This window comes from Mucilaginibacter sp. PPCGB 2223, from assembly GCF_001705515.1.
GTDB lineage: Bacteria > Bacteroidota > Bacteroidia > Sphingobacteriales > Sphingobacteriaceae > Mucilaginibacter.
The window spans coordinates 1,960,832-2,191,517 of the sequence record NZ_MDJS01000001.1 but is presented as its reverse complement, the minus strand read 5'-3'; the positions used below and the strand labels follow the sequence as shown (position 1 = coordinate 2,191,517).

At 46.6% G+C, this 230,686-nt stretch carries 192 protein-coding genes, 4 tRNA genes and 1 pseudogene (2 of these 197 cut by a window edge); 73 read left to right on the top strand and 124 right to left on the bottom strand.

Annotation, left to right across the window (positions count from 1 at the left end; genetic code table 11):
- Positions 1–2,135 carry the 5' portion of a DNA ligase D gene (gene ligD / locus BEL04_RS09460; RefSeq protein ID WP_066002680.1) on the bottom strand. The gene continues 553 nt to the left of window position 1, outside the view, so the window shows 2,135 of its 2,688 coding nt (coding positions 1–2,135); its start codon is at positions 2,133–2,135; the stop codon falls past the left edge of the window.
- A 329-nt stretch (positions 2,136–2,464) separates the two neighbouring features.
- Here ligD and BEL04_RS09455 point away from each other — a divergent pair, with 329 nt between their 5' ends.
- From BEL04_RS09455 to BEL04_RS09445, 3 genes are read left to right on the top strand one after another with little or no spacing between them, the layout of a single operon-like run.
- Positions 2,465–2,773, top strand: coding sequence for a hypothetical protein (locus BEL04_RS09455; protein WP_175404038.1), 309 nt, complete (start codon positions 2,465–2,467; stop codon positions 2,771–2,773).
- A gap of 29 nt (positions 2,774–2,802) precedes the next feature.
- Positions 2,803–3,507: a TIGR00730 family Rossman fold protein gene (locus BEL04_RS09450; RefSeq protein WP_066002676.1), complete on the top strand. Its 705-nt coding sequence runs from the start codon at positions 2,803–2,805 to the stop codon at positions 3,505–3,507.
- Between the two features lie 19 nt (positions 3,508–3,526).
- Positions 3,527–4,360 (top strand): AMP nucleosidase, encoded by an 834-nt coding sequence (locus BEL04_RS09445; protein WP_066002675.1) that lies wholly within the window; start codon positions 3,527–3,529, stop codon positions 4,358–4,360.
- On the opposite strand, the gene ade is transcribed toward BEL04_RS09445, so the two are convergent.
- The 7 genes from ade to allB form a co-directional block, all read right to left on the bottom strand.
- Positions 4,357–6,012 carry an adenine deaminase gene (ade, locus tag BEL04_RS09440; RefSeq protein WP_066002674.1) on the bottom strand — a complete coding sequence of 552 codons (1,656 nt, stop codon included), beginning with the start codon at positions 6,010–6,012 and terminating at the stop codon, positions 4,357–4,359. The two genes, BEL04_RS09445 and ade, sit on opposite strands and share 4 nt — an antisense overlap.
- A gap of 163 nt (positions 6,013–6,175) precedes the next feature.
- Positions 6,176–7,609 (bottom strand): phosphoenolpyruvate kinase, encoded by a 1,434-nt coding sequence (locus BEL04_RS09435; RefSeq protein WP_066003609.1) that lies wholly within the window; start codon positions 7,607–7,609, stop codon positions 6,176–6,178.
- Between the two features lie 22 nt (positions 7,610–7,631).
- The gene (gene uraH, locus BEL04_RS09430) at positions 7,632–7,973 is read right to left on the bottom strand and encodes a hydroxyisourate hydrolase (RefSeq protein WP_066002672.1); all 342 of its coding nucleotides are present in this window, start codon (positions 7,971–7,973) and stop codon (positions 7,632–7,634) included.
- Positions 7,970–8,473, bottom strand: coding sequence for a 2-oxo-4-hydroxy-4-carboxy-5-ureidoimidazoline decarboxylase (gene uraD / locus BEL04_RS09425; RefSeq protein WP_066002670.1), 504 nt, complete (start codon positions 8,471–8,473; stop codon positions 7,970–7,972). Before uraD ends, uraH begins: the two co-directional genes overlap by 4 nt.
- Positions 8,470–9,216 carry a (S)-ureidoglycine aminohydrolase gene (gene allE, locus BEL04_RS09420; RefSeq protein WP_066002667.1) on the bottom strand — a complete coding sequence of 249 codons (747 nt, stop codon included), beginning with the start codon at positions 9,214–9,216 and terminating at the stop codon, positions 8,470–8,472. The genes uraD and allE overlap by 4 nt, the downstream gene beginning before the upstream one ends.
- Before the next feature lie 11 nt (positions 9,217–9,227).
- Positions 9,228–10,472, bottom strand: coding sequence for an allantoate amidohydrolase (locus BEL04_RS09415; protein WP_066002665.1), 1,245 nt, complete (start codon positions 10,470–10,472; stop codon positions 9,228–9,230).
- Entirely contained in the window at positions 10,465–11,802 is a 1,338-nt protein-coding gene (gene allB / locus BEL04_RS09410) for an allantoinase AllB (RefSeq protein WP_066002664.1), read from the bottom strand. Before allB ends, BEL04_RS09415 begins: the two co-directional genes overlap by 8 nt.
- Positions 11,803–11,898: 96 nt before the next feature.
- Between allB and pucL the strand changes: the two genes are divergently transcribed.
- Positions 11,899–12,744: a factor-independent urate hydroxylase gene (gene pucL, locus BEL04_RS09405; protein ID WP_066002663.1), complete on the top strand. Its 846-nt coding sequence runs from the start codon at positions 11,899–11,901 to the stop codon at positions 12,742–12,744.
- A gap of 155 nt (positions 12,745–12,899) precedes the next feature.
- Here pucL and BEL04_RS09400 read toward each other — a convergent pair whose 3' ends face one another.
- The 17 genes and pseudogenes from BEL04_RS09400 to BEL04_RS09320 all read right to left on the bottom strand — a co-directional run bounded on the left by BEL04_RS09400 (position 12,900) and on the right by BEL04_RS09320 (position 26,928).
- A complete protein-coding gene (locus BEL04_RS09400; RefSeq protein ID WP_066002662.1) occupies positions 12,900–13,100 on the bottom strand; it encodes a hypothetical protein in 201 nt (66 codons plus the stop codon).
- Between the two features lies 1 nt (position 13,101).
- Complete coding sequence (locus BEL04_RS09395; RefSeq protein ID WP_066002660.1) at positions 13,102–13,683, bottom strand: hypothetical protein; 582 nt, start codon at positions 13,681–13,683, stop codon at positions 13,102–13,104.
- Positions 13,667–14,146: an RNA polymerase sigma factor gene (locus tag BEL04_RS09390; protein ID WP_066002658.1), complete on the bottom strand. Its 480-nt coding sequence runs from the start codon at positions 14,144–14,146 to the stop codon at positions 13,667–13,669. Before BEL04_RS09390 ends, BEL04_RS09395 begins: the two co-directional genes overlap by 17 nt.
- An 82-nt stretch (positions 14,147–14,228) precedes the next feature.
- Complete coding sequence (locus tag BEL04_RS09385; RefSeq protein WP_066002656.1) at positions 14,229–14,930, bottom strand: hypothetical protein; 702 nt, start codon at positions 14,928–14,930, stop codon at positions 14,229–14,231.
- Positions 14,923–15,714: an urease accessory protein UreD gene (locus tag BEL04_RS09380; protein WP_066002654.1), complete on the bottom strand. Its 792-nt coding sequence runs from the start codon at positions 15,712–15,714 to the stop codon at positions 14,923–14,925. The genes BEL04_RS09385 and BEL04_RS09380 overlap by 8 nt, the downstream gene beginning before the upstream one ends.
- A complete protein-coding gene (ureG, locus tag BEL04_RS09375; RefSeq protein WP_066002653.1) occupies positions 15,711–16,349 on the bottom strand; it encodes an urease accessory protein UreG in 639 nt (212 codons plus the stop codon). Before ureG ends, BEL04_RS09380 begins: the two co-directional genes overlap by 4 nt.
- Positions 16,350–16,412: 63 nt before the next feature.
- Complete coding sequence (locus BEL04_RS09370) at positions 16,413–17,099, bottom strand: urease accessory protein UreF (RefSeq protein ID WP_066002650.1); 687 nt, start codon at positions 17,097–17,099, stop codon at positions 16,413–16,415.
- Positions 17,096–17,605: an urease accessory protein UreE gene (ureE, locus tag BEL04_RS09365; RefSeq protein WP_066003607.1), complete on the bottom strand. Its 510-nt coding sequence runs from the start codon at positions 17,603–17,605 to the stop codon at positions 17,096–17,098. Before ureE ends, BEL04_RS09370 begins: the two co-directional genes overlap by 4 nt.
- A gap of 39 nt (positions 17,606–17,644) precedes the next feature.
- A complete protein-coding gene (ureC, locus tag BEL04_RS09360) occupies positions 17,645–19,360 on the bottom strand; it encodes an urease subunit alpha (protein ID WP_066002648.1) in 1,716 nt (571 codons plus the stop codon).
- A gap of 71 nt (positions 19,361–19,431) precedes the next feature.
- Positions 19,432–19,731: pseudogene (locus tag BEL04_RS09355) on the bottom strand (urease subunit beta); the annotation flags it as partial.
- An 11-nt stretch (positions 19,732–19,742) separates the two neighbouring features.
- Positions 19,743–20,204 carry an IS200/IS605 family transposase gene (gene tnpA, locus BEL04_RS09350; RefSeq protein WP_066002645.1) on the bottom strand — a complete coding sequence of 154 codons (462 nt, stop codon included), beginning with the start codon at positions 20,202–20,204 and terminating at the stop codon, positions 19,743–19,745.
- A 213-nt stretch (positions 20,205–20,417) separates the two neighbouring features.
- On the bottom strand, positions 20,418–20,720 hold the full coding sequence (gene ureA, locus BEL04_RS09345; protein WP_066002643.1) for an urease subunit gamma: 303 nt from the start codon (positions 20,718–20,720) through the stop codon (positions 20,418–20,420).
- Positions 20,721–20,763: 43 nt separating this feature from the next.
- Positions 20,764–21,729: an XdhC family protein gene (locus BEL04_RS09340; protein ID WP_066002641.1), complete on the bottom strand. Its 966-nt coding sequence runs from the start codon at positions 21,727–21,729 to the stop codon at positions 20,764–20,766.
- Positions 21,692–24,004, bottom strand: coding sequence for a xanthine dehydrogenase molybdopterin binding subunit (locus tag BEL04_RS09335; protein WP_066002639.1), 2,313 nt, complete (start codon positions 24,002–24,004; stop codon positions 21,692–21,694). The genes BEL04_RS09340 and BEL04_RS09335 overlap by 38 nt, the downstream gene beginning before the upstream one ends.
- Positions 24,001–25,413 (bottom strand): FAD binding domain-containing protein, encoded by a 1,413-nt coding sequence (locus BEL04_RS09330; protein WP_083227837.1) that lies wholly within the window; start codon positions 25,411–25,413, stop codon positions 24,001–24,003. The genes BEL04_RS09335 and BEL04_RS09330 overlap by 4 nt, the downstream gene beginning before the upstream one ends.
- Positions 25,414–25,632: 219 nt before the next feature.
- Entirely contained in the window at positions 25,633–26,367 is a 735-nt protein-coding gene (locus BEL04_RS09325) for a hypothetical protein (RefSeq protein ID WP_066002635.1), read from the bottom strand.
- 243 nt (positions 26,368–26,610) lie between these two features.
- Positions 26,611–26,928, bottom strand: a complete 318-nt coding sequence (locus tag BEL04_RS09320) for a hypothetical protein (protein WP_066002633.1) — start codon at positions 26,926–26,928, stop codon at positions 26,611–26,613.
- A gap of 154 nt (positions 26,929–27,082) precedes the next feature.
- On the opposite strand from BEL04_RS09320, the gene BEL04_RS09315 reads away from it, so the two are divergent.
- Both BEL04_RS09315 and BEL04_RS09310 read left to right on the top strand, forming a co-directional pair.
- Complete coding sequence (locus tag BEL04_RS09315; RefSeq protein WP_066002631.1) at positions 27,083–28,507, top strand: glycoside hydrolase family 125 protein; 1,425 nt, start codon at positions 27,083–27,085, stop codon at positions 28,505–28,507.
- Positions 28,508–28,510: 3 nt separating this feature from the next.
- The gene (locus BEL04_RS09310) at positions 28,511–29,992 is read left to right on the top strand and encodes an alpha-L-fucosidase (RefSeq protein ID WP_066002629.1); all 1,482 of its coding nucleotides are present in this window, start codon (positions 28,511–28,513) and stop codon (positions 29,990–29,992) included.
- Positions 29,993–30,047: 55 nt separating this feature from the next.
- On the opposite strand, the gene BEL04_RS09305 is transcribed toward BEL04_RS09310, so the two are convergent.
- From BEL04_RS09305 to BEL04_RS09295, 3 genes are all read right to left on the bottom strand, one after another.
- Positions 30,048–31,283 carry a M20 family metallo-hydrolase gene (locus tag BEL04_RS09305; RefSeq protein ID WP_066002627.1) on the bottom strand — a complete coding sequence of 412 codons (1,236 nt, stop codon included), beginning with the start codon at positions 31,281–31,283 and terminating at the stop codon, positions 30,048–30,050.
- A gap of 128 nt (positions 31,284–31,411) precedes the next feature.
- On the bottom strand, positions 31,412–31,720 hold the full coding sequence (locus BEL04_RS09300; protein ID WP_066002625.1) for a hypothetical protein: 309 nt from the start codon (positions 31,718–31,720) through the stop codon (positions 31,412–31,414).
- A gap of 332 nt (positions 31,721–32,052) precedes the next feature.
- Complete coding sequence (locus BEL04_RS09295) at positions 32,053–32,481, bottom strand: VOC family protein (protein WP_066002623.1); 429 nt, start codon at positions 32,479–32,481, stop codon at positions 32,053–32,055.
- Positions 32,482–32,522: 41 nt separating this feature from the next.
- On the opposite strand from BEL04_RS09295, the gene BEL04_RS09290 reads away from it, so the two are divergent.
- Positions 32,523–33,134 (top strand): class I SAM-dependent methyltransferase, encoded by a 612-nt coding sequence (locus BEL04_RS09290; protein WP_066002621.1) that lies wholly within the window; start codon positions 32,523–32,525, stop codon positions 33,132–33,134.
- Positions 33,135–33,252: 118 nt separating this feature from the next.
- Here the strand turns inward: BEL04_RS09290 and BEL04_RS09285 are convergent, their stop codons facing one another.
- A complete protein-coding gene (locus tag BEL04_RS09285) occupies positions 33,253–35,421 on the bottom strand; it encodes a S46 family peptidase (RefSeq protein ID WP_066002620.1) in 2,169 nt (722 codons plus the stop codon).
- Between the two features lie 375 nt (positions 35,422–35,796).
- Here BEL04_RS09285 and BEL04_RS09280 point away from each other — a divergent pair.
- The 4 genes from BEL04_RS09280 to BEL04_RS09270 all read left to right on the top strand — a co-directional run bounded on the left by BEL04_RS09280 (position 35,797) and on the right by BEL04_RS09270 (position 36,117).
- Positions 35,797–35,871, top strand: a tRNA-Pro gene (locus tag BEL04_RS09280).
- A gap of 14 nt (positions 35,872–35,885) precedes the next feature.
- Positions 35,886–35,958: transfer RNA gene (locus BEL04_RS09275), tRNA-Ile, on the top strand.
- Between the two features lie 7 nt (positions 35,959–35,965).
- Positions 35,966–36,038: transfer RNA gene (locus BEL04_RS24250), tRNA-Phe, on the top strand.
- Positions 36,039–36,046: 8 nt separating this feature from the next.
- Positions 36,047–36,117: transfer RNA gene (locus BEL04_RS09270), tRNA-Gln, on the top strand.
- Positions 36,118–36,171: 54 nt separating this feature from the next.
- Here the strand turns inward: BEL04_RS09270 and BEL04_RS09265 are convergent.
- From BEL04_RS09265 to BEL04_RS09220, 10 genes are all read right to left on the bottom strand, one after another.
- A complete protein-coding gene (locus tag BEL04_RS09265; protein WP_083227836.1) occupies positions 36,172–37,077 on the bottom strand; it encodes a type IX secretion system membrane protein PorP/SprF in 906 nt (301 codons plus the stop codon).
- Between the two features lie 21 nt (positions 37,078–37,098).
- Positions 37,099–40,896 (bottom strand): MBG domain-containing protein, encoded by a 3,798-nt coding sequence (locus tag BEL04_RS09260; protein ID WP_066002619.1) that lies wholly within the window; start codon positions 40,894–40,896, stop codon positions 37,099–37,101.
- Between the two features lie 364 nt (positions 40,897–41,260).
- The gene (locus tag BEL04_RS09255; protein WP_066002618.1) at positions 41,261–42,013 is read right to left on the bottom strand and encodes an SDR family NAD(P)-dependent oxidoreductase; all 753 of its coding nucleotides are present in this window, start codon (positions 42,011–42,013) and stop codon (positions 41,261–41,263) included.
- Between the two features lie 6 nt (positions 42,014–42,019).
- Entirely contained in the window at positions 42,020–43,300 is a 1,281-nt protein-coding gene (locus BEL04_RS09250; protein ID WP_066002617.1) for an MFS transporter, read from the bottom strand.
- Positions 43,297–44,178 carry an alpha/beta hydrolase gene (locus BEL04_RS09245; RefSeq protein ID WP_066002616.1) on the bottom strand — a complete coding sequence of 294 codons (882 nt, stop codon included), beginning with the start codon at positions 44,176–44,178 and terminating at the stop codon, positions 43,297–43,299. The genes BEL04_RS09250 and BEL04_RS09245 overlap by 4 nt, the downstream gene beginning before the upstream one ends.
- 9 nt (positions 44,179–44,187) lie before the next feature.
- The gene (locus tag BEL04_RS09240) at positions 44,188–44,529 is read right to left on the bottom strand and encodes a cupin domain-containing protein (protein ID WP_371327581.1); all 342 of its coding nucleotides are present in this window, start codon (positions 44,527–44,529) and stop codon (positions 44,188–44,190) included.
- Positions 44,526–46,667, bottom strand: coding sequence for an alginate lyase family protein (locus BEL04_RS09235; protein ID WP_066002611.1), 2,142 nt, complete (start codon positions 46,665–46,667; stop codon positions 44,526–44,528). The genes BEL04_RS09240 and BEL04_RS09235 overlap by 4 nt, the downstream gene beginning before the upstream one ends.
- 18 nt (positions 46,668–46,685) lie before the next feature.
- A complete protein-coding gene (locus BEL04_RS09230) occupies positions 46,686–47,420 on the bottom strand; it encodes a FadR/GntR family transcriptional regulator (RefSeq protein ID WP_066002609.1) in 735 nt (244 codons plus the stop codon).
- Between the two features lie 115 nt (positions 47,421–47,535).
- The gene (locus BEL04_RS09225; protein ID WP_066002606.1) at positions 47,536–49,395 is read right to left on the bottom strand and encodes a RagB/SusD family nutrient uptake outer membrane protein; all 1,860 of its coding nucleotides are present in this window, start codon (positions 49,393–49,395) and stop codon (positions 47,536–47,538) included.
- 30 nt (positions 49,396–49,425) lie between these two features.
- Entirely contained in the window at positions 49,426–52,680 is a 3,255-nt protein-coding gene (locus BEL04_RS09220) for a TonB-dependent receptor (protein ID WP_254659548.1), read from the bottom strand.
- Between the two features lie 192 nt (positions 52,681–52,872).
- Between BEL04_RS09220 and BEL04_RS09215 the strand changes: the two genes are divergently transcribed.
- From BEL04_RS09215 to BEL04_RS09160, 12 genes are all read left to right on the top strand, one after another.
- Positions 52,873–53,775: an alpha/beta hydrolase gene (locus tag BEL04_RS09215; protein WP_066002599.1), complete on the top strand. Its 903-nt coding sequence runs from the start codon at positions 52,873–52,875 to the stop codon at positions 53,773–53,775.
- A gap of 33 nt (positions 53,776–53,808) precedes the next feature.
- Complete coding sequence (locus BEL04_RS09210) at positions 53,809–54,567, top strand: polysaccharide lyase family 7 protein (RefSeq protein ID WP_083227835.1); 759 nt, start codon at positions 53,809–53,811, stop codon at positions 54,565–54,567.
- A 205-nt stretch (positions 54,568–54,772) separates the two neighbouring features.
- Positions 54,773–56,938 (top strand): glycoside hydrolase family 3 C-terminal domain-containing protein, encoded by a 2,166-nt coding sequence (locus tag BEL04_RS09205; RefSeq protein WP_083227870.1) that lies wholly within the window; start codon positions 54,773–54,775, stop codon positions 56,936–56,938.
- 69 nt (positions 56,939–57,007) lie between these two features.
- Positions 57,008–61,117, top strand: coding sequence for a hybrid sensor histidine kinase/response regulator transcription factor (locus tag BEL04_RS09200; RefSeq protein ID WP_066002598.1), 4,110 nt, complete (start codon positions 57,008–57,010; stop codon positions 61,115–61,117).
- Between the two features lie 499 nt (positions 61,118–61,616).
- On the top strand, positions 61,617–64,826 hold the full coding sequence (locus BEL04_RS09195) for a TonB-dependent receptor (RefSeq protein WP_066002595.1): 3,210 nt from the start codon (positions 61,617–61,619) through the stop codon (positions 64,824–64,826).
- A 17-nt stretch (positions 64,827–64,843) separates the two neighbouring features.
- Complete coding sequence (locus BEL04_RS09190; RefSeq protein WP_066002591.1) at positions 64,844–66,481, top strand: RagB/SusD family nutrient uptake outer membrane protein; 1,638 nt, start codon at positions 64,844–64,846, stop codon at positions 66,479–66,481.
- 8 nt (positions 66,482–66,489) lie between these two features.
- Positions 66,490–67,677 carry a hypothetical protein gene (locus tag BEL04_RS09185; protein ID WP_066002589.1) on the top strand — a complete coding sequence of 396 codons (1,188 nt, stop codon included), beginning with the start codon at positions 66,490–66,492 and terminating at the stop codon, positions 67,675–67,677.
- Between the two features lie 122 nt (positions 67,678–67,799).
- Positions 67,800–69,527, top strand: a complete 1,728-nt coding sequence (locus BEL04_RS09180) for an alpha-L-arabinofuranosidase (protein ID WP_066002588.1) — start codon at positions 67,800–67,802, stop codon at positions 69,525–69,527.
- A gap of 26 nt (positions 69,528–69,553) precedes the next feature.
- Complete coding sequence (locus tag BEL04_RS09175) at positions 69,554–71,512, top strand: sialate O-acetylesterase (protein WP_066002585.1); 1,959 nt, start codon at positions 69,554–69,556, stop codon at positions 71,510–71,512.
- A gap of 53 nt (positions 71,513–71,565) precedes the next feature.
- A complete protein-coding gene (locus BEL04_RS09170) occupies positions 71,566–72,627 on the top strand; it encodes a glycoside hydrolase family 26 protein (RefSeq protein ID WP_175404037.1) in 1,062 nt (353 codons plus the stop codon).
- Between the two features lie 19 nt (positions 72,628–72,646).
- A complete protein-coding gene (locus tag BEL04_RS09165; protein WP_066002580.1) occupies positions 72,647–75,427 on the top strand; it encodes a glycoside hydrolase family 2 in 2,781 nt (926 codons plus the stop codon).
- A gap of 244 nt (positions 75,428–75,671) precedes the next feature.
- Positions 75,672–76,862 (top strand): DUF2264 domain-containing protein, encoded by a 1,191-nt coding sequence (locus BEL04_RS09160; RefSeq protein ID WP_254659547.1) that lies wholly within the window; start codon positions 75,672–75,674, stop codon positions 76,860–76,862.
- A 35-nt stretch (positions 76,863–76,897) separates the two neighbouring features.
- Here the strand turns inward: BEL04_RS09160 and BEL04_RS09155 are convergent, their stop codons facing one another.
- From BEL04_RS09155 to BEL04_RS09130, 6 genes are all read right to left on the bottom strand, one after another.
- Positions 76,898–79,453 (bottom strand): hypothetical protein, encoded by a 2,556-nt coding sequence (locus BEL04_RS09155; protein WP_066002578.1) that lies wholly within the window; start codon positions 79,451–79,453, stop codon positions 76,898–76,900.
- A gap of 75 nt (positions 79,454–79,528) precedes the next feature.
- Entirely contained in the window at positions 79,529–81,880 is a 2,352-nt protein-coding gene (locus tag BEL04_RS09150; protein WP_066002575.1) for a hypothetical protein, read from the bottom strand.
- Between the two features lie 29 nt (positions 81,881–81,909).
- Positions 81,910–85,515 (bottom strand): BamA/TamA family outer membrane protein, encoded by a 3,606-nt coding sequence (locus BEL04_RS09145; protein ID WP_066002573.1) that lies wholly within the window; start codon positions 85,513–85,515, stop codon positions 81,910–81,912.
- Positions 85,515–86,384, bottom strand: a complete 870-nt coding sequence (locus BEL04_RS09140) for an SdiA-regulated domain-containing protein (protein ID WP_083227832.1) — start codon at positions 86,382–86,384, stop codon at positions 85,515–85,517. The genes BEL04_RS09145 and BEL04_RS09140 overlap by 1 nt, the downstream gene beginning before the upstream one ends.
- A gap of 1 nt (position 86,385) precedes the next feature.
- Positions 86,386–88,437: a polyphosphate kinase 1 gene (gene ppk1, locus BEL04_RS09135; RefSeq protein WP_254659546.1), complete on the bottom strand. Its 2,052-nt coding sequence runs from the start codon at positions 88,435–88,437 to the stop codon at positions 86,386–86,388.
- Complete coding sequence (locus BEL04_RS09130; protein ID WP_066002568.1) at positions 88,437–89,681, bottom strand: Pycsar system effector family protein; 1,245 nt, start codon at positions 89,679–89,681, stop codon at positions 88,437–88,439. Before BEL04_RS09130 ends, ppk1 begins: the two co-directional genes overlap by 1 nt.
- A 124-nt stretch (positions 89,682–89,805) precedes the next feature.
- Between BEL04_RS09130 and BEL04_RS09125 the strand changes: the two genes are divergently transcribed.
- The 9 genes from BEL04_RS09125 (at position 89,806) to BEL04_RS09085 (ending at position 99,298) form a co-directional block, all read left to right on the top strand.
- Positions 89,806–90,102, top strand: coding sequence for a hypothetical protein (locus BEL04_RS09125; protein WP_066002567.1), 297 nt, complete (start codon positions 89,806–89,808; stop codon positions 90,100–90,102).
- Positions 90,103–90,345: 243 nt separating this feature from the next.
- On the top strand, positions 90,346–91,752 hold the full coding sequence (locus tag BEL04_RS09120) for an L-fucose/L-arabinose isomerase family protein (protein ID WP_066002565.1): 1,407 nt from the start codon (positions 90,346–90,348) through the stop codon (positions 91,750–91,752).
- 93 nt (positions 91,753–91,845) lie between these two features.
- Complete coding sequence (locus BEL04_RS09115) at positions 91,846–92,670, top strand: transketolase (RefSeq protein WP_066002564.1); 825 nt, start codon at positions 91,846–91,848, stop codon at positions 92,668–92,670.
- Between the two features lie 5 nt (positions 92,671–92,675).
- On the top strand, positions 92,676–93,641 hold the full coding sequence (locus tag BEL04_RS09110; protein ID WP_066002561.1) for a transketolase family protein: 966 nt from the start codon (positions 92,676–92,678) through the stop codon (positions 93,639–93,641).
- Positions 93,642–93,767: 126 nt separating this feature from the next.
- On the top strand, positions 93,768–94,703 hold the full coding sequence (locus BEL04_RS09105; protein WP_066002559.1) for a D-ribose ABC transporter substrate-binding protein: 936 nt from the start codon (positions 93,768–93,770) through the stop codon (positions 94,701–94,703).
- Positions 94,704–94,709: 6 nt separating this feature from the next.
- Positions 94,710–95,327: a DUF2291 domain-containing protein gene (locus tag BEL04_RS09100; RefSeq protein WP_066002557.1), complete on the top strand. Its 618-nt coding sequence runs from the start codon at positions 94,710–94,712 to the stop codon at positions 95,325–95,327.
- 1 nt (position 95,328) lies between these two features.
- Positions 95,329–96,834, top strand: coding sequence for a sugar ABC transporter ATP-binding protein (locus BEL04_RS09095; protein ID WP_066002554.1), 1,506 nt, complete (start codon positions 95,329–95,331; stop codon positions 96,832–96,834).
- Between the two features lie 8 nt (positions 96,835–96,842).
- The gene (locus BEL04_RS09090) at positions 96,843–97,811 is read left to right on the top strand and encodes an ABC transporter permease (protein WP_066002551.1); all 969 of its coding nucleotides are present in this window, start codon (positions 96,843–96,845) and stop codon (positions 97,809–97,811) included.
- Positions 97,808–99,298, top strand: a complete 1,491-nt coding sequence (locus BEL04_RS09085) for a glycerol kinase GlpK (protein ID WP_066002549.1) — start codon at positions 97,808–97,810, stop codon at positions 99,296–99,298. Before BEL04_RS09090 ends, BEL04_RS09085 begins: the two co-directional genes overlap by 4 nt.
- A gap of 27 nt (positions 99,299–99,325) precedes the next feature.
- On the opposite strand, the gene BEL04_RS09080 is transcribed toward BEL04_RS09085, so the two are convergent.
- Positions 99,326–99,730, bottom strand: a complete 405-nt coding sequence (locus BEL04_RS09080; RefSeq protein ID WP_066002546.1) for a response regulator — start codon at positions 99,728–99,730, stop codon at positions 99,326–99,328.
- 335 nt (positions 99,731–100,065) lie between these two features.
- On the opposite strand from BEL04_RS09080, the gene BEL04_RS09075 reads away from it, so the two are divergent.
- Positions 100,066–100,404: a VOC family protein gene (locus tag BEL04_RS09075; RefSeq protein ID WP_066002542.1), complete on the top strand. Its 339-nt coding sequence runs from the start codon at positions 100,066–100,068 to the stop codon at positions 100,402–100,404.
- Positions 100,405–100,507: 103 nt separating this feature from the next.
- Here the strand turns inward: BEL04_RS09075 and BEL04_RS09070 are convergent, their stop codons facing one another.
- From BEL04_RS09070 to BEL04_RS09055, 4 genes are all read right to left on the bottom strand, one after another.
- The gene (locus BEL04_RS09070; protein ID WP_066002541.1) at positions 100,508–101,926 is read right to left on the bottom strand and encodes an efflux transporter outer membrane subunit; all 1,419 of its coding nucleotides are present in this window, start codon (positions 101,924–101,926) and stop codon (positions 100,508–100,510) included.
- A gap of 16 nt (positions 101,927–101,942) precedes the next feature.
- On the bottom strand, positions 101,943–105,149 hold the full coding sequence (locus tag BEL04_RS09065) for an efflux RND transporter permease subunit (protein WP_066002540.1): 3,207 nt from the start codon (positions 105,147–105,149) through the stop codon (positions 101,943–101,945).
- Between the two features lie 95 nt (positions 105,150–105,244).
- Entirely contained in the window at positions 105,245–106,525 is a 1,281-nt protein-coding gene (locus BEL04_RS09060; RefSeq protein WP_254659545.1) for an efflux RND transporter periplasmic adaptor subunit, read from the bottom strand.
- Positions 106,526–106,680: 155 nt separating this feature from the next.
- A complete protein-coding gene (locus tag BEL04_RS09055; RefSeq protein WP_066003593.1) occupies positions 106,681–107,298 on the bottom strand; it encodes a TetR/AcrR family transcriptional regulator in 618 nt (205 codons plus the stop codon).
- 159 nt (positions 107,299–107,457) lie between these two features.
- On the opposite strand from BEL04_RS09055, the gene BEL04_RS09050 reads away from it, so the two are divergent.
- On the top strand, positions 107,458–107,907 hold the full coding sequence (locus tag BEL04_RS09050) for a VOC family protein (protein ID WP_066002537.1): 450 nt from the start codon (positions 107,458–107,460) through the stop codon (positions 107,905–107,907).
- Positions 107,908–108,001: 94 nt separating this feature from the next.
- On the top strand, positions 108,002–108,340 hold the full coding sequence (locus BEL04_RS09045; RefSeq protein WP_066002535.1) for a zinc ribbon domain-containing protein YjdM: 339 nt from the start codon (positions 108,002–108,004) through the stop codon (positions 108,338–108,340).
- 10 nt (positions 108,341–108,350) lie between these two features.
- Here BEL04_RS09045 and BEL04_RS09040 read toward each other — a convergent pair whose 3' ends face one another.
- From BEL04_RS09040 to BEL04_RS09025, 4 genes are all read right to left on the bottom strand, one after another.
- Positions 108,351–108,764, bottom strand: a complete 414-nt coding sequence (locus BEL04_RS09040; protein ID WP_083227830.1) for a nuclear transport factor 2 family protein — start codon at positions 108,762–108,764, stop codon at positions 108,351–108,353.
- A gap of 249 nt (positions 108,765–109,013) precedes the next feature.
- Entirely contained in the window at positions 109,014–110,633 is a 1,620-nt protein-coding gene (locus BEL04_RS09035; protein WP_066002532.1) for a SulP family inorganic anion transporter, read from the bottom strand.
- A 3-nt stretch (positions 110,634–110,636) separates the two neighbouring features.
- Positions 110,637–111,287 carry a hypothetical protein gene (locus BEL04_RS09030; RefSeq protein WP_083227829.1) on the bottom strand — a complete coding sequence of 217 codons (651 nt, stop codon included), beginning with the start codon at positions 111,285–111,287 and terminating at the stop codon, positions 110,637–110,639.
- A 4-nt stretch (positions 111,288–111,291) separates the two neighbouring features.
- Entirely contained in the window at positions 111,292–111,939 is a 648-nt protein-coding gene (locus BEL04_RS09025; protein ID WP_083227828.1) for a trans-aconitate 2-methyltransferase, read from the bottom strand.
- Between the two features lie 159 nt (positions 111,940–112,098).
- On the opposite strand from BEL04_RS09025, the gene BEL04_RS09020 reads away from it, so the two are divergent.
- Positions 112,099–112,740 (top strand): Crp/Fnr family transcriptional regulator, encoded by a 642-nt coding sequence (locus tag BEL04_RS09020; protein WP_254659558.1) that lies wholly within the window; start codon positions 112,099–112,101, stop codon positions 112,738–112,740.
- Between the two features lie 753 nt (positions 112,741–113,493).
- Here BEL04_RS09020 and BEL04_RS09015 read toward each other — a convergent pair.
- From BEL04_RS09015 to BEL04_RS08980, 8 genes are all read right to left on the bottom strand, one after another.
- Complete coding sequence (locus BEL04_RS09015) at positions 113,494–113,772, bottom strand: hypothetical protein (protein WP_139112967.1); 279 nt, start codon at positions 113,770–113,772, stop codon at positions 113,494–113,496.
- 215 nt (positions 113,773–113,987) lie between these two features.
- The gene (locus BEL04_RS09010; RefSeq protein WP_066002525.1) at positions 113,988–114,830 is read right to left on the bottom strand and encodes an RNA polymerase sigma factor RpoD/SigA; all 843 of its coding nucleotides are present in this window, start codon (positions 114,828–114,830) and stop codon (positions 113,988–113,990) included.
- 49 nt (positions 114,831–114,879) lie between these two features.
- Positions 114,880–116,403 (bottom strand): glycoside hydrolase family 32 protein, encoded by a 1,524-nt coding sequence (locus BEL04_RS09005; RefSeq protein ID WP_066002518.1) that lies wholly within the window; start codon positions 116,401–116,403, stop codon positions 114,880–114,882.
- Positions 116,404–116,429: 26 nt separating this feature from the next.
- Positions 116,430–116,906: a redoxin domain-containing protein gene (locus BEL04_RS09000; protein ID WP_083227827.1), complete on the bottom strand. Its 477-nt coding sequence runs from the start codon at positions 116,904–116,906 to the stop codon at positions 116,430–116,432.
- 63 nt (positions 116,907–116,969) lie between these two features.
- Complete coding sequence (locus BEL04_RS08995) at positions 116,970–118,724, bottom strand: RagB/SusD family nutrient uptake outer membrane protein (RefSeq protein WP_066002514.1); 1,755 nt, start codon at positions 118,722–118,724, stop codon at positions 116,970–116,972.
- 10 nt (positions 118,725–118,734) lie between these two features.
- Complete coding sequence (locus BEL04_RS08990; RefSeq protein ID WP_217493608.1) at positions 118,735–121,851, bottom strand: SusC/RagA family TonB-linked outer membrane protein; 3,117 nt, start codon at positions 121,849–121,851, stop codon at positions 118,735–118,737.
- A gap of 55 nt (positions 121,852–121,906) precedes the next feature.
- Positions 121,907–122,815 carry a carbohydrate kinase gene (locus BEL04_RS08985; RefSeq protein WP_066003583.1) on the bottom strand — a complete coding sequence of 303 codons (909 nt, stop codon included), beginning with the start codon at positions 122,813–122,815 and terminating at the stop codon, positions 121,907–121,909.
- Positions 122,816–122,826: 11 nt separating this feature from the next.
- Positions 122,827–124,155 (bottom strand): sugar porter family MFS transporter, encoded by a 1,329-nt coding sequence (locus tag BEL04_RS08980; protein WP_066002510.1) that lies wholly within the window; start codon positions 124,153–124,155, stop codon positions 122,827–122,829.
- Positions 124,156–124,491: 336 nt separating this feature from the next.
- Here BEL04_RS08980 and BEL04_RS08975 point away from each other — a divergent pair, with 336 nt between their 5' ends.
- The 6 genes from BEL04_RS08975 to BEL04_RS08950 all read left to right on the top strand — a co-directional run bounded on the left by BEL04_RS08975 (position 124,492) and on the right by BEL04_RS08950 (position 135,828).
- The gene (locus BEL04_RS08975; RefSeq protein WP_254659544.1) at positions 124,492–127,278 is read left to right on the top strand and encodes a substrate-binding domain-containing protein; all 2,787 of its coding nucleotides are present in this window, start codon (positions 124,492–124,494) and stop codon (positions 127,276–127,278) included.
- A gap of 301 nt (positions 127,279–127,579) precedes the next feature.
- On the top strand, positions 127,580–128,203 hold the full coding sequence (locus BEL04_RS08970) for an RNA polymerase sigma factor (RefSeq protein WP_066002508.1): 624 nt from the start codon (positions 127,580–127,582) through the stop codon (positions 128,201–128,203).
- Between the two features lie 101 nt (positions 128,204–128,304).
- Positions 128,305–129,399 (top strand): FecR family protein, encoded by a 1,095-nt coding sequence (locus BEL04_RS08965; protein WP_066002506.1) that lies wholly within the window; start codon positions 128,305–128,307, stop codon positions 129,397–129,399.
- 194 nt (positions 129,400–129,593) lie between these two features.
- On the top strand, positions 129,594–132,869 hold the full coding sequence (locus BEL04_RS08960) for a SusC/RagA family TonB-linked outer membrane protein (RefSeq protein ID WP_175404036.1): 3,276 nt from the start codon (positions 129,594–129,596) through the stop codon (positions 132,867–132,869).
- A gap of 14 nt (positions 132,870–132,883) precedes the next feature.
- Positions 132,884–134,281, top strand: coding sequence for a RagB/SusD family nutrient uptake outer membrane protein (locus BEL04_RS08955; RefSeq protein ID WP_066002503.1), 1,398 nt, complete (start codon positions 132,884–132,886; stop codon positions 134,279–134,281).
- A 44-nt stretch (positions 134,282–134,325) separates the two neighbouring features.
- The gene (locus BEL04_RS08950) at positions 134,326–135,828 is read left to right on the top strand and encodes a TlpA disulfide reductase family protein (protein WP_066002502.1); all 1,503 of its coding nucleotides are present in this window, start codon (positions 134,326–134,328) and stop codon (positions 135,826–135,828) included.
- An 83-nt stretch (positions 135,829–135,911) separates the two neighbouring features.
- On the opposite strand, the gene BEL04_RS08945 is transcribed toward BEL04_RS08950, so the two are convergent.
- Positions 135,912–136,373, bottom strand: coding sequence for an Lrp/AsnC family transcriptional regulator (locus BEL04_RS08945; protein WP_066003579.1), 462 nt, complete (start codon positions 136,371–136,373; stop codon positions 135,912–135,914).
- Positions 136,374–136,549: 176 nt separating this feature from the next.
- Between BEL04_RS08945 and BEL04_RS08940 the strand changes: the two genes are divergently transcribed.
- The 4 genes from BEL04_RS08940 (at position 136,550) to BEL04_RS24245 (ending at position 140,516) form a co-directional block, all read left to right on the top strand.
- Positions 136,550–137,605, top strand: a complete 1,056-nt coding sequence (locus BEL04_RS08940) for a PLP-dependent cysteine synthase family protein (RefSeq protein WP_066002500.1) — start codon at positions 136,550–136,552, stop codon at positions 137,603–137,605.
- A 15-nt stretch (positions 137,606–137,620) separates the two neighbouring features.
- Positions 137,621–138,067: a protein-disulfide reductase DsbD domain-containing protein gene (locus BEL04_RS08935; RefSeq protein ID WP_066002496.1), complete on the top strand. Its 447-nt coding sequence runs from the start codon at positions 137,621–137,623 to the stop codon at positions 138,065–138,067.
- 1 nt (position 138,068) lies between these two features.
- Positions 138,069–139,697 (top strand): protein-disulfide reductase DsbD, encoded by a 1,629-nt coding sequence (locus BEL04_RS08930; RefSeq protein ID WP_066002493.1) that lies wholly within the window; start codon positions 138,069–138,071, stop codon positions 139,695–139,697.
- A gap of 663 nt (positions 139,698–140,360) precedes the next feature.
- Positions 140,361–140,516 (top strand): hypothetical protein, encoded by a 156-nt coding sequence (locus tag BEL04_RS24245; protein WP_175404035.1) that lies wholly within the window; start codon positions 140,361–140,363, stop codon positions 140,514–140,516.
- Positions 140,517–140,720: 204 nt separating this feature from the next.
- Here BEL04_RS24245 and BEL04_RS24600 read toward each other — a convergent pair whose 3' ends face one another.
- The 4 genes from BEL04_RS24600 to BEL04_RS08920 form a co-directional block, all read right to left on the bottom strand.
- Positions 140,721–140,813: a DUF4287 domain-containing protein gene (locus BEL04_RS24600; protein ID WP_254659557.1), complete on the bottom strand. Its 93-nt coding sequence runs from the start codon at positions 140,811–140,813 to the stop codon at positions 140,721–140,723.
- Positions 140,792–140,947 carry a hypothetical protein gene (locus BEL04_RS24595; protein WP_254659559.1) on the bottom strand — a complete coding sequence of 52 codons (156 nt, stop codon included), beginning with the start codon at positions 140,945–140,947 and terminating at the stop codon, positions 140,792–140,794. Before BEL04_RS24595 ends, BEL04_RS24600 begins: the two co-directional genes overlap by 22 nt.
- Positions 140,948–141,313: 366 nt before the next feature.
- A complete protein-coding gene (locus tag BEL04_RS08925) occupies positions 141,314–142,006 on the bottom strand; it encodes a LytTR family DNA-binding domain-containing protein (protein WP_066002491.1) in 693 nt (230 codons plus the stop codon).
- Entirely contained in the window at positions 142,003–143,265 is a 1,263-nt protein-coding gene (locus tag BEL04_RS08920) for a sensor histidine kinase (RefSeq protein WP_066002489.1), read from the bottom strand. Before BEL04_RS08920 ends, BEL04_RS08925 begins: the two co-directional genes overlap by 4 nt.
- A gap of 193 nt (positions 143,266–143,458) precedes the next feature.
- Here BEL04_RS08920 and BEL04_RS08915 point away from each other — a divergent pair, with 193 nt between their 5' ends.
- Together BEL04_RS08915 and BEL04_RS08910 are read left to right on the top strand one after the other, a co-directional pair.
- Complete coding sequence (locus BEL04_RS08915) at positions 143,459–144,358, top strand: GLPGLI family protein (RefSeq protein WP_066002487.1); 900 nt, start codon at positions 143,459–143,461, stop codon at positions 144,356–144,358.
- A gap of 2 nt (positions 144,359–144,360) precedes the next feature.
- Positions 144,361–147,033 (top strand): carboxypeptidase-like regulatory domain-containing protein, encoded by a 2,673-nt coding sequence (locus BEL04_RS08910; protein WP_083227823.1) that lies wholly within the window; start codon positions 144,361–144,363, stop codon positions 147,031–147,033.
- A gap of 302 nt (positions 147,034–147,335) precedes the next feature.
- On the opposite strand, the gene BEL04_RS08905 is transcribed toward BEL04_RS08910, so the two are convergent.
- Positions 147,336–147,554, bottom strand: a complete 219-nt coding sequence (locus tag BEL04_RS08905; RefSeq protein ID WP_139112966.1) for a hypothetical protein — start codon at positions 147,552–147,554, stop codon at positions 147,336–147,338.
- A 116-nt stretch (positions 147,555–147,670) separates the two neighbouring features.
- On the opposite strand from BEL04_RS08905, the gene BEL04_RS08900 reads away from it, so the two are divergent.
- The 8 genes from BEL04_RS08900 to topB all read left to right on the top strand — a co-directional run bounded on the left by BEL04_RS08900 (position 147,671) and on the right by topB (position 154,738).
- Entirely contained in the window at positions 147,671–147,955 is a 285-nt protein-coding gene (locus BEL04_RS08900) for a helix-turn-helix domain-containing protein (protein WP_066002481.1), read from the top strand.
- Positions 147,952–148,260 (top strand): hypothetical protein, encoded by a 309-nt coding sequence (locus tag BEL04_RS08895; protein WP_066002480.1) that lies wholly within the window; start codon positions 147,952–147,954, stop codon positions 148,258–148,260. The genes BEL04_RS08900 and BEL04_RS08895 overlap by 4 nt, the downstream gene beginning before the upstream one ends.
- 83 nt (positions 148,261–148,343) lie before the next feature.
- Positions 148,344–148,952 carry a ParA family protein gene (locus tag BEL04_RS08890; protein ID WP_066002477.1) on the top strand — a complete coding sequence of 203 codons (609 nt, stop codon included), beginning with the start codon at positions 148,344–148,346 and terminating at the stop codon, positions 148,950–148,952.
- Positions 148,953–149,016: 64 nt separating this feature from the next.
- The gene (locus BEL04_RS08885; RefSeq protein ID WP_066002475.1) at positions 149,017–149,271 is read left to right on the top strand and encodes a hypothetical protein; all 255 of its coding nucleotides are present in this window, start codon (positions 149,017–149,019) and stop codon (positions 149,269–149,271) included.
- Positions 149,272–149,406: 135 nt separating this feature from the next.
- Positions 149,407–149,817, top strand: a complete 411-nt coding sequence (locus BEL04_RS08880; RefSeq protein WP_066002472.1) for a plasmid mobilization relaxosome protein MobC — start codon at positions 149,407–149,409, stop codon at positions 149,815–149,817.
- Positions 149,784–150,989 (top strand): relaxase/mobilization nuclease domain-containing protein, encoded by a 1,206-nt coding sequence (locus BEL04_RS08875; protein WP_066002468.1) that lies wholly within the window; start codon positions 149,784–149,786, stop codon positions 150,987–150,989. Before BEL04_RS08880 ends, BEL04_RS08875 begins: the two co-directional genes overlap by 34 nt.
- A gap of 2 nt (positions 150,990–150,991) precedes the next feature.
- Entirely contained in the window at positions 150,992–152,887 is a 1,896-nt protein-coding gene (mobC, locus tag BEL04_RS08870; RefSeq protein ID WP_066002465.1) for a conjugal transfer protein MobC, read from the top strand.
- A 57-nt stretch (positions 152,888–152,944) separates the two neighbouring features.
- Positions 152,945–154,738 (top strand): DNA topoisomerase III, encoded by a 1,794-nt coding sequence (gene topB, locus BEL04_RS08865; protein WP_066002462.1) that lies wholly within the window; start codon positions 152,945–152,947, stop codon positions 154,736–154,738.
- Here the strand turns inward: topB and BEL04_RS08860 are convergent, their stop codons facing one another.
- From BEL04_RS08860 to BEL04_RS08815, 10 genes are all read right to left on the bottom strand, one after another.
- Positions 154,739–155,017 carry a hypothetical protein gene (locus tag BEL04_RS08860; protein WP_066002460.1) on the bottom strand — a complete coding sequence of 93 codons (279 nt, stop codon included), beginning with the start codon at positions 155,015–155,017 and terminating at the stop codon, positions 154,739–154,741.
- A 77-nt stretch (positions 155,018–155,094) separates the two neighbouring features.
- On the bottom strand, positions 155,095–158,271 hold the full coding sequence (locus BEL04_RS08855; protein ID WP_066002457.1) for an error-prone DNA polymerase: 3,177 nt from the start codon (positions 158,269–158,271) through the stop codon (positions 155,095–155,097).
- Positions 158,271–159,764, bottom strand: a complete 1,494-nt coding sequence (locus BEL04_RS08850; protein WP_066002455.1) for a DNA polymerase Y family protein — start codon at positions 159,762–159,764, stop codon at positions 158,271–158,273. Before BEL04_RS08850 ends, BEL04_RS08855 begins: the two co-directional genes overlap by 1 nt.
- A 3-nt stretch (positions 159,765–159,767) precedes the next feature.
- Positions 159,768–160,481, bottom strand: coding sequence for an ImuA family protein (locus tag BEL04_RS08845; protein WP_066002451.1), 714 nt, complete (start codon positions 160,479–160,481; stop codon positions 159,768–159,770).
- Positions 160,482–160,547: 66 nt separating this feature from the next.
- The gene (locus tag BEL04_RS08840; protein WP_066002448.1) at positions 160,548–160,784 is read right to left on the bottom strand and encodes a hypothetical protein; all 237 of its coding nucleotides are present in this window, start codon (positions 160,782–160,784) and stop codon (positions 160,548–160,550) included.
- A gap of 48 nt (positions 160,785–160,832) precedes the next feature.
- Positions 160,833–161,975 (bottom strand): VWA domain-containing protein, encoded by a 1,143-nt coding sequence (locus BEL04_RS08835; RefSeq protein WP_066002447.1) that lies wholly within the window; start codon positions 161,973–161,975, stop codon positions 160,833–160,835.
- A complete protein-coding gene (locus BEL04_RS08830; RefSeq protein ID WP_066002446.1) occupies positions 161,965–164,202 on the bottom strand; it encodes a DUF5682 family protein in 2,238 nt (745 codons plus the stop codon). The genes BEL04_RS08835 and BEL04_RS08830 overlap by 11 nt, the downstream gene beginning before the upstream one ends.
- Before the next feature lie 18 nt (positions 164,203–164,220).
- Positions 164,221–165,297, bottom strand: coding sequence for an AAA family ATPase (locus tag BEL04_RS08825; RefSeq protein ID WP_066002444.1), 1,077 nt, complete (start codon positions 165,295–165,297; stop codon positions 164,221–164,223).
- Positions 165,298–165,308: 11 nt separating this feature from the next.
- Complete coding sequence (locus tag BEL04_RS08820; RefSeq protein ID WP_066002441.1) at positions 165,309–166,790, bottom strand: DUF5691 domain-containing protein; 1,482 nt, start codon at positions 166,788–166,790, stop codon at positions 165,309–165,311.
- Positions 166,790–168,097 carry an SWIM zinc finger domain-containing protein gene (locus BEL04_RS08815; protein ID WP_066002439.1) on the bottom strand — a complete coding sequence of 436 codons (1,308 nt, stop codon included), beginning with the start codon at positions 168,095–168,097 and terminating at the stop codon, positions 166,790–166,792. The genes BEL04_RS08820 and BEL04_RS08815 overlap by 1 nt, the downstream gene beginning before the upstream one ends.
- Before the next feature lie 92 nt (positions 168,098–168,189).
- On the opposite strand from BEL04_RS08815, the gene BEL04_RS08810 reads away from it, so the two are divergent.
- Positions 168,190–168,900, top strand: a complete 711-nt coding sequence (locus BEL04_RS08810; RefSeq protein WP_066003577.1) for an SDR family NAD(P)-dependent oxidoreductase — start codon at positions 168,190–168,192, stop codon at positions 168,898–168,900.
- A gap of 7 nt (positions 168,901–168,907) precedes the next feature.
- Here BEL04_RS08810 and BEL04_RS08805 read toward each other — a convergent pair whose 3' ends face one another.
- Both BEL04_RS08805 and BEL04_RS08800 read right to left on the bottom strand, forming a co-directional pair.
- Positions 168,908–169,711, bottom strand: coding sequence for an AraC family transcriptional regulator (locus tag BEL04_RS08805; RefSeq protein ID WP_066002435.1), 804 nt, complete (start codon positions 169,709–169,711; stop codon positions 168,908–168,910).
- Positions 169,708–170,682, bottom strand: coding sequence for an aldo/keto reductase (locus BEL04_RS08800; RefSeq protein WP_066002433.1), 975 nt, complete (start codon positions 170,680–170,682; stop codon positions 169,708–169,710). The genes BEL04_RS08805 and BEL04_RS08800 overlap by 4 nt, the downstream gene beginning before the upstream one ends.
- Positions 170,683–170,778: 96 nt before the next feature.
- Between BEL04_RS08800 and BEL04_RS08795 the strand changes: the two genes are divergently transcribed.
- Positions 170,779–171,003, top strand: coding sequence for a hypothetical protein (locus tag BEL04_RS08795; RefSeq protein WP_066002430.1), 225 nt, complete (start codon positions 170,779–170,781; stop codon positions 171,001–171,003).
- A 1-nt stretch (position 171,004) separates the two neighbouring features.
- The gene (gene pepE, locus BEL04_RS08790; protein ID WP_066002427.1) at positions 171,005–171,709 is read left to right on the top strand and encodes a dipeptidase PepE; all 705 of its coding nucleotides are present in this window, start codon (positions 171,005–171,007) and stop codon (positions 171,707–171,709) included.
- On the opposite strand, the gene BEL04_RS08785 is transcribed toward pepE, so the two are convergent.
- The 12 genes from BEL04_RS08785 to BEL04_RS08730 all read right to left on the bottom strand — a co-directional run bounded on the left by BEL04_RS08785 (position 171,696) and on the right by BEL04_RS08730 (position 180,144).
- Positions 171,696–172,796, bottom strand: coding sequence for a S1/P1 nuclease (locus tag BEL04_RS08785; protein WP_066002426.1), 1,101 nt, complete (start codon positions 172,794–172,796; stop codon positions 171,696–171,698). The two genes, pepE and BEL04_RS08785, sit on opposite strands and share 14 nt — an antisense overlap.
- Before the next feature lie 17 nt (positions 172,797–172,813).
- Positions 172,814–173,080, bottom strand: a complete 267-nt coding sequence (locus BEL04_RS08780) for a helix-turn-helix domain-containing protein (RefSeq protein ID WP_066002424.1) — start codon at positions 173,078–173,080, stop codon at positions 172,814–172,816.
- A 40-nt stretch (positions 173,081–173,120) separates the two neighbouring features.
- Positions 173,121–174,251, bottom strand: coding sequence for a hypothetical protein (locus BEL04_RS08775; RefSeq protein WP_066002422.1), 1,131 nt, complete (start codon positions 174,249–174,251; stop codon positions 173,121–173,123).
- Entirely contained in the window at positions 174,251–175,228 is a 978-nt protein-coding gene (traM, locus tag BEL04_RS08770) for a conjugative transposon protein TraM (RefSeq protein WP_066002419.1), read from the bottom strand. The genes BEL04_RS08775 and traM overlap by 1 nt, the downstream gene beginning before the upstream one ends.
- A 123-nt stretch (positions 175,229–175,351) precedes the next feature.
- Positions 175,352–175,966: a conjugative transposon protein TraK gene (gene traK / locus BEL04_RS08765; protein ID WP_066002417.1), complete on the bottom strand. Its 615-nt coding sequence runs from the start codon at positions 175,964–175,966 to the stop codon at positions 175,352–175,354.
- A 4-nt stretch (positions 175,967–175,970) separates the two neighbouring features.
- The gene (gene traJ / locus BEL04_RS08760; protein WP_083227822.1) at positions 175,971–177,023 is read right to left on the bottom strand and encodes a conjugative transposon protein TraJ; all 1,053 of its coding nucleotides are present in this window, start codon (positions 177,021–177,023) and stop codon (positions 175,971–175,973) included.
- Entirely contained in the window at positions 177,020–177,640 is a 621-nt protein-coding gene (locus BEL04_RS08755; protein WP_066002416.1) for a hypothetical protein, read from the bottom strand. Before BEL04_RS08755 ends, traJ begins: the two co-directional genes overlap by 4 nt.
- Positions 177,627–178,214 carry a hypothetical protein gene (locus tag BEL04_RS08750; RefSeq protein ID WP_139112965.1) on the bottom strand — a complete coding sequence of 196 codons (588 nt, stop codon included), beginning with the start codon at positions 178,212–178,214 and terminating at the stop codon, positions 177,627–177,629. Before BEL04_RS08750 ends, BEL04_RS08755 begins: the two co-directional genes overlap by 14 nt.
- Positions 178,201–178,863: a TerB family tellurite resistance protein gene (locus BEL04_RS08745; RefSeq protein WP_066002405.1), complete on the bottom strand. Its 663-nt coding sequence runs from the start codon at positions 178,861–178,863 to the stop codon at positions 178,201–178,203. The genes BEL04_RS08750 and BEL04_RS08745 overlap by 14 nt, the downstream gene beginning before the upstream one ends.
- Positions 178,850–179,122, bottom strand: a complete 273-nt coding sequence (locus BEL04_RS08740) for a hypothetical protein (protein ID WP_066002403.1) — start codon at positions 179,120–179,122, stop codon at positions 178,850–178,852. Before BEL04_RS08740 ends, BEL04_RS08745 begins: the two co-directional genes overlap by 14 nt.
- A gap of 97 nt (positions 179,123–179,219) precedes the next feature.
- Entirely contained in the window at positions 179,220–179,885 is a 666-nt protein-coding gene (locus BEL04_RS08735; protein ID WP_066002402.1) for a hypothetical protein, read from the bottom strand.
- Positions 179,869–180,144, bottom strand: coding sequence for a hypothetical protein (locus tag BEL04_RS08730; protein WP_066002401.1), 276 nt, complete (start codon positions 180,142–180,144; stop codon positions 179,869–179,871). Before BEL04_RS08730 ends, BEL04_RS08735 begins: the two co-directional genes overlap by 17 nt.
- Before the next feature lie 234 nt (positions 180,145–180,378).
- Between BEL04_RS08730 and BEL04_RS08725 the strand changes: the two genes are divergently transcribed.
- Genes BEL04_RS08725 through BEL04_RS08715 form a run of 3 tightly spaced genes read left to right on the top strand, consistent with a single transcriptional unit; the run spans position 180,379 to position 182,057 of the window.
- On the top strand, positions 180,379–180,702 hold the full coding sequence (locus BEL04_RS08725) for a helix-turn-helix transcriptional regulator (RefSeq protein WP_066003574.1): 324 nt from the start codon (positions 180,379–180,381) through the stop codon (positions 180,700–180,702).
- 10 nt (positions 180,703–180,712) lie between these two features.
- Positions 180,713–181,675 carry an SRPBCC domain-containing protein gene (locus BEL04_RS24590; protein WP_066002400.1) on the top strand — a complete coding sequence of 321 codons (963 nt, stop codon included), beginning with the start codon at positions 180,713–180,715 and terminating at the stop codon, positions 181,673–181,675.
- A gap of 4 nt (positions 181,676–181,679) precedes the next feature.
- Positions 181,680–182,057, top strand: coding sequence for a DoxX family membrane protein (locus tag BEL04_RS08715; RefSeq protein ID WP_066002397.1), 378 nt, complete (start codon positions 181,680–181,682; stop codon positions 182,055–182,057).
- Here BEL04_RS08715 and BEL04_RS08710 read toward each other — a convergent pair.
- Both BEL04_RS08710 and BEL04_RS08705 read right to left on the bottom strand, forming a co-directional pair.
- A complete protein-coding gene (locus BEL04_RS08710) occupies positions 182,054–184,477 on the bottom strand; it encodes a TraG family conjugative transposon ATPase (protein ID WP_066002395.1) in 2,424 nt (807 codons plus the stop codon). The two genes, BEL04_RS08715 and BEL04_RS08710, sit on opposite strands and share 4 nt — an antisense overlap.
- Positions 184,464–184,772: a DUF4133 domain-containing protein gene (locus BEL04_RS08705; protein ID WP_066002393.1), complete on the bottom strand. Its 309-nt coding sequence runs from the start codon at positions 184,770–184,772 to the stop codon at positions 184,464–184,466. Before BEL04_RS08705 ends, BEL04_RS08710 begins: the two co-directional genes overlap by 14 nt.
- A gap of 135 nt (positions 184,773–184,907) precedes the next feature.
- Here BEL04_RS08705 and BEL04_RS08700 point away from each other — a divergent pair, with 135 nt between their 5' ends.
- Together BEL04_RS08700 and BEL04_RS08695 are read left to right on the top strand one after the other, a co-directional pair.
- Entirely contained in the window at positions 184,908–185,273 is a 366-nt protein-coding gene (locus BEL04_RS08700; RefSeq protein ID WP_066002391.1) for a hypothetical protein, read from the top strand.
- Positions 185,274–185,280: 7 nt separating this feature from the next.
- The gene (locus tag BEL04_RS08695) at positions 185,281–186,900 is read left to right on the top strand and encodes a hypothetical protein (protein ID WP_066002388.1); all 1,620 of its coding nucleotides are present in this window, start codon (positions 185,281–185,283) and stop codon (positions 186,898–186,900) included.
- Positions 186,901–186,978: 78 nt separating this feature from the next.
- Here BEL04_RS08695 and BEL04_RS08690 read toward each other — a convergent pair whose 3' ends face one another.
- The 13 genes from BEL04_RS08690 to BEL04_RS08630 form a co-directional block, all read right to left on the bottom strand.
- Positions 186,979–187,272 (bottom strand): DUF4134 domain-containing protein, encoded by a 294-nt coding sequence (locus tag BEL04_RS08690; RefSeq protein WP_066002386.1) that lies wholly within the window; start codon positions 187,270–187,272, stop codon positions 186,979–186,981.
- Positions 187,269–187,772: a hypothetical protein gene (locus BEL04_RS08685; RefSeq protein WP_066002385.1), complete on the bottom strand. Its 504-nt coding sequence runs from the start codon at positions 187,770–187,772 to the stop codon at positions 187,269–187,271. The genes BEL04_RS08690 and BEL04_RS08685 overlap by 4 nt, the downstream gene beginning before the upstream one ends.
- A 146-nt stretch (positions 187,773–187,918) precedes the next feature.
- Positions 187,919–188,725, bottom strand: coding sequence for an ABC transporter permease (locus tag BEL04_RS08680; protein ID WP_066002384.1), 807 nt, complete (start codon positions 188,723–188,725; stop codon positions 187,919–187,921).
- Positions 188,691–189,965, bottom strand: coding sequence for an ABC transporter substrate-binding protein (locus BEL04_RS08675; RefSeq protein ID WP_066002383.1), 1,275 nt, complete (start codon positions 189,963–189,965; stop codon positions 188,691–188,693). Before BEL04_RS08675 ends, BEL04_RS08680 begins: the two co-directional genes overlap by 35 nt.
- A gap of 3 nt (positions 189,966–189,968) precedes the next feature.
- Positions 189,969–190,754 carry an ABC transporter permease gene (locus tag BEL04_RS08670; protein WP_066002380.1) on the bottom strand — a complete coding sequence of 262 codons (786 nt, stop codon included), beginning with the start codon at positions 190,752–190,754 and terminating at the stop codon, positions 189,969–189,971.
- On the bottom strand, positions 190,748–191,488 hold the full coding sequence (locus BEL04_RS08665) for an ABC transporter ATP-binding protein (RefSeq protein ID WP_139112964.1): 741 nt from the start codon (positions 191,486–191,488) through the stop codon (positions 190,748–190,750). Before BEL04_RS08665 ends, BEL04_RS08670 begins: the two co-directional genes overlap by 7 nt.
- On the bottom strand, positions 191,481–193,664 hold the full coding sequence (locus BEL04_RS08660; RefSeq protein ID WP_066002376.1) for a hypothetical protein: 2,184 nt from the start codon (positions 193,662–193,664) through the stop codon (positions 191,481–191,483). Before BEL04_RS08660 ends, BEL04_RS08665 begins: the two co-directional genes overlap by 8 nt.
- A gap of 1 nt (position 193,665) precedes the next feature.
- Complete coding sequence (locus tag BEL04_RS08655) at positions 193,666–194,700, bottom strand: hypothetical protein (protein ID WP_066002374.1); 1,035 nt, start codon at positions 194,698–194,700, stop codon at positions 193,666–193,668.
- 9 nt (positions 194,701–194,709) lie between these two features.
- Positions 194,710–195,345, bottom strand: coding sequence for a TylF/MycF/NovP-related O-methyltransferase (locus tag BEL04_RS08650; RefSeq protein WP_066002372.1), 636 nt, complete (start codon positions 195,343–195,345; stop codon positions 194,710–194,712).
- Positions 195,346–195,795: 450 nt separating this feature from the next.
- A complete protein-coding gene (locus BEL04_RS08645) occupies positions 195,796–196,362 on the bottom strand; it encodes a hypothetical protein (RefSeq protein WP_066002369.1) in 567 nt (188 codons plus the stop codon).
- 5 nt (positions 196,363–196,367) lie between these two features.
- The gene (locus BEL04_RS08640; protein WP_066002367.1) at positions 196,368–196,925 is read right to left on the bottom strand and encodes a hypothetical protein; all 558 of its coding nucleotides are present in this window, start codon (positions 196,923–196,925) and stop codon (positions 196,368–196,370) included.
- Positions 196,918–201,054: a hypothetical protein gene (locus tag BEL04_RS08635; RefSeq protein WP_066002365.1), complete on the bottom strand. Its 4,137-nt coding sequence runs from the start codon at positions 201,052–201,054 to the stop codon at positions 196,918–196,920. Before BEL04_RS08635 ends, BEL04_RS08640 begins: the two co-directional genes overlap by 8 nt.
- 3 nt (positions 201,055–201,057) lie before the next feature.
- A complete protein-coding gene (locus BEL04_RS08630; protein ID WP_066002364.1) occupies positions 201,058–203,430 on the bottom strand; it encodes a hypothetical protein in 2,373 nt (790 codons plus the stop codon).
- A gap of 193 nt (positions 203,431–203,623) precedes the next feature.
- On the opposite strand from BEL04_RS08630, the gene BEL04_RS08625 reads away from it, so the two are divergent.
- Complete coding sequence (locus tag BEL04_RS08625) at positions 203,624–203,854, top strand: hypothetical protein (protein ID WP_066002363.1); 231 nt, start codon at positions 203,624–203,626, stop codon at positions 203,852–203,854.
- 20 nt (positions 203,855–203,874) lie between these two features.
- Here BEL04_RS08625 and BEL04_RS08620 read toward each other — a convergent pair whose 3' ends face one another.
- A complete protein-coding gene (locus BEL04_RS08620) occupies positions 203,875–204,090 on the bottom strand; it encodes a hypothetical protein (protein WP_066002361.1) in 216 nt (71 codons plus the stop codon).
- Between BEL04_RS08620 and BEL04_RS08615 the strand changes: the two genes are divergently transcribed.
- Complete coding sequence (locus tag BEL04_RS08615; protein ID WP_066002359.1) at positions 204,073–204,315, top strand: hypothetical protein; 243 nt, start codon at positions 204,073–204,075, stop codon at positions 204,313–204,315. The genes BEL04_RS08620 and BEL04_RS08615 overlap by 18 nt on opposite strands.
- A gap of 376 nt (positions 204,316–204,691) precedes the next feature.
- Here BEL04_RS08615 and BEL04_RS08610 read toward each other — a convergent pair whose 3' ends face one another.
- A complete protein-coding gene (locus tag BEL04_RS08610) occupies positions 204,692–204,946 on the bottom strand; it encodes a helix-turn-helix domain-containing protein (RefSeq protein ID WP_066002356.1) in 255 nt (84 codons plus the stop codon).
- Between the two features lie 301 nt (positions 204,947–205,247).
- Positions 205,248–206,327 (bottom strand): hypothetical protein, encoded by a 1,080-nt coding sequence (locus tag BEL04_RS08605; RefSeq protein ID WP_066002353.1) that lies wholly within the window; start codon positions 206,325–206,327, stop codon positions 205,248–205,250.
- A 254-nt stretch (positions 206,328–206,581) separates the two neighbouring features.
- On the opposite strand from BEL04_RS08605, the gene BEL04_RS08600 reads away from it, so the two are divergent.
- Both BEL04_RS08600 and BEL04_RS08595 read left to right on the top strand, forming a co-directional pair.
- Positions 206,582–207,592 (top strand): sensor histidine kinase, encoded by a 1,011-nt coding sequence (locus BEL04_RS08600; protein WP_066002351.1) that lies wholly within the window; start codon positions 206,582–206,584, stop codon positions 207,590–207,592.
- A complete protein-coding gene (locus tag BEL04_RS08595) occupies positions 207,589–208,293 on the top strand; it encodes a LytTR family DNA-binding domain-containing protein (protein ID WP_066002345.1) in 705 nt (234 codons plus the stop codon). The genes BEL04_RS08600 and BEL04_RS08595 overlap by 4 nt, the downstream gene beginning before the upstream one ends.
- On the opposite strand, the gene BEL04_RS08590 is transcribed toward BEL04_RS08595, so the two are convergent.
- The gene (locus tag BEL04_RS08590) at positions 208,285–211,257 is read right to left on the bottom strand and encodes a lantibiotic dehydratase (RefSeq protein ID WP_066002343.1); all 2,973 of its coding nucleotides are present in this window, start codon (positions 211,255–211,257) and stop codon (positions 208,285–208,287) included. The genes BEL04_RS08595 and BEL04_RS08590 overlap by 9 nt on opposite strands.
- A gap of 71 nt (positions 211,258–211,328) precedes the next feature.
- Here BEL04_RS08590 and BEL04_RS08585 point away from each other — a divergent pair, with 71 nt between their 5' ends.
- Positions 211,329–211,727 (top strand): MauE/DoxX family redox-associated membrane protein, encoded by a 399-nt coding sequence (locus tag BEL04_RS08585; RefSeq protein ID WP_066002341.1) that lies wholly within the window; start codon positions 211,329–211,331, stop codon positions 211,725–211,727.
- Positions 211,728–211,824: 97 nt separating this feature from the next.
- Positions 211,825–212,097, top strand: coding sequence for a DUF6520 family protein (locus BEL04_RS08580; protein ID WP_066002339.1), 273 nt, complete (start codon positions 211,825–211,827; stop codon positions 212,095–212,097).
- 52 nt (positions 212,098–212,149) lie between these two features.
- Here the strand turns inward: BEL04_RS08580 and BEL04_RS08575 are convergent, their stop codons facing one another.
- The 4 genes from BEL04_RS08575 to BEL04_RS24240 all read right to left on the bottom strand — a co-directional run bounded on the left by BEL04_RS08575 (position 212,150) and on the right by BEL04_RS24240 (position 218,430).
- Positions 212,150–213,502: a RagB/SusD family nutrient uptake outer membrane protein gene (locus tag BEL04_RS08575; protein WP_256389363.1), complete on the bottom strand. Its 1,353-nt coding sequence runs from the start codon at positions 213,500–213,502 to the stop codon at positions 212,150–212,152.
- Positions 213,503–213,518: 16 nt separating this feature from the next.
- Positions 213,519–216,680 (bottom strand): SusC/RagA family TonB-linked outer membrane protein, encoded by a 3,162-nt coding sequence (locus BEL04_RS08570; protein WP_066002335.1) that lies wholly within the window; start codon positions 216,678–216,680, stop codon positions 213,519–213,521.
- A gap of 12 nt (positions 216,681–216,692) precedes the next feature.
- On the bottom strand, positions 216,693–218,057 hold the full coding sequence (locus tag BEL04_RS08565; RefSeq protein ID WP_066002333.1) for a TlpA disulfide reductase family protein: 1,365 nt from the start codon (positions 218,055–218,057) through the stop codon (positions 216,693–216,695).
- A gap of 109 nt (positions 218,058–218,166) precedes the next feature.
- Positions 218,167–218,430 (bottom strand): hypothetical protein, encoded by a 264-nt coding sequence (locus BEL04_RS24240; protein WP_175404033.1) that lies wholly within the window; start codon positions 218,428–218,430, stop codon positions 218,167–218,169.
- Between the two features lie 400 nt (positions 218,431–218,830).
- Here BEL04_RS24240 and BEL04_RS08560 point away from each other — a divergent pair, with 400 nt between their 5' ends.
- A complete protein-coding gene (locus BEL04_RS08560) occupies positions 218,831–219,067 on the top strand; it encodes a helix-turn-helix domain-containing protein (protein WP_066002328.1) in 237 nt (78 codons plus the stop codon).
- 411 nt (positions 219,068–219,478) lie between these two features.
- On the opposite strand, the gene BEL04_RS08550 is transcribed toward BEL04_RS08560, so the two are convergent.
- Genes BEL04_RS08550 through BEL04_RS08540 form a run of 3 tightly spaced genes read right to left on the bottom strand, consistent with a single transcriptional unit; the run spans position 219,479 to position 221,802 of the window.
- The gene (locus BEL04_RS08550; protein ID WP_066002323.1) at positions 219,479–219,793 is read right to left on the bottom strand and encodes a hypothetical protein; all 315 of its coding nucleotides are present in this window, start codon (positions 219,791–219,793) and stop codon (positions 219,479–219,481) included.
- An 8-nt stretch (positions 219,794–219,801) separates the two neighbouring features.
- Complete coding sequence (locus BEL04_RS08545) at positions 219,802–221,145, bottom strand: hypothetical protein (protein ID WP_066002316.1); 1,344 nt, start codon at positions 221,143–221,145, stop codon at positions 219,802–219,804.
- 57 nt (positions 221,146–221,202) lie between these two features.
- Complete coding sequence (locus BEL04_RS08540; protein ID WP_066002315.1) at positions 221,203–221,802, bottom strand: Crp/Fnr family transcriptional regulator; 600 nt, start codon at positions 221,800–221,802, stop codon at positions 221,203–221,205.
- A 123-nt stretch (positions 221,803–221,925) separates the two neighbouring features.
- Here BEL04_RS08540 and BEL04_RS08535 point away from each other — a divergent pair, with 123 nt between their 5' ends.
- Both BEL04_RS08535 and BEL04_RS24235 read left to right on the top strand, forming a co-directional pair.
- The gene (locus tag BEL04_RS08535) at positions 221,926–222,864 is read left to right on the top strand and encodes an RteC domain-containing protein (RefSeq protein WP_066002314.1); all 939 of its coding nucleotides are present in this window, start codon (positions 221,926–221,928) and stop codon (positions 222,862–222,864) included.
- A gap of 313 nt (positions 222,865–223,177) precedes the next feature.
- Positions 223,178–223,315 (top strand): hypothetical protein, encoded by a 138-nt coding sequence (locus BEL04_RS24235; RefSeq protein ID WP_175404032.1) that lies wholly within the window; start codon positions 223,178–223,180, stop codon positions 223,313–223,315.
- A gap of 6 nt (positions 223,316–223,321) precedes the next feature.
- Here the strand turns inward: BEL04_RS24235 and BEL04_RS08530 are convergent, their stop codons facing one another.
- The 6 genes from BEL04_RS08530 to BEL04_RS08500 form a co-directional block, all read right to left on the bottom strand.
- Complete coding sequence (locus tag BEL04_RS08530; protein WP_066002313.1) at positions 223,322–223,954, bottom strand: DNA/RNA non-specific endonuclease; 633 nt, start codon at positions 223,952–223,954, stop codon at positions 223,322–223,324.
- Complete coding sequence (locus BEL04_RS08525) at positions 223,951–224,991, bottom strand: hypothetical protein (protein ID WP_066002311.1); 1,041 nt, start codon at positions 224,989–224,991, stop codon at positions 223,951–223,953. Before BEL04_RS08525 ends, BEL04_RS08530 begins: the two co-directional genes overlap by 4 nt.
- A 1-nt stretch (position 224,992) precedes the next feature.
- Positions 224,993–227,359 carry a hypothetical protein gene (locus BEL04_RS08520; RefSeq protein ID WP_139112963.1) on the bottom strand — a complete coding sequence of 789 codons (2,367 nt, stop codon included), beginning with the start codon at positions 227,357–227,359 and terminating at the stop codon, positions 224,993–224,995.
- Between the two features lie 18 nt (positions 227,360–227,377).
- On the bottom strand, positions 227,378–229,078 hold the full coding sequence (locus tag BEL04_RS24715) for a S8 family serine peptidase (protein WP_066002303.1): 1,701 nt from the start codon (positions 229,076–229,078) through the stop codon (positions 227,378–227,380).
- 464 nt (positions 229,079–229,542) lie between these two features.
- Positions 229,543–229,839: a hypothetical protein gene (locus BEL04_RS23990; protein WP_139112962.1), complete on the bottom strand. Its 297-nt coding sequence runs from the start codon at positions 229,837–229,839 to the stop codon at positions 229,543–229,545.
- 642 nt (positions 229,840–230,481) lie between these two features.
- Positions 230,482–230,686, bottom strand: partial view of a S41 family peptidase gene (locus BEL04_RS08500; protein ID WP_066002296.1) — the final stretch only. 1,472 nt of this gene lie beyond the right edge of the window; only the last 205 of its 1,677 coding nucleotides appear in the window; the start codon falls outside the window, past its right edge — the gene reads right to left on this strand; the stop codon is at positions 230,482–230,484.

Genomic DNA, 230,686 nt, shown 5'->3' with positions numbered 1-230,686 from the left:
CTAAACCAGGGGTTCATCTCGATACAGCCTAATGATGCCATCCACAGCAAAGTAGCTTCATCATTACCGACCAGGTACTCTTTATGCTCGCCTTCGCTGGTGGTGTACGGAAAAGTCTTTACCCAGTCGGGCGATTTACCTTTTACATCCTTTTGGTAAAAGCTTGGCCCGTGTATGCCATTCGGGAAACGGTTGAGCGATTGCGGCCTGTCCTTCAAATATGGTAAAATATATTCGGCAACCTGGTAATAGTAATTAAACATATCGCGCTTGGTCACCTTATCTTCGGGCCAGTAAACCTTACTCAGATGTGTGAATCTTAAATCATGACCGCATATTTTTTTAACCTGTGTTTCTTCGGCAGGGTTGAGCAAGGTTTTTTTGCCGGTGCTTTTAGGCGCCGATATCAGCTGCTGTTTTTCTTCCTTTTCCACTTCTTTAACAATTTCGTTTGTACTCGCCTCGCTTTCTCGGATAACATCCTTCGCCTTTTTATCATCGCGCATCCCCTGAAAAGATGGATGGCGGAATACGCCGTCGGTGGTGACTTCGGCGTAGGTTATTTCGCCCACCAGTTGCGGTTTTAGCCAGGTAGCTTTCGCCTTTGGCGGGTTAGGGCGAAAGCGCGATGGCTTGTTGACATCGACGGCTCCTTCAAACGGGCTCTTATCCGTGATCAACGGTTTAAACTGCGCCATCATTTCTTGTTGCATCTTGTCGTTAAAGCCCGTACCTACCTTGCCGGCATATTGCAGCACTCCATCCTGGTAAACACCTAATAATAACGAACTAAATTGTTTAGTTGTACCTTCGTTTTTGGTAAAACCACCAATCACCACTTCCTGCCGTTTATGTGCTTTGATCTTGAGCCACTCTTTCGACCGCAGATCGGGCGAGTAGGTGCTATCCGCCTTTTTGGCGATGATCCCTTCCAGCCCGATACGCTCGGCAGCTTTAAAGAATTCTGTCCCGCTGGCATTAAATATCCGGCTCAGACGTATCATGTCGTCGTCGGTAGGCAAAACCTCTTTTAAAACCGAACGGCGCTCTCTAAACGACAGGTTCATCAGGTTTTTCCCATCGTACCAAAGTATATCGAACACGTAATAAACCAGTTCGCCGTCGGCTTCGCTGCGCCAGTTTTGCAGGCTACCAAAGTTGGATTGCCCTTTGTTATTTAAAACCACGATCTCACCATCCAACACAGCATTGATTTTCCATTTTTTGAGGATATTATAAAGCGGATAATACTTATCGTTAAAGGGCTTGTTATTGCGCGACTGCAGTTCCACTTCACCTTTATTGATGTAGGCTATGGAGCGGTAGCCATCCCATTTTACCTCGTACAACCAGCCGGGGCCGTCAAAAGGTTCATCAACCAATGTTGCCAGCATCGGTTTAATGTTTTTTGGCATTGCCGATTTGTGTGCTTTTTTTAAAGCATCGACCGAACCTTTATCAGCTGTAGCTTCAACCCTTTCGGCTATCTGGTCTTCAACCGGTGGTTCATGCTTTTTTTTTTCGCCCGGGCGTTTAGTTTTCCCGTAGATGTTATCGCTTGTTTTTTCAACCTGGGTGATGGTTTTTCCGGATTGTACCGATTTGTCTTTTTTAGTGATATCAGCGGTTGAGGCAAACTCGTCGTTATGTTTAATCAGTAACCAGCCATTTTCGCCCATACCGTGGGTTTTTACCAAAGCATATTCGCCATGCAGCTTTTTTCCATGCAATACAATTTTTAGCGATCCGGCTTCCAACTGCTTCAACAGTTGTTTTTCCTGCGCTTTCTTGCCTTCGATATGCTCAATGGGCTCGTAGGTGCCTTCGTCCCATACGATAACGGTGCCGCCGCCATACTGCCCCTGCGGGATAATGCCTTCAAAATCGCGGTAACTGTACGGGTGATCCTCCACCATCATGGCCAGGCGTTTGGTTTTAGGATCGGTTGACGGGCCTTTAGGTACGGCCCAGCTTTTTAGTACTCCATCCATCTCCAGTCTGAAATCGTAATGCAGGTGCGACGCATCATGTTTTTGGATCACGAAATGCAAAGCATCCGTATCTGCACTTTTCCCGGATTTTGGCTCAGACGTTTTGGTAAAATCACGCTTTTGAACATATTTCTCAAGACTCATAGCATAGCTTATCTAACGTACGGGGCAACCGCACTTAACTACAACAGCTGTTAATAATGATTGTTTAAGCCAATTTTGAATGAGATTTTGGCTGGAATAAGAGTAACATGTAAGATTTTACACTCACTTTTTGTATTTTAAGAAGGAAAATCTACAAAAAATGCAAAAAAATTATCAAATAATTGCATTTTATGTTTTAAGTTATTAAATTTAGAATTGGTTAATTACTAAAATTTGTGCAGGCGGTGTGTGAGACGGGACGAAAATAACTCAAAATGATTTTCAAACTAAACTGATACTGCCATATGCACCCCGAGATAGAAACAGCTATGAAACATGCATTTGAAGGTTACCTGGAGCCTAACGACCTGGCAAAGATTAACGCCGAGAAACTGGTAAATCATTTAAGTAATAAAGGGCTATATCAACCTCGCATGCTAAATACCACCTGGACAGGTGGCTTCAGCATTTTTTTGACGCAGAACGATTGGCAGTTCCACATGCAGGCTAACAATGAAGGCCGTATTGTGTACATCATATTTAAAGGCTCCGAGCAGATGGATTGCGGTAGCCTGAGCTACGACGAATATATGCCGATACTGGTTTATTACCTTAACACCATTAAGATGGCAGCCTAAGCTATCGTCTGAGGTCACCTGGCATAACAATGGATAAAGATTATAAAATACGGCGCGCTTTTGAGAATAAAAGTTGGCAAGAGATCAAGGTTAACGACTCGTGGCATATTTTTAAGATCATGGCCGAGTTTGTCGACGGGTTTGAAAAGCTCGCCAAAATAGGGCCATGCGTATCTATTTTCGGTTCGGCGCGTACCAAACAGGATCATAAATATTATCTCTTATCTCAAAAAATAGCAGGCCTGCTTTCCGAAAACGGATACGGTGTAATTTCTGGCGGAGGCCCGGGAATTATGGAAGCCGCCAACAAAGGCGCCTTTGAGGCTGGTGGTAAATCTGTAGGCCTGAACATTGAACTGCCGTTTGAGCTTTTCGAAAACAAATACATCGATCGCGACAAGCTATTGGAGTTTAAATACTTTTTTGTGCGTAAAGTGATGTTTATGAAGTACGCGCAGGGGTTCATCATCCTGCCGGGTGGATTTGGCACCCTCGATGAGCTTTTTGAGGCGATCACCCTGATCCAGACCGGAAAAATAGCCCGTTTCCCCATTGTGCTGGTAGGTACGGAATATTGGAGCGGCTTGTTCGACTGGGTGCGGGCGAGCATGCTGACGGCGGCTAATATCAAGGAGGAAGATCTCGACCTTTTTGTGATGGTGGATACCGCCGAAGACGCTGCAGACCACATCTTTAAATTTTACGAAAAATACGTGATCAAGCCTAATTTTTAAGCTGACCGCGACGACTGCTATGAACGAAGAAAAAGACAGTGCCAAACTTAACGAGGTAAAAGGCCCGATAAAACCCGGCTTAAAAACCAAGGAAGCTATTGTAGATAACTGGCTGCCACGTTATACCGGCCGGCCGCTGGCCGATTTTACCGGGTATATTATTCTTACCAATTTTTCGAAATACCTGCAGATGTTTTCGGAGTGGCATGATAACGCACCGATTATTGGCCTGGATAAACCTATGCAAAGCGTTACTGCCAACGGAATTACGATCATCAATTTTGGTATGGGCAGCGCGCTTGCGGCTACCATGATGGACCTGCTGACTGCCATTCATCCGAAAGCCGTAATATTTTTGGGAAAGTGCGGCGGCTTAAAAAAGAAGAATAACGTAGGCGATTTGATATTACCTATTGCGGCTATTCGCGGTGAGGGCGCCTCTAATGATTATATGCCCGCCGAAGTACCTGCCCTCCCGGCATTTGCGCTGCAAAAAGCTATCTCGACAACGATCCGAGAACATAACCGCGACTACTGGACGGGCACCTGCTATACTACCAACCGCCGTGTTTGGGAACATGATAAGGTGTTTAAAAAATACCTCAAAACCTTGCGGGCCATGGCTATTGATATGGAAACAGCAACAATATTTACGACGGGCTTTGCTAATAAAATCCCGACAGGAGCTTTGCTTTTGGTGTCTGATCAACCCATGATACCCGAGGGCGTGAAGACCGCCGAAAGCGACTCTGCTGTTACCGAGAAATATGTAGAAACACATTTACGCGTAGGTATCGACTCGTTAAAGCAACTGATCAACAACGGGTTAACGGTTAAACATTTGAAGTTTTAACCGATTATCCTAAACTCATCCCCATCAAACAATCCCAGGTCACTCAATTTGAGGTGCGGGATAACCAGCAGGGCCATGAATGATAAAGTCATGAAAGGAGCGGAGAGCTTTGAGCCCAGGCTTTTGGCCATCGCATCGATAGCGGTATAAGCTTCGGCAACTTTGTACCCATCCTGATCGCTCATTAAACCTGCTACAGGTAAGCCAAGCACCATCTCGTTGCCGCTGTTGGTGTTGTCACCAACAACTCGTGGCTGTACACAGCTTACTCCACCTTGTTCTGCAATAACCAAATTAACTGCCCGGCAAATACTTTCGTCATCAACCCCAACCACCACAATATTATGGCTGTCATGCGCAACGGATGAAGCGATAGCGCCCTCGGTAAAGCCGAAATTCTTAATAAACCCTTTCGCTACAGGCGCATCCCGGTAACGGTTAACGACGGCTATTTTCAGGATATCGTTTTCGAGATCGCTTTTAATCTCACCATCTTGAGGCAGCATTTTCACCGTCAGTTTATTGGTGATCAATTGTCCGTCGATAGCTTCCATCACCGGCATCGATCCGTTAAAATCAGAAGCAACTTTAAATGCAAAATCGAGAGGTTTTTTTTCGGTGCAGGTAAAATTATTGATAATCTTCGATGGCATGGTTTTGACCTTCGATACGCCATTCTCGGCAACCAGTTCGCCATCGATATAGGTTTGCGCTACTTCGAATTTTTTAAGGTCGCTAACTAAAATAAAATCGGCACAGTCGCCAACCTGTAACAAGCCAATATCTAATTTATAATGCTCAACCGGGTTTATACAAGCGGCCTGTAATACTTTAAAAACGTCGATACCATAATTTACAGCACGGGCGCAAAGCTCATTGATATGCCCGGCAGCTAAGCTATCAGGGTGTTTATCATCACTGCAAAACATCATGTTATCTGAATGTTCGTGAAGCAAACCCACCAGAGCGTCAAAATTTTTAGCGGCGCTGCCTTCGCGGATCAGTATCTTCATGCCATAGCCCAGTTTATCCAAAGCTTCTTCGGCGGTAAAACATTCATGATCAGTGCTGATGCCAGCGGCAATATATATTCCGGCCGCTTCGCCGCGCAGGCCGGGAGCATGACCATCAATAGGTTTGCTTACTTTTTTTGCCGATGCGATCTTAGCCAAAACTTCCGGATCGTTATTTAATACTCCGGGGAAGTTCATCATCTCTGTAAGGTATTTGACCTCGTCGCGCTGCAAAAGCTTATCTACATCATCGGCGTTAAGCGTAGCGCCTGCAGTTTCAAAAACGGTAGCCGGCACACAACTCGGCGCACCAAAGTTAAATTTGAACGGAACGGTTTTGCCATTCTCTATCATAAACTCAACACCGGCCATACCGCAAACGTTGGCAATTTCATGAGGGTCGTTTACCGTGCCCACGGTGCCGTGCACAACCGCCAGCCGGGCAAATTCTGCCGGTACAAGCATCGAGCTCTCTACGTGTACGTGCGCGTCGATAAAACCGGGAAGGATGTATGGAAGCGACGAGTCGTCAATATCAACCTTATCGATGTCTGTTATTTTACCGTTGGCAAAGCTTACCCTTGCCGGATAAACGCTTTTGTTTTTGATATCGACGAGTCGGGCTGTTATTTGTTGCATGTTTTTAACAAAAAAAATGTCATTTCGAGAGAGCGCAGCGACGAGAAATCTTCTGCGACATGTGTGTGAATTTTGCAGGTAGCCGAGTGGCATGAAGCAGAAGATTTCTCCTCACGTCGATGTCCAAGTCCGTCACCTTGTTCGTCGAAATGACAAGTGGGGATTAGTTTTTCTTCCTCCTACCTTCCAAAATCCTGTAAAACGACCGGCTTCTTATTTCATCCAAAGTTAAACCTGTCGCCAAAGCTTCTTCTTCGGTAATGGCGCCGCAGTTCATCGCTTTTAAAAAGAAGTTCAATAAACCCTGACCGGTTGCCGCATCGTCAAAAATATCGCCGGTAAGGGTTGATATGGCTGCGCGCTCAACAAAAGTTTTTAACCGGAAAACGGCATCGCTGTAACTGCTTAAAAAGAAGTTGTATGTGGCCGCATACCGCATCGGCAGGTGCGCAGGGTTTAAATCCCAGCCCTGGTACATGCCGTTGATGAGCGAGTGCATGGTATGTCCGTAACCAACCTGCCAGGCATGGTGTACCGACTCGCGGTTCTCTTTCAACTGGTCGTACGTTAGATTATCGCCGCGGTGAGGGCCGATCGGGATCACATTAGTAGCACCGTCCGAAAGGAAGATGCCTGTCCCGCCAAGGGCAACCTTGGTCATGTGGTGGGCGAAATCGCAAACAGGATGTGCCATAGTTTGGTATTTGGCGGTGATGCCGGCAGAAGCAGTGTAATCATACGTGCCGAAGTGGGCAGCAATGCAACGGCCCTCACTGGCTTTAATAATGCGGAATAACGGGTTGCGGCCTTCATCGTCCATCACGATCTGTGTAGCCTCAACCATGGTTTCCATTTTCAAATAACCAGGCGCTAAATTATGTTTCTTTTCGATGATCTCGAACAAACGTACCATCGTTACTACCTGCTCGGGAATGGTTACTTTAGGCAGCATCACCACAAAGTTATCGGGTAGTTTACCGCCGGTTTCTTCAAATAAAGTTGTCAAAAATATGTCCAGGGTGCGCACGCCACGGGTTTTCAGGTCTTCAGTAAAAGGCTTGATGCGGATACCGATGAAAGGGGAGATGGTTTTGTTTTTCATTCCCAGGGCCAACTCTTTGGCGGCATTCACAGCGGTGGCATCTTCCTCGTCGTTAGGGCGGTTGCCAAAGCCATCTTCAAAATCTATCCGGAAATCCTCAACAGCCTCGGTCTGTAGTTTCTTAACGATCTTGTTGTAAACCGAGTAAGCCAGCCATGCGCTTTCTTCTTTGCGCTTGGCTTCGGTCATCGCATCTAATTTTTTGGTCAGCTTTTCAATGTCTTTTTCCAGATGAGGTAAATGCTCATAGCCATCCAGTTTTAAAACTTTGGCCAGGGTAACAAAATCGGGCGCGTAGGTTTGCAGGTTACGCAGGGCAACTTCGCCCATACGTACGGTGGTGTCGCTCTTAAATAAATTGGCGCCGCCGTATACCGTGTGTACGGGCTGGCGGTCGGGCTTATCGCCCGGGTATTTTTTCTGGAATTCGATGTTGGCTGTTTTCAGCGTATCGAGTAACTGGTTTTTATCGGTGTCTGAGATACTAAATTTCATATTGTTATGGTTGGTTGGCCCGTCACGAGCCACGGTATGTCGAATACCCAAAAGGGTTTAATAATAAAGGTACGTGGTAATGTTGCCCGTCGCCGGCAATGTTAAATACGATTTCCACAAAAGGATAAAATGCTGCCACACCAAGTGTGGTAAAGTATGCTCCGGTATCAAAATACATTTTGTAATTGCCGGCCGGTAATACATCTTCTTTGTGGAGCAAGTCAGCTATGCGGCCATCGGCATTGGTTTGGTTCGAGGCTAATTTTTGCCAGTCTTCGCCATCTTGTTTAAACAAGGTAATGGTAACGCCTTGCGCAGGTTTGCCCAGCGTAGTATCTAAAATATGTGTGGTGATCTGGCTCATGCGAATAATTTATTTAAGCGGATGGCGGTTATTTTGGCCTGCTCCTCAGCGGCTATGCGTATTTCCTTTTCGGGATCGTTCGGCAGGCGCGCGTTGAGCAACGCCAGCATTTCCTGGGCCGATTTACCCGTAGCGCAGACAATAAATATAAACCCGAACTTGTTAAAATAGTCGTCGTTACCTTTAGCTAAGGCGTCGATCACCTCGTCGCTGGCCTGGTTCACACCCGATTGCTCGCCCGATGCCCACGCCGCTGTCGACGCGAATTTTTCCTTTAGTGAGCCTTTATCACCAATTTTCGGATGGTGCGTAAATGCTTCCAGCCAATCGGGCTCGGCGCATTGCAGCCATTGCTCGTCGGCATCCTGCAGCAGATCGACCAGGTCTTCGGCGGGCAGAACTGCCAACATTTTGTTCACCCAGGTGGTCGACCCGCAGCACCTGAACAAGGCATCGCGCTTTTCGGCTTCGCTTAAATGGTCAAATTCGGCAATGGTCATATCGTGGTCGGGAAACGGTTTACGTTCTTATAATAAATATACACGGCAGGCTCTTTACCCATAGCGGTAAACCATTGCTGGCAATACGGCGCCATCCAAATGGAATCGCCCTTTTTTATCGGGTACCATTCATGGTCGAGCATGTAAATGCCCTGGCCCTGCAGGTACAACAGGCCGTGCTCCATAATATGTGTCTCCACCATCGGCAGGTTACCGCCGGTTTGGTAAGTGAAAATGTTTACAGCCATGTCGAAATTCAGATCGGCAGGTAGCAACACCTGTATACGCAAAGCCTCGTCGTCCATATAGATCGGACCTTCGTGATTGGCCTGGTCATCAAATATTACACCCGGAACATCATAACCTTCCAGGTGCTCATATACCTTATGGAAGGTGAGTATCTGTGTGCCCTGGGCAACATTGGTAAAATGGTAATCAGTTTCGACAGGCACATATACAAACTGGCCTTTGGTTAGCTTTTGGGTTTTACCGCCAGCTGTTGCCGTAGCGCTGCCCTCAACCACATAAAAAAATATTTGTGATGCCTTGGTTGCACCTTTTAACTCGCAGCCGTTTTGCGCGGTGACGAGCGTTTGGCAAAGGTTTGCACCCATTTGCTCGTTAATGATCACGTTTACGATGCAGTTCGTCCAACCCGGCACATTGCTGTTGATGTAACCATCGGGTGCTATTACCGCGTGGTTACGTTTCACTACACTCCGTGTTAATGCTGATATTTCCATTATATCTTATGTTATTCGTATTTCTTAATTAATTCTTTTATAAATTCTTCCGATACCTGTATAGCAGCCGCCACATCTGCAAGTTCGGCATTTTCGAGCGGGTTATGGCTGATGCCTTTAAAACAACGCACAAAAAGCATTGTAGCTGGTGCAACCTGCGATATAGGCACGGCATCGTGCCCGGCGCCGCTTACCAGTTCAACCAGATCGATATTCGAGTTGCTGATCGCTTGTTTCAGCAGAGCGTTCAAATCAGCATCACAGGTCGCCGGCTTGGTTTCCTGTATTAAATTCCAGTTCAATTCTATTTTTCGTTTGCCGGATATTTTGGTACAGATATCTTTGATCTGTTGGTAAGCCAAAGCCAGGTAACGCTCGTCCGGGCTGCGCATATCCAAACTGCAAACCACCTTGCCGGGGATGACATTGCTTGCCGGATCGGTCAAATCAAGTTTACCCACAGTAGCGACCAGCCTATCTTTATTTTCGATGCCAAAACTTTCAACAGCCAGCACAAATTCAGCGGCGCAAGCCAGGGCATCGTTGCGCATGTCCATCGGCACTGTCCCGGCGTGGCCGGCAACTCCGGTAAAAGTTATCTCTACTCGCTTTTGTCCCGCAATAGCGGTAACCACGGCAACCGGTATCTTGTTTTCGTATAGCACCGGGCCCTGCTCAATGTGCACCTCAAAGTACCCAAGCCATTCATCGGCCGGGATATCATCCGCGGCAAGCGCATTAACATCGCCACCAAAACTCTGAACAACTTGTTTTAAGGTATGGCCTGCTTTATCCGTGCGATCAAAAAAGCTCTTATCAAATGAGCCCGCCACAACTTTACTACCTAAATAGGTGGTATGGAAACGTACGCCTTCCTCATCGCTAAAAGCAATTAATTCGATGTGGAAAGGCAGTTCGGTTTTATCGGCAATAAGCTGCTCTAACAAATCCAATCCTAAAATAACACCAAGCGGACCATCAAATCGTCCGGCATTCACAACGGTGTCTATATGTGATGCAATAACGAAGGTTTTAGCACCGGGCTTTTTACTGAATAGCTTGCCACGCACATTGCCGATGTTATCGGTATATACCTGTAAGCCTGCATCCTTCATCCAACCGGCTACCAAAGCACTGCCCCGTAAAAATTCGGGTGTACCGAAAGTACGGGTAATACCCGTTTCGTGCTCGCTGATGGCAGCCAGCTCGTTTATCCTCGCGAATACTTTTTCGGCGCGTTGCAGGTAGTTACTCATGGTTTAATATCGGTTGGCCGAGGTTCAGTTGTGTAAATATACCATTATCAAAAACTTTAGTGCCGCCCAGCCAGGTTTGTTTTACTACGCCGTATAATTCGCGGCCCAGGTAAGGCGTAATCTTATGTTTATGCTGTATCTGATCTTCTGTTAAAGTGAAACTTTGCTCCGGGTTCCATATCACCAGGTCGGCATCATAGCCAACAGCAATTTTGCCTTTGCTTTTTTGTTTGCCGATGAGCTTCGCCGGATTTTCTGAAAGCCATTTGGCTATATCGTTTGCGATACAGCCACGTTGTTTTGCAGCCGTCCATAACACAGGTAGTGCAAATTGCAGCGAAGCGATGCCACCCCAGGCTTTTTTAAAATCGCCGGTGCCGATCTGTTTCAGATCGGGTGGAGCAGGCGAGTGGTCGGTCGCCACAAAATCGATGATGCCATCTTTTAAAGCCTGCCAAAGCTGGTCGTTATTTTGCTTTTCGCGGACAGGCGGTGCGCATTTAAACTGCGTTTGCCCGTCGGCTATATCTTCGGCATTAAAAAACAGGTAATGCTGCCCGGTTTCTACAGTAAGCGGCAAGCCTTTCTGTTTTGCTTTCGCGATGGCCGCGATGCTGTTTGCTGATGACAGGTGGACGATGTGCACCCGGCAACGATATTCTTCGCAAAGAGCGATCATCAGGTTAATGGCATCATCTTCCCAGTATTTTGGGCGCGATGACAAATAATCTTGATAGGATTGCGCATCCCATTGCTCCGGTTTAAAATCGTCCGTCAGCTCGCAATGCACCAGCAAAGGCAGGTTGTGTTTGGCTATAATGGGCATTCCTTTGCGCAGATCAGCCTCTGTCGCATTCGGGAAATCATCAATCCCCGAATGGGTTAAAAAAGCTTTAAAGCCCAACACGCCTTTTTTAATCAACGGCTCTATTTCATCGGTATTACCGGGGATTATACCACCCCAAAAACCGACATTAGTATGCAGCTGATTTTTTGCTGCTGCCAGCTTTTCTTCAAAAGCGGCAACGCTGGTGGTAACCGGGGCCGAGTTTAAAGGCATATCCACCAAAGTGGTTAAGCCCCCGGCAATAGCGGCGCGGGTAGCTGTGTTAAAGCCTTCCCAATCGGTACGACCGGGCTCGTTAATGTGCACGTGCGGGTCTATCACACCCGCCATCACTACGCTATCACCAACATCGGTAATTACTGTATCCACCATCGCATCGTAAGGTAAGATGCTTTTGATCAAACCATTTTCAATTAAAATGATGCCTTTCATTATACCTTCCGGAGTAATGATATCTGTAGATTTTATAGCTATTTGGCTCATTTTTGAAAATTCTGTTAAATTTAGTATCTTTAAATGCAAAAATGGTTGAATTTTTCTAATTTGGTAAATCTTTACGCATAATCAAAACAAAAAATAATGAATATCAGACTTGGCAAAAATGCTTACGGTAAAAACGCGGTCAACCTGTCAAAGATCATCCGTCATCAGGACTATCACGAATTCAGGCAAATATCTGTAAATGTATCGCTTCAGGGCGATTTTGAAACCGCGCATACCCTTGGCGATAACTCGAAGATACTGGCTACCGACACGCAAAAAAATACCGTATATATTTTAGCTAAAGAACATTTTACCGGCAGCATTGAAGAGTTTGCCATTTACCTGGCCAACTTTTTCATTGCCCATAACCCGCAGGTATCTGTAGCTACAGTCGATATTGAAGAGCATTTATACACGCAAATGCAATTTGGTGGCAAGGTACATCCGCACGCTTACATCAGCAGCGGTAACGAGAAACATACAACCACAGTGGTGAAAAATATTAACGGCACCAAAGTAAAATCAGGTATTAAAGATTTACTGATCCTAAAGACTACCGATTCGGGCTTTGTGGGTTACATCAAGGAGCCTTATACCTCCCTCAAAGAAACCACCGACCGGATACTGGCTACACAATGCGAAACTGAGTGGGAATACAACGATGCGAATATTGATTATACCGACAGTTTTAAAGACATCCGCGAAACCTTATTAAAAACCTTCGCTTTCCACAAAAGCCTGTCGGTACAACAAACCTTGTACGCTATGGGCGAGGCTGTGCTAAAAGCGTATGACAAGGTAAAAGAGATCAGCCTCATCATGCCGAATAAACATCATATTCCGTTCAACCTGGAGCCGTTTGGTATGGAAAATAAGAATGAGATATTTGTGGCTACCGATGAGCCTTACGGTTATATTACCGGTACGGTGGTGAGGGGGTAATTAACGTTTTTTTCGCGTTGTCATCTCGAACGATAGTGAGAGGTCTTCTGCTTTATGCTCGTATACTTCGTAAGTAGCAGAAGATTTCTCTTTCGCTCTGTTGCACATTCCCACCCATGCTCTTTCGAAATGACAAAAAGATTAAAAAGTTGAGATTAACATTTCGCCTGCGCAGACTTAATTCGCTTTAACCGGATAAAAGCCGTGATCTCTAAAGCCAGCCCTATGCCCACTATAAAACCGAGAACGAAATCGGGCAGGTGCAGATAATGTTTCAGCAATTGCGGGGTGGTGGCCATCAGTAAACCTATAGCAATCAGCAGCCTTTCGGGCATCGGGAATTTCCTGTTATTCATGTTAAAACTGTTTTGATATTTTTTCCAGCCGCTCGAGCATTTCGTTCAGCTTACGGGCGTTCTTTTTAAATACACGCGGGCGAACTACGAACCACATCACTGCAAGGTACACAACAGTAGCGCTGTAAATAATGATGGTAAGTGTGGCGTTGTGATGCACAAATTCGTACCAATATAGCATCAGCCCCACCGAAGAGACCGACATAGCTATTACTTGTGTTTTTTTGTAGAAATAGATCTGATTTTGGCGTGTACGCTCTATGAATTGAACAAATTCGCTATTGGTACAATCTTTCAACTCATAAAATCTTTTTACCGATCGTATATTAGTTACGGCAAGGATAACGCATGAGATGATCAGCAGTACATCGCCGATGTACGTAGTTACCATAGTGGCATGATCAAAAAATATGCCCCAGAGCATGATACATGAGCATGCCAGCGCTATCACGATGATGATGACCTTTCGGCGTATCTTTTGGTTACGGAATTTTTTAACCATGCGCAGCATCTCTGCCGGCTGTGGCAGCGGATCGGTATTGGCCGATAACCACAAGGCTTTTAAATCATCTAAATTGTCCATTCGTTTTAAATTTAATAGCCAATTTTTCTTTTATCCGGTGTATTTTAACCCGGGTATTGCCAGGGGTAAGGCCTACGATCTCGGCGATCTCAGCCTGTGGCAGATCCTCAAGCACCAGCGAAATAATGATCCGCTCGGTTTCCTCCAGTTCGTTTATACATTGGTATAAAAATGCCAGCTTCTCTTCCTGTGTTTCTTCATGCACTGCGGGCAGGTTAAGCGGTAGCTCAGTGGTGACTACCCGTTTTGATTTTTCGAGAGCGCGCAGGCAATTGTTAGTTGCTATGCGGAAGATCCAGGTGCTGATGTGCGACTGGTTACGAAACGTATCCAGGTTTTTCCATACCGAGATAAAGGTTTCCTGGGTAATGTCCTTCGCCTGATCGGCATCATTAAAATAACCCATACACACCCGGTATATCTGGGGCGAATGCTTTGAATATATTTCTTCAAAGTCCGTCATCTTAAAAAAAGTTCCTGATATTGCTCATTGGGTGAATTTGCGGATTTAGATACGGAGGGGTAGTAAATGTTACAAGGATATTTTACCATCCTAAAAACACCATGCCGCAGCCACAGATCAGTATAACTGCGCCGCCGATAGCATGTACATAACGCTCTATCTTGCTTGTTCTAAAAAAAGCAATGCCATATAAGCCCAAGATCACCATCAGCACCATGGTAGCAACTGTAGCGATGATATAAACGGTGATCATTGCAGTAATGCCTATCCACGAGTGCTGCGCTGCAGGGTACGAAAGCAGCGGTATCATCGGCTCGCTCGGCCCCATCGCGAAGATGAAGAACATCACCCAGGGCGTTACCGGGTACCGGTCTTTAGGTGCCACGGCCTCGCCATGCTGATGCTCGTAAACATACATCGAGCCATCGTCGTAAATATCAAAATGCTTGTGCGCCTTGTTTTGTTTAGCCTGGTACAATCCCCAAACGGTGTAACCCAAGCCAAAAAGCAACAGTGCCCAGGCCGCAAAACCGCCGCGTATGCCCTCGAACCAACTTAGTTTAGATAAGGAGAAACCCACCGCTATGCCGATCAATCCCAGCAAAACCGAACTGCCCACGTGGCCGATGCCGCAAAGCATCGTCCACATGATGGTACGTGGCCTCGACCAACCCTTCGACCGTGACAAAGCCACAAAAGGCAAATAATGGTCGGGCCCGCTAAAGGTATGCACACAACTGATGGTAACTGCGGTAAAAAGCAGGAGCAATAACTCATTACGCATAGGCCATGTTTTTGGTGTTGATAAGGCCTGCTATGGCTTTTAAGCAGCTGTGCAGTTGCTCGCCTTTTTGCCCAAGGATACGTATAATGATGCCGTTTTTAGGTGCTTCGGTAAAGCCATATTGGATGTTGGTTTGATCAGCTAAGAAACTGTTGATGTTTTCTTTAAGTTGCCTATTACCCGCTTTCTCATCCAGGTAAATTAAACTGGCCTGGTGAGTATAGCCCTCTAACTGCCCAATGGAGCTTACATCAATCTGTTTAGGCTGCATCAGCAGGTTTTCTTTAATGATGAGTTTGCCGTTCAAAAATATCTCCGTTAGGTTATGGTACTTGGTAAATAAAAAAACCTCGCCGTTAAGCTTACGGCCGCAGGTTAAAACCTCGCCCCAAATGAGACGGCAGTTATTGGCGAGGTATATCTTGTTTTTCGCAGTAAAATCCGATTTTTCATGCGGGGCGGACGGGTGTGGCAAATATTGAAACGATACGCCTTTTGACGTATGCACTTCTACCTGCTGTAAAGCACAGCCCTGCATATTAAAAATTCGCTGGTACGATTGCGTTTGCAGATCCAAAGCACAGCCTTCTTCCAGATCAATTTTGATGCGGTACTCATCACCATCCAATATTCCCGGCGATGAACTCATCATCATCAGTTGCAAAGTTTTATCGCGCTTATCCTCCCGTACATCGGCAATTTTAAATGGCGGCGTTGCGTACACTTTTTTAAGGTGCGTGCAGCCGTCGCGTAGTTTAGTTTCAATGTGCAGGTCGGCAATCATCGTATCAGTTCGGGTTCGGTACCAGTGTTCATCAAACCATATTTTTCTATCCAGCCGATAACGGTATCCAGCCCCTGTAAACTCATCAGGTTGGTAAAAACAAACGGCGCACCTTTCCGCATCAGTTTGGCATCGCGTTCCATTACAGCCAGATCGGCATTTACGTAAGGGGCCAGGTCGATCTTGTTGATCACCAGCAGATCGCTGCGGGTAATGCCGGGGCCGCCTTTGCGCGGTATTTTATCACCCTCGGCAACGTCGATCACAAAAACGGTGAGGTCGGCCAGGTCCGGGCTAAAAGTTGCCGATAAATTATCACCTCCGCTTTCGATAAAGACGATTTGTACATCGGGAAAACGTGCTGCCATTTCATCAACAGCTTCCAAATTCATGCTGGCATCCTCGCGGATGGCGGTATGCGGGCAGCCACCTGTTTCCACGCCGATGATGCGCTCAGGCGGAAGCAGGCTGTTTTTGGTCAAAAAGTCGGCATCCTCTTTAGTATAAATATCATTGGTGATCACCCCGATGCTGTATTTACCTGCCATATTTCGCGACAAGCGCTCAATTAACGCCGTTTTACCCGAGCCTACCGGCCCCGCTATGCCTATTTTGATGTATGTTCTTTCTGTCATTGTCTTTATTTATAACATTAGGTTGATAGCTTTGTGCTTTCGCCTTTTAGCTTTCACCTCTGTTTACGACATATACAACCTCGAATATAAATCTTCATGCTGCATGCAACGTATGTCAAAACCTGTGCAGCACAGTCCAATCAAATCCTTTTCGGGATACATTGACTTTCCTGCAAGCTCATTGATCAATGGCTTTATAGCGAAAAGTATCTTCTGCCCGTCCTGTTGCCCTAAGGGTATCAGTTTTACACTATTCGTGATCATACCCATAGCAGCGTTATAGTAAAAGCCGGTCAATGCTTCCTGTTTTTCAATATTTTGGATGGCCGCGATCATACCGAACGTGACGCAATAATGCCCTTCGGCCGTTTTGTTGTCGATTGCTTTCTTATACCTGTTCAGTAAATCATCATCGCAGTATTCCTGAAATATTTTAAGCAACCGTGTGCCTAATTTCTGGCTGGCCTGTCTCATTTCGCGCGGTAGTTTAACGGCATTGCATTCGGCATCTAAAGTCAATAGTTCATCAATATTTCGGTCAATGGTTGCATCATAAGCCAGCGACATCAGCGCCGCATCGGTATAATGCAGGTTCTGGGCCAGCATTTCACTAACAAAAGCTTCAGCCGATACCGCATCTTTAACTATGCCTAACTGCACATAAGTTTCCAAGCCGGCCGAATGTGAAAAGCCGCCGATAGGCAAGGTAGGGTCGGCCAGTTGTAGCAGGTTTAACAGTGCAGTGCTCATTGCGGGTTAGTTAACTTCATGATCTTTGAGAAAAGGCTCTCACCCGGGCCACCGTTATGCCCGTGCGCGGCAACGCTGGTTTTTAACGGGTTGAGCAATTTACGGTTATCCTGACTAACATCGTATCCCGAAGCACTCAAAAGCCTGAACAGCGGCGCATCAAATACTACCAGCACATCCTCATTATCGTAAAACAATGGCAGGTGCTTGTTACCGATCTCGTAACAAACCGAAGCCATCTCGAACATATTTTTCGGGCGGATAACGATCACCTCGCAAGGCAAAATATCTACAGCGATAACGGTTTTATCGTCCATAAACAAAATATCGCCCTGGGTTAAATTTTGCCCGCCGCCTAAAAACTTAATGGCAACCTCAATACCCGCCTGGCTATGCTTGTGCATAATGCGTTTTTGGGTTTCGAACCATTCCAAAGCAAGATAGTCGATGGTGCGATTGCCGATATCTGTCGATTCTATATTCCCCTTTTTTTCTTGTACAAGCATATTCGTGTGATTTATCACCCCTTTAGGGGGTTAGGGGGCTTAAAATAAAAAATACCTCTGCGCCAACGGCACTACCGAAACCGGTTCGCAGGTAATATGCACGCCATCAACCTTTACCTCGTAATTCTCGGGGTTAACGTCAATCTGCGGCGTTGCATCGTTATGGATCAGATCCTTTTTGCCAATGTTGCGGCAGTTTTTCACCGGTAATGTCATCTTCTCCAAACCATATTGCTGCACCACATTTTTATCCAGCGAAAGCTGCGAAACAAAAGTAGCGCAGGTTTTGTAAAGCGCTTTGCCATGCGCACCGAACATGTGGCGATAAATTACCGGTTGCGGCGTAGGGATGGACGCGTTCGGGTCGCCCATGCGTGCGGCGATGATCATGCCGCCTTTGATGATCATTTCGGGCTTGGCGCCGAACATTGCCGGTTTCCATAATACCAGATCGGCCAGTTTACCGCTTTCCAACGAGCCTACATATTCAGAAATGCCGTGACTAATAGCCGGGTTGATGGTATATTTAGCCATATACCGCTTTACGCGATAGTTATCGTTCTCCTTGTCTTCGGGTAAAAAGCCGCGCTGCTTTTTCATTTTATCAGCCGTTTGCCAGGTACGGGTAATTACTTCGGCAACGCGGCCCATGGCTTGCGAGTCGGAACTCATCATGCTGAAAACACCCATATCGTGCAGAATATCCTCTGCCGCGATGGTTTCGGGCCTGATGCGCGAATCGGCAAAGGCCACGTCCTCGGGCACCGATTTATCCAGGTGATGGCAAACCATCAGCATATCCAGATGCTCGTCGATTGTGTTTTTGGTGTACGGACGGGTAGGATTGGTTGATGACGGCAATACGTTCGGGTACATCGATGCCTTAATGATATCCGGCGCGTGCCCGCCGCCTGCGCCTTCGGTATGGAAGGTATGGATCACCCGCCCATCGATGGCTTTGATGGTATCTTCCAAAAAGCCCGCCTCGTTCAAAGTATCGGTATGGATGGCTACCTGCACATCATATTTATCGGCAATTTTTAGTGATGCATCAATAACGGCAGGGGTAGAGCCCCAGTCCTCGTGGATCTTTAAGCCCAAAGCCCCGGCTTCTATTTGTTCTTCCAAAGGCGCTTCTTCGGCGCAATTGCCTTTGCCAAAAAAACCCAGGTTCATGGGGAAAGCATCTGCTGATTGCAGCATTTTTTCGATGTTCCAGGCTCCGGGTGTAACCGTAGTGGCATTAGTACCATCTGCCGGGCCGGTACCGCCGCCTATCATGGTGGTAATGCCGCTGAAAAGCGCATGGTCTATTTGTTGTGGGCAAATAAAGTGAATGTGCGTATCGATGCCCCCAGCGGTAGCTATCAAGCCTGCACCGCCATGCACCTCTGTCGATGCGCCGATAACCATATTGGGCGTTACACCATCCATAGTATCCGGGTTACCCGCTTTGCCAATACCGACTATCTTACCATCCTTAATACCGATATCACCTTTAACAATCCCCCAATGATCGATGATCATCACGCTGGTGATCACAAAATCGAGCACATTATCGGCGCGTATTTTGGTTGCCGATTGCGCCATGCCATCGCGGATGGTTTTGCCGCCACCAAATTTGCCTTCGTCGCCATAAACGGTAAAGTCTTTTTCAATTTCGATGATCAAATCGGTATCGCCCAGCCGAACTTTATCGCCGGTGGTAGGGCCAAACATATTGGCGTATTTGATGCGATTGATGTTTAAGCTCATGCCTTCTTGTTTTTAAATCCCTGTGCCGATAATTTTTCCATTGCTGCAGATTTAACTTCAGCCGATGTGGTATCACCATTTACCAGGTTATTAAAGCCATAAATTTTGCGATGACCGCCGAAGGTGGTGAGCGTAACGTCTTTCTCCTCGCCTGGCTCGAAACGTACGGCTGTTCCTGCCGCAATATTAAGGCGCATACCGAAAGCTTGCTCACGGTCAAACTCCAATTGTTTGTTCACCTCGAAAAAGTGATAATGCGAGCCCACCTGCACTGGCCTGTCGCCGGTGTTGACCACAGTTAGGTTTACGGTCGGCCGCCCCACGTTGCATTCAATGGGTTCGGTTTTGAGGATGTATTCGCCTGGTATCATGATGGTTATATTTATTCAATAAATTCAAACAAGTATTCGTTTTGATATGCTATTTCAAACTTTTGCAATAATTGTAGATATTCCTCTCTAAATGTTTTCTTTTTATGATGCTCTTCTTGATTCAATATGTATTTAACTACATTATCGATATGTGAATGAGAGTAGGAAAATACACCATAGCCTTCTTGCCAACTGAATTTACCTTTAATCCAATTTTGATTATTGATAAATTCATTGGTTTCAACTTTTATCTCTTTGACAAAATCGGATATTAATATTGTTGGTTTAAAGCCAACGAACAAGTGTAAATGGTCAGGCATGCAATTTATTGCAAGCATTTTTGCTTTTCTGTTTGTGACCAATCCGGTAATGTATTTATGCAATTCCTCTTTATTCTCTTTAGCGATCAGATTTTGTCTGTGTTTAACAGCAAAAACAAATTGCAGGTATATTTGAGAATAAGTGTTAGGCATAGTTCGTTATTTTAGGAGGCACCTACGGAGCCTTTATTTTGTTGTCAATTTCTATAAACAGGCTACTCCTACGGAGTTACTTGTCTGATTATTTTTTGTCTTATTGCTCCATAGGAGCATCCTGTTTATAGCAGTTTAATCAAGTTTTGTTTGGCTCCAGCGGAGCCTCCTGCTATACCATTTGCACTGTAACGTATAGAAAATTCACTCTTCTCACCTTATCGGATCATGCACCGTAACCAGCTTCGTCCCGTCCGGAAACGTAGCTTCGATCTGTATCTCGTGTATCATTTCGGGTATCCCTTCCATTACATCGTCGCGGGTTAAAATAGTGGCGCCGTATTGCATCAGCTCAGCTACCGATTTGCCATCGCGTGCCGCCTCCTGCAGATGACTGCTGATCAAAGCTATCGCTTCGGGGTAGTTCAGTTTCAGCCCCCGTGCGCGGCGCTTTTCGGCCAGTTCGCCAGCCAAAAACAACAATAACTTTTCCGATTCTCTTGGTGTTAAGTGCATCGTATCAAATAAAGTCTTAATATAATAAAAACAATGCTAAAAGCTACAGACCGGCGTTTTTTACCTTGATGATCTGTGCCGCTATGCTTACCGCGATCTCTTCGGGCGTCTGGCTTTTGATTTGGATGCCGATAGGGGAAAAGATCTTTTTTAAACGTTGTTCGTCCATGCCTTCGGCGGCGTAATCGGTAAACATTTTCTTGATTTTTTTTTTGCTGCCCAATACGCCCAGGTATTTAAAATCCTTGTTCATCAAACTTCGTAGGGCAATATCGTCGGTACGATAACCCCAGGTCATTAAAACTACGTAGTTGTGTTCTCCTGATTCGATCAGTTCAGCCAGTTCATTATAATCGGCAACCAAAGTTTTTTCGTTGGCTGCATCGTTTTGCTGAAGCGTATTTAACTCAGGGCGGTTCTCGTAAATGTGCACGTAAAACCCGAGCGTGCTCATCATCCGCGAAAGCGCCAAAGCGCAATGCCCGCCACCAATAATAAACAGGTGGTTAATGTACCCGGTAACTTCCTGATACAGCCATTCGGTTTCGTCGGCCATGTTGAATAGGTCTTGTCTGCCGTTAACCTCGCTATCAAAATGTAGCCCTTTCGGCGATAGCGTGAGCAGGCCGTTTTGGTTATGTTCCAAACTGTCAATCAGCCGGTCGATGTCCAAAGCATCTTCGGGATTAACCTGGTACAGTAAAATGGTTTGTTCGCCCGAGCAGATCATCCCGCTCTGGTTTTTGGCTGCCGCTTTATCATGCACCTGTTGTTTTACAGCCAGCACATGCTCATTGTGCAGGAGCTTTTCTTTAACCATTTCTACAAACTTATGCTCCATGATACCGCCGCCTATGGAGCCTACCATTTGCCCATCGCGGTCAACAGCCATCATAAAGCCCCGGCGCCCGGGGCTGCTGCCCTTGCTTTCCAATACGTACAGCAACATCACGGGGATGTTGTGCTGCAGGCTATCGGCTATTAACTTCCAGGCTGCTTGTTGTTTCATCGTTTTTTTCCTGTCCGGCGGGTAATGGATTGCTGTAAAGTGCCATTAGTGTTTTTTCGGGCGTCATGGGCGCATCAAATGGCATATGCGCCCATGGGTTGAACGCCTTGATCGCATCGCGTAAAGCAAAATAGGTGCCTATACCATACATCAGCGGAGGCTCGCCCACGGCTTTTGAGCGGAAGATAGCCAGGTTATCCTTATCTGTATCCAAAAAGTCAATATCCAAAACCTTGGGTACCGAATAAATATCAGGTACTTTATAGGTTGATAATGCGTTCGAGCGCAGGCGGCCTTCCTTATCGTAAATCACTTCTTCCATCGTCATCCAGCCGATGCCCTGTACAATACCGCCTTCAATCTGCCCGCGGTCTATCAGCGGGTTCATACTGTGGCCAAAATCGTGCACCACTTTTACGGCGTCTATCTCGTAGGTTCCACGCAGGCAATCCACTGTTACCTGTGTGATGGCCGTGCCGTAAACGTGATAGGCAAACGGGTGCCCTTTTTCTTTTAGTTTATCGTAGTGAATTTCGGGTGTGGCATAATGCGCATGTTCCGATAAACTTACCCGCTTTAGAAAAGCCGACATCACCAGCTTTTTCCAATCCATACCGCTTGGCTCGCCGTTCACTAAAACCTGCTCGTCTTTCAAGCTGATGGCAGCCTCGTCAACATGCATTTCCTCGGCTGCGTTTTTGATCATCCTTTCGGCGATGGCTTTGCAGGCCATATAAGTAGCTTTACCGTTCAAATCGGCAGTAGCGCTTGCCGCAGATGGCGACGAGTTGGCTATGCGGCTGGTACTGGTGCTTTGCAGCTTCACCAACTCCGGCCTGATGCCGAACACATACGATGCCACCTGCAGCATTTTGGTATTTACACCCTGCCCCATTTCGATAGCGCCGGTACTCACACTTACGCTGCCATCGGTGTATACATGCACCAAAGCACGGCCCTGGTTCATCATGGTATTGGTGAATGATATACCAAAGCATATCGGCATAAAGGCGATACCTTTTTTGTATAACTTATTGGTTTTGTTGAACCAATTGGTCTCCTTGATAACGCTTTCGATGTTGTAGATATCCATCGCCTTATCCCAGCAGGTATCGGCCTCGCTTACGGCCAACTGCCCGTAGGGGAATTCGTCGCCGGTTTTATTGAGATTTACTTTTTGGATGACCGATGGCTGTACACCCAGCTCCTGCGCGGCTTTGGCTATTGCCGATTCGATAACGAACATACCCTGCGGGCCACCAAATCCCCGAAAAGCTGTATTAGGCGGTAAATGCGTGCGGCAACTGTACGCTACGGCTTTCACATTCGGTATAAAATAGCTATTGGTGCAATGGAATAAAGTACGTTCCAAAACAGCCGGCGAAAGATCAGCCGCGGCGCCTGCGTTCTGATAAAAGTCCACCTCGTAAGCCAGTATTTTATAATTTTTATTGAGGCCAATTTTGAAATCCGACGAGTAGGGGTGACGCTTACCGGTCATTCGCATATCCTCCATCCGGTCGAGCGAGTATTTTACAGGTTTTTTCAGGATGTGAGCGGCCAAAGCACATAAAGCCGCCCAGGCATTGGCCTGATCTTCTTTACCGCCAAAACCGCCGCCCAGGCGGATCACATCAACCTCCAACTGGTGCATCTGCACGCCAATTACTTTACAGGATGCCTGCTGCGTAGCGCGCGGACTTTGAGTCGACGAATATACCTTTAACGCGCCGTTCTCCTGCGGGATGGCGTAAGCGCCCTGTGTTTCAATATATAAATGTTCCTGACCGTTACTGTCGGCCTGGCCTTCAAAAATATATTCGCATTGCTGCCAGGCAGATTGGGCATCGCCTAAAACGTGCGTACGCGGTGGTACAATGAGTTGCCCCAGCTTATGCGCTTCCCGCGGATCAGTGATTACCGGAAGCGGGTCTATCTCAACTTTTATTTTCTTAACGGCATGGCGGGCTGCTTCATCAGTTTCGGCCACAACAAAAGCTACCGGCATGCCGCAAAAATCAACATGGTGCTCGGCCAGCAAAGGCTCATCAGGTACGATGCCGCCTATCTGGTTCTCGCCGGTAACATCGTGATAGGTAAGTATCCTTACCAGACCTTCCACCTTTTCTGCTTCGCTCAGGTCGAGGTTTTTGATGATACCATGCGCCACAGGCGAGCCAAAGGCGCAGCCAAACAAGGTGCCTTGTATCAGCGGGATATCATCCAGGTAAATAGATTCGCCGCGCGTATGGGTTTTTGCATCTATATTCTTCATACCACGGATATTAATTGTTTAACTTCCAGATCGGGGAAGAGTTTGATAAAATGCCCCTTGATCAATTGCGATAACAACAGGCGTTTATATTGTCCTGTACCCCGGGCATCGCTGATAGGCGATACTTCGGTTTGGGCTATTTGCGTAGCCTTAATAATAAGCTTTTCGCTGATGACCCGCCCCTTTAAAAATTCCGAGGCCATGCTCAGGTAAGCCGGAGTCGGCCCTACACCACCGGCAGATACCGAAGCATCGGTAATTATACTCCCGGCCATAACCAAACTGATGGCTGTATTTACACTCGCAATATCCAGGTGCGTACGCTTGCTTACCTTTTCAAAATTGAACAGTGTTTTTTCATCCGGTAAGGTGAACCAGAATTTGCTGATATATTCTTCGGGTTTTTTGTCCAACTGTTTATATCCTTTATAAAATTGCCTTAGCGGGATGTTGCGTTTTGTAATACCATCGGTTAGCTCCAATATTGCATTAAGCGCCAAAAAGAAGATCGAGAAATCGCCGATGGGTGAGGCGTTTACAAAATTCCCTGCAAAGGTGGCAATGTTGCGTATCGGGGTCGACGATACCAACTTGGTAAATTGGTCGATGTTGCTGAAATACTTTCTGATGATCGGCGAAGCCGCAAACTCGCTAACGGTTGTCGCGCCGCCGATCGTACAGATATCGCCTTGCTGCGTAATGCCTTTAAGCTCGGGTTTTGCACCCACAAAATCAATATCGGCATACACCATGGCTTCGTGCTGCTGCACATACAGGTCGGTACCGCCGCCAATAAAGAGTTTGTTTGGTTTGGCTAAGTCTGCACCATTTGGTTGTTCGGATAAGAGTTTAAGCTTTTCGGGGATATCGGTAAAGTAAGCAGGTAGTATTCCCTTTTCGGTAACGAACGCTGCTGCATCAGATGGTTTGTCCTCAAGTAAAGCGGTTATCTTCTCAAGCGCCCGCTCGATGGATTTATACCCGGTACAACGGCAAATGTTACCATCAACCGATGCTATGGCGTTTTTATAAGTAGGTTCTTTATCGCTTAAGCAAAACCCAGCCATACTTACAATGAAACCCGGTGTACAAAAGCCGCACTGGGTTCCGTTAGTTTCGCACATGGCCTGTTGTATCGGGTTCAGGTCATCCATGTTAACGCCTTCTACTGTTACAATGTGCTTATTGTTAACGTTGCCCAAAGGTGTAAGGCACGAAGTTGCCGAGCGATATTTAACCTGCCCGTTATCCAACTCGCCGATAAGTACTGTGCAGGCGCCGCAATCACCCTCGCGGCAGCCGATTTTAGTGCCCTTCAGATTTTGCTGATAGCGCACAAAATCGAGCAGCAGCATACCTGCCGGCAGGCTGGTATTAACGGCTTTGTTATTTAAAATAAAACTTGTCAATGTGTAAACTATGTATTGCTAATTTAACGATAAAAAATCGCGCCACAGCCAAATTTAACAAAAATGATCATGATAGCTACAGATTTTGCAGTTTTTATAGATAAATACTGTATTTTTTATTTGCTATTGTTGATTGGATAGCCAATTGCATTTGCACAGGTAAGTATTGTAAAATAAAAAAGCCCTTTCGGGCTTTCTTTATTTTTTTAAATGTGAAGATTATTTATCATGCTTTTCGAAGGGCTTCGAATCGCTGCACGATGTTAATGCTGCTATTATTTTATTATAAACATTGGTATTGATCGAACTGGTGATTAATATAGTGTTGTTGGTGCGTGTGGTGGCGTCTATTTCGGCGGCGGTAATTGTGGCTAACAGTTTAGCCAGATGCACAGTTAAGCTGGCTCCCAGATTCTTTGTGCCGTCTACAACAAGATTCTCAGCGCTTGCTTTGATAAGCAGATTATCATTAAAGTCAAACTCGACGGGAATGTTAGTACCTGCCTTGGTGGTATATGTTCCTTTTAAAACCAAAGGCAGATCGCCGGCTGCTACCTTTTCAAAAACAACTCTAAGCTCGATCTCCGTATAGGTACCTGCATCTATCCGGACGTTGGCAAGCGCCGAATTGAGTGCAAACAAATCCACATGGGTTACGCCCGCGGTACTGATCTCTGTTGATTTACCATCTTTTTTAGCTTCCAGTTGAAACCGGGCGATATTTGCAATTCCGGATGTCCAGGTAATCCCGGCTGTACCCAAAGGTGGCCCCATAGTCACTAACGAATTGACGGCAATTGAACCGGGAACAGAGAATGTTGCCAGGGGGCTGTCGGATGTCAGGCCGAAAGAAATTTGCGATGAAGCGTTCGTATCGTCAGTTTTTTTACACGAACTGAATGCTGCGGTTATTAATAATAAGCAGCCAAATAGCTTTAAACTAATAGTTTTCATTAGTCGGGTAATTAAGTTAATAAATTGGTTTTTGAAGTGTAATACGAATGTTACAATTCAATGGTTGCCCGAAGTTAATGAATAAAAACTAAAATGGATACACAAATATTTTGTTATACGTTATAGGTCAGTTTTTTGTGGAAGATTTAATTGAGATAAGACACACAATACTAATCCGCGGCTGGTATGCAGGAATCCCCATACAACTAACAAAAAAAGCCGCTTGCAAAGCGGCCATGTATTTTAAGATGCTTTCGCCAGCGGACCGGCAAAGCCGGATTCGGGTTTTAGTTTACGGCGAACCGTAAGTTTATCCTGAACCAGGAATTTCTCTTTCAGTTTTTTAAATATCTCAAAACTAAAAGAATCACGCATGGGCATGTGATGACCTTTGATAGTTAATGGATGTAACTGCAGCATACTTTCCGGAACTTTCAGGTTCATGTGGTTGATATGGGTCAGCCCGCTGTCCGGGTCGGTGTCATAGATCACAAAAGTATCTATCATCTGGCCCTTTTCGTTGGTGTAAACCACAGTATCGTGTTCATTAAATCGTTTCATAGTTTGTGAGGTATTTTGTAATTGAGGAACACCGGATCACAATTAAATGTTTTTGTGTGACGAAAATTTATTTCGCGATAAGTTTGTCACTTGCCAAATCAAAATAAAACTGTTGGCATTAAGTGCCGAAGTATGTACCTTGGTTTAAACTGACATGAAAAGAAGCCAATTTTTACAGCATACCAGTTTGCTCGCAACCGGGTTATTTTTAAGCAATAATGTTTTTGCCATTAACGACGGTGAATACCCCGGCAACAGGCCGCTTTTAAGTAAGCGTAATTTCAGGAGCGCCATTATTGAAGATGCCATCGTAAAATTTAAAGCCGGAGTAAAAAATAAAGAACTTGGCTGGCTGTTCGAAAACTGTTTCCCTAATACCCTGGATACTACAGTATTTTTTGAGATGGCAGATGGCAAACCCGATACTTATGTCATCACCGGCGATATCGACGCTATGTGGCTCCGCGACAGCAGTGCCCAGGTTTGGCCCTATCTGCCTTTTACCAAAACCGACGATAAACTCAAAAAGTTGATAGCCGGTGTCATCAACCGGCAAACCCGTTGTATTTTAAAGGACCCCTATGCTAATGCTTTTTACAAGGATGATACCAAAATAAGCGAGTGGAAAAGCGATCATACCGAAATGAAGCCGGGCGTGCACGAGCGCAAATACGAAATCGATTCGCTCTGTTACCCCATCAGGCTGGCATACCATTACTGGAAAACTACCGGCGATACCCAGCCTTTCGACGAGCAATGGAAACATGCTATCCATAATATTTTACAAGTATTCATCGATCAGCAGCGGAAGACAGGCCACGGCCCGTATCATTTTCAGCGCAGCACCAGTGCCGCTACCGATACCCTGCCCATGGGTGGCTACGGTTTTCCTGTAAAACCGGTTGGGCTGATCTGCTCCATGTTCCGACCCAGCGATGATGCAACCATCTACCCTTTCCTCGTCCCTTCAAACTTTTTTGCGGTGGTGAGCCTGCGGCAGGCGGCCGAGATGGTAAGTACTTTACAACACGACACCTCCCTGGCTACCCAACTGCAGGCGCTTGCTATAGAAGTTGAGGTCGCACTCCGGAAATACGCGATCGTCAGCCATCCCGTGTACGGTCAGATTTACGCGTACGAAGTCGACGGCTTCGGTAACCATAATTTGATGGACGATGCCAATATCCCCGGCCTGCTGGCCTTACCGTACCTGGGCGCGGTCAACATAAACGACCCGGTCTATCAGAATACCCGGCGCTATGTGCTCTCGGATAGTAACCCGTACTTCAGCAAAGGCAAATTTGCCGAAGGCATCAGCGGACCACATGTAGGCATGCCTGATATGGCCTGGCCGTTGAGTATTATCAGTCGTGGCCTGACCAGTACAAGCGACGACGAGATCAAATATTGCATCGATATGCTCAGGAAAACCCACGCTGGTACAGGCTTTATGCACGAGGCCTTTAACGTGAACGATCCAACCAGGTACACCCGAAAATGGTTTGCCTGGGCCAATACCATCTTCGGCGAATTTTTATGGAACACCTACCAGGAGAAACCTCATTTATTGATTGATTAGTATATGAAAAAAAGCCTAATAGTTAGTTTACTAACACTAATATTTTTATCCGGTTACAGCCAAAACACGTCGCCAAAACCCTACGGTGCTATCCCGAGTGCCGCACAACTCAACTGGCACCAGATGGAAATGTACTGCATCATCCATTTTGGTGTGGATACCTATACAGATAAGGAGTGGGGCTATGGCGATGAAGATGAGCAAATATTTAATCCCACGCAGTTTAACGCTATGCTGATCGTCGGTGCGGCTAAAGCCGGTGGTTTTAAAGGCGTCGTGATCGTGGCCAAGCACCACGACGGCTTTTGCCTGTGGCCCACGCAAACTACCGGGCATAACATTACTAAAAGCCCGTACAAAAATGGTGCGGGCGATATTGTGCGCGAATACCGCGAAGCCTGTAATAAACTGGGCATGCAAATGGGCATCTACTGCTCACCCTGGGACAGGAACAACCCCGCCTACGGCACACCGGCTTATGTGCAAACCTATCGCAATCAGATCAAAGAACTTTACAGCACTTACGGCCCGCTGTTCATTTCCTGGCACGATGGCGCCAACGGCGGCGATGGCTATTACGGTGGCAAACGCGAGGTACGTAAGATCGATCGAACCACCTATTACGGTTGGGATACCACCTGGGCCATCGTACGCAAGCTACAGCCCAATGCCTGCATCTTCGGCGATGTGGGTCCTGATGTGCGCTGGGTAGGCAACGAGAATGGCGAAGCGGGCCAAACCTGCTGGGCAACCTATCTGCCTAAAGCCCCGGATGAAGGTAAAGGCCCTGCCAATGGTTATGTGCTGGATAAACTGGGTATTGAGGGTACACACGGCGCACCGAACTGGATGCCTGCCGAGTGCGATGTGCCGCTGCGCCCCGGATGGTTTTACCATGCCAGCCAGGATGAAAAAGTAAAAACACCGCAGCAATTGCTGGATATCTACTACAAAAGCGTAGGCCGGGGCGCCGATCTCGACCTTGGCCTCGCGCCCGACCGCCGTGGGCTGATCAACGAGCGCGATGTAGCTTCGCTCAAAGCATTCGGTGATATCCTGCGTAAAACTTTTGCGGTAAACCTGGCCAGGGGCGCTAAGGTTTCGGCAAGCAATATCCGCGGTAATAACACAGCTAAGTACGGGCCGGCGCGTTTGCTGGATGATGACCGGTACAGCTACTGGGCTACCGATGATAAGGTAACCACTGCCGACCTGACGCTTGCTCTAACCAAACCGCAAACTTTCAATATCATCCGTCTGCGCGAAAATATTAAACTGGGTCAGCGTATCAGTGCTTTTGCTGTGGATGCATTCGCGGATGGGAAATGGACGGAAATTGCCTCCGCTACAACTATCGGCGCCAACAGGCTGATCCGGCTTCCGCAGGATATTACCGCGACTAAGGTAAGGCTGCGTATTACCGCATCCGACGCTTGTATTGTGCTAAGCGATTTTGGCTTATTTAAAGAATCAGCTGACCGGTAGATGGTATTGGCATTAATCCCGATGCCATCTTGCATCGGTTACTTATTCATTAAAATTACTTCTGCAATACCTTCAAAATTGTTCCATATAGAATTTCTGTACCGAGTGCCAGGTCCTCATCACTCGAATACTCGAGAGGGTTATGACTTATGCCGTCCTTACAACGGATAAAGATCATACCGTAATCGCAGGCGTAGGATAAAGCCAGGGCATCATGGAAAGGTCCGCTCATCAGTTCGGGAGCATCCAGGCCTAAAGTTTTACATTCTTCACCGATGATATCTTTGATCCAGCCGGCGCAATAACGCGGTTCGCTGTTGGTATCCACCGAAACCTTATAAGTGAGTTGATGTGCTTTGGCGGATGCATCAATCAGTTCGCGTACCTGCTGCTCGTAACGGTTGCGGCGGTCGAGGTCGATATCGCGCAGATCGAGTGTAAACACTACTTCTTCGGCAATGATATTACGCGATGCCGGGAATACATCTATGGTAGCTACAGTACCTACGGTTGGTGCACCGGGAACCTGAGTTACAATTTTGTTGAGGCCAACGATCACCTCGGCAGCTCCCAAAAGTGCATCCTGCCGCATGTGCATAGGTACCGAGCCGGTATGGCCGGCCATGCCTTTCATCTTAACCGTCAGCCATAGCGGGCCCGAAATGCCGCTTACAATACCGATCGGTTTATTGGCCCTGTCGAGGATGGGCCCTTGTTCGATGTGCAACTCCAGGAAAGCAAAAATGCTTCCTGCTTTGTATTCCGACTCTTTAAATTTGCCGATATCGCAGCCAAAATTGATCAAAGCTTTTTCGCGTGTGATGCCATTAGCATCGGTGCGCTGCAGTTCGCCTTCTTCAAGCTTGCCTAAAATACCCCGTGAGCCGAACAGTCCTTTTTTAAAGCGCCAACCTTCCTCGTCGGCAAAGCTGATGATTTCGATGGTGCGTTTGGGTTTGATGCCGTTTTCGGTTAATGTGGTGATGGCTTCTATCGCGCAAAGTACACCGGCTACGCCGTCGAACCGGCCGCCATAGGGCTGCGAGTCGAGGTGCGAACCCATCATGAGTACGGGCAATTCGGGTTTACTGCCTTTGAGCGTGCCGATGAGGTTACCAAAATTATCTATGCGGGTTTGCATGCCTGCAGCGTGCATCCAGCTTGATGCCAGTTCAAAAGCCTGTTTTTCGTCGGGGCTGTGGGCGGGGCGGCAGGTACCGGTTTCTCCTATTTTGCCAATCTGGCTCATTTCTGCAAAATGCAGAGCCAGTCGTTTAGCGTTAATCTTCATCGTATTTTTAAAAAATTAAAAGCACAATATAAGAGTTTTGAAAATTATGCAAATCCGGGAGCAATAAAAGTTTGGTCGCTGTGGGCGGCACGGGCTGTAGGTTCGTGCCGCACCATTTATCCAGGTAGCTACTCCTTATGCTTACCCTGAAAGCGAATGCTCAGGAATACGCTTATCACCACCGCTCCGGCAAAAAGGATGATCATTTCCAGGGGCTTATCGTGGTGAAATTTGCTTATCCTGAACAACGAGCAGGCGACGATAATATTGAGCAATGCCCACAAAACGTTGGTAGTTGATGTTGACAGCCCCTTGCCGGGGGGCTTTGCAAAGGGCGTTGGAAATTTGTTACCCGAGATGCCGTGTACAAAATGAGGTACGGCGTTAGCGAAAAATGTACCGGCAAGAAAGCCGGCCACATATTGATACCATTCCATAATTAATCAGGTTAATAATCGGTCAGTGTGTTAATAATTGGTTAAATCAAATATACAATATCAAATTTCAATTTTACACTATCTTAATTCCTGATCATCTGGGCGGATAACTTTTTTTGAATAGTATTGCGGTGATGTTTTTCCATAACTATGACGGAATATAACAACTTTGCACCTTTGTCTGTACCAGCCGACTGATTCCGAAACGAAGGCCGTTTTCAAATATTACCTGCGTTGCCGCACTGCGCATCTGCTAATTGTACAAACAAGATCGGTTTTATCTTATCTGACATAAACGACATTTAATTAGCAAACGCCCCACTAAATTTACATCATACGGCAAACAACTGCCCGATATCCTTAAATGCTTTAAACTCGAGGGCGTTGCCCGAGGGGTCTAAAAAGAACATGGTGGCCTGCTCGCCGGGCAAGCCCTTAAAGCGGATATACGGCTCGATGATAAATTTGATGTTCATACTTTGCAGCCTGTCGCGCAGCTTTTCCCAATCTTCCCATGGTAATACTACGCCGTAGTGCGGTACGGGTACGTCGTGTCCGTCGACAGGGTTGTGATGGGTTTGTTCAACCGAAATCGGGCGGGGTTTTAAATGGATAACGAACTGGTGGCCATACAGGTTAAAATCAGTCCAGCGCGTATTGCTCCGGCCTTCGCCGCAGCCCAGCACCTCGCGATAAAACCTGCGGGCTTCTTCCAGATCGTAAACAGGTACTGCAATGTGAAAAGGAGTAACGGGGCTCATATTTATCTTGATGAATTGCTAAATTTACAGAAATATACCTGATGACAAACAACCTGCAGCAGCTTTACGGAAGTATCGATATCTACCTTTTTGATCAGTTACTGAAAGGCACTTATAACAATTGCCACAAAATATTAGACGCCGGCTGTGGTGGCGGGCGCAACATTGTTTACTTTTTACAGAACGGGTTTGAAGTGCACGGCATCGACCCAAGCCCGAACGCTGTTGCCAATGTACAGCAATTGGCACAAAAGCTCGCACCACATATCCCGCAAGGTAATTTTACAATAGCTTCTGCCGAGGCTCTGCCTTTCGGCGACGCGGAGTTCGACCTGGTGATCAGCAGCGCCGTGTTGCATTTCGCACAAGGCAAAACACACTTTGAGGCCATGCTGCACGAAATGTGGCGTGTATTGAAACCGGGAGGCTATCTCTTTGCCAGGTTGGCGTCGGACATTGGTATTGAAACCCTGGTAAAACCATTGGGCAACGGGAGGTATTTACTGCCTGATGGTTCGGAGCGTTTTTTAGTGAACCAGGAAATGCTGCTGCAATACACTGCCGAACTGAACGCTTATCTGCACGAGCCTATTAAAACCACCAACGTACAAAACCTGCGCTGTATGACGACCTGGTGTTTGCAAAAACAATAGTTATCAGCTTATGGGCGCTTCACCAAAAGCAAGGTTTAGTTTTCGCGAGGCATAGATTTAAAAACAAAAGGGCCGAAATATCTCTATTCAGCCCTTTTGTTTTATCGCCTGGTTTATCCTAATTCTTATGGATATCCAGTTCGCTGATCAGGTTGTTACCATGGCCAAGCACATCGATGCACCATAGCACATAACGCACATCCACGCAAATGGTACGTTTGTATTTTTTGTCGAATGCGATATCTCCGCTCATCGCTTCCCAGTTACCGTCAAAAGCCAGGCCGATCAGCTCACCGTTAGCGTTAATTACCGGCGAACCCGAGTTGCCACCCGTAATATCATTATTGGTGATAAAGCAAACGGGCACTGTCCCGTTCTCGCCATACTGGCCAAAAGTCTTGGCCTTGTAAGCATCCAGCAGCGATTGCGGCAGGTCGAATTCGTCATCTTTTGGTTTATATTTCTTCACTACTTCGTTCAGGTTGGTGGTGATAGGCGCTTTTTTACCGTCTTTAATGTAATCCTGTACGTTGCCGTAGCTGATACGCATGGTCGAGTTGGCATCAGGGTACATTAACTTATCGGCGTTCTTCTCTAATAAAGCCTTTTGATACAGATGATCAAGGCGAGCTTTCTCGGCTTCGAAATCTGTTATTTTAGTGCCGAAAACCTTGCGCGAATATGCTTGCGGGTTAACATTCTGCGCGTACACAAAAGCCGGGTCGTTAGCTATAGCGTCTATAGATGGGTTGTCCATCAGGACTTTAATATCAGCCGGTCTGATGGTCTTGCTGCTGGCCCATAAATAGTCGGCATATTTTGTGAACGATTCCAACGGCGTTGAACCTTTATAATTAGTCACGATATCGGTAATGAACTGCGGGTGCTGTGCAGCGGGCACATCGGCATAATACGAGGCCATGATCTGCGCGAATATTTTTTTATCGGCCGTTTCATTGTAATTGCCCGCATAATCATCGATGATTTTACCTAACTGGCTTTTAATGCTGGCTACCGCATCGGCATTGTCTTTCATTTGCTGTAAAGCACGAATGCCGCCGTTGAGGTTAAGGTTCATAATCACAAAGCCGGGGGCCAGCAAGCCTTCGTTAATATAGGTGCGATGAATGGCATAAGGCTCATAATCTGCATAGGCTTTTTTGTACGCATCCATTAAACCGGTATACTCGGGTTTGCCAGCGGCCCATTTGGTAAAATCGGCTTCTTCACCTTGTTTTTGTTCGTAGATTTTAAGGTGTTTCAACTGGTCGGTTTGGCCGATGTAGTACTTCCAGTAGTTGGCGATCTCGGCATATTTCGATGAAAGTTTCAGGCGGGTTTCGGTGCTTTTGTTCATCTCTTCTTTCCAGGCCCTCAGGCGGATGTCGCGCAGCTTTACGATGATCGGGTTGGTTTCTTCGGTAGCTAAGTGTACACCATTCGAGGTCAGGAAGCGATCGGTACGGCCCGGGTAACCATAAACCATAGCAAAATCACCATTTTTAACTCCTTTTATGGAGATGGGTAAAAATTTCTTTGGTGTAAGCGGCACATTATCTGCCGAATATTCGGCCGGCTGTCCGTCTTTACCTGAGTATATCCGGAAGATCGAAAAGTCGCCGGTATGGCGCGGCCATTCCCAGTTGTCGGTATCGCCGCCGAATTTGCCTATCGATTGTGGCGGGGCACCCACCAAACGTACGTCCGAATACTTTTCGTACACATACAAAAAGTACTGGTTACCTTTAAAAAAGCTGCTGATGGCGGCGTGGTAATGGGTATCTTTAACACTGTTGTCAACCAGTTGCTTACTTATCTGCGCCAGTTTGGTGCCACGCTCGGCATCACTGGCGCCGGCCAGGGCAGCGGTTACCTGCGGGGTAACATCTTCTATCCGAACCAAAAAATCCACGAACAGGCCGGGTATAGGCTTCTCTTCGGCATAACTCTTGGCATAAAAACCATTATCTAAAATATCATTCTGCGGAGTCGAGTTCGCAGCTATCGACTCGTAACCGCAGTGGTGGTTGGTAAACAGCAAGCCATGGCTTGATACCACCTCGGCAGTACAGAAACCGCCGCCCATCGATACGATGGCATCTTTAATGCTGGCTTTGTTAATGTTGTACAGATCTTCGGCAGTAAGCTTAAAGCCCTGTTTTTTCATTTGATCATAGTTTTTACCGATCAGCATCGGTATCCACATCCCTTCGTCGGCTTTAACCAGGTTGCCGGTTAAAAGCAAGGTAAGGGTCATGGCAAAAATTAAGCGGATACGCTTTTCCATATTCTGTTAATTAAAAGTTTATTTTAAAACTAAAGTAATGGTATTTTCTAATTTAAATTGCAGCAAAAGTTTATTTTGCCATATAATGTTTCGAAGTAGGTTGATATTGGTGACGTTTGACAGAGTAAAGGACCCGGAAAAATGGTTTAATAGAATGCTGATAATAAAGTCGGTCGATCACTAATTGGGGTAATTAGAAAAAGAATATTTTTAATTTTATGATATTAAATAAAATTTGTATTATTGCGGCATGAAAACAATATCGATACAAAGCCAATTTTCGCAACTGATTTATCAGAGGTGAGTAGCTATGTATTGAAAAAATATAACAAACGCTTTGAAGCCTCTTAGATCACTAAGGGGCTTTTTTGTTTTAGGGCAATATATCAATTGGTTCAGATTACCACATTTGGGATGTGGAGGTTCCCGGTTCGAGTCCGGGTTGCCTTACTTTGTTTTTCTTTGGAAATATAGCTCAATGGTTAGAGCAGCACCCTTATACGGTGTCGGTTAAAGGTTCAAGTCCTTTTGTTTCCACTTTGTTGGAGAATTAGCAAACATGGTGTATGCGGCGGATTGAAAATCCGAAGATCCGGGATCGTTACCTGGATTCTCCACTGTAAATTTTCCTGTGGTGCAATGGTAGCACGTCTGATTTTGGTTCAGAAAATCGTGGTTCGAATCCATGCAGGAAAACTATTGCCTAAGTATTAAATAATATCAATAAAATATACTAACAGTAATTGTAGATTATTTAGCCTTATTGAATAGTTTAATCTTCAAACCAAACTCAAAAGCTCCCGAACTGTAAGTACTCACCGGGCCGGTTTCGAGGTTGTAATTAAAGCTTAAACCAAAAGCATGCTCTTCCCAGGCAAATCCCATACCTACATTCTGGTTGCTGTGGTAAATGCCCTGCAAACTTAAGCCGGTGCTGGTCATACTAAAATTAACCCCTGCGTCAAGGATATTGTCAAAACCTTTTACGCCCCGAAACATTACTTTTGGCTCAACCGCAAGCGCATTGCCCGGCAATTGTATCTTATAGCTGGCTGCTGTCATAAAGGTCGTCCGGTCAACATCTATCCGGTCGTCCTCGTTTTTAAAAATGTTGGCTTTCAGGTTAGGTATCGCAGCTTCAACAGTCAGGTGGTTGCTGGTGTACGAGATACCGAAATCGCCATCCACATAAGGTTTCAATGAGTTGTAATCGGCAATCTGCACATCGCTCTGGTCGCCGTTAACGCTGCCGGTGCTGATGAATGGATCGTTAACACCTAAGGATAAACCAAAGTTTAAATGCTGATCATTACCGCTTAAAGGCAAGTGGTAAGCATAGGTTGCCATAATGCGGGTCTGTTGTATCAACCCTGCTTTATCGTTACTGATGTTCAAACCTAAACCAACTTTATCGGTAGCCTGGTAATCGGCAGTTAAAGTTTGGGTTTTAGGTGTACCGGGGAACGAGCTCCATTGCTGGCGGTAACCGGCGTTGATGTTCAACCCCGGGTTGATACCGGCCATCGACGGGTCGGCCAGGTATTTGTTGAGATAATAACCCTGTTGGAATGGGTTCAACTGGGCCCTGCCCTGTTGTACCGACAAAGCCATCGCCGCAAAGGTAAATAACCCGGTAAAAGTATTTTTGATGTTCATTTTATGGTCGTTATGGGGGAATTATCTGTTTCTCAAAATCGTGATATAACCTTTAATAACCGGCGCCGAGGTACCCAGGTCTACAGTGTAGTAATACGTGCCCTCGGTTAGCGGGGCACCGTTCAGGTTCGCGTTCCAGTCGTTGGCGTATCCATGCTTGCTGTAAACCACGCGTCCGCCACGGTCGTACACGTTCACAAAATTGTTCGGGAACAGCTGGATGTCCTTGATTACCCAGGTATCATTCTTGCCGTCACCGTTCGGTGTCAGGATGTTACCTGCGGTTATAGCCGATGAAGGCGCTGCCTTATAAACCGTTACCATGTAGGTTTTCTGTGTTACACCATCCTGCGCGGTTACTACAATGGTAATAGCGTTATTACCTGTATTTACCGGCATGGTAGCCGAGGCTTTCCCACTGTTCACGGTTGTTCCGTTTACGGTCAGGGTCGCATTATTATCGCTGGTAGTGGCGGTGATGTTGATATAATATATCCCGTTGTCTACCGAATCGATATAGCTGGTAATTGCCGATGAAAATTTAGGCGAAATGCTGCCTGCGTTCAGTTTAATGTTTGATAAAGTAGCATCACTCGATGGGATAATAGTCAGCGAGCCGTTCACATAAGTGATATTGTAATTGCCCGATGCTGCCCCGCTTACGCTGATAGGATAATTGCCCGGCGCCGACGATTGTGTAGCCGTAGTGCTTAATACGGGCGCAGTTGTCAGGCTGGCGGCGTTATCCGTGCCCGCAAAGCCTGAGTAGCTGGCAGTAAGCGCCGGCACCGTACCGCTATAAGGCATACTCTTGTTATCGGCAGTTATGGTTAACGGGGCTTTGTTCACCGTTAAAGTACCGGCCACGTATGCAAACGTATAATTCGGCGATGAGCCGCCGCTTGCCGTAACCGGGTAAGTACCCACCGCTGATGTGACGATAGCCGTGGTGGTTACCGTTGGTTGTGTAGTCAAACTCGCAGCATTATCGCTTCCCACAAAGCCCGAGTAGCTTACCGATAAAGCCGGGTTAGCCATACCGTATGTTTTGCTCGGGCTGTTTGCCGTAACGGTCAAAGTTGCCTGGGTTACGGTCAATGTTCCGGCCACGTAGGTAAAGGTATAGTTTGTCGATGCACCGCCGCTTACGGTAGTTGGGTACGGCCCGATAGTCGATGTTGCCGTTGCAGTAGTACTTACTGTAGGTTGTGTGGTTAAGCTGGCGGCATTGTCCGTGCCGACAAAACCGCTGTAAGCCGGTGTTAATGTGGGTAATGCTGCGCCGTAAGCCTTGGTGGTAGTGCTTGCAGTCACTGTTAATGTGGCCTTGGTTACAGTTAAAGTACCGGCTACGTAGCTGAATGTATAATTATCGGCAACGCCGCCCGCCGGTGTAATGACATAAGTATTTACCGGCGATGTTGCCGTGGCGGTTGTGCTGCCCGTTGGTTTTACGGTTAAGCTGTTTACGTCATCTGCACCCACAAAACCGCTGTAATTCATGGTGAATGTCGGGTTAGCCGTTCCGTAAACTTTGGTAGCATTGGCCGCTGTAACGGTTAACGTTTTTTGGTTCACGGTGCTTACCGCGATGGCCACGCTGGCATTATTGGCGCCGGGGCTGCTCAAAGTTACGTTGCCCGAATAATTGTTGGCGCCATCTGTAGCCGCCAGCCTGATGTAAACAGGTGTCGAAGCGATGGTACCTGCCGCACCGATTGTTACCGAAGCACCAAACCCGCTGCCTGCACTTGCGCTCACCTCAAAACCCGCAGGCGCTGTTACCAGTATCCCGGCCGTCATGTTAGTGCCCGAGACATTAAATGTGCCGGTTGTCGAAGCCGTGCCGTAAGTTGTGCTTAACGCGGATACTGTTCCGGTAGTGTTGATAGTTGGGATAGGTACTGCCGATACAGTGATATCGCCAGCTACATAAGTAATGCTATAGTTTGATGCCGTAAAAGTTCCGCCCGTTGCCGCCGAAGCTACTACCGAGCCGGTATATGTTCCGGCTGTTGCCGATGCCGCTGCGCCTGCGCCATAGGTAATGGTTACACTGCCGATGCTCTCACTGTTTTGTAGAGCTGTAGATGTAAATGCGCCCGAACCTGCGCCACCGGTTAAGGTAGAACCGAACGATTTGGTCACGCTATTGGCTGTGATGGTCAAAGCGGCCGGGTTAATGGTGAGCGTTTGCTGCTTGGCCGTGGCAGCATTGTATAAAGCGCTGCCCGCCTGGTTTGCAGTAATGGTTACGATTCCGGCTTTTACAATACTTACTTTGTTGGCCACTATTGTTGCGATAGCTGGGTCGCTGCTGCTGTAGGTTATCCCGATGGTATTGTTATCGCTCGTAGCACCCGGATTAAAATCAACACCGCCATAAGTTGCCGAACCGGTTGATGCGAAGGTAATCGTCTGCGTAAGCTTTAGTGTAGTGGCATTCAGCGTAGTAAATGATGTTTGTAAGTTTGGCGTTCCTGCTGCATCCTGCGATACCACGTAAATATTATAAGTTGTTGCCGGCGATAGGCCCGAAATAGTTTTGGTCGCATCGGTATTGGCCGCAGTTACCGCAAATGAGCCCGAGGTTACAATCGCGTTATTGTTGCCGTCTTTACCCGCCACAATTTGTGCTACTGTTGTCGGAGCAGCACCTGTTGCAGGTATCAATACGTAGTAAGTCGTCCCGGTTTCGTTCAGGTTGCTTATCACGTCTACCGATGTAGTGGTAATATTATTCGTTTTTGGATAGTTTGTTGCATTTACCGGCGGTGTTACATCGGCTGCAGCACTACCCGTGCCCGTTAAGTTAACCGTTTGTGTAGTGGCGTTTGTTGAAGTAATGCTTACACTACCCGGACTGGCCGTCGTCGTAGTCGGCGAAAAATTTACATACACCAGCGGACCCGGAGTAGCTTTGATCTCGGCCGGCGTAAAACTGATCGAGGTGCTGAAGTTAGTGCCATCTTTCGATACCGCGTATGGCGCCGAAGTGCTTACCGTAGCATTAGCGCTCAATATCCCCGTTAACGAAAAACTCTGTGCTGTTGATGTGGTACTAACAGTTTGGCTGGTGCCGAAATCCAGCGAAGTAACCGATGGAGTCACAAATACCCCGGCTATTGGCGACGAGGTATTATGAGGGTTGATGTTGGCGATCAGCAAGAAGTCGTTCGCGTTATCGTCGCTGTCGTAACCGTTCCCGGCCAGGTAATCGGTTCCGGTTGATATCATGGTCGCAGCTGTCGAACTGGCATTAGCCTTTCTCTCAAAGCATTTTGTACCCGAAGTACCTGTGCCTGCTCCGGCAGCTCCGGTACCTTCCCAAACCAAATCGACACCAGTTCCGAAACCCAGAAAATCAACCACGTTTGGATAAGTATCCGGGTTGTTTGCCGGCGGAGCAGGTATGCTGATGGCGGTAGTGCTGGCTACCAACGCAATCTTACCCGAACTGGCCACCTGTGTTGCACCGACAGCATCGGGCGTAGGGAGCGGATTTGAAGAGACAGGTGTTGACGAACTGCCTAACGAAATAAGGAAATAACCGTGCGCCCTGATGATGGAATTAGCCGGGAACGCCATCACGTTCATCGTCCCGGCGCTGGTAGCGCTTTTGTATTGAACAGACCAGCCCGTCATGTTAACGTCGGATGTGGTAGGATTATAAAGTTCCACAAAGTTGGAGTTGTACGGCGCGCCGCTACTGCCAACACTGCCCCAATACTGGCTGATAACCACGTGTTGCGCCAGCAATGGTGCCGAGGCAATTAGAAACAAGATCAGGCTGAAAAAATAACGTATAAGTTTTTTCATATATCGGGATAGGGGGTAAGAAAGGTTAACAACTGGTTATGATGTTTAATAATTTGGTTTAATATCAATCAAATGCTACCCCGGCAATGAACAATGGTGATTGAAAAGGTATTATTTGGTTTTTTTCAGGTTAACCGGATATGAAGAAATGATCTTGATATTTTGGTCAACCAGATAATTGGTTAACCAAATATGCGAGCTTTATTTTTGATTTCCAAATATTTGCCGAAAATATTTTTAACCGCTGTTTAAATGTGCCGGGGTCGGCACTCCGGGTTCGCAGTGGTGAAAACCAGTTGCTGTAGAGAGGAATAAAAACGGACATAAACATATCGTCATGCCCGTTTTTAAGATGTTTTTATAATTACGAAAAAGCCAGGCCGCCGTTAATATCTACGTTAGTACCGGTAATAAAGCTTGCCTCGTCACTTACTAAATAAGCAACCAGATCGGCAACCTCTTTAGCCTGGCCTTCGCGGCGCAGCGGGGTAGAGTTGGCCACGTTCGCGCGCACTTCGGGTTTCGAAAAAGTATCGTGGAATGTTGTAGCTATCATTCCCGGTGCTACGGCATTAACGCGGATTCCTCGTGGCCCTTGCTCTTTGGCCAATGCACGGGTATAGGTCATCAAAGCACCTTTGGCTGCAGCATAAGCCGATGCGCCAGGCCCGCCGCCATCACGGCCAGCCAGTGATGAAAAATTGATGATCGAAGCGCCCTCTTTCATAAATGGCAATGCCGCTTTCGATGCCATAAATACCGATTTTACATTCAGCTCAAATATCTTGTCCCAAAATTCAGGCTCTATCTCGACGGTAGGTTTGCGTGCTACCAGTCCACCGGCTACGTTGATCAGCATGTGTATCTCCTCACCAAAAGCTTCGCGGCTTTTCACGATCAAGTTGTCAACATCTGCCGGCTTGGTCATATCGCCATACACGGCTACCGCTTTACCGCCGTTGGCCGTAATTTGCGCTATGGTCTCTTGGGCATCTTCTTCTTTCTGAAAGTAGTTAACCACTACACTTGCGCCTTCGCAGGCTAATTTGATCGATACAGCTCTGCCGATATCGCGGGCACCGCCGGTTACAATGGCTACTTTGTTTTTTAAACGCATATTTAATTAACTTTTAAGGTTTTTTGATTTAATAAGTAAAACTGATAACCAGGCCAGTGGCACCAAAACCGCACCCAGTATAAAAAACGAATGATACCCGGTTTGGGTAATGAAAGGCACGGCCCATGTGGTGCACAAGGTACCAACTACGGCAGCAGTACCGCCCATTCCGGCTACCGTACCCACGTTCTTCCCGTTAAAATAATCGGCAGGCAGGGTTTGCAGGTTATTGATCAGGAACTGGAAGCCGAACAGCGTAATACTGATGAGCAGCATAGCCAAACCCGGGTTAGCTTTTAATTGCGATAAACAGGCAACCAAACCAATTAGTGCAATCAGCATCAGCGTACAGCCAATAGTAATGGCGTTTTTACGCGATTGGGCAGCATCCTTACCGCGCTTTATATATACCGACGAGTAATACCCGCCCAGCAAGCTCCCGCAGGCTGCGATGAGATACGGCACCCAGGTAAACCCGCCGATCTGTTTAATATCGAACATAAACTGTTCTTTTAAAAAGGTAGGCAGCCAGGTTACAAACAGCCACCACACCGGGTCGATAAAAAACCTGCCTAAAATAATGCCCCAGGTATTGTTGAATTGCAGCAGCTCTTTCCAGGTATATACCTTTTCGGGAACAGCGCTATTGGTGTTTTTTACCGATGACAGGGTGTAGTCCTGTTCTTCCTTAGTTATCCATGGATGTTTATCGGGTGTGTTTTTATTGATGATGAGCCAGGGCAGTAGCCATATCAACCCCAGTACAGCTACGCAAACAAATGTGAGCTTCCACCCAAAGGCTACAAATAAAATCGCAATGATCGGTGCGGCAATTACCGAACCCAGTGAAGCGCCTGCCCCGAATATGCCTTGTGCTATGGCGCGCTCTTTAGCCGGGAACCACTCCGCGTTACTTTTGGTAGCGCCAGGCCAGTTACCTGCCTCGCCAAAGCCCAGCATAAACCTGAAGATATTAAACGAAGCCAACCCGCGTGCCAGCGAATGCAGTGCGATCGAAATGCTCCACAACGCGATAGAAAAAGCCATCCCCAAACGGGTACCGATGCTGTCCATCAGCTTGCCGGTAAGGGTTTGCCCCAAGGCATAGGCTATCATAAAAAAGGTAGTGATCAGTGCCAGTGCATTTTTACTGTCCACATCACTGATACCAAACTCTTTGTAGATGTACGGCCACATGATATTGATCGCGCTCCGGTCGATATAGTTGATGATCGTCGCTATCCCGATGAGGGTGATGATGTACCAGCGCAGGCCTTTGATCTTCATATCCCAACTTCCTTTAAAAACTTCATAATGCCTTTGTTCACTTCGTCGTTCTGCTCTTTGGTCCATTTGCCGTGGCCGCCGCCATCAACGGTCATAAACTCGGTCTTCACCCCGACTTCCAGAAATTTTTTGTGCAGGTCGACCGATTGCTGGTAAGGTACTATGGTATCTGCATTGCCATGCGCTATAAAAGTTGGCGGACTGTCTTTCGTTACATAAAATATAGGCGATACCGATTTAGCAAAATCAGCATTGTTATTACTGCCCAACCAGTTAGCGACAGATTTACTTTTGATTACCCCATTACCCCAATCCCACACATCGGCAATGCCATATTTATCAATGATGGCAGCCACTTTAATATTATCCACGCCGGGGCAATTGGTGTCAAACCGGTGATCATTGGCCAGCAAACCGCCCATCAAAGCCAGGTGCGCTCCCGCCGAGCCGCCCGATATCACGATCTTGTTAATATCGATGTTCAGCGCTTTGGCGTTTTTGATCAGATAGATCAGCATACAGCGGGTATCCTCAACACAACCCGGTGCTTTAGCAACCTGCATCAGCCGGTACTCCATATTGGCAACTGCCCAGCCCTGTTTAAAAAAGATATTAAATCCGCCCTGGTCATCCTTCGAACCATGGTTCCAGCCACCGCCGTGGATATTGATGATCACCGGCGTAGGTTTACCGGTATTTGGCGGAAGGTACAGGTCGGCCTTACCGTCCCAGCCGTTTACGCTGGTATAGGTAACATTTAACTGTTTAGTGAAACCCGCAGGTATGGCAACTTCCTTTTTAACTTTTGCCGTATCTGCATCCTGCGAATAGGCGGCAAAAGCCAATAATATTAAAACGAAAAAAAAAATATTTTTCATAGGATAGGATTAAATAAAATCTTCCCGAAGCGGGCTAAATACATCGATCAATAAGCCATCTTCCAAACAAACACAGCCGTGCCACACTTCAGGTGGTACATAATACCCGTCGCCTTTTTTAATGATGCGGGTTTCGTCGCCTATCTTCATCTCAAAAACCCCACTCTCCACATAGGTAACCTGCGAGTGCGGATGTTTATGAATGGTGCCTACGCCGCCTTTCTGAAATTTGGCTTTCACGAGCATGATCTTGTCGTCATACCCATAGATCTGTCTTCGTATCTTCTCGTCCGGTTGCTCCCAGGTTATCTCGCTCTCTATCTGGAATAATTCGCTTTGTGTCGTCATCATTTGCTTTTGCTGATCTGTATAAAATTGTTTTTGCTGTTGTAATCGAGCTTGGCGGTATAGCTTACACCCTTAACCGTAAAGCTGAATGTCGCGCCGTTAACATCGTTGCTCATCACTTTGATATCGCCGATATTGCTCTGCGCTCCCGAAGTTGTTTCGGATGTTGGATCTGTTTTACCATGCGTTTCGGTAATGCTGATGAATGCCTGACAGCCGTTTTTATGCTGCTCCAAAATAAAGCCGCGTTCGTTTCGCAGGTTCATATTCGGGTCGCCTGCGCCCAGGGTAACCAGTTTTACCTGCAGCGGCGATGTAGCAGCGAAGTGCGTGGTGTAAAAAATGTTATTATTAAGCATGGTTATAAAACCCGAAGGCTCAGCCAGATCATTATTGCTGTTTAGCCAGATGTGCTGGAAACCGTTATCCTTACCCATCGCTTTCAGACCGTCGGTAACGGCGCTGAATTTGAACGAAGCATCAGTAATCACTCCCTGGTACCAAAATGGCAAACTGTATTGATGATCGGCCTCCGAGTTCACCTCAAAAACATCGATCAATAAAGCTTTTTTCAGTTCTTCAGGCTTAAACAAAATGCTGCTGCGTAACAAGCCAACACCGGGGTAAGCGCCGTCTTCCCGACCGCTCACAACCTGTATATTGCTTTTATCTTCAAAATGCACCAGCGAAGCATGTGCCGCTTCCGATTTTTCGAGATTGGCTTTATATTGCGATGTCTGGTCGACCGTTACCGTATTGTGTGCGATGGTTTGCTTGGCCCAGGTTTTATTTTCGGGCAGGTAATCACCGCCAAATTTCGATTCGATATTGATAAAACGTGCCGAACCGTAATCCGAAAATACCTCGGTGTTGTTATCGTAATACAACAAATTCAACCTATCGAAATGCCCGTGCCCCATGCCTTGTGCAGCGGCTTTTAACAACACGCATTGCTGCGATGCATTGCTGCCGTAACGTAAAATTCCCAAACCACCTTCATCGCCTCTTGGCCCGTCGCTTAAAAACATACTCTTATAACCGAAAGGTTTGCTGAGGCCCTTGTCAATTGCTTTAGATACTTTCAACCCTGCATCCGATACCACCACATGGCCTTGTCTTTTAGCAATATCCAGCAGGTCAGCCTCGGGTTGTATATCAGCGTAAGCCACATCAATACCATAAACGATCTCTTCGGATGAAAAATCCTTATCCTTCATCGCGTCGTTCACCGGGAAAAAATTGCCGGTTGTATAAGTAGTTTGCAAAGCCGCATGTATGGCTTTAGCTAAGATGTTATTGCGATACTGAAAAATGTGGAGCTGCGGTTGGTTTTGTTGTATGGCTTTCGCGAAAGCAATAAAAGGCATAATGGCGTAACGCTGATAGTACGGGCCCTCAGTATAATAGCCATCGGGCGAAAACAACTCATCCAATTGTTTTAAAAATCCGGTCTTGCCGTCTTTTGCCGAACCTTTCAGCGCCATCTCCACATACTCCGGGTTGTGTATCACATAGCCCGTCATACCCACAGCGGCTAAACACCAGGTACCGTGATTGTGGATCAGATCGAAAGTTTCTTTACACTCGGTAGTAAAGTATTTTACGATGGGGATGAACAAATGCTGTTCAATAGTAACGCGGTCTTTCGCAGGGATGGCATTATAGACCATATCATAGCCCTGTATTACTGTCACCTGCCACACAAAATCGTTCAAACATTGCCAGAACATTTTGCCCGGTATCTGGTTGCTCTTCCTTTTTGGATGTTGAGGCCACTGCTCGTATTGTGCGGCGTATTGCAGCAGCATGGTTTTGATGTAAGCCGCGTATTTAGGGTCGCCACTAATTTGGTAAGCAATACCGCAAGCCAGTATATTTTGCGAATTGTTTTTGTGTTGTTCGTGCGTATAGCCTCCTGCGCCGTCTTTTGGTGTAGGCACATCCATCTTTTCGGCCAGCGCCTTATCGGCTTTGGCTTTTATTTCCAGGTACGATTTCTTGAGCAGCGGACTGTTCGCACAGCCGCTTCGTACAGCCGCGATATTGCCTGCCGTCAGCATCAGGTTAGGATGAGTTTGGGCAAAGCTATAACAGGGTATCGCCAAAAGGCATACCGATATTAACCGATAAAATAGTTTCATGATCTTAAAATACGGCCATTATTTATTTACTATCTGGTTGGCGGCAAACGCGGTACGTGCTACCTGTAAAACCTCGTCTAAATGCGCGGCCATTGCATTTTCGGCGGCATCAATATCATTTTCTTCAATCGCTTTTAATATAGCACGATGCTCGGTTATTGCCATTTTGCTGCGGTCCTTACCACAAATATTGTTCTCGATGATGTTCTTGATCAGGTCAGGTATCAGTATCGCCATCATCGATTCGATCACCGAGTTTTTGGTAGCCTGCGCTATTTTGATGTGGAAGAGCATGTCCTCTTCAACAGCGTTCAGGTTCTGCTCTATCTTTAGCTCATAATCCTCCAAAGCGGCCCGTAGCTCAATCACGTCCTGCTTGGTACGGCGTTCTGCAGCCAGGCGTACGGCATCCAGCTCAACATAATAGCGGGCCTCGATCAACGCGCTGAAATCATCCTTATTAAATTTAATGATATCGCTGATCAGGTTATCCAACACCTTAATGCTCAAACCCGAAACATAAGTGCCGCTTTGCGGCGATGTCCTCAGTAAACCATAAAACTCCAGTTTTAAAATTGCCTCCCGCACATAGCTCCGGCCCACGCCTAACTTTTCAGCCAGTTGCCTCTCAGCCGGCAGACGGTCGCCCGGTTTTAACTGGCCGGATGTAATAAGCTGTTTTAACTGAAGAATAATTTTGTCGACAGACGATTCAACCTGTATTGCCTGTATATTTCTGATGATGTTCTGCATATTGTAATTTGGTTGACCAATTTGGTTTACCAAAATTATAATTAATTTTTAATAAACAACTACTCTTTTTAATTTAATTATTATGCGATAATGGCCTAAAAATCAGCGTAAATAACTACCACCCCGGGTTTTGCGCGCTGAATGGTATCCCCGGATTCAACGTTAACTCCGATATCGGTATCGGGAATAAAGTATCCCTTGCCGATACATTTTTGTATGGTGTTGTGGCGCTTGTGCGGCCGGTATAACCATAGGTCGACGATGACGAGGCGCTTGGTGCTTGTACCGGGATAATCGTTACCAAATTAGCAACAGTGCTTAAAAATGTTCCCCAACGGAAAAGGTCAAGCTTGCGATGGCCTTCGCCGCCCAGTTCACGTGAGCGTTCGTCCATTATCGTTTGGCGGAATACTGCTTTACTTGAATACTGCGAAGCCACCAGATCGGCATCGCTTAAATTACTAATAGTAGCCGTTGCCGTGCCGCCTGTACCACCACCGCCGTTGATGGTAACCGTAGGGACCGAGGTATAAAATGCACCACCATCGGTAATAGTAATCGCGGTTATTTTTCCGCTTGCCACAGTTGCTGTTGCAGTAGCGTTGCGTGTAGCGCCGCCACCGCTTATGGTAATAGTTGGAGCCGTAGTATACCCCGTACCGGCTGTTGTAATGGCGATGTTGTTAACTACACGTCCATTTAAAACGTTGCCGTAAGCGCGTTCACGTATCAGATTAACATAACCTTCATTGGTAGCAGTCGGCCCATTGATCTCGTTATCGGCTTCGGCCAGCATCAGCAAAACATCTGCGTAGCGTAACAAAGGCCAGTTAGTCGGGCCGAAATTCTTAACGCCTATTACATCCGGTTTTTGATATTCGCGGCGCCATTTGGCCAAGGGTCTACCCCAGGTTGCTGTGGTAGGGGTAGTGATCTTGCCAAGCGAAGCATCGTTACCCGAATAATAAAACGGTGCCATGGTCCAGTCGCGGCGCAGATCGCCTTTGCCGAACAGGTTGTAATAAGTGCCCAGCATGATGTACTGACCCTGCATAAAACCGTAATCGGTATTGGTATTGTTGATACCGATGGTCGAACCAAAGCGCTCATAATTATGATATATGCCTGCATCATCGCGATAAAACTCGATCTCCCAGATACATTCTTTCAAATCTTCCACGTCCTGGCTCTCGTTAATAAATATTTGCTTGTAATCCGGGTTCAAACTATGCAGGCCACTGTTCACTACCTTCAGCGCCCAGTTTTCGGCTTGTTGATAATAGGTTGCGTCGCCTAAACGACCGGCAGCGTGCAAACAAACTCTTGCCAATATGCCTTCAACGCCTGTTTTCGATATCCGGCCATTATTGTTCCAAACCGTAGCGGTATTCACCAGGCCCTCGGCGGTGGTCATGTCCTGTATAATTTGCGCATAAACCTGCTTTTTAGGGATACGCGGGTAATTAATATCGGTAACGCTGGTCGTCGAATGCAGTTTCAACGGCACATCGCCCCAATAGCTCACCAGTACAAAATAGTAATACGCACGTAAAAACAGGGTTTCGCCCATAATTTCATCCCGGGTGGCTTTTGGCGCCGATGACGCAGGCAGATGCTCTAACAACAGGTTTGCCCTTTCAATGCCCTGGTACAAGTCGTTCCAGCAGGTGATAAAGTTTGCGTAGGATGCACTGGCATTGTAAACCGAAGCAGCTATGGCACTGGAACTGCGCAGGTAATATTCATCATTAGAACCATTGGCCTCGAGCGACAAAAAGCGCGAGTAGGTGGCCTCATCAGTATTGCCCAACTCGGCATAGACTGCCGCAAGTGCCGAGTTCAATTGATCGGATGTATTGTAAAAAGTTTCGGGTGCGACAGAATCCTGCGGCAACTGCGTCAGGAATTTTTTGCACGAGGTCATCCCGCTCAGCACGATGATCATCATGGTTATGATACCTATCTTATTTTTCATTTCAATATTTTGTGTCGGTCGACAGTTTCTTTAAAAATTTACATCTAAACCTAAGGTGATCACCCTTGCACGCGGATAAGCAGAATAATCCAGGCCTGGCGTCAATGCCGATGGGAACGAATCTACTTCAGGATCTAAACCGGTATATTTAGTCCAGGTATACAGGTTTTGCGCTGAGGCATAGATCCTCAGGCCTTTAATACCGGCTTTTTGGATCAGTTCAGGCTTAAAACGATAGCCCAGGTTTACCGTTTTTAAACGCAGGTATGAGCCATCTTCAATAATTCTCGAAGGGTAATAACTTGGCGCACTTGGCCCGGCATTAGCCCTTGCAAGCGTATTGCTTGGGTTGCTTAGCGTCCATCTGTCGGCATAACTGGCAAATTGGTTCATCCCAACTGGGTTTGATACACCGCCACCACCTTCCATCGCGATCCTGTTGAGGTTAGCAACCTGGTTGCCATAGCTAAACTGGAAAAATATGCTTAGGTCGATGCCCTTATAGCTGAAGTTATTTGAAAAGCCACCGATGAACTTCGGATTAGGGTTGCCAATTACTGTCAGGTCGTTCACATCCACTACACCGTCGCCATTAATATCCTTAAATTTCCAGGCCCCGGGTGTTTTCAGGCCCGTTGTTGTATTGTAGGTTGGCAAGCCGGGGTTAAGCACATATACGCCCGGAGAAGTTTGGGTATAATCGCTGTTTTGATAAACTCCGTCGGATACCAAACCATAGAACATAGCCACCGGCTGCCCCACCTGGGCTATAAAGCCGGGACTTTGTGCAATGGCATTGTTGCCCCACTTTTGAATAGTGAGCAAATAAGGTTGGCCCGATGTTAACGATAATACCTTGGTGCGATTAAAGGAAATATTAAAGTTGCTGGTATAATTAAAATCCTTAGTGGCAATGTTGGTCGTGGTCAGCGTGATCTCCAGACCACGGTTCTGTGTCGCACCAATATTTTCATACGCAGTGGTATATCCGGTTACACCGGGTAATGAAGCATTGAGCAACAGATTAGTTGTTTTTTTGTTATACACATCGGCACTTAAAACAATGCGGTTGTTAAAAAATGCCATGTCTAAACCGATATCGGTTTCGGCAGTGCTTTCCCATTTTAAATTAGGATTGGCCAGGTTTAACGGGTACGCGCCACTGATGTAGGTATTGCCGGGAGTATACGCGCCACCTGCGCCGCCTTGCCCAAGCAGGGCGTAGGGGGCGGTATCGCTCACCCGGTTATTACCCGTGATGCCATAGCTGGTACGTATTTTAGCGTCGGATATGATCTTGTTATTCTTCAGGAAATTCTCCTCGCTCAGGTGCCATGCCAGCGACCCTGAAGGGAAATACCCCCATACGTTATCATCTAAAAACTTCGACGAACCATCGGCCCTTAAGCTTACCGTAGCCAGGTATTTTGAGTTGTAGCTGTAATTGATACGACCCAGTACCGAAGCCAGTGTGTTTACCGATTTTGAGCTGGTGATAGAGTAGGGCGTGCCCTGGTCCAAACCGTTTACACCCAAACTTTCGTTTGGTACCAATATCGCGCCACCGCCGCTGGTCGATTGGGTGTTTTTCCCTACCGTAAAGCCCGCCAGGATGTTTACCGCATGTTTATTGGCAAATACTTTGTTAAAGGTCAGTGTGTTTTCGTTCACCAGGTTTGCTTTGTTGGTATACGTTACCGAACCATTCGGCCCGCCTTGTCCCAGCGGACTGGCCGGGCTACCCAGGCGCGAATTAGAAGTATTAAACTGATCGTACTCCACACTGCTGGTGTTAATGCCGCCGGTGATCCTCAGTTTTAAGCTTGGCGTAAAGTTGTATTCGGCAAAAGCATTGGCGGTAAGCAGGTTGGAGTAGCGTACGCGTATCTCGTTCTGTAAGGTTAAAACGGGGTTCCACTGGTAATTGGTTGATGATACCACGTCCTGATCCTGTGCGTTCATTAGCAACGCGTTCAAATCTTCACCCGGACTTGCCAGTGGCCTGTACCTCCAGGTGTTGATCAGCAAAGGGTCTGAGGTAGAATATTCGCCGCCGATTTGTTTACCATTGGTAATAAGGTAGCTGTAGTTTGTGTTTACACCAACTTTTAATTTCGTGTTTAATTGCTGATCTAAAGTAATACGCCCCTGGTACCTTTTAAAACCCGACCGGATGATGGTACCATCCTGGTCGAAGTATTGCCCGCTGATGGTGTACTTGGTATCCTTATTACCACCCCGTATGGCCAGCGAATGGTTTTGCATGCCCGCTTTACGGAAGATCTGTTTCTGCCAGTCTATCGACGGTACTTCGCGATAGCTTTCTAAGCTATGTGTACCGGTTGGGTTGGTTATCGGGTTGAAAATATCGTACAACTGATCATTGGTGAGGGAGTCAACTTCCACCTGGTATTTTACATAATTGTAAGGATCCATCACCTTTTGGGTTTTGATGTTGGTTTGTATGCCATAGTAAGCATTGTAGGTAATTTGCTGCGGTCCGGATTTGCCTTTTTTGGTGGTGACGATAATAACGCCGTTTGCACCGCGGGCGCCATATATGGCTGTCGAGGATGCATCTTTCAATACCTCTATCGATTCGATATCTGCTGGGTTGATGGCATTATTGTTGTAGTTTTCTATCGGGAAACCGTCGATCACATACAAAGGTGAGTTATCCTGGGTTACGGAGTTGCCGCCGCGGATAACGATAGCAGGGGCTGCACCGGGCTGCCCGTCGGGCGAGGTAACCTGTACACCCGCCACACGGCCTGCCAGTGCATCGTCGAACGATTTTACCGGCGCTTTATTCATATCGTCGATATCCACTGTACCTACCGATCCGGTCAGATCGCGGCGGCGTACCTGTCCATAGCCTAAAATCACCACTTCGTTCAGGTTCTTGGGTTCTTCGAGCAGGGTGATGTTAATGCTGGTTCGCCCGTTCACCACTTCTTCAATCGGCGTATAGCCGATATAGCTAAAAATAAGGGTAGCCTGTTTATCTTTAACTATGATACTGTATTTACCGTCGACGTTGGTTGCCGTACCCGCCCCGGCACCTTTAACGCGCACGCTTACGCCGATGAGTGTCTCGCCTTTCGCATCTTTCACTGCGCCGGTAACAGTAGTGTTTTGTGCAAGTGCCGTTACCGAAAACAGGAAGATAAGCAGCACACTCATCGCTCCCGCAAACATTCGCGGCAGACTATCAGCCGAAAACCACTGGGCTTTTTGGGGTAAAAAAAAGGAAATACTTAGTTTAAGTAAAGGTTCTTTCTTCATAAAAGGTGAATTGGCATTTGGTTTACCAATAATTGGTTGACCAAAATTACCAATTAAAATTTCATTTCCAAATTTCCCCGAAAAATTAATCTCAAATTAATTTTTTGCATTTGTGGAATAAAGTATTCATATTTGGTCAACCAATCTGGTTAACCAATTAATAAAAATTTAAACTTGACGAACACGCCGACTATGAAAAAACTCTTTTGTATGCTTTCGCTTGTGCTGACTGTATTTTACGTCTGTGCGCAGGATACCGAAAGTGATTCCACCAAAACACCTGCCAAAGTAAAAGTGCCGGCAACGTACACAGCACAAATTGACGTTGTTTACAGCAAAGTAAATGGCTGGGACGGCCGAATGGATCTATACCTGCCTTCAAAAGATAAAGGCCTGTCGCCGATTGTGATCAACATCCACGGCGGTGGTTGGAATAAAGGCCGTAAGGAAGATCAATCGGGCTTCAGTGCTTTTTTTAAGAAAGGTTATGCTGTGGCGAATGTAGAATACCGCCTGGTGCAAACCGCTCCGGCGCCTGCTGCCGTGCAGGATATTCGCTGTGCGTTGATCTATATCATCGATCATGCTGCCGAATTGAATATCGATCCTAACAAAATCGTGATCATGGGTAGTTCGGCCGGTGCACATCTTGCATTGATGGGTGGATTATTAGCCAACGATCATCGCTTTGATACCAATTGCCCGACGAATAAGATAGTTAAAGTCGCTGCAATCATCAGCCAATCGGGCATTACTGATGTTTGGGATTGGGCGCACGGGCCGCACCGCACCAGCAAATCGGCCACCATGTGGCTGGATAAACGTGCCGACGATCAGCCTTTCGCACAATCCGTATCTCCGCTGACCTATGTTAAAAAAGATAGCCCGCCAACCTTCGTAGTACATGGTGATGCCGATCCTATAGTACCTTATGAACAAGGCGTTGAGTTGTATCAAAAACTACAGCAAATGGGCGTAAAAAGCCAGTTCATTACTGTGCCCGGCGGCGGTCACGGCAAATTCACGAACGAAAAAAAGACCGAGATCGTTACTGCTTATATGGCTTTCTTAAAAGATCTGGGTGTACATCAGTAAACCAAAACTCATTATCTATATCAAACAAGTTATATGAAATATCTCTTCCTGCCGCTCAGCCTGCTGTTCTTTTTTTGCACAAGTCGCGTCCCGAATCATGCCAAGGTGGCCGACCCGGCATTGCCATCCAAAGTATTGGATCTTACCAACTGGAAGATCACCCTACCCATCAGCACTCGCCCCGATGGCGTTGCCGATGATATCAAACAGCCGCAATTAAATACTTACACTAATCCCGAATATTTTTTCACCAATAAAAAGGGCGATGGCGTTTGCTTTAAAGCGCATGTAGATGGAGCTACTACAAAGGGTTCCAACTTTCCGCGGTCAGAGCTGCGTGAGATGATCGATAACGGTAAAGATAATGCCGATTGGTCCTCGTCCTCGGGCACGCATACGCTATTCATCGACCAGGCAGTTACTCATTTGCCTGATGTGCGCGACCAGATCGTGATCGGCCAGATACACAATGCCGATGAGTATATTATCTTTTTCAGGTTAGAGCATAAACGCCTGCTGGTATCAGTAAACCACGGCGGAACGTTTACCCTGGATGATAATTATCATTTGGGTACCCGTTTCAATGTCAAATTCGTGGTGAACAATAACGAAACCCAATGCTATTATAACGGCGACCTGAAATATACCTACAAAGGCAGTTACAGCGGCGCTTATTTTAAAGCCGGTGCCTACGTACAATCATCCTGCAAAGGCAAAAAAACTACGCCTGGCGAATTATGCACGGCCTATGGCGAAGTAGAGATCTACAACGTTTGGGTTAAGCACGAGTAATTTTAACTGACCTTATTTGAGGCCCCTGTAAATTGCAGGGGCTTTTTTGTATTTGTACCGTATTGTTTTATCAGAAAGGCAACAAATGTGCGGGTTGACATTTACGCCCCTATAAATGCACAATAACTTAATTTGGAGCAATTACATTTACAACATGAAGCTGCGCCTTGTGCCGGCTCAACCAATTAACCGATATTTACAATTTATGAGATGTATCCATACCTATATTAAAAGGGCTTTGGCCCCCTGCATAGTTTTTATAAGTCTTCAGTCTGCTTATGCGCAAACCGCGCTCGATAAAAAGATCGATGGCATTATCAAAAAAATGACGCTGAAAGAGAAGATCGCCATGCTGCATGGCAATTCTCTCTTTTCATCTGAAGGCGTAAAGAGGTTGGGTATCCCGGAACTTACTTACGATGATGGCCCGTTAGGCGTGCGCGAAGATGTAGGCCGTTTTACCTGGGGGCCGCTGAGATTAAAAACCGACTCGGCGACTTTCTTCCCGAATGGTTCGGCAGTAGCCGCAACCTGGAACCCTGTAATGGCTTATCGTTTCGGTGTAGCCATGGGGCAGGAAGCTTTGGCCCGAAAAAAGAACATTATGCTGGCACCTGCTTTCAATATTTGCCGTACCCCGCTTTGCGGACGTACATATGAATATTACTCCGAAGACCCTTTCCTGAACGCGCAACTGGCCATATCATCGGTAAAAGGTATCCAAAGCCAAAATGTAGCTGCTTGCGTTAAACACTTCGCGGTGAATAACCAGGAAACCTGGCGCGATAGCATCAACGCCGTAGTAAGTGAGCGTGCTTTACGCGAAATTTACCTGCCTGCTTTTAAAGCATCGATAGAGCAAGGTCACGCTTATACCATTATGTCGGCTTATAACCTCATTAATGGTGCGCACTGCTCGGAAAATGAGTTTCTGTTAAACAAGATCCTAAAAGGCGAATGGGGTTTTAAAGGCCTGGTGATGTCCGACTGGGGCGGAACACACAGCACAGTTGCCGCTGCCCAAAACGGCCTCGACCTGGAAATGGGATCAAGTGGCCCCTTCGAAAAATGGTACTTTGCCGATCCCTTGTACGATGCCGTAAAAGCCGGCAAGGTGAGCGAAAAGCTGATCGATGAGAAAGTGCATCGTATCCTCTGGGTGATTTACCATACCTCGCTAGTGGCACATAGGCTACCAGGCAGCATCAACACCCCGGCGCACAGCAAAGCAGTTTACGATATCGCTTCCGAATCCATCGTGCTGCTTAAAAATCAGAAACACTTGCTGCCATTAAACACATCTACGGTAAAAAGCATTGCGGTTATCGGCGATAACGCCATTCATACCTTTGCTACGGGCGGCTTTGGTGCAGGTGTAAAAGCAAAATACGAGGTTACGGCATTGCAAGGGTTAAAGAACCGCTTAGGTAAAAACATCGATATCCGTTTTGCGCAAGGCTATAAGGCTGATTATAAATTCAACTATAGCGCGGCACGCAAGCAGGAAGCCAATAAACCTAATCCGGAACTGATTGCACCGGCCGCCGAATTGGCTAAAACGAGCGATGCTGCCATCCTAATTATCGGTTCAAACCGCGAATACGAAAGTGAGGCGCACGACCGCGCGGATTTAAGTTTACCTTTCGGCGAACAGGAATTGGTGAACGCAGTTACTGCTGCCAATCCGAATACGATTATCGTTGTGATAGCCGGCGCACCTTACGATCTGAATGAGATCAAAAAAAATAACCATACCATCATCTGGTCGTGGTTTAACGGCAGCGAGGGTGGTAATGCTTTGGCGGATGTCATCACCGGTAAGGTAAACCCTTCGGGTAAACTGCCGTTCACTTTCCCGGCCAAGCTGGATGATTCGCCTGCACATGCCCTCAATACTTTCCCCGGCAAAAACCTCACTGCCGATTACAAAGAAGGCATATTGGTAGGTTACCGCTGGTTCGATACCAAAAAGATCGAGCCGCTGTATTGCTTCGGTTATGGTTTATCTTACACTAGCTTTAAATACTCGGCAATCAAAACAGACAAAAAGAGCTATAAGAACAACGAGAACATCACAACCTCACTTAGAGTAAGCAATAACGGCAAATATTCAGGTAAGGAAACCGTGCAGTTATATGTGAGCAAACTAAACCCGAAAGCCGAGAAAGCCGAAAAAGAACTGAAAGCATTTAAAAAAGTAGCTGTTAACAGAGGTAGCTCGGCGCAGGTTGCCTTAAATTTCAAAGCAGCCGACCTGGCTTATTTTGATGAAAGTGTAAAGAAATGGGTAGTAGAGCCGGGCCAATATAAAATTTCGGTGGGAGCGTCATCGCGCGATATCCGGGCCTCGGCAATTATTACCGTTGATTAATTAAACCGTCTGCAGCCTAATTGTATATTTGTTAAGCTCACCCCGTATAAACACAGCACAACCAATTATATGCGGTATAAATTACTTATCGCCCTTTCGTTAATCAGCATTGCCCTGAAAGCGCAGCAGGGGCAGTTCCAGTTTTCGCGGCTCGATGTGAACAACGGCCTGTCGCATAACTGGGTAACCTGTATTACCAAGGATAGCAAAGGCTTTATGTGGTTCGGTACCCTTTCTGGGTTGAATAAATACGATGGGTATAAGTTTAAAGTATTTAAACATTCGGTTAGCGACACCACCAGCCTGAACGACGATTTCATCGTCAGCGTATCCGAAGGCCCCGACAATAAAATGTGGGTAAAAACCCCCGAAGGATTTAATATTTACGATCCGGTAAAAGAGATTTTTATCCGCAAAACGGCCAGTTATTTAAGATCGATCAATATTCCGGATGCCAATATCACAACGGTAAAAAAAGATGGAAACGGAAATTTCTGGTTTATTCACGCTGTATATGGAGTTTACAAGTACGATAGTAAAACTAAAACTACAACACATATTGCACATATACAGGGTAACCCTAACAGTATTTGCTCCAACGCAGTGTGCGATGTATCCCTGGATGGCAAAGGCAATATATGGCTTATTTATTTTAAGGGGGAGCTCGAGTGTTTAAATCCCGAAACTAATGCGGTAATTTATCATTCGGACGTTATCAGCAATAACTATACATTTTCCAATTTACCATTCAAGCTATTTATCGATAGCAAAGATAATTTTTGGGCTTATGTGCCTACTTACTCTTCGGGGGTGTTTTACCTGAGCGCAGATAAAAAGGTATTCAAGCACATCGGTAAAGGTGAAGGACCTGATAAGTTGCGCGCCAACATTATTTCGGGTATTATACAAGATGACAAGGGCCGTATCTGGATAGCTACAGATCATGGCGGCATCAGTATTTTAGATAAAAATAGCTTTCGGTTCAACGTTTTGATGAACAAAGAAGATGATAATAAAAGCCTGAGTCAAAATAGCATTATATCTCTGTATAAGGATAATACCGGCATCGTCTGGATAGGCACCTACAAAAAAGGCATTAGTTATTACCACGAAAATATCATCAAGTTCCCGCTTTATACCCATTACCTGTCCGACCCCCAAAGCTTGCCTTTTAACGATATCAATAAATTTATCGAAGACAAATACGGTAACCTCTGGTTAGGTACCAACGGCGGCGGATTGATATATTTTGACCGAAAAACAGGAGCTTTTAAAAGTTACCTGCACGATAAAAATAATCCTAATAGCTTATCTAACAACGTGATCATAACGATGTGCCTCGATCATGATCAAAAATTATGGATAGGCACCTATTTTGGCGGGTTGGATTGTTTCGACGGTAAAACATTTATCCATTATAAGCATGATGATGCCCTGCCGGGCAGCATATCCGAAGATAGGGTATGGTCCATACTCGAAGACTCATCTCATAATTTGTGGGTAGGTACATTAGCTGGCGGGTTAAACAAATTTAATCCGCAAACGCAAACATTTATCCATTACAAAAATGACCAGCCTAACTCAATTCATTCAAATTATATCTCCGGCCTTTGCGAAGACAGGCAGAAGAACCTGTGGGTTGTTACCTATTACGGCATTGATGTATTGCTAAAAAAAACCAACACCTTTATTAATTACGTTCATAGCGATAGCAACCCTAATACGCTGATCAATAACAACAGCAACAGTGTTTTTCAAGACAGCCGCGGCCTGATGTGGATAAGTACACGCGCAGGCATAAGCATATTCAACCCGGTAACACAAAAATTTACAAACATTATTAAAGAAGATGGTTTGCCTGATAATACCCTGTTAGACTTCCAGGAGGACGATGCGCACAATATGTGGGTCAGTACGCTCAACGGTTTATCCAATATTATCGTTTCGGGGCCCACCGACGCGTTGAAATTCAGGTTTGTAAATTATAACGAAACAGATGGCTTGCAGGGCCGCGAGTTTACCATCAATGCATCATGCAAAACCAGGGCCGGCGAGTTGGTATTTGGCGGGGGTAACGGCTTTAATATTTTTAAACCGTCAGATATTCATATCAGTACCGCCCCTCCCGATCTCGTATTTACCGATTTTCAGGTTTTTAATAAAAGCCTCAAAGTTGGTGATAAAGTAAACGGGGATGTAATTTTAACCCAATCTATTACTTCATCAAAAGAGGTCACTTTAAAATACGATGAAAATGTTTTCAGCATTGAATTTGCTTCGTTAAACTATTTCAATCCCGATAAGGTAAAGCTTCAGTATAAAATGGAGGGCTTTAATAACAGATGGATAGAAGCAGATAAAACGGTTCAAAGCGCCACTTACACTAACCTTGATGCCGGGGATTATTATTTTAAAGTGCGTGCTGTTGGCGATAATGCGCCTGCACACGAACTTACCCTAACGGTACACATATTGCCGCCGTTTTGGAAAACGCCGTTTGCTTATGTGCTTTATGCCATGGCCGTTATCGGAGTTTTATTGCTGATCAGGAAACGGGGTATCCAAAAAATACGGACGCAGTTTGAATTGGAAAAAGAGCGTGAAGAAGCCAAGCGGATGCATGAGCTCGACCTGATGAAGATCAAATTCTTCACTAATGTAAGCCACGAGTTCCGTACGCCGCTGTCGCTCATTATGGCGCCGATAGATAAGGTGCTGAAGCAGATCAAAGAGACCGAGGTAAAAACCCAGCTTGAATTTGCCAATCGCAACGCCCGGCGTTTGCTTAACCTGGTTAATCAACTGCTCGATTTCCGTAAGATGGAAGTGCAGGAACTGAAGCTGCATACCGAACCGGGAGAGGTGATCGCATTTATTAAAGATATCGCCGACTCTTTCATCGATATTGCCGAGAAGAAAAACATCAGCTTTGTGTTTGATGCCGCGATAGACGAGCTAAGCTGCGAGTTCGACCGTGACAAGATCGAGCGCATTCTGTTCAACCTGCTGTCCAATGCGTTTAAGTTTACACCTGCCGGCGGGCACGTGAGTTTGCTTGTCGATACCTTAAGCAGCGACAGTCCGCTCGAATGTAACCTGCAGATCAAAGTGATCGATACCGGTATCGGTGTACCGGCAGATAAAAAGGATAAGATATTCGAAGCCTTTTTCCAAAATAATATTCCCGGTTCGATGGTCAACCAGGGTAGCGGCATAGGTTTATCGATCACCAAAGAATTTGTGCGCTTGTATAATGGTACCATTACCGTAGATAGTGAACTTAACGAAGGCAGTTGCTTTACAGTAACTCTGCCGTTGAAAACCGCAGCAGTTAAAAAGGCAGGCAAGAAACCGTCTCTACAGCAGCCGGAAATAGAGCATAAACCCACTGATGATCATCATATTGGCAAAAAACCAACAATATTGATCGTTGAAGACAATTATGATTTCAGGTTCTATATCAAGGATAATTTAAAACACGTCTTCACGATAGTTGAAGCTGCCGATGGGCGCGAGGGTTGGCAAAAAACCCTGGCGCTGCACCCTAACTTGGTAGTAAGCGATATCAGCATGCCCGAGATGGATGGCATAGAACTATGTACCAAGATCAAAAACGACCCGCGCACTACGCATATCCCGGTTATTTTATTAACTGCGTTGATAGGTGAGGACCAGCAGCTCAAAGGCCTCGAAATGGGCGCTACCGATTATCTTACCAAACCATTCAACTTCGAGATACTGTTATCCAAGATCAAAAACATCCTGGCGCAACAGGAAAACATGCGTAAAACCTACCAAAAACAGGTAGAGGTTAAACCGACCGAAGAGCTTATCGAATCGCCCGAAGAAGCTTTCCTGCAAAAGCTATTGAGGCTGATCGAGGAAAACATCAACAACCCTAACTTCTCGGTTGAGGAGTTGAGTGGCGAAATGTTTGTAAGCAGGTACACGCTCTACAAAAAAATACTGGCCTTAACGGGCAAAACCCCGAACGAGTTTATACGTCATATCCGCCTTAAGCGCGCCGCCCAGTTGCTGGAGAACGGCTACCTTACTATATCGCAGATATGCTACAAGGTTGGTTTCAAAAGTCAGAAGTATTTTGTGAAAGCATTTAAGGCCGAGTACGGCGTATCGCCCTCAAACTACATGGAAGCCAAAACCCAGGCTGAGGCTTAGTTATCTGTCTTACCCAACTGTATTCCGGTTATTATTTGCGATATTATTATGGAACCTGATGTGCGGATTTTGTTTAATAATTGCACATTTGTGCCTGCTCTTATTGTATTAAATTATTGAAAATCAAATGTTTAATCAATGTTGACATTTGTGTCCCTATTAATCCACATTTGAATACAACCCCTATAGTACTTTTATTTCGGTAAAACAATATCGCCCTGATAACAGTAAAAGCTGTGGGCCTATTATGCCAATAACCAATTATGTTGATTAAGTAACATTAATCAAAAAACGAGCCGTAAAGAATTTGATATGCGATGATCCGGGGTTTCTCTGATCGCTGTAATTGCATACTATGCCGTCTTAAGTTTTGATCGATTTAGGACATAGCCGAGGCTGAATACTGTTTATGCAACCGATTGTAAAAGCAAATAACCTATGAATAACCTGAAATAAACACGATCTACTTATTAATCCAATTACAAATCAACCAATCATTATGAGGAAAAATCTACAAAAAGCACTACTGGTGGCATTGCTGATGATCAGTTACTGCGCCGTATATGCACAGGGCGGCCCGGTAACTGTGAAAGGTACAGCGACCGATGAAAAAGGTGTGACACTGCCTGGGGTAACTGTGATGGTTAAAGATACCAAAGTGGTTACCAGTACAGATGTTAACGGCGCCTATACCATTAATGTACCGGCAGGTGGTAAGGTACTGCATTTCAGTTTTATTGGTATGACGCCCGTTGAAGTGGTAATAGGCAACAAAACCACAATTAACGTAACCTTAAAGTTAACCAGTACCACATTGAGCAATGTTGAAGTGGTGGGCATTGGTTACGGTACCCAAAAAAGGGGCGATGTGAACGGAGCCATCTCTTCGGTTACTTCCAGGGATATCCAGAATATCCCGCAGCCGAGTGTGGACCAGTTACTGCAAGGTAAAGCAGCCGGGGTAACCGTTACCGAAAACTCCGGCCAACCCGGCAGTGCTACATCCGTCCACATACGCGGGATCAGCAACTTCGGGCAGAGTGAGCCTCTGTACGTTATCGATGGTGTGGAAATAACCGGCAACGCAGCAAACGGCTACAGTGGTGGTGCACAGTTAAACAGCCCGGGTTCATCCAATATGGAAACTTCGGTGAGCCCGCTGGGGATGCTTAATCCGAACGATATCGAATCGATAGATATCTTAAAAGATGCTTCGGCAAGTGCCATCTACGGTAGCCGCGGCGCAAATGGTGTGGTGATTGTTACCACCAAACGCGGTAAAAGCGGCAGTGCCAAAATAACCTATGATGGTTTTGTAGGCTTACAGCAGCAAGGTAAATTTTTGGAAGTAGATAACCTGCAGCAATATGCCGCTTTGCAAAACCGGCTCGCAACCGCTTTTGGTATCCAGCCCCGGGGCGAATTTGCCAACCCAAGTATTTTAGGCCCGGGCACTAACTGGCAGAAAGCGATCTTCCGCACTGCTGCCGAGCAAAGCCATAACGTAGCAGTATCCGGCGGTACTGATAAGTCGGATTACTACCTGTCGACAGGTTATTTCAGGCAGGACGGTACTGTTTTAGGCTTTAACTTCGATCGTTATACCATACGCGCCGCGCTCAACTCGCAGGCAAAAGGCTGGCTCAAAATAGGCTCGACTATCGGCGCCATGCGGAGTGATCAGCAAGTTGGCCTCGGCAGTAATACAGGTATTATTTACAACGCCCTGTTAGCCGCGCCCGATGCACCGGTTTATAACGCTGATGGTACATTTGCCGGACCTGCAGTGGTTAACGGTACTATCCTCGGAGGGCCTAACCCTGTTCAGCAAGCCTTAAATATCGCTAATAATTTAACCAGGAGCGAGGTAAACGGCAACGTTTATGCCGATATAACGCTTTACAAAGGTTTGTCGCTCCACTCTGAACTTAGCGGCGATTTCAACTGGGCAAACGGCCAGACGTTTAACCCAACCTATTCTTACGGGGCAACAGGCAGTGCTCCTGCTTTCGGAAACAATACGGCCACATTAAACCGTGCCATTACCAACAGCGTTTACTGGAGTTGGAAAGAATATTTCAATTATTCGCACAGCTGGGGTAAGCACAATATATCGGCCCTGGCGGGCCGCGAAGTTTGGCAATCAAATTATGATTATATCCCGCTGTCGGGCGTTGGTTTTTCGGCCGGTAATAATGTGCAAAGCATAGCGGTTGCCAATGCGGTAGGTGCTTCTGTGAACGAAGGCAAAGGTGCCTCGGTAATGCAATCGTACCTGGGCAGGTTAATTTATACTTTTAATAACCGGTACAGCATCACAGCCAATATCCGTAGCGATCAAAGCTCAAATTTTGCCTCGGGCCACCAGATCGGGTACTTTCCCGGTGCAGCCGTTGCCTGGCGCTTATCCGAAGAACCGTTTATGGCTCCTTTAAAAGCCGTGATCGATAATATCAAGATCAGGGCCAGCTATGGTACAACCGGTAACTCAGGTGTTCCGCAATATGTGTATGGCGCGTCGCTTAAACCGGTAGCTACGGCATTTGGCACAGGCTTCATCATCAACAACGTTGCCAACCCTAACCTTACCTGGGCCACAGCCATCCAAAAAGATGCAGGTATTGATTTTAGTTTGTTTAACGGCCGCATCGATGCCGTTGCCGATTACTATATCAAATCATCAAAAAACTTCCTGTTCCAGCAACCTTTGCCTTATTTCCTCTTGGGCGGGCCCAACGAGTACGGCGACAATCCGGCCGGTATCGCACCGCCTTATATCAACGCAGGTAATATCGAGAATAAAGGTTTCGAGTTTACTATCAACACCCATAATATAGTCACAAACGATTTTAAATGGAACAGCACAATCACGTTTTCGCATTATGTGAATACGGTAACCTCGTTAAACGGTGCACCGGCTATCAACGAAACCGTAGGTACAGCCTATGTTAGCTTACCAGTTACCCGGACGGTTGTAGGCCAGCCTGTTGGAGAATTTTACGGATATAAAGTGCAGGGCGTGGTAAAAACACAGGCGCAACTGGCTTACCTGGCTACCCATCCTCAAAATGTTACCGGCACCTCGCCGCAGATAGTGAGCAACACACTGGGTAATACCATCTGGCTGGGCGATTTGCAATATGTTGATACCAATAACGATGGTCAGGTCGACTCGAAGGACCAGGTTCCGCTCGGCAATCCTAACCCTACATTCACTTATGGCTTTACCAATAATTTCACCTATAAAGACTTCGACCTGTCGATATTTATTTATGGTTCCTATGGTGGTAAGATACTGGATGTACTGGAATACCAGACAGCCGGGTTATCAGGATTGTACCAGAACCAGTTAGCATCTACAGCCAACTTCTGGACACCCTCTAACCCCGATTCAAATGTACCGGCCCCGCGCGGCGGTTTGGGTAACCCAAACCTGGTCATGTCTGACAGGTTTTTAGAAAGCGCTTCTTTCGTGCGCTTACAAAATGTCCGCCTGGGATACAATATGCCTGCCCGATGGGCAAAATATGTTGCCATGACGAATTTGAAGGTATATGTAAGCGGTCAGAATTTACTGGTAATTACCAAATATCCCGGCCTCGACCCCGAAATCGGATCGTTCAACCAAAACCCGCTGTTAATGAACCTGGATATGGGCAGGTACCCATCGCCGCGCATTTTTACGGTAGGCCTTAATGCACAGTTTTAACTTTTAAAGAGATTGACATGAAAAGACATATAAAAAATATAACAGCAGGTATAGCAACTATAGCAACTATCGTTATCAGTGGCTGTTCGAAAGACTTTTTTAACCGCCCGCCCGAAGCCGGTATCACTGTCGGTAATTATTATCAAACCGTATCGCAGGTTCAGGCCAGTACCAACGGCTTATATGGGTCGCCGTGGTTTGGCTGGAACAATAAGGTTGGATGGGCAATTACCGAACTGGCGGGGGGGAACGCTTTTACTTACTCGTCTGACGTTAGCGCTTTCAACGACTGGTCGGCGCCAAACGGTAACCCCGAAATACTGGCCGCATGGGATTCGCCATTCACCGTTATAGCGCAATGTAACGGATTGATCAATAATATGGCCTCAAGTATACCCGGTGTGCCACAGGCTACCGTTAATAATGCTTTGGGCGAAGCGCACTTGATGCGGGCCGTGGCTTACTTTTACCTGGTACGTGTTTTTGGTAACGTGCCGATAGTTGAAAACCCGCTGGATGACATCGCCAATTTTCAACATGTGCCAACCAACTACATCTCAGATGTATATACCTTCATGATCAAGGACCTGCAATTTGCCGAGGCTAACTGCTCGGCAGGTACGGCAGGTACCGGTCATGGCGACAGCGGTTCGGCATCGGCAATGCTGGCCAAAGTGTACTTGTACATGCAGGATTACGTGAACGCCCAGAAAGAAGCCGAAAAGGTGATTAACAGCGGTGAGTTTTCATTGTTGCCGGTTTACGAAAACCTGTTCCAGACAGCTTTCAATAACAATAAGGAGAGCATATTGGCCATGCAATGGATATATAACGGCGGGTACGATTATGGAAACTCTATTCAGGCATCATGGGCCTATAACAGCACCATTACCGGTACAGGCGATGGTTATGCCGAGATCGGCCCGACAATCGACCTGCAAAATGCTTTCAAAACCGAGGGCGGCGATACTATCCGCAGGCATGCTACCATTATGCTCCCGGGTAGTAAATATCCCGATCTTTTGGCAGCATCCGGCGGTTATACTTTCCCTGCAAACGGAAGTGCACAGAATGAGAATGCCGCTGCAAAAAAATATGTAATAGGCACACCGGCCGACAATGGCGGTAAAAGCGCTGCACAAGCCGGCGGTAACAATACCTACATTATGCGCTATTCGGATGTGTTGCTGATTGAAGCCGAGGCGATATTAGGCCAGGCAGCGCACGTAACACCCGGTACCGGTATACCGTTAACAGCATCGACATCAGATCCGAAAGCTCTGACCTATTTTAATATGGTCAGGACCCGGGTTGGCGTACCTGCAGTTACATCGTTTACCTACCAGCAGTTGCTGCTCGAAAGGCGCCTTGAGTTTGCCCTCGAACAGGATTTTTGGTTTGACCTGTGCCGCCTGGATGGCTTTCAACCTTCGGGGTCGGCAACTTTCCCTACCCATCACCCTGTAGGCATTTCGGTTATCAGTCAACAGGAGAGAGGTACTTACAGCGCCGCAGCTAACGCAAACCCCGCACCAGTTATTTATTCGAGAAAGCTGACGCCCATTGACGCGAACTTCTTCTTCCCGGTACCGGTTTCAGAATCAACTACCGACCCGAACCTGGTAGCGGCACCTGTTCATTACGTATTCAAATAAAAACACATATGAAAAAGATATATAAATTCAATGCTTATCTTTTGCTGGCGATCATGCTGGTGACAGGTTTATTCTCGTGCTCAAAAAAGAACGATTACCTGGGTTTTACGCCAGGCACCGGTACGCCAACCATTACCGGAGTGCATACTATATATAAAAGTGTTGTCGATTCAACGGCAACTACCTCCTCGACTACTTATAATTCGAGCGGTGTGCCTGTCACCACTGTAACTCATAACTACAACCCGCAATTGGTGCCGTTCGATTCGTTGGTAGTTTCGGGCAAGGGCGGCAGCCAGTTCCGTATCGCGGGTACCAACCTGGGCAGCACTATCGGCGTAACTTTTAATGGTGTTGCAGCCTATTTTAACCCGGCTTTATTATCGGATAACAGCATCATCGTTACCCTGCCGACAACGGCACCATTTGGCCCAGCCCAGGCAGCAAAACTTACCGTGACAACTTTGTATGGCAGTGTCGACTACAAATTCACAGTAGTGCAGCCTCCGCCAAGTATAACATCGTTTACACCGGTAGCCGCTTCGCCTGGCGATACTATCTACATCAGCGGTACTGTTTTCGACAACGCCACATCAGTTAAATTCGGTACCGTATCTGCACAGATTGTAGGTAACACCAGCACCTTGCTCAAAGTGCTTTTACCAACAGGTGTAGTACAAGCTTTTATTACGATTACCACCGCGGGCGGCACAACCACATCGGCCAACTCATTCGGGTATAAATATCTCGTTTTTGATGATGCATTGACCACGGGCTGGGGCGGTAACGGCGGAGGGTACAGCGGCTATACCAGTACCATCAATTTTGCCAATACATCACCTACCGAGCGCGGATCCAAATCCATCGCGGTAACCTTCCAGGGCTCATATGGCGCCTTGCAGATTGGCTACGGCGGATCTGCTGCGCCGAATGTCACTACCCTGGGCTTAAAGTCAATCAAGTTTTTTGTATACGGCGGCAGCGGCATAAAAACAGGAGACAAATTGCAGGTGGTAATTAACGGCAATTACAACGGTACTACTGTAGCGATGACGGCCGGAGCATGGGTAAGTTGTACTGTTCCGTTAAGCTCATTGATGACCAACGTATCAGGTACCATAACCGAGGTAGTATTACAATCGCAGGGCAGCGCGGTGCCGAGCACCATTTATGTCGACGATCTTGGGTTTATTTAGTGTTAATTTATAGTTGGTTTGAGGTGCCATATCGGTGCTGGCTTTTGGGCCGCATGATATGGCACTCTTTTTAACAACGTAGTCCACCGGGAAATTTAAATTCCCGTCGGCAAATAAAACCTATGAACAAAATAGCAATGGGACTCATGTTTGCGATAAGCTTTGTAGCGATACAAGCCTGTAAAAAAAATGGCAGTTCATCGATGCCGACAGATACAGTTACCAACCGCAACCCGGTTATCACGGCTCCAAATATCCCGGTAACGGCTAAAACCCAGGGCTTCTTTTTAGATGACTGGCAGCCTAAAACATTTACCGTTCCGGCAAGTACAACTATTCCGTCGGCACCATCTGCAGCAGCAGGGGTTATAGTTACGGTCGATGTGAGCCAGGTTTTAACCAAAGTGAGCAAATACCTGTTCGGTAACAATACCAATCCGTACATGGGCCAATATGTTACCGAACCCGTTTTGATGGATTATCTCACCAAACTATCGCCCAATATTTTGCGCTTCCCCGGCGGAAGTTTATCTGATGTATACTTCTGGAACTCGGCCACGCAAAAACCTGCAGATGTGCCCGATTCGCTGTTCGACAGTAACGGAAAGCTCTCAAAAAATCAATACTGGTTCGGACAGGATAACTCGTCGTGGACGTTTTCGCTCGATAATTATTACAAGGTTTTGCAACAAACCAACAGCACTGGCAGTATATGTGTAAATTATGGATACGCCCGATATGGCACCGGCGCCCATCCCGACCAGATAGCGGCGCACCTTGCCGCCGACTGGGTACGGTACGATAAAGGGCGCACAAAGTTTTGGGAAATAGGCAACGAAAATTACGGCAACTGGGAGGCTGGCTACAAGATAGATACTAAAAAGAATAAAGACGGGCAACCGCAGATCATGACAGGTGATTTGTGTGGCAGGCATTTTAAAGTATTTGCCGATTCGATGCGTAAGGCCGCAGCCGAAGTAGGCGCGACGATCAAAATCGGCGGTACGCTGTATGAAGCTGCTACATCATATGATGCTACACAAAGCGCCTGGGATGCCGGTTTTTTGGCACAGGCCGGCAGCACGGCCGATTATTTTATTGTGCACAACTATTATACCCCGTACCAGGATAATTCGTCTGTTGATGTGATATTGAACACAGCCATTACCAACACCCGATCGGTAATGGATTATATGAATACGCTGGCCCAGACTCCGGGTGTGGGTAGTAAACCTATCGCTCTTACCGAATGGAACATCAACGCCGAGGGTTCGATGCAAAAGGTATCGAACATTGCGGGCATTCATGCGGTTATGGTACTGGGCGAATTATTAAAAAACAAATATGGCATGGCCAGTCGCTGGGATTTGGCTAATGGTTGGAGCAATGGCAACGACCACGGTCTGTTCAATATCGGCGACGAACCCGGCGCATCCAAATGGAACGCCCGGCCCGCATTTTACTATATGTATTACTTCCAAAAGTTTTTTGGCGACCAGATGGTTAGCTCATCGGTGCAAGGCAGCAGCGATGTGTTAAGCTATGCTTCATCCTTTTCATCGGGCCAGGCCGGGGTTGTACTGGTAAACAAAAGCAGCACCGATCATATCGTGAGTGTTAATATAAAAAATTACGCGGCGGGCAGCAATTTTTATTATTACACTTTAACGGGCGGGAGCGATGGCACCTTTTCGCGCAAGGTATTGGTTAACGGCAGCGGGCCGTCCGGTGTATCCGGCGGGCCTGCCAATTACGATACTCTGCCTGTCAATATGGGTTCGGTACAGAGCGGTATTGTAGTAGATGTACCGCCGCGCGGCGTAGTTTTTTTAGTTGCCGATAGAAGATAAGCTTTTACTTACTATCTTGATTAAACATGAATAAGTATATTGTTTTAATGATCGTCATCTGCAGCGCTTTAATAAGCCAGGCAGCCATCAGGTTACCCGCCCTGGTTGGTGATCATATGGTTCTGCAGCGCGATAAGCTCATTAACGTTTGGGGCTATGCCAAACCCGGAGAGACTGTTACGATCACCTTTGTGGGAAAGGCTTATAACGTCGCTACCGGAGCTGACGGCCATTGGAACACAAAATTACAGCCGATGAAAGCCGGCGGCCCATACCAGATGATATTGAAAGGCGAGAATACCATCACCCTGAACGATATTTTAATAGGCGATGTATGGATATGCTCCGGGCAATCGAACATGGAGTTTAACCTGCGCCAGGCAAAAAACGCCGAGGAGGAAATTAAAAATGCCAGTTACCCGCAGATCAGGCTGTTCAGCGTTAATAAAAGCATCGACCTTACGCCCCTGGATGATACACGGGGCAACTGGTCGGTATGTACCAGCAATTCGGCGCAATATTTCCCGGCAATAGGTTATTTCTTCGCGAGGGATATTCAACGCGATGTTAAGATCCCGGTCGGCCTTATCAATGCCAGTTGGGGCGGCACCGTGATCGAAAGCTGGATCAGTAAAGAAGGACTTGCCGGCGAACCAACCTTCGGTGAAAAATCACAGCAGGTGGCAAATTTTGATACGGCAGTGTATAACAAAGAGCACCGCAAGGCCCATGCCGATTGGGTGACAAATTTCAATAAACAGGATAAAGGTTTTGCCGATGGGCAGTATGCCTGGGCCAAAACAACCGATCTGTCAGATTGGAGACCCATCAATCTGCCTACCATCTGGGGCTTTACCGGTAAACCCGATCTGTGGGAACTGAGTGGTGTGGTATGGTTTAAAAAAAAGATAAACCTTAGCAAGTCTGATCTGCAAAATAGTGCTGCTTTAAGTTTGGGCTGGATCATGAATGCCGATGAAGCGTTTGTAAACGGCGTTAAGATTGGTAGTACCGGGGATAAATGGGGCTACAAACGCCTGTACATGGTGCCGGCAAATATTTTAAAAGAAGGAGAAAATACTATCACCGTCAGGGTTGAAAACTACGGCGGCGATGGCGGCTTTATGGATAATGGCCAGAGCTTTTACCTGAAAGCAGCAGCCAGTACCATCAACCTTGCCGGTGAGTGGCAATATAAGATAGGCTATAAGCTTACGGGGAACGATCGCCCCGAAAAGGAAATAAGCCCCAATACCTTACCTACCCTGATGTACAATACCATGATCAGTCCGCTAACCAATTTAAGTATCAAGGGCGTGTTGTGGTACCAGGGCGAATCGAATTGGTTTAGGGCTTACCAATATCGGGAGCTTTTTCCAAGGATGATAGCCGACTGGCGTTCGAAATTTAACCAGGGCGATTTTCCGTTTTTGTACGTGCAATTGGCAGGCTATCATCACCCGCAAAAGCAACCCGAAGGAAGCTATTGGGCCGAGGTTCGCGAAGCGCAGGACAAAACCCTGAGTGTTAAAAACACTGGTATGGTAACCGCTTTTGATGTCGGGGATTCGTCAAACGTGCACCCTAAAAATAAGCAGGAAGTTGCACGCAGGCTGGTATTGTTAGCCGAAAAAAATGTTTACGGCCTGCCGGTTAAAGCCGATGCGCCGCGATACCGTTCTTTTGAAATAAAAGATAATTCTGTTATCATTAAACTGGCAAATCCGGTAGGCGGATTGACGGCAGCAAAAAAAATTGGCGGCTTCGGGATCGCAGGCGATGACCATAATTTTTACTGGGCAGATGCGGAAATATTGAGCGATACGCAGATTAAGGTATCTTCGCTATTGGTACCACGCCCGGTGGCTGTACGTTATGCCTGGGAAGATGACCCTGCCGGTGCCAATGTTTACAACAGCATCGGCTTGCCGCTGTTCCCTTTCAGGACGGATAACTGGAAAGGTTTAACTGACGATAATAAGTAATACTGATGCGAATTAAAATAGGGTTGGTTTTATTGGCGGTAATATTTTGCAGCATGGCGAACACGAGAGTTTATAACCCATGCGATAAGGACGCGACTGCCGAAACCCGGTGGCTGTACTCGAGTATGCAAAGGCTAATCGGGGCGGGGGTGATCTTTGGCCATCACGACGACCTGGCCTACGGTGTAGGCTGGCGTGGCGACGCCGGCCGGTCGGATGTGAAGAGCGTCACCGGCTCATATCCTGCTTTGTACGGATGGGACGCATCGGGCATCGAACTGGGGCATGACAAGGATATCAATGGCATACCTTTTGAAACACAACGACAATATATTGAAGATGTGTACAATCGCGGCGGCATCAATACCTTTTGCTGGCATCTCAACAACCCGGTAAACGGTAAAACAGCCTGGGATACTACAAAAAATACAGTCGGCCAGTTGTTGCCCGGTGGAGCTTGCCACCACGATTGGATTGATCGCCTGGATAAGTTAGCTGCTTATTTAAAAACTTTGAAAGGTAAGGACGGAGAGCCGATACCCATCTTGTTCAGACCGTTTCACGAATTAACAGGCAGTTGGTTTTGGTGGGGAAAGGACGAATGTAATCCCGAAGATTTTAAGGCCCTCTGGAGGTTCACGGTAAACTATCTGCGCGATAAAAAGAAATTACATAACTTGTTGATCGTATATTCGGTAGGGGATAACTTCCGGAACGAGGCTGATTTTATGGAACGCTATCCCGGCGACGACTACGTGGATGTGGTTGGTTTTGATACCTATTGCGGTAATGATATCACGCAGTTTAAAATTACATTGAATCTGCAACTGGCCATTACACAAAAAATGACAGCGCAACACCACAAACTGGCAGCTATCGCCGAGACCGGTTACGAAGGCATCCCCAGAAGCGACTGGTGGACGAACGACCTGATGCCTGTGGTATCAAAATACCCCATATCCTATATGATGCTTTGGCGAAATGGTAATCCCAATCATTATTATGTACCCTATCCCGGCCAGAATAGCGAAGCAGATTTTAAGGCAATGGCCGACAGCTATCGAACTATGTTTCAAAACCGGATAACGCGGTTGAGTATCTATGGCAATAAATAAACCTAACAATTTAAAGAGTATGACTTTTAATCTCCGTACCATATCAGGTTCATTAATCCTTTCACTGCTGGTTTTTTGCAGCAGTGCCCAGGTTAAACAGGTTAAGTTAACTAAGTTCGGCCTGCAGTCATCGGCGCTGGTAGGCAATTCGGGCGAGGAATTATCATCAACTCAATATCATTCAACCCAGCATTGGTACCCGGTAAAAGTACCATCGACTGTGTTAACCGGCCTGGTTGCCAGCAAGGTGTACCCCGACCCTTACCAGGCACTCAACAATATGCGCATACCCGATGCAAGCGACGAGTTTAACAAGCAGTACGATCTCGAAAAGTACAGCCACCTGCCAGGCGAGCCTAACCCATGGAAAAAACCTTACTGGTACCGCACCACATTTGCTGTGCCTGCGGGTGATAAAGGCAAAATATTTCAGCTGATATTTAAAGGCATCAACTACCGGGCTGCGGTTTGGGTTAACGGTCATCAGATTGCCGGCCGCGATCAGATGGCCGGCATGTTTGCCGAGTATAGTTTAGATATAACCAAACAGATTAAGGCCGGTGCCGAAAATGCACTGGCGGTAGAAATATACCCGCTTGACTATCCCGGTTTACCCGATACAGAACAGCTGAAGGCCTTAGGGCCATTCTTTTTAAACGGTGGCCCTACCGGCGATATCGGTAAAAATGTAACCATGTTGTGCTCTGTTGGCTGGGACTGGATGCCACCCGTACGCGACCGAAACATGGGCATCTGGCAACCGGTTTTTCTGCGTACTACAGGCGCCGTGACTATCGGCCATCCGCAATTAAAAACAGATCTGCCCAATTTGCCCAAAAACGATGTGGCTAAACTTTCGCTGAATTTAATGCTGAACAACCATGCGGAAGCGGCACAAAACGGTAAATTGAAAGTGAGTATCGCACCTGAAAACTTTAGCGGCGCTACGCCCATCACCTTCGAAAAAAATGTGAGTGTGGGAGCCGTTGCATCGACAACTGTCGATCTCGATGCCAATAGCATTAAACAATTAACTATCAATGCGCCCCATTTATGGTGGCCAAATAATTATGGAAGAGCTAATTTGTACCGAATAAGGCTGCAATATATTAATGCTTCGGGTGTTAGCGATGATACTTCGTTCGTGTTCGGTATACGTACCACAACAACCAGTGCGGTAACTACTGCTAACGGCTTCGTTCGCCGCGATTTTTTTGTGAATGGCAAAAAAGTGCATTTGGTTGGCGGCGCCTGGGTGCCTGATATGATGGTTAACCGCGATTCAACCCGTTTTGACCGCGAACTGCACCTGTGCCGCAACGCCAATGTTAACCTGGTACGCATTTGGGGCGGCGGCGTAACACCGCCGGATGCTTTTTTTAATGCTGCCGACAAGTATGGCCTCATGGTATGGTCGGATTTTTGGGTTACCGGCGATACCCAGGGCGAGTTTAAAGGTTCGCCCGACTGGCCGTTGGAAAGTAATGTGTTTGTGCGTAATGTTGTAAGCACTATTTACCGCATCCGTAATCATCCGAGCCTGCTGGTTTGGACCGGCGGTAACGAGGGCCATGCCCGTAAAGAGTTGTTCGATGCGATGCGAAACAACATCATCGAACTGGATGGTACCCGGCCATTTATCCCAAGCTCATCAGGCTATGCCAAGCTGACCGAAGGCTGGAAAGGCTCGTGGCCCGATGATAAACCATCGGGAGTGTACAGCGGCGGCCCGTACGAGTGGCACGACCCGCACGATTATTACAAATTGGCCGATGCTGCTAAGGATTGGGTATTTAAAGATGAAACCGGCTTGCCATCGCAACCGCCATATACAACTATGGCGCGTATCATAAATGATCCTGCCTGGGATAAGAGCCTGCCTTTCCCGCTCAATAATACCTGGGGCTACCACGACGCCTGTACCGGTGCCGGGCGGTATGACAAGTATTATAGCCAGATGGTACGGCGCTACGGTAAACCCGAAAGCGAAGAGGATTTCGCTAACAAAATGCAATTACTGAATGCGATAGGTTACCAGGGAATATTCGAGGCGGCAAATCACAAACTGAATGAAACAGGTGGTGTAATGCTGTGGAAATTGAATGCGGCTTTCCCGAGTGTAATATGGCAGGTGTATGACTGGTACCTCGAACCCAATGCCGGCTATTACTTTATGCAAAACGCCTGCGAGCAGGTGCATGCGCAATTGAATTTGAACGACAGCACCGTAGCTGTAGTTAACCGCACGCATAATGCAACCGGGCCGTTGACGGTTAAAACACAGATATTCGACCTGAATGCTAAACAACTATTCACTCAAACAGCCAAAATTTCGCTAAATGATGCAGGGGTTAAAGAGCAGGTAAAGCTGTCGCCAACCCTAAAAAATACAAACGGCGTAAGTTTTGTGATCCTGAACGTGAAAGATGCATCGGGTAAAGCGGTATCGCATAACGCTTACTGGCTGGCGCCGGATACTGATTACACCTCTTTAAAAAATATGCCTAAAGCACAGTTGAAACTAACCGTGGGCAAAGGCGAAAAAGTGGGAAGCGATAAGAAATACAGTATGCAAATCACCAACAATTCAAACCAGGTAGCATTTTTTGTACGGCCGCAATTGATGAGCAACGGCGATGAAGTGATGCCATCGTACTGGTCGGCTAACTATTTTACGCTCGCTCCGCACGAAAGTATCAGCGTTAACGTAAGTGCACCATTGAGTAAACTTGGGAAGAAAGCGTTTATATCGCTAAGCGGATGGAACAGCGTAATGCAGCATATGGCTTTGCTTCAGTAAGTATCAGGTGGCAGCCATGGGCTGAAAAATCGTTGATCTGACAATTGTAAATATATTTTAAATTAGCCATAGATTGGTTAGGTTTGAATCAGTCAATTAATTACTAACCTGATCAGTTTACGTCTTGCATTCAGAAACAATTCCCTTATCGGCTAAGTGTGCACTTTTTGAAAGTCGCTACACGCCTTATTTGTTTATAGTCAGCAGGAAAGTTGCTGTTATAAGTTTTACGTTGTTTCTCGCTTTGAGCGGAACTGCGCGCGCACAAAATACCCCTGGCAGCGCCGACCGTAAAACCTGGCTGATGTATATGGATAAAATTGCACGGCCGGTGATGATGAATCTTGCCGGCAATACCCTGAAAGCCAATATGCCTGTTGAGTTTTCGCCCAGGATTGATAACAGAGAAAGCAGGGCGAAGGTTGCCTACCTGGAAGCTTTCGGCCGAACCTTGTGCGGATTAGCGCCGTGGCTCGAGGCAGAGGGGGGCAACGCCGAAGAGGTGAAATTACGCGATCAATACCGGGAGTGGGCGTTAAAAGCCATTGCCAATGCGGTAAACCCCGAAGCAAAAGATTTTTTACAATGGACAGGCGGCCAGCCCTTGGTAGATGGCTCGTTTGTTGCGCTGGCCTTGATCCGGTCGCCCTGGTTATGGCAACATCTGGATACTGAAGTGCAGCAACAGGTCATCACGCAGTTTAAAGCTACACGCGCAACTGTCCCAGGCTATAGCAACTGGTTGTTGTTCAGTGGAATGATCGAGGCGTTCTTTTGCAAATACAATCTCGATTATGATCCCGTACGGCTGGATTTTGGTATCAAAGAGTTTACCAAACACTGGTATGTAGGCGATGGGATGTTTTCGGATGGGATGGAATTTCATTACGACTATTACAACAGCATCGTTATTCATCCCAATCTCAACACTATTATCGAGGTGATGAGCACCAAGAAGGGTAGCTATGCTAAGGAGTCGGCAGCGCTTGCTCCGATAAGTAAACGTTATGCGCAGATATTGGAGCGGCTCATCAATACGGATGGCAGTTACCCGGTAACGGGGCGCTCGGTAGTATACCGGGGCGGCGTTTTTCATCACCTGGCTTATATGGCTTACAAACAGCAATTGCCGCCGAGCCTCAAACCTGCGCAAATACGATGCGCTTTAACTGCGGTAATTAAAAAGACGCTCGAATCGCCTGCAACTTTTAACGATAAGGGTTGGTTAAATATGGGTATTTACGGCAACCAGCCCAACCTGGCCGATGCCTATATCACAACCGGCAGTCTGTATATCTGTATGGATATTTTTTTACCGTTGGCTCTACCCGAAACGGATGAGTTTTGGAGCGGTGCGTCATTGCCATGGTCGTCGGTAAAAATATGGACCGGCCAGGAAGCCGAACCGGACCATGCTATGGACTCGAAATTTTAAATTGACATACTGCTCCAAATTATAACAGCCCGTTATTAAAACCTGAACCCTATCGAGTAATAAGTTAAGTAGCCCTCAGTGCCCTGACCGGCAACCGCCGTTAAAATGAACGAGTGGTAAGGGGTAAGGTAAATACCACCGCCATACGCATCGTGGATAGTGTGTGATGACTCGCCGTTTAACCAAACCCGGCCTACATCATTATACAGTATCAAACCCAGTGCAGATGAGAACAAATAAGCATTAAAATCGCACACTTTTAATCTTAACTCGAGGTTATTATACAGCATACTATTACCTATAAAACGGCTTGTATGGTAACCCTGCAAACTTGGCCCGCCCAGGTTCATCATCTGGAAAAACTCGCCGCCGCCAATAAAGGTACCTCCGCCCGTTCTGTCGGCAATCACAATGGCCGAATCTTTTACCGGGATAAAAAAGCTAAAGGTCGATAGGATAGCCCCGTTGGTTTTGTTATTAACGTTCAAAGCGGTTAGGCCGGTAATATTGGTTTTCCAGAGAACTCCGCTGCTGGTAAATTTAGCGTTGTTGCGGGTATCGAATATGGCGCCTCCAGCAACACCGGCATAATACTTGGTTGAGAACAGGTTAAGCTCGGGGTGCGACTGGTTATACTCAGAAAAAAAGTGAGTACCGTTGTTTGATGCCCAACTGCTATAATATTGGCCCGCAACGCCAGCGCTCAGCTGCCATTTGCCGTATTGATGTGCCAAACGGATATCGGCATTGGTAAAATCATAACGGTTGCGGTAATAATCAAAGGTTTTGTCGCCCGCATCTACAAACTCGCCAATGTTGCCCAGGCCAAAAAAGTTGTTAACGTTCTTCGGCCCACGCTCCATAATGTTTACCTGCAGGTCGTTATTACCAACAACCTTCTTAAAATCGCCCTTATAAGTTATGATGAATGATTGCTTGGCGAGCGTGTAACTTACCTTTAACTCTTGCTTGCTCACATAAGGCGCATCTTTAAAACCATGCTTTTCGGCATGGATGCCGCCGATGAGCAATACGCCATCTTCCGGGCTGTAACCTAAACTGATCAACGGCGAAAAATGATCGGACTTATGTACCGGCGTATCGTAGCTGTTGATGGTCGAATCGGCAGAGGTGCGGATATGCACGAACGACGATGACGGGAGTTTGTTTTTTTGATCGGAGCGATCGTAAATAAATAGTTTACCCCGGCTGTCCAATGTGTTGCTTATTTTGTAAGTATCTTCATCATTACCACCGATCATCCGCACTTTAACGGGCAGGGGGTGGCTGCCGGTCACATCAAAACTATTCTTTCCATCTAAACCATATAAGCGGATCTCTTTGGTTATTTCGGGATCGAAGGTGCGCTGATAGATCACCTTGCCCACGCTGTCTTTTTTTACCTTATTGATCGTAACAATCACCCGGCCACTATCGGTTGAATTTATCGTGAACTTTTCATTTTTATCCGACGCAGGTATATCCACAGTTTTTGCTAAAAAGCGGTAGTACTCAAAAGCATCTTTACCGATATTGTTTCGCCTTTGTATTAAGGTCCCGGTAATTTTCTGACCGGTAAGCCGGTAAGCATCAGCTGGCATTAATTTCACGGCGCCTGCTATCACATCGTCTGTTAGTTTATTTCGTATGTAGTCAATTTCTGTTTGCCAGTCGTCCCAGCTTAACTGGTTTAAAAAATACAGATCGAAAGAAATGTTGTTACTGTTCCAGCCCGATATATTCTTAATATGATCTTTTAAAGGGGATAGTTTAGGCTCAAAAAGTGTAATGATCGATGGCATTACGCCGTCGGTTGTATAAAAAACTTTATCGCGGTCGCGGGGGATAGGTTCATAGAGATCTTTCGTTGTATCACCTTCTTTTTCCCAGCGCCACTGGCCCTCGTGCCTGTCCCAGTCGCCCATAATCATATCCAGCAAACGGGCGCGCAGCAACAGATGCTGATCGGCTTTGTTGTCGTTGTCCTTTTGCAGTTTTTCCTGCAATTTTTCAGTTTTGATAGCTTTCGACCCATCAAGCGGATTGTGTTCTTCAAATAAATAAACCTGGTTGCCAAATTCCTTACGGTATTTACCAAGATTATCCCCATCGGGCAGGTAAACGAGCGAAGGATGGTTATGCGGGATGCCAAGCGCCTCTTCCATCGGCGGGACGCACAATGCCGAAAATGGGTGCGATGTGGACACCTCATCCTGCAAAAAAGCGGTAACGATGGTGTGGTTATAGTATTTAGGCAGGGAGCGCGAAGTGGTTTTATTTACCGATCGCAATACCCATTCCTGCCCGGTAGAATCGACCAGGTCTAACGAACTCGTCTGGTTACCGCCGCCTTTCCCGGTTATCTTCAATCCGTCTTTTTCGGTCTCGAGATGGAAAACCTTTAGCTTTACAGGCATGGCCCATAACTGGCGGTAGTTTTTACCTAACAGCCACCGGTGAAAGCCACTAACCCGGTTGTATTGCGGATGAACAGCCACGGTAATGCTATCGTTTGCAGGACGGTTCTGGGCCAGGGAACTGGTAGCTAAAACTGCTAAAGAACAATATATAAGTAGTTGTTTATAAGTCATATACGGTAGATGTTTACTCAGGATCGCCCTGATATATAACCTAACATATAAGGATGGCAATTGTTCTTTTGGATGTTAATTCTTAAAGTTGATACTTACGCGGAATGCCTTTAAGCCGGTAACGCCCTGTAGTTCTTCGAGGTCGACCATATGCAGGTCGTTCTTCAGTTTTTTTTCCTTTTGCAGTTCCTTGATGTAACTTATATAGTCTTCGGCCTCGGTATCGTTAAAATAAACCAGGGCTATCTGCCCGGGTTGTGTAAGGCGTTGCTTGGTGCCTCTGATGCGAACCTTATCTATTCGTTTTTTAATTACTTCGTACCTGATGTTGTAATATCCTTCCACGTCAAAACGGCGCTCATCATTGCGGAAACAGATATTGATCTGGCTCGAATGCACAAAGATAAGCGATGCAATCTGTAGCGGTACCGGCATTTTGGGTTGCAGCTTATGGGCCAAAAGCGCCACATCACACATTGATCTTACCTGCCACATCCTGAATTGTTTTAAATGAGCAGGGGTAAATTCAAGGGCAGGCGCCAACGATTGCCCGGTATAAATATCGTACTCTATCCCGTCCGACCGGAACTTCTCGAAATAGCTTGGGTAAATTTTTTGAAGCTTTAGCTGGGCCTGTTCAAAGTAGTGGTTAAGTGCGCCGTTGATCTGTTTGATCGAAGCCTCGAGCGCGCGCCTTTGCGAGTATCCCTCACCTTTTTTCTCGTTCACCGTTTTGGCAAAGTCGTTCAGCGCGGCTTCGGTAGCCGGATATTTTTTCCGGTATTGCGACAGGTAAGGGTGTACAACGCCATGCAGGGTATTGCTGAACAAAATCTCATCGTTAGATTTTCTGATCGCAGCAAACACTTTAAGCCATGCTTTTAGTGCAGTTGTTAGTTTAGCGAACAGGCGTTTAGAAATGTGTTTTTCTAACCCGCTGACAGTGCTATGCAGTGCGCTTATGATCACATCCATATCCTTATTCAGCGCCTCGTTATGTTTTATCGTCGAGTCTCGGATGTCGATGGAGCCAAAAAGCGGGTATACATTGTCGAACGAAACGATCTCGATATCGGGTTCGTCTATTCCTGTGTTTTTGGCGATCAGGTAATGCCAGGCAGCTTCGGTAAATTTCCATTCTACAGGTTGCTGCAAAGTGGTAAAGTTAGTTTTGATGACATCGTTCAGGCTCAGGTTAAATTGCTCGGCGCTATCCTGCAGCAGTTGTGCCAGCAGCGGGATTGCGCCCTGTAGTTTTGAAAGCAGCTTTTCGTAAAAAACAACTTTTTGTTCCGAATAGATCTCCAGTATACCCGCCAGCTTACGGTTATAATACACCGGGAGCATGGCGTACGATTTGATGCCGCTTTGCCTAATTACTTTTAAAAATGGAAACTGCTCTAATTTTTTTTCGTTCAGGGTACTGAAATACATCGCACCGGGCTTTTCGATATAATGATTAACGAACGAGTTAAACGTTTCTTCGGCGGCCTGCTGTTCTTTAGCGGCTTTCACCAGGATACTGTTACCGCATTCCTTGGTGTCGAATATCAGCGCTCCGTTCACCCGTAACAGGGGTAGCAGGCCGAATTTGATAGCTGCGTTACCGGTAAGTGTTTGCAGCGAGCTGATCACCTCGCCATAAAGATCGGTTTGCCCGTTATTGGTATAGTTCACCAGCGCGTTGCGGATGTTCTCTACCGATCTGTCGGCCGTAATATCATCTATCGTAATTACGGCGAAGCCTTCCAGTTTGAACAGGCTTAACGGAATGATGTCCTGCAAGGTATCCATTTCTACACCATCGTATAAAAAAGGCTCTACCATTTCCGGGTTAATCTCGGGCAGGTCGCCTGTGGCGATCACTTCTATAAAACTGGTGTCGGTATGGATGCGGTAGTATTTGCAAATATTAGTATCCGGGTCCGGATGCGAGTAAATAATATCGTTACTGATATCCGGCGGAAAGCCGTAAAGCTTTTGCAAAATCAGGCGGTAAATAAAATCTATTTGCCGTGTTAAAAGCGGACTTAAATTATCTTCGCCCGGGTTGGTTTTGCGGCCCTCATTCTGTTTGGCTAAAAAACTAAAAAAGGCGTCGGTGCTATAAACTATCTGCGACGGCAGTGGCGTGCTTAATGCCCAGAAAAACCTGGTCTCATCTTCAATGGCGGGCGAGAGGATAGTATACACCAATTCCAGAACACTGGTATATTTTCCTGCCTCATGGGCGGTTAGCGTCTTTGTTTCAAGCTCGGGATAGTACTTGAACTTGTTGAGCACGAAACGGTAGAACTCGCCTTTAATGGTTTGTTCCGCATCCACGCGCTTTTTGAGATAGTTGATAAACGATTTAAACGAAAAGGCGGTTTCCACCAGTTCGTTCTCTACCGCGTTCTCCTTAATATCAAGTATAGCTGTTTGCATTTTACCGTACTATTACTACAAACGAAAGGCTAAAATGTTAAGGTAAAATTGATCGACGGGTACCAGCCTTCGACGGAGTAGCCTGCCTTGGCCTGCAGGAGCGCCATATCCGACGGTGAAAAATAAACGCCTGCACCAAAACCATTATGCCAAACGGCGTTCGACTGTTCAGAACGGTCCCAGACACGGCCGATATCATAGGCAGCCGTAATGCCGTACTGCCCTGTCAGAATATAGGAGAACAGATTGTTGAACTTTATCCTCGCCTCGAGGTTATTATAAAACATTTGCTCGCCGGCAAAGCGGTTTTGCCGGTAACCGATCAGGTTATTTTCGCCACCCAAAAACATGGCCTGGTAAAAAGTGGTTTTGCCGAGCGTTACCCCGGCCCCGGCCTTCTCGGTTATCACAAAGTTCGAGTAGGTGTCTACACTTTTGTACAGTATGGCTTCTGTCATCCATTGCAGAAAAGTTTTTGCCGTATTACCTATACCTGCGTAGGCCTGTATGCGCGAATTGACGTATGCGCCCCACGAGGTCAGTATCTTCCGGTCGCGCTTATCATCAATATAAGTCACCATAAAACCTATGTGCAGTTTATTTTGTGTATAGTTCAGGCTATCGTAACTGTTAACCAGCTTGGGATGATTGATGAGGTTGGGCGAGGAATCGTTTAAATAATGATAGTATTGGATAGACGGCCCCAACCGCACACTTTGCGTTGCCGCTATGTTTTGCCAGCGCAGGCTTGCATCGGCGGTAAGGAAATTGAATTTGGCGCGATAGAAATTAACGTAATCGCCGGTTTTATTATATGCGCTTGTATTGCCCCGGCCAAAGAAGTTAATGTTATTTGGGAAATAACCTTTAAACTGCAATTCGGCGTCGGCCTTTTGGGGGCCGCTATTGATATCGGCAATGAAATTAACCCGGGTAGCCTCGTAGCCAAATGCATGCCCTACTGTAAGCGTTTGCGTGGTTGATGGATTTTTACGGAAGCCCTGGCGCAGGTATTTTACACCTGCATCAATAAAATAGCCCTGATCGCGGTCATAGCCCGTAGTAAATAAGGGGATACCGGTATTATAACGCGTGGTAGGCAGGTAGGCCACGTTAGCCGAGTCGTTCGATAGTTTTTTATCTACAATCACTTTGCCACTACCTGTAAACGTTGCCGTGTTTACCTTTTCGTAAATATCTATCTTTTTGGTGTTGTTTTGCAGGTTATATACCCGGTTGCCATCACCGCCAACTATACGTATTTTTATCGGCGATGTGGTATTGTTCACCACGATACTGTCCTGCCCTTTGGCCACGAACAGCCTTACCTCTTTGGTAAAAGCCGGATCGAACACCTTAAAATATACAGTGCTTTTTACACCGGTAACGGGTAGTTTATTGACTCTTACGATCAGGCTGTTTTTTAAAGTGTCTTTCAGGATAAAGAGCTCGCTTTTGTCTGTCGCTTTAATGTCGACTATTTTATTTAAGAACCGGAAATAGATATCCGATGCTTCCATCAAATGGTCGCGGCGATATTTCATATCTTTTAACAACCTGTCGTGACTGATCCGGTAAATGGCCAGCGGCAGCCGCCTGAGCGATTGCTCGAGAACATCATTGGTCAATGCCGCAGCAAACTCACGTGTTACCTGCATCCATTTTTCATAACTTATCTGGCTTAAAAAGCGCGTGTTGAGATCATGTCCATTATAGAAGAAATCGATGATCGAGCCCGGCGGTGCCTCATACCCTTTTAGGTATCGTGCTACATATTGCCTTGATGCAACCTGCGGCAGGATACCCTCGTTGATATAGAAGGCTACGGCACGATCGTGGGGGATGGCCGAAAAATATCTGATCGGCCCACGTTGTATACCCAGCCAGCGCAGCTGATCGGCCCGCTGATCCCAGTCGCCCAAAAACCAATCCAATAGCCTGGCGCGGAAAAACTCGATACTGTCCAGCCGGTTCGAATTGTTCCTGTCCAGCTCCCTGATCATGTTCCCCGTGTTGATCGAACTATCGCCGCCAGGTTCACGCTCTTCGAGCAGGCATAAGGTGCCCGCAAACTCTTTTTCGTAATAACCAAGGCGCCGGTCGGCCGCAACGTAACCGATGACGGGCGTAGTGTGCGCCACCTTTACCGCCTGCGCAATAACCGGCGCTATTAACGCGCCGTACGGATGTTGAGCCGACATGGCATCGCTCAGCCACGATTTGGCAAAGGTTTGGCTTAAGGCTTGCGGCAATAAAATTAAAGGGTATTTTTCGATGCTGCTCAGCACGTATTTTTTGCCGGACGCATCTTTAAGCACCAGCGCTTGTTTCTGGTGCGCGCCGCCGAATGATACCGGCGTAAGGCCACCTTTATAGGTGCTCATTTTGATAACCGGAACCCGTGCAGGGGCAGCCCATTCTTTACGATAGTTTTCACCGAACATCAGACGGTGGGCTTTATCGGCTTTATCAAAAGATGGCTTGGCGGCGATGGTAATACTATCGCCTTTGATAATCTCGTCGCTTCTTTCAACGGGTATCTTTATTTTAACATAGGGTTTGGTATAGGTAAAAACAGGGCTCAGTGTGCTATCTGCGGTATTGGCGTAGTAAGTAAATTTTATGCTCTTATCGTCCATTTGGTCAACGGTTACATAGCCACCTATGCTTTGCGCGAAGAGCGAGTTCCTGCCTTTTTTTACTACTGCCCTTTTGGCGCCCGAACCACTTACCACCTGGGTAAAATCGCCATCGCGGATAAACTGCAATCCATGCTCGTGGCCCGACACATGGATCACATTCGGGTCGCCGTTAAAAACATCGCCGATCATTTTTACCATGGTACGGTACAACGGGTGCCCGTTATCCTCGGGGACATCAAAAGTCCCACGCAAAAAAGGATATAATGCGCCCAATACCGGCATCGGTACATACAGGTTCTCCTTTACTGAGGTTAAAGGGAAGAGATAATCCTTAAAAATATAGCTGCCACCATGGTGCCCGTACGATTCGAAAGGGTGGTGATCGGCCAGTAAAATCACTTTATTACGGTTTTTATACAGCAATTCGGCAAAACGTGCCTGTATCTCATCGTTGGTTTTGCAATCACAATCCGCTATAGGGTTGTCTTTATTGTAAAGATAGAGCCACCACTCTGAGTCGAAAGCGATGATGACCATGTTGTCGGATACGCTGATCTCGGTAGGATCGGGGCAGCCGTTGGCCGGGGCCGCGCGCAGCAGAGAGTCTTTTTGCTCGGCTAAAAACTCCGATTGTCTTTTGATCTTTGCCAGGCCCAGCGGGCCCATCCGGTCCCAATCGTGATTGCCCGGTACAAAGTAAACAGGCGCACCGGCCTGGCGCATAGGGGTAAACTGCGTGCGCAATATATTTTTTGTGGTCTGCTCATCGGGGCTGCCCGGCAAACCCATGCCTGTAGGATAAACATTATCGCCCAGGTAAAGCACGGTGGTTTTGCCTTTAATTATCTTCGACGCGGCGTTGCGGAGCACAAAAGCTTGCTGGCTATCCATCTCGCCGGCATCGCCAATTAAAATTACCCGGCTTTGGATGTTGTTTTGTGCCTTTAACCAAAGCGGTATTGTTAAAAGTAAAAATAGCGCTGCCTTTTTCATCAATTTCCTGAGGTTTTTTGATAAGGAAATTCTAAGACGTTAGCATGGGGTGAGTCGCCGCCTTCATTCGAGATGTACAGGTTGTTCTGGTTATCGAAGGTAATGCCCTCGGGTTGGGTGAACAGTGCGGGGTCTAACAAATAAACCTGCCTTACTTTCCATTTGCTATCGGCCACAACGAGCATTTTGTTAACGGATGAAAGTATCCACCAGTCGCCGTTAACCGGGTTTTGGCTCAGGCCGGACGGGTGGAAACGCACCTTGTCCTGCCCGGTGATATCTTCGATATGCTTTACGCTGATCACAAAATCGCCCGACTTTTTTATGCCCCCGTTGGCTCCCAGGTCGAAAATAAAGCCGCTGTTGGTTTTGCTCGTTTTATCGATGCTGCAATGCTTACACAATACGTAAACCTGCTGGGCCTTTTCGTCGGCATACAAACCTTCGTACTCCCCGTCGGGTAAGATACCTTCCCATTTTTGTACATTATTAGTTTGCGGTTTGCCTACTTCGGCAAGCGGCAGGGTAAAAAGTACACCTTTGCTTTGCAGCATTACCACCTGCTGCCCGCAAATGGCCATATCCTCAAAATCGCCTTTAGGCCTGAACTGGGTATACTTTGCTGTTTTATCGCCTAAGTGCAGATAGTACACACGGCCATGCTCGTCTTCTTCCGCGTAAAGCATGCCCGCGTTGCCTTGTCTAAAGGCTATGCCCGATATTTCATGCAGACTATCGGGCATGATATATTTTACAGGTTTGGTCAGGTCGTAACCGGGCGGACTTGTATAAACCTGCTTTTGTGCACATCCCGCAAAAGCGGAGCACATCAACAGGATGGCGGTGTATATGATCGTGTTTTTCATCATGTCAATGCGATGTTTTATTCAATAGGTTGTAGATCTGTAATTGCGATTGCTGTGGCTTAGCGTTGTGTTGAAACGGAACATTGTTCAGCTGATCATCTATCGCCACGGCCTGTGCATCATCCTTTAATTGTATATCTACAATGTCAAGCAGTTGTTGTTTGATTTGCGGATCATAAATGGGATAACAAACTTCGATACGATGATAAATATTCCGGTTCATCCAGTCGGCCGAACCGAGGTAGACCTCCGGTTTGTTATCGTTATTAAAAATGAAAACACGGCCGTGCTCCAGGTAACGGTCAACAATGCGGGTCACCCGGATATTTTCGCTCATGCCCTTCACCCCCGGCATCAGGCAGCAAATACTCCGGGCAATAATATTGATACTTACGCCCGCGTTGGATGCCTCGTATAATTTCGAGATCAATACCTGTTCCTCAATATTGTTAATCTTGAGGGTTATTCTGGCCGGTTTGCCTTGTTTTGCCAGTTCGATCTCACGGTCGATCAGCCCTATAAAGCGTTGCCGCAAATTAAATTTCGACACCAGTAAATGTTCAAAATAGATGGGCGGGTGCTTTTCGGGTTTAACACGCTTGGCCAAAAAGATGAACAGCAATTCTACCTCGCGCAACAGGTCGCCGTTGCCGGTCATCAGGATATGATCGGTATAAACCCTGGCTGTGCCTTCGTTAAAATTGCCGGTACCTAATAATCCAAAATATTTAAGCCTGCCGTGCTGCCTGCGTTTTACCAGGGCTATCTTGGCGTGCACCTTTAAGGCAGTAACGCTGTAGATGATACTTGCACCTGCGTTTTTAAGCTTCTTAGCCCATTTTAAATTGTTTGCCTCATCAAAGCGGGCCTTTAACTCTACCAGCACATTTACTTTTTTACCGTTTTTAGCCGCGCTGATAAGGGCGTTCACAATGCGCGAATCGCTGGCGACACGGTAAAGGCTTACGTATATTTCTTCTACACCGGCATCAATAGCGGCTTCGTTGAAGAAACGAAGTATGATATTGTAGCTTTGATAAGGTGTATGTACGATGATATCGCCCTTGCTTATATCATCGAAAACCGGGCTTTGTGTTTGGACAGGATGAGCGATGACCGCGGGCCACTCGTGGTAACTTAAACCGGTGTTCTTAACCGGGAAATCAAAAAGGTCTTTCAGGTTGTGATATACGCCGCCCGGCATGCGGTTGGCATGATGAAGGTTAAACCGGTCTATCAGCATTTCCAAAACCCTTAACGGCATGCCTGGCGAGTAAAGCAGGCGGGTAGCATAACCAAACTCCCGTTTCTCGAGCTGTTTTTCAATCTGTTCGGCTATGTCGCCCTCATATTCATCTTTCAGGTCGATCTCGGCATCGCGCGTTATTTTAAAGCTGTAGCAGTTTTTTATCGTGCAGTTTTTAAATATCGCCGGCAGGTGAAACCTGATGATATCATCTAAAAAAACAATGTGCTGTTTTTTATTTTGGTTGATAGAAAAAAAACGCGGCAGTTTATCACTGGGGATATTTAAAACCACCTGTTCTTCGCCTTGATCCTGTTTTTTTAGGAAGATCAAAAAATAAAGCCTGTTGTTTTTTGGATAAAATTTATCTTTTATGATATGTGCAGGGTGCAGGAACGCCAGTACCTGGCTATAAAACCAATTGGATGTTTCACTGAATACCCCATTATCCAGCGGCTTATCATACCAAAAGGTGATATTGTTTTTCTCCAGTTCGGGAATAATTTGATCCTTAAGTATCCGGCCGAATTTTTGCTGCTGATCTTCGATGAGAGCGACGGCCTGTACTGCTGAAGATTGGATATTGATCTCTTTTTTGCCTTTTTTTACGATCTTATCAACGGCGTGCAACACGGGCATCCGTACACGGTAAAACTCATCCAGGTTTGATGAAAAGATGGATAAGAATTTGATCTGCTCTAAAACAGGTACGGCAGGATTCTCAGCCTGTTCCAGCACCAGTTCGTTAAATTTCAGCCAGCTTAAGTCGCGGTCAAAAAAAACAGGTGTAAATGCCGGCGTGCTCATCATTATACGGCCAGGGTTGATATAACAAACGCCACTACCGAGATCACCAGGCCATACATAAACACGTTGTACGACATACGCAGCAAGTGGTATTTGCGGCCCAGCACCACACCTTGCGAATACATATCCTTCACCATGCTGCCGTATAAAAAGTTGTTATCGTTCATCATATCGTTCATGCCGGCTTCATAATCGTCAAAAGGCATCTTAAAAAAATTACCGAAGAACATCAGGTTCACTTTACGGTTTTTAACTTCTTCGCCGGTGAAGGTACCCTGTGTAACATTGGGGCGTGTAGCCAGTATGGCAAAAACAATAGTGACCAGGTTGATGCCCAGTAAAATAATGGCCGGTATTAGTTGGTTGGGATGCTCGTCTATCTTACGCAACAGTAAACTTAACAGCAGTGATATAATAATGGAGTTGACTGATATCATAATATGCGCCTTGCTATCGGCCATGTTGCTTAAACGTTGCTGGTTGCTGGCCGTTATCCGCAGCATGGTTTCAACGCCTTTGCTGCGTTTTTTATCCTTTTTAACTTTTAAATGCGGCGCATTGTTTACGATGTTTACTATTTCGGCTTGTGCAGGCTCAAATCCGGGAGGGGTATCCTGCGTTTCCGGCACCGGGCGTTGCTCTTTACTTGCAGTCTTTTGTTGTTTATTGCGCAATTTGTTAAGGTTTTCTTGTAGCCTGTCGTGAAGCAGAAGCCGGCAATAGTCGGTATGATAGCGGTGCCCCTCAAGCAGGTCGATATTCCTTTGCCGCCATTCGGCCCTATCTATCCTGGTATTGTGCAGAGCCTCAACCTCCTGACGTAACTGTTTACTTTTCCCGGTAAAGTCATCAGTGCCTAAATGGAACAGATCGGCATCACATAAAATATTTTCCAAAAGCCCTTTGGGGTTTTGTGGTATCTTGGTAGCCTCAATGCAAGCAATTATCCTATCAAGTACAGCTGCCTTGATGTGATGATCAGAGAAGAACTCCCTCGCTATTTCGATACTCTTATCTTCGTGGTTGTGCAGATCCAGCATATACCCGCTATCATGAAACCATGCCGCAGCGCATACAGCAAAAAAATCATCATCGTTCAACTGGTAATGGTCGGCTATCTGTATGGCGTATGATACCACGCTTTGCGTATGTGCGGCGTTATGATAGGTCAGCCGGTCATCAGCGCGTGTTTTAAAAAGTGATAGTACATGTTCGCGTACCAGTTCCAGTGTTTTTTCGTAATTCACCTGTATAGTTCTTAAATGTCCATTGGTATATACAGTTGCGACCTTAAAATGTTTATTACGTCATTATTAAATGCTATCGAACAATTATTGAGCTGTATTGTTGATGAAAGAAATATGATAGACCATGAAAAATCCATTTGTAAAACAACATAACAACGGTGCGTTGGTGGCAGCCATTGCGCTTGGTTCGGTTGCCGCGAGTGCGACCGCTTATTTATTCCTGACAGAGAGAGGTTCGGGTATCCGCGGACGGATTGCCGAACGTTTTGGCAAACTGGGCAATATGTTTTCGAAAAAAGCAGCGGAAGTGCACGAAGAGCCCGCAGCTTATTTAAAGAAGTCGCGTAAAGCGCCAAAAACCGACAGGGAAGAGTTGCTGCATCATGAGGTGATCAATGAGCATCCCGATCTGACCAAATAGCTCTTTTTAAATCAAATAATACAGGGCGCAGGCTGATAGCTTGCGCCCTTTTTGTTTTCCACCGCAGGGTATCATTCTTAAGATTTCCATGCTAATATTTCATAATATTCGGATAACCTATCATCACAATTAACCAACAGTTTACTATAGTTTTGGCTAACAGCGTATCATCCGTTTTTCGCTGCCCGGTATTTAGTTATACTATTATGCCGTAACCAATTTGAAACAATTTTACAGGATATAATGAGCACCAAGGCTACTTTAGGCGTTATCATCGGCAACCGCGATTTCTTTCCCGACCGTTTGGTGTCGGAGTCGCGTACCGATATCGTTGCTTTATTCGATAAGCTGAATATTACACCCGTTATGCTGGATGAGGCCTCATCCAAGCTTGGTGGCGTCGAAACTTTTAAGGACGCACAGAAATGCGCCGAATTGTTCGCTAAGCACCGCGACGAGATCAGCGGCATCTTAGTATTGCTGCCAAATTTCGGTGATGAAAAGGGCGTGGCCGATACGATTAAATTATCCGGCCTGGATGTACCGGTACTGATACAGGCTTATCCCGACGAACTGAACAAGCTGGATGTTGCCCGCCGCCGCGATTCGTGGTGCGGTAAAGTATCGGTTTGCAATAACCTGTATCAATACGGCATAAAATATACACTGACTAACAGCCATGTGGTGCACCCCTCATCGGCCGAATTTACTACCGATCTACTCAATTTTGTGGCCGTGTGCCGCGTGGTTAAAGGATTGCGTAAAGTGCGTATCGGGGCGGTTGGTGCCCGCCCCGGCGCATTTAATACTGTGCGCTACAGTGAAAAGATACTGCAACGCAACGGTATTACGGTTACTACGGTCGACCTTTCGGAAATATTGGGTAATGCAAACAAGCTCACTAAAGACGATGCCGAAGTAAAAGCCCATCTCGAAAAGATAAACGCCTACGCATCAAAGGGCGTTACGCCCGATGAAGCCATGATACAAATAGCCAAGCTCGACGTGGTGCTTAACCATTTTATGGAGGAAAACGCGCTGGACGCTACGGCCATCCAATGCTGGACATCGCTGCAAAAAAACTATGGTTGCAACGTGTGTACCAGTATGAGCATCATGAGCGAGAATATGCTGCCAAGCGCCTGCGAGGTGGATGTTACTGGTACACTCACCATGTACGCCATGCAACTGGCATCAGGCTCGCCGAGCGCGCTGGTTGACTGGAACAATAACTACGCGGATGATGAGAACAAGTGCGTGCTTTTCCACTGTGGTAACTGGGCCAAATCATTTTTACCAGATATCGAGATCAGCAACGCACCGATATTGGGTACCAGCGTAGGTGTAGAGAATACTTACGGCGCGTTGGCGGGACGAACGCCGGCATCGCCATTGACTTACGGCCGTATCAGTACCGATGATCCGAAAGGGATCATTAAAGCTTATATCGGCGAAGGTGTTTTGACCGACGATACGCTCAATACTTTCGGCAACCGCGCCGTGGCGCAGATACCGGATCTGCAGGGTTTGATGCAATACGTTTGCCGCAACGGTTTTGAGCACCACGTGGTGATGAACGCATCGAAGACTGCGGGTATTTTAAAAGAGGCTTTGGGTAATTATATGGGTTGGGAAGTGTATACGCACTAAACCCATCCCGCCCCCCTTAAAGGGGGAGGAGATAAAAAACTTAAATAACCATTAAACAAGAAAGTCTCCACTTTAGGGGAGATTTAGAGGGGTATGACGAATAAGGAATTAGCAAAAAAGTCAGCAGAGTACCGCAAAAAGATACTCAAGTATATTGTAGGTGCCAAAGCCGGGCATACCGGTGGCAGCCTGTCGTGTACCGATATTTTGAATGTGCTTTATAATGAAATATTAAACGTATCACCAGAAAACTTTGGTTCGCCGGATCGTGATCGTTACATCCAAAGTAAAGGGCATTGCGTGGAAGCCTTGTTTGTGGTGCTGGCCGACCAGGGATTTTTCCCGGAGGGCGACCTGGAGACTCTGTGCAAATACAAATCACATTACATTGGCCATCCTACCAGAAAAGTACACGGAGTTGAGCAAAATACCGGTGCGCTTGGACATGGTTTGCCTATTGCCGTAGGTACTGCGCTTGCCGCGAAAATGGATAAAAAAGCATACCGGGTTTTCACTATGCTGGGCGATGGAGAGCTGCCCGAAGGCTCTAATTGGGAAGCCGCATTGACTGCTGCGCACTACAAACTGGATAACGTTTGCGCCATCATCGATAACAATAAACTGCAGATAACCGGGCCCAATACCGAGGTGTGCGATACAGACCCTATCGACGCCAAATTTGAAAGTTTTGGCTGGGCAGTGCGCGAGGTGGATGGTAATGATGTGAAAGCTTTGAAAGAAGTCTTGAACGCCGTTCCTTTCGAAAAAGGCAAACCAAGTCTGGTGATAGCGCATACTGTAAAAGGTAAAGGCGTAAGCTTTATGGAAAACACGTTGAAATGGCACCATGGTGTGCCTGATCAGCAGCAATACGAAACCGCCATTGCCGAACTGGATTCGGTTTTGGCTAATATTTAACAATTTTGGGAGCAGTTACAACAGATACCAGTATTAACGGCAAGCCGAATCAGGATGTATTTGCCGCAGTTTTACAACAACTGGCCACAGCCGATCGCGATATTATTGCCGTAACCAGCGATTCGCGCGGATCTGGTAAGTTGGTCAAATTTGGTACTGATTTGCCGGAGCAAATTGTGGAGATAGGCATTGCCGAGCAGAATTTGGTGGGCGTTGCCGCTGGGCTGGCATCGGCAGGAAAAAAGGCTTTTGCCGTATCGCCGGCGTGTTTTTTAACTGCCAGGGCCTTAGAGCAGATCAAGAATGATGTATGCTATAGCGACAACCCGGTAAGGTTGGTCGGCATCAGCGCTGGTGTAAGTTATGGTGCTTTAGGTACCACACATCACAGCCTGCACGATTTTGCCGTGCTGCGTGCCATCAACAATATTACTATAGTAGTGCCTGCCGATAATTTTGAAACCGAGCAGGCAGTAAAAGCCGCCGTGAAAAGCAACAAACCTGTTTACCTGCGTTTCGGCAAAAAATCGATGCCGCTTTTAACCGATGATGAGACTGTCGGTTTTGAGATAGGCAAAGGCAGAGTCGTAACGAAAGGAAAAGATATCGCTATCATCGCCAACGGCGAAACAGTTTACCCGGCGTTGCAAGCTGCGCAAAAACTGGCTGAGCAAGGTGTTGCCGCAACAGTGGTAAGCATGCACACGGTCAAGCCTTTAGACACCGCTTTGCTGTCGGCTATAGCGGAAGAAACCGGCGCAATAGTAACCGTTGAAGAACATATGGTGAACGGCGGCATGGGCGAAGCCTGCGCATCGTACCTGTTACAGCAAGGGTATCAAAAGCCGTTTAAAATTATGGGCATACCCGACGAGTATACCGTTACCGGCTCGCAGGTAGAGATACTGAATCACTACGGCGTATCGGCCGATGGCATATCCGCGGAAGCGTTAAAAATACTTAAGCAATAAGAAGAGAAAACCTCCCCTACAGGGGAGATTATTCATAAGTGTTAGTTTTTATGGAATTCATGATTGCTAACGCAATTTAGAGGGGGCCTGAACCAATTATGAACCTGAATATATACTGCATATTGCATGAGAAGAATCATCATATTGTTACTGCTGCTTATTGCGGCGACGGGTTGTCATAATAAAAATGTCGAAGCGAAGGCCAAAAAGGTAGCCGTTATCGTATCGACACTCAATAACCCCTGGTTTGTGTTTCTGGCGCAAACTGCTGCTGCGCAGGCGCAAAGCCTGGGCTACGAGACCAAGATATTCGATTCGCAAAACAACACCGCTACCGAGACCGATAATTTTGAGAATGCCATTGCCGCGGGCTACAGCGCCATTTTGTTTAACCCTACCGACGCCAATGGCTCGGTGGTAAATGTGAACAAGGCCAAAACCGCCGGAGTGCCGGTTTTTTGTATGGATAGGGAGGTAAACTCAGTTACCGGGCCAACCTCGCAGATACTTTCCGATAGTTATTCGGGCTGTGTCGATTTGGGTAAATACTTCGTACAGCAGATGCATAAAAAAGGCAAGTACGTAGAGATATTGGGCATAGTAGCCGATAACAACACCTGGAACCGCAGCAAAGGTTTTCATAGCGTGGTTGATTATTATCCCGGTTTGCAGATGGTTGCCCAGCAAAGCGCCGATTTTGACAGAAATAAAGGCATGGAAGTGATGGAATCCATACTGCAGGCTCACCCGGATATTGACGGCGTTTTTTGCGGTAATGATGCCATGGCTATGGGCGCTTACCAGGCGCTGGCTGCCGCAGGCAAAGCCAATAAGGTAAAAGTGATGGGTTTCGACGGTGCCGAGGATGCCATCCAAGGCATTAAGGAGGGTAAGATACTGGCTACTGCCATGCAGTTTCCCAAAGTGATGGCACAAACTGCCGCCAATTATGCCGATGAATATTTTAAAGGCAAGCGCGATTTTCCGAAAAAGATACAGGTTGGTGTAGAGGTGGTGACGCAAAAGAATATATCCGATTACATAGCCTACGGCAAAAAATAAGCAGGCATGAAAAAAGTATACAAATATGGTATTTGGGTTGTGATCATTGCTTTCACACTTTACAACTCGGTTTATTTTCGGAAGCTGAGCGAAATGAAAGCCCCCGCCAAAACGTTCAACGCCGCATCCTATGCTCAGGATATGCTGAATAACAAACTCCCGGCCGTTACCGAAAAAGCCATAACTATAGATGAGTTATTTACGCAGATCAAATCGCAGCCTAATGAAGCTTTTTCAGCCTATGGCCATGCGCTCACCATTGGCAGCATACGCTTTTTTATGGTGAAAGGTGCCGGCGAAGTTGACGCTATTGATGAAAGCGATGTAAAACTGGTCACCACCGGTCATAACAACGTGTATATAGCTACCGAGTTTGTGTTTGGTAATGCTATACGCGATGCTTCGGGTTTGATTAATCTGAACGATTTCAGCAATACGGTCGACCTGAGCAATATTTCGTCGGAAGTGAACAAGATCATCCGTGCCAAGGTGATACCGCCGTTTAAAGCTGTAGTGAAAAAAGGCAGCAAAGTTGAGTTTACCGGAGCTATTGAACTTAACCAGGCGCGCTTGAATGTAGAGGATCCCGAAGTTATACCTGTTACTTTAAAAGTATTGCCATAGTATGCTGGTCGCGCAAAATATCACCAAGAAGTTCCCCGGCGTAATTGCTTTGCAGGATGTGAGTATGGAACTCTATCCCGGAAAGGTGAACGCTATTTTGGGCGAGAATGGTGCGGGCAAATCAACCCTGATGAAAATACTCTCGGGCGTTTACCCTGATTACGAGGGCCGTATTTTGCTGCGCGGCGAACAGGTGAATTTTAACAATCCGCGCGAAGCGCAAAATGCCGGTATCGCCATCATTCACCAGGAACTGAACCTGGTGCCATATCTTAGTATTACCGAAAATATTTTTCTGGGCCGCGAACTGACCAATAGCTGGGGCATGCTTAACGCGAACGCGATGAAAACCCGCACACAGCGATTGCTTTCGCGATTAAAGCTTAATATCGACCCGGATACACTTGTTGGCGATCTGAAAGTCGGCCAGCAACAGGTGGTGGAGATAGCCAAAGCTTTGCTGACCGACTGTGAAGTGATCATTATGGATGAACCGACATCGGCCATAACCGAAAGTGAGGTGGAGGTGCTGTTCGGTATCATCACCGAACTGCGTAACGAGGGCAAGGTGATCGTTTACATATCACATAAGCTGGATGAATTGTTTAAGATTGCCGATCGTTACATTGTATTGCGCGATGGTAAAACCATCGAGGCCGGCGAGATGAAAGCCATCACTCAAGATGAACTCATCCGTAAAATGGTTGGTCGCGATATCAATGTCATCCGCAACAACAAAATCGCTTCTGCCGAAGCTCCGGTGCTGAGCGTACAGCATATCAACCTTAAGCATCCCGAACATAAAAACCGCGAACTGCTCAAAAATATTTCGTTTAACCTGTGCCGCGGCGAAGTGCTGGGCATTTTTGGTTTGATGGGCGCCGGGCGTACAGAACTGCTGGAAACTATTTTTGGCCTGCACGAAGGTCTATCCGGCGGTACAGTGAATATCGATGGTCAAATTGTAAGTTTCCGCTCGCCCGGCGAAGCTATGGCCGCAGGTATTGCCCTCGTTCCGGAAGACCGCAAGAAAGACGGCCTGATTTTAGGTTTGGATGTCAAGACTAATATCGGGTTAACCACCTTGCCGGTAATGCAGCGCATGGGCTTTTTGAACGAAGCTAAGGAACAGCAACTGGCGCAAAAATATATCGGTTCGCTCCAAATCAAAACGTCGTCGGCCAGCCAGTTGGTAAAAAACCTGAGCGGAGGCAATCAGCAAAAAATAGTACTGGCCAAATGCCTGGCTACCAATCCGAAGGTTTTGATGTTGGATGAACCCACCCGCGGCATCGATATCAACGCCAAAAACGAGATATACAAACTGATACTGGAGCTGGCGGCAGGTGGTATGGGCGTTATCGTAGTATCGTCGGAGCTGCCGGAGATATTAACCATATCAGATCGTGTGCTCGTGATGGCCGAAGGCTGTATTACCGCCCAATTTACCGCTGCAGAAGCATCCGAAGACAATATTTTAAAAGCAGCTATCCCTAAAACCCTATAAACCCGGAGATGAGTTTGAATACAAAAAATTTGGCACGGTTCCAGTCGCTTATAGCGCTGGTCATCCTGTGTATTGTGCTAAGCTGCCTGTCGGATAAGTTCCTGACGGTTGATAACGGCTGGAACGTGATGCGGCAGATATCTGTTAATATCTGCATTGCAGTTGGGATGACGCTCGTGGTGCTCACCTCAGGTATCGACCTTTCGGTAGGCTCAGTACTGGCCCTTTGCGGTGCTATTACTGCCGGTTTGCTCAAAAATGGTGTGGATGTTCCCTCGGGCGATTTATATATTGGTTTTACCCTGTTTGGCGCCATCATGGCGGGTTTGCTCACCGGTTCGGCGGTCGGTGCATTTAACGGATTCACCATTACTCGCTTTAAAGTACCTCCTTTTGTGGCCACGCTGGCTATGCTGACTATCGCCAGAGGCTTGACATTGTTATATACCAAAGGTTTTCCTATTTCTGTTTTAGGCGATCATTTCGATTTTATTGGTACGGGCTGGTTTTTAGGCATCCCGGTACCCGTTTGGATATCAGCTATCGTAGTATTGGGCGCTGTGGTGCTCACCAATAAAACTCAGCTGGGCAGGTATATCTATGCTATTGGCGGTAACGAAAATGCGGCCCGGTTATCCGGCATTAAGATATCCAAAGTAAAAATCACGGTGTATGCACTGGCCGGGGCACTCGCTGCTGTTGGTGGTTTATTGGTGACTTCACGGTTAGATTCGGCCCAGCCTAATGCCGGTATCAGCTATGAGTTAGATGCCATCGCCGCGGTGGTTATAGGCGGTACTTCGTTATCGGGTGGCAAAGGCACCATCTGGGGTACGGTTTTGGGCGCGGTCATTATAGGTGTATTAAACAATGGTTTGGTGTTATTGAACGTTTCGCCGTTTTGGCAGCAGGTGGTTAAGGGTGCAGTGATATTACTGGCCGTCATCATTGATAAAGCAAGCTCCAAAAACGAATGAGCCGGTACATACTCTCTATCGATCAGGGTACCAGCGGCACCAAGTGTATCATTGCTGATGAGCAGGGGCGTATCGTAAGCAAATTTACCGAGCCGCTGAAAACCACTTACCTCGAAGGCGGTTTGGTGGAGCAGGATCCCGAAGAGATTTATACACATGTATTGGCTGCTGTTAAGGGCTGCACAGATGCTTTTATTGCTAACGGCGGAAACATCGCCGATATCAAAACGTGCGGCATATCCAATCAGCGCGAAACTTTTGTACTTTGGGATAAGCAAGGCGAACCTTTGTATAACGCGGTAGTTTGGCAGTGCAAGCGTTCGGTTGGTGTTTGCCGCGAACTGGAAACACGTGGCCTGAAACCCGAAATCAAAAGCAAAACCGGTTTGTTGATCGACCCTTATTTTTCAGGAAGTAAAGTGATCTGGCTCTATCAATATCATACTAAAGTTAAGCAAGCCATCGATGCCGGCGAAGCTTATTTCGGAACGGTAGATACCTGGCTGTTGTATAAATTGACCGGTGGGCGGCAATACCGTACCGATTATACCAATGCATCTCGCACGCTGTTTTTTAACCTGGAAAGTTTAAACTGGGATAAAGAGCTGCTAAGCCAATTTGGGTTAGAGAACCTTAACTTGCCAAACGTCCAGGCATCGGCATCTGCCTTTGGGGAGACTGATTTTGAAGGGATATTACCGTCGGCGATGCCGGTAAACGCGATGATCGGCGATTCGCACGCTGCTGCCTTTGGCGAAGGTTGCTTTGAAAAGGGTAAGGCCAAGGCCACCTTAGGAACGGGTTGCTCTATCCTGATCAATACCGGCGATATATTGCCCGATGGCGGTGAAGGCATGGTGGGCACCATTTGCTGGAGCACCGAAAAGGAAGTGCATTATGCTTTGGAAGGGGTGATCGTATCCTGCGGATCGATGGTGGAATGGGTAAAGAACGAGATGGGCCTGTTTACAGATGCTGCCCAAACCGAAGCCATGGCTACCGCCGTAGCCGATAACAACGGTGTGTACCTTGTGCCGGCCTTTAGCGGCCTGGGCGCTCCGCATTGGGATATGAGCCGGAAGGCCGAAATCTACGGCCTGACTTTCGATTGTAACCGTAACCACCTCGTGCGTGCTCTGCTCGAAACGATTGCTTTCCAGATCAATGAAGTGATTGCCGATATGGAGACGAAAGGGCAGGTGCAGCTTAAAAGCCTGTCGCTAAACGGCGGCATGACGGGTAACCGCTTTGTGCTGCAGTTTTTGGCAACCCTGTTGGGTAAACAATTGTATCACGGCAACAAAGATGCTTCGGCAATGGGTGCGGCTTTCCTTGCGGGGCTGAAATCCGGGATATTTTCGGATTTGCAGGAGATCGGTGTACTCATTGGCGAAAAACCGTCAATTACACCCAATATTGCAGACCAATATCCTCACCAGGTTTTTGAGCAATGGCAGCGATATGTGTTAAATAGTTTGATGAATTAAATAACCAGAACAAAATAAACCGGATGATCAGGCAGAACGTTTGCTTCTGGAAGCGCGGGACAGGATCGTTAACAGATAATCCAGTATATAGTCGGTGTTTTCGCGCCGCCGGTAATTGTACCCGCTTAGCTGGGTCAGCTTCTCCATCGCATTAGCGTAGGACGGGCCGGGCAATAATACTACATCAATAAATGGGTCGAGATCTCTGATGCGTTGCAGTACGTCGGTACCGTTGCTGGTTAACATACCATAGGCTAATACGATGACATCAGGCTGCCCGTTTGTTAATCCGGATATGCCGTCTTCAACGCTTGCAAAGCCCCGGCAACTCGAAATTCCACCTGCATTTAATGAATGAAGGTAGCTGTTACGATGAGACTCATCCCCATCGATTAAAAAAACTTGTACTTGTTGTGGATTGGTCGTTTTCATACCAAGTTCGATACATAGCTTGTGCCAATAACATAACTTATTGATTATTAGATATTTGATATGTTTTCTTGATTTGTAGATTTCCATATTTTGGAAATTGTAATTGGTTTATGGAATAAATCCATAGCAGTAAAGTCAGCAGGTTTGCAGGCCTTGCAATCAACCTGGGGGCAGGAGAACTTGTGTCATCGAATTTAAGACCTTCATTATTAAAGAAGATCTGAATAAACTATTAATTTTGGTTAACTCCGAGATAAAAGTATAAAAGAATGAAACGATCATCAACATAATTAATTGGTGCGATGAAAATAATTCCTCTTTTCAAGGTAAGCAATATGAGAGCTGCTATCAGGCACTATACCGAAGTGCTCGATTTTGTAATGACCTGCCCCGAAGATACGCCCGACTCTCCGGTCGTTGACCTTGGCCATGAACATACGGAGTTACAGATTACCACTTACGAAAGCGAACGCCTCTTCGGCTCAGTAATCTATGTTTGGGTGAACGATGTTGATTTGTTGTTTGCCGAATACAAGAATCGTGGCCTGGATACTTCACATAAACCAAACTCTCCGGTACACCAGGGGCCAACCGACCAAACCTGGGGCCGGCGTGAATTTTATGTTACCGATGCAGATGGCAATACTTTGCGGTTTTGCCAAGCCATTAAGTGAAATGAGAACCAGGGTTTCACTATTTGTTAAGCCTGCTGATCCTGGAGCGAGATAATGCGTCATAAAAAGGCCCGCTTTATTAAAGCGGGCCTTTTTTATCGACTTATTTCCAACCGCCACCTAACGAACGGTACAAGGCCGATATGGCATTCAACTCATTTCTTTTGATGGTCGCCAGTTCCAGTTCGCTTTGCAGCACATTGCCTTGAGCGGTGATCACTTCGAGGTAATTAGCCAACCCGTTCCTGAACAGCAGATCGGCATTGCCTGTAGCTTTTTGCAGTGTACCCACACGGTTAGCGGCGATTTGTTCCTGCGATTTCAATTTTTCGATGCTCACCAGCGCGTCGGATACCTCGCCCACGGCGTTCAGTACCGACTGGCGGAACTGCAGCACCACTTTTTCGCGTTCGACCTGCGCTACCTTGTACCGGGTGCTTAGTTCTTTATGATCAAGCAAGGGCTGCACCACACCGCCGGCAACTACACCGAACAACGATGCCGGCACGTTGAACCAGTTGCTGGCCTTAAACGAATTAACGCCACCGCTGGCAGTTATACTTAATGCAGGGTACATAGCGGCTTTACTGATACCCACATTGGCATTAGCGATGGTCAGCTGCAATTCGGCACTGCGCACATCGGGGCGGCGGCTGATCAGGTTAGCCGGTACTCCGGTGTTCAGGTTTCCGGAAACGGAGATCTGCTCCAGATCGGCGCCCCGGGCCACTTTATCGGGCAATACCCCGCTCAATATACGCAGGGCGTTTTCCTGTATGGCGATGTTCTGCTCAAATTGAGGCACCAGCTGCGCGGCTGCAAGGCGCTGCGCCTCGGCCTGTTGTACAGCCAGCGAACTAACCTGACCCGCATTGTATTGCAAACGAATAATCCGCAAAGTGCTATCGTTCAGTTTTACATTTTTTTGAGCAATGGTCAATTGAGCATCCAGCATCAGCAGGTTATAATATCCCTGCGATACGCCGGCCACGATGTCGGTCTGCACCAATTTTTTGGCCTCGGTGGTTTGCAGGTAGGCAGCTAAAGCGCCCTGCTGTTTGCTGCGGATCTTGCCCCAGATATCGGCTTCCCACGAAAGTGAAACATTAGCCGAATAATCTTCGATATGTTTTTGGCCGATATTATACTGGCTCAGGCTCAAACCGTTCAGGCTATTGTCTGCCGGGCGGGTAGAAGTAGCAGTTACGTTCGCATTAATTTCGGGTACATAGTCCCACTTAACCTGGTTAAGCAATAATTGCGCCGCCGTTATATTTTTAATGGCGATCTGCATATCGTAATTTTTAGCTATTGCACTGTCGATCAATTTCTGCAAAGCAGGTTCGGTAAAAAACTGCTTCCAGGGTATATCGGCAATACTGCTGGTGTCGGCGGTTGCCGTAACCGCAGCGTTGCGGAAATTTTCAGGCAACTCCGTTTTGGGTGTTTTGATATCCTTGGATACCGAACAGGCGCTGATGATCAGGCTGATCAATGCTAAAGCGCTTATATATTTTTTCATTTTTTTATCTTTTTAATTAAGCGGTAAATTCCTGCTGTAACTCTTTAACCGCGTGGCCGTTCTGGTGCCCGTTATTTTCCATTAAAACCGCCATCGGTACACCGGTTACTTTTTCCTGCAACGCCTGGAAGATCACGAACAGTACAGGGATAATAAACAGACCAAGTATTACTCCCGAAACCATCCCTCCGGCAGCGCCAATACTGATCGAGTGGTTGCCCTGTGCCGACGGACCGGTAGCGATGCTCATCGGGAACAAGCCGAATACGAATGCCAGCGAGGTCATGATGATCGGGCGCAGCCTCAATTTGGCGGCCTCCATGGCGGCGGCAACCAACGGTTGCCCGGCCCTGCGGCGCTGTACGGCAAATTCGACGATCAGGATGGCGTTTTTAGCCAGCAGACCGATGAGCATGATGAGTGCTACCTGTACATAGATGTTATTTTCGATACCGGTTAAACCCAATACGATAAATGTACCAACGATACCTGTTGGGATTGACAGGATAACGGCCAGCGGCAGGATATAGCTTTCGTACTGCGCGGCTAACAGGAAGTAAACGAACACCAAACAAAGCACGAATATGATGGCCGATTGCCCGCCCGATGAGATCTCCTCGCGGGTTTGGCCAGAAAACTCATAGGCAAACCCCGATGGTAATTCTTCCTGGGCGGTTTGCTGAATGGCTTTGATCGCGTCGCCTGAGCTGTAGCCCGGTTTCGGTATTGCGTTCACTTCGATAGAATTGAACAGGTTATACCTCGATGCCGTTTCCGAACCATAAACACGGGTCAGTTTCACCAGCGTGCTGATCGGTACCATTTCGCCGGCTTTGTTTTTTACAAATACACGGTCGATAGCAGAAGGGTCGGTACGGTCGGCGATATCGGCCTGCACCACAACGCGGTAATATTTACCAAAGCGGTTAAAATCCGATGCCTGTGCGCTGCCGAAGTAGGCCTGCATGGTTTGTAAGATATCCTTCACACTCACACCCAACTGGTTTGCCTTATCATCATTTACCTCCAGTTGCAGCTGTGGATAATCGGCCTTGAAAGAGGTGAATGCATACGCAATAGCCGGTTTAGCCATCAGCTTGCCGATAAAGTTATTGGCCACGCCGCTAAACCTATCCAGCTTGCCGCCGGTTTTATCCTGCAATACCACGTCGAGCGCCTCCACGTTGCTGAACCCCGGTACCGTAGGGAAACTGAACACAAAGAAGCTGCCGCCGGTTATTGCACCCAATTTGCCACGCAACACGTTCTGTATCTCATCAATGTTTTTTACAGCACCACGATCTTCGTTTGGTTTCAACAATACAAAAAATACTGCTGCCGACGGGCTGGTAGAGCTGGTCAACAGGTTAAAGCCCGATATCGCGGTAACAAACCTTGCGGCAGGCAAGCTGCGGGCGGCATCTTCGGCCTGTTTCAATATAGCTGTAGTGTTGTGTAACGACGTGCCCGATGGCGTTGATACCGATACAGCGATGAAACCCTGGTCTTCGGTAGGGATAAAGCCCGATTTAGTGGTACTTACCAGGTAAACAGTTGCCGCAATGATCACAGCCAGTCCGCCCAAAGCAATGGCTTTCCGTTTGATGAGGAATTTAACGGCGCCCAGGTACCGCTCACTCATCGCGTTAAAGCTGTGGTTAAAGCCATCGTAAAACTTCTGTTTAAAGCTCCTGTTAACTACTTCGCCATCAGCTTTGATATGGCCGCTCTTTAAAAATAAGGCTGCTAATGCCGGGCTAAGTGTTAACGCATTCACTGCCGATATCACGATAGCGATAGCCATGGTAAACGCAAACTGGCGGTAAAATATCCCGGTTGAGCCAGTCATAAAGCCTACCGGTAAAAATACCGCGGCCATAATTAATGTAATAGACACGATGGCGCCGGTAATTTCGTGCATGGCCTTGGTTGTGGCTGCTTTTGGCGCCAGGTGTTCATGCTCCATTTTGGCATGTACGGCCTCTACTACTACAATCGCGTCGTCGACCACGATACCAATGGCCAGTACCAAAGCAAAGAGTGTAAGCAGGTTGATAGAGAAACCAAACAGGCTCATGAAAAAGAAAGTACCCAATATGGCCACTGGTACAGCGATAGCCGGTATCAGGGTAGAGCGGAAATCCTGTAAAAAAATCAGCACCACCAGGAACACCAGTATAAAGGCTTCCACCAGTGTGTGCTCCACTTGGCTGATCGATTCGTCGAGTGCAGTTTTAGTACGATAGAAGTTATTGTATTTGATGCCGGCAGGGAAATCTTTCGATGCTTTTTCCATCAGCTTATCTACGGCTATCTGTATATCGTTAGCGTTCGACCCGGCCAATTGTATTACGCCTATTGCGATACCATCGTGCCCATTCAGGTGGGTCATGCTGGTGTACGAGTACGATCCCAGTTCAACCCTGGCTACATCCTTGAGGCGTAGCACCGAGCCATCGGCATTGGCACGGATGGCAATATTCTCGTACTCTTCCGGCTTGGTAAGTTTACCTTTGTATTTGATCACATACTCAAAAACCTCTTTACTGCGTTCGCCCAATTTACCGGGAGCGGCCTCCAGGTTCTTATCCTGTATGGCGTTCATTACTTCGGCAGGAGTGATCTTGTAAGCTGCCATCTGCGCAGGGTTGAGCCATACCCGCATCGAGTAATCTTTAACACCTCCGAATATACTGGCCGAACCTACGCCCGGTATCCGTTTTAACTCGGGGATGATATTGATCTGCGCGTAGTTAGCCACAAATGCCTGGTCGTATTTGGTACTATCCTCGGTATACATACCTACGGCACCAATGAGGCTGTTTTGTTGTTTGGTAGTGGTGATACCCTGTTGAACCACTTCCGCAGGCAGTTGGCTGGTGGCCTGGGCCACACGGTTCTGCACGTTTACCGCGGCCTGGTCGGGGTTGGTACCTTGTTTAAAGTAAACGGTGATGGCCAGGGTGCCGTCATTACTGGCGGTCGAGCTCATATAGCTCATATTTTCCACACCGTTGATGGATTCTTCGAGCGATGGCGCTACCGACCGTAATACGGTCTCGGCATTGGCGCCCGGATATACCGCGGATACCAGTACTGCGGGCGGGGCGATATCGGGGAATTGCTGCAGCGGCAATTTGGTTAAGCCGAGTATACCCAGTATCACCAGTAAAATGGAGATAACGGTGGATAGTACCGGCCTTTCTATAAATTTCTTGAACATGGCTTTTTTGATTAGTTAGAAGCAAGACTCAAGACAAACTGTCTTTTTCTGTTTTTTTAAAGTCTTGATTCCTGATTCTTAATTCTTTACTCTGATTATTGCAATGCTGCTACCTTTTCGGCAGTTTTTTGGGGCTGAATAACGGTACCTTCCTGTAAATGGTCGATGCCGCTTAACACAATCTGATCGCCGGCTTTCAGGCCGCGGTTAACCAGATAATTTGTGCCGCTTTTGCCAGCAATACCGATGGGCACCTTTTTAACCTTGTTGCTATCGGCCAGGGCAAATACAAATACCTTATCCTGCATTTCGATAGTGGCCGATTCGGGCACGATCAATGCATCTTTATGCTGCAGGCCCAGGCGTACCTTGCCTGTATTACCGGCACGCAGCAAACCATCGGGGTTTGCAAAACTGGCGCGTATCGTGATCGCGGCGGTGGTTTTATCAAACTGGCCGTCGATCATATCTATCTTACCACTCTTAGCATAAGTGGTGTTGTCAGACAATAACAGGTTTACCGGTGGCAAGTGTTGCAGTTTATCGCCCAGTGTGGCGCCCGGATATTGTTCTTTAAAATCCACAAAATCCTTTTCGCTTAACGAAAAGTAAACGTGTACATCGTGCACGTCAGATAGCTGAGTGAGTTCCTGCACATCGGTCGGGCTAACCAGGCTGCCTTGTTTCTTTAACAAGCGACCTATATAACCGCTTACCGGTGCGCTGATGAGCGTATAGCTTAAGTTAATTTTTGCGGTCGCTACGTTGGCTTTAGCTTGTTCGATATTGGCTTTTGCGATATCATAAGCTGCTTTTGCCGCTTTTAGCTGGTAATCAGATATTACCTTGTTCTGTACCAGCGGAGTTAATTTATCGATCTCCAACTGGGCATTAGCTAAGGCCCCTTCGGCGGCGTGCTGGCTTGCCAGGGCATTGTTTAAAGCCGCGCGAAAAGGCTGTTCGTTAATTTTAAATAAGGGCTGGCCTGCTCTTACAAAAGCGCCTTCATCTACAAATACTTTGTCTAACGAGCCGCTTACCTGCGGGCGCACCTCCACGTTTACAACACCTTCTATAGATGCTGGATACTCCTGGTAAGTGGTATCGGTACCAGGTCGAATGACCGCTACAGGTAACGAGGGCGCAGGTGGGGCCTGTGCTGTTTGCGGCTTAGGCGCGCAACTGAATAGTGCTATGGCTATAATAGCTGAAAGGATAATTTTCATGATGGTTGTTTTTGATTGATTATTAATGGAACCTAAGGCAGCGTATGCGCCGCCGATATATATGGTATCAGTAGTGTCTGAGTGTTTATTGATGTTAATTTTATTAACACCGTTAATAAAATGATATGGATCGCAGTCGTTAATGGTCATGTTACTAAATGTTAAAATGATTGCCTGCTTAGCGGGCAGGTTTGTAATAATATTACTTAGTTAGATTATTTAACAGTGTTAAATAATTGTTATAGAAATGTTTAGTTTTCATAGGCAGATGGATTAAGTGTGAATAATAATTTTAATTAGAGACCTTAACGAAGCAAGTTCGCTTCAGGCTTGATAGAGCGGATAATACCGCCAAGGGCATCTTTCAATACCTCTTCGTTCATCCCGTCGGGCACACCCTGGCGCACCAGGTTAATTGATATCAGTCCGTGCACTACCGACCAGAATGTGTAATACCTTTTACAGATCAACTCCTCGGGCGGGTTCTCCATTCCTGTCAGTTCACCGATCACCTCCCAGATCATGTTGGCCGGTATTTCGGCTTCGGGTACCGAGTTGTCCCAAACGCAACAGTTTACCTCAATGCCAAACATCAGCTGGTACAGCTCTTTTTCGGCGAAAGCAAAGTTCCAATAGGTTAGCCACATATCCTCCAGTTGCTTTTCGGGCAAGCGGTGTTTTTCTTTTGCGGCCTTCATGTCTTTAGCCAGAATACGGTAACCAACCTTGGTCAGCTCCAGCATCAAAGCTTCTTTGTTGGCAAAGTATTCGTAAATAACCGGCGGAGTATATTCTATGATATCCGCAATCTTGCGCATACTCAATGCCTGCCATCCTTCTTCCCTCCCTATACGCATAGCTGCGTCCAGGATGTTTCTCCTGGTCTCTTCTTTTAAGCGTAGCTTTCTATCAGCACTGGCCATTTGTTTCACTGCTTTAGATTATCTAACAGTGTTAGGCAAATATACAGGTGTTTATTTAAAAGTTTATTCATGCGTTTGTCATTTAAAAATTGATGGCTTACAGAAAGCCGTGAATATTTAAGGTAATTTTATCTACCTGAAATTTATAACGACCAAATCATGGAAAAAGGCAAATTGATTATGCATAATATGGGTATCGTTGTGGAATCCCTCGATAGCGCCATCTCTTTTTTTTCAGAATTGGGCATGGGGCTTGAAGGACGTGCAATGATAGAAGGCGAATGGGCCGGCCGTGTAACCGGATTAGGTTCGCAATCTGTTGAAATTGCTATGATGGTTACACCCGATGGCAAAAGTCGTCTGGAGATTTCACGATTTATTACCCCACCTGTCCTCTCAGACCACCGGGCGGCTCCTATAAACGCTCTCGGTTATTTACGCCTGATGTTTACCGTAGAGAATATTGAAGAATTGGTATCAAGACTGAAAAAGCATGGAGCTCAGCTTGTTGGCGAGATTGTACAATATGAAAACTTATATCGGTTGTGCTATATTCGCGGAGTTGAGGGGCTTCTTATAGGTCTGGCGGAGGAGTTGAGTAATAAATAGTCCTTGTATTGCCAAAAGGACATTTAAACAGAAAAGACGCATCCCGGCAGTCCGTAACATTTGTTACCTTTGCAATTCAACCAATTGAATAGTCATGACTGAACTTGCACCTTGTCCGATCTGCCGATCCTCTTATACTTATGAACTGGCCAGCTTACTGGTTTGTCCGGAATGCGGGCACGAATGGAACGCTGCGGAAGAGCCGGCGGTTGATACGGCTTTTGTGGTAAAAGACAGCAATGGTAATACGCTGCAGGATGGCGATACGGTCGTCACAATTAAGAACCTCCCCGTAAAAGGCACCTCGCAAACCATCAAAGCCGGCACGAAGGTCAAAAACATCCGTCTGGTAGACAGCGATCACAATATCGATTGCAAGATCGAGGGATTTGGCGCGATGGCACTCAAATCAGCATTCGTTAAAAAAGCCTGATCCGGTAAGCTTATTTTTTTCCGCTGTTCGGGAAATTTACGCCCGGCCCGAAATAGCAGTCATTCTCGGTGATCCTGCCGTCCTTGAATTTAAAGTATTCGGTATTGCGGAAGACCCGGCCGTCATTGGTGTGACCGTTATAGGTCACAAAGGCATCATCGTTACCCATGATCACTTTCTCCAGGTCGAACCGTTTCGTATTCTTCGAGTTTGGCCAGCACCGCCGGTGGTAGGTTTCCAGATCAATAGGTGGCTGATCAACCGGGCTGCTGAAATGAAAGCCCGGGCTTAAAATAGACTTCAGTAGATTCCAGTTCTTTTGCTCATACGCGCGATAATAATTGCGGAGCAGTTTTTCATTCGTTTGGCTGTAGCCGCTGTGGGCGAGCACCAACAGGCAGGCCATCAAAAATAGCTTTTTCATGATCACCAAGTTAGCTATTTATGATGAGATAATGCCCTGTTTTTCACCTTATTGCTAAAAAAATATGTCGTTCAAAAATAGCGATCCCTTTTATTGGGATTGACATGAAGAAGATCAACCTTATTTACCCGACCGCTGCCGGTAGCCGGAACCCGCCCGGGCTCACCTGCCCGGAACCAGAAAGCGATCGCCACGGACCTTCAATGCCTTAAACAAGCTATAGCCAAGCAGATGAGCACGCAATGACTTTTACCCGGGTAGGGTCAGGTCATTCGCCCGCCGGAGCGCCTGCTCAAACGTATCCCTGATATTGCCTTTTCCGATCCGGAACAATAAACGCGCTTTTTTTAATTCATTGGTTACCTGCTCGCTGCCGATCTCGGTAAGGAGCAATTTAGTTCCCTGCCTGTTCATGGCGGCGTGGACCTCTTTTAGTACCCGGATACCCGTCGCATCGATCACGGGCACGTTCCGCATCCGGATGATGAGCACCTTCGGCGGCTTTTCGATGACTTTCATCGCCTCTTTAAATTTATAAGCTGCGCCGAAGAACAATGGGCCGTTGACCTCGAACACCTCCACACCTTTAGGAAGTTCGGTATCCAGCACTTCATCTGTTTGCTGTACCGAACTCGCTTGCATCATTTTCCGCAGGAACAGGAAAACCGCCAGGATCATGCCGATCTCGATGGCGACGGTCAGGTCCACTAAAACGGTCAGCCCGAAAGTGGTCAGTAAAACGGCCGCATCGCTTTTGGAGCCTCGCAGCACAGCCCGGAAGTTTTCCAGCTCGCTCATATTCCAGGCCACCACCACGAGTATCCCGGCCAGTGTGGCCATCGGGATCAGGGCGGCCCATTTGCCCACAAAAAGCATAACGACCAGTAGGATCAGCGCGTGGATGATGCCCGCAACGGGCGTCCTGCCCCCGCTTTTGATATTGGTAGCGGTCCGGGCGATGGCCCCGGTCGCGGGAATGCCCCCAAAGATGGCCGAACACATATTGGCGATCCCCTGGGCAATGAGTTCGGTATTGGAGCGGTGGTTCCCCCCGGTCATGCCATCGGCTACCACAGCGGATAACAGGGATTCGATACTGCCCAGCAGCGCGATGGTGATCGCCGGCCGTATCAGTTGCTGCAAGGTGCCAAAGCTGATGGCGGGTATAACCGGCCCCGGCAGCGAGGAAGGGATACTTCCAAAACGACTGCCGATCGTTTCGACGGGCAAATGAAAAAAGCTGACGGCAAAAGTGGTCAGGATGATGGCGATCAGGGAGCCGGGCACCTTGTGGGTGATCCTCGGCCACAGCAGGACCAGCCAAAGCGTGAGCAAGCCAATACCGATCGCATAAAAATTAGCAGAAGCGATATGCCCGCCGAACGCGATCCATTTACTGATAAAGTCAGCAGGGACGGCACCCATGTGCAGGCCCAGGAGGTCTTTGACCTCGGAAGAAAAGATGATCAGCGCGATCCCGGTGGTAAAACCGATGATCAGCGGATAGGGAATATATTTGATGGCACTGCCTAATTTGGTGATGCCTATAATGATCAGGATGATCCCGGCTATGAAAGTGGCCACGATCAGGCCGTTGATGCCAAATTGCTGGACGATACCGTAAACGATCACGATAAAGGCGCCCGTTGGCCCGCCGATCTGCACCCGGCTGCCACCTAATGCAGAAATGATCAAACCCGCTATGATCGCCGTGAAGATCCCCTTTTCGGGGGATACGCCGGAAGCGATGGCGAAAGCAATGGCCAAAGGCAGTGCCACAATCCCCACGATGATCCCGGCAACGGCATCCTTGTAAAACTGCTCCCTGCGGTAGTCTTTTAAAGTATCGATCAGTTTTGGTCTAAACATCACTTATTCTTTGATCCACATTTTCAGTACCCGGCTATACGTATTTTCCGCTAATCGGTAACCCGGAGGGACCTGGCTGTCCGGGGCGTGAAAAGTCACTAACCTGGTTTCGGGCGGTTTTTCGGACAGCATCCGGTAAATCAGCCTGCTGTACTCGTCATACAGTTCAAAGGAAACCTCCACGGCATGATCGATCCGGCTGTCCGGCTCCATATTTTCATAAAACGGGTTGTAGAAATAAAAATGGTCATAAGCGCCGAAATCCAGCTCTGTCAGGTTCCCGTGCATAAAGTGAACATTGGGCAGGTCCATTTCCGCTTTGGTGATCCCGGCGATCGTATGCAATTCGTTCCGCTGCTCGATCCCGCAGAAAGTGGTTTCCGGGTGAAAAAAGCCAGCGATCATGCAGAACTTGCCGACCCCGCTGCCGATATCCAGCACCCTGGCACCGGGGATCGCCAGAAAATCAGCCGCCTTCCGGGCAATAGCCACCGGCGTCCAGTGCATCGGGGAAAGCGCCTGGATATGTTCCGGGTAAAGTTCATCAAAGCTGGCATCGTTACGAAAAAGGGTAAAATTGAACAGATCGCTGCGCGTGGGCGGGTCTGTCCGGCGAGTTTGAAAGGGGCGTCGCAGTAAGTTCAGGATTTCCATAAGTTTAGCTTTTGACCCACATTTTCAGCAAGGTGTCGCAGGCGACGTTCACCAGCCGGTAAGCGGGCGGGACCTCTTCTCCCGAGAGATGAAAGGTGACCAGGCGGGTCCCGGCGGGCTTCTCTTCCAGGGCGTTGAATAGATAACGGGTATAATAGTTGTACAGGCTTTCGGATATTTCGATCGTATCATCGATCGGGTTTTCCGGATCGATATTCTCGTAAAAGGCATTATACAAATAAAAATGATCAAACTCATTAAAGTTCACCTGGGTCATATTGGCATAGATGAAATGCACGTTAGGCAACCGGGTAAAGCCTTTGGCTTCCTCGGCATGGTAGATCAGTTCATGCCGCTGTTCTACTCCGTACCAATAGGTTTCGGGGAACTCATAAGCGGCAGCCAGGCAGAATTTGCCGATCCCGCTGCCGATGTCCAGCACCCGGGCACCCGGTTCCGCCATGAACTTCGCCGCCATCCGGGCAATGGCAAGAGGTGTCCAGTGCCGGAGCGACAATAATTGCAAATGCTCCGGGTATAGCCAATCAAAGGCGGCGTCGTTATTGAACAGGCCCGCATTCGGCTGCACTTTTTTCGGCCCGGCCAGTCCGTCCGGTACCGGCGGGAAAGGAGAAGAAGGGTAAACTTTCATGATCCGCTAATTTAAGCAGTAAGGACACCCGGTTTACCGAAACAGGTCAACGCAAAAGCTGATTTTTATCAGTTTCCAAAATGCGTACCTTTACGTATGAGCCTGTCCGGAATTTTCCCCATTGACCGGTGGAATTTCACCACTGGATCCACATTGAGCGTGCTGTCCGATGCGGATCGTACCGACCTGCTGGCGCACCAGAGCGAACTGGCCTACCGGAAGGGTGATATGATCTTCCGGGAGGGTACCGTTCCCTCCGGAATCTACCTGATCCGCAGCGGCAAGGTCAAAAAATACAAAGTGAATAATCTGTCGAAGGAACAGATTATTTACGTAGCCGGACCGGGCGAACTGATTGGTTATCATGCTGTTTTGTCGGAAGAACGGTATCCCGATTCCGCCGCTACCATCGAGGACAGCCTGCTCAGTTTTATCCCCAAAGAGGATTTTACGGCTATTTTACAGCGCTCCCCTGTTTTTACCGCGCGCTTGTTAAAAGCTTTAAGTCATGAATTTACAGTACTGACGAACAGCATTTCCGTTATAGCGCAGCGGACAGCAGCAGAACGGCTGGCCATCGCTTTGATCGTGCTCCGGGAAAAATATAAAGAAGGATCAGCCGATCAGGATATTGTGCTGAACATTTCCCGGATGGACCTGGCGAACATGGCCGGCATCGCCGAGGAGAACGTGATCCGCTTGTTAAAAGAGTTTAAAGCCGAAGGCATCATAGAAACGGATGGCCGGAAGATCGCTGTCAAAGACATCGGGCTACTGGTCAAAAAATCCAATTATCAGTAGGGGTGAAAAGTCATCGCTAAGAAGTGGCAAATGAAAAGCAAGTCAAAGTGATACTGGATTTTCTTTACTTACCCGCTAAAATGCATCGTGGCCAAACTTCCGATGTCCAATCAGATAATTCTCCTGAAAGGGAAATCGAACATGAAATCATTATTTGAAGTAATTAATGGTCGATATAATCACTTTGTCATGGAATAAGGTTCGATATTTACGAAAATATCGAAGCGCTCTATGGTTTGAAATTTCCTCTTAAAGCACTAAAAAACAGTTGGTTAATAAAAATAAAAAAGGCGACAATCAAATTTGATCGTCTCCTTAAGTGAGCATGGCAGGCATTTTTTCCGAAAATTTCGCAGAAGACTTACAAGCTATTATTAAGATTCAGGAGCCTGATCCTGAGTAAGTTGTGGCTTTTTAGTTTTTGTGAACAAAATATGGCTATGGTGTTCGATGTAAATCAGTTTTTCATCACTTATTATTTTAATAAATGATCTATGACGAAAGATCTAAAAATAACGACTAAACTTTAAATATAATTCCGACCACTGTTATCGAGGCGCCGTTTAGACACATTTGCCTTTGAATACCTTTTGTAATGGATTTATATTAAGCTGCGCCGGGGAAACGCAATTTGTCAATATCGATACCTATACGCAGAAAGGCCGGGGAAATACCCTGCATTCTTTGAATTAAAACAGCTGCAGGCCAGCCTCCTGATGGGCCAGCAGCCGGAAAGATAGCGGCTGTTTCTTACTATTTATTCCCGTCAATTTCTTCCTGTCCATCATTTCCGGACACCCGGTATTCCCGTCCCCTCCGCTGAAAATTATTACCTCTGCTTTGCGGCTCCTTTTCTTTCGCCTGTTTCAGCGCAATCTTTTTTCCGTATACTTCCTTTTCGTTCAAAGCCGCGATAGCGTACGGTATGTTTTGGAAAAGCGGGCAATACGCGCAAATAGCTTGGGCGATCAAATTATTCGAGTTGGCGCTTTTGATCTCAAAGGCTTTCACATTGTTTCCTAAATCTATCATGAGGTGAACCGAGGTCGATTCATACGATGTTATACCTCCTATTGCTTGCCGTCGTCGTAGCATGGGGCAGATAAAAAGGACCTGTTAATAGCAACTGATGCAACGGCGAACTGATCTTTAATTTAACTTGGTGGAAAAGTGTCATCAAGCTTGGCATTATCCACTGCCAGTTGATTTTCTTTATTAACAAGATTGTAACTTTTGGGTTATTACGTTTATTCCAAAAGATCACGGCTGATAAATTTTCGAAGTTTAACCAGGGACTGCTCTTTAATTTGCCTCACCCGCTCGGACGTTATTCCGCAAGATCCGGCAATTTCTTTAAAGGAACGGGGCGTGTGATTACCTAATCCGAAATGGAACTCTAGTATTTGACGTTCTCTTAAATTTAAGTTATTTAATAAATCACGGACTATTGTTGTAGAATATTCTCTGTTTAAACCGTCGTCAGCAAAAGTAGTGTTATCCGATAACTGGTCCATCAGATCAGATTCCTTTTGATCATTTCCCGCAGCACAACTGGGTTGTTCGATAAGTTGACTCCGCAAGACATTCGCAATGGTTTCTACATTATCATCTAAAGCTTCAGCCAGTTCAGCTGATGTCGGGACACGTAAATGCTGCTGTTCAAATAAGGCGGTGAATTTCCTGATCCCGTTTAATGTGTTCAGTTTGTTGTCAGGAAGCCTAACGATAGTGCCGTGGTTTGAAATGGCACTGGTAATCGACTCGCGTATCCACCAAACAGCATATGTAATGAATTTATGACCCTGGTCTTTGTATGTTTTGGATGCACGGATCAGACCGATATTCCCCTCATTGATGAGATCTTCCAAAGGCAGGCCTCTGAACTGATATTGCTTGGCTATTGTTATGACAAAGGCTAAGTTATTGATGACCAATTTTTTTTGATGGCGGGCTAAATTGAACTCCGTATTTTGAACTCCGTTTTTTGAGCAGGTGTCCCTGGATTTATTTAATTGGCCGACTTCTGTCAGATATCTGTTAATGGATAAAACCGATCTGTCGGTGATAGTAGGTACTCTTTGATAAAGCATAACTTGATATTGTTAGGGAATGCTTCTGACGGATAGCTTTTAGTTACATTTAATTATCGGCCCATATCGATTTTAACGCGGTTAATTCTAACTGTTTCATGTACAGCGTATCTGAGCTTTCAATTGTTAGGTGGTTATAAGGTTCTGCCGAAAAATATATGGCGGTCATCAGCGTAAGGCCTTCATCGGCAAAGAGCTCAACTGATGCCCGGTCAACAACCAGAACCAGATCCGATTTCTTGAATTTTGAAAGCCTGGGTGCCGTGGACAACCCGGAAAATGAACTTTGAAAGTTTGCCTTCCCGGAGTTTCCCCGATCGATGAAATAATGGTTGGATTTTTCATCATAGCCAATAACTAAATAGTTACCCTTATTGTTAGCTAATCTGATCCGGTAACTCTTTAATTTGCGCGTATTGAACTTTAAGATGAATTGACCCGGCAATTCCCCGGTATCGAAACGATCACGAACATAGCTATTAGGTAGGTTCACCCTTTTTAATACAGTACCCTGTAATTCTTTTACCGGCAGCGATGCTAATAAAATCTGTCCGTCTATTTTTTTGAGAGATAGTTCACGCGGAATAGTCATGGCGCTGCGCCATTCTTTTGTAGGCACCAAGTTGGCGTATTCCCAATTGCTCATCCATCCAAGAAATATTTTCCGATTTCCCGTATTACTCCAGGTAACTCCGGCATATTCATCCGGGCCGTAGTCCAGCCACCGCGTTTGCTGGTCATCCGGCACAAATTTATTACCGTCAAAATCACCCACAAAATATTGGGTTGCCGAGCCCCCATTTGGCCCTCCCGGGTTTAGATTGACAATTAACACCCAGTGCATAATGCCATTTAGCGGCAAAGGGAACAAATCAGGGCATTCCCACACACCGCCGTGGGCACCGACGTCTTTCCCAAATTCGCTTTCCTTTTTCCAGTCCTTCAGATCAGGAGATGAAAAAAAAGTAATGTGGTCCATTGTAGCCAGGGTCATTATCCATTTCTTTTGCGGTCCGTACCACATCACCTTGGGGTCGCGAAAATCTTTTATACCGGGGTTCTTCAGCACTGGGTTAGCCGTATATTTGATCCAGGACAAGCCTTCATCCAGGCTGTAAGCAAGACTTTCATTCTCGAAATTGGTTTTTCCGGCTTTTTCTCCCACAGGGTCATGGTGGGTAAAAATCGCCACCATGGCTGTTTTTCCATCCTTTCCGAAGCCTGTCGTATTGTTGGTGTCTACCACGACACTGCCAGAAAAGATATAACCCAGGCTATCGGGGTATAAGGCTATCGGTTGCTGTTTCCAATGGATCATATCCTTGCTTGTGGCATGCCCCCAATGCATCGGTCCCCAGATAATATTATGAGGATAATATTGGAAAAACATATGGTATACCCCTTTATAATACACCAATCCATTCGGATCGTTCATCCAATTTTTTTTCGGCGAAAAGTGAATTTGTGGCCGGTACTGCTCATTATAGCTATGTGCAGGAAGAACCTGTGCGATGCCAATGCCATGTATGATGACAAAAATCAACGCAAACATAAGTAGGGACTTGTTTTTCATAGTCAAGCGCGATCAGGTAAGTGAGATCATAATTGTTTAAATATCCGGAAAATGTTTTCCGGATTGTCTTCGTAGATCAATATGGTTCCGGTTTCTGAATATAAAAACATCGACGGGTACTTTCTTGGCCTGAACTTGATCAGGAAATCATTTCTCGGGTCCTGCAACAGCATTACGTTTGGTCTGTTGATCAATTCTTTGCCATAAGTTTTCATGAAATATTGCATCTTATCCTGACTGTCCAGGGATACTAAATAGATCATGGCGTGATTAAACTCCTGGTAATGCTGACCGATAGTGGCTATTGCCCTTTGGCAATGATCGCAATCCGAATCAAAAAAAACGAAAAAAGCCTTTTTACCTTTTTGAACATCTTTATCCGTGAACGGCTTTTTGTTGAAATGATAAAAAACAAAGCCAGGTATAGCTTCAGCCGGTTGTTGTGCAAAGGTATTCTTGAAGAAAGATATAAAAAGGAAGAAAATGATCAATCGATGGCTCATGACTGTATTTTAAAAGCGTCGGTCTGCTGGCAGACCGACGCTGGTCAGCTATTTATGTAAGGGCTAATACCCGTTGTTTTGGGTATAAGCCCCATTGGTGAACTGTATTTCCTGTTGGGGGATGGGGAAATATTCATGTGTCCCCTTGGTGAATTTTGCATTGGTTAAAAAAGGGCGCCTTGATTTTTCAATAGCAAAGTAAGCGTTCAATGTTTCGGCTGCAACTCCCCAGCGTACCAGGTCAAAGAATCTTGGGCTTTCCATCGCAAATTCAACCCGTCGTTCAAAACGTAAGGCTTTACGCGCTGTGGCCTGGTCCCAAACAGGGATATTTACACCGGGCAAATAGGTCGAGATACGGTAATTTGACGGGTTGTTGCCGCTGGAATTTTTTAACAAAGCGGTACTGTTTGCAGCGCGTGTCCGGATCTGATTGATCAGGGGGAGCGCCGCTGCCGGGTTCCCCAATTCGATTTGTGCTTCGGCCTGCATTAACAGCACGTCATCATACCTTATAATATCGAGATTGACCGAGGTGCCATAAAATGGCCCAACTTTGCTAAAACAGGCGCAGGTAGCGAGTTGCAACTCTTTCATAGTGCCGAAGCCTCCGTAAATGCCCGCAGCGCGTTCCCAGCTATGGGAATACGGAATGGCCGGGTTGTACTTGAAAGGGTGCCCGTCGATCGCGATGGTATGATCGAGTCGCGGGTCAACACCGTTGGTCTGAAAATCAGCAGCATTAACCATTTCCGTTCCAGGCGTGTTGAAGGTATCGAATAACGGCAGTCCGTTAACATCTGTTTTAAATGCATTGACCAGATTTTGAGAAGGGATGTGGAAAGCGCAGCAACCGTATTGTGGCGCACCGGCAAAGTAATTCAGACTGGTTGCCATGCTCAATCGCCCAAATGCTGTTCCGTCATTGATGGAGTATTGTATGGCAAATACCGACTCTGGCCCATTATCGTAACCGTAAAGGAAGTTTTTGGCATAATCATCATTCAAACGATAAATTCCGGAATTGATCACGTCGTTGGTCAAACTAACCACCTGACTGAGTTTTGTTGCGTCAATTCCTGTGACATTGTTTTTATCATCCTGCGTATAAGCCTGGTAAAGCCTGAGTTTAGCCAGGTATGCCTTAGCTGCAAGTTGGTTCGCCCGGCCCGGTTCGCCGGGCTGTGTTAAAGGAAGATCGGCGATAGCGGTTTGAAAGTCTGAGGCAATCTTGTCCCAAAGCTGATCATTGGTAAATTGACGGTTTGAAACTTTGGCAATCTGATCATTGGTCAGCGTTTCATCGAAATACGGTATGTATTTAAAAAGAACTTTGAGCAGGAAAAACATGTGTCCCCTTAAGAAACGCATTTCTCCGATCCTTTTTGTCTTGTTGGGGAATTGCGCAGCCGTCAAACTGTTCAACGCCCGCAAAGCGGCATCGGCTCTTGAAATCGCCCCATAACAGCGCGTCCAGGTTGCGGTAAACCCGTCATTGCCGGCACCGTTATTGGAAGGGTTAAGCAGATAGAACTGTTCATAAACATCCATTTGGAACTGATCTGATACGCTGCCGCCACCTTTATAAGCATCGTCCGAGCGCACGCTCCCATATTCCCACATACTGGTGATCGGTCCGTCCCAAAAGTCATTGCCGATAGCGGCATAGGCCGCGGTACATAATCCGTCAACTTGTGCCGGTGTACTGGCCTGATCGATGCTCAATGCCCCCTGTGGCTGATAGTCCAGGAATTTTTTACAACCGGACACCATAATAAGCGCCGCGATAATAATTGTTTGGTTTATAATTCTTTTCATGATTATAGCGTTAAAAAGTGACGTTCAGACCAAAAGTTACTGAAGTAGGGATGGGTACATTATCAACGTTACCGCCCACTTCCGGATCCTTACCGGAGTAATCCTTGGATTTAAATATGGCTAAGTTCTGCCCCAGAAGATAGAACCGGATATTTTCTATCTTAAACCGGCTGGCGATCGATTTTGGCAGACTATAACCGATCTGAATATTCCTGATCTTAAAGTAATCGCCGTTAACGATGTAAAAATCAGAGGTGCGATCCTCGTTATTTAAATTGAGCAATGATAACGCCGGAGTTTTCGATCCGGTATTCTGCGGTGTCCAGGCATTCAGAACCCCCGGGCCAAAGTTATTTCTGACATCAATGAATGACCCGAAGAATTTGGAGTTATCAAAAACTTTTTTGCTGGCCACGCCTGAGCCGAAGATCGAAAGGTCAAATTGTTTATAATTAAGGGTGATGTTTAAACCATATTCCAAACCTGGGAGCGAGGTGCCTAAAAAGTCCTGATCGTTGACGTCGATTTTACCATCGCCATTAAGGTCGGCGTATTTGATGCGGCCGGGAGCAGCACCGGCTTGTGTTGGAGAACTGTTCACCTGCGCCTGACTTTGAAAGATGCCGTCCGTTTTATAGCCGAAAAACGAATATTGCGAATGACCGATGATCGGATGATTGATATCGCCCGGATATGCCGCGCGAACTGATGCCGGCAATGCCGTTATCTCATCGTGAAAATGGCCAGCGTTCGCAGAAATCATATAATTTAGCCCGCCATCCGTATGATTTGCATAGGACAAAGTAAACTCCCATCCTTTATTGCTTTTCGAAGCACCATTCACATATTGTAACTGACCTTCGCCCACTGCGCCGGCAACGGGCGGTTGGATCAGAATATTACTGGTATTCCTGCTGAAGTAGTCAAAGGTACCGGTGATCTTATCGTTAAATAAACCGAAATCGATACCCGCGTTTATTTCATCTGTCGACTCCCATTTCAGATCTGGATTTGCAGCCTGTATCTGAACGTAACCTGAAGGTAAAGTACCGGTATTGGCTCCATTCAGGTCATAAGCCGTACCGGTATTCAGCCAGCCGCCGGGGAACACCCCAAGCGGTGCCGCGATCGTACCGTAATTAGCCTTAAGCAACCCATAGCTGGCCAAATTCCCGATCTGTTGGTTACCTACGCGCCCGACCCCTGCCCTGAGCTTAAGATTGGAGATCTGGGAAATATTTTTCATAAAATCTTCCTGATTGATCCGCCAGCCTGCGGTTACCGCAGGGAAGAAACCGTAAGGATTGTTGGAGCCGAAGCGTGAAGAGCCGTCACGGCGAATAGTCGCTGAAAGCAGGTATTTTCCGGTGTAGCTGTAATTTATCTTGGCAAACTGGGACAATAAACGAAACCCCGTAGCGCTGCCATTGTTATTGATCGTTCCTGAGCCGGCATCAAATTGGAAATAACTGGGGTCTGTAAGCGCAAAATTTTCACGGTAAGCGCCAAATGTCTGGTAGTCATCTTTGATCGCTTCTGTACCGCCGAGGAAATTCAGTTTACTTTTTCCGAATTCATAATTGTAGGTGACCGTATTGGTCCAGGTGGTTGTCAGTTCCTTCCCTTGCTGTAACGCCAGGCTGTTAACGGATCTTACCGGGCCTTCATTCCCAACCAGTAAAATCGTCCTGGTCATGTCATCTGCATAATCAAAACCGATGCTGGTTCTGAACACCAGGCGCTTGATGGGCTCGATCTCGGCATAGGCATTACCGAAACCGATCAACTGCTGATGGGTATTATCCTTGTTCAGAAACTGCATATCTACCGGGTTATTCCGGTCGGAATAACCGGGGCCGATCGGCCCGCCATAGCTGCCGTCTGCTTTGTAGAGCGGAATAGTGGGTGCCAGTGTAAGTGCCAGATTTGGAGTAGATACGCCGCCGACGTCCCTGACTGCCGTAACTTCCGAGGAATGGCTCACTAATAAATTCTCGCCTATCCTCAGTTTCCCGTCGAACGCTGAAGTGTGGGCATTGATCCTGCCATTGTATCTTTTGTACCCCGTAAAATCGATCAGGCCCGTATTGTTATAATAGCCAAAATCTAATAACATACCGCTTTTGCCATTTCCTGAAGCAATAGTCAGGTCGTTTGCGCTAATGTAAGCTGTTTTATACAATGCCTTCTGCCAGTTAGTATCGCCCACTGGTTCCGAAGCCGAGCCACCAACCAGGGGATTGATGTTGACCTGGTTCAATACCGGGTTCTTATAGTCATTATTCCAGTTGTAAGTGTAGATATTTGGCAAAGTCAGATTGGGATCCGTACCATCATTTACCGCTGCGCGCCAAAGTGCCTGCGCCCTTTGCTGCGCGTTCAGTACCGGTGTTTCCCAGGGATTAAGCGTTTGCGCCGTGTAGCTTGTGTTCAAAGAAATGTTCACCTTGTCCTTAGCGGAGTGTCCGTCAATCGTGGTTACAATGATCACGCCGTTAGAGGCCCTTGAACCGTAAATCGAGGCGGCCGAGGCATCCTTTAAAACCTGTATGGAGGCTATTGAGTTTGAGTTCAGGGACGAAAAAGCTTCGTAGCGGGTGGTGGGTACGCCATCAATAATATACAACGGACTGGCATCGCCAAGCGAATTAACGCCCCGAATCAGGATCTGCCTGTTGTTGGCTCCTGTAGGTGAGCCGTCTGTCGAAATGTATAAGCCCGGCACATGCCCCTGCAAGGCCAATAAAGGGCTGCTGGATGGCACATTCTTGATGTCCTTGATGTTGACAACGGAAACGGCGCCTGTCAGATCTTTTTTTCTTTCTGCGGTATAACCGGTCACCACCACCTCGTTCAAACTATTACTTTCTGAATCCTTAAATTGAACCTGCAAGTCTTTGATATCCGATGTGACGACAATATTGATCGTTTTTAATCCTATATACGTAAACCGGATCGTCTGTCCATTTGCTGCCGAGACTTTAAAAACCCCGGTTGCGTCAGTAAAGACAACTTTCTGGGTTTCTACAACCACCACGGTAACTCCGTCCATAGGTTTGGATGAGTTGTCTTTGACAATTCCCGTAATGATGCGGGATTGTGCATATCCTTTACTTATGACCATCATAAGTAACGAACAAATTAGTAATAGTTTTCTCATTGAATTTAATTTATAGATTGGTCTAATTGTAATATGCTGCTGTTATTTGTTGATATTCTTCTATTTTGTAATCAGGGCAACCTCCTTTCTTTGTGGCGATGAAAGCCCCCATGGCTGCGGCGTGTTTGATGGTGGTCATAGGATCATTATTCAAATAATGGTTAGCGATAAACGCGGCTAAGAACGCGTCGCCGCTACCTATGGTGTCCTTCACCTTTACTTCTTGGCCCCAGACACGGAAAGCTTCGCTATTTTTATAATAAGAGGCCCCGAACTCCCCCTTGGTCACAATGATCTCCGGTATCCCAAAATGTTCCTGGATGAACTTGACTTGTAAAGCTTCATTGTTGAAAGAGCCGCCAAACAACAACTGCGCGGTTTCCAGCTCCGACTCATTAAATTTGGCAATATCAGCCTTGAACAGCAGGGTTTCCAATATGTCGCGGTTAACAAATGGCGGCCTGAGATTGATATCGAATACCTTCTTTGAGTCGGCTTCCAGTACGTCCATCAGGGTATCCCTGGAGATCTTGTTCCTGGAAGCCAGGCTACCAAAGATCAAATAGGACGAAGGCTCCAGTTGTGCTTTGATCTTATTGCTTTCTCCAATAAAATCCCAGGCCACGGGAAACAGGATATCATAGGATACCTCGTTACCGTTGTTCATACGGGCAATCACTTCACTGGTCGGATGGACCGTATCTTTTTGCAGCAGGCCTTTTTTAATGTTCCAACCATCCAGCAGCAGTTCGAGCTTTTGTCCGTTATGATCATTCCCGATCCGGGTGGCTATGCTGGCTGCTACCCCCAATTTATTCAGGTGATAAGCCACATTGAGCGGCGCACCGCCAGGTAGGGGCCCGTCGGGGAGCATATCCCAAAGAATTTCACCAAAGCAAATAGCCGGTGTCCGGTTAATAGTGTTATGCATGATCATTTTGTTTAATGTATCAGGATATTGGTTTCGATCTGCTCCAGTGATTTGCCTTTGGTTTCGGGCATCAGCTGCCATACAAAAATCAGCTGTAGCACCATCATGGTTCCAAAAAAGGAAAAGGTAACCGCTCCACCCAAAGTCTCGGCCAGGTATGGGAAGCTGAAGGCGATGATCGCGGCCATGATCCAATGGGTCGAACTTCCCAATGTCTGTCCTTTCGCCCTGACTTGATTCGGAAATATCTCCGAAATAAATACCCAGATAACCGCCCCTTGCGAAAAAGCAAAGAAGGCGATGAAGATCATCATATAGATGGGAATGGAAAACCCGCTGAAATGGCCGGTGTAAAAGGTGTAAGCGACCAGAAACAAAGAGGTGATCAATCCTGCCGAACCGATCAGCATCAACGTTCGCCTGCCCACTTTGTCTATCACATTGATCGCCAGCAAGGTGAAAATGAAATTGATCATCCCGATGCCTACAGTTGACAATAAAGAAGAATGTGCGCCTAGCCCGGCCATTTCAAAGATTCTTGGCGCATAATAAATAATAGCGTTGATCCCGGACACCTGGTTAAAAAAGGCGAATAGCACAGCAAGTATCACCGGTTTTTTATATTTAGCGGAAAAAAGCCCGGTATCGCCATCCTGATCAACGCCCAGTTTTGACTGTTGGATAGCAGCCAGTTCCTCATCGCAATTTAAGGGAGTGATAACCCTTAATATCTTCAGTGCTTGTTCCGTATGGCCTTTTTTTAAGATGAGCCACCGGGGGCTCTCGGGGATAAAGCGGATCAATATCAAAAATATCAGCGCTGGGAGGGCCTGAACACCCAGCATCCATCGCCAGGATGCCTCGCCGCCTTGGCTGATCAAGTAGTTGGAACGGTAGGAGATCAGTATCCCCAGCACCACGTTAAATTGGAACAACCCTACCAGGCGCCCCCTGTTACCAGACGGAGATACCTCTGATATATAAATAGGCGCAGTGACCGATGATGCGCCTACCCCTAATCCACCCAAGAACCTGAAAAGGAGGAATATATACCAACTGTCTGTTAAGGCGGTACCCAGAGAGGAAACCAGATAGGCTGCGGCTACAAAGTATAGCGTTGGCTTTCTGCCGAAATGGTCTGAGGGTTTGGAACCTAAAAGGGAGCCGATAACAGTACCGATCAGCGCTATTGAAATGGTGAGCCCGTGTTCAAAGACCGAAAGCTGCCAAAATTGCTGGATAGATTTTTCAGCCCCGGAGATGACAGCCGTATCAAAGCCAAACAAAAAGCCACCAAGCGCTACGACCATGGACCAAGCCAGGACAAGATTCTTATTCATAATATAATGGGTATTATTGGTTTACAAGACGAAAGTAACCGGGTTAGGTACATGCCGTGATTGATCCTGTAACAATCTTCTTCATTTTTTGAACTGTTTGTAAATGGCTGACAAACAGCTAAATAAAATTAAATACGAAAAGTATTTTCCGGCCATCTTCAGCCATGTTACATGTAATCTCTGCTTATGTTACATTTGCTGCCCTTTGTTAAAACATCGGCCCGGGCCGACAATTTGTTATCCGCATTCTTTATATGTAATTTTAGATCAGATTTTTTGCTAACCAATTTCCCTGTGCCGCGGCACTAACTTTTCACGATTAAGAACTACTGAAAGATGGGCCTGAAGTTTTCATCCATTATGCGGGTCAGCTACGCTTTATTATGGGCGTTGCTAATGACCAGTTCTCTTAGCTGCAAGCATGTTGATAAAAAAACAGAATATTTGATCGGTTTTTCTCAATGTGTCGGATCTGATCTTTGGAGACAAACGATGCTGGAAGAGATGAAACTGGAGCTTTCCCTGCATCCGGGAGCTGATTTTATATATGCTGATGCGGAGAACAGCAGCCAAAGGCAAATTGCCCAGGTCAAATCGATGTTGGACCGTGGTATTGATCTTTTGATCATTTCCCCGAATGAGGCGCGACCCCTCACCGCGATCGTAGAGCAAGCTTATAACAAAGGCATACCGGTGATCGTGATTGACCGTAAAACGACCTCTTCCTTATATACGGCGTATGTTGGAGCAGATAATTACCAGTTAGGGCGAATGGCAGGTACTTATATAGGCACGACATTAAAAGGCCATATCAATATCTTAGAAGTAATGGGCCTGCCTGGTTCATCGCCGGCTATCGAACGGGATCGCGGACTTGTCGACGGAATCAAACCATTCAGCAATGTGACTATCCGGTCAAAATTATACGGCGACTGGCTCAAGGTAAACGCCAAGGCGAGGTTGCTGGATGCCAAGGCTGAACTGCCGGGGATCGATCTCATCTTCGCACATAATGATATGATGGCTTCAGGCGCAAGTGAGATCTTGCACCAATTCCATTTATCTGAAAAAACCAAGGTGGTGGGAATAGATGCTTTACCTGGCGCGGGAGGCGGGTTACAAATGGTTGCTGATAAAAAACTGTATGCCAGCTTGCTTTATCCGACGGGTGGGAAAGAAGCGATCGTGACCGCCTTTCATATCCTGAACAAGGAACCTTTCGCAAGGGAAAACATTCTGGAGTCCCTCGTGATCGATTCCAGCAATGTCCAATTGATGAAAATGCAATGGAACCGGATCATTAGTCAGCAAAGGGATATCGAAAAGGAAAAAAACCTGCTGGAAGAGCAGGAGTCTATTTATAATAACCAGCAAACCGTTTTAGATGTCATTGTAATTGCCTTAGTATTTACAGTAATTTCCTGCGGCCTGGCTTTTTATTTTCTGGCAGAGAACCGCAGGGCTAACAGAAGCCTCGAGGCCAAAAATGCTGAGATCCTTTCTCAACGTAACCAATTGATCGATCTTTCCGTCAAGGCAGAAGCCGCTACTGAAGCCAAGCTCAATTTTTTCACCAATATATCACATGAGTTCCGCACACCACTGACATTGATTCATTCACCTTTAGAGGACCTTTTAAAAAACGATAAGTTATCGGCTACGGTGGGGAAACATCTTAAAATGGTTCATAGGAATACGAGCAGGCTGCTGCACTTAGTTAACCAGTTGATCGATTACCGAAAAATAGAGTACGATAAACAGCAGTTAAGGGTATCCGAAAACAATATTGTTGAATTTATCAGGGATATCGTTACAAGCTTCAGTCAGCATGCCCGTAAAATGCATATTGATCTTCGTTTTTCTACCGAAGCAAAAGAGATCGGGGTCTGGTTTGATCCGAACATGCTGGACAAGGCTTTTTTTAATCTGATCTCCAACGCGATCAAGTTCAGTCAAAAAAAAGGACAGGTGACTGTCTCCATCTATCAGGGTGAGGGAAGTATACACATCGACGTGACCGACAATGGCATAGGGTTAGCGCCGGATGAAATGGAAAAGATATTCGATCAGTTTTATCAGGCTGAACATAACGATAGAAGGGGGTCGGGCATTGGTCTTGCGTTATCCAAGGAAATTGTCCGGTTACACGGCGGCAGCATCCGCGTAAAAAGTCAAAAGTGGAAAGGCGCTACTTTTACGGTGAACCTACCTCTTGGCGACAGCCACCTATTGGCTGTACAAAAAGATGAACAATCGTTTAACTTTTCAGATATCAGATCAAAAGCAAGCTATTATCAGTTTGACGAGTTGCAAACAGCTAACCTGAAAACGCTTGACGTGTTTAGTCAGCCCAAAGAGCATTCGCTACTGATCGTGGAAGATAACCCGGAGTTATTAGCCTACCTGAACGAAATATTTATAGATGAATATGAGGTATATACCGCCACAAGTGGTAACTGCGCTTTAACGGAGGCTTATGAGAAGGTGCCAGACTTGATCATTACTGACGTTGTGATACCTGGATTTTCAGGTAAGGTATTAGCTGAGAAAATAAAATCTGATCTGAGGACCTCACATATACCTATCGTACTGTTGACTGCGCAGGTCACACTGGAGCAGCAGATCGCAGGCATACAAGCCATGGCTGATATTTATATTACAAAGCCTTTTAACCGGGAATTTTTATTGGCCAGCGTAAAAAATCTGATCAAAAACAGGGGAATTTTAAAGGAACATTTTATCAGTGATATTAGTCCTGCAGAAAAGTTACCGGTCGTTCACGGTCTTGACAAAAAGTTTTTAAATGACTTTGCGGGGATCGTTGAGCAAAACCTCAGTAACGATAAATTTAACGTGGACGATATTTGCAAAATAATCGGGATATCCAGGATACAGATTTACCGTAAGGTTAAGGCATTGATGGGATGCAGTATTACAGATTATATCCTGAACCGGAGATTGAAGAAAGCAAAATATCTGCTGAATAACGAAAATCACACCATTGCCGAGATCACTTATATGGTCGGTTTTTCCAATCCAAACTATTTCGCCACTGTATTTAAAAACAAATATGGTTGCACTCCAACTGACTTTAAGAAAAAGCAATGGCCAGGTGAATTCTAAAGACAGAGGAATACCTATAACATCCAGTTTTTGGTATGCTGTTGCATGACACATAATAGGATTATTGAACCAATTAGAGTTACCCAATGTAAGATTATCCGGTTGAATTTGCATCTTTAATTTTTGGGGTGGAAACGCTCATAGCATATAACTCAACTGTATGCGAGCAAGTACTATGTATTGTGCAGGCGGCGACCCAGTCAATAATAATCTTGAACTTCCGAGTACAAAGCCATTGCCGTAATTAGGTTTGGTTATATTACTTTAACAATTCATTAATGCAAAATGGTATATTTGGACTATGGCGGAGCGTTTGAAAGAGACATGGCATCAATTTATTGAAGGCAACCATGAAGCTTTAAACGATCTGTATAAACAGCATTACCTGGGTCTGATTAATTACGGCATTAAACTAACCGGCGACAGGCAATACGCTAATGACTGTATTACTGAAATACTGTTGGCCTTGTGGGAAAAACGTAGTAGGCTGCCTGAAGTGGATAATGTACGAAGTTATTTGATGAGTTGTTTGCGGACGCTTGTCTTTCAAAAGTTCAGATCGGAGAAGCTAAGGGAAACTAAAGAAACCATTGCACATTCGCTGATCGTTCAGGAAGAGTTGCCTTATGAAGAATATATTACAAGCCTGCAAACCGATAAGATAGTTAAGGAACGGCTGCAGCAAAGCCTAAGTAAGTTAACGGAAAGACAAAAAGAGCTACTACAATATCGCTTCTTTGATAACATGGATTACGACGAAATTGCCTTAAAATGTGGCATTTCAAAAAGAACGGCGTACAATATTATCTACGATGCGCTTCAAAAACTCAAAACCGACTTAAGCAGGGAGGGAAATAGTGATTATTTGTACTCTATGCTTCTTTTTTTTATCAATTTTATTGCAATAGATCAGTTTTTGCGTTGATTTTGGCAATAAAACCAATCTGTTTTTAAAAAACATCAATTATTTTCACTTTTTCATAGTAAAAATTGCAAACTCAAGCATCAATAGGCTAAACGTTGCAAATGGACTATTCGAAATTTGGTGTTGAAGACTTTTTATGCGATACCTCCTTCCTTGAGTACTGCGTAGGTACCAACGAGGAAGCGGTTGCTTTTTGGACAGCGTGGCTGGCCAAACACCCTGAAAAACTAAAAGCAGCAAACAGTGCACGCTCTTTATACTATACATTAAACGGTAATATCAGCGCCGAAAGCTTTCACAAAGATTTTGAAGCATTTAAAAACGCCTTTGGCGGTGTGTTGAATTTAACTGAACCCGTTAAAATTATTCGTATCCGCAAAAGTAATAACAGCCTGGTGTTTACATTAACCGGTGTGGCTGCTTGTATGCTCGTGGCGTTTGGGCTGTTCCTTTTCAAAAAAAACAAAACGAACCAGGCTTTGGTTACAGACTTATCTTACAATACACCTTTAGGTAAAAAACTCACTTTAAAACTAACCGATGGATCGGTAGTAACACTAAACAGCGGTAGCAGTTTGGTGGTATCTAAAGATTTTAATCTTCATAAGCGCGATGTTACATTAATTGGCGAAGGATATTTCGTGGTTGCTCACAACGAGGCCAAGCCATTTGTAGTGCATACTAAAAAGATCAACGTTAAAGATATTGGTACCGAGTTTAATATCAAGGCTTACGCTACCGATAAAACAACGGAAGCGTCACTGATCAAGGGGCGAATTGAAATAACGATTAATAATAATGCTGTTGCCAAACGTTTGCATCAAAACACCATTGTACTATTGCCTAATAATAAATTTATCATTGATAATAATGTTACGGGTTCGCCGGGCGAACAGAAAACCGTGAAACAGCCTTTCGCTATCAGCCATATTACCACCAATGCAAGCACCAACTCGGTAGTTGAAACGGATTGGAAAGAAAACAAACTAACATTTTACGATTCATCACTGGATGACATAGCCCTGCAAATGGAAAGATGGTACGGTGTGAAAATACAGATCACAAGCCCGGCTATAAAAGCCTACCGCTTTACAGCCACGTTCGATCATGAAGATATCATCCAAGTATTAGAAGCGCTCAAATTATCCTCAAACTTTAATTACAGAAAGGAGGATAGTGTAATCATTATTTACTAAGCATTATTCACACAAAAAAAGGGAATACAATCTGTATCCCCTCTGCGAGTTAAAATATCAAAGAAGAAAGGTTAATCAATTGGCGTTGGCACCCTCTTCAAATGTTAAACTTTAAATCATGTAAAATTATGCAAAAAAGCACAAAAAAAGGTGCACTTTTTTTTACTTCCCCTTTTAGTAAAATTCTCCTTGTCATGAAATTAGTACTCACCCTGGTTATTATAAGTTGCCTTACGGTTTCGGCAACAACGGTGCACTCGCAGGATGTGAAAATGTCTATGAGTCTAAAGGATGCTGCCATAAGCAAGGTGATCAGGACTATTGAAAAAAACACCCCTTACAAATTTGTTTACAACAACAACATTTTCCCATCGGATAACAAAGTTAGCATAGACGTAACCAATCTTTCAGTAGCTGATATATTGACACAGGTTTTAAACAACACCGGCTTTACTTATAAATTACTGAGCAATAATTTGATAGTGGTTATAAAAGCTAACGAAGTTTTTAATGCCCGCAAAATTACAGGTATGGTAGTTGACGAGAACGGTTTGCCTTTACCTGGTGTAAGCATACGCTTCAAGGTTGACAGGCAAAATAGCACGGCAACCGATGTAAACGGGCATTTCAGTATTCAAATTAACCGGGACGACGATATACTGATCATCAGTTTTATCGGGTACCAAACGCAGCAGTTGCCTGTTAAACAATTAGGAATAGGTATCCGCATTATAATGAAACCTGCTATCGGCACATTAAACGAAGTTCAGGTAGTAGGTTATGGTACCACAACCCGCGCGCTCAATACGGGTTCGGTGAGTTCGATCACAGCAAAAGACATCGAAAACCAGCCTGTATCTAACCCGTTAGCAGCTATGCAGGGTAAGCTTCCAGGTGTACAGATCACGCAGAATAATGGTCTGCCTGGCGCGGGCTTCAGAGTCCAAATACGAGGCATTGGCTCGATAGGGAGCGGAACCTTGCCGCTTTATGTGGTTGACGGTGTACCGTTTACCTTGTTTAACGGATCGGTGCCTGCCACCGACGGATTAAATGCATACGGCATAAGTGGCGCAAATGGTGGCGAAAGCAGCCCGTTAGGCATGATCAATCCGGACGATATTGAGCGTATCGATGTTTTGAAAGATGCTGACGCAACCGCGATCTATGGGTCAAAAGGTGCAAACGGCGTGGTATTAATCACCACCAAAAAAGGTACTGCCGGACAAACAAGATATGCTGTCAATTTTTACCAGGGGGCAAGTAAAGTAGCACATTTTATTGATGAGCTGAATACGCAGGATTACCTGGCATTACGCCGGTCGGCATTCGCGGCGTCGGGCGTAGTTGCAACCACTACCAATGCTCCCGATCTGTTGGTGTGGGATCAAAATGCATATACCAACTGGCAACAAAAATTTATAGGCGGCACGGCTAATACAACCAATGCAGATGTTTCCGTAGCCGGCGGTTCTGTTCAAAACACCTTTTTGTTTACCTCCAATTACCGTCATGAGGGGACAGTTTTTCCGGGAAGCTTTGGTGCCAATACATTTTCAAACCGTTTAAATGCAGGCCATAAAAGCGAGAATAACCGTTTCGGTATTAACCTGAGCATTAATTATACCTACCAACAGAATGACCTGATAGGTACAGATCTGTCTACCTTGTATAATTTGCCACCCAATTTACCCTTATATAATGCTGACGGAACTTTATACTGGAACTCTTCGGTAACCAACCCATTATCGTATTTGCTTAAGCCATATAGTAATACAACCACCAATTTATTGACTAACATGGATCTGTATTATTATTTATTGCCAGGCTTAACTCTGAAAACTAACTTAGGTTATTCGTTAACCGGTCTGAAGCAAACCTTAGAAAGCCCTTTAACATCGTTAAACCCGGCTAATGTAAATTTAGCTGCACCAACAAACTCAATGCGGTATGCTAATAATACCACATCAAATTATATTGTAGAACCTCAGGTTGAATATCGGCGGAAAATATCAAAAGGGGCTTTGGATGTTTTGGTTGGCGCTACTTTTCAGGAAACTTCCGTGGATGGGATATCTCTCACCGGAACAGGGTTTAGCAGCGATGCCCTCATTGGTTCGATCAATAATGCCGCCTCAATTGTTAACTCCGGCAGTAATAATTCCGATTATAAATACAATGCGGTATTTGGCAGGGTAAACTATAATTGGGAAGATAAATACTTGTTGAATGGTACTTTCCGCCGTGATGGTTCATCACGTTTTGCTGCGAATAACCGTTTCGGGAACTTTTGGGCCGTTGGCGCCGCGTGGATATTTACCCACGAAGCTTTCATGCAAAATATGGCGTGGCTTAGCTTTGGTAAAGTACGCGGAAGCTACGGTTTAACCGGTAACGATCAAATCAGCAACTATCAATACGATCCTTATTTTACTACGGGAGGCACAACCGCCAGTTATCAGGGGCAGTCGATCCTCTATCCAAGCAATATTCCTAATCCGGACCTGCATTGGGAAACCAATAAAAAGCTGGATTTTGCCGTTGAACTTGGATTCCTGAAAGACAGGATCTATCTGAAAGCCGATTATTTCCGCAACCGCTCATCCGATCAACTGTTGTCGATAGCCGTACCAACGCAAGCCGGATTTAACAGTTATACAGCAAATTTCCCGGCTGTTATCCAAAACAATGGTTTTGAGTTCGAATTAAGCACCACCAATATTCAATCAAAAAACTTTAAATGGACGACGTTGGCAAACCTTACCATTCAGCGTAATGTTATTTTAAGTATTACCGATCCATCAAAGTTATTCAGCACCTATCTGGTTGGGCAGCCGGTAAACGGAATATTGTTGTATCACTTTACCGGCATTAACCCGGCAACAGGGGTACCTACTTACCAGGATCTGAACGGTGATGGCTCGATTACTTTTGCAGGAGACAGGGCTCCTGCGCCACTGGGACATCCGTATTACGGTGGTATTACCAATAGTTTTACCTATAAAGGTTTAACGTTGGATGTTTCCTTCCTGTTCAATCACAGGATGGGTTACATCAACAACACTTCATCATACCCTTATGCTACCGGTTTAGCCAATCAAAATGCAAGTGCGTTGCAGCGTTGGATGACAGCCGGCGAAAACGCTTTATATCCCGGTGCAACTACAGTGAGTTCAACCTCCTATTCAAATTACAACTCATCTGATGCAAACTGGGGCGATGCTTCCTTTATCAAATTAAAAACAGTTAATCTTAACTATGCACTGCCCAAAGTTTGGACAAAAAAGATAGGTTTTAATAGTTTATCAGTATTTGCCAGGGGAGAAAACCTGTATACATGGGCTAAACAAAAGTATACCTACGATCCGGAAACTGCGGTTTCGGGGGCTGCACCGGGCCTGGGTACAGGGCAGTATATTGCTATGCCCCAGTTACGTACAATGGTATTAGGTATTAATTGCGCATTTTAATCAATCAGAGCATCATGAAAATATTAACATATAGTTTATCTAAATTGATATTGATCTGCGTGGGCATCCCCGTTTTGATCATGGCTTCGTCCTGTAATAAATATGTACAGTTAGACGCACCTGTAAATAAAGTAAATGCATCATCGGCATATACAACAGATGGCTCGGCCACAGCAGCCGTTATAGCTTTGTATAACTATGGCATATTTAACTCCTTCAATAGTTTGCAACAAGGCCTGGCCTTATACGCCGGTATAAGCGCCGATGAATTGCATTACACCTTAACAACTACGCCCGAAATTACCGAGATCGAAAATAACGCTATTTCGATCGGGAGCAATACAAATGCTACCTTTTGGGCGTATGCTTATTCCGAATTACTGGAGGCAAACGATGCGATAACAGGGATAACCAATTCGACAACCCTAACCCCATCGGTAAAAAACCAATTATTGGGCGAGGCGAAGTTTTTCAGGGCATTTGTTAATTTTTACCTGGTTAACTATTATGGCGGCGTGCCACTAACGGGTAACGATCCGTTAACCAATGCTTATTTGGCAAGATCTACAGCCAGCCAGGTTTGGGCTTTAATTGTGAGCGATTTAAAAGATGCGCAAGGACTATTGCCGGTTACCTATGTAGGTACCTTAAAATCGAGAGTTAACCAATATGCTGCTACTGCTTTGCTGGCCAGAGTATATTTGTATCAAAAAGATTATGTGAATGCCGAAGCCATGGCAACAGCTGTCATCGGTTCGGGTACATATAGCCTTGCTGCCACCGGTTCGGCATTTATCAATACCAGTACCGAAACTATATTGCAGTTTGCCACCTATTATGGCTATTCGGCTTATGCTACGCTGTACCGTACAGCATCATCTGCCACCAATATAGCACCACCAACTTACGTGTTAACCAGCACTATTGCCAACAGCTTTGAGGCAGGCGATAACCGCAAAGCAAACTGGGTCGATTCGACTGTGAGCGGTTCTAAATTTTACCGTATCAACAAGTACAAAATTTATACCGCAGCTACTGCCGGCGCGGGCAACGAGTTTAATGTTGTATTACGATTGGCCGAGTTATACCTGATAAGGGCTGAAGCAAGGGCGCAACAAAACAACCTGACCGGGGCAGCAGCAGATATCAACACGATACGTGCCAGGGCAGGGCTGGCAGTGACTACTGCAGCAACTCAAAGTACTTTACTTGCCGCTGTAGCGCAGGAAAGAAAAGTTGAACTGTTTGGCGAATACGGCCACCGCTGGTTTGATCTGTTAAGAACCGGGCAGGCAAACTCCGTGCTAAGTGTATTAAAACCATCCTGGAATGCAACCCGGTCTGCTTTATTCCCAATCCCGGATGCGCAGCGGCAGTTAAATACATCGTTAACGCAAAATCCCGGTTATTAAATAATTGAATTAAAAATTGAAGTTGATCTTTAATAAATAAAAGAATGAGAAAGAACAAAAGTTTGGTGACCTGTTTAAGTGTTTTACCACTTGCGTTGATATGCTATTGCGCACGGGCACAATCAAAACAATCTGTTGACAGCACCAGGAAGCAACTGGATAAGTTGATAGCCTCGAAAGATGCTGCGGAGCAAAAAACATTGAATGACCGCTTAAAATCATTGGCGGCCAGTAACGATGAAAACGAAATGACCGTTGCCGCCCAATATTACTATCGCCTGAAAAACCAACGGGCCACCGATTCGATATTTGCAGCCGAAGTGACCAAATTTCCGAAAGGCATGCAGGCACGCAACAAAGCGCAGGCAGCTATTTATGAAATTAAGGATTTAGCCAGTATGGAGACTGCCTATCAGGATTGGGTGAAGAAATTCCCGCCCGAAAGCTATCCTGCTTTACCACTGGGCGAAGACCGTGTAATTTACGATTATGTGCGTAGCGCCCTCGCCGTTCGATATGCGAAAGAAAAGAACACCGCGAAAGCAATTTACTATGCCGGTTTGCTGGAAGCAGATTTTTGGAAAGGCAACGGATATAGTGGTTTGGCCGAGGCATTTTATAGTACGGGTGATTTAACCAATGCGGCTATCTACCAAAAAAAGGCAATAGAAAGTGCCGGACCATACGCCGATGGAAAGAAGGGGAACAGTAACGCGGCTAAATTTGCCGCGTCGGGTTATCCCGGTTTATGCGGTACGTACGCTAAAATGTTGTATGAACAAAAAAAGTATAATGAAGCATTAACATATATAGAACTGGCCATTAAAATCACCCCTGCGCCACGGGCGGATTTTAATTACCGCTATGCCCAGATATTGGTAGCCTTAAACCGCAATCAGCAGGCGTTCGAAAATATGGATGCGGCAGTAAAATCTGGCAAGGCAACCCAGGAGATGTCGGACCTGTTTAAAGTATTGTATGTGAAGGTTAAAGGCAGCGAGGCTGGCTTGGAAGCTTACCAGGCGGATATACGGAAGGGAATAATTGAAAGCATACAAAAAAGACTGGTTAAAGATATGGTTAAGGAGCCTGCGGCACAATTTACCTTAACTGATCTGCAGGGAAACAAAGTGTCGCTGGCCGATTTGAAAGGAAAAGTAGTGGTACTTGATTTTTGGGCTACCTGGTGCGGCCCATGTAAGGCCTCGTTCCCGGCAATGCAAATGGCAGTAGATAAATATAAGAATGACCCTAATGTTAAATTTTTATTTATCCATACCTGGGAAAAAACAGCCACCCCTGCAAAAGACGCTAAGGCGTATATCGAAAGCATGAAATACAACTTTCAGGTGCTGATGGATACAAAGAATCCAGAAACCAAGATCAATAACGTAGTAACGAGTTATAAGGTCTATGGCATCCCCGCCAAGTTTGTTATCGACGAAAAAGGTAACATCCGTTTTAAACTGACCGGTTTTGATGGCAGCAAAGAAGCCGCGGTTGATGAAATATCAATGATGATTGATATGGCTAAAGCCAAAAGTTAATGTTTTTTACCGGCGATAGTGCATACCTATCGCCGGTATATTGAAACCGGATAGTTCGTGCAGTCAATAACACACGATCGGCCTTATAAAGGATAAGCAGTATCACTTTTTGCTTCTTTTAAAACAAAAAAGCTTTGCACAGTTGTAATATTGGGCAATTTAGCCAGCTTATTGTTGTAAAAATCGCTGTATGCTTCCATGTCGCTGGTGGCAATACGAAGCAAAAAATCGCTTGATCCGGTCATTTGAAAACATTCCATCACCTCCGGAAATTTGGCAACCTCCTGTGTGAACTGCTGAAGGGTACTATCCGCATGGTCGTTTAAAATAACCTGGCTAAAAGCAATCAAACTTTTGTTAACTTTTTTTCGATCAAGTATGGCCACCGTCCGTTTGATATACCCATGCTCTTTGAGCCGCCTTATTCTTTCGTGAACTGTGGCGATAGACTTATTGATCTTATAGGAAACCTCCTTGTTGGTAAGCGATGCATCCCGCTGCAAAAGCTTTAATATCTCTATATCGGTGTGATCCAGGTCGTTCATCATGAATACAGGTTAAGTGACAAGCGAAAAAACAAACAATAAAAGCGAATATAAAACATATAAACCGAATATTTTACTATAAAAACGGCTATATCCAAAAAATTTATGGATATAATATGAATTATTGTATTTGTTTTCGGCTGTATAGATATTTACCTAAAATAAATTAAGATAACATGATAATTGAAGATGTGCTTATCAATACATTATCGCCCGACCTTGAAGACAAATTCAAACAATTATGGCACCTGGTAGGCAACACGCCAATGCTGGAGCTACAATATGTTTACCAGGATAAGCCGGGTATGGTGTATGTTAAATGTGAGAACTATAACCTGACCGGCAGTATAAAAGACCGGATGGCCCTGCACATTATGTACAATGCTTATAAAAATGGTAGAATTAAGCCTGGGGATACCATTGTTGAAGCCACAAGCGGCAACACCGGGATAGCTTTTGCCGCTATCGGAAAGGCATTAGGTCATCCGGTGAAGATCATTATGCCAAACTGGTTAAGTAAGGAAAGGATAGATATTATCAAAAGTATGGGAGCCGAAGTTATCCTGATCAGTAAAGAACAGGGGGGATTTTTGGGCAGCATACGTTTAGCTGAGTATCTGGCTCACCAAAGCGATACGGTTTTTTTGCCTCAGCAATTCGAAAATCAATGTAATGCAGAAGCGCACGAAACAACAACCGGGCCCGAGATATGGAAACAATTGGAGAGTATCGGTAAAACACCTGATGCAATAGTTGCGGGTGTGGGGACAGGCGGTACCATTATGGGCATAGGGAATTACCTTCGGATGCAAAACCCGGCAATAAAGGTGCACCCTTTGGAGCCTGCCGAATCGCCAACATTAACTACCGGCTATAAGGTGGGCAGCCACCGCATCCAGGGCATATCCGATGAGTTTATACCTGCTATTGTTAAACTGGGCGAATTAGACAGCGTTATCCAGGCGAGTGATGGGGACGCAATCATTATGGCGCAAAAACTATCTAAACAGTTAGGTTTAGCTGTGGGCATATCTTCCGGCGCTAATGTTATCGGCGCGATCAGGCTACGTGAAAAAATGGGCGAAACTACTACCGTTGTTACCTTGCTGTGCGACGATAATAAGAAATACTTAAGTACCGATCTGGTGAAAGAAGAACCGGTTAGGCCAGATCATGTGTCGGCCCAAACAGAATTTACCGGATATCATCCCATAGGCAGATTAAACAACTAATAAAAACACTCTCATATGAAAAAAATACTCATAATCGCTATCCTGATTGTTAGCGGCACGTTAGTAAAAGCGCAGATATTAACCCCTGTTCACTGGAGTTATGGAGCTAAAAAGATCAGTAAAGATGAAGCTGTGGTATTGATGAAGGCCACCATTGACGAAGGCTGGCATCTCTATTCACAAACAGTGAAAGAGGGCGGGCCTGTTAAAACCACGTTTACTTTTCCCGCTTCAAAGTTATACACCCTCGTTGGTAAGACCATCGAACCAACACCCATTACACGGAACGAAAAGGTTTTTAATATGGATGTGAGCTTTTTTGAACACGAAGTGATTTTTCAGCAAAGGGTTAAACTAAAGGCCGGGCAGGTAACCGTAAAAGGCACTTTACAATACATGACCTGTAACGATCATCAGTGCCTGCCCCCCGAAGATCTGGACTTTAGCATAATGGTTAAATAAGATGCTAAGTAAACTTAAACTATTATTGTTCGTAGTGGCTGCATTAGCCTTATTTGTGGGCTTCCCGGCAGTGGTGTTAAGCCAGGATACCGTTTCGACCGCCGGAGTGCAGTTTACGACCGTTTCGGCAGATACTGTAGTGACGAAGGTTCCTGAGAAAGTAACACGAATACAAAAGACGGATAACCGCCAGGAAAAACGCAGCTTATGGGCCATATTTATCGCCGGTTTACTGGGTGGTTTTGCAGCATTGTTAATGCCCTGTATCTATCCTATGTTGCCCATGACAGTGAGTTTTTTTACTAAAAGCGGCGATGATAGGCGTACGGGGGTAAGTAAAGCCCTGATCTATGGCTTTTCTATTATTTCCATCTACGTAATAATCGGCTTGCTGGTTACGGTGTTATTTGGTGCCGATGCACTTAACGGCTTATCGACTAACGGTATTTTTAATTTCTTCTTCTTTTTACTATTGGTTGTATTTGCTGCTTCGTTCCTGGGGGCATTCGAACTGACATTGCCTAACTCCTGGATCAATAAAATGGATGCAAACTCCAATAGGGGAGGCTGGGCGGGCATTTTCTTTATGGCGGCCACGCTTGCTTTGGTGTCTTTTAGCTGTACCGGTCCAATCATAGGTGGGTTGTTGGTACAAGCCGCCACTACAGGTGCATTATTGGGACCGGCAGTAGGCATGTTCGGTTTTTCGTTTGCATTAGCCATACCTTTTGCTTTGTTTGCCATGTTCCCAAGCCTGATGGCTTCGTTGCCGAGATCAGGCGGCTGGCTCAATAGCGTGAAAGTAATGTTAGGTTTTTTGGAGTTAGCGCTGGCATTTAAATTTTTGTCGAACGTTGATCTGGCCTATCACTGGCATTTCCTTGACCGGGAGGTGTTTTTAGTGCTGTGGATAGCGATAGCTGCCTTAGCGGGACTTTATTTGTTGGGTAAGCTAAAGTTCGCTCACGATAGCGAATTAAGTCATATCTCGGTCCCCCGGTTGTTTGTGGCCATCGTGGTATTTGCATTTACCATTTATTTGGTGCCCGGTCTATGGGGAGCCCCCTTAAAATCAATATCGGCATTACTGCCGCCGCAATCGACCCAGGATTTTGACCTGTATACCGTGGGTTCGGCAGGTGCAAAGCCGGCGGATGATGGACCGGTGCACAAATATGCTAACCTGTTTGATAAGCCCAAAGGTTTTAACCCCTATTTTGATTATGACGAGGGCATGGCCTATGCCAAAAAGGTGCATAAGCCGGTGATGATAGATTTTACAGGCCATGCTTGTGTTAACTGCCGCAAAATGGAAGCCAACGTGTGGACGGATAAGACTGTTTACCAGCGTATCACACAGGATTATGTTTTGATCCAACTATATGTTGATGATAAAACTGATTTGGCAGCTAACGAACAAACCACCACGCTGCAAGGCAGGCATATTAAAACCATCGGTAATAAGTGGAGCGACCTGGAAGCAACGAAGTTTCAGGCTAACTCGCAGCCATTTTATGTTTTGCTGGATAATGAAGGCAACCTGTTGGTGCAGCCCGGTGGGGCTGATTACGACCCGGTGAATTATTTGAAATTTTTAGATAGTGGAGTTAAAGCTTATGCCGGCAAATAAATAGGTTGGCTTCGGTACAACATTAACCAGGCCTGATTTTAATACCCTGAAAAGGAAATTGCGGTTTGGCTGATAGGTTAAAAAAAGTCTTTATTTAGTTCTTTATAAGTCAGTTAAAAGTGAGAGACAGCGCCTGTATAAAGACGGGTGCTGTTTATTTACCCCCGGGGTTCGCTTAACTTATTGTATATAGCGCTGTGTCAAACAAAAACAGCACAAACCGTATTAATAATAAAAAAGTCATGTATTAACCATTAAAGTTTATTGTTTTTGCAAAACCATGGAAAGGATTTATAAGGTGATGATCCCGTTTTAATTACCCACTCAAATCTATCTCCGAAAGCGCTGCAAGAGTTATATAACGGAAAACAGATTACCTTCGAAAAACCACTGAAACTTCAGCGCTTTTCCATCTGAGAAGAGTTAAAAAAAGAAGACCCGTCGCCGTAACAATATTAACGGAATCTCCACCCTTATCCCGCTTCAACCAAAATAAAATCGACAACTCTTCATTAATTTTCATCCTTCAAATTTTTTAAGTTAAACCATGCTCTTTGAACTGAAAATCAAACTGATACAAAGTAGATTAATGCATACCTGATCAATTCGGTACTCATAAAAATCACAAAAAACATATGGGTACCGAATAGGGTACCTTTTTCCTTGACTGAAGTTGCCTTAATTTTAATTGGAATTTTGAAAAAGAAGCTCACGGCGGATATACCGGCATCCTTGTTTTTAGCTAAAAAACGCCTAAGAACAAAAAAAGAGCTTCTTTTTCAAGAAGCTCTTACCAAAAATCAGTGGTCTTTTTTTTGACCTCTGTGATCCCGCTGGGATCGTATTTCGTATTAGAAACTTCTTAATTATCAATAATTTACAGCAAATCAAACTTTTATGGGTACCGAAAGTAGTACCTACCTTCACCTTGTATCCGTTTGAAACCGCTTAAAGAACAATTATTTATACCACAAAGATACAAAATAATATAAACTGAATAGCAAATTCAGAACCAAAAAAACATCAAACCAGACCCTCTTTCAAACCATGGTAAATGGCCATTCCATGTCCCCGTCTCAAGCCATAATCATCTTTCAACCAATTGAAAACATCCATAGCCTTAACAGTCGGCTTGAAGCTTCCATTAGCCACCAGCCTTTTTCTTCTGCCAGCAACTTAAAGTCTTCCGGTCTCTTCCCTGTTTTCTTTTTAATGGTTTCAAAGTATGCCGGTAAGTTTATCGTACTCATTTTTTTATTATGATACCATAAAACTAAATAAAAACTGATAGCATTTTAGCTTCCTATCAAACTAAAAATATAGCAAACTATCATCCTATCGAGCTATCCGGCAACACCACGAAAACTTGTTCATTTTCGTTTCGCCAGATTTCCACCAAGCCGCGCCGCTCCACTTCAAATCGTCTAATTTATTGATTTATTGTGGTGAAAATCAGTAAATTAGACAATTTTTTTCAGTTGATTGTGTGCTATTTTGTTGATAATCAAATAAATAGGGGGCAAAGTGTCGGGTATCGCCAAGTCCCCCGTTTGTCGGACCTTCATCCAGTTTCAAAGGTTTAAATGTTCTCGTCTAATAAAAGAACGGCTTGAAGGTTACGCCAGCCCCAGGCGGTTACGCAAGTCGTCGCGATAGCTGCTTCCAACTGGAATTTTTTGGCCGCTTACCGTTAATTGGTGCACCTCTATCATAGTGATATGCTTGATGGCCACCACGTATGATTTGTGTACCCGCACAAAGCTTGCAGCCGGTACCAGGTCAAAAATGTCACTCATATTTTCCCGTACCAGTACCTTTTTATCCTTCAGGTGAACGGTAATATAATTGCCATCTTTTTCCAAATACAAAATATCGGCCACCTTTACCTGGTAGGTTTGTGGGCCGCTTTTGATAAAGACGGTGCCGTTTTCTGCTTCTTTGACCGTTTCGTTTTTTAATGAACTAAAGTTTAACGCCTTATTGACCGCTGCCAGGAAACGCTCAAAAGTAATGGGCTTTAACAGGTAATCGACGGCATTCAGGTTATAGCTCTCCACCGCGTAATTGCTGTAAGCGGTGGTGAAAATGACCATCGGTTTTGAGGCCAGCGTTTGTAGCAACTGCATGCCGTTCAGGTCGGGCATGTTGATGTCGAGAAAGATGAGATCTATCTTTTCTTTATGAAGAAATTCAATGGCTTTCACCGGTTCACGAAAAGTGGCTTTCAGGTTGGTCAGGTCGCTTTTAAGGCAATACCTTTCGATCACCTCCAGTGCTTTGGGCTCGTCGTCAATGGCTATGCAATTCATGCTAAAGTAATTCCAAGGTTGACAATATACCTGTTATCATCGGTTTTTGTAAATAATTCGTATTTCCCCGGGTATAATAGATCCAGCCTTCTTTTCACATTCTCCAGGCCGATGCCACCCTTTTCCTGCTCCATTTTTTTGACGCTATAAATGGTGTTGGTGCAGGTAAAGGTCAGATAGTAGTTGGTTATCGCAATAGCAATAGTAATCTCGGATGACTCGCCTATCCGTATACCGTGTTTAAAGGCATTCTCCACAAACGGAATGAAAAGCATCGGCGCGATGAGCACGCCCTTGGTATCAGCAGGATAGCCGAATTGCACTACCGCCTCGTTATCCGCATAACGCAGCTTGTTCAGCAGGATACAATCCTCCAGGTATGCTATTTCTTTTGCTAAGGGCACTTTGTCTTCGTTGCTTTCATAGATCATGTAGCGCATCATGCCTGCCAGCTTGGAAATGCCGTCGGCAAGGCTGTCATTACCTTTTTTTTGCGCCATGGAGAACAGGTTGTTGAGCGTATTGAACAGGAAATGCGGGTTCACCTGCGACTTTAAGAATTTAACCTCGGTATCCAATTGTACAGCTGCCAGTTCCGAGCGCATTTTTTCTACCCTCGACCATTCTTTTAAAAAGAAATAGGCTATGGAGAGACCGAATATAACGATGAAAATGAACAATAAGGTATCTGAGAACCCGTCTGCTGCAAATAAAAAGGGCCTGGATTGCTGACGCACGACCTCTCTTTGAACATCGTCACGGCTGACATGACCACCAAGTCGGGGATGATCAGCTTGTCTCATAATCACATTACCATTACCGGGGTGGGCAGCCGGGCTCTTCACCGTGTCGGTTGCTTTACCAGGAACTGTGCGATCGTCGTTGAACTGCGGTGCCATCACCATCGTATCGTATTTTTTCGGCGCCGGCAACAAGGCATTCACGTAACAATCTGCCCCGAAGATGAGGCCAAACCAGGCAACGGGTAAAATTACCCTGATCAATAGATGCTTATAGTGAAGCGCTTGCTTTAGCAGCCAGAAGATATCGCTATAAAATAACACGATCAGGAAACCGAGTGTGAGAAAGATATGCGGCGATAAAGGATGACTGATATCTTCGTCCAGGATTTGACCATTATTGTCTATACGCATTTTGATATACGGCTGCGTAAGCGACAGCACGGTGTAAAAAACGCCGGCCCAAAACGCGATATGGAGCGCGATCGCTATCCAGTCTTTCTTCCTGATCTTAAACATGCCAACAAAAGTAAGACACCGGGATCGGCTTAAAAATTTAGGTGACCAAACCAGGTGATTAGGGTGTAAACTACGCTTTTTTGAAATCCCAAATAACAAATATCGCTGTTTCAACCGCTTAAAAATGGTGTTCGTACCAAAGTTTTTAGGAGCTGAGGTGTAAAAAATAGTATTGCTTAAAATTATTAGGAAGATGAAAAAGCAATTACTGATCACCGCAACCCTGGTGTTGGCGGTCGTCGCTGGCAGGGCCCAAAAAACGGATATCGCGCGAATGATGATCCATTACAAGTATTCGTGGGTACAGGACACCGCCAACCGGGCGCATCCCTTTACAGAAAACATGGTGTTGTACATTGGCAACAGCGACGGCGCCTACAGGAGCTATGATGCGGTCGTCTATAAAGCGCAGTTTAAGAAAGCGTTTGCCGAGGCTGTAGCAGCAAGTCCCGACGGGCGCCCGATGATCAACAGAAAGGGGGTGGGTACGCCCACCGAATATTATCAGTATCCGAATCAGAAAAAATTGGTCACCAAGGAAGACCTCTTGGTCAACAGCTATGCGGTCACAGGCCCGATGCCCGCCATTGAATGGAAAACCAGTGGTGACACGGCAACTTTCGGCGGTTTGCATTGCCAGAAAGCCACCGGTCATTTTAAAGGCCGGGATTATATCGTATGGTATTGCCCCGATCTGCCGGTGCATACGGGGCCATGGAAGTTGAACGGCTTGCCCGGCGTGATCGTAGATGCCCGCGACTCAAAAAATGAAGTGGTCTTTCAATTTGACGGGGTAGAGAAAACGATCCCTACGCCACCGAATAGCGGACCTGCGGTTGATGAAAAAGATGTACCCCCGATAGCGCGTGACCTGGATGATGACATGAATCTGATCGCGCCGCCGCCGAGGGCGATCAAAACCACGGAGAAGGAATTCGAGAAAGTGAAGGAGGCGTTGAGAAAAAACCCTAATGGTGTGCTGCAAGCGATGAACGCCGCTAATGGTCCTAAAGCGGATCATATTATGGTCAAGGCGGGCCCTGGTCCGGCCCGTCCGGTGATGAATAACCCGGTAGAATTACCTGAAAAATAAGCATGTGTCCTATCAAATTCTTCCTACTGCTACTATGCGGCATGGTGCTTTCTTCGCTCTGTTTTGCGCAGGGAAACATCCGGGGAACGGTTAAAGACAGTACCGGGAAAGCTGCACCGTACGCCACCGTCAGCCTGAAAAACAAGGCCAGCAACGCGATCGTCGCTTACACGACCACGGCTGATGATGGTACTTATACGCTGGCGTTTCCGCAGGGGCAACACCCGGATAGTCTTGCCGTAGAAGTGCGAAGCATGGGCTACAAAAACCAGGTCAAAGGCGTTACCAGTACGGGAACTGTTGATTTTGTACTACAGAATGCTGTAAACCAATTGCAGACCGTGGTGATCAAAAGCAGCCGGCCGGTCCTGCGTGTCAATGGCGATACGCTGAGTTACAAAGTATCCGAGTTTGCCAACCCGCAGGACAGGACCATCGGCGAGATCATCAAAAAACTGCCCGGCATCACCGTTGCCGCCGACGGGACGATCAGCTATAACAATAAGCCGATCAGTACGGTGTACATCGGTGGGGATAACCTGCTGGACGATAAATACAGCATCGCCACCAATACCATTCCGCAGGGCGTGGTTGACCAGGTACAAGTGCTGCAGAACAATCAACCGATTAAGGCATTGCAAAATAAGGTGATGAGCGATGACGTCGCTTTAAACCTAACCATTAAAAAAGGCGCGAAACTGCAGGTGATTGGCCAGGAAACCATCGGTGCCGGTTTGCCCGGTAATTATGATGTGGAGCTGAACGCGATGCTGTTCAAGGACAAATACAAGGCGATCAACTACCTGAACGGCAACAACATCGGTTATGACCTGACACAGGACCTGTTGTCGCACAATTCCAACGATTATATGCAGCGTATCGACAATAGCGTGCCGCCGGCGGTGCTTTCGCTCGGGCCGGTCAGTACGCCCGCTTTGGCCGGGAACCGCTACCTGTTTAACCAGGCAGGGATCTTAAACCTAAACAATTTGGTGAACCTGAACAAAGGTGTTCAGCTCAAACTAAATGCCTACTACCTGCACGATACGCAAAAACAGGACTACAGCCAGGGAACGACTGTTTTTTTGCCGAATGACACGGTACATTATTCCGAGACGCAGCATAACCGGTATGTGCCGGATATCGTTCATGCCGAATTTACGCTGAATGTGAACCAGGACAAAATCTACCTGAACGACGCGCTTTTGATGGATGCCAACCGCTCGGCCTGGAATTCGGACTTGAACACCAACAGCAGTTTGGTGGGGCAGAATTTTAAGGATAATGCGTTTAGCTTTTCTAATGAGTTCAACCTGATCAAGTCGTTCAAGTCTAACTATGTCATCCAGGCTTATTCTTATTTCAGCCATACGGCCGAGCCAGAGAACAGGGTAATTCAACCTAATTTCAACGACTCGCTTTTCAATCACCGCAATCCTTACGCCCAGTTGATCCAGAACGTCAATGTACCGACCTGGTACACCCACAATTATTTTTCCTTCAAGATCCCGGGGAATGTGATGACCAAAAGCTTCAGGGCGGGTTTTAGTATACAATCGCAAACACTGACATCGGGCTTAAACGTCGTTCAGAACAACAACAGCGTCCGCCTGGAGTCGGATAGCGCCGTTAACCACCTCAACTGGATGAAGAAAAAAGCTTATACCGAATTGGCTTTTGATATCCCGGGCGATAGACTCAAAGCGAATTTGACGCTGCCGCTCATTTTTCAGCAGATCAATTATTCAGATACCACTTATGCGCTTAACAAGAGCCTGACCCGTCTGTATGTTAACCCGCAATTCAGGATGAAATACCAGGTCGGCGCAGAAAACTACCTGAACCTGCTCTACAACTATCGTAACCAGGTGGGTACGATCGAAGATATTTACCAGGGCGAGATCCTGAAGGACTACCGCACGCTGCAGGCCAACAGCGCCGAGCTCACTTTACAGCAAACCCAGCAGGCGGGATTCGGGTTCAATTACCGCAAGGCGCTTACTTTACTGTTTGCCAGTGTGAATGTGATCTACAGTCATACCAGCGCCAATCAAATCGCCTCGAGCAGGATCAGCAACAGCCTGCAGGAGCGTGTAATGCTGCCTTATGCCAACAGTACGGACTCCTGGCTGTTCAGCGGTTCGGTCAGCAAATATTCAATTGCGCTCAGTACCACTTTCAGCGGGGGCATCCAATGGCAAAGCAGCCGGTCGGTTGAGCTACAGAATAACGCGTTGCTGCCCTTCAATACCGAGACTGAAAGCCTGAGCTTCGGTGCGGATACCAAAGTGACGGACCAAATTAATTTCAGCTACAAAGCTACGGGTATCCAAACCGCCAGCCACTCGGCGGCGGATGTATCGGCTTTTCATGTCGACCAATTGCAGCAACAGGCGTCGGTCAATTACAACCCTATGGATGAATTGCAGTGCAAACTATCCGGTGAACATTACTTTACCCGCCAGCAGGGCGACCCCGACCTGAAATACTTTTTTGCGGACGCATCGGCCAGATTCAGGATCAAATCATGGAAAACCGGTCTTGAATTGAGCGCTGTGAATTTTCTGAATGTAAAAACCTATAATGCACTGTACCTCTCGTCCAACACACTAACAACAAGCTCATATACCCTGCCTGGAAGAATTGTACTGCTCAAAGTCCAGTTTAATTTGTGATCAGTACAACCGCCAAAACGGAAATTCCCTTTCGGCAAAACGAAATAACCAAACAAAAAGGCTAAAAATGCCAAAAATATACAAGTTGGATAAACCAGAAACGTTGGTCCCTCATCGCCGATTTATTTACGGCGTTAAATAATTGAATATCAGCACCAAATGTGATCATTCCAGATTGGTCGAAAGGGGGCATTCAGATGTGGTTTATCTATGCTCTTCCAGAAACGCTCTAACTTAAATGACTATAATTATAGCAATCTGTAAATCTAAATTTATAGCAATCTACAGACTTCAATGTCCATTCAAATAAACACCTTACCCGACAAAAAAACGAACACCTGTTCATTCTCATTCCGCCAAATCTCCACCAGCCGACGCCGCTCCAAAGCATAAGCCGTCCGCCACTTCGCGCAGCCCTGGAAAAGCTCCACGCTCTTTCGCCAGCCAAGCAAATCCTCGTCCGTCAAATTTGATCTCAATTCATCCAGCATCGCCTGCAGTTTTACAGTTAGTCCCCTCATATCACAATAAGGCATGAAATAAACTCAAAAGGAAACAAAATCACACCACCTATGCTACAGGGTTGAAAATCACCCTTATCCATCCCGCAACTTTGTTGTCCCAAATACATCAAATTATGGAACAACGCAAAAATGTAACACGAGATCAACTCGTCACCGTAGGCGACCTTGCCGATATCAAAGACCAACTTTTGAACGAAATCAAAGGACTTTTGAAAGGCCACGGTTTCCAGCAAACCAAAAAATGGCTTAAATCTTTGGAAGTCCGAAAAATGCTTAACATCTCCGCAGGAAAACTCCAGTACTTACGTGACCGGGGGGAAATACCTTTTACCAAACTTGGCGGCATTACTTATTACGATGTCGACAAGATCACCAGTATGATGGAGACCGCAAGATGAATACGCTAAAAAGAAAAGCCAAACGGACGACCGCCCTGCAAGCCAGCAAACGGAAAGTCAAACCATCCACCCAGCAAGGCTTTGGCTACGAAATGCCGCCGGACCGGCAACTGATCGATATCTATTTCGACCAGAAAGGGCAGACCGAACAAGCCGCCGCATTTTACGACCATTACCGGGAAGCAGGGTGGTGCAGTCCGCAGGGCACGCCTTATCGCAACTGGAAAGTACTGGCCAGTGATTGGATCTTCAATTACCAGCAAGAGCAAAAACTCAAACAACGGCTCCGCGAAAACCATCGTTAAACCATCCCAAGTCTATAAATCTACATTTATAGACTTTTAAAAATACAGCAATATAGAATTGTAAACCCTTAGAAATTTATACCATGGCAAAGATCATCACTATCGCACACCAGAAAGGCGGCGTCGGCAAAAGCACATTGGCCATCAACCTGGCCTTATGTTTCCAGGATCAATTATCGATCGCGCTCGTCGATACCGACTTACAGGGTAGCTTGTATCATATCAAAGAGGACTTCCCCGAACTGTCTATCATTGGCCCCGACAAGCTAACCGCTATTCAGCAGCTCGATCACGACCTGGTCATTGTTGACACGCCGCCCTATCTTTCCAATAAGCTGCCCGAGCTTTTTCTCCATTCCGATTTTATTCTCGTGCCGACCAAGGCCGGCTTTTTTGACGTCATGGCGATCCGTTCTACTTTGGCACTGATCAAAGAAGCGCAGACGCAAGCACCGCACCTCAAAGCAGGTATCGTCCTGAACATGATCAAGCCGCGCTCCGGGTTAACCAAAGACATCGCAGCGCTGCTCGAAAGTATGGAAGTCCCCCTGCTCAAAACAAGGGTACACGACCGGGTCAGCATCGCCCGCTCGGCAATGACGACCGGTATCTTAAATGGTGGAGACCCGAAGGCTGCAGCCGAAATCATGGCACTCGCCGAGGAAGTCGTCGAACACATCAGCGCCGGGTAGAATTATAGCGATCTATAATTCTAAGATCATTGCGAACCCTTGTAGAAATCTATAAACATAGACCATGGAAGAATATCAAAACAAGCTTGGCAACCTCGCCCAAAAACTTAAAAAGGAAAGACCGAAAACGCCCATTCAGGAAGTCCAGCCCGTCAAGCAGCAGGCACTCAAAGATCCCGAAGTACAGTTCAATAACTGGATACCCAAGGGCCTCCTGAAACGCCTGAAAACTTTTGGCCTGGAACATGAGCAATCCTTGAAAGACCTCAACATCCAGGCACTCGAACTCTTTCTAAAAAGTAATACTAAAAATGAATAGCAGTAAAGACCGCCCGCTTCGCAGCAGTCAGCAAGATGTACGTTTGTATTACAAACGCATCTTGCCCTCCCTTCTCAGGTTCAGTCCGGGACCTGGGAAAAGCGCCTCCGAAGTCGGGCTTTTCAAACGCAACACATGGGAACGCCAGAAGATAACCGATCAAAAATCCTCCTCACCCGGCTCAAACCAGATGAATACGAACACCTGGAAAAACGCTTTAAAAAGACCCGTTTCCGCAAGCTGAGTGAGTACGTCCGCAGCGTACTTTTGGAGAAGCCGGTGACCGTCACCTATCGCGACAAGGCAATGGATGATGTGCTCGAAGAAATGATCCTGTTAAGGCGTGAGCTGAACGCCATCGGCAATAATTTGAATCAGGCCGTCCACCAGATCAATGCCGCGCATGGCGATGCAGACACCCGGCTGTGGGCGCATCTCCTCAGCACCGTCACCAGCAAGGTCGAACCGGCCATTAACCAGATCAAAGACAAGATGAACCAATACGCCGATATATGGTCGCAAAAATTAAGAGCGGCAAAAGCCTGACCGGCGCGCTCAATTATAACGAGAACAAAGTGAAACAAGGCAAAGCTCAACTCATCGGTGCGCCCGGTTACCCCAAAGAAATGAAAGACCTTAACTTTTATGATAAGCTCCAGCGACTGACCGATCTGGCAGAGGGTAACCAGCGCACGCGGACCAATACGGTTCACATCTCATTGAATTTTCCCAATGGCGAAGCCCTACCCACAGAAACACTGATGGATATCACCCGGGATTACATGACAGGCATTGGCTTTGATAATCAACCCTATTTGGTTTACCGCCACAGCGATGCCGGGCACCCGCATATCCATATTGTGAGCACCAATATCAAACGCGATGGCTACCGTATCAGCTTGCATTACCTCGGCCAAAACCAATCCGAAAAAGCCCGGAAAGCCATCGAGATCAAATATAACCTGACCAAAGCCGAAGATCAGCCCAAGCAAAAGCCGGATTTAAAGGCAGCACCTGCCGACTATGGCAATGCTGAAACCAAGCGCGTTATCACCAATATCGTGAACCAGGTGATCCGCACCTACAGATTTACCAGCATCCCCGAACTCAATGCCGTCCTTCTGCGATACCATATCCAGGCTGACCTGGGTTCAAAAGACTCACGGATGTTCGCCCGCGCGGGGCTGGTTTACTGGATACTCGATCAACAGGGTAACAAGATCGGAGTGCCGATCAAAGCCAGTAGTATCTATGGTAAGCCAACGCTGAAAATGCTGGCCGAAAAATTCAAACTGAACGCAGCCCTGCGTAAGCCGCTCAAGGATCAGCTCAAGCAAATCATCACCCAGGCATTGCAAAAAGCAAACGACCGCCAGTCCTTTGAAAAAGCCCTCCAAGCCCAAAACATCCAGGTCATCTTCCGCCGGAATGATGACGGCCGTATCTATGGTGCAACCTTTATCGACCATCAAAACAAAACCGTATTTAATGGCAGCGACCTCGGTAAAGAATTTAGCGCCAACCCGCTCAATGAACGCTTTAACGAACCCGAAAATCCTGCCGCTCAAAAAACAACTACTGCCGAGCAATCCCATCAGGAAAAATTCGATACCGGCACCAACTTACTGGACATCCTATTACAGCCTGACCGGGAAGATTTGGGCGCTTTGAACAAGATCAAGCGCGAACAAAGGAAACGCAAAGGACTCAATCTATAATTATGCAAACCGGAGAAAACGAACAAGCCCTCAGAAAGATCATCGACTTTACCAGACTGCTCAGCATCGCCATCCTGATCATCCATTTTTACCTCATCTGCTATCCTGTATTCGAGCAAGCGCACTTAACGCACAAAATCGTCAACCATGTTTTAGTGCCACTGTCCAAGATGGGTATTTTCAGCACGATGCTGACCGCCAAACTGACCGCGCTCGGCCTGCTCATCGTTTCCCTCATCGGCTCCAAAGGCAAACGTGATGAAAAGATCAGGGCCAAGACGATCATTACTTATGGCGTAACTGGGCTGCTCATTTATTTTGTCAGCGACTATCTGATCTATTGGCCCTGGCTTTATATCGGCGCGACGGCATTCGGCTATCTCTTATTCATGACCGGCGGCGCGCTATTATTCAGGATGCTGAAACTCAAATTAGGCGGGGATATTTTCAATAAAGAGAACGAAACCTTCCCGCAGGAAGAACGGCTATTGGAAAACGAATACTCCATCAACCTGCCAGCCAAATATCAATTAAAGGGCAAAGAACGGAATAGCTGGATCAATATCATCAATCCGTTCCGTGGCACCTTGGTCGGCGGCAGTCCAGGCGCGGGCAAGTCCTATTTCGTGATCCGGCACATCATCACCCAACATATCCGCAAAGGATTTAGTATGCTGATCTATGATTTTAAGTACGATGATTTGTCGAAGATAGCCTACAATGCGTTATTGAAACATGGCGGCCGCAAATTCTGCGTCATCAATTTCGAAAAGATCATGCACCGCAGCAATCCCCTGGAACCCGATACCATGACCGATATCACCGATGCGATGGAAGCCGCACGGACGATCATGCTCGGCCTGAACCGGGAATGGATCAAAAAACAGGGTGATTTTTTCGTGGAATCGCCCATCAATTTCGTCACCGCATTAATCTGGTTTTTAAAAAAGTATGAAGGTGGCCGGTACTGCACGCTGCCGCATGTGATCGAACTATCGCTGGTAGAATACAAAGACCTGTTTGCTGTATTGATCAGCGAACCCGAGATTGAAGTGCTCATCAACCCCTTTATTTCGGCCTGGAAAAACGAAGCTTATGAACAGTTAGAAGGGCAGATCGCCAGCGCCAAGATTAGTTTGGCCCGGCTATCATCACCCCAGTTATACTATGTATTAAGCGGCAATGATTTTTCCCTGGATGTAAATAACCCCGACGACCCCAAGATCATATGTTTGGCCAATAACCCGCAGAAGTCGCAGGTCTATGGCGCGGTACTTTCGCTTTATGTGAACCGCATCAATAAGTTGGTCAATCGCAAAAAACAGCAAAAGTGCAGCCTGATCTTTGATGAGTTCCCGACCATCTATTTTAATGGCATCGATAACTTGATCGCTACAGCCCGTTCCAACAAAGTCGCCGTGACGCTGGCCGTGCAGGACTACAGCCAGCTCAAAAAAGATTATGGCCGCGAACAGGCAGAGGTCATCATGAATATCGTCGGCAATATCATTTGCGGACAAGTGACCGGCGATACGGCCAAGCAATTGTCGGAACGTTTCGGCAAGATCAACCAGGTCAAAGAAAGCGTATCAATTAATGCGACAGATACTTCAGTTAGCAGATCGACCCAACTGGATTATGCCGTACCCGCCTCTAAAATTGCCGGGCTATCCTCAGGTGAGTTCGTCGGCATGGTCGCCGACGACCCGACCAACAAGATCGACCTCAAAACCTTTCATTGCCAGATACAAAACGACCATGAAGCTATAGCTGTCGAAGAACGGACTTACCAAGATATACCGCCCATACGTCAGCCGAGCACCACTGAGATCATCTCCACTTATCAGCGCATCAAGGAAGAGGTCAAAATGCTGGTCGAAACGGTCGCGCTGCCTTAGACTTATCCACACCCATTGTAGCACCTGTTCACGTTCACTACTTTCGCCCCAATCATTATGAAAGTTATCATTGCCGAAAAACCATCCGTAGGAAGAGAGATCGCCAAAGTATTTGGTGCCACGACCAAGCACGATGGTTATTTGGAAGGCAAAGGGTATACTTTTACCTGGGCGTTCGGGCATTTGTTGCAACTGGCCGCGCCACAGGAATACGGCTATTTTGGCTGGAGCGTACAAAACCTACCGATGCTGCCACCCAAGTTCAAACTGTCCATTCGTAAGAAAAATGGCAAAGATGATGAAGGTGCCAAAAAGCAACTGGAAGTTATCAAAAAGCTATTTGATGAAGCGACAGAGATCATTGTCGCGACGGATGCCGGGCGCGAGGGGGAACTGATCTTCCGGTATATCTATTACTTTTTAAAGTGTAAAAAGCCCTTCAAACGGTTATGGATATCCTCGCAAACTGACGAAGCCATTAAAGATGGTTTCAGGAATTTGAAACCGGGCAGCGATTACGATACCCTGTTCAATTCGGCGCATTGCCGCTCGCAGTCGGACTGGTTGGTGGGTATGAATGCGACTCAGGCATTGAGCCTGGCTTCAGGTAATAAAGGCGTTTTGTCTTTGGGACGGGTGCAAACCCCGACGCTAGCGATGATCTGCGCTCGCTATTTAGAAAACAAAAACTTCGTACCGGAGCTATACTATCAGGTGGCCATCCAACCAGCAAAAGATGGGCAGGCGTTTAGAGCTATTTCTGAAAAGAGTTATAAAACCAAAGAAGAAGCGCAGGCAATATTGGACGCTGTTGAAGCTACAGGTAACATCGCTGCTGTCGAAGCCAAACCCCGCAAGGAACCGCCACCGCTGTTGCACGACCTGAGCAGTTTACAGCAAGAAGCCAATAAACGCAAAGGCTTTACCGCCGATCAAACGCTCGGCTTATTGCAGAATTTATACGAAAGCAAGTTAGTCACCTATCCGCGTACCGGTAGCCGGTATATTGGTGACGATGTGTTTGCGACCGTGCCCGACCTCATTTCTAAACTAAGTCACCACCCGCAATTTGGAAAACAAGCGACATTGTTGAATGGCGCAAAACTCAGCAAACGCAGCGTTAATGCTAAAAAAGTTACCGATCACCATGCGGTATTAACTACCGGTGTAGCGCCTTACCAGTTAACGCCCGACCAGCAGGCCGTTTATGATATGGTCGCCGGACGTATGCTCGAAGCTTTTCACCAGGACTGTATCAAAGAGATCACTAAAATTACCGTGCTATCCGGCTCGAAGTTTACCGCAAGTGGTACGGTTGTCCAAACCGCAGGTTGGCGGGCCGTTTTTAATGACAAGGACGAAGAAAAGAAAGACGAAGAGAACGCCAGCTTACCCAAAGTCGTCAAAGGTGAAGACCTGCCGATCCTAAACAAAGCCATACTCGAAAAGCAAACCAAGCCCAAGCCACTCTATAACGAGGCCAGCTTACTGAAAGCACTGGAAACCGCTGGTAAGGAAATCGAAGATGAAGAGCTCCGTGAAGCGATGAAAGAAAGCGGTTTGGGTACACCGGCCACGCGCGCAGCGATCATTGAAACCTTGCTGACTCGGAAATACATCATCCGTGAAAAGAAGAACCTGGTCCCCACTGAAACCGGTTTGTCCGTTTACGGGATCGTGAAAGACCAGCGCATTGCCCAGGCAGAACTGACCGGTAATTGGGAAAAGCGTTTAGAAGAGATCCGCACCGGAGCATCGGTCAACGAGTTCCAGGAAGAGATCAAAGTCTATACGCGCAGCATCACCCAGGAATTATTACAATCCGGCAAGCTATTTAAAGCAACAGCCTGATTATTCGTGCACCAGATCGCCAATGGAAATATAGAATATACCGCATATTTCAGTCAGCGTTTCGGTGGTGAGCTCGCGGGCACCGGATAGCCAGTGGCGCAGTTCGTTCAGTTCTGCTTTGATGGACTTGCCGAACTGCAAGTTGTCCCAGCCTTTTTCGTGACGCAGCGTTTCGATGCGTTCCCGCAAGGCAGCGCGGTGTTCACTTAGTAACAAGTCTTTGGGGCGCAACTGTGCCACGATACGTACCAACAAAGCTGAAGTTTTTTCCGTTTTCATAAGCGCTGTCTTAAAGGTGAATGGTTAAATTAAGCAAAAAATAGGCCATCTGCAAGGGCTTAACACAATGATAACATTTAATGAAAATTACGTCCCTTGTGTATCGCGGTCTCCGCAGCTGATGTATAACGTCCATCATAATTGACCGGCTTAGTGGTTTCATCGCCGCGCATGAGTGTTTGAGGTAAAGAAGTTTCGGTCAAGGTGTTTAACAAGGCGGTCAGGTTATAGCATTTGCGCACCACCAGGTGTGTCACCCCATTGGCGATTTGTAGTTTACCAAAGACCATGAGCAGCTTGGATTGCACGATCTCTTTGCGGTATTGGTCAAAGAGTTTCTGCCAAACCACGAGGTTCGCGGAACCGGTTTCGTCTTCCAGGGTCATGAACAATACGCCTTTGGCCGTGCCGGGGCGCTGACGAACGGTGATCAGGCCGGCCAGACAAACGCAATCGCCATCTTTGTAGCGGGCCAGGTCGCTTACTTTGACATTGCGCAGGTGGGATAGTTGGGGACGTATCAGGTGCACGGGATGGTCTTTAAGTGACAGGCCGGTCGAGATATAATCCTGCACGACATGCTCTCCTTGGGTCATGAGTGGTAAGGGTACGGCATCTTCCAACGCGGTTTCAGATACCTGTCCGTCGAATAAGCCGATGGGACGGTCTGCCAGTGCAGATACTTCCCAAAGTGCCAGGCGGCGGTCGGTGCCCAAAGATCGAAATGCATCGGCATCGGCCAGTTTTTCCAGCGCAGCTTCAGGTACACCGACTGAACGCAATTGATCAATATGTGTATAACCATTATTACGCATGACCGTTAGGGTGAGCATATCTTCTTCTCTCAGGCCTTTGACTTGCCGAAAGCCTAAGCGAACCGTTCCCTGTTGCTCGATTGTATTATCCCACTCCGAATAGTTGACGTCGACCGGCAAAACCTTTACCTGATGACGTTGTGCATCCTGCACGATCTGGGCGGGTTGGTAAAAACCCATGGGTTGGCTGTTCAGCAGCGCGGCACAGAAGACGTCGGGATAATGGTATTTGAGCCAGCAGGAAATATAGACCAGTAAGGCGAAGGATGCGGCATGGCTTTCGGGGAAGCCGTAACCCTCGAAACCTTGTAACTGTTTGAAGATGCGGCGGGCAAAGTTTTCCTCATAGCCGCGTTCGACCATGCCCTTGACCAGCTTGGTCTCATAAATGTGCAGCTTGCCATTGGCTTTGAAGGAGGCCATACTGCGCCGTAACTGGTCGGCTTCCGCTGGCGTAAAACCGGCCGCGACGATGGCGATCTCCATCGCCTGCTCCTGGAATAAGGGTACGCCCAGCGTCCGACCCAATATCTCTTCCAGTTCTTTCGATGGATAGCTCACCGGCTCCTCGCCGTTACGGCGGCGCAAATAGGGATGCACCATATCACCCTGTATCGGGCCGGGGCGCACGATGGCCACTTCGATCACCAGGTCATAAAATGTGCGGGGTTTTAAACGCGGCAGCATGGACATTTGCGCGCGGCTTTCGATCTGGAATACGCCGATGGTATCGGCTTTACAGATCATGTCGTAGACCAGTGGATCGTCCTGCGGTGTATTCGCCAAAGTAAGTTTGCGGTCATAGTGTTTGAGCACGAGTTCAAAGGCTTTGCGGATCATGGTCAGCATCCCTAAGCCAAGCACATCGATCTTGAGGATACCGAGGTCTTCCAGGTCATCTTTGTTCCATTCGACCTGGGTGCGGTCGACCATGCGGGCATTTAGGACCGGGCAAAAGTCGGATAGTTCCCCTTCGGTAATGACGAAGCCGCCGGTATGCTGGCCCAATTGGCGGGGAAAGCCCATCAGTTGGGTGGTCAGTTCCAATACTTTACGGGTGACCGGGTCATGCAGGTTCAGGCCCTGATCACGCAGGCGCTGCTCATCAAACGCCTCCTCCTGCCAATCCCAAATGGTCGCGCCGATGCGTTTGATGGTATCTTCGGACAAGCCCATCGCTTTACCCACATCGCGGATAGCGCCTTTATGCCGCTCCTGGGTGACCGTCGCGACGATGGCGGCGCGGTCACGGCCGTAGTCTTCGTAGATGAACTGGATGATCTCCTCGCGGCGTTCATGCTCGTAATCCACGTCAATATCGGGCCATTCGTCCCGGGCTTCGGACATAAAGCGGGAGAACAGCAAACGGAACTTGGAGGGGTCGATGGCCGTAATACCCAAACAGAAACAAATGGTCGAGTTCGCTGCCGAACCCCGGCCCTGGTGCAGGATTTCCAGGTCTTCGGCCTTTTGCGTGATCTTGTAGACCCGCAGGAAATACCAGGCCAGGCGTCGTTTGGTGATAAAAGCCAGCTCGAATTCGATCTGCCGGCGATGCTTGGCCGGAACCGGGTCGCCGAAGCATTCTTTAGCGCGTTCCCAAACCAGTTTTTCGAGCTGTTGTTGCCGGGTCAGTCCATCAACGAACATTTCTTCGGGTTCCAGGTATTTAAGCTGATCGAGCGAAAAATGACAAGAATCCGCGATATGTTGAGCGTTAGCTATTGCTTCGGGATAGGCGCGGAACAGGCGGTGCATCTCGTCGATGGGTTTTAAGAAACGCTCGGCGTTAGGGTGCAACCGATAACCGGCGGTATGAATGGTGCATTTCTCCCGGACGCAGGTCAAAATATCCTGTAATTCGCGCCGTTCGGCAATATGGTAATAAACATCGCCGGTAGCGACCAATGGGATGCCTGTTTCGGTGAGTCGGTACAGTCGTTTGGCATCCTGGCCCAAATAGTTGAAAGAAAAAGCGATATATAAATTAGCTAAGTGTTGTTTATACTCGGCTACATCGCGTAAAAAGCACTCATCAAACTCAAAACGGCTGTTCAGCCGGTCTGGCGGTACCACTACAAAAAAACTGCCGGTGCTGTGCGCATAGACGTCTTTTTTATAGAGTTCGCATTTTCCTTTTTCAGTGCGCAGGTTACCTAAGGTCAATAGCGCCGACAAGCGTGCATAGGCATCGATATCCATGGGGTAAGCCAGTAAACTGGTGCCGTCCACGAGGTCGAGGCGGCAGGCCGGGATGAACCGAACATTTGAACGTTTCGCGGCCATATGTGCCCGGACGATTCCGGCAAAAGAATTACGATCAGTGATGGCGATCGCGGAATAACCAAGGGCCACCGCTTGCTCTACCAGTTCATGGGGATGCGAACCGCCGCGCAGGAAGCTGAAATTGGAAGTGGCTTGTAATTCGGCGTATTTCATCAGGCAAAATATCCATGTAAATACCATTGGGCATCGGCACTATCGTAATGTCCCGAACGGTACACCCAGTAACGGCAGCCTTCGCTGTCTTCCAGGATATAATAATCCCGGTGCTCTCCGCTGTCCTGCCACCATTCCCGCCCGATACGTTCCGGGCCATCTGCTTTGGCGATATCATGCCGTTTGCCTTGATGTACAAAGAGCTTGGGCGGGTGATCAGGAACAAGCGCCATCACTTCGATGATTTCAGGTGGATTGATGAGGCGGATGGGACGTGGTAATTCCGGCCAGGTTGTTTGGGGCTGTTCGCTGAGCGAGGTGGCTAACTTAATTGAGCGTTCGGGCCAATGGTTTTCAGAAGGCAGAAAACGCTGGATGGTATGGGCGCCGACTTTACCAGCAATACGATCAAGCAATTCTGCGAGTGAATTATCCGCCAGCCCTTTGGCTTCTGCCCAAAGCTGTTCCTGGACCGTATCCATCTCTTCTACGTTCGGGGTTTCCAGTACAAAAAGCTCGATACCCAGCGCAGGTTCGATCTTGTCGATCTGTAGTTTGAATAATCTCAATAAATGGGAAACGCTATGCGAACCTTTAGTGGTCGTAATACCGACCTGTACTTTACGGCCATCAATACGATGACATTTTAGAATGGCTTTGCGCACACCCAGGCCTTCGGATTGCAGGCGTAAGCAAAGCATTTCCAGCAGCTTTTCCATGGCGATCTCAATACCCGGCGCGGTACGGATGGGTTCGAGGCATGGCAGACGTTCGATATAAGGCACAGGCGGCACTAATGCTTCGCGGTATTCTTCCACTCGGCCTAAGGCCTGGTCTATGCGGAGCAGCATTTGTTGGCCAAAACGGCGGCGTAAGGCCTGTGGTGCGGTTTGTAACAAGGGTTGGATATTTCTAAAGCCGAGTTTTTTTAAGAGCTCGAGGCTTTCCGGCTCCAGGCGTAAAGCCGCTGGTGGTAAGCCTGCAAGTGCCTCAGCTTGTGAGTTAGATGGTACAATAGGTTTTTTTTGTGCGAACCTTGCGACTGCCCAAGCCGCTCCCGGCGTATCGGCAATCGCAGCGCGGGCGTCAAAACCTGCCGCCCGTAATTTCAGAACGATCTCGGTCAGGTAGCCGCGTTCGCCTCCCCATAAATGTGCGCAACCGGAAATATCCAATAGTAATCCGTCCACATCCAAGGAAACGATGGGCGTATAACGGATGCAACCCAGACCGATCAGGCGCAATAGTTTTGTGGCCTGGCCGGGCACTTCGTCAATCACGACAAGTTCCGCAAATGCGGCCCGGGCATCCGCAACAGCCATACCTACAAAAGCACCTTCACGCTCCGCTAAGGGACTGGAGGCGGTAATGATGATCCTGTTTTTAACCGGTGCGGCCAATACAAAAGGCAGGTCCTTCAATTCGGGCCGCCGCCGCGCCAGCCCGTCCGTCAGCAAGTGCCGGAACCAGATGGACATGAAACGTTTTTGCATCGCTCAACCTACCTGCCTTTCTTCGATCCGTATCTCCTCAACGGGTACAAATCGTTTTTCCTGCCATTCCAATTGAAAACGTCCCGTTTGCCCATTCCGAACTTTCAGCAAGTCGACCTGCCACCGTAAAAAACCTAAACCGGGTAAGCCTCCAAGATCAGTACTGGGTAAAGGCTGTACTTGCCAGCGTGCAGCACTGGCCGTTGAACTCAGTTTACCGGCGTTACGTAATACAAAGCCGGTTACTCTACTATTTTCCACCGCCCGCTGAAAACGCTGCGATTGTTTAAAGTCCATTTGGCGCAATTCACAAACGACCGCGGTGAGGCCGGGGCATTTCAGTGCTTCTTCCATCACCCAAAGCGCGTCTTTATCTTTCTGCAAACTGATAAAGATCACTTGGTGCGGTTGTACCCCAAAAGCCGCCAACCCTGGAGCGAATAAACGATGCGCCCTGCCTATCCAGACACAAACCCCGCCTTGCTGCATTAATAAAGATAGGATGCCGCTGATGAAGCCGCCCGAAGCGGCAGCTTGTTCCGTTGTGGCGCAAACCAGTTCATGCACACAATTTTTGGGAAATATCTTATTGGGAAATACCTGTTCCAGTTCCCCGAGGCCCAATACGCCGCGTTGGCCGGCCACGGGCGGTTTATAACCTTCCCATTGCAGTAGTTCCTGCCGCAGTTTGCTGATGACCTGTTGTTTGCTTTCCATCGTGTAAAAAGGACTACAAACATAATGCTAAAAATATTAGTATTTGCAATAAATCTCCAGAATTTTTTACATGGCCGAATTGCTTAGAGCGGCGAGTTTTTCAGCAATCATACGCAGCAGACCGACGTCTACCGGCCCAGTACCTAAGGCGCGGTAGCCGCCTTCTTCATCCGGTTCAAAGATGATGGTCGTTTCGCCGATCAGGACAGCGATGCGGTGGGTATAGCCATAGCGTTCAAAACGGGCTTTCAGCTCCAGTTCTTCGCCTTTATAAATGACTGGTAAATTAAATGTCTCGTTCATGATCTTTGGCTTCGAATATAAGAACCAGTGCTCAGCAAATAATTAGCATTATTTCTTGATCAGCAACTCTTCCTTAGCAGCCCATAAGCTCACGTCCTGCTTAGTCAGCGCTGATGCCATCAGGTCAGGAAATTTATCAGGCGTACACGCAAAAACAGGTACACCGAGATCAGCCAGGAACTGCGCATTGCGATGGTCGTACGATGGCGCACCGTCATCATTTAGGGCCAGGAGTACAATGAGCTGCACGCCGGCTGAAACCAGCTCGACAGCACGGCGGCGCATATCGTTGACATTACCACCCTCATACAAATCGGTGATCAGCACCAGCACCGTATCGTTTGGCCTGGTCACGATCTGCTGGCAATAGGTAAGCGCCGCGTTGATATCCGTACCGCCTCCAAGCTGTACACCAAACAATAACTCCACCGGGTCGGTCAGTTCTTCCGTCAGGTCAGCAACTGCTGTGTCGAACACGACCATTTTTGTTTTGATGGCAGGAATAGAAGCCATTACACTACCGAATATGCCCGAGTAAACCACAGACGATCCCATCGAACCGCTTTGATCCAGACATAGGATCACATCTTTCAGCGATGAGCGCTTTCGCCCGTAGCCGACCCGGGTCTCGGGAATGATCGTCTGATATTCCGGCTGGTAATGTTTGAGGTTCCTTAAGATGGTAGCGCCCCAGTTAATCTCGTTGTGCCGCGGGCGGTTATTCCGGGCACTCCGGTTCAGGCTGCCGGTAATGGCTTGCCGGGTAGGTTCGGCCAGTTTTTTCACCAGTTCGTCCACCACTTTACGCACTACCTGGCGGGCAGTATCTTTGGTTTTATCGGGTATGACACGGCTTAAGGTCATTAAGGTTGCTACCAAATGCACATCCGGCTCCACGTTTTCCAGCATTTCTTTTTCAAAAAGCATCTGGGTTAAATTGAGGCGCTTTAAAGCGTCCTGCTGCATCACCTGCACTACGCTCGACGGGAAAAATGTACGGATATCGCCCAACCAGCGGCTTACGTTGGGTGAAGAGGCGCCCAGCCCACCGGTCCGGTCACTGTCATATAGCGCTTCAAGGGTCCGGTCGATCTTCAGATCGGGTTCATCTAAATCGAGTTGGGTTCCTTCCTGCCCGTGATCACCCAGGATCAGCCGCCATTTACGTAAGTGCTGTGTTTCAGTTTCCATGTTGATCTTTGTTTGGTGTTAAACCCAATAATTGCATAATTACCGGCAAGCCTTTTTTTGCCCGCTCGGTATCAAAGTCGGCCATCATGGTCGTATGTTGCTGTATTCCTGTTCCGCCTGTACGTGCTTTTTCTCCCAGTTTCCGTCTTTCCGGATGTGTGAAATTGGCAAATGTACGACGAAGCAAGGGCAATACCAGCATAAAAACATCATCAGTTAATCCAGCTACCCAATTGTCGATCACTTGCCACAGCTCCTGATCAAGCAACAACAGGGTGCCGCTGCCTTTCAAAAAACCTTCCAACCAGGCGGCCGATACTATCGGTGCCGTAGCGACAGACATTGCATAGCCAAAATATTGCATGAGTTGTTCTGCATGGAGCAGTTTGTTATCGTTCAGTAAACGCGTGCTATAGCCGCCGATTACCGGCGAAGTGTTTTTATTGCCCGCGATGACTTGCAGCGTCTGATGCCAGCCTGCTGTTGTTTCGGGCTCCTGCAACAAGTTAATGCCGTCATTCAGCTTATAGAATAAATCCAGCATTTTTTGCGCGGCGTCCTCATCGATGGCTACACAAGCATTCGGTAAGCTGATGCAGATACGGGTGATAATGCTGCTGATGATGGCGGATATGACCGTAGCGTCCGTGTTGCGCACATTACCATAGCGGGCAACCGTAATTAAACCCGGAACGGTTTCCATTAACTCGATCACATCGGCCGATGCAGCCGCCAGGTTATTTAACCGGTTAATTAATATCTGTATGGCGTCGGGCAATTCGGCCGGGATGCTTTGCTCCAGCAGGCCGCTGATCGCTTTCAGATCTGTAGCCTCAGTAGCCTGATTAAGTATGTTGTTGGTCGCAGCCTCTGAAACAGTATTCCCTAAATTGCCGCGTTCGATGACCTCTACCGAGTAGCCGGGGTCCCATTGCAATCGCCATTGCTCTTTAAACGTGCCCTTACCAGGTACATATTGCTGTTTGCCCCAAGGTATACCGAGCAGGTTGAGCCGGTGCAGAAAAACGCTGCGCTCCAGGTCGGTATCTTTTCGCAGATCAAGCGTATAATCCTTAAAATCAGCAGTGGGAGGCAGCCTTAATTTCTTTTGGAGTTTTTCAATATCCAGTTGCAGGGGAGGTTTTGGTATTTCGGGCGGTACTTCACCAATTTGATGACCCACGATTAATTCGTCCTGTACCAGTCGCAATAAAATACTTTCGCCGTTACATAACACGCTCAACGTGGCCTCGTTCAACTCCTCCAACCCGGCTTTGGGCAAGCCGCGCAAAGCGGCCAGCGATCCGGCTAAACGTACCGCCTCGATCAAATGTGCAACCGAGGTATCCACCTGCTGTTTGCGGAAGAGCTGTGCAACGTGGGCCATCCACAAGGTACCGTCATCCTGCGGGTGGTGCCACACATGGTTATACCATCCAGGCGAATTAATACCGGCACCATAGCCGCTGTAAAAGCTCAAACGGTTGAATGTCCAGGGTATCCAGGTACATTCGGTCTTCGTTTTGGGTAAGCCTTTCAGCAGTTCGTTATCGTCTTTTTGTGATGATTTGTTTTGCAATGCCGGTACATGCCAGGCGCCACAGATCACCGCGATGGTATGGAACATTTCCTTCTCGGCCTGCCGGATAGTACGGCGCATATAAGCCTCGCGCAATTGTTCCAGCTTTTTATCTTTTTGAGGGAGGCTTTCGCGGAGGGCCTGCATGGCTTCGGCTACCGCATCAAATACTTCGTCGTTATTTAAACGGTATTCAAAGGTATGCTCCCACCATTGCTCGTCGTCGGCGAAACCGGCAGCATCTGATAGATAGCTGATTGGGCGTTTGTACAGCTCTTCATAGGCTTGCGCTTCCAGGTTGATCTGATCAGGGTTAACAGTTTCTTTCTCTACCAGCATTTGATTACCGGCGGGCAGGTCCATAAAGCGCACGTGGATGTTTTTTTCGCGCGCGTAAAGGATGGCTTGCCACTCGGGCGAAAAATCGGCAAAGGGATAAAAAACGGACCGCTGCGGATCATCAGGCTGATAGCAAAGTAACGCAACCGGAGGCTTTAAACCGGCGTGCCCCACCCATTGCAGCATGGCGTCAGCTTCGGGCGGACCTTCCACCAGCACGATATCCGGCCCAACCGATTCCAGGAATGCCTTAACATTCCTCGCCGAACCGGGCCCGTGGTGACGTATCCCTAAGATATGAATGGCCATGCTTTGTAATGATATAGGTTATAGGTCGCGGCAGGCACGGTAAATATCACTCCAGTCGCTGCGCGGTTTCACAACCGTCTCCAGGTATTCCTGCCATACCACTTTATCCTGCACGGGGTCTTTGATCACGGTACCAATGATACCTGCTGCCAGATCGGCGGCCTTTAATTGCCCGTCGCCAAAATAAGCCGCCATGGATAAGCCGCTGTTCACCACCGAAATAGCTTCGGCGGTACTTAACGTCCCGGTAGGTATTTTGATCTTGGTCTTGCCATCCAGTGTCACCCCGTTACGCAGCTCTCTGAAAATGGTCACGATCCTCCTGATCTCTTGTAAAGCCGGCGGTTCGGCAGGCAGCTCCATGACTTTCTCAAAACTTTCTACCCGGCGGCGCACAATATCGATCTCTTCCTCGATCGAATCGGGTAAAGGTAGGATCACGGTGTTGAAGCGGCGTTTTAAGGCGCTCGACAACTCGTTAACACCTTTATCACGGTTATTAGCTGTGGCGATGACGTTGAAGCCTTTGACCGCTTGAACTTCGATATTCAGCTCGGGCACTGGCAATGTTTTTTCGGATAGGATGGTGATCAGTGTATCCTGTACATCGGCCCCTATGCGGGTCAGCTCTTCCAGCCTGACGATCTTCCCGTCTTTCATGGCCCGCATCACCGGTGTTTCGACCAATGCGCCGGCAGAGGGTCCTTCCGCGATCAAACGGGCATAATTCCAGCCGTAGCGGATCGCTTCTTCGCTGGTTCCGGCGGTACCCTGGATGATCAATGTCGAGTCGCCGCTCACGCCCGCAGCCAGGTGCTCGCTTACCCAGCTCTTGGCCGTTCCGGGTAAACCATACAGCAGCAAAGCCCGGTCGGTGGTCAGCGTCGCGACCGCAATCTCCATCAGCCGTTTATTGCCGATATACTTAGGCGATACCTCAAAACCATTTTTTAGTTTACCACCCACCAGGTAGGTAACCACTGATTGTGGCGAGAGCGCCCAATTTGCCGGGCGTTGAGCACTGTCCTGTTTCTTAAGTTCTTCCAGTTCGTGTGCGTATAGTTGTTCTGCGTGCTGACGTAATAGCTGTGACATGGTTAATTATTTTATGCGTTAAAAGCGTTAAGCGTTTGTTGCTTCAGACGGAGTAATTTAAGTAAATGATCGCGGTTTTTTGCCCAGGTGTTTAACAGGTTCAAATCTTTAGGCTCGATCGCTTTAACCTGGTTGATGATGGTTACCGGTATCAGCCGGATATGTTTATTGAAAGAGGCGCGGTTATACTCGTAAGGATAATTGGCCATTTCGCGAAGAACCGTTATCGCGAAGTCGGCACTCCATTCCTGTTTTAATTGCAAGGCATAATGTATCGCGTTCCGCGGATCGGGTTTAAAAAAGCGGAGTAAATATTTCTCCTGCTCGGGCGGGTTAAGGAAATCGATAAAATCCACATAGAATCCGTCGAGGTGCAGGAAATAAGGCATCCAGGAAGCTGCTTTAAAACGCGATACCGCCATGCCTAGCGCCCCGGTCATTGCTGGCGCATACTTTTCGAAATATTGCACAACCTGTGCCGGCGCAGCTTCAAATCGCTGCTCCCAGAAAGCTGGCGGAACCGACTCGATCAGTTGATAAATGATAAACTCTTCATCTGAAAAGGGCGACTTTTGGCCGGATAGCTTTTCGATGCCCGATTTAAAGATGGCTTCATCGATCCTTGACGGGAGTTTGAACTGAATGGATACCTTGGTCATCATCCCCAATAAAGCTTTTTCTTTTTTCAGCATAACGGCTTCTCTCAACACGCCCTCGTATAACTTTATGATGGACGACCCGGGTATGCGCTTCAATAAGTAGACGACTTCCTCTTTTACTTTTTGCCCCTTTTCGCTCCATAAGCTTTCCAGCCAGTCCTGGTCGGCGGCGCCTGCATTTACCCGGAATGTTTTGAGCAGGTCGGCTTTACTGGCCGCAGTTTCCTGGGGCCAGGTTTGCTGCAACCACTCCCGTGCCATATCCGGGTCGGTTGTTCTTAGCTTTTCAAGCGCGCCGGCCCGCTCATCCGGCTTACCGGTTTGCCATAGTTCTTTGTCGGATACAGTGCTGAAATAATCCCAGGATGGGTTTAACCCGCTTAACCACAGGCCTCGGTTACCACAACAGGCAACAGCTAAGGGCTGTAAGGATTTATCTTTTAAGGCAACATCTAACACCGCAGGCAAAACATCGGGTAGCAGTATTTTGCCGGTTTGGTGACAATGGCTCAACCAAAGTCCCAGTAGGGCGGTAGGCTCTTCATTCAAGATATCGCTCAATATTGCGGAGGCGGCTTCGGTACAATAGGGGCTGGTTTCGGGCGATGCCGTATGAACCGGCAGTTCTTTTTGTTCTAAAGGTGTAAATCCGCACTGGCGGTAATTATAGATAGCGGCAGCCTTTTGCAGAAATTTGACCTCCTTATCCGCTGTCTCCGAAGCATCGATCAGCGCTGCGACCCCGGTTATTTCCTCCGGAAGATCGGCAGGCGAAGGGATTTGTTTATCCGTGCCCAGCATAGCGGTATTGATAACATATTCCCAGGCCTTCATTAGATTGCTTTATAATTTTGCCCGTGCCATACGCCCAGAGGACGGTACTCATTTTCTTTACCGATCACCGTCATGGTTAAGGGTTCGCCACCACTTAGAGCCAGGAGCTGCCAAATATTTTTAAAGCTGGAAGATATACAGCAAAGGTAACCTTGTTCATCCTGCAGCCACCATTGTTTTTGGTATTGCACCGGTTTTAATGCAGTTACCACAAGGGGCATTTCGCTCCGGAAAGGGAGCTTGCTATTCAATTCCGTTTCGTGCTCGGCTACTTGTTGCCAGCCTGTAAAGCCCGCTACGTTAGCCTGAGTTGGGGTTGGGGTAATGCTATGATTTTTAATGATCGCCCGAAAAGGTACGGCTGAAGGGTAATAACTGAGTTCCGCTTCAAGACACATACCTGTACTCAGGGATAATTGACCGACCTGACCGCGTACGATGAACTGCAGCACCAGTGCGTATTGCTTACTTTTTAAACCGTATAACCAATTTTGCTCCACGGTGAGTTGCTGTTCATCGCGGCTTTCCTTGCCGATCACCAGCCAGGTATCGTTAACACCATCTTGTTTTTTGAGCTCATCCTGGCTCATGGTAAAACCAATAGCCGAACGAATATCTTGCTGTAATAGTGGATCAATAATAGGCAAATGCTGATAGCTTTCGGCCACCAGGTACAGTTGCAACAACTTATCCATAAAGCTACTTTGCCAGCCTTCGTTCCAAAAATTGGTCGCACCCAAATCGCGCACGATAGCGGCCAAACCTGATGCCTGGGCATCAACCATGCGGCGGGCCATGCCGTCCCAATAAGCGCCGTCTTTTTCAGGGATCGTTAATATGCCGCCTCGAATAATATCTTTGATCCAAACCAATAAACCATCAATGCCCGCGATAACTTTCTGCTCGCGTGATTGCTGGCGCTTAGCCTGGGCGGCTTCATCAACTGGTTTCTCCGTTTTTTCGGCTTTCTTTTCTTCTTTTTCGGATCGTTTGCCGATCCACTCGCTGACCCAGGCAGGCATATCCGAATCGGGGAACAAATCCGGCTGCCGGGCACGTAACAACAATAAGCCCAGCCCATGTTTGCACGGAAATTTCCGGCTTGGGCACGAGCATTTGAAAGCGATAGCTGTTAGATCAACCTGTGTTTGGTAAGGTTTGCTGCCGCTGCCCTGGCATTCGCCCCAGAGCGCCAGCGGGTTGATACCTTTGGAAACCCACTTGGCGGGTGCAGCGAGATCGCGCCCGGCTTTTTTGGAAGCATCGTCGGGCGCAAGGGCATATATCTGGTCTTCGGTTAGTTGCAAGGTTGGCGTTGTTTCGCTCTAAAATTAGTATAAAAATTAAGAAAACCGCAGCACGCAGCCAGTGGAAAAATACGATCTTTGTTTTAAACAACATGGCAAAGATTTTGATAACCGGCTCAACCGACGGCCTTGGCCAGTTGGCAGCCAGGCAATTGGTCAGAGAAGGGCATGAGGTGGTCTTGCATGCCCGTAGCGAAGCACGCGGACAGCAAGCGCTGCAGCAAGTAACCGGCGCGTCAGCCGTGTTGATCGCTGACCTCTCTGATATTGCTGAAACGAAGGTACTGGCGGAAAAAGCGAATGCTTTAGGCACTTTTGATGTAGTCATCCACAACGCCGGCGTCTACCGGGCGAATACACAGCAATTATTACATGTCAACATCCTTGCGCCGTACCTATTGACGGCGCTGATGCACCGGCCAAAGCGCCTGATTTATTTGAGTTCCGGTATGCACCTATCGGGCAGGCCGGAATGGACGAACAGCCCTTCTTATTCGGATACCAAGCTCCATATACTGATGCTGGCCAAAGCTTTGGCGCGGAAATGGCCAGAGGTTCATGCCAACGTGGTTGATCCGGGTTGGGTGCCGACCAAGATGGGCGGCGCGGGTGCGCCGGATGATCTGGAACAAGGTTACCAGACACAGGTTTGGCTGGCCACCAGTAATGAACCGAGCGCGCTGGTTAGCGGGCAATATTTTCATCACCAAAAAACGGCGAGGTATAACCGGGCTGCCGATGATGTTGTCTTGCAGGACGCGCTGCTGGCTCAATGCGCAAAGCTTACGGGTGTTTATTTTTAAAAGAGCATCAGGCTGTCGGCGCTTTGCCGAACTTTTTCTTGAAGGAGTTGGAGAAGTGCGATAAACTTTCAAAACCCAGGTCGAGATAAATTGCCGATGGTTTCTGGTGCTTATGCTCGATCAAATGCTTGGCTTCGGTCAAGCGTTTGTTTTGCAGCCACTGACGTGGTGGAAAACCAAATGTTTTTTGGAAGTCACGCTTAAAGCTGGCCAGGCTACGGCCGGTCAATTGCGCGAATTTTTCGACCGGGATATTGAAGTGATAGTTGCTTTGCATGAAGCGCTCCAAATCGATCTTGTGAGGTTCGGAAAAATCGAATAAGAAATTGCGCAATGCCGGCATGGTATGCAGCAACAATTTAACCGCTTCTTTCACTTTCAGCATCCCCATCTCCTCCGTTAATACTTCTGTCCGGCTACGGGCATAGGGCATGATGGACTGAAAGAATCCTTGCAAAAAAGTATTGGAAGGGATTTGGATGTTTGGCGGGCCAACATATTTATTGTCTGCTGTTATCTTTTCTTCCAGCGCGATCTTGCGCAACAGATCTTCCTGCAAGGAAATGACAATGCTTTCATAACTCTCGCCCGGCGTCGGCTTTTTGGTGAGCGTGCCCAACTGGTTTTTACCGATGAGCAACATTTCGCCGGCTTTGATATCAATGCGTTGATCGATAGTTTCCAGGCCAAATTGCCCGGAAACCATCAATACTAAAGCGGGATTGTCCCAGAAGCATACTTTCTCTTTTCTTTCTGCCGAAAGATAAGAGTAGAAAATCACGCCGGGGAGTATTTCTGCGGGGTTGGTCATGAACGTTGTAAGTAGGTGCCGCCTAAGATAGCGCCGATGGCAAAAGTATCATTTAATAACTGCATTTCTCCATCGCTAAAACGGATGTCCATCGCAGCCGTGTTCTCTGGTAATCGGTAACGTTTGCTCATACTGACGAGGGGCATGATATGTTCGCCCTGGACGTTGACCCAGGCAATGGCAATCTGTGTGGGTGTGGCGCCTTTATCTTTGGCCAACTGCTTCAAGACCTCCACTTTCTTCAAATTGCGCACTAGGTTATCCCCTTGAAATCTGGAAAAGTGCGCATGATAGTCGTTCGCGGCTAAGGGGGCTTTCATCTCGCCGGTCAATAAACCTTCAGCAGTATTGGCGAAAGCCACTACGGCGATACCCAATTCCTTGGCGGCAGGCAAAAGCTCCGTTTCGATCTGGCGGTCAGCCAGGGAGTAGCCGATTTCAAGTGCGCTGATCGGATATACGCTATTGGCTTCGCGTAGCTGGGCAGCAGTAATTTCTGATACGCCAATGTGTTTCACCTTACCTTCTTTGATCAGGTCTGCGATAGTCCCAATAATATCTTCGATAGGCACGCTGTCATTCATCCGGCAGGGTTGGTACAGGTCAATGGTCTCCACACCCAGACGTGTTAAGGAATAGTTGATAAAGTTTTTGATGGCGACCGGGCGCAGATCGAGTCCTAAATGCTGGCCGTTGTGGAAGATCGCGCCAAATTTAACGCTGATAAACGCATCGTCTCTGCGGCCTTTGATCGCTTTGCCTATAAGCATTTCATTATGCCCGGCACCATAAAAATCGCCGGTATTCAAAAAGTTGATGCCGCTATCTAACGCCTGGTTAATGGTCGCGATACTTTCGTTTTCGTCTGGTGCCGGGCCGCCCCAGATCGAAGACATGCGCATACAGCCCAAACCCAGTTTGGAAACCAGCGGGCCATTATTTCCTAATTGTATCCTTGTTATATTTTTCATGACACAAAGTTCAACAGGATACAGAGGCTAAGGTTTTTTGTATGGCTCAAATAACTTGCCTGTATGGCTCATGTTATTTTATGTTATCTTAGCGTCATGACCTTATACGAATTCAATGCCTTAGATGACGAGCAACGCGCTGCAGTAGCCATGCAAGGCAACTTTATAGAAGTGCGTTTTGAAAAGGAACTGCGGGTCGCTTTGTACAGTCACCCGAATTTTTTTGCGGAGGTTTTCTATGATCATACCACGAACAAGATCGTGCGTTGCCGGGCCTTTATTTCGCTTAAACCCCTGGCGGCTTATATCCATTTGAATTAATATGAAAAATATCCTGCTCGCGAGTACCTCGTCTTTATTTGGTGAAGCTTACTTAGCCTATCTGACTTCTGAAATAAGTTCACTTTTTGATCAGGAGGTGATCTTTATTCCTTATGCCCGTCCCGGTGGTATTTCGCATGACGACTACACCGTCAAGGCCGCTGAGGCTTTTGCGGCCTTAAATATCAAACTGACCGGTTTGCACACCTATGCAGATCCGCAAACGGCAATCCGGAATGCCGCTGGCTTTTTTACGGGGGGTGGCAATACTTTTTTGCTGGTCAAACAACTGCATGAACTCGATTTGATGGATGCCCTAAGGGCATCCGTGGAAAAAGGAATTCCTTATTTGGGCACGAGTGCCGGCAGTAATATCGCCGGGGTCAGTATGCAAACGACCAACGACATGCCGATCGTTTATCCGCCGAGTTTTCAAACATTGGGGCTGGTGCCGTTCAATTTGAATCCGCATTACCTGGACCCTGATCCAACATCTAAACACAATGGTGAAACGCGGGAAACACGTATCAGGGAATTTCACACCCAAAACTCCGAACCGGTCATCGGCTTGCGGGAAGGTAACTGGATACGGGTGCTTGGCGAAAAGATCACGGTAGAAGGCCGCTATGACACGCGGATATTCGAGCCGAACAAACCGGCTTACGAAGTGCCGCCGGGTACTCTAATAAATTTTAGTGGACTGTAATCTGTTGCGCATCAGTCACCTCGATCTCAGGTTTACCTTTGTATTCGATGACTTTGCCTTTGACCGTAATGTTCTTGCCATCAAGTTTGAGCGTTGCCACACCTTCTTTCAAGACAATGGTCAGCAATTGGTTAGGATAAGCTGCGCCTAAATTCACTAAGGTCATCTCGCCAATACTGCGTGAACTATAAGCCTGTGCGGTAATGCTCACCCATTCATTCATATGCTGTGCGGCATCTTTGATATCGATCTCTTTAGCGAGGTTGGCGGACATGGGAGTGCCGATATGAGTGACTACGCCTTTGACAGGATATTGTGAAAATATCTTATTAAGTTCACCCGCTAAACGGATACCCGCCATTTCGATACGTTGTTGTACGATGGGGATATTGGCTTTATAATATTCCTCGTCCAGTGTATTGTTCTTTTCAACGTCACCATAAATTTTGGTGCTGAACTGGTAGCTTTCCCAGAGCCAGGTCATCGGGTCAGTGCCCGTCCATTTGATGATATCGTCTTGGCTGGCATTATCGTAATCTTTGGCCATCTGGTCAAAGCTCTTGCCTTCGCGGCTGATCAGGCCGCTGTCCCACAAACTGTGTAAATTGGTATTCCGGCCATTGAATTGTACTTTGATATCGTTGCCGCCTTTATCTTCGGCCCGGCTGACGTGCATAGGCTGGTGACAGTCGCCGATGAAATGTACCAGGAATTTCAGGGCGATGGCTTTTTCTTCATTACGGGTGGTGTCGCTTTGCAGTTCCGTTTCGTATTTGAGGATGGCACCATAAACGTTTCCTGACCCTTGTTTTTTGACCTCGGCGGCGAATTGATCGTAGGTATAACCTAAGGGCAGGTCGACATAATGTAAGGGTCCGGTGGATTTGTATTCAGGGGTGTTGCGCACTTCGTCGGCCCAGGAGGCGATGTCGGCGATGCTTTGGTCGCCTAATAAGGCTTTGATGGAAATTTTGGCTTCGGTATTCAGGTGGTTTTCGGCGATGGTCGCTACGGTTTTATGGCCAACGCCACCCCAGGAAACTAAAATTAAGGCAATGGCCGCAACAGGCCAGATCAATTTCTTCATACGCAAAGATATTAAATTCAAAAGGTTTCACAGGCGTGGCGCTCCAGGAACTCCAGCACGGACGCTTTCTCATACAGGATGATTTTCACCCCATATTGACTATAACGGATCTGCCCGGTATCCCGTAGCTTTTGCAGGGTGGTTTTGCTTTTGATGCGTAACAGCCGCATCACTTCCGTACCGGAGACCCACAAGTCTTCCTTGACTTTTTTTTCCTGTAGTTTTTTGACCACCGTTTCGATCAGTTCGTAAAAAGCGGCTTCTTCGAGGCAGATCACATTCATGGAATCAAAATAATGAAGCCCCTGTTCAGGGGCTTCAAGGTTATACTTTCATTTTAGCACTTTTCCGGGGCTTTTTTTCCTGCGCAGCCTCCTGGCCCTGCGCGGTCTTTTGTTGCTGTTTCGCTTCCGGCTTTTTATAGTGTTCCAGTTGCTGCGCCTCACCTTTGTAATTGGTGAGGTTGACGCGGTGGTCGGCGGGGTTGGCTTCCAGCCATAGTTTCACTTCTTTGCCGTCCTTCATCGCAGTCACCTGGTGTCGGTTGCCTTTTTCTAAGGACTTCATCAGCTTTTCCCGCGCGCCGGGTTCGTTAATACCAACGATGTCCATTTTATCGATGGCCCGCTCGGGGCGGTAATTCCAGCCTTCACTGAAAGTTTGCATCTTGTAATTGCCCTGTTCATTCTTTTCCCCCTTCGTATCCAGCGTGACCCAGGCTTTGTACCGGTCGCCTTCCTTATTTTCCAACTCTTTATAGACGGCCCGGCCTTCGATCAGGTTATACGCTTCTTTGGCGGTCATGCCACTTCCCTTATTGATATAAAAGGTCTGGGTGTGGTCAAAGCCATCTGTTTTGGCCTCGTACTTATTGAAAAAGTACATATCGCTCTCGTTGCCGCGCTTGAAATATAATTGATAATCGGCGCGGTCAGTATTATAAGTTTGGGTGGAATCCAGGGTGAATTCCGGCGCTTTGGACTTGATCTGTTTTTCGAGGTCCTTGTTCATGCCCTCGCCGAAGCCGAGGTTCAGGAGCTGCTTTTGCAGGTAACTTAGATTTTCAGTGTTCATGGTATATTGATTTTGTTGTTTATAATTCAGTTCATAGATATGATCATCGTCGAGCGGCCCGTCCAGATCGGGCTCGTCGAAGACCTTTTGATATAGAAGTTCAATGGCCCTATCGACGGGAATATCCGACTCGAATATGCGGGAGACGATACCTTTGCCGGTATCCAGCCAGGCATAGTTAAACAGTATTTCAAATCCGTTTTGGTCATTTCGCTCCAGTTCAAACTCGAATTTGACACCGTCTTTCCGGGTATGCACAATAGCGGAGTGGAACTCGTCCTGGGAGATGATCGAACGCAGCTGATCAGCAACCTCGGGTTCATGATAACCAAGGTCCGCCAATTGGGTCTTCAGTTCATAGAAATTGACAGCTTGTTCCATTACTTATTGATTTTAAGTAATACCGGGTATTCGTCTTTTAATTTCACTCTGATCTTTTTGACTTTCTTGCTGAACAGCCCCTTGGCGGCGTTCACACCACCGGCCGCGGCTTGTGCGCCGAGGCTTTGATCCATGGTCAGGAACTGCATACTTTGCACAGCCTCGCTGGCGCCACTACTGGCAGCGCCGCTAAGCTCTGCTTCCGGTGCGGGAATGCCGGGCATACCGTCTAAGCTGAACACGGTGAGGTTGACGGGGATAATTTGCTCGTTTAACCTGATGTTTTGAATAGTTAAAAGCAGTCGCTGGTTAGTGATCTGACACACACCAAATAATTCCTGTCCTTTAGGAAGCGTTTGATTTTTGATGATAACCGAGTCGGTCAGTTTGAGCTTGACCGCACCGCCGTTCACTACTTTTTGTTTGCCATCGATGATCGCTGGTATGGCTTTAAAGGGTGTATTGTCTTCTGGTTTTTTGAGCACTTTGACAGAGCCTGGGTTTTGGATAGCCTGTATTTGGGTAAGCATTTGGCTCAATTGCTTCATTTGCGGGTCTTCCTGCTGATTACTTTTGACCGAGCGCATCAATTGATGCAATTGCTGTATCTTTTGGTCGGACGCTTCAGCGGGTTGCTGTACCTGTGGCTGACTCAATTGCTGATGTAACTGCGCCAGTTGGGTTTGGATCCGTTCAGCGCTGGCATCGGCACTGGTCGAGTCCTTTTTCATGCCCATCGCTTTCAGGAATGAGGGACTGATACCATTATGTGCGGAATCGCGTGACGAAGCCTGGTAAACCCTCATTTTATCTTGCTTTTCGGCTTTGAACTGCGCCTGGGGTAAGGTGGTGTCGATTCCTTTGGCCGCTGTTTGCTGTGGTGCTGTCTTGCCGCCGCCAAGGGCCCAGAAGGCCATGGTGAGAAAGGGTATCACGAGCAGCGGGAGCATGAGGTAGAATTTGCGTTGTTTTTCCATGATCTTGTAGATTGTGGCCGATGTATGTGGGCATCCTGCCGGGTTCGATATTGATGTTGTTATGGGTGAGCGACCAGCCTAACAATGTGGCATAGACTGATGCGAAAAAGATGAGTTTCAGTTTCATTTGTTGAGTATCGTATCACGGTTAGCTAATGTTTCCCAACGCTCGATGAGGAAGCCATGGGGATTATTGTCACTTCGGCTAACGTTTCGTAAATAGCCCTGGGTGATCAGTAATTTGTTGACGGCCGAGGTCGAACGTATTAATTTTTGGATCGCCCAACATTTGAAATAGTATGGATATTGGTTCATGTCCAATTGTACGCTGTCGACCTGGATAGACTGGCTGATATTGCCGGAGATCAGGTTATTGTAATAGCTCTTTTCTTTCAACCCATTATATTGGTTACGGGCAGATTCGTCGGCTAAGTACAATGCTTTACCAATATTGGCTTCGATGACCTTTTCATCGGGATCGAGCGTAAAGAAGTCATGATGAAACATACGGATATGGTCGCGGGCCTCGACCGGGATATTATCTTTCCGGTCAGCGGCAAAGGCTTCGAGGGCTTTACCGTTAGCCAGGATATACACGTGGCTGTTCGCTGCTGATGCAAAAGCATAACTTTTGTAAAGGGCAAAGCAACTGATGAGCAGGCAGGCGATGATCAGCAGATAGCTGAAGCGCTTGATATACTGAAAGGCCGTTTCGATGTTTTTGAGGTGCGTGAACATAAATTCAGTTTTTAGGGTCGATCTTTTGTTGTTGGGGAGTATTCGCTGCCGGGCTGCTGAACACACTGCTGAAATGATGGGTCACTGAACTGACGGCCGTAGTCGTAAGCGCACTGACCTTATTGAGCAAACCGTTGCCACCGCCGGGGTTAATGATATAACCGGCTACTGCCGGTACGGTAAAATAGCCGATGGTGCCGATGAGTAGGAAGATGAGGTAAGCAGTGTCAGTGCTGCTAAAGAAGGTATCGCCCGCGCTTTGTACTTGTTGAATATCCAGTTTGAGCATATTTTCCTGGACTTTGCCGATGATCGCGCCGAAGATATTGGCGACCGGCAGCCACAAAAACACGTTGACGTATTTGGCGAGCCAGGTATTGAGCGTGAATTGAAAACCGTCGAATACACTCAGTCCCAAAACTAATGGGCCCAAAATGGCTAAGACAATTAAATAAAAAGTTCTAATGGTATTGATACATAAGGCTGCTGCTTCATACACAACCTGCAGCACTTCGCTCATCCATTGTTTGACGCTGTTGCGAAAATTATAGCTGGCTTTAGCCATGGCGAATTTCATATCGTTCCCAACCGAAGAAAACATGCCCTCTTTGGAATCATTGGGGTCATCCGGATGGGAATACTTATACCATTTATCGCGGTCGCCTTCACCATCCGCGCCAACGTACATTTGGTAAGCATCCGTCTTTTCGACCGCTGCTTCCTTAGCGGCCAGTAAAGCTTTGATGGCGGTATCAGAGTTTTGTACCATACCACCGGTAGCGATCACGGTCGGGTTAAGTACACCGTTCATCACGGCGATCAGGCTTGGGAACAACAGGATGGCCAGGCCGATAGCGAATGGTCGCAGCAAAGGATAAAAATCGATAGGCTCGGCGGCGGCGATCTGCCGCCAGACCCGGGTGCTGATATAGAGCAGCGCGCCGAAACCGGCGATGCCACGGCCTACGCCGATCAATTGGCTGCATAGGGGCAGCATGTCGTTATAGACACCGTTGAGCACGCCTTGCAGGCCGCCAATATCGTTTGCTAAATTCATAAGCCGTAAAGTTGTTTAAGGGTTTGCATATCGTTCTGGTCTTTGCTCCGCTGCAGGGAAAGCAGGGCACCCTGGCGGTCGAAAGACTTTAAAAAGCTATATTGGTCGGAGCTGTCGACATATATTCTGTCGATGGCTTTGAGTCGGTCGGCATCAGACATGCGGAGTTTACCTGTCATTAAAATATCGGTCAATCGACTCAGGTTTTGCAGGCTTTGTTGCAATAACGTCGAATAGACATTGGCCATATAGCCAAGTTCGGCAGCATTAAAGGTGCCGCTTTGGCGAAACGAGGCTTGGTAGCGTTTGTATTCCGCAACGAGATTGGCTTGCTGTAAGATGATGTCGGCGACACGCCCGTAATTGGCAACGGCAGGACTGACAGCATTGAGGCCATTAAGGAACGTCGCGTGCAAATTGAAATTGCCGCTGGCAACAGATCTGACCTGGTTGTAACCGCCATCGACAATTTGATAGCCGGTCTTCATATCGGACAAGATCCCTTTCAATTGCGTAAGTTTCTCGATGTCCAGGATCAATTGCGTGAGGTCACTGCTTTGGGCATGGGCGCCCAAACTCAGCAGCAAGCATACAATACTTATCTTAATGGTTTTCATAAAGTCCGTTTAGGGTTTGGGCATCATTTGTTTCTCGCTGGCGTTGCAAGGCCAACGTTTTGAGTTGGTTGCTGAAGTTTTGAGTAAACTCATATTTATCCAGCATGGAGGCATGGATCGTATTCAGCTGTTTGAGCCGCTCGTCATCGCTCATCTGTAGCTGGTTACTCAGCAGGTTTTGCAGGTCGGACAGGTCGTGGCTGCAATCCGTCAGCACTTTGGCTTTGAGGTTCTGTACGTAATCGCTTTGGTCGGTTATATGACTGAACAGGCTATTGATATAACTTTGGTAATTCAGGATATCTTTGACCTGACCGTTATTTTTGATTGCTGCCGAGGGCGTTTTGAGAGAGGTATAATAGGCCGTGTGCGCATTAAGTTCGGCGGTATTGATGTCGCGGATACCTCCCAGGCCATTTTTGATGACACCATAACCTTGTTTAAGTTCGGCATGTAGCATATTATACGCGGCGATCTGCTGCAAATAGTATTGCTGTTGCTTGCTGGCCTGGCCGAACAATTGTGCTTTTGCGGGCAAGGCCAGCAGTAGCGGGAGATATTTAATGAATGCCATACAGATTTTTGATGCTTTGAACATCCTGCTGGTCTTTGGCGCGCGCCATACTCAATTGGATGTTCTGGTTCGTAAATTTTTTGAGGTCGTTGTAGTTACCATCGACTTGTTTGGCGAGGCGGTCAATGATCTCGATGCGCTGTTCATCGGTCATTTGGGTTTGGAAAGAGTTCATCACTTTGGCCAACTGGTCTAAATTGTTGGCGCTCTCCAACAGGATGCCACTATAAACCTGGTCGATCTGCTGGAGTTCGGCCACAGAAAAGTGTCCGTCCTGCCGGGTCATAGACCAGGAGGTTTTGTATAAGCTCACCAGTTGTTCCTGGCGACTGATAATATTGACGATTTGTCCATAATCATTGATGGCCGATTTGACCGTAAGCAATTCCTTATAATATTCGGTGAACAGGTTCTTTTGCTGCGTACTGATGCCGGCGATATTGGACAATTGTAACTGGTGCAACTCATTCTCGATCTCCTTTTGCGCGTTCTGCAGCCAGATCGTTTGGTTCTGTGCTTTCTGGACCTGCAGGTCGATAGCCCGGATAATTTTGCCAACCGTTGCGTTAAGCACGGAACCGACGGCGAACTGAGCGTGGGCTGCAGCACCCAACAGCAACAGCACAAAGGTGATTTTAAAGCTTTTCATAAGTGGTGTTGTTTAAGATGAGCTGGTTTCCATTGAACTGCGGATGCAATTCAAACAGTTGTTTGGTCTTGTACTCCTTTGGTCTTGTAACGCCATTGCGGATGCGTTGAAAACCGGTATGTTCGATGATCAAAGTATCGCGGACTTCCAGCGTATCGTCAGTAATGGAAAACTGGCCTTGTGTGTGGTTGGTATAGCGGCCGTCGTGATTGGTATTGCAAGCCATTAACAATAAGATCGGTATAATGAGCTTTTTCATATACCAAAATTGGCGGGGAAAAAGCAGGCCTTACCCACCCTGGATCGACAGGTGGTAAAATGTTTAGGGTTACTTGATGAATTTTGGTTTGGAATTCCTACAAGCGCGGACCACGACCTTTACGTGGGCGTTTCCTGGCAACAGTTTGGAGCTTTTGTTTAACGATCAGCCGTTGAATGAGCGGTTTGAAAGCACGCTCAAACCATTCAATACCTTCGGTGATGATATGAAGTCTTCCCTGGCCCGGGCGGAAAACGGCTGCCCTTTTAGGGAGCAAGTCAAATGTATCCATAAATGAAACGGTATCGTATAGGCTGAGATTCTCGCAAACACGCCTGATCCCTTCGTCTCGGTTAAACAGGATCGTTTCATCGGTAACATTGTGGCCGCCCATGTCGACACGCCTTCTTACCCTGGCTGTCGAGTCAATAAGATCAGGCAACCCAAAATAGATGAGGTGGATGCGGTAACCTTCTTCTTTAAAAAACAGGGAAATATCAACGGCCAGTTGATTGGAGTAATTGCTTTCAAAAGCAAAGCTTGCGCGAACTGCTAAAGCGGCATCACGGTCTTTCTCCAGTTGCACGGCAACACCGCCGCCCAGCCGTTCTGGCTCAATATGGGGATAGCGTTTGCACAAGTCCGCGAATACCAAATCACCGTTAAAATAAAAAGTATCGGGTGGAATAAAAAGGGAACCAAAAGTACTTTTGCCGGCACCGTTAGGTCCCGCAATGATATAAAAATCAGGCTGCTCCGCCATGGGCTATCAATGGTGACAGGTAGGCCCAGTGCCCTTGCCCTGGAGGACAAAGTTCTTTAATGACCTTAAAAGTACGATCAGCCGATACAAACTCCACCAATTGTTCTGAACCATCAGGATTGGCCTGTACATATTGGCCCTTCTTTTTCACGCGTTCATCATGATAATGCAGCGATATGCCTTTTACAAAAGCATCACGATACATTTCTTCTGTACGCTTGGCTAAAGCCTTGTCGAGTTCTTTATTATTTTCTATCATGATGACCTCCTTTCTGGTTTAACAAATTTACGAAATAATTACCCGGCTTTCCAAGATGTCAAAGAACACGGCAGCAGCGGATACGGACCGCGCTGCTCCTGGGACAAAATTGGGGTGGAATGCAAGAAAAAAACGAGGAATAAACGTATAGAAACGTCTATATCCGAATAATTTGAAAAAAACATTTCGCTATATGACGAAATGTTTTTATACTTGTCGTCAAATAACGAAATGATGATCACCAGAAGAGATGTATTCCAGGCCATCGCCGACCCGACCAGGCGGGCAATCCTCGCCCTGCTGATGGTGCAGACCATGAGTGCCGGGGCCATAGCGGCAGAATTTGACAATGCACGTTCTACGGTTTCCAAGCATTTGCAGATCCTGACGGAATGCGAACTGGTTGCGCAGCAGCAGAAAGGCAAAGAAATCTATTACCATTTACAGATCGACAAAATGAAAGAGATCGACCATTGGCTGAGCCAGTTCCGCAAGATCTGGGAAAGCCGCTTTAACGAGCTGGACCAGGTACTGGCCAAACTGAAAAAAAACAACTAAAACAACCCTCATGAATCCGAACCTGCAATTTGATTTCACCGTAGATAAAGAAAATCATACGGTCAACGTAAAACGAACCTTCGACGCCGAACTGGACCTGGTCTGGGATGCTTGGACCAAGCCGGAGATCCTTGACCTGTGGTGGTCGCCAAAACCTTACCGGATGCAAACCAAGTCGATGGATTTCCGCGAAGGCGGTACCTGGCTGTATGCCATGATCAGCCCAGAAAACGAAAAGCACTGGTGCAGGAATGATTACCAAAAGATCAGGCCGCAGCAAAGTTTTAGCGGCTTGGATGCTTTCTGTGATGAAAACGGTGTTGTTAATACCAATATGCCGCGCACGCACTGGGAAAATGTATTTACTGCTGCCGGTGAGCAGACACTCGTGAACATCACGGCGAGATACAATAACCTGGCTGACCTGGAAATGATCATCCAAATGGGCTTTAAGGAAGGCTTTACGATGGCGCTGGAGAATCTTGACCAATATCTTGCTGCGCAGTTTCAGTTACGCAAAGAAAACAAGACCAGCAAAACTGCCCGGGTATGTACCTATTTGAATTTTCCGGGCAATACCGAAGAAGCCTTCCTGTTTTACCGGTCTGTATTTAAAACTGAATTCAGCGGTCGCGGCATCCAGCGGTTCGGCGATATTCCTGCAAACGCAGACCATCCACCGGTGGCGGACGTGATCAAAAAAATGATATTACATATCGAGTTACCGATCACCGGCGGGCATATCTTAATGGCTACTGATGCGCCAAAAGAAATGGGCTTTAACCTAAGCAGCGGCAACAATATGCACATCTGTATCGAGCCGGAAAGCCGGGAAGAAGCGGACCGTCTGTTTACCGAACTCTCCGCAGGCGGGAAGGTGACCATGCCGATGGCGGATATGTTCTTCGGCGCTTATTTCGGCGAATTTACCGACCGGTATGGCGTGAACTGGATGATCAATCACCAAAATTAATCCTATGAAACGAAAGATTTTAAATGTGCTCTCCGCGCTGTTCGGCCTGATGATGGTCAACAGTGGCTTAAATAAGTTTTTTAATTATATCCCGGTGCCCGGGAATTTGCCGGAGCCGCTGGTCAAAGCGACCGCGGCTTTGGTCGCTATCAATTGGTTATTGCCGCTGATCGCTACGGCAGAAATTGCGGGTGGTATCCTGGTACTGTTCCCGAAAACAAGGCCTTTAGGGGTACTGGTTGTTTTCCCGGTGATGGTGGGGGTATTATTGACGCATCTGTGTATCGTGCCGGATGGCTGGCCTATCGCGCTCATTTTATGGGCGGTGCTGGGTTGGATGATCGCGGACAACTGGTCAAAGTACCGGGTATTGATCGCTTAGCTGCTTTCCCGGACAATGGCGGCGATCGCTTTTTTGATGTCGCCGTATGTTTGGGTATAGCGCTGCACTTTGGATTTTTCGCTGGACTCCGTCGTATAGGTCCAGTATTCTTCGGGGCTGACTTCGGTGCGGTAAACTTTAGATAGCTGCCCGTTAAGCGATATGAAGACCTCTTTGTATCGGTACCGCTCATCATTGGCGCGGTTCATGGACAGGATCAGCGCGGTTTCTTTGTCGGTGATGCCCAGCAGTTGCTGGATCTTAGGGAAGTCGTTCTGGTATTTGCGTTGATCCAATAATATTTTACAGTCGCTGTTGTTGATGATGGCTTGTTTGACGACAGGGGAGGAGATGATGTCTTCGATGTCCTGGGTGACGACGATGGCTTCGCCGAAGTACTTGCGGACGGTCTTGAAGAGGTATTTGATGTATTCGGCCATACCTTCGCGTGCGATGGCTTTCCAGGCTTCTTCGATCAGGATCATCTTTCGGACATCTTTAGGCAGTTTGCGCATTTTTGAAACGAAAGTTTCCATGATGATGAGGGTCACTACCGGAAATAAAATGGGATGGTCTTTGATGTTGTCTAATTCAAAGACAATAAAACGGCGTTGAAGCAAATCTAAATTGGAGGTGGCATTGAGCAAATAATCATATTCGCCGCCTTTATAGTAAGGACGAAGCACAAACAGCAGATTGTCGATATCGAAGTGTGCGTCCTTTACCTTACTTTCTTTCATGGTATCATAGAAAGGGCCTTTTAAAAATTCGTAAAAGGAATTAAAGCAGGCAAATTCTGGTTCACTTTCATAATAATGAAACAGCGCATCAGAGATGGCGATGTATTCCGACCGTTGTACGCCCTCGTCTTCTTTTTTCCAGAGCGCGAGGATCATCGCTTTGATGCTTTCCCGTTTTTCGGTATCAAGGGTATCGCCGGAACCGACATAAAAGGGGTTGAAGGATATGGGGTTCGTTTCACTATAGGTAAAATAGTAACCATCGACGAATTCGCAGAGGCCCTGATAAGAATGGCCGACGTCGACTAGGACAATATGGGCGCCTTGTTCGAAGTAAGAGCGTAACAGGTGATTAGTAAAGAAGCTCTTGCCGCTGCCGGATGGGCCTAAGATGAATTTGTTGCGGTTGGTGGTGACGCCTTTCTTCATGGGTTCGTCGCTGAGGTCGACGTGCAATGGTTTGCCGCTGAGGCGGTCGCCTAAGCGGATACCGCAGGGTGAGATACTGCTTTGGTAGTTGGTTTCGAGGTTGAAGAAGCAGGCGGCCTGTTCAGTAAAAGTGTCGAACGTATCGTTCATCGGGAAATTGCCGGCGTTGCCCGGCAGGCCTGCCCACCAGATCTGCGGGGCGCCGTCCGTTTCCTGTTTGGGTATCGCATCTAATTGTGCTAAAGCACTACTGACTTTATTTTTAATTTCTTTGGGATCACCCCAGGCCAGGATATTGAAATGGGCCTTGACAGGCAAGCGCTGTTGTGAAATGGCTTCATTCAGGAACTCCTGTGTGGCATCGCGGCCGATGGCGTTTTCGCGGGAGTAGGCCGAAAGGGATTGCAGGCGCAGTTTTTTGGCTTCCAGTTTTTTAAGGGTAGCGGCACTGTCTTCCATGAAGATATACTGGTTATAGATATGGTTGCAGTCCAGTAAGGCACCGACAGGGCTGGCAAAGCCGGTGCTGAACTTAGTTCTGTCGGTGCTGTAAGGATCATAGGTGATACGGGGGCCGCAGAGAGCGGGCAGGTATTCGGCATCCGCGAGCGTAAAGAGTTGGCATTGGTTATCGCCAATCCTCAGGGGATCAAAGTGAATGTCTTTGAGTACCGGCGCGTCGTCTGCATTTAATAAAAAGCAGTATTGTTCAAGAATGCCGGGGACTTTTAAAGTGCCGGTGAGTTCATCGTCGCTGAGGCGGCGCAATGATAACAAACCGCTGTCCTCTAATACGCGTTTGAACTGGCCGCAACTGTCGGTAAAGTCGCGGAAGAGTTCCGCGGAGGTGCTTTGCACCGGAGTAATGCGTTTACGCAACAAACTGCTGGCCGCGCTGGTGACGGGTTTGTAGTTGACGGCGCGTTTGGTCAAAAAGATATAACAGCGGTGTGCCAAATATGGCCTTTCGTTGGAGAAGCGCTCGCTGGCATGGCCCAGAAAGGTTTGGTCGCCGAAGTTGGCAACATACTGATCTTCGGTGAACCAGTCCTGTTTATGAAAGATACTGTGTTTGGGCAAGAGCTTGATGGCTTTGACCCAGGTTTGGTGGAAAGCGATATACTCTTCGTTGGAAAGCGTAAAGAGTTCCGGCAAAACAACTTCGTAAGCGATGGTGAGGTCGCCCTGTGCGGACAGCAGGGTTTGGTATTCGACCTTATAGATCGGGAAGATATCTTCAGCGTTTTTCATAGAATAGCGTTCTGGATTTGAATTTCAAATAGGTCGGCAGGTAGCGCTTCGCGTTTTTCTTCATGAGGCCGTGCTGGCCATATTTATGGCTGAGGCCGAATACTTTGTAGAAGAGCAGGCTGGCGAGGCCCGTGATGATCGTGATGCAGGCGTAGACGGCTAGGCCAATTAGATACAGGATAGCGAATAGCACAAGGAGACAGACCAAGCCGCCTCCTAAGTAGCCGATGTATTGCGCTTTCAGTCCTTTGAATTCGATGGGGCGGTTGATGCCTTTATTGATGGTGTAGCTCATGCGGGCAAAGGTGCATAGACAACTCAAAGTATATTCCACACCTCAGCCAAGGGTGGTATGAATTGATTGACCTCATTTTTTGAGAGGAATTCTAATGATAATTATTTTTATATTTATTTATAAATTTATTAAGACATGGACGCCTTACATATTGCTAAAGAAGCTATTACACTTATTAAACCGTTGCTTGCACAAGGAATAGATAATTTGGGGGATGAGGCAGGAAATGAATTCTGGCCCTTCATTAAGTCTATCTTTAAAAGTAAAAACAAAGAAGAGTTAATCAGTGACATTGAGTCTAAACCTGAGGATGAATCGAATTTTGTAAAAGCTCAGACACATTTACAGAGTATTTTGTTGGATGACCCGGCCTTAACAGGGCAATTGAAAGAAAAAATTAGCAGAATGAAAGAAAATGGCTTTTTTCAAAAAATTACGGGCGACAAAAATAATACTATTGGCACTGCTCAGAATTCGACGATAGTAATCAATCAGCAATAAAGATCAGATGAGTATAGCAGTAACCGGTATGAACAATATTACAGTAGGTAACGCTGTTGACTCTCACATTTACATTAACCAAATATTAAATCGATCTCAGAACTATGCCGATCTATTGTCACAATTGAAAGAAAAACAAGAGGCTCTCGAAAATAGTCTTCCATCTGCACTTGAATATCGGGAAAAAATAAATCGTGAAATTAATACCCTAAACGAGCGCATTGGGCTGTTTAAAGAAGAGATAAATAATCTTTACAAAATGTTCAATGCAGTGCCATTGAACAAAGAACGGTTAAAAGAAGCAAAACGATTATTTGATGAAGGGAAAATAGATGAAGCTCGAATTAAACTGAATGATCGGGAGTTGGATTCAGAGGTAGAAACCCTTTTAAAACGACGGGATCAAACACATGCTGAAATCAGTCAAATAAATCAAAATTTAAAAGATCTGTCGGAGGAATATTTATTAAAAGCCTCGCTTTCTTCGATAAACTTTAATGAACCAGCGTATATTAATCAAACAATTTTACTGTACGAAAATGCAATAAAGACCTTTAAAAGTTATGAGGCCTATTCTCAGGCTGCCTTTTTTTATCATAAAGTTAAAGATTATAGAAGAGCGATCAAGCATTTTAAAAATGCTCGAAATTACAATGAAGACGGCGATGTTTTGGACGCTTTTATATCTTACAGCATAGGTACTATTTACTTGGATGTAGATAGAGTAAAGGCTAGAGTCTTTTTTAAAAAAACCAAAGCTGCGCTCGAAAGGGCTATTAAAATCTTTAACCCTAAAAATGATGGATTAGTCACAGGCTTAACTTTATTAGCGAATAGTTTACATAACCTGGCGACTACATATACTGGTGAAGAAAAAATAAAGTTGATGCATGAAGCTATTGAAATTAGAAAAAATGCAGCTACTATAGATAGTAAAGCTTATTCTTTATTATCTTATACATTACAGAAACGAGCGCTCGCTGAAGTGGTGGAAAATCCTACTAGCAAAAACCTACGTGACTTTAATACGAATTTCGAAGCAGCAATGATTGCGATGGAGGCTTTTTTTAAGGCAGACCTCAATACGGAATGCTTTTTTTTTCATGCCAATTGCTTGCCGGACCTTATTGTTACTGCAAGAATATACCATTCGTATTGTAGCGAAGAAAAATTTTTATTGCTTAAAGATAGATTTCAGCCGATGCTCGAACCCTATGAACTATATGTAAACGCATACCAAAAATCGACCGATGATGTATTACAGATTGCTCGAACGTATGATGAATTTAATAAAAATTATCCTTCTTGGTCAGAAGGGTCTTATGGTATTTTTGCGGCAAAAAAAGCACTACATTATTATGCAATTGCGATGAAAGATAGGCAATTGCTGGATGACAAGCTGTATTTTGGTTTGGCCTTTAATACGCAGATGCTCAGCGCGATGGCCACGCTCAGAGGAGAACGGCACGAAGCTGACTTATTACGAAAGGAATCATTTGGCTATTATAAAAACATGAAAACTTTGGAGGGTGTCGCTTTAGAGGGTTACAAAAGACTTGAAAAACTAGAGAACGTTTCCTGTGATTGCCCGAAGTGTCGTCAATACAAGGCGAGCAAGAACGTTTAAACCGGAAATTTATTAGATACCCGGTTTAAACGTAAGGGATTTAAAATTGCTATTAGAGTCCTTAGCAAGGCAACAAGGTTATACTCCAAAAAAGGATTTTAGCACCGTCGCTACGACCACTAGGAAGATACAACTGCCAAACCAGCTGGAAGCAACCTTACCCGTATCATGTTCGCCGTCGTTCCATTTTTTATAGACTTTGATCGCGCCGACCAGGCCGGTGATGGCGCCGATGGCGTACATCAGGTTGGTGCCGGTGGAGAAATAGCTTTTGACCTGGTTGGTGGCTTCGTTGATGCCGGCGTTGCCGTCCTGGGCCAGGCAGACCGTGGCGACGAACAGTAGGGCGAATACTAATTTGAGCTTTTTCATGCGGTAAATGTTTGGGGCCATTCGTTGGCCTGGATGATAAATGGGAGTTTTTTGGCGGGGAGTTGAAGGGCGCTGATGAGTTGCGGCAGGCTGATCTCATCGGCAAAGACTTCGTATTTGCTAATCAATACACGGAGTAGCGATAGGAAACCGGGTTTGTCGTTGTTGTCAGTGAAGGCGCTGATGAGGGTTTCGGCTTCGGCGAGCAGGTCATCGGCGGGTCCCTGGGGTAGCGTTTGGTCGCTGATGCCGTCTGCGGCGGAGATGCTGAAGACGAGTTCATCAGGTTCGGCGAGATTTGTTCCGGGTTCGGGACGCGCCACGGCCATCACCGGCTGGGCGGTAGCTACTTCAGGTAAGGCACCGGATGATTTAGGTTTAATGCGGAGGAAGCGTGAGAGCTCCGGTTGGAAATAACGGAGGCCGATGTAGGCGTACCAAGAGGTTGTGAGTAAAATAACGGCGGCAATATATTGCAGCCAGGAAATAGAGTTTAACATATGCTTTCATTTTTATTGAAAGCAAAGTTGTCGATATGTACCGTATGTATTAGCCCCTCTAACCACAGGATGGGCTATTGCTTAAACTTATTTAATCTTGATTGTCTTGAAATTCAGTAGATGCCGTGAAAGTTTTTATTTGTAAACTAGTTATCCCACTTCATAAAACGCTTAAAAAACCGCGTGATCAGTAGGTCGTTTAATATAGCCACGACGACGCAACAAATGATGGCGGCAATTAGCAAATCGAGCCGTGAATAGGACATCGCATATTTCATAACCTTACCCAGGCCGTCCCCTGGCCCTATATATTCCCCCACAACCAAGACACCAAGACTGATCGAAATCACGACGCGAAGACCACCATAGAACTGCGGGAGCATTCCGGGTAATAAGATATAGAAAACAATACTTTTTCCATTACTATTATGAATCTTAGCCAACTCTATATATGCCATCGGTACGAGGTCAAGGGAATTCAAACCGTAAACGACAACAGCATAAAAAACATAAATGGCTACAATTGCAAAATTCGCTAATATTCCACCATTAAAAATGAGCAGGAGAAACGGTGCGAAAATAAGGGGCGGAATAGTTCTTGCTACCGTAAAAAAAGGCTCAAGAACATTTCTTATTGATTTTTTAAGAAAAAGAAAAATTGTAAATGCCAATCCCAAGGCTGTTCCGGAAATTAGTCCCGCTAGGTGAACACAAAAGGTCAAAAACCAATGACCTAACATACCATTGTCTCCGCCGCCCTGTGAGGAGATAATGGCAACAACCGTTTTTGAATTAAAGAGAGACGAAGCAATATCTACCAAGCTTGGAAAATTTGTCCCCCCAAAGAGCAACGAACAAACCTGCCAAAGAAAGAGGAACACTACAACCGGAACAAACTTTAATATTTCCCGATTAATCTTATTTAAGGATGTCTGCGGTAATTTTATCGGCATCTAAATAGTTGTAGATTGAATATTGGTGGTGGGCTTCCGCTAACTTCGCCTTATTCTCCGAAGATTCTTTCAAAAAAGGTTTTTTGTCGATGGCTAGAAATTTTTTTTCTGTTGTATTCTTTAAACTGTCTAGCGACTTGTACACGTCATCCGCAAAGATAACATCGTCAACTGCGGGAATCTTCGACTTGTAAATATGCTGATTTTTGAAACTGTTGATAATGCTGCCATAGAGGTTCTTATAATACAAGGGGTCCTTATCATTAAAAAACCAAGAGCGCTGAGCCGCAAAATTGTAAAATGGATCTAGGTGATCGTAAATTACCGTTCCATCTTCAGTGGTGTATTTTTCCCCAGTAATCTGGCTAAGATATGGCATATGAATAGCAAGGGCCTGTGAAGGATGTTGCAAAATGAAATCATTGATCCGAAAATTAACTGACGCTAATCGAAGTACTGTCTCCCGGTGGGAATCATAATAAGTTTTCGTTATTGCCCAGCCGTCATTAAAAACGCTGGATAGCTCTTTGGAATCGGGTGATGGCATAGCGGCCTTTACAATATCCATAGAACTAACGATTTCCTTATAACCCTCCTTTTGTAGTGTTATTCTAGAAGGTACGCCACCGACCTGGAAATCCGCCTGATGATTCCGCATGGCGTTGATATTGATAGCATCATCCTGAACCAGTGATTTAAAATCGCTTCTGGTCATACCAGCCTTTTCAAGCAAAATATCAATAAATGGCTTGATAGCCGTTTCAGACGGGTAGGCAAAAGTTTTCCCTTTTAGTTGTGAAACCGCCACCTTTATTGCGTCTTTATCTGATAAACCAGATTTTAATAATTCTTGGTAGTTTTTGTAGTTACCGCCTGGCTGCGCCAAGATAGCATACCCCTGGAAAACATCAGCGAATGAAAACATACAAATATTTGAGGCATTGTCATAAGAAGAAAGTATGATTCCAGGAGCACAAGAGGAAACATCAAGCCGATTATTATTCAGATCTGGTAAGACAGCTTCAACCTTTATCAATTCGTATTGAAAATCAATACCGACTTCTTTAAACCATCCGTTTTTTGCGGCAATGATCGCCTGAGAATGATCGCCGTAGGGTAGCATTCCAAATTTAACGGTAGTCAAGTTATTATTAACCGAGTTCCTTTTTACAAAGAACAGGTAGACGGACCCAGCAATGATAATAATGGCGGTTATCCAGAAGACAATTTTCTTGTTCATGACTTATATCCAGGTTAATTTCTTTTTAAAATACAAATTTACAAAGTGATAACTGCAAATGCTTAAAAAACAATATACTATCGATAAAACAATTAATTTCCCCATATCCGAAAAAGAATAAGATTGGTAGATCAAAAATCCCATGCCACTGGAACTGGCCAAATATTCCGAAGCCAACGACACAGCCCAGATCAAACTGGCTAAATATTTTATGGCGCCCGCTAGCTCGCCCTGTATACACGGAAAGATTATGTCACATATGATTCTTTTCCTGTCAGCTCCAAGCATTTGCGCTTGTTCAATAAGATTTTGAGGTACGTTGAAAACAGCTTGTTGCGTATTTGTTGCTACAATGATAAAAACAGCAAATGCGATATATAGGATCATTCCGATTTCTGTACCGCCGAACCAATACAAAAACAGCGGAATCAAAGCCAATAATGGAATATTACGTGAAAACGTTAAGAGAATGGGCATTTTCCTTTCGGGCCGAGATTCTTTTTGACCGCTTAAGCCATATAATATGCCAGTTACGTAACCGATAGCAAAGCCGAAAATACAACGGTAAACGGACAATAACGAATGCTTTAAAATTACAAAAAGGGCTACGTCGTATCCGGATTTACCGTCAATTGAGAAGGTAGCAATCGAGGGAAGAGAAAACGTTAACAGGTGGCTTAATGATGGAAATAGCCTTGGTTGCGCAAATAAATCGGCAACTACTTCCCACGCACATAGTACAATGATGAGCAATATAAGTGTTCTCAAATTTTTCCGGGCATTCAGCATAATAGTTCACTAATTTTTAATTTTAATGCTAAAAACCGAGGTGAAACCCTCATTTCATTGGTCCTTGGATAAGTCAGTTCGACAGGTACATTTTCCACAATTTGCCCTTTTTTCATAATGATAACCTGATTAGACATATAGATAGCTTCTTCGATATCATGAGTCACCCATAGCACGGCCATTTTTTTGCTGGCCCATATTCTCTGCACAAGATCCTGAATGGACCATTTATTCATGTCGTCCAACTGAGAGGTCGGTTCATCAAGCAACAGCAGTTGCGTGTCCTTGGATAGCGCAGAAGCGATCGCGAGTCTCCGCAATTCACCTCCCGAAAGTTCCTTTGGATATTTATTTAAATGTGTCTGCGGCAAATTGACCATATCCACAAGTAGTTTGACCTTTTCATCGATGTTTTCTTTTTCAATTCTTCGAATTTTCATTGCGTAGCCGATATTCTCCGCGACTGTCATCCATGGAAAGACAGAGTTGTTTTGAAAAACATAGCCCAATTTGTCACTGTCATAATTAAAATCAATTGTTCCAGAAGTTGCCGTCTCCAATTTCGCAATAGTCCTTAAGAGTGTTGTTTTGCCCGAGCCGGAATTCCCCATGATACAGGTAATATTATTACCTAAAAGACTTATTGTAATATTTGAAAGTGCCTGAGATTTTTCACGATTTATGTTTTCGTAAACTTTTGAAACTTCATTTAAAGAAAACAATGGGTTATGCATTTGCAACTTGAGTTGAAAGTGTATTTGATGGTCTCTTGTAAAGATGATTATTAAACCAGGGTTCTAGGTCTTGTGGCTCTATCGACGAAAGCAAATAATCCTCTTCACCAAATGTAATAATCTCGTTTAAAACGGCTTGCAGGAAATCGACCGTATCAATAGTTGCTGGATCAGTAGCTTTTTCCCTATGCATTACTAAGTTCATACCTAACCTGTTTAGAGCTTGGGACCATGAAACAATCACCTTTTTATAAATCTCATTATGCGTTTGATTCAAATTCACATCGGATGTGTTGAGTTTTGTATGGTGCCCAAATATGTAAGAGAACAAAATAGCCTGTTCTATGGAACGTCTACTAGGTTTCTGACCTGAAAGTTTGAACAACTTTTGGTTCTTTTCAACAAAGTCAACGTAACGCTGAATGTTTTTCGCAATGTACTCACTCGTAAAATACGTGAGTTTTGCATATTTATGCACAACGCTCTGGTGCTCTGGGTTATCCCTATATTTTTCGATTGGAATGTTAATGTGCAATGATTGGTGTAATAACGAAGTTTCTAGGGAGGAAATTAAAAGTTTTATAGCTTCAGTCTTTTCTTCAATATTTAGGAGCTCTTCCACAAATTTAGAGTTTGAAAAATATTCAAAGGAATTCTTGCCGCTGAGCTGCCATTCGAAGATTTGGGCCAATACAGGGCCTGTAGTTATTACAATAGAATTGGGCGTATTAAGACGGTCAATTAGCTTTTTTTGACCTTTAACAACAATAAAGTGAAAGGAAAAGATAATATTACGATCAAAATGATCTTTAAAGTAGCCAAGCAATTTGCCAAAACTATCGTCCATAACTCCCTTTATGCCAGAATCATTAACATATACATTAACTTCTCTTTTATTTGAACTTGCTTTAATGATTTGAAGAAGAGTTGCACAAAATCTCACCAATTTTGGTGTATGGATGTTTTTTTCATATAACTCATTGTAAATTGTTGCGTCAGGAACAACATTGCTTATAATAGCGTAATTGAATAAATTAAGAACAGCGATATCCATCCCCTCACCCTGTTGATTAGGTTTAAAGGCTTCAATAGGATAAGTTATCAGTATATTTCCTTCTTTAAAATCGCGAGCAATAAAATCATATTTCTTATTAAGTTTGATTTTTTCCAATGCCGATTTTAAGTCTCTATTTAGCAGTAATGGCGCATCGTCCACATAATCCGGCAGTTTAAAAACTTGCGCCTGTAAATTATATTTTGTTGCGATGTCCAAGTTCTGTATTCCATATGGAAAAATGCTTGTATCGTAAAACTCGGACGCTGGGAAGAAAGATTTTCGTTTAGGAGTAGCAGCAAATGATTTACTTCTCACATAATATTTCCAAAACTTAATAGGCTCTACGAGTTTAAAAATTGGATCATCCGTTTCAAAAACAAGTGCGATAATTGAATTAATTTCCTCCTGTAGCCTGTAATTTAGTTTATAAAAATTCCTATATGCCTTTCTTTTAGCATTATCATCTAACCTGGAGTTGAACATATTCCTGATAAATTTTGAAAGTGGAAATTGCAAATCAGGTTTTATTTCCTTCGGCGTCAATTTTTTAAGAAACTCCATACAAGCGTCTGGATACCCGGCTAATCCATTAATACAAGGGCCGATAAGAAAAGGAAATCTCTGAATATCAATTTTCATCCAAAAGTCGGAATTTTGGGATGGATAGATCGAGATGAGCGTTGCCGTATCCTTGAGTACAGCTTCGGGAATTTTGCTAACGGCATCCCAATGAGCACTATTTATAACGCCAATTAAAGAATCCTTTTGAATTCCTCGTTTCATTCTATTTGAAAGTCTTAACGCATTAATGATAATGCGAACTTGTAATTCTGACCAGGTTTGGAAGCGCTCTTTTTCTTGAATCGCCTCTAAGAATATCTTATCAATTGTATCGGAGTAGTTGTCAAATACATCGATACTTGTCGTTCTGAGTACTTCTGATAGAAACTCAATTGGGCCGTCTTCTTTACTTAATAAAGGTGAAATAATGCTTTTTTCTTCCAGACAAATATGAAGCAGGTCTTCTAATTCATCATTGTTGAAATCAATCAGACTTTTTCCAAAAAAAGAATATGGCAGATTTCTGTTTGAAGAAAGAAAGACGCTTAAGTTCGACATATTATGGTAATGTTACTTCATATGAAAGTAATTCTGAAATAGCAATATCACGATTGCTGTAATAGACGGATTCGGGGCGGCCTTTCAAAAATGTCTCCTCAATAATTTTTTTTTGAATTTTTTCGTTTATCGCCATAATTGACTTTTCTATTTCAGCACTTGGTTTTGAAAGATTTATCTTTTCAACCTCAATTTCATCTAGCTCTTTTTTGAACATTCTTTTAAAATTGTCACTGAGCATTAATCTGGAAAATATTTCGTGACTGTTAGAACTATTGGCCGTATAGCCATGCTTCGATTTTTCCTTTTTATCAGTTGGGCTAAAAAAATCATAGGTACCGGCATCGATCACTGTAGGAAATCGTAGTCTTTCCGATTTGTCTAGTTTATAAGTGATTACAAACTGAGGAAAACTATCTTCTCTTGGTGAAAGTCCGAGGCAGATGCGAAGTTGATAATGTTTAAAATCTCCATTTGCAAACTCTGTTGGAGCAGAGAATTTGTCTTTTTCTCCAACGAACGTGACCCAAATCGGAAAAAATGGCTTTCCGACTCTGAATTTCATCAGTTTATCATCTTTTGTCAAAGAGTTTTTCACAAGACGCTCCCTTAACAAATTACATTCATCCTCACTAAGGGAATTATTTGGATGGCATCCAATATCGCTAACCATACGGTGTACAGGACAACATCTGCTCACAGCTATTTCCTTAAAACCCCGGCCTAAATATTTACTATATTCTTCTTTTTTATCAATTTTCCCACCAACACAGAACTTTTTGATTTGGCTTTTACAAGCCTCATCATACTGATCCCTTACATCTAACCAAGAATGAACGCCTTTGAACTTCAATAAATGATCAATTACGGCCAACAAAGGGAGCTTTAGTACAAAGTAATCATTGGAAACGTTGTCGATAATCTCCTTTCCACCAGATAATTTCCAATTTTTAAAAGCATTGACAATAGCCCTGTATTTGGGTTTATCATGTGCATTTAAATTATCCAAAATTGCGAGATACGTCGTTTGCTCCATTACTACTATTCAAAAATCTATAAAGCAGGACCAGTTTGTTAGATCATCAAGAATAACTTCATTGACATACTTTTTTGCACCGAAAACCTCGTTGACTGCGCGAGTGGCACCAGGGCAGTGGTCATGTCCATAGTCATCGAAGTACATAACGGCGCCATCTTCGAATTTTTCGGGGATGTTCACACAACAATATTTTATCGGGACATACAGATCGCAATCAATATGCGCGAAAGACAGGTTGTTTACCGGGATCGTAGGCCATATTTTTTCTATTCGTCCTCTGTACAGTTTTATATTTCCAGTATACGGTACGGTCAAAAGGAATTTCTTTAATTCAGCGAGGTCGACATCAGCGTACTTGCCAGTGTAGTGGACTGGATGACCATCTGTATAAGGATGCCCGCTAAAGGTGTCCACCCCGTAAATAGTATACTGTGGGCAAACTTCATACATCGCCTTAGCGAGCGCCAACAATGTGCCGCCCTTGTAGACGCCTACTTCGAGTACATTACCGGGATTGCGTTTGAGAACTTCCGTACATTTCCGGTATAAAAACTCCAGCCTATTTGCAGGTATCACTGTATGACCATAGTCCACAGTTTCAACCGGCTTATTTGTATGTACAAATTGCGTTTCTACAACCATTTTCTTTCAAATTACCTTTGCTCATTTAATTTATAAAATGCAAAGGATTAATCAAATTTACTAAACAATCGTCATTTTATCACTGGTAAATTCGTCAAAACAAATGATTGCTTTTTGATAAAATAACGAAATAGCGTCAGATTATATAAATATAAATAAATATTAAAAGCATGATATCGATTTAATAGTCTGAACATTTGTTTTTTTACTTTAAACTATGCAACAGAACCGTTCATCAAAAAACATATGGGACCTTTGTGTCCGCACATTTGCCATATATCTTCAATTCTTATGATTTAGGCAAAACGAAGATTTAGATCAGAACTTTCCAATAAACGCCAATCGAGGAGACCGTCGTCGTATCATATCGTCGGCACTTGTTGGTTTTGATTTACATATGTCATTGTTAAGTTCAATGACGAAGCAAAAGAGCAGTAACGGATTAAAAATTTACTGTGCTTTTATTCCGTCTTCTTTATGTTTAATGTGATTTGTTGTATCCACTTGTTCAATAGGTGTAATTGGTAATAATTTTATCTTGCCCGCTGATGTATTTATACTATCTATCTTATGCTCTATCTCATCAAGTTTTTTCAATAAGTGCGGTACGGGGTCATTAAGCAAGGGGTAGACTGCCAATCCGACACCCAATAACCCAACGAATAATGCCACGTAAGCAACTATCATGTTCGCCCGGTTGACCAAATGGTTGAGTCGGTTTGTCAATGGTGACAAGTGCTGATAGATAACTTTATCTTTGACATTGTTGACCAGGTTAAGAGTTTCACGTCGATGGCCCTTGGGGTCTTCGACCGCAGCTTGTATGGAAATGGCATAGCATAAGCCGGAGAAGATCACAATAAAGTCGTTCAGGCGATTGATATCAGCTTCCAGGGTTTTGACAGACCGATAGTCACCTGGTTGCTTTAACAGCGGTAAAAAGTCCTTCCAGTTTTTATGTTGCTGGACAAATTCGTTTTTAAGCTTCGTATATTCCGTTTCGTCAGGTTGATTCATTTTAATTATTTTAGAATATTAGGATCCAATCTTTCGTCATCATCGGTATCATTGCTTTTAAAAAACTTAGCGAGCCAGCGCATCAATCTTACTCGAAAGTCTTCGTTCATCTTTTCTTTAAAAAGAAAGTCTACGTGGTTTTGATTGTCATCTTTACCAGTATTGGTTCCTGGGCCGATACCCTCACAGTGCTCTTTGATCTTGTTCCTTATTTCATCACTATTTTCACCTTTCACTCCGGTGATGAACAAAATTATTTTATTAAACAGGTAGTCTTCGCTGAACCTGATGCCGTTGCACATTTCGTTACCCTCCATGAGTTCGTAGTCAACCAGGCAAAGTTCCGCAGCAAAATCGCTGATCGTCGCTTTGATCAGTTTATCATTTTTTTCGATAAGATTATCTTCCGTTCCTTCGCCATAAACTGCGGCCAGCTGGCCCCGTAACGCTTTAAATTGATCCAAACGTTCGGGATAGACGTCATATTTTTGGCGAAGCATACTGTAAAGTTTTTTCCAGTGTTCTTCAACATCTTCGATGATGATTATTTTTCTCTTATTCATGTTTACGATTGATAATAAATGGTATGCTAACACTAAATTCCCCTGGTTTTGCAGATAACAGCAGTTGCTGTCCGGTGGACTGGAACAAAACGTTATATATGAGATTCAGGCCGTCTGAAATGTTTCTTTTCGCCAGTTTATTACTTAAATTCCTGACGAAATCCGGGCGCTTGGTAGAAAAATTATTAGTGATCGTCAGCCAGAAGATACCGTCATTTTTGATTTCTCCGCTAAGGGTAATGGTCAATGGATCTGTTTCTGAAATTTCCTCATACATGATATGGATCGTGTGCTTCTTGATATTGTAAAGCAATTCAAAAATCATTTCGTCCAACAGGGAGTGGAAAATTTTGATTTGAAGTCCCCAAAGTTCTATCGGGACACTATTAATGAATTTTATGGCTTTTAAGTCATCTAAACTATTGAGATTAGGTTGCCACATGGTGAAAATATAAAGGCTTTCCTGTTCGAGCAAACCTGCAATATCTCTCACGGATGTTGTTACAAAGGCATTTTCGGAAATTTTCGACTTATCCTCAAATAACTTGCTGGTGAGGGAAAGCAGGTGCAATTTATTGATGAGGTATTTGTAAGCGCGTTTAAGAAATTGGGCGTAATAACCGACATCCCCGAAATTTTTAGCGTTAACGACTTTGTCTATATGAGTTTTGACCAGTTCCTCGTACGTTGTTGTACCATGTTTGAGTGAGTCATAGTATTTTTTGTTGTTGATCAGTTCAATATAGGCGCGCAGGCTGTCGTTGTTGAAGTGATGGTTGATGAAGTCACTCAGATCGCTACGGAGCAACAGCAACTGTCTCACTTTTTTGGGATCAAACCGCCTGTACACGGGTCGCTGTTTTGGCAGTTCGACCGGCGTATCAGTTAACGACAATTGCTTAGCAAGAGGGCTGCTCGTCGCGATCAATTTGAGCTTATCATGAACCATTTTAGTCTCGACTTTACTCAGTTTATCGTGATAAAAGCATAAGATCGCCTGTGGTACAACGAGGTAACTTTTTTTCTTTTCGTCAAATTCGATCTCCGTAATTCTGAGGTAAAACAAGTCACGATAAAGGTCATTCTGAAACTCTGACAGACGATAAAGATCACGCGCACTAAAATTTTGATTATCCCGAAAACGATAATTTTGTTCATCGTCCAATGATAGTTCGACTGTGGTTAAGATGTTTGCGCTATTGGTTTCATTTATTCCATCAAAGATCTTGTAGAGTAAACTCTCCTTGGTGATATCAGCAGATTTGAACGCCGTTTTTTGACTATGCTGATAGCTGGCTACAATGGCAATGTCTCCTTCCTCTGATAAATTACGATTGTTTTTATGTTTCACCGCGAAATAAGCGCCGCCATTTTTCACCTCCAATATTTCACAGCATAGACGCAGGATTTCGCGCAATTTGATTTCAATGGAAACCTCGCTTAATGGCCGGGGGCTTTTATCCGCGGTTAGAAGAGCCTTCAAAAACATCATATTCTTAAAGGATATCAAACTACCTTTTTCCGGACTTGGTCTTTGGCTCTTACCGGGTGCATCGAAACGAGACAGCATCCAGTTGGTATAGTAAAAAGGATAGGTTTTCATCGCGGCATCCAAGCGTTCAAAAAACTCCTCGCTATCATTCTTCGAGAATAACAAGGGTCCTTTGTATTTTGAGATGAATTTTTCAGCAGCTGTGTGGAAAATAAAAGTATTCTCCAAAACAAGCATACGTAGCAGATGAATAAAATGGTCGTTATAGGTATTTTTTAAAGTTTGATGTTCATAGGGCGTTATCGGATTGGCATCAATGATCGTCTTGATATTTTTCACCACCTGTAAAGCTTTTGCTTCGTGTTCGATAATGAGCTCTTGTAACAGACCTACATAATAGGTAATAAAATCGATCGGATAAGATATAGGTGATTGACTTGCGCGTTCAGCATTCGAATATTGTGTTAAACCCTTGACGATATAACCGATGGCGTAGAGCATTTCAACCGAATAGATGTAATTCATTTTCAGCTTGGCGCCTCTTTTTAATAGGAATTTAAAATCCTGAAAGGTGGAATATGCAAGCGGTACACCGTTGACCGTACGTCGTTGAAAAAAAGAGCGGTCCACTTTTTTCATTTTATTAATATGGGTGACTCTGTCACCCAGGTCGGCCAATATCCATCGGAATGCGCTTTCCTTAATATTCTGGTGCTGATAAAAAGGATCTGAACTACATATCTTAAATAATGAATTTTTAATTTCTTGTTGATAAGCCGGATAAGATTCTTTAAACTGGTTAAGAGAACATTTCTCGGCTAATTCTTCAAAATGGATCAAAACGAATTGCCAACTGTTGGGGTCTTCGTTATTTTCAAAGGCCTTCTGAATAGTTCCCTGGAAAATAAAGCGTCCGTTTTTACAGTAGAATAAAGCTGAGAATTCATGAAAAAGCAAGAATAATAACAGCGATTTGATATTGTCTTCGTGCTCGAACTTTTCATAGTCCCGGGTAAGATCGACAGGTCTAAAATGCCGTTCCCGGTTTTTGAAATGTATCCGCATACTATCGAGGACTGATTTTTCGGATAGCTCCTTAAATTTTTCCATAAGTGAAATGTAAGGATACTTATCGCGGTGAACGATGGGCGAAACATGGATGTGCCGATAAGCAAAAAAACGTTTCTCCACCTGTTCAATTTGATTGGACTCTTCAAGTATTGCACTGAGTTTGATCGAATTATAATAATCAACGCGGTCGATCAACGTAATGAAATATTCTGTCCCTTTACCATCCCGTACATTTCTGATAAAAAAATCGATCTCCAGAAAACTCTGGGTTGTGGCGACGGCATCATCAACAAAAATGATTTTCTCCGCTTGTCTGATCACATCAGCGTAAAAATGGATGAAGTTTTGTAAATACTCTTCCCTGGAATTATACTGAATGATGGTCGCCGTTTCCGAGAAGACAATGTCATTCAATAAATTAACGAAGCCTGAATTAGAGCCGGCTGTCGGCGTGATGATGACGATGCTTTTATCGATCAGACCGGACAATTCATGGGAACGTAGATCAGCCAGCCAAATTTTAATATCGGATAAATTCTCCAAAAGAAAAAAACCTGTTCTGACGTAATAGATATAATAGTTCTCGAGTTTTTTGAAATGCCGGCGATAAATCATCGGCTCCTCCTTTGCCCTTTTTTTCCTGATATCAAACGCCGGAAATATACTGACATGTTTTTCTGGCACGATGGTCTTGGGGTACCCAAAGATCAGACTGGGTGTTACCGGAATGATTTTGGTCTCAATGAGGCTTTTTTCTTGCTGTTTATCGCTTGGGTAACATTCCCCGCACTCACTTATTTTTATCCATTTGGTGACCAGCGAGATCAGATAAAGCTGGGCCACGAAAAAGCAATCGATGGGTCTCTGATGACGGTCTTTTACCTGTTGACTGGGTTGGTCGATGATCTGCACATTGACCATTTTTTCCGCAACATTGACGCTTCGCCACCCGTAGTCATATTCGTAATCGCTTATTTCTTTGAATTCATAATTCTTTTCCAATGGTCGGTTGCTGATCACAATGCAATTAACTACGGGGTCAATAAATTCAGGCGGATGACATTTGAGTTTCTGATCCCTGGCGATCTCGGTGATTTCCCCTCTCACCCGGATCGAGGTGGAAAACGTTGTGCTGATGGGAAACACCAAAATGATCCGGTTGGCAATCTTGTTCGGATTCTTCAAAAAGACATTTTCTTTGGTGAAAACATCATGGTTGAACAGGTCCTCGCTGATGCCGTATGCTGTCCGGACGTAATCATTCAGCATTTTTCGAATATTACTGAGCAGTAGATCAGAGTAATTCTCATAACCGACCAGGGTAATGGCAGCTTCGGTCTTTTTGATGGTTTCTGTAGTGGCTAACATTCGGATCAGATCACGATGTTGGACAAGTAATTTCTGAGCGACTAAGAGAGCGAACCTGTTGGTGAAAAAGCTGTTGTAAAAAATTCTCTTGACATAGTAATAGTCCCGGATATGCAAATTGGAACCGAGCTCAAAATGTGCGTCGGCAATCTTAAAACCATTAAAATTTTCGAAATAAAGCTCCGGTTTGATCTTCATGGTTTATGCACTTGGTTTAGATAAGTCAAGTTCCGCTATACCTTTTTTGATCGGTTGCTGCAGCATCGACCAAATGGTTTCTTCATAGAGCGATGAACCTGTATCGTTTTTGATCAAAAGCTCAAAATTGAGTAGTTTGTTACTTTTAGAAAATAAGGAACTACTTGAAAAATCCGTGACCGTGTCGTCGACTACAGTCATATTCTCGGGCTCTGTCAACCGTATTAAGTTAAAATGGTATATGTCAATTTCCTGGTTAACTTTCAGGAACATCCCGTAATCGGATGCCGTGAGTATGCTATTAAACCAAAACCGGCATTCATTATGCACGACCGGGATAAAAAACAAAACTTGCCGGTCCTGTTTCCAAAAACCAATGTCACTTTTCTTAAAGTCGCTGAAAATCTTAAGTATATTAACAATGTCTTCATAGACTTCGGGACTCAACCCGTAAACAATGATATCGCGAATCGCAAGATAGCCGAATTGAAGACCTGCGAGCAATCTGATCCAATCGCTGGATGAAGAGACAGTAGCAGCCAGTTCCCCGGCGTTCAGTACCAATATTTGACCGTCCGATATTTTGTCAACCTGTGCTACCAAGTTTTCCAGTTTTTTATACTTGTTTTTACCTTGACCGGGGACAAAATGCGGTTTGATCAAGCGGTGCGGGCTCTCCGGGCTAAAACCATAACCGTGTAGTTCCATAAATACAGAGGCCCCAATACTCGTTCCGGAAGCGCGCGTATGTTGCGGTACCGCATGGTGTTCAAATTCCTCTTTAACCGGGATCAGGAATTGATAGTTCGTGCCAAGTGATAAATAATCCCTACTGATGCGCTCGACAATTTGACCCTCTGTTGTAAAAAGGTAAAAACCGATCGGCCGCTTCTCGGTCAGGCTATTGGAGGAAATATGAATTTGAGCATTTCGGTCATGAAGTATGTGCTGTGAAAAGATCAACAATCCTAAACGTGCTTTTACCCGGTTGATCTGGTGGTAAAGTTGAATGGTATGGTAATTAAAAAACTGATTGAGGGAAAATAACTGCATTTGCTGGATATCATCGGTGTAATTCTCCGCGATGGTGTGCCGCATTTCTGCATTTTCAATAAGCTGTTCATACTCATTCTTTTCCTTTTCTAAATTTTTCAGGTATTTTTCCTTTATACCCGTGCGGCCATTATCGATCACATTGATATCTAAAAATTTATGGCCTGCTGAAAATTGCTTGCGCCATCCTTCTTCGGTGCTTTTCAGGTTGACTACACGCTCGAACGAATAGATGCGAGCCGTGATCACACCGATGCCTGTTTCGGTATGTTCTACGATGTTTTTGGACAGCTCCTCTAATGCATAGGCAATATCCCGGGTGTAACGGATAAGTCGCACCAGGTTTTCGTTAAATAGCGTAATGTAATTTTCTTTGACTAGTTTTTCGTCTTTCTCCGTAATTTCCGGGGCAATGAATGGTCTGATCTTTTCCAGGATGTCAGGAAGCTTATTCGGTATTTTGAAAAGATCGGTATGCTGAATCAGAATCGAAAAGAAATAAGCTTCCACGTCGTTGAACTGGAATACGCCTTCTTTGAGTAGGGTTCTCAGTACGCCCGTCTTAAATAAAGCGGGCGAATCATCACCTTTTTTAGTCCGAATGGGATTGCCGATCTGATAGTCCGTTTCCAAGCCTTTATCCCGGGCAAAAAGATACCGCAGCAAATAAAGATCATACAGGGCACGCATAAAATAGGAACCGCTCAAGTCCAGCGGCTTCCACGTAAAGTACTCTCCGCGGCTGAGGTCATACTTGTCAAAGAATTCTTTATAAAAATTCTCCCGGTCACCGAGTTTGGGAAGGACACCTTTAAATTGTTGAAAGGTCTCTCTTAAAAGGGTGGTATAATCCCGTCCGGATCGCTTCGGCTGGAACAAGGTCTTGATCGTTTGCGACGTAATCAGCAGTGGGGGTATATAATTTCCCGAACGCTCTGTATTAATGCCCTTATATGTTTCGTCTCCGATATAAAGTTTAAATATTTCCTGACGGGCATTGATCTCAAGATGTGTCCGGTGGTTCAGCAACCTGTAGAAGTATTTGGAAAGTTGTGTGCCTGATTCATTGGCCGGTAGGATCAGATTGATCTGAATATTCGGAAAATCAAACTTCAACAAGGTCAGATAAGAAAGGAAAATCAGGTCAAAATCAATCTCGTCATCCGCCGCGCCATTATGATTTTTAAAACGGACGTTGAGTTTCATTCCCGGTTTCAAAAATGCTCTGCCTTCTTTGACCAATTCTTGCAGCAGTTCACGGTATTCTTCGACAAATTCTTGCAAGAAAGAATTATTTATGAGGACAGGCAAGTCGAGTACCATGGTTTGCCCGGTTCGATATTGTTGCAAGAGATTCAAGTTAACAGAACTTTAGGGGTATGTTTGTTTTAATAATAAAAAATAATATTAAGACTAAATCACCTTAATACCAAACTTTTGTAAAAAATGAATCAAATAAAATTCCGTAAATAATATCCGAATTATTTGTTGCCAACTATTTCTCAGATACTAACTAATGGGGGCAGCCGTAGATGAGTTCGATGGTGCCGGTCTGACTGACGGCCCATTGGGCAGGTTTGAAGGATTGGAGGATGGTTTCGGATGCGACCTGGAGTTTGGTGAGTGCAATGTTGAGGTAGTCCTGGTATTTTTCGTTGGCAATGATCCTGCCGAGTCTTTAGTCGTTGCTGGTGTTTTACTGCTCGTCTTCTTTGAAATCTTCGAGTTCGACATGGTCAAAAGATGATGAGCTTGTCACCCAAACCTTCATTTGATATCAGCCCATCGCATGACTTTACCTATTCCATAAGCCTTGATCACCTCATTAGGATCATCAACAACCAAATACCAAGGCACAAACACATACTCTTCACCGTCTTTTACCACGCCTCCTTTGAGTAGGTCTTTGGGTGGAAAGAAACCCGGATTGTCGGGGTAAAGGAACAGGCGCAAGTAGGTGCCTTTTTGGTCTATGCGCTTCACCTCGCGAGCAAAGAGGCGCTTTTTCCTGATAAGCTGGTTGATCGCCTTACGGTCGAGGGTAAAATAAAGCTCCAGTTCGATTTCTTTGAAGTAGTCTTTGTCGGTCAGGTCGCCGGGGATAATATCGTCTTTGATGGCTTGGTGGCAGTGCAGGCATTGCTGGCCGTTCTGGTCGAACCAGGCTTTTTTGCCGTTGACGTAATCGCCGCAGATTTTGCAGGGTAAGTTGCGTTCCGGATGGAAGCCGTCGGGCTCTTGTTCTAATTGCTGGGCTTGTAGTTATGCGGGGTTCAGTAAGGCGATGATGCACAACAAGTTATTGTTCTCATCGGACTTTACGGTCATCAGATACTTTGCTTTCATATTGAGTTAATTAATATGTTTAGTGCTTTGCCTACTTCAATAAAAGCATAAATGACGCTACTAACAACCCATTATGCCTTGATGTGTTGGACGGTCGCCTGAATCCCGGGACTTTAAAGCCATTATTTAAGGACCATATAACTGCAGCTTCATGGTACTTTCAGCGTTGGCTACAACGTATTGCAAAACGGGTTTCAAGTTTTTCGGCTTGTGAGTGCTGGGCCAAATCCATCCGGACTTACTCAAACCCCTCGCTAAAAAATTCCGCCAAACTTATATCCAGTGCCTTGATTACACGCACAAGCGTGCTGAAGTTCAGATCTTTTCCTTTTTCGTAGCGCCAGTACTGGGCGCGGGAAATATCATGCGCCATCGCGAATTTTTCGTAATTGTCATGGCCCTTCTCGATCCGGATGGCCTTCATCCGCGAGCCGAGGCGCTTGAGCATCTCTTCTGTATGCGGGTCAAAGTTCTTGGGTTTTCGGGTAGCCATGCCCAAAATAAGTTAAAACCCATCGTAAAAAGTACCGTTATTAAGATACATCATATAAGGTGTATCTTAAAAGATGTATATTTGGTTATGGAGGATAGGGAGTTTTTAAAGGAGCGATTAGAAGCGCTTAGCTTTAAATCGGAGTTTTGTGCGCAGGCGTCACTAATGGGATTGGAAACCCTGGAAGATGTGCTCATTCTGTCACCTGAAGAATTATTGCTGCGGCCGGGTTTTTCCTTCGGTTGGCTTGGTGAGCTGACGACGTTTTTGACCGACCGGGGCCTCCTGCACCTCCTGCAGCCTATTCCGGGAAGAAGTGACGATCGATCTTTTTGATCATCTGCGCGAACTTATCACGAAGAACCGCGGCCGTAACCTGGCCCGTGCTGTAACTTTCCTTACTCAGGCTGCCGTAAGAGATGTTTTCCTGGCGTTTGCTGCGGAAATACGCAGAGAAAAAGCGCAGAATATCAGAGAAATTCTCCGTACAGAAAATACCTTCGTCATACAAAAGCTTTAACAGGCAGGCGAGCTGGGCGACGGAAAGGTTAAGGCCAAGCTTTTGAATAGGGGTGGTACAGGCCGGCGATTGTTCACGAACACGCACGATCTCCTCACTTAACCAGTTGTGCAGCATCGAGCGGAGAGAAGGCCAATCGGCCTGGTAGCGGTACCGGGTCTGAACGGGCAGGCCCCCGAACCGGCAGCGTTCGGCCAATAGGTAACGGAGTTTTTCCTGTTGCCCCATTTGCTCCGCATTTTTGCTGATCCTGGCTTGCAGCAGGGCCAGGTGGTGCAGGTGATTGAAATCCAGGTGAAGAAACAGTACATCTACCTGCTGTTCGATGTCCGGAGAGCTGAAATCCAGCTTTTCCAGTTCCCCGGTGAGTTTATCGAAATACCGGATCGCCCCCAGCGTATAAAGGCAAGCCTGTCCAGGTTGCAGATAGGCATCAAAATAGCTGCCGATACAATCTTTCAGGCCCGCGGGCAGGCTGGCGTTAAGAATGGCCGGTCGCAGCGCGCTTATTTCTTTTAGCCGCAACTGACGCCACGCGTGTGTGTACAGGGAGGGCAGCCGGAGATCGTCCTCCAGATAAGCACCATACCGGTTGACCAGGGTTTCGGAGAGGTGCAGTAAACCGCTTTCTAAGGCCTTATGCTCTCCGGTGAATGTAGAGAGGGTATCCGAATGTATCGAGATACCCTCCAGGTGAAAACTGTAATACCGTTTAAGGCACTCGTTGGTAGCGGCTGAAAAGGTCGCCTGTCGCCAGGCCAGGATAATTTCCTCCAGTGTCCCGGTGCAATCCGGTTCCCCGGTACCCGCGAAAAGGTCATCGATAACCTTACCCAGGGAATGCAGTTCATCCCTGAACATACCCTATAACAGGTGGGTGGTGTTGACCGTGGTCAGACTTGTTGTGTCCGTCGAAGTCGTGTTGGTCGTTGTGTCGGTATCTCCGCTCCGTTTAAATTTGTTAGTAAATTGTCCTACTGTCCCTCTTTTTTTGGTCGGTAACTGGTGAAGTTTTTTCATTGTGTTTATCTTTTTTTTATTAAATTAAACTTGTTTTCGTTTGGATTTGTATTTTTTAAGTAAACCGGCATTTTGCCGGTGTGAAAGTGTGATATATGAGAGGATTCAAAAAAAAGCTCCCGCTGTTCCTGATCCATATGGCCTGCTGGGCGGCGTTTATTGGGTATGAGCTAGGGCTCTTGTACTATAGTATCGGTCACCTGGAACCGCTATATCGCTATGTATTGTTTTACGCCCTGAACATCGGTTTTTTTTATGCGCAAGCCACAGTACTCAATAGGACCTTTTACCGTTCTTCACCGGATTACCTTGGTGGTGTTTTGCTTTGGCTGCTACTTTTAGGGGGCTACCTGCTGGTCAAGGCCGGGCTTGATTTCCTCCTCTACGCGCGTCCCTTAACTGCCGTTCGTCCGATGATGCCCGGCTACCTGTTCCGTGCAGGCTATTTTGCTATCCTTTCGGCTGCATACTGGAGTTCAGGATATATTGCTTTTTACCGAAATAAGGTCACCGAGGCGGCCCGGAAACAGGCTGAGCTCCGAAATGCTTATCTGGAACAGCAGATCAGTCCCCATATGCTGTTCAATACCCTGAATTTTATATATAGCGAGGTGCGCAGGAATTCGCCGGATGCCGCAAGGAGTGTCCTGCTGCTTTCCGATATTATCCGATTCGGGTTGGAAGCGGCGGACGCCAATGGAAGCACGCCCGTTGAAGAGGAACTCATGCACCTGCGCCAGTTGGAAGAGATCAACCGTTACCGTTTTGCCGCGGGTTTTTATTTTGAGCTCACAACCGAAGGGGATTTTTCCGGTCTCCGGATCATCCCGATGGTATTGCTGACCCTGGCTGAGAATCTCTTTAAACACGGGCATCTGGGCGACCCGGGGGCACCGGCAGGCATACTCATCCGTGCGCTTCCCGGTGGGGTGCTGTACTACCATAGCCATAACCGTAAGAAGTCAAAGAACGATATGGCCCGTCGCGGGGGCACCGGGTTAATGAACATCAAAGCCCGGCTGGACCATGCCTACCAGGGGCGATACGAATGGGATACCAGCGACACTCCTGAAAACTATACGACCACGCTAATAATTCACCTATGACCCTGACCTGCTACATCGTCGATGACGAACCTCACGCCATAACCGTGTTACGCGATTATATTGAGAGTACCCCGGAACTGACCCTGATCGGTTCATCAACAGACCCTTTAAAGGCCCTCGCTGAAATAACTGCCCCGGAGCCCCCGGATATCACGTTCATCGACGTGGATATGCCCGGGATCAACGGTCTGGAGTTCGCCCGGCTCACCGGCCGGCAAACGATGATCATCTTTACGACCGCCTTCCGGGAATACGCGGTCGAAGCTTTTGAACGCCACGCCGAGGATTACCTGGTCAAACCCGTTTTTTATGAGCGCTTCCTGTCGGCCGTACAGCGTGCCCGTCAGAATAAGTTAAACCGTTCTCCGATTGCCAACCCCCTTTCTTTCTTTGTAAAGACCGGCGTTAAAGGTAAATTGGTACGGGTGCAGTGTGATGAAATACAGTATATCGAAGGCGCAGATGCTTATATCCGGATATGCCTGAAGCGGGAACAACTGATGACCTATATGACCCTGAGCCAGGTGATGAAACACCTCCCGGCAACCCGCTTTACCCGGATCCATAAGTCTTACATCGTGCAGGACGGCGCGGTGCGCGTCCTGGAACCGGGGCAGGTAAAACTGGAAGACGGTACCGTATTGCCGATCGGACCTGCTTACCGTGATGCTTTTCACGCCAAACTGCATGACCTATATTGAGCCGGCTGCCTGCCGTGCCCTTTCCGATGTTTTATACAGATGCAGGCAATAATAAGTAAGCAATTCCAGTTCGCGGGTGTGCGTACTGAAAAAGCGGTTCAGCTGCATATGGACCAGGTCGGCCAGTAAGGCTGACTGCCGCCCGGGACCATCGCTTACACTCAGGTCATAAATAAGGCGGGTTTGTTCCAATATCGCGTTAAGCGGGGCAGCCAGTTCTGCGGGCAGGCCCGATGTACCGGCCTTCAACCATTTTTCGACGTCCTTTTTTTGTTGCCTGTACTTTTTATCCATTTCGGTGCGTAAGTTTTTCTGCCCCCGGTAATTTTGCAACATGCTTTCTGCGACTTTCTGACAAAATACAGCGCTTCCTTCCGCCTGATAAAATATGCCGATCATCGCCGAAGCGCAAAGCAGCGCCAGCCTGAAAGGAGGGCAGGCTTCCGGTTCCTTCGGGTCCGGATCAAGGGCGCGCAGGAAAAGCAGGCTTCCCAGGTGAAATAACTCTTCGGCCTGCCCGATCAGGCCCGGCCCATAGCGTTCTAACTCTCTTTGATAGGTGCCGGCCTGGAAATCACCCACCATCTGGTCGTATCCCGCCTTCTCCAGTGACCTGCGCAGGATTGCCAACAGGGCCCCGCCGAGCTCCGGATGGATGCGAAAACGAAGCCGGAGGTGATACCTGGGATCGTTATACCGGATAAAAAACCAGGAGGAGACCGCGGACCCTGCCTCATCAAGGGTTGCGGCGATCACTTCCGACAATAATTTATCGGCGGTAAACGGGGTGCAGTAGAGCTTCAGGTAGAGCCATTCACTGCCCGGCGGGAAGTCCCTCGTTACCGGCGGCACGTTGCCTTTACCGTCCTGGGCAATTACCGGGCGATAGGCCCTGCCATCATGGTACATAAAGGCAATAAACTGGCCGGCCAGCGGATCGATGCCTTTGCGGACCGACCGGTCGGGCAACAGGTATTCCAGGAATTTTATCGGCTCCCCGGGTTTAAGACAGTTGATCAGGAATGCCACTTCTTCCGCTTGTGCCAGGTCAAAGACCAATTGTTGATCCTCTGTTCCCGTGCTGACCCGCCTGGGCAATCCGTACTTGTTTCGCAATGTCCTGATACCTTCCATATATTTTGCAGGCCCGAGTGAGCGCAAAAGGTCAATATCCTGCTGCCCAATATGCCATTTGGCGGGAGCGAGAATAGTTCGGCCATAACACACCCGCGGATATTGCTGCAGCCCGGGAAAAAGTTCTTCCAGGTCCAGGGAGCGGGGAGCGGAACAAGCGTGGTATTGCAGGTCGCAAAGCAGGCGGAATATCGTAAGGTCGCTCTTTCTGAAATTGTATGCGCTGGGCAGCCTGGGGATCACCCTTTTGCCCAGACGCGCCGATTCGAGCATCAACTCTCCGTCACGTACGGACAGCCACAGGTCGTCCGGTCTGAGCTGCGCATCCAGGGGCGTCTGTGAGTAGACGTTCAGCGGGATCTCGTAGTCATAGATTTGCCTGCGCCGGTTGACGTTGTCCGCGTGGGTGTCGGATAATTGCCCGATATCGGCAAAAAGGACACCCGGATTCGCTTCCTGTTCTTTTAAGGCGATCTTGCGGCATAGCTCATGTGCGGTATCACTAAAAACGGAGAATCTGCCTGCGAGCGCGGTGGCTGTTGCACCTCCGGAATGTTCGATCAGCAGGTGTTCTTCCGTATGGCGAAAGATAAGGCTCATGCTCGGGGCCCGGGTTTCGGGCGCCCGGGGCGGCAGTGTCTCCAGGTCCTGATCGCTGATATCCAGAACGGAGTTCCCTCCCCGGGGCCAAAGCCGGAACAATAACTGGCGGACGGGCTCCCAGGAAAGGAGAGTTTCTTCGGGATCGACCCTGGAGAAAGGCAACCCATCCATCAATGGCGGCATCGCAGCGGCTTCGAGTTCCGCGTACCCGATACCGGTATCGTTATCCAAAGCCTCAAGGATCGGGACTTTTTCACGGTCATAACGCTCGCTAAACGCCGAAATAAAGCGCGTCAGCGCTGAAGGCTCCGGTGAAGGGCTAAGCCGCGCCAACATGTTTGTTACCCGGGCGAGTTCAGCCGGCGTACTTTCATCCGGGCAACCTTCCTGCAGGTGGCGTTCCGTAGCAGCATAGAAATATGGCCCATCTTTTTGATGCTCCAGTACAGGCAGAGCGTGGAACCAGTTACTTCCCGTGGCAGGCAGGTCGGCCCCCGCGGGAACATTTAGGGCCAGGTCCCGGAAAGGGTCCGTAACCGCAGTGATGATATGTCCGCGTTCCGGGCCTATAACCAGTTGCGTTTCGCGCAGGAAGCCGACGTAATCTTCCGCCTCGCCGGCAGCGCAGCCGGTTTGTTCCCGTATCCACTGTTGCAGTTCGGCGACCGTGTATGGCTTTTCGCGTAAAGCAGCTATGAGTTCCTGATGGAACGGGATATGTTCAATGGTATCCAGGTTATATTGGTAGAGCCCCCGGGCATGTGCAACTGACCGGATGAAGCGGTAATCTTTGCCCGCCTGGTAGAGCACCGGGTTTAGGACGAGGTGCGCGTCGGGTCCCCGGCGGTAACATTGGTTCAGGCCTTGAACAATGTGCTGGTCGGGCAAAAGATGGAGCCGCGCCTTTTCGTCGCCTGACAGTTTCACCGCGCCGCTGTCGCTCCAACTCAGCAGGCTGAAGCTCGCAAATGCGCCGAAAGGAGTAGGGCGGAAGCACATCCGGTTATAGTATTTGGCCAGCGTATGTTTTTCCTTATCGGACAACCGGTCAAACTCAAAACACTTTTTCTGTAGCGCCTGGTAAAAGACCGGGCTGGCCAGCCATACCGCGTTGCGGAAATACTGATCGGCCAGCACCCGGGGAAGGCGCAAGAGGTCGTAATCCAGGTAGCCATAAAAAGGCGCCCTTAAAAACAGCTGGGGCATCAATTGATAGGGGTTGTTCATCGGGCGGGGTTTAGGGGTATACTACCTTTTTCATACTGTTTTCGCTTCCGCGCCGCTTCTTCCTTTGTGTCATGAAAAAAATCACAGATGCGTTGCCCATTGCCTTGCTGGTGCTCCTGTACGTTTACGCCTCGGTTTCCAAGCTGGCTGACACCGGAACTTTTCGCGGTCAACTCTATAACCAGGCCTTCCCGCATGAGATGGCTGCCCTCCTGTTTTACGCTTTGCCGGCGACCGAACTGGGTACAGTCGCCTTGCTGCTTTTTTCGAAAACGGAACGCTACGGTTTGCTGCTTTCGCTGTTCCTGCTGCTGGCTTTTACAGACTATATCGCGCTCGTGCTCGGGCATTTCTTTCCGCGGGTGCCCTGTTCCTGCGGCGGGATCCTCAGTCATATGGGATGGAAAACGCACCTGTTGTTCAATATCGGCTGCCTGGCCATAAACGGTTATGCGCTCCGGCCCAAATAAAGACCTAAGGGGAAGCCGAAAACCTTCGAACAGAGTAGGCATCATTATTTTACCTAAAGTTTTTCGTTCGTTTTTTAGCAAAAAAGCGTTCATGTGTATGAAAAATTTAAAAGTTAAGTTGGCCGCTTTGGCCATGGTGATCGGTTTGGGCAGCGCTTTCGCAACTGTTAAACACGTTGCATTGAGCGACCGCAAATGGAGCTACGACGCTTCGCTTGATCAGTACACAGACATCACCGGCCAGCAAAAAGGCATCAACTACGATTGCGATGAGGCTTCGTCGGTGTGTACCGCCACCTATCCGCAAGCCCAGGATCCTAACCAGGATGACAGCAACCCGGTAAGCGTGGAAACCGGCGTGTTTAATTAAACCGCCTTTTTCCCCGGAGCCTGCCCGCCGAAAGGCGGGCGGGCTTTTTTGTTTAGCGCTCATTCTGACTCAGCCCCCCTAAACTGATCTCATCGGGGGGGAGCGGATAGGTGTAGCGCTTGCTTCCGGGGGTAAGGGTATAGGTATTACCGTTCAATGGTCTCGTTAATGTTACGGCGAAACGCGGTTCGGTGTTTAACCTTCTCAGGTCGGTCCAGCGCAGGTTTCGGCCGATCAGTTCCTTGCGTCTTTCTGTTAAGATCATCCCCAATGCGGCATCCGCGTCAAATGCAGTAAAAGGGACAAAAGTTCCCGTTTTCCAGCGTTTGGCAAGCAAGGTGTTCAGGTCTGCCATCGCCGCCGCTGTCTGGCCCTGCCTGGCAGCGCATTCGGCACGGACAAGATACATCTCATCGGTCGCCAGGCCGGAAAAAACAGCGACAATACCCGCATAATTGCCTTTGAAGGTGCCGCTGATACCCGAAGTCTTGAAAAATACCGGTTTACGCAGATCGTTCGCTGCATAAGAGCGGTAAAGGCTGGTATCTGCCAGGGTAGATGCGGAAGAAGCAAATGAATAGCTGTTCAGCGACGAATAATAAATGATCTCATCGTTTCCATAGGGGATGGCCCTTGGAAAAGGCTTGGCAGCGCTTGTGCTTAACGTATTGTAATCGATCAGCGTGTTCTTTGACTGCAGGCAGGAATCCGCGTAAAGCCCTGCCCGTGCGTAATCTCCCATGACCAGGTAAGTGCGGGCGAGCAGGGCATAAGCTGCGGCAACGACCGGGCGGCTCTTTTCGTTATTGCTTGGCGGGAGCAGCGGACAGGCAGCGCGCAGGTCGGACAAGACCTGTGCATAGCCATCGGCTACACTGGCACGCACGGACTTTTGGGAAATATCGGACGCCAGCCGGAGCGGGATGCCCGGATCGGTACCTGCACTGGCCGCATGATAGGGTGGGGCGAACAATTGCAGCAAATGATAGTTGGCAAAAGCTCTGGAAAACAGAGCCGTGCCCTTAATGGTATTGAAATCATTTTGGTTGGTCGCTGTGACGGTAATCACTGGAAGGGCCTCCAGTACCACGTTGGCATAAAAGACCTGCTGAAACGGAATGTTCCAGTCGGTTGACTTGGACGCACCGTAAATGTCTGCCGCCCAGGTATAACTGTTGCGTTCCCCGTCGGTGTTCCAGGCAGTCCACCCCGCTGCCGAGGTATAAAAGTCACCATCTGCGATACCGGTGATGCCGGGTGTCAGGTTAAATACGGCGATATTGTCCAGCAGGGCCTGCATATCGGATAGCGTGGTGGGGACGAGCAATGCCTTATTGGGCTTGGTGTCCAAAAGATCCTTGCGGCAGGCAGCCAGCACGGCAAGGCAGAATATCCAGAAGATCATCGTTTTTTTCATGGGATCATTGATAAGTAAAGCGTAAGCCGCCCGCGATCGTCCGCGGGTTGGGGAAATTGTTTAAGTTGTTGTTGACATCAGGGTCCAGGTGCAGGGTATTGGCGCGCCAGAGGATACCCAGGTTCGCCGCATAAGCGTAGACCTCCAGTTTGCGCCAGCGGAAGGTCAGGCGGATATCCGACAGGCGGATATGGTCGCCTTTTTGTACCAGAACAGAGGAATAGCTATAAAAATCATCCCTCGCGGTGTTCGGCGTGGTGGGAATGGAAGGGACGTAGGTGTTTGTTTCATCACCCGGTTTTTGCCAGCGCAGCGCGTAATCGCCGCTTTGCCCCCCGAGCCCGTACTGGTTACCGTAACGCACGGAATTGGCGCGGAAATAATAGCCCAGCTCATAGCTGATATTGGCGGATAAGCTGAAGTTTTTGTAGCTGAAGGTATTGCGGAGCGCGCCGGTCACGACGGGCCTGGCGGGGCCGTTGTAAACCAGGTCGTAGGGGCTTGTGGCATTTTGTATGCCTGCCCAGTCTTTGCTGACCGCGCCGTTCAGGTAGCCCTGCGGATCGCCGGTTGCCGGGTCGAGGCCCGCCCAGCGATAGCTATAAATGGCATAAAGGGGATACCCCAGCAGGGCGTAGCCGCCCACGTTACCGCTTTGGACATAGGATGCGGTGCTGGATACCTGGTTATACGCGGTCACCTTATCGGTGACATAGCTCAGGAAATAGTCGGCCGTCCAGGACAGGCGCCCGGTCAGGATCCGGCCGTTCAGGTTCAGGTCAAGGCCGTGTCCCGCAGTCTCAGCGGTGTTGCCGGTAAAAACGGTGATGCCGGTGGAAGGCGGGTAGGCCGTGCTGCCGATCAGGTCACTGCCTTTCTTCCAGAAGAGTTCTATCGTGCCCGACAGGCGGTCGTTTTTCGTAGCGAAATCCACGCCCAGGTTGATGTGCCGGATGCGCTCCCAGCGCAAGTTGTTATTGGGCGGGTTAATGATGGTAGCAAAGGGTAAGAGCGTGCCCTGCCCGCTGCCATCAAAATAACTGGCCGTGGTATAAGCTGACAGGCTTTTATTAACATTGCCGTTATAGCCGTAAGTGGCGCGAACCTTCAATTCGGGTACCATTGCCCAATGATAGAAAGTTTCCTTGCTCAGGTTCCAGGCCGTGCCCAGCGACCAGAGCGGCACGCCTTTCTGGTTGGCATCGACCCCGAAAAGGTTCGATTCATCGCGCCGGGCACTGCCGCTCAGCGTGATCCTGCGGTCATAGGTATAAGCCGCATTGGCATAATAGGACAAGTAATGATCCGTCGCATCGCTCTCGCCATTATTCAACGGAATGGGAGTCCCAGCTGCAGGATTATCGTAGTAGGAGAATAAGGTAACCCCATCCACAGGCTTGCTGGTCGCATGCTCGGCATCATAACCGTAAAAACGCGTGGCGTCGGTCAGGACATGCAGGGTTTGCACCTCGTAACCCGCAATGGCACTGAGTTCGTGGAGGCCATAGCTATGATCATATCCCAGTTGCAAACGGCCGTCATGGTTCACCGAACTGCCGGTACCCAGGTCGAGGATACCGCCGGTCGGTAAGGGACGGGTCAGCGTCGTCCCGGAAACCTGCGTGTAGCGGTTGATCAGGTTGCGGGTATAATAGCTGCCGGCATCCTGCAGGTTTCGCGCGGTGGCCGTGCCGTTATCGTATTGGTACAGGGCCTGCACGCTGAAACCTAAGGGCAGGTGATAAAGCAGGCTGGCGTTGATCCGTTGTGTGGATAGCCGGGACGTATTATTGGCCAGTGCCAGTTCGTCCAGCGGGCGGTATCCCCAATCCAGGAAACCCAGTTGCTGGGCCGACGCCAGGAAGCTCTGGCGGTAGTCATGGATCAGCGCGAGGCTATTGCCCGCGCCATCCACCAGTGAAGCGTAAGGGTAGAGCAGCGCCCCGCGGTTCCAGGTCAGCGTGCCTGGATTATTGCGCTGGGCATTGGCTTGAGATAGGTTCAAACCCGCAGAAAACTCGAGTTTCTTATTAAAGAAGGTCCAGGTATTATTGGCGCTGAGGGTGATCCGGTCAAAGCCGTTGCCGGCCAGGTTATCGAGGTTCTTATCGGCCCCGGCGGAAAAGAAATAGCGCTGGGTGGCGCTGCCGCCGCTCAGGCTGGCGCTGTATTGCTGGTTCAGGCTGTTGCGGTACAGGTAATGCGAGATATCGTTTCGGCTGTCGATCTGGGTGAGGGCGGCGATTTGTGCGCTTACCGAAGCGGCGGATTGTTTGCCGTCGCGCTGGGCGATCAGCAGTTCAACGACAGGAGATAAGGGCAGATGCTGCGTGGAGTTTTCCGTCGAAGTGAAAAATCCTTCGCTGAAGAGGCGCTTTTCAATACTGATATAATCCGCGCTGTTCATCCGGCTGCCGTACCAGAGGTCGGGCCTTTCGCCCGCCTGTACGCTGCCGCTGAAAGATACTTCGGCAGGGCGATTGAATTTCCCTTTTTTCGTGGTGATGACCACGACGCCGTTGCCCGCTTTGGAGCCCCAGATGGATGCGGCCGCGGCATCTTTCAGCACGCTGATGCTTTCTACATCATTGGGGTTGATATTGGATACGGGTTCATTGTAGGGAAATCCGTCGACAACGATCAGCGGGTCGGCATTGGAAAAGAGGGTACTTTGCCCGCGGATGCGGAAAGCGTTGGTACCGCTGGCCGGGACAAAGGCCAGCCCGGGCGTTACGTCGCGCAGGCGGTCGGTGATATTGGTGCTGACGCCTCGCTCGATCAGCTCGCGGCTGACCTGTGTGAAAGAACCCGTAGCGCGCTCTTTGGGGATGTCCTGGTAACCGGTGGATACGGTGATCTCCCGGAGCGCCCCTGCAGCGGTTAACATGATCTGCAGGGGTGCCAAAGGCGGTGTGTTTAAGGCGATGGTGCTGTCCCGGTAACCGATGTAGCTGGCGCGCAGCGTACAGGGGAAAGTGGCTCCGGCGAAGCTAAAGCTGCCGTCGGCGCTGCTGACGATGCCCGTGGTTTTACCCGCGCAGCGCAGCAGTAATGAGGCGCCGGCGAGCGGTTTTCCGTCACTGCCGCTGACCCTCCCGTTTACAGGGGACTGGGCACGTGAAGGTAGCGCCGCTATCAAAAGTAATATCATATAGAGGTATTTCATAAAGGTTCAGGGTTAAGGTTTTAGGGTGGGTTTGTCGCGGATAACCAGGATCTCGGCGGGGTACGGCTTCTCGATGAACTGCAGGTCATATTTAGCGAGTTCCTTGTTTAGCGCGTCGAGGTTGCTCAATCGCGCTTCCAGGTCGAGGTCTACCATGCCGGTATATCCGGTCCCGTCCGCTATGGGCAGTGGGGAATTTTGCAGGTACTGGCGCTCCAGGCGCATCATCAGGGCGCTGAGTGGCGCGTTATGCAGGTGGCAGGCGTAAGGTCCGACATCTACTTTACGTTCTGCGCCGCTGCTTTTAAGCTTGTCGTTTTCCGAGGTTCGGATGAGTACCAGGCTGGGCACGGTTCGCTGCTCGGTGATGATGCTGTACGCAGGGAACAGGCGGTCGAGGTCCTCCCGGATAATGGCGAAGGCTGACGTGCGAAGTGACGGGGGAACCTGCAATTCGTAACACCAGCCGTTGCCGGCCTTCAGCCAGTCGCCGTACGCCTGGCCGGTTAGCTTCGAATTCATGTTAAGCGAATCTTTACTGTCCAGCCGGACGCGGGCCGAAGGAAACCACCGGTTATGATCAGCAAAGGCGAGACGGGCCAGCCAGATGAGCGGCGAGTTTCTTACGGTGAAACGCTGGCCCAAACTGTCAGGTGCGCTGATGTTCATACCGCCACCGATACCTTCCTGGACGCCGGAAAGCAGGCTATGGTAGCGAAGCGTACCGCCCGAACCGCCATTGCCGCCGATGAACAAAGGCTTTTGATTGTCGTAGGAGATGCGTACATCTTGTTTCTGCCGGAGGCCTGTATTGCCTGCTGGATCTTTGAGCATGCGGCGGATATTCAGGGGGGTAACCTGCTCGAAGCCGGTCGTGGCTCGTAAGACGCCTTTGCTGTCGATCCAGACATAATGCGGTAATTCGCGATGGGGGAAAAGTAGTTGCAGGGATTTGTCGCCCGTGACTTCGGGCAGATCAAATGGTTGCTGTTTGCGGACCTGGTCGAGCACGGCGGTCACCGTGGCCTTGCTTTCATAACTGACGGGTAGAAAGATGATCTTATCTCCGAACACGCGCTGCAGGCTGTCCATTTTGGGGATCATGGCCCGGCAGGGGGCACACCAGGTGGCCCAGAAATCGATGATCAGGAGTTTGCCTTTAAAGTCGGACAAGTGAACGGTTGAACGAGAAGTCCAGTTCAGGCTCAGGTTGCTGATTCCGGTGATCAAAATATCAGGCACGGTATCGCCGATCGCAACCTTGGGCGTCAGCGTGTTTTTGGGGCTGGTGCCGTCTTTATTTGGAATGGTTTTTTCCTGGGCGTTTGCTGTCAAAAAAAGGCAAAGCAGTGGCAGGAGGCATAGTTTATGCTTCATTTGAGAAAGAGTTGTTTTGTGAATAAATTTGTTTTAACCGGGTTTAAGGCGGTGGTTAAGGATTTATTCGGGTGGGCTGATCAGTAATAGCCAGGAGTGGGTGAGATGCTTAGCCATGATGTCCTCCTTTCTGCGGAAATGCGAAGTTTATAGGACCTGGCTTACTGCTGGCATCGCTAACAGGAACACTGGGCTGTTGAAAAGCTGAGGCTTTCTTTTTGTTATTATACGTGACAACCGAGTAAAAAGTAGAATATATATTTATTGACGCTCGGTAAAGTGAGTGGAGAGGAGGTTCATAAATAACATTGATACCAACACTTTTATGTTTATCAACTCTTTCATTTTCTCGAATCTTTGCTCTTGTGCTCATTATTAATTCCTCTTAATAAGAGCATTTTCATTTTAGTCAAACCTATAAGGCCGGGACAGAATTGAAATTGCCCGGACGCCTGTGTGGAACAGGGGGTAGCCGAAACTACCCAGGACGCAATCAATAAGCTGCCCCGGCCTTATAGGCTATGCTATAAGATCCGGGTGCTCACCTATCCTCGCGTCCTTTAATTTCCACATTGTCCGGACGAGGCTCTTTAGTGAACACCACTATATCTTCACGATAGTAAGTGTTACAAATGTATGTGTTTTATGTTCTTTAGATACTTTTTCTCATTATGCTTGTTAAACCATGATATTATCTAAATCAAATATACTAATAAAATAAAAGTAAACAAATTTGTTGACCAATATTTTTCAATATTCTTGAGCTTTCCTACATGGATGCAGAGTTAAAGAAATTTAGAAGTAATCTTGGAAAAAGAATTAAGCAGTTAAGAGTAAAAAGAGGACTGGATCAATCAGAATTAGCCGCCATAATCAATAAAGATAAACAGGTTATAAATAGATACGAAAAACAAGGCGCTAACCCAACTGCTTATATATTGAGTTTGTTGGCGAACGCACTGAAGGTTACTACGGATGATCTCTTGGATTTTAGTAAACTGGAGGAGTAGTTCAACCGACATTTGCTTTCATTTTCAAGGGCAGGCCTTTGATAAAAGTGTTGACATTTTTTTGATGTGATTTATGAGGACGGCCGTCATAATGTGATACCAATGATACCAAAAGAAAAATTATTCCAACGATAATAAAGAAAACACTGAAAAATCCAATAAGGCCTTCCCAAAATCTGGTGAACAGCATATTATTATAACTTTTGAAGCTTTCTATGCCGGTTATTTCGCGTCGATAAAAGGATCTTTTACCAAGCCAGTATCTCAAACCGAATCCTATCAAAAAAAATATGACACTTAAAATCCCCATGAATCCGTGGTTTTAATAGCAACAAACGTTTTATAATCGATAATGTTCAACTGAAAAGAGTGTTTTAGTTATTCATCAACTTTGGAAATTTGTGGCTTGTCTTATGGTTTTCTGTAAGGAAGTTTAAATCTTTCACTGTGAAATATCATTTCTCCCCATTCCCAGAACCGCCAAGGTTTGATAGTAAAAGTGCGATATAGATAACTGCCAGTATCTTTTTCTGGATGTTTACACAGATATAGGCCATATTGAAACATACAATTTTCTAAAGATCTGCCTTTACCTCCTTCTTCATCATATCGAAAACTTCCGTCTTCGTTACTATAGGAATAATTTTCTTTAGTAATGAAATTGAAAATTGGAAGGTTGCTTACAAGCACGATAACTATCACTGAGACTATTATTTTCTTTTTCATTTTATAGTTTAATTACATGGGCCATTGCTTGCTTTGGCTAGGCCGCCATTAGTATTAACATTACTTTGCCCTTTCAGGTTTGAAATACTGTCGCCCAGCCCGGCCGGGGTCATTGCTCGGTATTGCCCGGTCATTACTGATGTATAAGGCGAAGGGAGGTCTACATCACCTGCCGCACAGGCGTAAAATACAAAACTTGTGCAATTGAAATCGGTGAGATCGTAGGTGCCGGGAGGACTACTCACATAATTGACGATCTTATTGAAGTCGGTCGCGGATACATTATAAGTGATGCTCACATTATAATCCAGGCCGGAGTTATCGACAAGTTTGGATGGTGCATGTAATTTATCTTTCCCGGTGGCGTCGGGGTAAAAGCCGACTACCTGGGTGATGGATGTGCCTCCGCCGGTTTTGGTGAGCCCGATTGCCGTATGGCCTACACTGTTGGGGCCGAGATTAAAAGTGGTGCCCGGAAACGGTTCTTGCACGTAAACGGTGACTTGCATGGTGGCGTTGGCATCGGGGATACTGCCGAAGCAGTTCATATAGGCTTTTGGGTCAAGTTTCGGGCCTGATTCACCGGGTAGGTTGGATACTTCCGGTGCGCCTGATGCATCTCCGCCACCGCCACCACCTCCTCCGGCATAGTCGCCTCCGCCCATATCGATGCCACTATACAGGCTCGAATCATAAATGGAGTAACTGCAGTCCCGTTCTGCGTAAACGGTCAAAACACCGTCGGCGTCGTAGTAATTTTCCTCATACCATTGGCAGTCTTCCACGATATCGAGCATGGAAGCATGCAGGTGCGTGTTGGTGGGACTGGTTTCTGATTTTCCGGGTTTGATTTCGCCGATTTGCTTTCCTGATGAATAGACTATACCGTTCAGTAGGTGATACGCTTCGTCGTAAAAAAAGATGCGGCCGGTAAAGTCAGCAGTGGTGACCTTCTGTTTGCGTTGGTACCAGATGCCGTCGGGAATGATCTCCAGGATACGTGCCTGAATGCGGCCGGTAGAATCTCTTAAGAATGCAAGTTTCCGGTAACCCTGCGCAATATTGTTCATTATTGGCCGGCCCTCAAGACTGATCAGCCAGTAGCCGCTTTTTTTATTGGGCATATGTTCGGCTTTTTCCCAGGGGATGGTCAGCCGGGATAAGCTGAAGCGATGCGCTGAACCGGACGTTTGTGCGGTTGATAAGCTGCTCACATAAGATTTTGCTGCGGCGATGCTGAGCGTATCTGACGCGGGGAACGTAGGGGCAGGAGAGGAGGGAGCGACCTCATCTTTTTTACAGGATAGGATCATCGAAAGAAATAACCCTACATATATTAACTTTTTTTTCATTGGCTGAATTTTAAGGGAGATGGAATGGTTAATCAGGGGCGTCTTTTTTGATTTGGATCAATTTAACGGTGCGGCACGGATCCTGCTCAGGGTTTCCTGGGTAATGGACAGGAAAGAAGCGATCTGCCCGAGCGAGGCCTGCTGGAGCAGTTGCGGGTATTGCGCCAGGAGCATACGGTAGCGTTCGGCCGGCTTCTTTGTTCGTAACAGTACGGCCCGCTCCTCGGACTGGATATAATATTTTTGCGTGATGATGCGCCCGTGAAAGTTGAACTCGGGATGTTCGGCATATAACGATTGCAGTTGATCCCAGGTGATGGAAAGCAATTGGCTATCAGCTAAGAGTTCCACCTTTTCTGCCGCGGGTTGTTGGGTAAAGAAACTGTAAACCGAGATCATAAAATCTCCCGGGCCCATGAACCAGGTGGTATGCTCCCGGCCGTCGGCGTCATGGTAATAAGCTCTGGCGAACCCTTCCCGGATAAAATAGATCTTCCTGGCGACTTCTCCCGGGCGAACGAGTACGTGCTTTTTGGCAAAGCTTTCACGCTTCAGGTATTCTGATAATTGCTTCCGCAATCCCGCGGAAATGGGGGCGATAAAATGGAGGATCTGGTATAAGATCTCTTCGCCAGGCAGCTCTAACGGTATTTCCATGCGATTTTGATTTTGATCAAAACATACATATGAGGAGCTTATTAACTTTGAATATGTATTATCTAATCAATAGTTAACTAACTATCGTATAAAATGTTCTGATAAATATTAAAAAATATCGCTATGGAAAATTTTGAAAAAATAGCCGGGCAGGAAGCCGGTATCTTATCGCTTAATAAGCAGCCATTCACAAACTTGGACGGTGAGCTGTTGATGTTGCCGGATAAACGCAGGAATCACGGGTTGGAACGCCTGTATACCGCCCTGGAAAACCAGTTGCGTGAAGTCGCTGTGAGCCGCGAAAGGCCGATCGAGCGGTATCGCATTTCTGTGCGGATCTGCAAGAAGGCGATGGTTAAGCTAAAAAATTACATGTCCGGTTATACTTTTGAGGACCTGAACGAGGAGATCCATTTTTTTAAAGTGATCAAACCGCAGTTTTATAGTCAATACATCTTTTTTATCAATGTCTTTAATTTCTTGCTGCAGCGGCCGGCCGGCGGCGAGACCATCCAGCGCGATTATATCCATACGCATCTCGCTGAACTCAAGACTTTTTTTGACCATAACCGGGCCTTCTACAGCTATTACCGCTCCGGCATGACCCAGCTCGACGAGGTCTACTATACCCGCGGCGGCTTCGGCGTCCATGCCGAACTCGAAGACTTCGAAGAAGACGAACAATACAGCACCAGTCACGACTATAAACTCTCCAAGATCATCGCCAACGAAAAGTTCCAGGAATACCTCAACATCGAATTGGCCAAACTACAGGTCGGCCCCGAACAGCTCCTGCAACCATTTAAACCCGCCCAATGGACTGCCAGCCAAACCGACGCCGTCGAACTCATCTACGCCCTGAAGGCCACCGGCGCCGTCAACAACGGCAATATCGACATCGCCGAACTCGTCGGCATCTTCGAATACGCTTTCAGCATCGAACTCAAAGAGTATTACCACAAATACACCGACATCACCAGGCGTAAAAAGGAAATGGCCGTCTTCCTGGTCAAACTTAAAGAAGGGCTGCTCAGGTGGATCAATGACAAGATGGGGTTATAGACCGTCAAAAAAGGAAATCGAAATAATATATTGGTTATGTCATTGCAACGTTTCCAGTGCCGGCTCGTCGACTTAGGTTTACCGCCCCAAAGTAGTCAACGATCTCAAAACCATTCTGGTCAACGAAGTCCTAGCACCGTCAATGCTCTGTAAATAATCATGCAGGGCCGAGAGAATGGTATCAGTTCTTTTTGACGATAGGGGATACCAATGCCCCGTGTTGCCATGACGCAATCTGAAAGACCGCAACAACATCAGCTATGCGCTTTCAGAACAGCTGAATCAAAACGTCTATGGGAATAATTTCACAATCATGAACGAACACTACGAACTTTTCTGGCGTAAGCATGACCTGATGTACACCACACCCAATAAGCCCCAAACGAAAGCCAAAGAGATCGCGAAGTTGCTTTGGGAGAAGTTTATCGCCCAAGTCGGTATCACTTGCTGAAATTAGTTATAAATGCAGTCCGGTTTGTGTATTCAATTCTTGTTTTGAACGTTGCCATGGCGCATAACCATGGCCCTTGGAGCTGGGGTCGTTCGGGAAAATATAGCAGGTCCATTGTCCATTGATATAAATGGCTTTGTACATGTATTTAGGAATATTCTCTCCGCCCGGAAGGCGGCCGCGGCTTCCGATACCGCCGGCAATAATATGTAAAGTACGCGTTTTAGCCCAAACCTGCTCCTGTATCTCCAGACTTTTCCAATCCCCCTGATTGAAACTCTGATATTGCGGCAACATATTGCTCGTATAATAACATTCATCGTTAAACTGTCGGTCGCAGGCCGCATCCTCGGCGTTGAACAAATGCCCGAGATCAATCCAGCTGATGCGTGGTACTCCGTGATTGACCGCATAGTCTGAAGGTTGAGGACTACCCGGAATTTGCGGATCTGCGGCGAAACGATTGGTACGGCCCATTGGGTGCGCGCAGCTCACCATAGCAGGTGTCAAGTACCAGCTCACTGAATCGGGTTCTTTTAGTGCCGGATTGTAGTGCGTGACATAATCATGGTGCTGGATGGTCTGGGCATGAACAATCAGCGCAGTGCTGAGGAAAAGTAAAAGAATGGGCTTTTTCATTTAATCACAATGGTAAACTGGTTCGTACTGGTTGGACTGAGCGTAGCCGTCGGTGTGGATTGGGTCAGCACATTGGACAGCGTATCCTTACCGATAACTTTGGACGCAGAAATATAATAGGTGATAGGTTGCATGCTCTTGAATACAGCCAGGCCGTTTTGGTCAGCCGTTGCGCTTTTCAGACTGCCGGTGCATTTGTATTTGTATTTGGTGATCAGGCCAAGGTCCGAGAACACGCAAACCTGGGCGTTACCCATATAGGCACCATTCACGTCCGTTACGACGATCTTCAGTGTGGGCTTTTCCGGATTGATGGTGATATCCTTAGCCTCTAGGCCATTTGCAGCGTACGGTCCATAGGTGTTGGCGGTTGCCGTTGCCCGGTTGGATGTCGTGTCCCCGCCAACCGCGGTATACGCGGTTGCATAATATTTCACATTACCCAGATCGGCAAAGGTAACAATCCCTGCACTATTGGAAACCCCTGATTTATAACTAGCCATACAGGTGTTTTGGTTCTTCGTTAGGGATAAGGGATCAGTATAAAGGCAAACCTGCGCATTGGCGACCGCTGCACCGCCGGCATCTTTCACCGTTAAGACCAAAGTCGGCGTTGCCAGGGTTGACTGATCGATCAGCAGCACCTGGTTATCCAAGAAGGAATCTTTGGCGATATTTAGCGTAATAATCTTTTGATAGGTGATCTTCGCACTACTTCCGGGAATTCCACCGATATAAGTCGCCTTAAAAGAGTATTTCCCACCGCTCAAACCCGACAGGTCAAATGATCCGCTGGTTAGGGTGATGGCATAGTATTGGGTACTATCATCGCCTTTATAAATGGTCAGACTGACGTTTTTTGCCGTGTCAATAGTGCCTTTAAAGCTATTCCTAAAAAACACGGTACCACGGACCCGGGCGGATCCATCAAAAATCGCTTTATCCTGTTCTTTTTGCTCATCTGATTTCTTGCAGGTCCATAGCAGGGCTATCGAAGTGCCCAGCAATAAGATCAGGTATATCTTTATAGTTTTCATATCATTTACTGGATGGGTTGGCAATGGATTTTGCCGTGTTAAAAACGTTTTTGAAGGCCTCCAAACCGAACGATAAGGAGACGAACCAGTCACCCTTATATGTATCCTTGGTTTGCAGGACACCTTGGCCAGTGAAGAGGCTTTGGCTTTTACCCAGATGTACGCCGCCCATAATCGCAAACCCGCTTACGATTTCCCAGCCACCTCCCAGTAGGAAATTATTGATCGGCGCGTCATTATAGAGGTAACCGACATAGAAAAAAGGAGCGGCGCCGTCAGGGAAAATATCTTTGCGCTGGATATCGATTCGCCTGGTGAAGATCTGAACGCCGAAGTCCGGACCCATGCCTACATAATTAGTGGTAAAGGTTGCCGTATTCGTAGCGGGGTTAATAGAATAGGTCCTGCGGCTCAGATGGCTGTAGGCGATACCGGCTTTGAACCGAAAATTATACAGTTTGTTTATTCTGAATTTAAAAGCAACTCCTTGGGTAGTGAGGTTCTTCGCGGAAACGCTGTCCTGAAAAACATAGCTGCCTATCTGTGGCGCTTTATCCGGGTCCGGTGGCACGTTGACTTTCGTGATATAGTTCGGGGTCTGGTCAATCATTGGCAGCAAGGGCAAATTAATAACCCCGTTGCCGTACGGAATATAGAGATCGCTGATCCGTTTATAGGCGTTATAGATATCGTCCAGTTTTTTATGCGGGGGGGCGGCGGCCAAAGCCAGGCTAGTCTGTGTTCCTATAAAGTCAACATCGCTGCCGGCGGATGCAAACGTATACTTGATCACGATCTTTTTGGAAGGGTCCTGGTTCTCGGCGACAGCTTCCAGAAACTGGGCTTCGTTGATCTCCAGTTGCTGTGTAATATCAAAATGACGGTAATCATTCAGCGCGTCATGGTGCCGCATATAATGATAACCCGGGTGACTGAATTTATCGGTATACTGACTAATATTTAGATAGCCGTCATAAAACAGGGAGTCGGACAACATGGTCTTTTTCAGATCGCTCTGCGTCTTGGCACTTTTGGTCTGCTGGTCCTTTAATGTCTGGATATCCTTGGTAAGTTTATCCTGAGCCTTGACGATGACCTTCTGCAGATCCAGCATCGCGTTGAACGCTTTTAATTGGTCGGCATAATAGGGCGGCTTACAACAATCCTTCCCAGCCGGATTGAGCATCGCCTTATACAAATCGATCTTTTGGCCCAATGCGCTAAGAGATCGCGTGGAATCATTCAATTCCTCCGTCTTGGTATCGATCTGTCCTTTGCTGTCCGTAGGCAGTCCGCTAGTCAGCGGGTTAAGAGTGAGGTTATTCCCCTTGGTCGCCCAGGACAGGGCCAGCATGAATTTCAGAATATCAGGGTCGAGTACGCTGCTTTTGTACGTATTCGCGATTGCTTTATTGATTTCGCCGAACATGTTATCTCCGGCGGCTGTTTGATCGTAAACCGTTTTGATATGGGCATAACTGGTCTGGTCCTCTTTGCCTTTGATCTTGCTGTCCATCCAGTCAAATAACTCGGCCGCGTCTGCTTGTCCGGCCGCTTTCACGCCGTCCATCGCCGCTTTAAGGTTCTTTTTCTCTTTATCCAGATCTATTGCCCTGGCTTTAACCATCAGCGCGTTTAGTTGCTTCAATTGAGCATTAAGTACGTCATAGGTCACGTTGCGTAAACGAAGTTTATAACCCAAGCGGTAAAATGGGATATCTGCGGCAATCGTTATAGGTTTTGATTTAAACTTCCAGCTACAGCAATCCTCTGTACCAATCAGGGGCTCAGAAGCGGCGCATACTTTTGCGCCAGACGGAAAGGCGCCTCTGAAATCGTAGTCAACAACATAGCTTGCTTTGGCAAGGTCCACCGGATTCGGTATCGCCATATCTTTCATGTCCTCGCTGGGCGGCGACGTTCCCCGGTCCACAAATGTTTGTAACTTGGCCTTGTCTTCACTCAGATTACGCTTCGCCATGACGATATTGGCCACTTCCGGATCATGAGCTACCCAATCGAGCAATGCCGTCGCCATCTTGGCTTGCAAATCCCACAGCAGTCTGCGGTTGGTCCTGGTCACATTGTCCATGTTGATATTGTCCAGCACCGTATAGAGGTCGTTGGTATTCTTATCAAGGTTTTTAATGGTTTCCAGGTAACGCTGGTATGCGTCCAAAACCCGATTCCTATAATTCTCCTTGGTGCCGACGACCACGAATTCAATGCAATCCTTGGTGGTGACCAGGGCCGGCAGCTCGCTGGTGATCTGCCCGGATTCATTAAATGTTATGGTATACATCTTCTGTGCATGGACAATCTGTGCCGTCAACAACAATAAGGTGAAAAGGATTAGTTGGTATTTCATGTGATGGTGATTGAAAATTTAATGGCGAAGGGAAGCTGTCCTCCCGGAAGAGCGCTGGAGTAAGGTACGAGGTGCGGGCGCTACAAAATTTTTGGCGGCCAACACTGCTTTCAGGGCGTTAACACGTCCGTAACCTGCATCTGCGCACCATCGTTTTGCAAGGTGTTGCCTATTTATCGCGTAGGGATAGCCCCCAATCTCATCCGCCGTAGTATCAAGTATGGCGATCGCTTGCTGCGCAGTCAGCGTTGGGCGCGCCTCTAGCATTAAGGCGACCACACCTGCAACTTGAGGACAGGCGGCAGAAGTTCCACTGAAAGCGGCATTATAGGCTCCTTCCGTTCCGTCTTCCCCCGTGGAGAGCGCGGTTGTCAAGATCATGACACCTGGAGCAAGCAAGCTCAGTTCATTGCCATAATTACTGCCCCATAAATCTTCTCCATCGCAGGAAGTTGCGCCGTTCATGTACCCTGTCTTTCGCGTATCACACATGGTCGATGCGCCCACGGCGATGACACCGGGCAATGTAGCGGGAAAGGATAAAAAAGGTGACCCGGTATTGCCTGCCGAAAAAACAACGATCACGCCGCGGTGAATTGGGGTTGGCTTCATAGCTTCGTTTAGTTCATCTCGGATAGATCCTGTCGATGAACCCCCGCTCCAGGAACAACTGAGGATGTCTGCCTTCCCATATTTTACAGCCCATCGGATGCCATGCGCAACAGAATCATCAATCATGGTTAAAATATCATTGGCGGCATCGCCGTATCCGATCTTGACCGGAACGATCCGGGCATTGTAGGCAACTCCGATCGTGCCAAAATCGTTATTCATCGCTGCAATGATGCCGGCACAGGCCGTACCATGCTTATCGCCGGAATTAGGTGTGGCATCGCCGTTCAAACTTGTCGCATCATGCCCGCTCTCCATATTACCCCGCAAATCGGGATGAACGATATCTATACCGTCATCCAGTACCGCTACCCGCACATTTCTTCCGGTAGCCAGCATCCAGGCATCGGCAACATGCATGTCTGCGTCCGTTCTTGCGCCAGAGACAGCACTGTTGTTCTTGATCCCCCATTGTTGTTGCTGACGGCGGATGAATCCCTGTACCTTTTCAAAACGAATCCAAACGACATCTGCATAATCAAACAATCCGGTCGCATTCAACCCATTGGCGACGTCGACCGCATCTTTGAGATTGGCTTTGGCGATATATAAGGTATACCGGTCTTTTCTCTCCGGATCGGGATTTTGTTTAATGGAATCCGTTTTGATCCCTTTTAATACCTCATTGAAGGCTTTCAGCGTCGTATTTGCTTTCAGCTTTAAGGTAATTCGGTTGGTAATACCTTGTTCGGTCCCGTCAGGATGCACCAATACTGCGCCAACATAAGCGAACGAAGTGTTTTGTTTGATTTTGTTAAAAGACTCCGTGATCATGCTGCGCGTTGCATTCTGAAAGACGCTCAGCCGGCCGACCGAAGGTATCTTGGATTTGGCTACTTTCATGGATGTTGTATCGAAAGTGGCGTTGATCAGGCTTTGGGAAGTGGTGCTCGTTACAGCCTGTCCGTTGGTTAGCCCCAGGACATAACTGCCGTCATGTATCGTAAAAGTAACCTCGCCGTCTGGTGTGGTCACCGTTCTGGTCCGTGTCTGGGCCAGACCATTGATGTTATACAATAAAATAATAAGCAATAACAGTCTTTTCATAAGAGAAATGAATGTCCAGTTAAAAAATTAACACCAAGTATATCGTAGAGTGCGTTATTACACGCTGGGGAAAATCATAAATCCAGAAAAACCGAGGACAATAAACTTGCTGTAAATTGTCATTTTAATATTATTCATGCAGTTTTAATATACTGAATATGAATAAGATGTCTAAGATAAAAAATATTATTTCAAATATCAAAGCAACAATTGTCTTTTTTTAGAACAGCCAATAGGTTATATTGATAAAATGCTGCTGGCGGTTCAAATATTAATTTATGATGAAGTCTATGTCGTCCAATTTCGCACATTACAGCTATGAAAATAGCCCCCTCGATGACTACCGGCAAGTCTCCCTTCACTGCGCCGGCTGGAGCATGCTCAATGCCGAAATCACGGTTTTAATGAAACCGATGAACGCACCAATCTTTTTCGTTATGGACTTATTTTTATTTACAGCTCCATTAAGGCTTTCCGCCACGCGACCCTTTGCCACCGACCGACCTTGTGCTGCCCGACGCTGTGCTTCGCTTCACATAGGTTTTCTTACCATTCTTGTTGATATAATACTTGCCACCTCGCGGGCCGGTTTGTATCGTGGTATTGTAAGTCGTGTTCGGCGTAACTCCTGCCGGATTTGCGGATTCTAAATTTGCATAAAGTTGGTTGTAAAATTTTGCGTTGGCATACGGTATGGGACTGAGATGGGTGTTAACAATCCAATACCAGGTGGGGTCAGTATGGTATCTTGCCCGTATCATACTGTTTTTGGGTTTTCCTCTCAAAGGAAGTAATTATTCTCTGGTGAGTAATGCAAAAGGAATGGTTTCAATAACCAATTTACCATCATCGGTTAAATTCTACATATTGGGGCAATTGGCTTTAACGAAATACAAAATAATTGCCAGAGATAGTGTTACGCTTGGTAGCCAAGTTGTTCAGGATACGTTGATATTGAAATAAACTAATAGGTGACAAAAAAGACAGCTGAAGAAATCATCACGCGTTTCAGCTTTCAAGAAACAGTGCTTCGATCCCTGAAGGACTGTACTAATTTAATTAAACCATATCAGGATAAGTCAGCTGTTTCTGCCCGAGTTCAACCTTAAGCTCAAGCGCCAGAAGGGCTATTACAATGGCAAAAACGGCGTCCGTAAAAAGACCAATCTTTCCAGTTGTAAATTTTTTTCTTCTGTCATTTCGGCGATAGCTGTTTGTTACTGACCGGGCTGTTTCCGCGCGGCGGCGAAGCATCTTGCCACTTAAAAATTAATAGATAATATCTCCAGTTGGCCGCTGCTTGGTTGTTTGCTCGGGCCTATGACCATCCAGATGCGATCATCAAATCTGAAATGGGTCTGGTACAGTTTCCTTACTTTCGTATACCCAACGCCTGATCTTTTTTAAAGCTTACTTTTTACGGCTTCGCGGTAGGCTATTTGCAACATCAGGTCGGGATATTTGGATAATTCATTAACATCCAGCTCGACAGGCATATCGATCTTCACACCCAAACCTTCGGTAAAGTTACCGTTTATGCCCTGCACGCCAACTGCCGTGTAACCGGCTGTTATACCGCCCGGAAACTCCACAAAAGTGACATTACCG

What these genes read in the sequence shown, in the direction of transcription:
- BEL04_RS09455 (WP_175404038.1), top strand. Translation starts at nt 2,465, where the DNA reads ATGAAACATGCATTTGAAGGTTACCTGGAGCCTAACGACCTGGCAAAG.
- BEL04_RS09450 (WP_066002676.1), top strand. Translation starts at nt 2,803, where the DNA reads ATGGATAAAGATTATAAAATACGGCGCGCTTTTGAGAATAAAAGTTGG.
- BEL04_RS09445 (WP_066002675.1), top strand. Translation starts at nt 3,527, where the DNA reads ATGAACGAAGAAAAAGACAGTGCCAAACTTAACGAGGTAAAAGGCCCG.
- ade (WP_066002674.1), bottom strand. Translation starts at nt 6,012, where the DNA reads ATGCAACAAATAACAGCCCGACTCGTCGATATCAAAAACAAAAGCGTT.
- BEL04_RS09435 (WP_066003609.1), bottom strand. Translation starts at nt 7,609, where the DNA reads ATGAAATTTAGTATCTCAGACACCGATAAAAACCAGTTACTCGATACG.
- uraH (WP_066002672.1), bottom strand. Translation starts at nt 7,973, where the DNA reads ATGAGCCAGATCACCACACATATTTTAGATACTACGCTGGGCAAACCT.
- uraD (WP_066002670.1), bottom strand. Translation starts at nt 8,473, where the DNA reads ATGACCATTGCCGAATTTGACCATTTAAGCGAAGCCGAAAAGCGCGAT.
- allE (WP_066002667.1), bottom strand. Translation starts at nt 9,216, where the DNA reads ATGGAAATATCAGCATTAACACGGAGTGTAGTGAAACGTAACCACGCG.
- BEL04_RS09415 (WP_066002665.1), bottom strand. Translation starts at nt 10,472, where the DNA reads ATGAGTAACTACCTGCAACGCGCCGAAAAAGTATTCGCGAGGATAAAC.
- allB (WP_066002664.1), bottom strand. Translation starts at nt 11,802, where the DNA reads ATGAGCCAAATAGCTATAAAATCTACAGATATCATTACTCCGGAAGGT.
- pucL (WP_066002663.1), top strand. Translation starts at nt 11,899, where the DNA reads ATGAATATCAGACTTGGCAAAAATGCTTACGGTAAAAACGCGGTCAAC.
- BEL04_RS09400 (WP_066002662.1), bottom strand. Translation starts at nt 13,100, where the DNA reads ATGAATAACAGGAAATTCCCGATGCCCGAAAGGCTGCTGATTGCTATA.
- BEL04_RS09395 (WP_066002660.1), bottom strand. Translation starts at nt 13,683, where the DNA reads ATGGACAATTTAGATGATTTAAAAGCCTTGTGGTTATCGGCCAATACC.
- BEL04_RS09390 (WP_066002658.1), bottom strand. Translation starts at nt 14,146, where the DNA reads ATGACGGACTTTGAAGAAATATATTCAAAGCATTCGCCCCAGATATAC.
- BEL04_RS09385 (WP_066002656.1), bottom strand. Translation starts at nt 14,930, where the DNA reads ATGCGTAATGAGTTATTGCTCCTGCTTTTTACCGCAGTTACCATCAGT.
- BEL04_RS09380 (WP_066002654.1), bottom strand. Translation starts at nt 15,714, where the DNA reads ATGATTGCCGACCTGCACATTGAAACTAAACTACGCGACGGCTGCACG.
- ureG (WP_066002653.1), bottom strand. Translation starts at nt 16,349, where the DNA reads ATGACAGAAAGAACATACATCAAAATAGGCATAGCGGGGCCGGTAGGC.
- BEL04_RS09370 (WP_066002650.1), bottom strand. Translation starts at nt 17,099, where the DNA reads ATGAGCACTGCACTGTTAAACCTGCTACAACTGGCCGACCCTACCTTG.
- ureE (WP_066003607.1), bottom strand. Translation starts at nt 17,605, where the DNA reads ATGCTTGTACAAGAAAAAAAGGGGAATATAGAATCGACAGATATCGGC.
- ureC (WP_066002648.1), bottom strand. Translation starts at nt 19,360, where the DNA reads ATGAGCTTAAACATCAATCGCATCAAATACGCCAATATGTTTGGCCCT.
- tnpA (WP_066002645.1), bottom strand. Translation starts at nt 20,204, where the DNA reads ATGCCTAACACTTATTCTCAAATATACCTGCAATTTGTTTTTGCTGTT.
- ureA (WP_066002643.1), bottom strand. Translation starts at nt 20,720, where the DNA reads ATGCACTTAACACCAAGAGAATCGGAAAAGTTATTGTTGTTTTTGGCT.
- BEL04_RS09340 (WP_066002641.1), bottom strand. Translation starts at nt 21,729, where the DNA reads ATGAAACAACAAGCAGCCTGGAAGTTAATAGCCGATAGCCTGCAGCAC.
- BEL04_RS09335 (WP_066002639.1), bottom strand. Translation starts at nt 24,004, where the DNA reads ATGAAGAATATAGATGCAAAAACCCATACGCGCGGCGAATCTATTTAC.
- BEL04_RS09325 (WP_066002635.1), bottom strand. Translation starts at nt 26,367, where the DNA reads ATGAAAACTATTAGTTTAAAGCTATTTGGCTGCTTATTATTAATAACC.
- BEL04_RS09320 (WP_066002633.1), bottom strand. Translation starts at nt 26,928, where the DNA reads ATGAAACGATTTAATGAACACGATACTGTGGTTTACACCAACGAAAAG.
- BEL04_RS09315 (WP_066002631.1), top strand. Translation starts at nt 27,083, where the DNA reads ATGAAAAGAAGCCAATTTTTACAGCATACCAGTTTGCTCGCAACCGGG.
- BEL04_RS09310 (WP_066002629.1), top strand. Translation starts at nt 28,511, where the DNA reads ATGAAAAAAAGCCTAATAGTTAGTTTACTAACACTAATATTTTTATCC.
- BEL04_RS09305 (WP_066002627.1), bottom strand. Translation starts at nt 31,283, where the DNA reads ATGAAGATTAACGCTAAACGACTGGCTCTGCATTTTGCAGAAATGAGC.
- BEL04_RS09300 (WP_066002625.1), bottom strand. Translation starts at nt 31,720, where the DNA reads ATGGAATGGTATCAATATGTGGCCGGCTTTCTTGCCGGTACATTTTTC.
- BEL04_RS09295 (WP_066002623.1), bottom strand. Translation starts at nt 32,481, where the DNA reads ATGAGCCCCGTTACTCCTTTTCACATTGCAGTACCTGTTTACGATCTG.
- BEL04_RS09290 (WP_066002621.1), top strand. Translation starts at nt 32,523, where the DNA reads ATGACAAACAACCTGCAGCAGCTTTACGGAAGTATCGATATCTACCTT.
- BEL04_RS09285 (WP_066002620.1), bottom strand. Translation starts at nt 35,421, where the DNA reads ATGGAAAAGCGTATCCGCTTAATTTTTGCCATGACCCTTACCTTGCTT.
- BEL04_RS09265 (WP_083227836.1), bottom strand. Translation starts at nt 37,077, where the DNA reads ATGAACATCAAAAATACTTTTACCGGGTTATTTACCTTTGCGGCGATG.
- BEL04_RS09260 (WP_066002619.1), bottom strand. Translation starts at nt 40,896, where the DNA reads ATGAAAAAACTTATACGTTATTTTTTCAGCCTGATCTTGTTTCTAATT.
- BEL04_RS09255 (WP_066002618.1), bottom strand. Translation starts at nt 42,013, where the DNA reads ATGCGTTTAAAAAACAAAGTAGCCATTGTAACCGGCGGTGCCCGCGAT.
- BEL04_RS09250 (WP_066002617.1), bottom strand. Translation starts at nt 43,300, where the DNA reads ATGAAGATCAAAGGCCTGCGCTGGTACATCATCACCCTCATCGGGATA.
- BEL04_RS09245 (WP_066002616.1), bottom strand. Translation starts at nt 44,178, where the DNA reads ATGAAAAATATTTTTTTTTTCGTTTTAATATTATTGGCTTTTGCCGCC.
- BEL04_RS09240 (WP_371327581.1), bottom strand. Translation starts at nt 44,529, where the DNA reads ATGATGACGACACAAAGCGAATTATTCCAGATAGAGAGCGAGATAACC.
- BEL04_RS09235 (WP_066002611.1), bottom strand. Translation starts at nt 46,667, where the DNA reads ATGAAACTATTTTATCGGTTAATATCGGTATGCCTTTTGGCGATACCC.
- BEL04_RS09230 (WP_066002609.1), bottom strand. Translation starts at nt 47,420, where the DNA reads ATGCAGAACATCATCAGAAATATACAGGCAATACAGGTTGAATCGTCT.
- BEL04_RS09225 (WP_066002606.1), bottom strand. Translation starts at nt 49,395, where the DNA reads ATGAAAAATAAGATAGGTATCATAACCATGATGATCATCGTGCTGAGC.
- BEL04_RS09220 (WP_254659548.1), bottom strand. Translation starts at nt 52,680, where the DNA reads ATGAAGAAAGAACCTTTACTTAAACTAAGTATTTCCTTTTTTTTACCC.
- BEL04_RS09215 (WP_066002599.1), top strand. Translation starts at nt 52,873, where the DNA reads ATGAAAAAACTCTTTTGTATGCTTTCGCTTGTGCTGACTGTATTTTAC.
- BEL04_RS09210 (WP_083227835.1), top strand. Translation starts at nt 53,809, where the DNA reads ATGAAATATCTCTTCCTGCCGCTCAGCCTGCTGTTCTTTTTTTGCACA.
- BEL04_RS09205 (WP_083227870.1), top strand. Translation starts at nt 54,773, where the DNA reads ATGAGATGTATCCATACCTATATTAAAAGGGCTTTGGCCCCCTGCATA.
- BEL04_RS09200 (WP_066002598.1), top strand. Translation starts at nt 57,008, where the DNA reads ATGCGGTATAAATTACTTATCGCCCTTTCGTTAATCAGCATTGCCCTG.
- BEL04_RS09195 (WP_066002595.1), top strand. Translation starts at nt 61,617, where the DNA reads ATGAGGAAAAATCTACAAAAAGCACTACTGGTGGCATTGCTGATGATC.
- BEL04_RS09190 (WP_066002591.1), top strand. Translation starts at nt 64,844, where the DNA reads ATGAAAAGACATATAAAAAATATAACAGCAGGTATAGCAACTATAGCA.
- BEL04_RS09185 (WP_066002589.1), top strand. Translation starts at nt 66,490, where the DNA reads ATGAAAAAGATATATAAATTCAATGCTTATCTTTTGCTGGCGATCATG.
- BEL04_RS09180 (WP_066002588.1), top strand. Translation starts at nt 67,800, where the DNA reads ATGAACAAAATAGCAATGGGACTCATGTTTGCGATAAGCTTTGTAGCG.
- BEL04_RS09175 (WP_066002585.1), top strand. Translation starts at nt 69,554, where the DNA reads ATGAATAAGTATATTGTTTTAATGATCGTCATCTGCAGCGCTTTAATA.
- BEL04_RS09170 (WP_175404037.1), top strand. Translation starts at nt 71,566, where the DNA reads ATGGCGAACACGAGAGTTTATAACCCATGCGATAAGGACGCGACTGCC.
- BEL04_RS09165 (WP_066002580.1), top strand. Translation starts at nt 72,647, where the DNA reads ATGACTTTTAATCTCCGTACCATATCAGGTTCATTAATCCTTTCACTG.
- BEL04_RS09155 (WP_066002578.1), bottom strand. Translation starts at nt 79,453, where the DNA reads ATGACTTATAAACAACTACTTATATATTGTTCTTTAGCAGTTTTAGCT.
- BEL04_RS09150 (WP_066002575.1), bottom strand. Translation starts at nt 81,880, where the DNA reads ATGCAAACAGCTATACTTGATATTAAGGAGAACGCGGTAGAGAACGAA.
- BEL04_RS09145 (WP_066002573.1), bottom strand. Translation starts at nt 85,515, where the DNA reads ATGAAAAAGGCAGCGCTATTTTTACTTTTAACAATACCGCTTTGGTTA.
- BEL04_RS09140 (WP_083227832.1), bottom strand. Translation starts at nt 86,384, where the DNA reads ATGATGAAAAACACGATCATATACACCGCCATCCTGTTGATGTGCTCC.
- ppk1 (WP_254659546.1), bottom strand. Translation starts at nt 88,437, where the DNA reads ATGATGAGCACGCCGGCATTTACACCTGTTTTTTTTGACCGCGACTTA.
- BEL04_RS09125 (WP_066002567.1), top strand. Translation starts at nt 89,806, where the DNA reads ATGAAAAATCCATTTGTAAAACAACATAACAACGGTGCGTTGGTGGCA.
- BEL04_RS09120 (WP_066002565.1), top strand. Translation starts at nt 90,346, where the DNA reads ATGAGCACCAAGGCTACTTTAGGCGTTATCATCGGCAACCGCGATTTC.
- BEL04_RS09115 (WP_066002564.1), top strand. Translation starts at nt 91,846, where the DNA reads ATGACGAATAAGGAATTAGCAAAAAAGTCAGCAGAGTACCGCAAAAAG.
- BEL04_RS09105 (WP_066002559.1), top strand. Translation starts at nt 93,768, where the DNA reads ATGAGAAGAATCATCATATTGTTACTGCTGCTTATTGCGGCGACGGGT.
- BEL04_RS09100 (WP_066002557.1), top strand. Translation starts at nt 94,710, where the DNA reads ATGAAAAAAGTATACAAATATGGTATTTGGGTTGTGATCATTGCTTTC.
- BEL04_RS09095 (WP_066002554.1), top strand. Translation starts at nt 95,329, where the DNA reads ATGCTGGTCGCGCAAAATATCACCAAGAAGTTCCCCGGCGTAATTGCT.
- BEL04_RS09090 (WP_066002551.1), top strand. Translation starts at nt 96,843, where the DNA reads ATGAGTTTGAATACAAAAAATTTGGCACGGTTCCAGTCGCTTATAGCG.
- BEL04_RS09085 (WP_066002549.1), top strand. Translation starts at nt 97,808, where the DNA reads ATGAGCCGGTACATACTCTCTATCGATCAGGGTACCAGCGGCACCAAG.
- BEL04_RS09080 (WP_066002546.1), bottom strand. Translation starts at nt 99,730, where the DNA reads ATGAAAACGACCAATCCACAACAAGTACAAGTTTTTTTAATCGATGGG.
- BEL04_RS09075 (WP_066002542.1), top strand. Translation starts at nt 100,066, where the DNA reads ATGAGAGCTGCTATCAGGCACTATACCGAAGTGCTCGATTTTGTAATG.
- BEL04_RS09070 (WP_066002541.1), bottom strand. Translation starts at nt 101,926, where the DNA reads ATGAAAAAATATATAAGCGCTTTAGCATTGATCAGCCTGATCATCAGC.
- BEL04_RS09065 (WP_066002540.1), bottom strand. Translation starts at nt 105,149, where the DNA reads ATGTTCAAGAAATTTATAGAAAGGCCGGTACTATCCACCGTTATCTCC.
- BEL04_RS09060 (WP_254659545.1), bottom strand. Translation starts at nt 106,525, where the DNA reads ATGACCATTAACGACTGCGATCCATATCATTTTATTAACGGTGTTAAT.
- BEL04_RS09055 (WP_066003593.1), bottom strand. Translation starts at nt 107,298, where the DNA reads ATGGCCAGTGCTGATAGAAAGCTACGCTTAAAAGAAGAGACCAGGAGA.
- BEL04_RS09050 (WP_066002537.1), top strand. Translation starts at nt 107,458, where the DNA reads ATGGAAAAAGGCAAATTGATTATGCATAATATGGGTATCGTTGTGGAA.
- BEL04_RS09045 (WP_066002535.1), top strand. Translation starts at nt 108,002, where the DNA reads ATGACTGAACTTGCACCTTGTCCGATCTGCCGATCCTCTTATACTTAT.
- BEL04_RS09040 (WP_083227830.1), bottom strand. Translation starts at nt 108,764, where the DNA reads ATGAAAAAGCTATTTTTGATGGCCTGCCTGTTGGTGCTCGCCCACAGC.
- BEL04_RS09035 (WP_066002532.1), bottom strand. Translation starts at nt 110,633, where the DNA reads ATGTTTAGACCAAAACTGATCGATACTTTAAAAGACTACCGCAGGGAG.
- BEL04_RS09030 (WP_083227829.1), bottom strand. Translation starts at nt 111,287, where the DNA reads ATGGAAATCCTGAACTTACTGCGACGCCCCTTTCAAACTCGCCGGACA.
- BEL04_RS09025 (WP_083227828.1), bottom strand. Translation starts at nt 111,939, where the DNA reads ATGAAAGTTTACCCTTCTTCTCCTTTCCCGCCGGTACCGGACGGACTG.
- BEL04_RS09015 (WP_139112967.1), bottom strand. Translation starts at nt 113,772, where the DNA reads ATGATAGATTTAGGAAACAATGTGAAAGCCTTTGAGATCAAAAGCGCC.
- BEL04_RS09010 (WP_066002525.1), bottom strand. Translation starts at nt 114,830, where the DNA reads ATGCTTTATCAAAGAGTACCTACTATCACCGACAGATCGGTTTTATCC.
- BEL04_RS09005 (WP_066002518.1), bottom strand. Translation starts at nt 116,403, where the DNA reads ATGAAAAACAAGTCCCTACTTATGTTTGCGTTGATTTTTGTCATCATA.
- BEL04_RS09000 (WP_083227827.1), bottom strand. Translation starts at nt 116,906, where the DNA reads ATGAGCCATCGATTGATCATTTTCTTCCTTTTTATATCTTTCTTCAAG.
- BEL04_RS08995 (WP_066002514.1), bottom strand. Translation starts at nt 118,724, where the DNA reads ATGAAAAGAATTATAAACCAAACAATTATTATCGCGGCGCTTATTATG.
- BEL04_RS08990 (WP_217493608.1), bottom strand. Translation starts at nt 121,851, where the DNA reads ATGATGGTCATAAGTAAAGGATATGCACAATCCCGCATCATTACGGGA.
- BEL04_RS08985 (WP_066003583.1), bottom strand. Translation starts at nt 122,815, where the DNA reads ATGCATAACACTATTAACCGGACACCGGCTATTTGCTTTGGTGAAATT.
- BEL04_RS08980 (WP_066002510.1), bottom strand. Translation starts at nt 124,155, where the DNA reads ATGAATAAGAATCTTGTCCTGGCTTGGTCCATGGTCGTAGCGCTTGGT.
- BEL04_RS08975 (WP_254659544.1), top strand. Translation starts at nt 124,492, where the DNA reads ATGGGCCTGAAGTTTTCATCCATTATGCGGGTCAGCTACGCTTTATTA.
- BEL04_RS08970 (WP_066002508.1), top strand. Translation starts at nt 127,580, where the DNA reads ATGGCGGAGCGTTTGAAAGAGACATGGCATCAATTTATTGAAGGCAAC.
- BEL04_RS08965 (WP_066002506.1), top strand. Translation starts at nt 128,305, where the DNA reads ATGGACTATTCGAAATTTGGTGTTGAAGACTTTTTATGCGATACCTCC.
- BEL04_RS08960 (WP_175404036.1), top strand. Translation starts at nt 129,594, where the DNA reads ATGAAATTAGTACTCACCCTGGTTATTATAAGTTGCCTTACGGTTTCG.
- BEL04_RS08955 (WP_066002503.1), top strand. Translation starts at nt 132,884, where the DNA reads ATGAAAATATTAACATATAGTTTATCTAAATTGATATTGATCTGCGTG.
- BEL04_RS08950 (WP_066002502.1), top strand. Translation starts at nt 134,326, where the DNA reads ATGAGAAAGAACAAAAGTTTGGTGACCTGTTTAAGTGTTTTACCACTT.
- BEL04_RS08945 (WP_066003579.1), bottom strand. Translation starts at nt 136,373, where the DNA reads ATGAACGACCTGGATCACACCGATATAGAGATATTAAAGCTTTTGCAG.
- BEL04_RS08940 (WP_066002500.1), top strand. Translation starts at nt 136,550, where the DNA reads ATGATAATTGAAGATGTGCTTATCAATACATTATCGCCCGACCTTGAA.
- BEL04_RS08935 (WP_066002496.1), top strand. Translation starts at nt 137,621, where the DNA reads ATGAAAAAAATACTCATAATCGCTATCCTGATTGTTAGCGGCACGTTA.
- BEL04_RS08930 (WP_066002493.1), top strand. Translation starts at nt 138,069, where the DNA reads ATGCTAAGTAAACTTAAACTATTATTGTTCGTAGTGGCTGCATTAGCC.
- BEL04_RS24600 (WP_254659557.1), bottom strand. Translation starts at nt 140,813, where the DNA reads ATGGATGTTTTCAATTGGTTGAAAGATGATTATGGCTTGAGACGGGGA.
- BEL04_RS24595 (WP_254659559.1), bottom strand. Translation starts at nt 140,947, where the DNA reads ATGAGTACGATAAACTTACCGGCATACTTTGAAACCATTAAAAAGAAA.
- BEL04_RS08925 (WP_066002491.1), bottom strand. Translation starts at nt 142,006, where the DNA reads ATGAATTGCATAGCCATTGACGACGAGCCCAAAGCACTGGAGGTGATC.
- BEL04_RS08920 (WP_066002489.1), bottom strand. Translation starts at nt 143,265, where the DNA reads ATGTTTAAGATCAGGAAGAAAGACTGGATAGCGATCGCGCTCCATATC.
- BEL04_RS08915 (WP_066002487.1), top strand. Translation starts at nt 143,459, where the DNA reads ATGAAAAAGCAATTACTGATCACCGCAACCCTGGTGTTGGCGGTCGTC.
- BEL04_RS08910 (WP_083227823.1), top strand. Translation starts at nt 144,361, where the DNA reads ATGTGTCCTATCAAATTCTTCCTACTGCTACTATGCGGCATGGTGCTT.
- BEL04_RS08905 (WP_139112966.1), bottom strand. Translation starts at nt 147,554, where the DNA reads ATGAGGGGACTAACTGTAAAACTGCAGGCGATGCTGGATGAATTGAGA.
- BEL04_RS08900 (WP_066002481.1), top strand. Translation starts at nt 147,671, where the DNA reads ATGGAACAACGCAAAAATGTAACACGAGATCAACTCGTCACCGTAGGC.
- BEL04_RS08895 (WP_066002480.1), top strand. Translation starts at nt 147,952, where the DNA reads ATGAATACGCTAAAAAGAAAAGCCAAACGGACGACCGCCCTGCAAGCC.
- BEL04_RS08890 (WP_066002477.1), top strand. Translation starts at nt 148,344, where the DNA reads ATGGCAAAGATCATCACTATCGCACACCAGAAAGGCGGCGTCGGCAAA.
- BEL04_RS08885 (WP_066002475.1), top strand. Translation starts at nt 149,017, where the DNA reads ATGGAAGAATATCAAAACAAGCTTGGCAACCTCGCCCAAAAACTTAAA.
- BEL04_RS08880 (WP_066002472.1), top strand. Translation starts at nt 149,407, where the DNA reads ATGGGAACGCCAGAAGATAACCGATCAAAAATCCTCCTCACCCGGCTC.
- BEL04_RS08875 (WP_066002468.1), top strand. Translation starts at nt 149,784, where the DNA reads ATGGTCGCAAAAATTAAGAGCGGCAAAAGCCTGACCGGCGCGCTCAAT.
- mobC (WP_066002465.1), top strand. Translation starts at nt 150,992, where the DNA reads ATGCAAACCGGAGAAAACGAACAAGCCCTCAGAAAGATCATCGACTTT.
- topB (WP_066002462.1), top strand. Translation starts at nt 152,945, where the DNA reads ATGAAAGTTATCATTGCCGAAAAACCATCCGTAGGAAGAGAGATCGCC.
- BEL04_RS08860 (WP_066002460.1), bottom strand. Translation starts at nt 155,017, where the DNA reads ATGAAAACGGAAAAAACTTCAGCTTTGTTGGTACGTATCGTGGCACAG.
- BEL04_RS08855 (WP_066002457.1), bottom strand. Translation starts at nt 158,271, where the DNA reads ATGAAATACGCCGAATTACAAGCCACTTCCAATTTCAGCTTCCTGCGC.
- BEL04_RS08850 (WP_066002455.1), bottom strand. Translation starts at nt 159,764, where the DNA reads ATGCAAAAACGTTTCATGTCCATCTGGTTCCGGCACTTGCTGACGGAC.
- BEL04_RS08845 (WP_066002451.1), bottom strand. Translation starts at nt 160,481, where the DNA reads ATGGAAAGCAAACAACAGGTCATCAGCAAACTGCGGCAGGAACTACTG.
- BEL04_RS08840 (WP_066002448.1), bottom strand. Translation starts at nt 160,784, where the DNA reads ATGAACGAGACATTTAATTTACCAGTCATTTATAAAGGCGAAGAACTG.
- BEL04_RS08835 (WP_066002447.1), bottom strand. Translation starts at nt 161,975, where the DNA reads ATGGAAACTGAAACACAGCACTTACGTAAATGGCGGCTGATCCTGGGT.
- BEL04_RS08830 (WP_066002446.1), bottom strand. Translation starts at nt 164,202, where the DNA reads ATGGCCATTCATATCTTAGGGATACGTCACCACGGGCCCGGTTCGGCG.
- BEL04_RS08825 (WP_066002444.1), bottom strand. Translation starts at nt 165,297, where the DNA reads ATGTCACAGCTATTACGTCAGCACGCAGAACAACTATACGCACACGAA.
- BEL04_RS08820 (WP_066002441.1), bottom strand. Translation starts at nt 166,790, where the DNA reads ATGAAGGCCTGGGAATATGTTATCAATACCGCTATGCTGGGCACGGAT.
- BEL04_RS08810 (WP_066003577.1), top strand. Translation starts at nt 168,190, where the DNA reads ATGGCAAAGATTTTGATAACCGGCTCAACCGACGGCCTTGGCCAGTTG.
- BEL04_RS08805 (WP_066002435.1), bottom strand. Translation starts at nt 169,711, where the DNA reads ATGACCAACCCCGCAGAAATACTCCCCGGCGTGATTTTCTACTCTTAT.
- BEL04_RS08800 (WP_066002433.1), bottom strand. Translation starts at nt 170,682, where the DNA reads ATGAAAAATATAACAAGGATACAATTAGGAAATAATGGCCCGCTGGTT.
- BEL04_RS08795 (WP_066002430.1), top strand. Translation starts at nt 170,779, where the DNA reads ATGACCTTATACGAATTCAATGCCTTAGATGACGAGCAACGCGCTGCA.
- pepE (WP_066002427.1), top strand. Translation starts at nt 171,005, where the DNA reads ATGAAAAATATCCTGCTCGCGAGTACCTCGTCTTTATTTGGTGAAGCT.
- BEL04_RS08785 (WP_066002426.1), bottom strand. Translation starts at nt 172,796, where the DNA reads ATGAAGAAATTGATCTGGCCTGTTGCGGCCATTGCCTTAATTTTAGTT.
- BEL04_RS08780 (WP_066002424.1), bottom strand. Translation starts at nt 173,080, where the DNA reads ATGAATGTGATCTGCCTCGAAGAAGCCGCTTTTTACGAACTGATCGAA.
- BEL04_RS08775 (WP_066002422.1), bottom strand. Translation starts at nt 174,251, where the DNA reads ATGGAACAAGCTGTCAATTTCTATGAACTGAAGACCCAATTGGCGGAC.
- traM (WP_066002419.1), bottom strand. Translation starts at nt 175,228, where the DNA reads ATGGAAAAACAACGCAAATTCTACCTCATGCTCCCGCTGCTCGTGATA.
- traK (WP_066002417.1), bottom strand. Translation starts at nt 175,966, where the DNA reads ATGTTCACGCACCTCAAAAACATCGAAACGGCCTTTCAGTATATCAAG.
- traJ (WP_083227822.1), bottom strand. Translation starts at nt 177,023, where the DNA reads ATGAATTTAGCAAACGATATTGGCGGCCTGCAAGGCGTGCTCAACGGT.
- BEL04_RS08755 (WP_066002416.1), bottom strand. Translation starts at nt 177,640, where the DNA reads ATGAAAACCATTAAGATAAGTATTGTATGCTTGCTGCTGAGTTTGGGC.
- BEL04_RS08750 (WP_139112965.1), bottom strand. Translation starts at nt 178,214, where the DNA reads ATGGCATTCATTAAATATCTCCCGCTACTGCTGGCCTTGCCCGCAAAA.
- BEL04_RS08745 (WP_066002405.1), bottom strand. Translation starts at nt 178,863, where the DNA reads ATGAAAAGCTTTAAAATCACCTTTGTGCTGTTGCTGTTGGGTGCTGCA.
- BEL04_RS08740 (WP_066002403.1), bottom strand. Translation starts at nt 179,122, where the DNA reads ATGAAAAAGCTCATTATACCGATCTTATTGTTAATGGCTTGCAATACC.
- BEL04_RS08735 (WP_066002402.1), bottom strand. Translation starts at nt 179,885, where the DNA reads ATGGCGGAGCAGCCTGATTTTTATATCATTGCGGGACCTAACGGTGCC.
- BEL04_RS08730 (WP_066002401.1), bottom strand. Translation starts at nt 180,144, where the DNA reads ATGATAGAAAATAATAAAGAACTCGACAAGGCTTTAGCCAAGCGTACA.
- BEL04_RS08725 (WP_066003574.1), top strand. Translation starts at nt 180,379, where the DNA reads ATGATCACCAGAAGAGATGTATTCCAGGCCATCGCCGACCCGACCAGG.
- BEL04_RS24590 (WP_066002400.1), top strand. Translation starts at nt 180,713, where the DNA reads ATGAATCCGAACCTGCAATTTGATTTCACCGTAGATAAAGAAAATCAT.
- BEL04_RS08715 (WP_066002397.1), top strand. Translation starts at nt 181,680, where the DNA reads ATGAAACGAAAGATTTTAAATGTGCTCTCCGCGCTGTTCGGCCTGATG.
- BEL04_RS08710 (WP_066002395.1), bottom strand. Translation starts at nt 184,477, where the DNA reads ATGAAAAACGCTGAAGATATCTTCCCGATCTATAAGGTCGAATACCAA.
- BEL04_RS08705 (WP_066002393.1), bottom strand. Translation starts at nt 184,772, where the DNA reads ATGAGCTACACCATCAATAAAGGCATCAACCGCCCCATCGAATTCAAA.
- BEL04_RS08700 (WP_066002391.1), top strand. Translation starts at nt 184,908, where the DNA reads ATGGACGCCTTACATATTGCTAAAGAAGCTATTACACTTATTAAACCG.
- BEL04_RS08695 (WP_066002388.1), top strand. Translation starts at nt 185,281, where the DNA reads ATGAGTATAGCAGTAACCGGTATGAACAATATTACAGTAGGTAACGCT.
- BEL04_RS08690 (WP_066002386.1), bottom strand. Translation starts at nt 187,272, where the DNA reads ATGAAAAAGCTCAAATTAGTATTCGCCCTACTGTTCGTCGCCACGGTC.
- BEL04_RS08685 (WP_066002385.1), bottom strand. Translation starts at nt 187,772, where the DNA reads ATGTTAAACTCTATTTCCTGGCTGCAATATATTGCCGCCGTTATTTTA.
- BEL04_RS08680 (WP_066002384.1), bottom strand. Translation starts at nt 188,725, where the DNA reads ATGCCGATAAAATTACCGCAGACATCCTTAAATAAGATTAATCGGGAA.
- BEL04_RS08675 (WP_066002383.1), bottom strand. Translation starts at nt 189,965, where the DNA reads ATGAACAAGAAAATTGTCTTCTGGATAACCGCCATTATTATCATTGCT.
- BEL04_RS08670 (WP_066002380.1), bottom strand. Translation starts at nt 190,754, where the DNA reads ATGCTGAATGCCCGGAAAAATTTGAGAACACTTATATTGCTCATCATT.
- BEL04_RS08665 (WP_139112964.1), bottom strand. Translation starts at nt 191,488, where the DNA reads ATGCATAACCCATTGTTTTCTTTAAATGAAGTTTCAAAAGTTTACGAA.
- BEL04_RS08660 (WP_066002376.1), bottom strand. Translation starts at nt 193,664, where the DNA reads ATGTCGAACTTAAGCGTCTTTCTTTCTTCAAACAGAAATCTGCCATAT.
- BEL04_RS08655 (WP_066002374.1), bottom strand. Translation starts at nt 194,700, where the DNA reads ATGGAGCAAACGACGTATCTCGCAATTTTGGATAATTTAAATGCACAT.
- BEL04_RS08650 (WP_066002372.1), bottom strand. Translation starts at nt 195,345, where the DNA reads ATGGTTGTAGAAACGCAATTTGTACATACAAATAAGCCGGTTGAAACT.
- BEL04_RS08645 (WP_066002369.1), bottom strand. Translation starts at nt 196,362, where the DNA reads ATGAATCAACCTGACGAAACGGAATATACGAAGCTTAAAAACGAATTT.
- BEL04_RS08640 (WP_066002367.1), bottom strand. Translation starts at nt 196,925, where the DNA reads ATGAATAAGAGAAAAATAATCATCATCGAAGATGTTGAAGAACACTGG.
- BEL04_RS08635 (WP_066002365.1), bottom strand. Translation starts at nt 201,054, where the DNA reads ATGAAGATCAAACCGGAGCTTTATTTCGAAAATTTTAATGGTTTTAAG.
- BEL04_RS08630 (WP_066002364.1), bottom strand. Translation starts at nt 203,430, where the DNA reads ATGGTACTCGACTTGCCTGTCCTCATAAATAATTCTTTCTTGCAAGAA.
- BEL04_RS08625 (WP_066002363.1), top strand. Translation starts at nt 203,624, where the DNA reads ATGGGGGCAGCCGTAGATGAGTTCGATGGTGCCGGTCTGACTGACGGC.
- BEL04_RS08610 (WP_066002356.1), bottom strand. Translation starts at nt 204,946, where the DNA reads ATGGCTACCCGAAAACCCAAGAACTTTGACCCGCATACAGAAGAGATG.
- BEL04_RS08605 (WP_066002353.1), bottom strand. Translation starts at nt 206,327, where the DNA reads ATGTTCAGGGATGAACTGCATTCCCTGGGTAAGGTTATCGATGACCTT.
- BEL04_RS08600 (WP_066002351.1), top strand. Translation starts at nt 206,582, where the DNA reads ATGAGAGGATTCAAAAAAAAGCTCCCGCTGTTCCTGATCCATATGGCC.
- BEL04_RS08595 (WP_066002345.1), top strand. Translation starts at nt 207,589, where the DNA reads ATGACCCTGACCTGCTACATCGTCGATGACGAACCTCACGCCATAACC.
- BEL04_RS08590 (WP_066002343.1), bottom strand. Translation starts at nt 211,257, where the DNA reads ATGAACAACCCCTATCAATTGATGCCCCAGCTGTTTTTAAGGGCGCCT.
- BEL04_RS08585 (WP_066002341.1), top strand. Translation starts at nt 211,329, where the DNA reads ATGAAAAAAATCACAGATGCGTTGCCCATTGCCTTGCTGGTGCTCCTG.
- BEL04_RS08580 (WP_066002339.1), top strand. Translation starts at nt 211,825, where the DNA reads ATGAAAAATTTAAAAGTTAAGTTGGCCGCTTTGGCCATGGTGATCGGT.
- BEL04_RS08575 (WP_256389363.1), bottom strand. Translation starts at nt 213,502, where the DNA reads ATGATCTTCTGGATATTCTGCCTTGCCGTGCTGGCTGCCTGCCGCAAG.
- BEL04_RS08570 (WP_066002335.1), bottom strand. Translation starts at nt 216,680, where the DNA reads ATGAAATACCTCTATATGATATTACTTTTGATAGCGGCGCTACCTTCA.
- BEL04_RS08565 (WP_066002333.1), bottom strand. Translation starts at nt 218,057, where the DNA reads ATGAAGCATAAACTATGCCTCCTGCCACTGCTTTGCCTTTTTTTGACA.
- BEL04_RS24240 (WP_175404033.1), bottom strand. Translation starts at nt 218,430, where the DNA reads ATGAGCACAAGAGCAAAGATTCGAGAAAATGAAAGAGTTGATAAACAT.
- BEL04_RS08560 (WP_066002328.1), top strand. Translation starts at nt 218,831, where the DNA reads ATGGATGCAGAGTTAAAGAAATTTAGAAGTAATCTTGGAAAAAGAATT.
- BEL04_RS08550 (WP_066002323.1), bottom strand. Translation starts at nt 219,793, where the DNA reads ATGAAAAAGAAAATAATAGTCTCAGTGATAGTTATCGTGCTTGTAAGC.
- BEL04_RS08545 (WP_066002316.1), bottom strand. Translation starts at nt 221,145, where the DNA reads ATGAAAAAAAAGTTAATATATGTAGGGTTATTTCTTTCGATGATCCTA.
- BEL04_RS08540 (WP_066002315.1), bottom strand. Translation starts at nt 221,802, where the DNA reads ATGGAAATACCGTTAGAGCTGCCTGGCGAAGAGATCTTATACCAGATC.
- BEL04_RS08535 (WP_066002314.1), top strand. Translation starts at nt 221,926, where the DNA reads ATGGAAAATTTTGAAAAAATAGCCGGGCAGGAAGCCGGTATCTTATCG.
- BEL04_RS24235 (WP_175404032.1), top strand. Translation starts at nt 223,178, where the DNA reads ATGAACGAACACTACGAACTTTTCTGGCGTAAGCATGACCTGATGTAC.
- BEL04_RS08530 (WP_066002313.1), bottom strand. Translation starts at nt 223,954, where the DNA reads ATGAAAAAGCCCATTCTTTTACTTTTCCTCAGCACTGCGCTGATTGTT.
- BEL04_RS08525 (WP_066002311.1), bottom strand. Translation starts at nt 224,991, where the DNA reads ATGAAAACTATAAAGATATACCTGATCTTATTGCTGGGCACTTCGATA.
- BEL04_RS08520 (WP_139112963.1), bottom strand. Translation starts at nt 227,359, where the DNA reads ATGAAATACCAACTAATCCTTTTCACCTTATTGTTGTTGACGGCACAG.
- BEL04_RS24715 (WP_066002303.1), bottom strand. Translation starts at nt 229,078, where the DNA reads ATGAAAAGACTGTTATTGCTTATTATTTTATTGTATAACATCAATGGT.
- BEL04_RS23990 (WP_139112962.1), bottom strand. Translation starts at nt 229,839, where the DNA reads ATGATACGGGCAAGATACCATACTGACCCCACCTGGTATTGGATTGTT.